Consider the following 230,686-nt stretch of genomic DNA (forward strand, 5'->3'; position numbering starts at 1 on the left):
TGCGGGACACCGAAATAAATAATCATTAATTGCAATACAAGTGGTGTACCACGGAAAATTGATGTATAAAGATCTGCCGCTATATTTAATGCTCGTATTCTAGCAATTTTGCAAAGTGCTAATAGCGTTCCTAAAATAAACCCTGCTAAAGCTGATACTGCTACAATTTTCAAAGTAACTTCTAAGCCTTTTAATATATACGGTATCGAAGGCGTAATCGCCGAAAAATCTAAGTTCATTCTTTTCATTCCCCTCACAGAAAAGTGAAAGGCAGCTTATTTTTCGCTGCCAAACCATTTCTTCACTAATTTATCCATTTCTCCATTTTCTTGCATTTTTTTAATTACTTTATTAAATTCAGCTGTTTTATCACTATTTTTCGGAAGGGCAATTGCTGCTCCAACTTCTTCTGGCGCTTCTTTAATTTCAATTCCTTGTAAATCTTTCATTTTCTCTAAATAATTTTTAGCAACTGTGTCTTCTATAATTGCAGCGTCAAAACGACCAGCTTTAATTTCTTGTACGATTTCTGGTATACGGTCACGTCCCTCAACTTTGAAATCTACTTGTTTTTTAAATTCTGCAGCTTTCTCTTCTTGAATAGATCCTGTTTGTACCCCTACTTTTTTCCCTTTTAAATCCTCTACAGATTTAATGTTAGAGTCCTTTTTAGAAACAACCATGTTTTTCGCAACAAAATAAATATCTGTGAAATCAACATTATTTTTACGCTCTGCAGTTGGCGTCATACCTGCCATTACGAAATCAACTTTTCCTGAGCTAAGAGATGCTAATAAACCACCAAAATCCATATCTTTCACTTTCACTTCATAACCAAGTTCTTTTCCGATATATTTAGCAACATCAACATCAAAGCCAATAATTTCATCACTTTTTGAAGCTTCTACGTATTCATATGGTTTATAATCTGCTGAAGTCCCCATAACCAGTACTTTCTTATTTTTCCCAGTAACCTTTTCTTCCCCATTACTACAAGCACTGAACATACTTACAATTAAAATAAGTGCAAATGATATTGATAATAACTTCTTCATCTTTCTTCCCCCTAATAATGTATATTTAAAAGTTTAATAGAATATTTATTCGATGTTTGTATTGTATCAGCACTTTCATTTTTATGCAATATATAAAATAAAAATAAATAAATTATCAGTACAAATACCATTTTGCATGTATAAAATACTGTATAAAAAACATAACTATGCATATCCCATAAGTTTTAATACTAAATAAAAAAGGCGGCACATCCACTTGAGTGTGGACGTACCGCCTTTTTGCTTATTTTTATAGTTCTTCGCAATTCTCTTCGAAATAAGATTGTAGTTTTGCAATAACTTGCATCGGTTCATGACCTTCAATTTCATGACGTTCTACCATTGTTACAATTTTTCCATCTTTTAATAAAGCAAATGATGGAGAAGATGGTGGGTACCCTTCGAAATATTCACGAGCTCTTGCTGTCGCTTCTTTATCTTGACCTGCAAACACCGTTACAAGATGGTTAGGTCGTTTATCATAATGTACGGAATGCGCAGCAGCAGGACGAGCAATACCGCCTGCACAACCACATACAGAGTTTACCATTACAAGTGTTGTTCCATTTCTTTTAAACGCTTCGTCTACTGCTTCTGGCGTCGTCAATTCTGTATATCCAGCAGAGACAATCTCTTCACGCGCTTGGCGGACAACATCATTCATAAAAAAGTTAAAATTAATCAATCTTTTCCCTCCTCTAAAACTACCTATTTGTATCTTACCAGTTAATGTTTATGAAATACAAGTAAGTTTACTTGTATTTCAGCATAGAAAAGGTGTTAGAGCTCTTGCTCTAACACCTTTTCTTAATGACCACGATGTTTTTGCTTTGCTTTTTGTACTTTGATTAAACGTCTTCTTTGTTTTTCAGCCTCTCGCTTCTCCTTAGATTGCACTTTCTTTTCTTGTTTATGCAGTTCATAAGATAAGCTAATTGCCTCTTGCGCCTTAGTAAAGCGGTTTACATTTACTTCTTTTGCTGCTTGTCGTATGATCCGCTTTATATTTTTGGGACGCTGTTTTTCTTTCACTTCCACGCCACATTTTGCAAAGTGCTGAAAATACGCTAACATTGAACCGTTCACAAATATAAGCACTTCTTCGTCTGAAGGTTCCGTTCCAAAAATATACCTCGCTCCATACAACTTCCCTTTTTCTTTACATGTAATGATTCCAACAAAAAATTGGCCATCGTGATATACTGTCAAATCCATTGACAGCCCCCCCTAAAAAAAATTAGAAATACGGGACATCCCGGAGGGGAAGGTTACTGACATGAAATCATGCGTCTGGACTACCAACCAGAACTATGTTTTTGTATTTCTTTCACTATTATTATATCTTTTTTTCCATAATCTTCATATATTCACTAATCATTTTTTTATGCGACCCAACAATATAGTCAGGTAGTTCTGTTAGAGGGAAGAATTTAAGCTGAACCGCTTCTTCTTTGTTCATAACAAAATCTCCATCGTATTCGTCCGTATAATAAGCGGTCGTTACAGATTGAAATTCATCACCGTTTGCTAATTTTGTAAAATAGTTCGCTCCAGAAAACACATTGATTAATCGTAGGTTCTTCACCTTTATTCCTGTTTCTTCGTATACTTCACGAAAAGCAGTTTCTTCTGGTGATTCACTAAGCTCCATTAATCCGCCAGGCAGCCCCCATTTTCCGTAAGGCTCTGTTCTTTGTTGTAATAATACATATCTATTTTCATTTATAACGAGTACAACAGCACCAACTAAAATTAAAGGGCGATGACCAACTATTTTCCGTAATTCTTCTACATATCCCATCGTATCCCTCCTTTTTCGTTGTCCACACTATTGTATCATATGTATGAAACGACAAAATGCGTATATTTTTCATTTTTTTAACAAAATATTTATTTTATGTGTTTCATCAACTGTAGCTAACAAAATGGATTCAACTTCTGCGTTTTTCTCTAGAAATTCTCTCGCCCATTCTTCTGTTTTCCCTAATAAAGCAAGAACATCTTGCTGAATGCTCCCATTCTTTACTAATATAAAAGAAACTGGAGATTTTTTTCCTGCCACTTTTAGATCAAGTCGGGAAACTGCCTCATATTCTGGATACCGAAATATAGAAACGACACCGTTCGCTTCCCATAATGCTAATTTGATCGTTTGAATATCGCTCACATTTCGCATACGAAGTTCTGAAAATAAATATTCCACCGTAATTCTCGCTTTTTTCAAATTGCTAAAATTAATGGAGCCATTGTGTATAAGAATGATAGGTGCTGGCTCTAAAAAGCGTCTCCATCTATCCCATTTCAACATTAAAACTGAACTTATAATATGAAGTACAACGAGTATAAACGTTGTAATCATCGAGCCCATTAATCCTACTTTTTCATCAGACAATGCGTTAGAAATATTCCCGCCAAGCAATAACACCAATACAACATCTAAAAAGCGAAGTTGTGCGATGGACCTTTGCCCCATTGCTTTCGCAACTAATATTAAAAATATGTATGCTATAATAGCCCGAATAACCCATTCACTATTAGAAAGATGCCGTGCTCCTTCAAAAATATGCATATGCATCACTTTGCACTCCTTACATCCCAAACTGCGAGTCTGTTTTAGTTTGCAACGTTTATGAGTATATATGTAAAAAAGCTGGTTCGTTTAAAAACGAACCAGCTTTTTTTACTTAACGGAAAACATATACTTTTTATACGTTTTTCGTACCGATAATATGAGACCCATCATAATCATATTCGAGAACAAGGAACTTCCCCCATACGATAAGAAAGGTAATGCAATCCCTTTTACAGGCATTAATCCAACAATCATACCGATATTTTGGAATATTTGAACCGTTAATATCCCAATCGATCCAGCACATAATAATGTACCGAATAAATTATCAGCAGAATAACCGATAATAATTGTTCTATATAGTAGTAATAGGAACAAGAATACAACTAACGCTGCTACGATAAATCCACCTTCTTCGGCAATTGTAGCGAAAATAAAGTCTGTATGCTTCTCAGGGATATAAACATTCCCTTCGCCAAACCCTTTCCCTTCCATACCGCCACTACCTACAGCTAAAATTGATTGCTGTGTTTGATAACCTTGATCTGTATGTTCAAATGGATCTAACCAACCTAAAATACGTGATTGTTGGTGCGGTTTTAGTAGCGTAACTAACTTATTAAAGAAGAAATCCTCATACCTTACGTAAATAAATATTAACGTGGATAGTATGGTGACTGGAATAACTGTACATAACGCTATCAATTTCTTCTGAATACCTGACATAAACAAAATACATGCAATGGCAGCAGCGTATAAGAACACCATCCCCGTATCCGGTTGGCTATATACAACAGCCATAGGCGGGAGGGATACTAGCATAATTTTACCTACTAATTTTAAGTCCGTTTGAAATGTCCTTGCCATATACTGCGCATTATGTTTCACTGCTATACTTGCTACTACGAGAAGCAATGAAATTTTGAAAAACTCAGATGGCTGAATTTGTCCAACTAGTGGAAATACAAACCATCTTTTTGCACCTAATTTTTCAGGTGTGAAATTGGAAACCGGTAGTATTTTCAAAAGAATAAGTGAAGCAAATCCAACGATATAAAGTGGCCAAGACAATTTTTGTAATTGATCTAAGTCGATGCTTGCAACAAGCAATAACAATACAACCCCAATTATGTAGTTCAAACCTTGTTTCATCGCAAAGTTTGCCTCTCCATATTGGCCAGTTTGCTGACTGCTATATATAGCAGCTATACTTGTAACACATAATGCTAACAAAATTAAAATTAATTTTACATCTAAACTTTTTAGAAACTCGGTACTTCTTTTCATGACATCCTCCTGAAACATTGTTACAGCAAAATAAAAAACCAGGAGTCAACATTCCTCATGTTTTGACGACTGATTACACATTATCTATAAAACACTTATATAGAATAACTCTCTTTTTCATACAATACAATATATTATACTACAGTTTCGTCAGTAAGATTTGCCAAAAAAATTATTCTTTTCTTATTTTATATCCATATACCATATATCAGCAATGTATTTTCATAAATTCCTAATACATAATCGTTCATTGTAAGATTAATGGGAAAGGTATTATACATATAGTAGGATGTAGATGAAGAAATAAGATAATAAAAAGCTCGCATAAGCGAGCTTTTTATTTAATATACAGATGTATTATGTTCTGACGTATTTTCTAAAATTTCTTTTACACGTCCTAAGAACTTACCACAAATTAAGCCATCTAGTACACGGTGATCAAGTGATAAACATAAGTTAACCATGTCACGAGCACCAAACATGCCATTATCCATAATTACTGGGCGTTTTACAATTGATTCAACTTGTAAAATAGCCGCTTGTGGGTAATTAATAATACCCATAGATTGAACAGAACCGAATGATCCTGTGTTATTAATTGTAAATGTTCCGCCTTGCATTTCGTCCGCTTTTAACGATTTCGTACGTACTTTTCCTGCAAGTTCTGTAATTTCACGAGCGATGCCTTTAATTGTCTTCTCGTCCGCATGTTTAATTACTGGTACAAATAGTTCGTCCTCTGTTGCAACAGCGATAGAAAGGTTAATATCTTTCTTCTGAACGATTTTATCGCCAGCCCACATTGAATTAATTTGAGGGTATTCTTTTAACGCTTGTGCTACTGCTTTTACGAAGAAAGCAAAGAACGTTAAGTTAAAGCCTTCACGCTTTTTGAAATCACCTTTAATTGAATTACGGTATGACACAAGGTTTGTCACATCTACTTCAATCATCATCCAAGCGTGTGGCGCTTCGTGTTTACTACGTAACATGTTCGCTGCGATTGCTTTACGCACACCTGTTACTGGAATTTCGATATCGCCAGGCATTGTTGGTACAGAAACTGGTTTCGCAGATTCTACTTTTTGCGCTACTGGCGCTGCTTTTGGTGCTTCTGGACGCGCTTCTACTACAGCTGCTACCGTTTCCTCTTTCTTCGCCGCACCTGCTTGCGGAATATTTCCAGATTCCACTAGCTTTAAAATATCTTTACGAGTGATACGGCCGTTTGCTCCCGTACCTTCTACTAGATCTAAATCAACGTTATGTTCACCTGCAAGTTTTAACACAGCTGGTGAAAAACGAGGTTTTCCATCAGTTGGTTGTTTTGCTTTCGGTGCTTTTTCAGGCGTAGCTACTTCTGCCTTTGGTTCTTCTTTTGTTTTTTCCTCAACAGCTGTTGCTGCTACTTCATCTGCACCTTCTACTTGAATTACACAAACTACTTCACCTACAGCTAACGTATCACCTTCACTAGCGATTAACTCTTTCACAATACCAGTGAAAGAAGATGGTACTTCAGCGTTTACTTTATCAGTCATTACTTCTGCAAGCGGATCATATTTATTTACGTGATCGCCAACATTAACGAGCCATTTACTAATTGTACCCTCTGTAACGCTCTCCCCGAGCTGAGGCATTGTAATATTTTCTACAGCCATGTATAGTCCCCCCGATTAAAATTCCGCAAGCTCGCGCATTGCTTTTTCAACTTTATCTGGATTTACCATAAAGAATTTTTCCATTGTTGGTGCATATGGCATTGCTGGAACGTCTGGACCTGCAAGACGTGCGATTGGTGCATCTAAATCAAACAGACAGTTTTCAGCAATAATTGCTGCCACTTCACTCATAATACTTCCTTCTTTATTGTCTTCTGTTACAAGAAGAACTTTACCTGTTTTAGAAGCTGCTTCAATGATTGCTTCTTTATCTAATGGATATACAGTACGTAAATCAAGAATGTGTGCAGAGATGCCATCTTGCGCTAACTTTTCAGCCGCTTGAAGAGCAAAATGAACACATAATCCGTATGTGATAACAGTAATATCATCACCTTCACGTTTTACATCTGCTTTTCCGATTGGTAATACGTAATCATCTTCTGGCACTTCACCTTTAATTAAGCGATATGCACGTTTATGCTCAAAGAATAATACTGGATCTTCATCACGAATTGCAGCTTTTAGTAAGCCTTTTGCATCATATGGTGTAGAAGGGATAACGATTTTTAAACCAGGTTGGTTTGCAAACATCGCTTCTACAGATTGCGAATGATACAATGCACCGTGAACACCGCCGCCAAATGGCGCACGAACTGTAATTGGACAAGTCCAATCATTATTAGAACGGTAACGAATTTTTGCTGCCTCAGAAACAATTTGGTTTACTGCTGGCATGATGAAATCCGCAAACTGCATTTCAGCGATTGGACGCATTCCATACATTGCTGCACCAATTGCGACCCCAGCGATTGCAGATTCTGCAAGTGGTGTATCTAGCGCACGATCTTCACCAAATTGATCATATAATCCGTGTGTCGCTTTAAATACGCCACCTTTTTTACCAACATCTTCACCTAAAACGAATACTTTCTCATCGCGTTCCATTTCCTCGCGCATTGCTAATGTAATAGCATCAATATAAGACATTACAGCCATGAAACGTTCCCCCCTATTCTGCGTATACGTGCTTCAATGCATCTTCAGGTGCTGCATACGGAGCATTTTCTGCATATTCTGTTGCTTCGTTTACGATATGCATAATTTCGTCTAACATTTGTTTTTCAGATTCCTCAGTTAACACGCCAACCTCTTTTAAATAAGCAGCAAATGTTACAATTGAATCATTTTTCTTCGCTTCTTCTACTTCTTCTTTATCACGATAAACACGATCATCATCGTCACTTGAATGTGCTGTTAAACGATATGATACTGTTTCAATTAAAGTTGGACCTTCACCACGGCGGCCACGGTCTGCTGCTTCTTTTACAGCTTTATATACTGCAAGCGGATCGTTTCCGTCTACTGTATATCCAGGCATACCGTATCCAATTGCACGGTCTGATACATTTTTACATGCTAATTGTTTTTCAACTGGAATAGAGATCGCGTATTTATTATTTTCACACATAAAAATAACAGGTAACTTGTGTACGCCAGCAAAGTTTGCACCTTCATGGAAATCACCTTGGTTGGAAGAACCTTCACCGAATGTAACAAACGTTACTAAATCTTTCTTTTCCATTTTTCCAGCTAATGCAATACCAACTGCATGTGGTACTTGCGTTGTTACTGGAGATGAACCTGTCACAATACGATTTTTCTTTTGACCGAAGTGACCAGGCATTTGACGACCACCAGAGTTTGGATCTCCAGCTTTCGCGAAACCAGATAGCATCAGTTCTTTCGCTGTCATACCAAACGCTAGTACAACACCCATATCACGGTAGTATGGTAATGCATAATCTTTCTCTCTATCAAGAGCAAATGCTGCTCCAACTTGTGCTGCCTCTTGTCCTTGGCAAGAAATTACGAATGGAATTTTACCAGCACGGTTTAATAACCACATACGTTCGTCAATTTTACGTGCAAGTAACATCGTACGGAACATTTCTAATACTTGCTCATCACTTAAGCCAAGCTCTTCATGGCGCTTTTCTTTTACTTCTGCCATTTTTCATAACCTCCTAAATCCACATTTTTATGCGTGTAACGCTTTTCCATCTACAGCTAATGCTGCTTCACCAATCGCCTCAGATAATGATGGATGCGGATGAATTGTATGTGCTACTTCCCAAGGTGTTGCATCAAGTACTCTTGCAAGACCCGCTTCAGAAATCATATCTGTTACATGCGGTCCAATCATATGAACACCGAGAATATCATTTGTTTCTTCATCAACTACAAGTTTTACGAAACCATCTGATTCGCCGTATACAAGCGCTTTTCCGATTGCACGGAATGAGAACTTACCTACTTTTAGCTTATAGCCTTTTTCTTTCGCTTCTTGTTCTGTTAAACCGACAGAAGCAACTTCCGGACTGCTATATACGCATTTTGATACCATAGAATAATCAATTGGTGTAACTTCTTTACCAGCAATATGTTCTACTGCAACAATTCCTTCATGAGAAGCAACGTGAGCAAGCTGTAAGCCACCGATTACATCACCGATTGCGTAAATATGAGATTCTTTCGTTTGATAAAACTCATTTGTTTGAATGTATCCTTTTTCCACAACGATATCCGTATTCTCTAAACCAATATTTTGCGTATTGGCTTGTCGTCCTACAGATACAAGCATTTTTTCTGCTTTAAATTCTTTATTCTCACCGTTATGTTCAGCTTGAATTGTTACTCCATTATCTTTTACCAATGTTTCTGGTAATACTTTTGCACCAGTTACCACTTTAATACCTTTTTTCTTGAATAGACGTTGCATTTCTTTTGAAACGTCTTGGTCTTCTAGTGGTAGTATCGTTTTCGCATACTCTAATACTGTAACTTCTACACCGAAGTCAGCAAGCATAGATGCCCACTCAATACCAATTACACCGCCACCAACGATAATAATCGAGCTAGGAAGCGTTTCCATTTTTAGGGCATGATCGGAAGACATTACATACTCTCCGTCTAATTCTAAACCTGGTAATGAATTCGGACGAGAACCTGTTGCAATAAGTACATTTTTTGGAATTAACATTTCATTCTCTTCTCCACTTGCAAGTTCAACTGAAATTGTCCCTGGCATCGGAGAGAAAATAGATGGGCCAAGAATACGGCCAATACCTTCAAACACATCAATTTTACCTTGTTTCATTAAGTGCTGAACACCTTTATGAAGTTGCGTTACAATCTTCTCTTTACGCTCTTGTACTTTCGCAAAGTTTAGTTCTACATTACTTGCAATAACTCCGAACTCTTCGCTTTTTTTAGCAGTTGCGTATACTTCCGCACTACGTAAAAGGGCTTTACTAGGAATACATCCTTTGTGTAAACAAGTACCACCAAGATTTTCTTTTTCAACAAGTGCAGTTTTTAACCCTAGTTGTGATGCACGAATTGCAGCAACATATCCACCAGTACCGCCGCCAACGATGACTAAATCATATTCTTTTGCCATTATCTCAACCCCTAGCTACCGTTTCTTTTTCACGTACAATATATTCTTTTGGAGCTTCTTCTTCACGTAGTACACGAAGTGCCCCTTCTGCTAATGCTTGTAATTCATCTTCTCCTGGATGTACGATAACATCTGCAATCCAGTCTACTCGTTCTTTTATTTCATCAACAAGGATTTTACTGTAAGCAAGTCCACCAGTTAATACGATTGCATCGATTTTCCCGTGAAGTACAGCGCTAGCTCCGCCAATCTCTTTTGCAACTTGATATGCCATAGCTTTATAAATAAGAGTTGCTTCAGGATCACCTTTTTCAACCATTTGTTCTACTTTAATCGCATCATTTGTACCGATAAGACTTACAAGTCCACCTTGTCCGACAAGTTTTTTAATCATTTCATCTCGGTAATACTCACCAGAGAAACACATTTCTACTAGTTGCCCTACTGGTACTGTACCAGCGCGCTCTGGACTAAATGGGCCTTCTCCGTTTAAACCGTTATTTACATCGATTACTCTTCCTTTTTTATGAGCACCAACTGTAATACCGCCGCCCATATGTGTAACTAATAAATTTAAATCCTCATATTTGTGATTTAACTGTTCAGCTACTTTACGAGCAACTGCTTTTTGATTTAAAGCATGGAAAATACTTTTGCGTTCCATACCAGCAATACCACTTATACGAGCAATAGGCTCCATTTCATCTACAACGACAGGGTCTACAATGAATGCCGGAATATTTAATCCAGAAGCTATTTCATATGCTAAAATGCCCCCAAGGTTTGAAGCGTGATGACCGCTAAAACCATTTTTTAAATCTTCTAACATCGCATCGTTTACTGTGTATGTTCCGCCTTCGATTGGACGAAGTAATCCCCCACGGCCACAAACTGCGTTTAATTTTGAAATGTTAATACCGTGAGAATGTAGAACTTCTAAGATCGTTTCTTTACGAAACTCATATTGGTCGATAATTCGCTTATATTTTCCAATCTGTTCTTCGTCATGACGAATAGTTTCTTCTAAAACGGGTCTTTCATTATCAAAAACACCAATTTTTGTGGATGTACTACCCGGATTAATAACAAGAATTCGATTTACAGACACTGTTGCTACCTCCACTAATAAATTCAAAAGGAGGTGGAAACCTCATAAGAGGTAACCACACCTTTTGTAAAAGTAATATATGAATGATTAGCGACGGCTAATAATGTCGTGACCGTTGCGTAAGTATGTGCTACGAGAGTTTTTCAAGCTTGCAATGCGCTCTTCAGCTAGACGATCAGCTGCTACATAAGTTGCAATGCCATCGCGTTTTGAAATTTCGATTACTTTTGCAATTGTGTCATAAATTGATTCTACGCGTTTTAATGCACGTTCTCTATTGTATCCATATAACTCGTCTGCTACGTTAATTACGCCACCTGCATTAATTACATAGTCTGGTGCGTATACAATACCCATTTCATGAATGATGTCGCCGTGACGATCTTCTTTTAATTGGTTATTTGCAGAACCTGCAATTACTTTTGCTTTAAGTTGTGGAATAGTTTCGTCATTAACTGTTGCGCCTAATGCACATGGTGCGTAAATATCACATTCAACACCGTAAATTTCATTTGGCTCAACTGCTGTTGCACCGAATTCTTCTACTGCACGTTGTACAGCTTCTTTATTAATATCTGTAACGATTAGTTTTGCGCCTTCAGCGTGTAAATGTTTGCATAGGTGATATGCTACGTTACCAACACCTTGAACAGCAATTACTTTTCCTTCTAAATTATCAGTACCGAAAGCCTCTTTCGCAGCAGCTTTCATACCACGATAAACACCGTATGCAGTTACTGGAGATGGATTACCAGAAGAACCGAATGATGGTGAAATACCTGTTACAAAGTCAGTTTCTTCGTGGATAATATCCATATCATCTACTGTTGTACCAACATCTTCAGCTGTAATGTAACGTCCGTTTAGTCCTTGAATATAACGACCTAATGCACGGAACATTGCTTCGCTCTTATCTTTACGTGGATCACCGATAATTACTGTTTTCGCACCACCTAAGTTTAAACCAGCTGCTGCGTTTTTATATGTCATCCCTTTTGCAAGACGCAATGCATCTTCAATCGCCGCTTCTTCAGAATCATATGTCCACATTCTTGTTCCACCAAGAGCAGGTCCAAGTGTTGTATCATGAATTGCAATGATTGCTTTTAAACCTGATTCTTTATCTTGACAAAATACCACTTGCTCATAATCATATTTTTCTAAGTATTCGAAGATTTCTAATGCCATTGTCGTTTCCCCCTAATGTTTTACCCTATTTGGTTTATTTTGAAGCAGTGGCAACTGCCAATGCTAATGAATATACTTTTGTTTCTGCTGAATCAGCACGAGATGTTAAAACAATCGGTGCTTTTGCGCCAGCAATCATTGCTCCTACTTTTGCATCCGCAAAGTATACGAGTGATTTATATAGCACATTTCCAGCTTCAATTGTTGGGACGAGTAAAATGTCTGCCTTACCTGCTACGTCACTTACTATGCCTTTATGTTCTGCTGCAATTTGTGATACTGCATTATCTAAAGCAAGTGGTCCATCAACGACACAATTTTTAATTTGTCCGCGGCGATTCATTTGAGTTAACATCGCTGCATCAATTGTCGCTTGCATCGCAGGATTCACAACCTCTACCGCTGCAATTGGGGCTACCTTCGGCAAATCAATTCCTATTGCCCGGGCAACTTCTACAGTATTTTGTATAATAGCAGCTTTTTGTGTTACATCAGGTGCAATGTTCATTGCTGCATCTGTAACAAAAATGAGACGATTGTAGTTTGGAACTTCAAATGCTGCAACGTGTGAAAGTACGCTACCTTTACGAAGTCCCCACTCTTTATTTAATACAGCTTTCAAAATATTTGCTGTTGGGATGTTCCCCTTCATAAGCACATCTGCTTCGCCATTTCTTACAGCTTTAACAGAAAGTTCTGCAGCCTCAGCACTTGACTGTGTTGCAATCACTTCAATATGTTCTGAAGTTTGTAAACTATGTTCTTGTAGCATCCCCATTATTTTTTCTTGATTTCCATATAGACGAAATTGAGCTAGCTGTAATGTAATTGCTTTCGCTACAGCTTCAATTACTTCATGATCTTCAGCTACTGCTACAGCCACAGTTTTTTTAGGCTGGCCTGCCGCTTGATCAATTAAGTGTTCTAACTTCATATTTTGTAATCAACCCTTTCCGTCGTCCCTCGTCTTTTTATTAAGCAAATACCGTGCCAACTTTTTAAAGTGGTCTTACCAATAATGAAAACGCATTCAAAACACAGTAAAATCAATACTTTGGAAAATAACAAAAGATTCTGTCTTATTTTGTCGCTTTTTGTATACCATGCAATAAATTGCATGGTACGCAATTTATTGCATGCTATTTTTTGCACACTCATATTTTTCTAGCTTGTAATATAAATTTCGAACCGAAATCCCTAACGCTCTGGCTGTTTGTGTTTTATTTCCACCAAATCTCTCTAAATATTCATGAATGATATTCCCTTCAAACTCCGTCACTAAATGCTCAAGTGGCTTTTCTTCTAACTCAGGTAATAAATGAGCTTGCTTTGACTCCACCTGCTCTTCGTTATGTAATGGCGGTAAATGTTGTACATCTATATAGGTCTCGTTATAATTCATAAAGATTATAGCTCTCCCCAAAATATTTTCAAGTTCCCTCACATTTCCTGGCCATTCATATGATTGTAAATATGAAATAGCCGAATTAGTGAGTCCCTCTATATTTCGGCCATAATCTTGGTTAATTTTTTGAATTAACCTGTCTGCGATTGCCGGTATATCCCCTTTACGCTGACGAAGAGATGGGATTTGAATTGGAATTTTATTTAATCGATAATATAAATCCTCCCTAAACTTCCCTTCTAGAATGGCTTTTTCTAAATTCACGTGCGTCGCTGCAATTACTCTGACATTGATAGGAATTGCTTTCGTTCCACCAACTTTTACAATTTCTTTCTCTTGCAAAACGCGAAGGAGTTTCGCTTGCGTATTTGCAGATAGTTCCCCTATTTCATCTAAAAAGATGCTGCCGTTATTCGCTTCCTCAAAGAATCCACGTTTTCCCCCTCTTTTCGCACCAGAAAATGCCCCTTCCTCATAACCAAACAATTCACTTTCTAACAACGTCTCCGAAATAGCCGCACAGTTTACACGAACAAACTTATTATATTTCCGATTACTTCCATTATGGATAGCATGCGCAAACAATTCTTTACCTGTCCCCGACTCCCCGCGTAACAACACTGTTGCTGGTGTATTCGCCCCCAGTTTCGCCTGTTCAATAGCAGCCGTTGTTTCATCTGAATTTCCGACAATGTCATCAAATGAATATTTTGCTTCTAACGTTCGAATAATTTGCCTCGCTCGATTCAATTCATTTGTTAACTTTTGAATTTCTGATACATCACGAATTACACCAACGCTTCCTTTTAATATTCCATCTACAATGACCGGTGCTACATTTACAATTACGTCTCGCTTTTTTTGGCCAATCTTCATATGTATTCCTCGTACCGCCCTACGTGTTCGAAGAACTTTCATATGCATACTTTCACCTTCTACAATATCGGTTGTAGCCGGCTTTCCAATAATGTCCTCTTCTGTTAAACCTGTTAATTTCGTATATGCAGGGTTAATTACTAATCCTCGACCTTTTTCATCCACGACCGAAATAGCTTCCTCAGACGAGTTAATAATCGCCTCAAGTAACGTTTGAATCTCCTTTAAATCTGTAACTTCTTCCGCAAGATCTACAACCTCTGTTATATCTTTAAAAATCGCAAATGCCCCTTGCACTTCTCCTCCCTCTTTTAATATTGGAATACGGGTTGTAATAATTTTCTTTCCATTCTCAAGCGTCAATTCATAATTTACTTCTATTTGTTTCGTACGTATAATACGAAGCAACTTACTAGTCGGAATAACTTCTAAAATATATTTCCCTACCGCATCTTCTTTTTTATACCCGATAATACGCTCTGCACTTTTATTAAATAGGCGAACTTGTCCCTCTCGATCAATCACAATCATACCGTCATGCGTAGAATTTAAAATCAGATCACCTTGCTGCGTTTGCTCTTCTAACTTTCCAATTAAATCTTCCTTCTCATGTGCTAATCTCGTAACAATCTTTGCAATATCACCTGGTATAAGAAGAGTATCTTTATGCTTTTTCTTTAATAAATCTTTATGTAAATCATCGTCACCTGTCATATCAAACATTACATCAATGTGCATAGAAAGAAATGGAGTCACACTCTCTCCAATTGCAATCCCGTATTCCTTTGCCATCTGTAACCCTTTTGCTATCGGATTTATATCAATAATCCCTATAATTTGAAATATATTCGAACTCTGTAACAGACGCAGCAGTGTACTACCACCTTCACCTGCACCAACAATTAAAACTTTTTGTTTCATATATTACACTTCCTCTCGGAGTATCTCTGCAAAATTTTTCACACCCTTATCTTACTCGTTCAGCCCCCTCTTGACAAACCCCCTTTTCATATAACATCATTAAAATAAACAAAATAATCTGAAAAGGAGCGTTTATATGCAGCGTTACCTTGCTCTATTATTAGCACTCATCCCTATTTCATTAGCTGTGTTTGGCATTAAGTTAATGAGAGATACCGTATTTGGGATTTTATTTCCTCCACTCTCTATACTATGGTTACAATTTTTAATCGGGGCTCTCTGCTTCGCGCTCGGATTTTATATCTTTGGTGGTTTCGTCTTACACCGAGATCGTAAACGAAATAAAGTACAAGCTCGCTTTCGAAGATAGGATAGGAAATCTCTACTATTTGCAAATAAAAAAATGAGACCGTTACAAGCGGTCTCATTTTTTTATTTGCAATAACGTTCTTGCCGTTTCAGGATAATCCGTAATAATCGCCGAAATATTCATATCAAAATATTTACGCATAAGTGTTTCTTCATTAATTGTATAGGGCCGAACTTCTACATCACTTTCCATCGTTAATTCAGCAATGGCATCTTGAAGGTAACGATAATTCGGATGCACCGCAGTAGCTCCCATCTTTTTTGCATATGCCCACGGGCTATGCAGGCCTTCGCGATATAAAATCGCTGTTTGAATATCAGGAGCCATCATATGACACCTTTTCATACTGTAGTGATTAAATGAAGAAAATATAACACGATCTTCTAAATTAAATTTCCGTACAAGCGTTATAACTTCTTCTTCTAAACCTCTGTATGGAATTTTATTGTTTTTAAGTTCAATATTAAGTAGCAACTCTGTTTTTTCAATCCATTGTAACACCTCTTCTAAAAGAGGTATTTTACAAAATCCTACTTTATCACCAAATTTATAGCTCGCATCTAATTTACATAAATCCTCATATAAATAATTTCGAACCGCACCTTTTCCATTCGTTGTCCGGTCCACTGTTTCATCATGAATGACGACAACCTTTCCGTCTTTCGTTAATTGAACATCAAGCTCAATTCCATCTGCCTTAAAAGATTCAGCTGCTTCAAATGAAATCATCGTATTTTCTGGGTATGTTCCCGCTGCACCACGATGTGCAAATATAAGAGTCATCCTCACTCCCCCAATCTTATGCTATACTATACGAAAAAGGAGGTACTTCTATGAGACCATTACAAATTTCTCCAGACACTGCAGTCCGCCTATCAAAAGCACTAGGTGTTCCACTTGAACAACTTATGCATATGCCGCAGCACATTTTAATTCAAAAGTTAGTTGAATTAGAAAAACAAAATAAAGACGAAGAATAATACAGTCCTGTTTCACAGGACTTTTTATTATTTTCTATTATATCACGGATGACTTGCTTGCTAAAATCCCTCATTGGATATACCATGATTCAATTTAACCTTCACTTCGAACATGTACAATAAAAAGACCAACGAATTCTAACATTCATTGGTCATTAATTAAAAAGTTCATTGGTTTTAAATTTACTATCGAGTATACATTTCAAGAATTATTAAGCTTTATTAAAACTTAAATCCCTTACTTCTTCTATTCTCAGCTAGCCTTATGTTCAAGTCTCAGCTTATCCGCAACCATTGCGCTGAACTCTGAGTTCGTAGGTTTTGCTTTTGACATAGATACTGTATAACCGAAAGCTTTAAACGTTGATATATATACGTTTCTAACATTTTCTTTTCGTCCAATAAATACGTTAAATTTCACGCCCTTTATTGGTTTCGTTTTTCTTAATTCATTGGTAACATTACATTACTAATGTGTATAAGAATATAATACATATTCACAGGGGCAAACGTCAATAGAATTCAATGATATCCACGTACTGTTTCACGTTACCCTCTATTCAGCTTCTTGATTTACGACTATATCCTTATTCCTATAGTCTAAGTTGGTACGTATTTGAAGCTTTCCCCCTGTCCTACTGTAACTAACAATAGCCCCTGTTCTTTTAGTTCTTTTAGTCCTTTTATTGCCTTTGATGTTGTATTACGATTAGCCCTTAAATAGTCTTGTAACTGGTTATAAGATAACTTTACTGGTGCTTTATCCGCTTCTAATTCTTTCATAATATATAGTAACAACAGTTCTGTTTTATCTAAGTTAGTGCGTTTGAACAGTGCCAACCGCAATCCCCTTCCCTTATTCTGTCATTTAGCACTCATACTAATGGTGCCTTACACTTCATATAGTACATATTAATTACTATAAAAACAATAACCCCCCCCCTTAACTTGTAGGCTATATATATTAAAAAAACTTATGCGTAATTCACATAAGTCTTACTTTTGTTATTCATAAGTAATTATTATTGGTCTTCGCAATTACATAAGCTAGAAAACAATTCTTAAAAGGATGAACCAATAATGCACCACTCTACAAAAATAGACTTGATATCTATTAAATATAGTAGTCAGGATTTTCATCCATTTTAATTAAAAACTCCTCTAAAGAATCCGCTATTTTTACGTCCTCAGAGTAAATTGGACATTGACCTAATTCATTTTCCTGCTTAAATTTAATTGTTAAAAAGCTAAGTTCTGTTACTTCAAAAAACACCAATGATTCTTCATCATCTACACCATCTATATTAGGGTCATATTCATAGATATCTTGTCTCAAACGAAAATCCGCAACAGAAAATGGGTCCATAAATCTGTTAAAAAAGAACTTACTTGATGCCTCTAAAAAACCATAACCAATTTCTTTATAAAAAATTTTCAATTCTTTAGGGAATTTCATTTTTAATAAATCTTCTGCTTCCTCTATCTCTTCTTTTGGCAAAAGGTAAAAAATAGGGGTTTGATTAGATTTAATACTTTCGTCTGCTACAATATGTTTTTTCAAAAAGTTAAACATAATTTTTACTACCTCCTTATTACAGAAGGGCTGTTTTCAATGCTTCTTCAAGCATTGTATTGAAATCATTATATGTTTTCATCACTGTGCCAGATGGTTTATCAAGTTCTAAGCAAGTACCATCAGATAAGTTTTTACAAAACCAAGCAATACTTGAATCTCCAAAGAAAAGATACTCTTTTTGAAATTCATTTTCATACCAAATCTTATTCGTGTCTATAAATCCACAAATCGGTTCGTTTCTTTCTGTTTCTAGTAAAGAAGGGTCAACTCCATAAATAACTAGTCCACCAAAATCTAAACCATTTACGTTTTTAATAAACTCCTCAAATTCACTCGGTAAATCAACATTAAATTTCTCTTTCACACGTTCTCTTAATCTATGAACTTCAGTATCTGTTGCTGGTGTGTTCAGATTAAAGTTAACACTTTTCAGTATATCTTCAATTTCTAAAATCAGATTTTTCCACATATAAATTTCACCATTGCTTCAGCTTGAATCTGTTCCAAAATTTCTTTTTCATTTCCCTCATAATTGTTTAACATTCTTAGAATTTCTGAAACCTTTGCATCTATGTTACTAACTCCTATCAGTTATTTTAGGACTTTTTTTACATGTCCGTTTCTGAATCCCATACCTCTATAAATTCAAAACCTTTTAAATCACTTTCTAACACTGCATTTCTAAATTCATCTGATACAAAAACGGAAGTAGGATGGATTCTTTGATTTATATATACTTTAAAAATCATTTCATTGTGAACAATGTTAGGAATAAATGCGAATTTTTCACATCCTATTACTAAACCTGTGATTAATTTTTTAAAGATTGCTTTATTACTATCAATTGCATCTAGTACATTTAAAACATGGACTACATAATATACTTCATTTGTTTTATTATGAACAAGTGGAAGAAACTCAACATCAGTACCTATTAAAGGTTCTAATAAATTTTTTGCTTGTTCACTAATCATTATTGAACCAGTTTCCCCCCAAAAATGCGGACAGTCGCTAGGTTTATCTCCTTCTATACATTCAATAAATATTTCTCCCCATGAATCTAGTAAAATTGCAGTGGAGTTGAACTTCCCTTCAAAATATTTTTTATCCTCTTTATATTTCAATAGCTGGAAAGACTGGCAATCATCAAACGAACTTCTCAATTCCCAAATTTTCATTTTTTATTCTCCTTCGAGATTTAATATATTTACAAATTATTTCGATTTATTTAATTTTAAACTCCCCTCTAATAAACGTATCCTTATGTCATGTAGGGCTGCAATAGCATCAGCTTGAGTACCACCGTATACTTTAACTTCTTTTAACACTCTAGCCACTTCATCTGCATATTCTGCTGAATGACTACCGATATGTAATGCTTCAGTAGTTACATAATCATTCAATTTATATGGTAAAAATACCCCATTAGCAGCAGAATCAGGATGTATCCCAAACTCTTCTAATAATTCTTGTACGAGTGCCGCCCTTTTATCATTCCAAGGTCCGATGTGATGTGCTGCATTAGAATATGGGGGTGGTTCAATCCCTGCATCCTTAAGTTCTTCACGTAATATTTTAGATGCTGTATACGAATCAGGATACTCATTTTTCACTTCAACTCTATCAAGAACTTTATCCGCATAATCTTTTATTACTTCTTGTACACCTTTAACTCTACTTCTTCCACCAGTTTCAGAAAACATAAATGTATCACGGGCTTCTTGTAAAGCTTCAAAAGTTTTTATCTGATTGCTACCAAAGCCACTAGTACCTGCAAATGCAAATCGTTCTTTTAATGGTAATTGATTCGAAACGGACGAGATACCTTCTGAGAATTTTGTTAGATTGGTACCTTTTGAAAGTGTAGTTACTTTACTTATTCCTTTATCCCCAAGCCATCCCAATCCAAGCCCCATAAAAACACTCGTTCCCCATTTTGTACGACTTTCCGCATCACCATGCCAAAAATCATTCATAAATGAATCCGAAACAGCATTCCAAGCAGTAAAGGTTGTCTCTATAGGGTGACCTATAGCATACTTAATATTTTCTTTTGTTACTGTATCGTCTAGTGAATCAAATCCTTCTACAATCCCCCCAATAACTTGCCCAGAACCAACGTATATACCGTCCCAAATTTTTCTAAGCATAGATTTTTCAGAGGGTTTGCCGCACATTGCCCCTTCTTCTACCTTTTCATCTGATAAATTCCCATCAACTAAATTACCATCATAACGTTCATCAGCATTACGAAACTTTTCAGCAGCGCGCATTAGTTCTTCTGCAATCTTATCAAATTCCCGAAACACATTAAACATTTGAGGTTTTGTTTCATTAAACATCTGATAAAACCTTTGACTCGTTGCACCGTTCCACATTGCAGCTACGTATTCCGTTTGGTTATATAAATCTTGCTGTCTGCTATTTAAAACAAATAAACACGGAAATCCTATCAAAAATATACCTCACTTAACTTCTTCTTTGCAGAATCAAGCATCCATCTTACTCTTTCGGAGTGATTTATATAATATAAACTAAAACTTTAATCAGTCGATTTTGTTCGTCCCCATTAATTATTATTCGAACCAATTGGGCGGTTACAGGCAGTTGATCTCCCGCCAATTTTCAAGACAGGAGTCTTACCGTCCATTAATGCGAGATAAATCACCTAAATCTCAATATGATAATTGTGTGCTTTCTATCAACAAAAAACCTCCTAATTCTTGGAATTAAAATACCAATAATTAAGAGGTTTTTAAATTAACCGCCAATTACCTATGTACTTTATTGCCTACATACGCAATTCGTTGGTTATTAAATTTTGTTATGAAATACGCTTAACACCTTGACACAACAACGATTAGCTAGCCTTATGTTCAAGTCTCAGCTTATCCGCAACCATTGCGATGAACTCAGAGTTCGTAGGTTTTGCTTTTGACATAGATACTGTATAACCGAATAAGGACGAAATAGAATCGATATTCCCACGACTCCATGCTACTTCAATTGCGTGACGGATTGCACGCTCGACACGGCTTGCTGTTGTATTATATTTCTTCGCGATATCTGGATACAATACTTTCGTAATAGATCCAAGTAATTCGATGTCATTGTACACCATAGAAATTGCTTCCCTTAAGTACATGTACCCTTTAATATGAGCAGGCACACCAATTTCATGAATGATACTCGTAATGCTTGCATCTAAGTTTTTCGGTTTTCCATCTACTGTTGTTGCTGATCGGAAAGATGGCAGTGGACGTTTAATAGTAGCGTTCGCTTTACCGCTCACTTGACGAATATGACTCGTTAAATTCTCCATATCAAATGGTTTTAATATGAAATATGACGCACCTAAGTCAACTGCTTTTTTCGTCACATCTTCTTGTCCAAACGCTGTCAACATAATTACGCTAGGCTGTCTTAACCTTTCAATATGGCGCATTTTCTCTAGTACAGCTAACCCATCTAAATGTGGCATAATAATATCTAATACAAGTACATCCGGCTGCTTATCTTTTAATAAATTTAAACACTCTTGACCATTATAAGCAGTACCAATTACTTCCATATCCTCTTGAGCAGCTACATAACTCTCTAGCATTGATACTAATTCTTTATTATCATCCACAAGACATACTTTAATTTTCTCCACAGCTTTTCCTCCCTTACCGAATCGATTCTCCGACATGTGTATCCTTCTAGGCTACATGAATTGTTCGACAATTGTGTGAAAATTCCCTTTTAAAGTTTGTTACTTTCCGATAAAATCACAAAAAAATATGTTTATCGTTTATTTATTCCTTTTCGCAACACATTCCATCATAGAAAAACAACGAAACGTTCAACCCTTTCCTTTTATTTTACAACAAAAAACACCTCTTGCGGAGCTTTTACAAAATTTCAACGAATTTTTCAATAGAAAAACGAGCTAATTATTAATTAGCTCGCTTTTCTTTCTTGATCATAAATGTTAATTCCAGCCTCATGTAACATCCATTCAATATGAACACCATATCCTGATGTTGGATCATTTACAAATACATGTGTAACAGCGCCAATTACCTTTCCATTTTGTACAATTGGACTTCCGCTCATCCCCTGTACGATACCACCTGTTTTCGCTAATAAACGTTTATCTGTTACTTTTATTACCATGCCTTTTGTTGCCGGAAACTTTTGCGGTACTGTACTCACAACTTCAATATCAAACGCTTCCACTTTATCTTGATCAATAACCGTTAATATTTTTGCTGGTCCTTCTTTTACTTGATGAGATAGTGCAATAGGCATTGCTTTATCCATTACGCCATTTGTCATATTTGTATTCAATTTGCCAAAAATACCAAATGGACTATTTATTGTAATATTGCCAATCACTTCACGATCAGGTGAGAACCTCGCTAATTTCTCCCCTGGATTCCCATGACTACCTCTTTCAATTGATGTAACTGTCGAACGCATAATTTGTCCATCTTCGACTTGAATCGGCTTTTTCGTATCATTATCAGAAATAACATGACCAAGTGCCCCATATTTCATAGAATCAGGATGAACAAATGTCATTGTTCCGATTCCAGCTGCCGAATCACGAATATATAAACCAATGCGATAAGACGATTCTCCACTGTCTTTTTGTGGTGTTAATTTAGTGCGGATATGCTTTCCATCCCTTAGCAAAACGAGATTAAGCGGTTCGCCTGTTTCCCCACTATTATGAATAAATGGTGCTACATCACTCATTCTTTCAATTGTTTTACCATTAATTTCAGTAATCATATCTCCAATTTGCACACCAGCTGTTTCACCAGGAGATACTTTCCCTTTTTCAGTTTGAATTAAATGATGGCCTACAACAAGTACCCCTTTTGTGTTTAACTTTACACCAATTGATTGTCCACCTGGAATAACTTTGAAATCTTTTAATACTCTCACATTTACTTTTTTCACTGGAAAACCAGCAAGCTGAAACACCATATCTGCTTCACCATTTTGATGAGAATTTACCATAAGTCCTTGTTTTTGTTCATTTGAACTTACTGTAAACACATGACGATCTGTAGATGAAGCTTTAAATACTGGTAATGAAGCTATTTCTGATTGTTGTCCTTCAAAAACAACAAGTTGCTTCGGAGATGAAATAAACGTCCGAAGCGGTTTAAAACACCCAATAAAAACTAAAGAAACAAGGAGAAAAATACCTATTATTTTGCGAAATCTTTCTAATTTCAATTTGTTCACTCTCCTCGCTCCTACCCCACATTCAGCCTTTTGGCTTCACTTTTTAATCTCTCCTTGCAATGCTTTATTTATAACCGGAAGAATTAAGAAATCATCATTTGAGAAAAAAAGCTATCCATTACTGGATAGCCTCTGCTGTCTGTTTAAAATGATGCGCTTGCGTAAGTAATTCTTTCGCATGTTCTGTCGTTAAATCTGTAATTTCCACACCAGAAATCATTCGAGCTATTTCTGTTACTTTATCCTCCATAGTTAAAACGGTAACTGATGTAATTGTTCGATCATTTGCTACTTGTTTTCGAATAAATAAATGCGAATCCGCCATTGAAGCTACTTGAGGTAAGTGCGTAATACAAAGTACTTGTGAGTTTACTGATACTCGATAAATCTTTTCCGCAATAGCCTGTGCGACCCGGCCACTTACACCAGTATCCACTTCATCAAAAATAACAGATGCAACACCTTGATGCTTAGAAAAAATGCTTTTTAAAGCTAAAATAATACGGGATAACTCTCCACCAGAAGCAACCTTTGAAAGTGGTTTTAGCGGCTCACCCGGATTTGTTGAAATATAAAATTCCACATGATCGTAACCATCCGCTGTAAGCCTTACCGGTGCTCCCTCCACGAGAGGCTCTTCTGCATTTCCTTCTCGCTTCATAATTCTCACTTCAAATTTTGTTTTTTCCATATATAATTCTTTTAATTCCTGATGAATGGCATTTGTAAGATGCTCTGCAAGTTCATGACGCATATTACTTAACAACGTTGCTTCTTTCAGAATAACACTTTCTAATTCCTTCAACTGTTTCTTCGTCGTTTCAATATGAACGTCTTTATTTTCAATCGTAAAAATTTCTTGTTCAATTTTATCAGCATACGCTAAAATCTCTTCTACAGTATTTCCATATTTTCTCTTTAGCATACGAATTTCATTTAAACGCGTTTCAATTTCATCTAAGCGATTCGGATCATATTCCATCATATCGAGCTTTTCTCTTAGTTGATAGGCAACTTCTTCTAATAAATAATAACTATTGGCAATGGAATCATGATTTTCTTGATACACTTCATCTAAATGTGTAATACTCTCCATTTGTCCCATTGCGCTTCGTACATTATCTAACCCTTGTCCGTCAGCACTTAACGAGCGATACGCATCCCCTAATGCTTTGTAAATTTTTTCGAAATTAGAAATTTGCAATCGTTCTTCAGTTAAGTCATTTTCTTCATCTATCTTTAAATCCGCTTTACGGATTTCTTCATGCTGAAATTGAATTAAATCTAAACGATGTGCCATTTGTTGTTCATTTTCACTTAACGATTTCAACTGTTTTTTTAATTTCTCATAGTCAGCATATACGTTTTGGTATATATCTAATTGTTTAACGATACGCTCTCCATCAAAATGATCGAGCATAAATAGATGACGTTCTTCATTCATTAAGTCTTGCGTTTCGTGTTGTCCATGAATATCAACAAGTGTTTTTCCAATTTCTTTTAATACACTAAGGGTAACTAGTTTTCCATTTACACGACATACACTTTTTCCGTTTGCAGCGATATCACGCTTCAAAATAATCATGCCGTCTTCTATTTCTATATCCAACTCTTCTGCTTTTTCAATACATGGATGCTTATCATCTTCCACATAAAATAGCCCCTCTATCTCAGCTTTTTCTGTTCCGTATCGAACAAATTCTGCTGAACCACGGCCACCTACAAGTAAACTAATCGCATCAATAATAATCGATTTTCCGGCCCCTGTTTCACCACTTAAAACCGTTAATCCTTTTTGAAAAGAAATATTTAATGCCTCAATAATAGCAAAGTTTCTAATCGATAATTCCGATAACAATGCCCCATTCACCTCGTTATAAACTAATCCCCTATGAAGGGCTTTTCTCAGTTCTTTATTCAAATAGTCATACTATATGTTTGTATGTATAAATTACTTTTCTAACCGCTCCATTGTACCAAACATTTGTTTTACGGGTCAATCCATCTATTTCCTAATTTTATTCAAAGAAAATATTATATTACAATTAAGAATTCACGTTTTTAACCAATAAAAATATCCTGTTCGCTTTCCACTTTACAGAGGAAAGCAAACAAGATTTTTTGTTACAGCATATTTAAGAAACGATCAGAGACAACACCTGTATCTTCAGGTGTACGGCAAATAATTAAGCAAGTATCATCACCACAAATGGTTCCGATAATCTCATCCCACTCTAAATGATCAATAAGTGCCCCAAGTGAATGAGCGTTACCAGGCAATGTTTTTAGCACAAGCATATGTCCTGCCGTGTCTAATTTTACAAATGAATCCACTAGATTGCGTTTTAATTTTTGTAACGGGTTAAATCGTTGATCTGCTGGCAAGCTATATTTATAGCGACCATCATGTAATGGCACTTTCACTAAGTGCAATTCTTTAATATCGCGCGATACTGTCGCTTGCGTTACATTAAATCCCTCATTACGTAGAATATCAACTAATTCATCTTGTGTTTCAATTTCTTTGTTCGCAATAATTTCCCTGATTTTAATATGGCGCTGACCTTTATTCATACATTTGCACCTCACACTATCTCTTACCATAGTTTAAACATTGGTATACTTCACTTATTTATGTTAACTTATAATTCGTTACTTGTACACAATTGTTTTTACAATCATTATACAATTACAACAAAAAGAGGAACAACATATGTTATTCCCCTTTCCCTTTTTGTTTTAGGACATCATGTGCCTCTGTAACTACTTGCTCAACAGAAATTGGAGAATGATTTTCGCCCTTCTCACGTTCACCATGCCATTTCAGATGAATTAAAAATTCAATATTACCATCCCCGCCCGTAATCGGTGAGAATGTTAAGCCTTCTACGTCGTATCCTTCTTTTATAGCAAAGTCGACAATCATTTCTACGACAGCCTCATGTACTTTTCGATCGCGAACGATACCCTTTTTACCAACTTGCTCTCTTCCAGCTTCAAACTGCGGTTTAATTAACGCTGCTACATCCCCATTCGGCATAAGCATTGTTTTTAAAACTGGCAATATAAGTTTTAATGATATAAACGAAACATCGATACTAGCAAATTGCGGTAAACCACGTTCTAAGTCTGCTGGTGTTACGTAACGGAAGTTCGTTCGTTCCATTACGACAACACGCTCATCTTGACGCAATTTCCACGCAAGTTGATTATACCCTACATCTAATGCATAAGATAATTTCGCTCCATTTTGAAGCGCGCAATCGGTAAAGCCACCAGTTGATGAACCAATATCTATCATAACTTTATCTTGTAAATCAAGATGAAATGTCTCTAATGCCTTTTCAAGTTTATAACCACCACGGCTTACATACGGCATAACTTGCCCCTTCACCGTAATCTCTGTATCTTGTGGGATTTTCTCCCCTGGCTTATCCAATCTCATCTCATTCGCATATACAAGGCCGGCCATAATGGCGCGTTTTGCTTTCTCACGTGTTTCTATAAGCCCTCGCTCTACTAATAGTACATCTACTCTTTCTTTTTTCGCACTCATTTGTTACGCCCTTTTTTGTTTTGATGGAATCATTGTATGAATACGGTCTACAACAGCATCTGTCGTTAAACCGATTTCTTCTAATAATTTTGTTACACTACCGTGTTCTATGAAACGATCTGGAATACCCATTCGTTCAACTAACGCACTATGGTACCCGTTCTCAGACGCAAATTCAACTACTCCTGTTCCAAAACCACCAATTAAGCAAGCTTCTTCAATCGTTAAAATTGGTATATTTTTTCCTAAGAGATCATGTAAATATGCTTCATCCATTGGTTTAATGAAGCGAGCGTTCACTACTTTCACTGAAATACCAGCCTTTTCAAGACGCTCAGCCGCTTCCATTGCCATTGGTATTGTCGTACCAAATGTTAAAATAGCTGCTTGTGTACCTTCTTTTAACGTTTCCCATGAACCGATTGGAATCGCCTTTAATTCTTCATCCATATGAACGCCAAGTCCATTACCACGCGCATAACGTAATGCGATTGGTCCATCTTCATATTGCATCGCCGTGTATACTAAATGTTGCCCTTCATTTTCATCTTTTGGCATCATAAGTACCATATTCGGCAAGTGGCGTAAAAATGAGATATCAAATACACCTTGATGCGTTTCACCATCTGCTCCTACTAAACCAGAGCGATCAATTCCGATGAAAACATTTAAATTTTGGCGGCATATATCATGAACAACTTGGTCATAAGCTCTTTGTAAAAATGTTGAATAAATCGCTAAGAATGGTTTCATACCTTGCGTTGCCATACCCGCTGCCATTGTTGTAGCATGCTGTTCTGCAATACCTACATCAATCATACGATCTGGGAATTCTTTTTGGAATTTCTCAAGTTTCGATCCAACAGGCATTGCAGGTGTAATTGCAACGATACGCTCATCCGTTCTCGCTAACTTAAGTACTGTTTCACTAACAACAGCACTCCATGCTGGTGCAACTTCTTTCGGTTTAACGAAGTCACCTGATTCAATTTTATAAGGTCCTGTTCCATGCCAAGTGCCAATAACATCACTCTCAGCTGGTTTGTAACCTTTTCCTTTTTTCGTAATAACATGAACAAGCACTGGGCCTTTTGTTTTCTTTGCATATTGCAACGTTTCGAATAACTTTTCATAATCATGCCCATCGACTGGACCTAAATATGTAAAGCCTAACTCTTCGAAAAAGACACCAGATACTAGTAAATATTTAAGACTATCTTTTATTTTCTCTGCTGTCGCAGCAACTTTCCCACCGACAGCTGGGATTTTCTTCAAAATATACTCTAGCTCATCTTTTACCCAATGGTATTTTCCTGCGGTACGTAGACGTCCAAGCACATTATGAAGCGCACCAACGTTTGGCGCAATTGACATTTCATTATCATTCAAAATAACAATCATGTCTGTTTTTTCATGTCCAATATGGTTCAATGCCTCTAAAGCCATTCCGCCCGTTAAAGCGCCATCACCAATGATTGGTATAACATATTCTTTCGTTTTCTTTAAATCACGTGCTAGAGCCATTCCCATCGCAGCAGATAATGATGTCGAGCTATGGCCAGTTTCCCATACATCGTGCTCACTCTCACAACGTTTTGGAAAACCACATAGACCTTGATATTGCCTTAATGTGCCGAATTCTTTTGCACGTCCAGTTAAAATTTTATGTACATAGGATTGATGTCCTACATCCCATAAAAATTTATCTTTCGGACTATCAAATAATTTATGCAGAGCAATTGTGAGTTCTACTACACCTAAATTAGGCGCAATATGTCCACCTGTTTGAGAGAGCTCTTCAATTAAAAACTTACGAATATCCTCACTCAATCCCTCTAGTTCACTGATAGACATCTCTTTCAAAAAACTAGGGTTTTGAATTTGCGTTAGATCCACATGGATCACTCACTTTCATTTCATAATCTGTCAACATGTCAAATATTATAAAAAACATTTACACAAAACAAGAAATTCTCTTTTTTTATTTTTCACCTTGTCCTGCTATTAACCAGTCTATTGCGCCCTAATCTTATTATAAACCATATTTCTTTAGGCGATGAAAAAAATAGCCGCTAACACGAAGTGATAACGGCAATGTAATCTACATATATTTTTGCCAATAACAAGAAAAGAAAAACCTTTTCCTACATTTATATCATAAAATGACGAATGACTCAACAAATGAAAACGCTGTTATATTAGTTATTACGTTTTGCAATCAAATCGCAAATAGATAGTAAATATTCATCTTGTAATTGCAAGGAACTAATAGCATCTTTTGCTTTTGCAATCGTTTCTTCTAAAATATCCTTTGCTCTATCTACAGTAAATAACGTCGTATATGTGCTCTTTTCGTTGGAAACATCACTACCAATCGGTTTTCCAATCTCTTCTTCGGTTCCTTCCACATCTAAAATATCATCTCGAATTTGGAAAGCTAGGCCGATATATTTTGCAAACTCAAGTAATTTTTCTTCCTGTTCTTCTGTGGCATTAGAAAGTATCGACCCTGCAAGTACAGCGAATTCAAGTAGTTTCCCAGTCTTATGCTTATGAATATACTCTAGCTCATCGATCGTAAGCTGTTTCCCTTCCGCTTCCATATCTGCTACTTGTCCGCCAACCATTCCCTCTGGCCCTGCCGCCTTTGCAAGCTCAAGTACAAGTCTCACTTTTTTCTCAGCAGAGATTTCCTTTTGCCCATATGCCATAATAACTTGAAAAGCATATGTCAACAAACCATCTCCTGCTAAAACTGCCATCGCTTCACCAAATACTTTATGATTTGTGGGCTTCCCTCTTCTTAAATCATCATCATCCATACAAGGTAAATCATCATGAACTAACGAGTATGTATGTATCATTTCAAGAGCACAAGCTGCACCTACACCAAGATTTTTTTCTTTACCAAACGCTTGTAATGTTGCAAATAAAAGTAACGGGCGGAGACGCTTTCCACCCGCTTCCAAAGAATATGCCATCGCTTCACGAAGTACATTTGGACATTGTAATTCATTTGCATAGCTTACAAGCTTCTCTTCTACGAAAGTTTTACTTTCTTTCAAAAAAGTATCAAAAGCAATTGTCACTATGCTTCATCTCCTAAAGCAGTAAACGGTTCAAGCTCTCCATCTTCCCCAAGAATAACTGCCATTTGTTCTTGTACGTTCTTCAACTTCTCATCACAAAGCTTAGATAATTCCATACCCTCTTTAAAATAAGAAATTGCTTCTTCTAAAGGTACGTCACCTTGCTCTAATTTAGAAACGAGGTGCTCAAGTTGCGAAATTGCCTCTTCAAAGCTTAATTTATTTTCCATTATTCAATTCACGCTCCTCTATTCCTGATACGCTACAATCTAATATTCCATCTTGTAATTGAACTGAAACAGCATCTCCAAGGCTAACATCTTTCACACTTTTTAACACTTGCTTCTCTTCATCATATACAAGCCCGTACCCTCTCATCATTACTTTAAGCGGACTTAGCGCTTCAAGTTTTTGAGCAGCTCTTACAAAGGCAAATTCTTTCGTTTGGAGTAACGTTTGCATTTCACGTTGCAATTGCTTTTGCAACGTTTCAACTGCTACCTTTGTTTGCATAATTTTTTGAGATGGGTGGTGCTTCTCTAAATAAAACGAAAGCTGTTTTAACTGATTTACCTTTTTATCAATATAGCGCTCTTTCGCTAACACAAGCTGTTCTAACGCTCTATCCAATTGCTCTTCTTTTTGCTCATATACTTGTCTTGGATAACGGAACGCATAAGATTTTTGCAATACTTGTAGTTTTTCTTCTTTTTTATGTACTAACTCTCTCATTGCTCTTTGCAACCTTAAAGTTCTTTGTAATACCTTTTCTTGTAACTCGATAATATTAGGCGCTGCCAGCTCAGCCGCTGCAGTTGGTGTTGGTGCTCTTAAATCGGCAACAAAATCCGCAATTGTAAAGTCTGTTTCATGGCCTACTGCTGAAATAATAGGGATCTCACTCTTGAAAATAGCTCTTGCAACCATTTCTTCGTTAAACGCCCACAATTCCTCAATAGAACCTCCACCGCGCCCAACGATTAGGACATCTATCCCTTCCATTTCATTCGCTGTACGGATCGCTTGTACAATTGAGGGAGCTGCTGACTCCCCCTGTACAAGTACTGGAAACACAATAACATTTCCAATTGGATAACGACGTTTAATCGTTGTTATAATATCACGAATCGCTGCTCCTGTTGGTGACGTAATCACACCTATTGTTTTCGCATAAGGAGGGATTGTTTTTTTATAAACTTGAGAAAACAATCCTTCTTCCTCTAAACGAACCTTTAATTGTTCGTAAGCTAAATGCAGGTTTCCGACTCCGTCAGGCTGCATGTCTTGAATATAAATTTGATAAGAACCACTCGCCTCGTAAACAGAAATTTTCCCTTTCACGAGTACCTTCATCCCATTTTCAGGTCTGAATTTAATATTACGATTATGACCCGCAAACATAACCGCTGCGATTCTTGCATTTTCATCTTTCAATGTAAAATACATGTGGCCACGGCTATGATTTTTAAAGTTGGAAATTTCACCTTTTAACCAAACAGACTGTAAATGCGGATCATATTCTATTTTTGTTTTTATATAGCGTGTTAACGCTGTAACGGTTAAATATTGTTTCTCCATTTCTCTCTCCTCATAGCCGACTCAAATTATTTACAAACGACACCTGCACGCTTAGCCGATTCAACAGTATTATGAAGAAGCATTGTGATCGTCATTGGACCAACACCCTTTGGCACAGGTGTAATGTAACCTGCAACATCTAACACGTTGTCAAAGTCAACATCACCACAAAGTTTTCCTGTTTCTAAACGGTTTACACCAACGTCGATTACAACTGCTCCTTCTTTCATATAATCAGCTGTTACCATTTTAGGCCGTCCTACTGCTACGATTAAAATATCAGCTAATTTCGTTAACTCTTTCATATTTTGCGTCTTAGAATGACAGTATGTGACAGTTGCATTTTCATTTAAGAACAATTGTCCCACTGGCTTGCCGACAATATTACTTCTTCCAATTACTACAACATGTTTTCCTGAGATATCAAGATTTGTTTCTTTTACTAACTCTACAATACCATGCGGTGTACATGGAAGGAATGTATCTTGTCCCGTCATCATACGTCCTACGCTGATTGGGTGAAATCCATCTACATCTTTTTCTGGTGAAATTCTTTCAATGATAGCTTTTTCTTCAATATGTTTTGGTAAAGGTAATTGCACTAATATGCCATTAATGCGGTCATCGCCATTTAAGCGATCGATTTCAGCAAGCAAACGCTCCTCCGTAATGGTTTCAGGAAATTCAATTAGCTCTGAATAGATTCCTACTTGTTCACAGCCCTTTTCTTTTCCTTTTACATAAGAACGAGATGCTGGATCTTCTCCAACTAAAATAACTGCTAATCCTGGTACAATCCCTTGCTCTTTCAACTTCACAACTTCTTCTGTTAATTGTGCTCGTTTTTTCTCCGCAACTTCATTTCCTTTGATGATTACTGCTACCATTTTAAGATTCCCCCTTAAAGAAATTACAGTGTATCTTTTATATTAGATAAAACGCCGTTAATAAAACGACGAGATTCCTCATCCCCAAATGTTTTAGCAATTTCAATTGCCTCGTTAATTGTTACGTTGTGTGGAATTTCTTCCATGTATTTCATTTCATACACAGCTACACGTAAAATACTGCGATCAACAATACTAATACGCTCAAGCTTCCACTTTTTTAAATTTTGACGAATCGCTTCATCAATTACTTCTTTATTTTCTACAAAACCTACAACAAGTGATTCTAGAAACTCATTTGTTTCTTCACCTTCATCTAGCGTGTTTTCCACTGCTACTTTCGGTTCTAATTCACCTGTAATATCCATTTGATATAATGCTTGCATAGCTCTTTCTCTAGCCGTCCTACGTTTCATTGTAACTCTCCTTTATGCTTCAAGTCTTTCCTTATGCTTTGTTATATTATTATAATTTATAAGCCGTCAATTCACTTACTCTTACAGTTTTCATTGATTTTCCAACCTTATAATACAATGATAATAACACAATTTATCGTTTCACACACGGGTTACAAGGCTGAAAAATAATAAAAAGATTAACTTCAAGTTCCATATCTTATCACAATGTACGTTTTTTGGTAAAACGAAACATTTTCTTTTTTATTTCTCATTTTTTGAAATAGTATAATAATTAGAGGGTTGTAATTTGTGAAGAAATGAAACGATAAAAAAGATGCCTATGTTACTAGGCACCTTTTTCATTCTTACACTGGTTCGATTTCTGTTTTTTGTGTTTCGAATGTTACGCCAACGATGTGAACATTCACTTCTTTTGGCTCAAGCCCTGTCATTGTAAAGAGTGCTTGGCGAATGTTGTCTTGAATCTTTTGTGCAACAACTGGAATTGCTACGCCAAAATACATTACAACATAAAGGTCAACGATAATATCTTCGTTTGCTAATTCAACCTTTACACCTTTACCATGATTTTTCTTACCTAACTTCTCAACAACATCTGTAGCAAAATTACCACGCATTGCCGCTACGCCTTCTACCTCAGCAGCTGCAATACCTGCGATTACTTCAATTACTTCTGGTGCAATTTCTACTTTACCAAGAGTTGTATCTTGACCCATATCTAACATATGTTCAGCCATGAAAAAAACCTCCTTTAATGTATCACTGCGTCACAAGTTCATGCTCTTCCAAAAATTTCGTATTAAACTCACCTTTTACAAAATCAGGATGATCTAACAATTGCAAATGGAACGGGATTGTTGTATGTACGCCTTCAACGACAAACTCACTGAGTGCACGCTTCATTTTTGCAATTGCCTCTTCACGTGTTTTTCCGTGAACAATTAATTTAGCAACCATCGAATCATAGAAAGGTGGGATTGAATATCCCGGATATACAGCTGAATCGACGCGAATACCAAATCCGCCTGGTGGCAAGTACATTTCTACTTTACCTGGAGATGGCATAAATTTTTTGGCAGGGTTTTCCGCATTAATTCGGCATTCAATTGCCCAACCATTAAATTGTACTTCTTCTTGCTGTAACGATAACTTTTCTCCAGAAGCAACAAGAATTTGTTCTTTAATTAAGTCTACCCCTGTTACCATTTCAGTAACTGGATGCTCAACTTGGATTCTCGTATTCATCTCCATGAAATAAAAGCTTTTCGTTTTATATTCATAAATAAACTCAACCGTACCAGCACCTGTATAATCAACCGCTACCGCCGCTTTAACTGCCGCCTCACCCATCTGCTTACGCACATTTTCATCAAGTGCTGGTGATGGACTTTCTTCTAGTAGTTTTTGCAAGCGGCGCTGAATCGTACAATCACGCTCTCCTAAATGAATGGCATTTCCGTGTGTATCTGCCATTATTTGAATCTCAACATGGCGGAAATCTTCAACGTACTTTTCTAAGTATACACCAGGGTTCCCAAAAGCGGTACTAGCTTCTTGCTGTGTAATTTGAATTCCTTTTACAAGCTCTTCTTCATGGCGCGCAACACGAATACCTTTTCCGCCGCCACCTGCAGTCGCTTTAATAATAACAGGATATCCAATTTGATTCGCAAGTTCGATCGCTTCTTCGGTATTTTTAATAATTCCTTGTGAACCTGGTACAATCGGAACCCCTGCTTCTTTCATTGTATCACGAGCAACGTCTTTTGTGCCCATCTTTGAAATAGCTTCTGGACTTGGACCGATAAAAATTAAGTTACACTCACGGCATAACTCTGCAAAATCTGCATTCTCTGCTAAAAATCCGTATCCCGGATGAATTGCATCGCAGCCTGTTAACTTCGCAACACTAATAATGTTCGTCAAATTTAAATAGCTTTCTTTCGAAATCGTTGGTCCTACACAATACGCCTCATCAGCGATTTGTACGTGAAGTGACTCTTTATCTGCTTCTGAATAAATTGCGACTGTTTCAATATCCATTTCTTTACAAGCACGAATAATTCGTACAGCAATTTCCCCACGATTGGCTATTAATACTTTTTTTATCATCACAAAGACTCCCTTATTACGCTTTTACAAGAAATAGCGGTTGTCCATACTCAACAAGCTGTCCGTTATTAACAAGAATCTCAACAATTTCTCCATCTACATCTGCATCGATTTCGTTAAATAACTTCATAGCCTCGACAATACATACGATAGAATCTTTCGATACTCTATCCCCAACACTTACATATGGAGGCGTATCAGGAGAAGAAGAAGAATAGAATGTACCTACCATTGGTGATGTAATTTTATGTAGGTTTTCATTCTGAACAGCTTTTTTCTCTTCTTGTTTTGGCACTTCCACTTGTGCTGCCGCTACTGTTGTTTCAACTTCAACAGGTGCTACTGGTTGTACGGCTTGTTTTGCTACAGAGGCTTGCACCGCAACCACTTCATTACCACGCTTTTTCATTTTGATTGTCGTACCATCTTTTTTGTATTCAAATTCATCAATATTAGAGCTATCAATTAATTTAATTAATTCACGAACTTCTTGAATTTTAAACATGTAAAATCCACTCCCATACTCTTGTTTGTCCCGTTTTTACAGATTTCTCTTCACTAAAACTAGATTGACTGTAAAAATACGATGTACTCTATTAGAAAATGTATTTCATTTACTAATAGAAATAGTTACTATTTCCATCTTACGATAAATTTTTTAAACATTCCAATTTATATTTCTTTATAATAAATCGAAACTCCTGTAAAAATATTATTCCATTAAAAATTTATTACCTAGTAATAATACCAAGTTTCACACAAAATTGGCAAGACCACTTCCGAAAAAACATTCCTTACTTTTCAAAATACTATAAAGTAAACCTACCATTACCGCTTTACTCGTCACCTCATCTATAGTCAATAACATATTTTTACCAAATATTATTTTTTTGTTTACACGTCGTTCATCATTCCTTCATATAAGAATAGTATGTTCAAAGTGTAGAAAATATATCGTATCGAGGTGTGGACATATGATATGGCTCATTCTCTTCTTACCTGCCGTAATGGTCTGGGCATTCGTTCTCTTCATCCACGTCAAATCCGGAAAAAGTAATCATCACTACCATGAACCGCTAATCTTTTACTCACAACGTATTTCTCCGTTCCGAGTTGAACATAGTAAAAACAAAGACGAAACAGAAAAAAGCTATCGAAAATGATAGCTTTTTTCTATTATTATTTTTATCTAACTATTTTCAAACAATCCGATTACTAAAAACGAATAATCCGCGGAGGAATTCCCCGCGGATTATTCGTTTTATTTTGTTGGTGGATCAAATTTTACACCTACATCTTTTGATCCGCCTTCACTTCTTACAAGTTGTATAATTTTATTCGCTTCTTTTTGTGAATGTTTTGCTGCTTTTACAGTTACTTTAATGTCAGTTCCATCAGCTCTTACAAGGGCATCTTTATATCCACCTTGAGATTTAATTACTGTCTCAAGTAATTCTTGCTTCGTTTCCATTGTAGTGATTGCATCAAAATTTTCTTTCGCTTTATTCTTTTCTGTTGCTGAAGCTTTTGTTGAACTCATCACTTCTTGTAATTTTGCTTTTTGTTCACTTCGCTGATCTTCCATTTGCATACGTAATGCTGTGAAATTTTCATCACTTGATTGAACTGTTACGTTAGCTTCTTTTTTGCTTGTTTCTTTTGTAGCACTCTCTTTTTTATCTGTTTCTTTGTTTGTTTCTTTATTTGATGTTTCCTTGTTTGTATTTTCTTTTTTAGGCGTTTCTTTAGGTGCTTCGTTTGTTACTGCTTTATCAGTACCTTGTTTTTCTTGTCCAATCTTTTCACCTGTTGCCGGCGATGCTGTATTCATTTTGTCTGGAGTTGTTACGTAATACACAGATAGTACAACAACTAAACTTAACATCGTTAATAGCCAAACCGTTTGTTTTTTTAACACTTTATTTCCTCCCTATCAATTTTTCGGTGAAACTGAAACGCGATGGGCTGGTACATCTAGTAGCCGTATGACAGCTTCTTTTACCATCGCTTTAACTTGTATATTATCCACTCCCTTTGCTACGACAAGAACACCTCGCACTTTCGGTTTCTCTGTTCGTAAAACAACGGGAGTTTCTTTATCCCCTTCACGTATAATGACTGTCTTTTCATCAAGAGACTCATCTTCTACTTCCCTCTTGCCACCTGTTTTATCTGTTTCACCTGTTGTTTGTGAACGTTTCACTGTATTTTTTTCTAATATTTTTTCCTCTGATGAGTCTAAATTTACATTAATCGTTACATCTTTTACTCCTGCTATTTCTTCTAAGGCTGCTTTTAATTCTTGTTCATACGCTTTTTCATATTTTTCTACATTTGACATATTATCGTTATTTTTTTGTCCAAAAGTTGGTACGTCTTTTTCTTGGTTTTGAGTTTTTTGTTCTTTAAATACAGGTACTTCTTCTTTTTTACTTGAAAAGAAACTACTAGAAAACATAAGCAACATTCCAAGTATGAGTAGGACAAGTAAGAACTTAGGTGTTACCTTTTTTCCCTTCTCATTACTTTCTTTTTCATCTCCATTCAATAAGTTTCGAAAAAATGAGAACTTCGAATTTTTATCTTTATTGTCCATTTACTCTACCTGTCCTCCCTTCCATTTGAACTTGGATTTGTTTATTCTCTAGTTGCCACCTGCTTGAAAAGAAGTCTTTCATTTCTCCATTCGTTTCCTCTACTTTTTTCGGTGGTTCTTTCGTATTAATTTCAACTGGTTTTACTGTTTCGATTGCATCATTTTTACTACGTTCTTTTTCTTTCAACGTCACAACCACAGATTGAATATCTTTCGCTGACTTTACTTCCGCTGTGCTTTCCGCTGCGACTATTTGTATTTCAGAGACTGACATACCATACTGTTTCTCAAACTCTTTTCCTACTTCTTTTTTCATTTTGGTAGCCATCTCTTCTAAACTATATGCACGTGTTAGAGCTTGTATTTCTTTTTTCTTCGAATCTATTGAATTTTTTACAGATCCTTCTGCTACGTACTTCTCTTCATTAAAATTTGCGATTACTTCATTTACATCTGTTTGCAATAGTTTAAAAAGGGGCGTTAAAATTAAAACAACTAATAATAGACTTACAACGAATTTAACGTACTTTTGCAAATTGGAATTTGGAAGAATAAGATGAAGCATTGTCGCTAAAAGTAAAAAAACGATAATATTTCGAATCCACTCTGTAACAAATTGCATACCCTTCACCTCCTACCGCATCATAAGTGTAATGTTCCCCGCAGCAATAATAATTGTGATACTTAAAAAGAACATAAATGATACGATAGCTAAGCAAGCAAATACATAAATAATGCTCCGTCCAATGATATCTAAACATTGAATAATTGCTCCGCCGCCAACTGGTTGCAATACTGCTGCTGCGAACTTATAAATAAATGCTATGCAAAAAATTTGAATCGCTGGAAAAGCGACAATTAAACATAGAATGACGAGTCCGATAATCCCGACTGTGTTTTTTAATAATCCCGACGCACTAATAACTGTATCCGCCGCCTCTGTAAACATTCTTCCTACTACGGGAATAAAGTTTCCTGTTACAAATTTAGCTGTTTTCACAGCGATTCCATCAGCAACAGCTGTCGCTGTTCCTTGTACAGATAATACGCCTAAAAAAATCGTTAAAAAAATACCGATAATCCCGACGCTAATGTTTTGCAGAAGCTTGGACAATTTCGTAACTTTATATTGATCACTCATCGTACTTACAATACTTAATATCGTTGCAAGTAATAAAAGTGGTAGCACGATATAATTCATCAAAAGCCCACTCGTATTCATTAAGAAGATGATAATCGGATGAAAAAACGATACGGATACAACACCACCGCCTGTCGCTATGAGTGCAAGCAAGATAGGCAATAACGCTAATATGAAATCTACCATTGTTTGTATCGTTTCTCTTGCATATGTCATAACGACATAAAAGCTATTTAAAGCGAAAATAACCAGTACCATATATACAACTGCATCGGCTATTTTGCTTACGCTACTCTTTGAAAATGCAGATTGCAGTGATTGCAACAATGCACTAAAAATTGTGAGCATAATGAGCGTTCCGAGTAGTTTCCCATTTGCAACAAGTTCGTGAAACAAGTACTTTAATAAACCTAGCATCCACTCTTTTATAGAGATTTCTTTTTCTCCCTTTACAAACTCCATAAAGCTACCTTTTTGACTCTCTGGTAAGTAACCTCCATATTTTGTAACAAGCCCGTCCCAAAATTGCTTCACATCTTCAATTCCGAGCTTATCCAATTGTTGATCAACGACGTTTGTCTCTACAGGAGAAGCTTGTACAACAACCGGTAAAGAAAAGAAAAGGAAGCAAGCAAATAGCAGCTTAGCTCCAAACCCCCTCAACATTCACTCCCCCTTATCCCGTCGGTAAAAATCCGAGAATAGTTTCAATTACAACCGTCAAAATAGGGATCGCCATAACGAGAATTAAAATCTTTCCAGCTAATTCAATTTTCGAAGCGATTGCCCCCTGCCCTGCATCCTTTGTAATTTGCGCTCCAAACTCAGCGATATAAGCAATCCCAATAATTTTCAGCAACGTTTCTACATATACGTTACTAACTTTCGCTTCACTCGCTACTCTCTCAATCATTTGTAAAATAGCGTGAATTTGATCGATTAAAAGAAGGAACATTACGCTACCTACGAACACAATAAATAATGACGTAATGCTAGATTTATGCTGATTCAATACAGCCGCTAAAAACGTAGCAACGAGGCCTAATCCGACAATTTGTATAATTTCGATTCGAACCGCCCCCTTTACTGGAAGAGAAAGACACTTTTAATCTTGTCGAATAGTGTATTAATTAAAAATGCGACATGAAATAAAATAACGACAAAACCGACGAGGATAACCCAATTTGCAATATCCTCACGCTTTAATTCTTTTAGTACAGTATGAATGAAAGCTAAAACAATGCCGATTCCGGCGATTTGAAATATTAATCCAACATCAATGGACATCGCCTTTCTCCCCCCTATAGCAGTAAAATTACGATAAGTAGCCCCGCTAGTACTCCTAAGCTCTTAATCATCTTTTCATATTGTAGCTGTAATGCTTTCGCTTCTTCTTCTTCTCTCTCTAAATGTGTAATACATAACCGAATATGTTTTTGTTGTGATTCACGATCATGTTGTCCGAGCGTTTCACCAAATTGCTGCAAAATCTCATACTCAGTTTGTTGAAATGCTGTTAGCTTCCAATTTTCTTTCAAACTATCTATCCAAGCTTCTCTAACTGTTTGTTCTCCACTTTCTAGCCTGCTAGCGAAACTTTGAAATATCCAATTTAACGGCTTCGGCATTTGTTTCACTAATCGCTCAGCGGCTTCAGACAATGGTGTATGCCCATACATAATTTCTGCCTCTAATGATTGCAGTGCCGCTTTTAATAATCTAAGTTGCCTCGGTCTCTCACTGTATCTTTTGGCGTATGAAAACCCGAAAAAGGTGCTGACCGCAACGATTAACACTGCACCAAATATTTTCACCATACGCCCTCAGCCTTTCTATGAGGTAATACCGGTTTTCCATATTTATCTTTCACTTGCATAACTGTTCCTGGCCCTCTTGCTTTTGACAATTCCACAAACCTATCAAAAATGCCGAGCTCTAGCACTGCCTTTAATGATGGGCGTTTCACAACATCATCATAGGAAAATCCATGTGCACTTATAAAAAGCTGAACCCCTGCATGTACAGCCTCCATAATTGCTTCACTATCTTCTTTACGACCAATTTCATCCACAATTAATATATCTGGGCTCATAGAACGGATCATCATCATCATTCCTTCAGCTTTTGGACATGCATCTAACACATCTACTCGTGTGCCAAAGTCATATTGCGGGATGCCTTTCACACAGCCAGCAATTTCTGACCGTTCATCAACAATCCCGACTTTACAAGAAGGAATTTTCGAAGCACTTACACCTTGACTCATGCAACGCGCTACATCTCTTAAAAGTGTTGTTTTTCCCGTTTGTGGCGGGCCAATTACCATCGTGTTTAACCATCGTGATCCATACAAATACGGTAAAAGTGGTTCAGCAATGCCTATTTTTTGACGAGCAATACGAATATTGAAAGAAGAGACATCTCGAATCATTTTCACTGTGCTTTTTTCTGTAATAACTTTTCCTGCTAAGCCTATTCTATGCCCACCTCGGAGTGTCACATACCCACGCTTTAATTCTTCTTCCATTGTATAAATTGAGAAGTGACTTAACTTATTCAATAAGTAAATAGCATCCTCTGCTGTAACGATATAGTCATAAAAAAACACTTCACCTTGAGCAATACACTCTAGCGGTCTTCCAATTCGAACACGGATTTCCTCTAGAGCATCGTACTGCTTACAATTTTCCACTAACTGCTTCATCGTTTTTGGTAAAACTTCTAATACTTCTTTCATCAGCTTCGCCCCACTATACTCGACTTACTTATTTCAACAACGCGATAAAAATGCAGCCAATTCCAAGCGCTAGAAAAAAGAGTTTCAAGAAAGAGATCTCACTTGCCACACTCGCTATGCCTATTGTCATTGTTAAAATTAATACGGTCGGTCCAACAAACGCCAACATACCATTTATAAACAATGCTTTCTTCGCATCATTCACATAAAGCATAAGCAAAGCGGCGAATATTTCCGCGCTACCTGAAAACAACCGAAGCAGCCCCATTACAAGCACAGATGTTTCCATTGCCGCTAGCCACTGTTTCATTCTCCCACCTTCTCCCATAACGGTTACTAGTGCGTGTGCTAAAAAAGAATATATTTGTACAACCATATGCAGAGGTTGTCTATTTCAGAATTAAAAACATAATTTTTATCTACCGCCTATAATAATTTGAATATTCTTAATAATAGTGGTATTTTATGGTATATTTATTGAAAAGGAGGGAAAATGATGCAACGAGTTACTTTATTACCACTCGATTTCCGTTATGCAAATGCGATTTTCAAGCTATCAAGTGATCCACATGTAAAAAACGCATTAGGAATAAAAGTAGAAACAATCGAAGACACGAAAGCATTCCTTCTTTTCGCCATAGAAGAAGAACGCCAAAAGAAGTCTTTATCGAGAGTGATTGTAAATGCAGAGAATGAAATAATTGGTCTCACCACACTTAAACATATTAATTACGAGAAGAAACAATCTCACATTGGCAGCTGGCTCGGCTATCCATACTGGGGAAAAGGATATAATGAGGCTGCAAAAAAAGAAATTTTTAAGATTGCTTTTTTAGACTTACAACTTTCCTATGTATTTGCTGGTGCTAAAACGAATAATATTCGCTCTTTAAAAGCACAAGAAAAACTACCTTATATTTCATTGCATGTGGAAAACAAATTTCCAGACGAACACGCTGCACTAGAGAAAGAAGTAAGGTCACCTTGTTCTCTGCACGTCGTGTCACGTGAAAAATTTTTAAACTGGTTGGAATTACAGAATGAGGAGGAAAAATATGAAGAGATTAAAAATTAGTTTAACAGTCGTAGTAGAAGTAACTCTTATTTATCTTTTTTCATCATTGGTCGGCTGGTCATTCATGGAAGCCTTTTTCCTTGGTAGTTTAGCGATATTCGGGGCAATTTGGCTCGTTGCTTTAAATATAAGCCAAAATAACAACATTGATCACACTATATATAAAACAGGTACAGTAAAACCTTTTCAAATGACATGGGGTCCTTACACAACAGGTGCTGCTAGTCTTACAGCTTTCAGTTTTATAATAACTACTATTTATTATTTACCCTATTTTCTATAAAAAAAGCACTCGTGATAATCACGAGTGCTTTTCTACTATGCACGAGAAACGTATTTACCTTCACCAGTGTTGATGATAAGTGTTTCACCTTCGTTAATGAAGATTGGTACTTGTACAACAAGGCCAGTTTCTAATGTAGCTGGTTTTGTTACGTTAGAAGCAGTATCACCTTTAATACCTGGCTCTGTTTCTGTAACTTGTAATTCAACTGTGTTTGGAAGTTCAACACCAAGTACTTCGCCTTGGTAAGTCATAATAGATACTTCCATGTTTTCTTTTAGGAATTTAAGCTCGCGCTCGATTTGTTTTTCACCAAGTTCGATTTGCTCATAAGTTCCGTTATCCATAAATACGTGAGACTCACCGCTTGCGTATAAGTATTGCATACGACGGTTTTCGATGTGTGCTTTTTCCACTTTCTCACCAGCACGGAATGTTTTCTCTTGAACAGAACCTGTGCGAAGGTTACGTAGTTTAGAACGAACGAATGCAGCACCTTTACCTGGCTTTACGTGTTGGAAATCAAGTACTTGCCAAAGGCCATTATCCACTGCAATTGTTAAACCTGTACGAAAATCGTTTACTGAAATCATGTAAAAAAATCCTCCTGTGTATTACAAAATAATAAGTTCTTTTGGTGATTTCGTAATTACTTCATTACCTTCACTTGTCACAATGATATCATCTTCAATACGTACGCCGCCAATACCTGGAATATAAATACCTGGCTCTACTGTTACAGCCATACCTGGTTCAAGTACTGTATCAGAACGGAATGCTAAACCTGGTGCTTCATGGATTTCAAGACCGATTCCATGACCAGTAGAATGTCCGAAGTATTCACCGTATCCTTTTTCCGTTATGTAATCGCGCGTTAACGCATCCGCTTCACGGCCAGTTAAACCAGCTTTAATACCGTTCACACCACGTAATTGTGCTTCTAAAACGATATTATAAATTTCTTTCAATTTATCAGATGGTTCACCAACTGCAATCGTACGAGTAATATCAGAGCAATATCCTTGGTAATAAGCGCCGAAGTCTAATGTAACGAAATCTCCTGTTTCTATCACTTTTTCAGATGCCACGCCGTGCGGTAATGCCGAACGAAGACCTGAAGCAACGATAATATCAAACGAAGAAGATGTTGCTCCTTGTTTTCTCATGAAAAATTCAAGTTCATTTGACACTTCAATTTCAGATACTCCCGGGCGAATGAATGATAGAATATGTTCAAAGGCAGCATCTGCAATCTGTGCAGCTTCCTTTAATATCTTAATCTCTGAATCAGTCTTTATCAAGCGTAACTTTTCTACAAGCCCAGAAGTTGGGATAAATTCAGCATCGATCGCTTCTTTATGAGCTGAATAAGAACTATATGTAAGAGTATCTTGCTCAAAGCCAAGCTTTTGAATTCCTAATTCTTTCACTTGCTTTGCAACTTCATCGATAATTAATCCCGCATGCTGTACAATCTCGTATCCAACCGCTTGTTTAGTAGCTTGCTCTACGTAACGGAAATCTGTAATAAATTGAGCGCGTTTTTTCGAAATGAGTACAACACCAGCTGTTCCTGTGAAGTTAGCCATATATCTACGACTATGTTCATTTGTTAACAAAATACCGTCAATACCAGCCTCATCAAATGCACTTCTTAATCTTTCGATTTTCTCCATTACTTTATGCCTCCCTCAATTTCTCCATTAATGCAAATAACGCTAACTTATAGCCATAAAAACCAAATCCAACAATTTGTCCCGCACAAACAGCTGCCGTCACAGATTCGTGACGGAACGACTCACGCTGATGAATGTTAGAAATATGTACTTCAATAACAGGAATCGAAATGCTCGCAATTGCATCTCGAATCGCATAGCTATAATGCGTAAATGCTCCAGGATTTAAAATGATCCCTTCATATATATCTTCCGCCTCATGAATACGATCGATAATCGCACCTTCATGATTCGATTGGAAACATTCTAACTCCACTCCCATTGTTTCTGCTTCTTGCTTCATATCTGCTTCAAGTGTCGCTAGCGTGCCCTTTCCATATACATTTACCTCTCTGACACCGAGGCGATTTAGGTTAGGACCGTTTACGAGGAGTACCTTTTTCATATGCTTAAAACTCCTTAATATTAAATGTCTATATAACATTTTAACATAGGAGTTACTTGTTTGAATAGTTTGTCTTCTCTTCCCCTTTTCGCTCGGCCTTATTGGTATTTACTGCGTAAGAAACAGAGTATGCTATAAATACACCATACAATATAAAAATGCATATCGTCGTCACAATTGTTTCTTTCGGTAAACGGAGTGCGCTTTTAATAGCAGGCGCTATTAACCCCATTCCGAAAAATAGTAATGCCCACCAAAATAGACCATAAATCATCCCTGGAAGAACTCCTTCAAACTTTGCCAAAAACGCTTTATACAAAAAGGCAATTAAAATCGAAAGTATTCCCATACAAACAATTCCTGACACATTGCCCCATACCCCTTCTTTCCAGCTTCCAAAGGCAAATGGTAGAAGTAAATAGTTCGGTCCGGCTTCCGTAAATGAAAATATATGAAGGAAATACCATATCCCTCCCCAAAACAGTCCACCAAATAAACCAATTTGCACAAAATTTCTTGTTCCTATATGTTCTTGACTCACATCAACACCTCCGCTCAATAGTATGCCCGAAACTATTTTGAACCATGTTTAAATACTGCGAAATTTGTCTATAAAAAGAATAAGAAATGTCCGACTCTCGTAACATTTTTCCTTGTCATATACTTGTATTTGTCGATAAAATAAAGGAAACTCGGTGATTGTCTTATTTCAAAATGACAGAACCCAGTATGACAATTGCCTCTTTTTCTACATAAGAGAGAAACAAATACAGGTTGGTGTTAACATGGCAGAAGAGTCAAAACAAATATATGGCGGGCAAGCAGTCATAGAAGGAGTTATGTTTGGCGGTAGAGAATATACTGTTACAGCGGTTCGTCGTAAAGATAAATCGATTGAATTTTATCGATTACCACGCGTTCGTAATAAAGCATTATCTATCCTAAAAAAAATTCCATTTTTACGAGGGATTGCCGCTATTGTGGATGCAAGCGCGAACGGGGCAAAACATTTAAACTTTGCTTCAGAACGATTTGATGTTCACCCAGAAGAAGATGAACAAATTGCAAATAAAAAAGAAGAACAATCGAAGTTAACGATGGTATTAGGAGTTGCAGCAGTTGGCGTTTTATCTTTCATATTCGGTAAAGTCATTTTCACAGCAGTTCCTGCATTACTAGCTGAATTAACGAGACCGATTTTCCCATCTCATACAGGGCAAATCATTGTCGAAAGTGTTATTAAGCTCATGTTATTATTGAGCTATATATACTTTATTTCTTTAACGCCACTCATTAAGCGGGTATTTCAGTACCATGGTGCGGAGCATAAAGTAATTAATGCCTATGAGAATAATCTTTCATTGACTGTAGAAAATGTGCAAAAACAAACTCGCCTTCATTATCGCTGTGGCAGTAGCTTTATTATATTTACAGTCATTATCGGAATGTTTGTTTATTTCCTTGTCCCTACAGATCCACTTTGGGCCAGAGTGGTAAACCGAATTTTATTAATCCCTGTCGTTCTCGGCATTTCTTTTGAAGTGTTACAATTTACGAATCGATTACGCGATATTCCAGTATTACGCATACTTGGATATCCCGGATTATGGCTACAACTATTAACAACGAAAGAACCAACAGATGATCAAGTGGAAGTAGCTATTGCATCGTTTGAAGAATTATTACGTTTAGAAAACAAACAATAATTATTTAAAAATGGTGTTCAACTCCTTTCCTCATCGTTAATATACTAATTTTAATATATGTTTTTAGGAGGTGTTCCTTATGAACGGTCGTTCGTTTACTTTCGCTATATTTGTGCTTATTATCGGATTAGCAATATTCGGCCTTGTTTCATCTGTCATTACAAACCCAATGGGAGTGTTAAGAAATATTGGTATTATGTTGGCTGTCGTTGGTATCTTTTATTTACTCTACAAAATGTTTACAAACTCTAGCGGTTCAGCAAATTCGCAAAGCTCATATAAGCGCGCTGCAAAACAATCGAGCCGCAAGCATGGGAAACAAAATGTAGCACCCCTAAGCAATTCTTTCTTTAAATCAAACGCTTCTAATGACAAAGGGAAAAAAGGGAATCTTTCTTCTTTAAAGCGAAAAAGAAAACAATCTCATTTAACTGTCATTGAAGGTAAAAAAAACAAAAAGAAAGACCGTGCTTCCTTTTAGGAAATACGGTCTTTCTTTATATTTTGCAGTACTTCTTTCAAACTTTTATCTTTCATACTTTCAATTCGAAGGTGATGATTTTCAAATGGTAAATTACGTGTCACATCATTAGGTACAACAACGCACGTTAATCCCGCTGCAATCGCTGCTTTTAATCCGTTTAACGAGTCTTCAAATACAACTGCTTCAGACGAATCTACTCCTAAATCTTCTATTGCTACTCGGTAAAGTGCTGGATCTGGTTTTACCTTCTCAACATCTTCTCTCGTTTTAATAACTTCAAAATAATCTCGAATTTGTAGTTCTTCCAAAAAAGGAATCACCCATTCTTTAGATGAACTGGAAGCTAATGCGATTTTTAATCCCATTTCTTTCGCTTCTTGTAAGTATTCTTTTACTCCGTCACGAGCTTCTGGTGTTTTCATTTTTTCTTTATGTAAAGTTTTCACTTTTTCTTTTAATGCATGCTTGTTAAACTTCTCTTTTAATTGCTCATTTAAATATGCATACAGTACATCATCTGTCGTTCCAATACACTTTGTAAATTCCTCTAAAGGTAAATCTCCACCGTACTCACGAACGGCGTCTCTGAAAGAGTGAAACCATATTGTTTCTGTGTCCACAATTAATCCATCAAAATCAAAAATAATTGCTTTCATCATTCTCCCATCCTTTTCGATTGAAATAAAAAAGGAAACGACTTACGTTCCCCTTAATTACTTTTCTCTTCATTTGCCTTTTGAACACCACGAAGGGTTTCCACTCGAACCTCATCTTGTTCAAAGTATTGCACTAAATCACCAATGCGGTCAATTGCTTCCCAGCTTAAATGATGTTCAATTCCTTCTACATCATTGTAAATCTTACTTTCATCCACACCGATAATACGCATAAATTGCTCTAACAATTCATGACGATATACGAGACGTTCTCCAATTTTTTTACCTTTTGATGTTAATACAAGCCCTCTATATTTTTCATAAATTAGATATTCATCTTTGTCTAATTTTTGCACCATTTTTGTTACAGAGGATGGATGTACACTAAGCGCTTCAGCAATATCAGATACGCGGGCATAACCCTTTTCATCAATCAACAAATAAATTTGTTCAATATAATCTTCCATACTAGGGGTAGGCATCGGTTTCCTCCATCCAATTTCATTTTGCTCATTCCGTACGAAGCAATCAATAAAATGATACACCAGAAAGAATAACGTGACAAGTTGAAAACAAACCTAAATATATAAAACAAAAAAGAATCTGTATTTGTATACAGACTCCTCTTAAGTAAAGTATTGTATTTCTGCATCAGGAAAAAACTCATGTATATAACCTCTTATCGTTTCTTCTAATACTTCCGCATCATCTTTTTTATATACGTATTTCCCGATTCCATATCGTCCCCATTTATATTTACGCTTCTCTTCATCCATTTCAAGTTTCGTATTCGGATAACGCTCTTGAATGACTTTTTTTGCAGGCTTTGTAAAGCGATGTTGAATTAATTCAAATGTTAAATTCGGTATCGACAAATCTTTTAATGCATTGTACAATCGCTCAAATAATTCACGGTATCCTTCTTCCCATCCTTCATGCATATAAAGCGGCGCCACTATAAATCCAAGTGGATAACCCGCGCCTGCTACTTTACGAGCCGCTTCAATTCTTTCTTCAAACGGTGATGTCCCTGGTTCAAAATTTTTAATTACATACCGTGAATTAATACTAAACCTGAAACGAGTTTTCCCGTTATGTTTTGCATCTAACAAATGATCAACGTGCGAATATTTCGTAACGAAACGTAAACGTCCATGCTCACTTTCTCCAATGAATTCGATCGCGCGCTTTAATGCATGTGTTAAATGATCGATCCCAACGATATCTGATGTACAAGCAGCTTCAAACCTTGTTATTTCAGGTGCTCTTTCATCCATATATTGCTGTGCTTTCTCAAATATTTCTTCAAGATTCACATACACGCGAACGTAAGGCTTACTCCCAAGTGTCGTTTGCAAATAACAATAATGACAATGCCCCATACACCCTGTTGCGAGCGGGATTGCATATTCAGCTGACGGTTTTGACGTATCGAACTTTAATGTCTTCCTTACCCCAACAACAAGCGTTGCCTTTGCATTACGGTACTTTTGCAAATCATTTTCACCTGGTAAATTTCTAATTTGATTATGGGATGTCGTTTCACGAATTTCTAATCCCATCTTCGTAAACTTCTCATATAGCTCTTTTCCAAGTGGATATTCAAGTGCCTTCGGTTCAAAGTAAACGATTTTTGGCATAAATGGTTTCATACGCTTCCCTCCTCTCGTTAGTATGGGAAACGCTGAAAATTTAACACGCATTAAAGTTTTCCACGTTTTAACAGCCCTTCAAAAGGCTGTTTTTCTTCTGTCTAATTTTACAAATTGAAAAATTTCATAAAGAAAATAAGAAAAATGCAAAATAATTAAAGTTAATTGTTGACGTGATGCTTTTATTATCGGTATCATAAATCTTCGTGAGCAATTATTTTTCGTTATACGATTTTTTTATTATTACTGAATTTTTGAGAGGAGAAATTAGATGTCAGTTAAGAAGAAAACGCAAGTACGCACCGGCAAAATGGTACGTGAACTAATGTTAGCAGACGAAGATGTAAATGCTTCGCTAATTATGGTATATAGTGAAAACGGTGTAAACGCAGAAATTAAAATCGAGGGCTTAACGCCGAAATGTAACGAAGAATTATTTTTGAGCGGAAACGTGGATTGGAACAAGAGTGTTATTTATAAAATTGTTGATTTCACTGGAAACGCTGAAGTTGGTAAAGTTACATTAACAGCGATGAACAAAAATAATGTTTCTCTAGAGATAGAACGCGTTATGTGGAGTAAAGAAAATAAAGAGGCTGCTGAACAAGAAGAAACAGTTGTAGAAGCTACTCCGAAAAAAGAAGTAGTTGTAGAAGCTCCAAAAGCAGTTACACCTGCTCCAAAGCCTGTTACACGTGTAGAAACACCTGCTACCGCACCAACACCGAAGCCTACTCCGGCACCGAAGCCAGTAAGTGTAGAAGCAGCTGTGGAATTATCTACTCCAGCACCTGTGAAACGAGAAGTACCAACTCCAGTTACAAAGCAAGAGACAGCACCGGTCGCGCCTGCAAAACCGAAGCAACCTGCTTTGACTGAAACAAATTCAAAACTACAAGAAAATTATGTGAAACTCGTGAAAAAGACAATTGAAGTTTGTCAAGATTACGAGCTTGGCATCGACATAGATGATTCTATTGAAGGCTTAAAAGAAGAACTACAAAGCCAAGGTATTAGCGTTACATTTGACAAAGAAATTATGGACGTTGTCAATCGCCTTCGTTCTTTACAAGATAAAGGAATCAAAGTAGAAAAAGTACTTAATTTACTATAAAAAAAATAAGAGGCGGCAATTGCCACCTCTTATTTTTTATAATTCCATTCTTTGCTTTCATACTTTTCTTTTGCTAATGTTTGCACTTCATGTAATTGTTCTTCTGTTAATTCATACGGAACAAGCTCTACATCTAATCCTTTTTCAAACCCAACCTCAAACGCTTTAATTAACTGCTCGATTGTAAACGTACGGTCTGTTAATTCATTAATTGCTACCGCTTTAGAAGAGAACATACTCTTCATACGTTCTTTTACACGTTCATTCGGGAATAAAAACAGATCATATAACTCATCTAAATCTATTTCTAATGGAATCGACCCGTGCTGTAAAATAACACCTTTTTGACGTGTTTGCGCACTACCTGCGATTTTTCTTCCTTCTACTACAATTTCATACCAAGACGGCGCATCAAAACATACGCCTGAGCGTGGATTTTTTAAATTTTCACGATCTGCTTCTGTTTTTGGAACTGCATAATACGCTTCTAACCCTAATGCTTTAAAACCATCTAATAAACCTTGCGAAATAACACGATACGCTTCTGTAACTGTTTTTGGCATATTCGGATGATCTTCAGACACAATAACACTGTACGTTAATTCTTTATCATGTAGTACACCCCTACCGCCTGTTTGACGACGAACGAATCCATATTTCTTTTCGTTAACTACATCCATATTAATATCTTTTTCAACACGTTGGAAATACCCGACTGTTAATGTTGGTACTTCCCATTCGTAAAAACGAATGGTTGGTGGCATTTTCTTTTCACTTTGCCAATTTAATAAACATTCATCTAACGCCATATTAAATGCCGGTGAACATTGACCAGAGTTAATATAACACCATTTTTCTTTTCCCATCCTGCACCTCATATAACCAATTATTTTTCACATTCTCTAGTCTACCAAATTCGACAAAATTTGTGAAAGAATACGAAATTTCTTCTTATATACAAATGAATCTGTTGCATAAATACATACGGGCATTATAATATTGAAAGTAGGATAAGAAAAAAGGGAGCGATAGAATCGTGTCAACAACTTGGATTATTTTATTAGCCGTAATCGTAGCGTTCATCGGTTACACTGTATGGATGTATTTCTATCAGAAAAAATTAATTACAACACTTTCAGAAGAAGAGTTTCGCGCTGGCTACCGTAAAGCACAGCTTATCGATATTCGCGAAGCAGACGAATATACTGCAGGGCATATTTTAGGCGCACGTAACATTCCATTATCACAAATTCGCCTTCGTCATAAAGAACTTCGTAAAGATCAACCAGTTTACTTATACTGTCAAAGCGGATTCCGTACTGGTCGTGCGGCTCAATACTTAAAGAAACAAGGCTACAAAGATTTCTACCAATTACAAGGTGGATTCAAAACGTGGACTGGAAAAATTAAAAAGAAATAATAACATACAAAAACTAGCTGAATAATTCAGCTAGTTTTTTCATTTGAAAACTTTCCACGTTATTCTCACACATTTTGACAAAACTTCTTTTATAAACGCAAAAAAGACCCCTATCATTCTCACGCCCAAATAAAAAGGTTACGCGAATAACAGAAGTCATATTTATAACATAGTTTGTGAAAAGCTTTTCAGGTCAAGATTTTTTCATTCTTATTATTTTCCCTTTATAATAAGGAGAGAGGTGATACATATGGCCAATATAAAACAAATTGCAAAAACCGCTGGTGTATCCATATCAACTGTTTCTCGTGTCCTGAATAATCACCCTTACGTAAAAGAAGAAAAACGTAAGCGTGTTCTAGATGCTGTTGAAGAATTGAACTATGCCAAAAATATAAATGCTATTCATTTAATAAAGGGAAAAACATATACGATCGGCGTTATGCTCCCTTTCATTAACCTTCCATACTTCAGTACCATTATTGAAGGAATCGGAAACGAAGCGTTAGCTGCTGGCTATCACATTAATTTATGTCAAACGAATTACGATAGTATTGAAGAAATTCGTGTTCTTGAAATGATGAAAATGAAACAATTCGACGGGATGATTATTTGCTCTCGAACGAGTTCATGGGAACAAATTGAACCTTTCGCAAAATTTGCTCCTATTATTTCATGCGAAAAAATGAAGCACCCCCTCATTTCATCTGTCTACGTAGATCATTATGAAGGCTTCCGTCTCGGCACCGCCTATTTACTCAATAAAGGCCATGAAAAAATCGGGATTTGTTTAGCAAGAAAAACAAGTGTAAATTCTATGGAACGTGAAAAAGCGTTTGCTGATACACTTCGTAACGAAGGCAAAACGTTACATCCCGAATGGATTTTTCATCAATGCTATACAATGCAAGACGGTGCACAAATACTCCATCGTATTGTAAACATGAAAAATCGTCCAACCGCTATTTTTACAGCTAACGATCAAGTTGCAGCTGGTTTATTAACAGAGGCTCGAAAGCAAGGTCTTCGAGTACCCGAAGATCTTGCTATCCTCGGATTTGATAATCATGAAATTTCAAAGGCGTTAGAAATTTCAACAATTGAACATCCCGGTCTCGAAATGGGCTCACATGCGTTTTCTTTATTCCATAAACAAATCCAAAGCGAGCAAATTATCGGGAACGCAAAAGAGCTTTCATTCCATTTAATTGAACGAGATACTGTCTAATAAGAGCGTTATCTATAGCGCTCTTTTTCAGTTCTTCACCTATTGACTTTGTATTTTTACTCGCATATAATGAACCTAACGAACGGTAGGTAGGGGATGAAAATGACAGCAAACCGCATTAAAGCTGTAGCACTTTCTCATTTCGCACGCTACGGCTACGAAGGAACTTCATTAGCAAATATTGCTCAAGAAGTCGGGATTAAAAAACCATCAATTTACGCACACTTTAAAGGAAAAGAAGAGCTATATTTTATATGCTTAGAATCCGCTCTTCAAAAAGATTTACAAAGCTTCACAGGCGATATCGAAAAGTTTTCCAATTCGTCTACTGAAGAATTGCTCTTACAGCTACTAAAGGGCTATGCAAAACGATTTGGTGAAAGTGAAGAATCAATGTTTTGGTTACGAACTTCTTATTTTCCGCCTGATGCATTTCGCGAACAAATTATTAATAAAGCAAATGTACACATTGAAAACGTCGGAAAACTTTTATTCCCTATATTTAAAAGAGCAAGCGAACGAGATGAGTTGCATAACATTGAAGTAAAAGACGCCTTAGAGGCTTTTCTATGCTTACTTGACGGTCTTATGGTTGAACTACTATACGCAGGTTTAAATCGTTTTGAGACACGTTTAGACGCTTCTTGGAAAGTATTTTGGCGTGGACTTTCAAACTGACGGATTGCTCCTTTGCAATGCGTCGTTTTTAAGCCCTTTACCTAACGACTGGTAGGAAGGAGAGATGACATATGGCATGGATTTATGTAATCTTAGCTGGTATTATTGAAATCTTTTGGGTAATTGGATTAAAACACGCGGAGGCTCCACTTGAATGGGCTGGTGTTGCGTTATTAATTACAGTTAGTTTCGTCTTATTATTTAGAGCTTATAAAGATTTACCTGTTGGTACTGTATACGCAGTCTTCACTGGAATTGGAGCTGGTGGAATCGTTCTTACAGAAATTTTCGTTTTCGGAGAGCCATTCTCTATCGTAAAAGTATTATTAATTGGTTTAATCTTCTTTGGCGTAATTGGTTTAAAGCGAGTAACAGAAGAAAAAGAAGCGAAGGAGGCCGCATAAAATGGCTTGGGTATTTTTAATTCTAGCTGGTATTTGTGAAATTATTGGTGTACTCTTTATGAAAGTAGCCACTGAAAAGAAAGGCTGGGCACCAAAAGTTATTTTAATCGCTAACTTCGGCGTAAGCTTCTTCTTCTTATCCCTTGCGATGAACACATTACCGATGGGAACTGCTTACGCGATTTGGACTGGAATCGGAACTGCCGGAAGTGCACTTCTAGGCATCCTTATTTTCCGCGAATCAGCGGATTGGCGTCGTCTTGCTTTCTTAAGCTGCATTCTATGCGGCGCTGTTGGCTTAAAACTATTGAGCTAACGTGAGGTGAATGTCATGTGGAAAGAAAAAGGGAAGCAACTGTTAGCATGGATCACGCTTAGTATCGTCATTCTATTACAAATCAGTTTTCACATAATAGAATGGTTGTTTCATAAAATAGTATCCATTCTCACATTCCTTCCTAACTTGACACTTGAAATGATATCAATCGTTTGGTCCATTATTGCCTCCATTTCAATCGTCATTATATGGAGTATCGCCAAGCTGTGGAATAAGTTATTTAAAAAGGACAGTACTTCTGAAAAAGAGTAACTGTCCTTTTTTATATTCCTTCAGACTTTTTGTAGAAGTTTGATGTGATAAGACAAAGAAGACCGACTATGGCAATACTTATACCAACCCCTTTATGCAAACTAGGAAATAACGGTGGTATATCTGAATAAACATTTGCTAATATGAGACCGATTGAAACGAAAAATATCCCTATTCTATATAACCATTTTCTTTTGTTCATTATTCTCCCCTCCTAAAATTTTTCATACACTCCTTTCTTTTGGACATACTACCTAAAAAAGGAGTGGATAATATGCAAAATTCCGTACATAAGCAGATCCTATTTTTATTTTTCCTCTTTCTTATTCTCGTTATCGTTTTCAGCTTTATATTACATACTCCGAAAGATGTTATACCGAGTAATCTTTCTGTTTATAAACTTTTACTTTCCTATTGTCGTTATTGAAGAAGGTGCCTTTTATAGGGCACCTTTTAAAATTCTCTCTTCTCATACAATTTCACTGAAACAAAGACAGATACTATGAACATGCATATTGAACTAATGAATAACAAGCTGTTGTATAGTTGAATTTGTTCTAGGTTGATTCCAAAGAAAATAGAAGAAACGGCCATAGGTGCTATTAGTATAAAAATCGCAATAAAAATAGTTTTTTTATAGGCCAACCAAAACGATATCGGTAAAACAAAGCTTAAATACACTAAAATAAAGCTAATACTAGCAACCATTGTCGTTTCAATAAATTCAAATAGGTTAACCCCATTCTTCATTCCCATCGTAAAACAACCGACCATTACACTTATAAAAAGAATAATAATTGCTACTATATATTTTGCAAATACAATATGTTTTTTCAATATTGGTAAACTATTTACTATAACTTCACTCTCATTTTTACTATCTGCTTCAAATGTTTTTACTGTTGCCCCAATTGTAATAATTACCGACATAATTATGAACAGATTTTCCGTATCTGTTAAGGCCATATAAAAGAAAACAGGATACAATATGTACCAAATTAAAAATTTCCATTGAATGATGAAATCTTTTAAAATTAGTTGTTTCAACGCTATTTTCCTCCTCTCACAGATCACGTTCATTGTACAAATGAATTGAGAAAAGCATGGACATAACATACAAAAGAATGAGTCCTGCTATAAAACAAACATTTACGACTAAACTTGTATTCCAAACATTCTCTACATCTAACCAGACGTTACTGACAATCAGTCCACTTAAATACCCAAATGCAATTCCAATGAAGGGAGCAATTTGTTTTGCACTACTATATCCTACTGTAAATTCAATCGGAAGTACGATCATAGTATAAACCAATCCTCCCGTTATTCCGCCAAGAATTGCTGCCCATAGCATAAATACAGTGGTATTTTCATTTTGTAATTGGATTAAACTAATTGTAAAAGGTAAAGCTCCACCTAAAGAAACTAAAATACTTGCAAATATATATTTTGCTATGACAATTTCTTTACGCTGAAGCGGTAAACTATTTACTAGCCTTTCACTTTTATTTTTATTCTCATAATTCATTGACAGCATCATTCCAAGAACAGGTATAGACAGACTAAATGTCATCAGAAAACTATCACTGCGAAAATCAACAATAGCGAGAAAAAACAAACATATAAGATAAGTAACCCCCAACTTTCTTTGCAACATCATATCCTTTAAAACTAGTTGCTTAATCATGTATTACACCTCAATAAACTCATTCCTTAACATCATTTATTCTTTTTTATATAAGACAAGCCATAAGTATTAAAGCTCTCTCTTTTTAAAACTCACAATAGCTATAAACATTGAAGCTACATAACTTACACACGCGCCTATACTTAAAATACTTATAACTAATAGCACATCTGAAGTTCGAAAAATCATTAACATAAGCCTTTCATCCGTAAATATATTGCACATAAATCCTAGTAAACCTATTATAGGAAAAAGCATAACTAATCCCAGCATAGTAACCGTTCGCTTATCCTCACTATATTTTATGGGAAGGATCATAACAGCATACAGAACAGAAAAGAAAATAGCTATAAATGCTGCATACCAAGGAATATTTATATTTTCTTTTAATACAAATACAGGGAGTATAAAGAATACGAATGTAATGATTAAGCTGAATGCCATAAAAAATAGTATCGATATGTATTTCGCAATGACAATATCTTTTCTAGTAAAAGGTAGACTTACTAATATTTTTTCCGTACTATTTTTCTCTTCATTTGATAAAGAGATTGAAATCATCAAAAGACATATAGCAAAACAAACATACGCCATTTGAAATGGTTCTATAGAGTTTTGGAATGCTCCGTATATTGGTAAGATCAAATAGATAAGAAACATTTTTCTTTGTAAGAAAAACTCCTTCAAAATCAATTGCTGCATGGTAATTCCCCTCTCTATAAATCACGCGCTCCATAAATTTTAATTGTAAGAAACATAGAAGCGATATAAATACTGAATAATGCAATGAATCCAACTATAAATACACCAATATGCAGAGGATTCATAATCCAATCAAGGAATGAAGGTGCTACTTCCTTCAGTCCATCACTAATAAATATCCAAAGTATCCCGCTAACTATTATTGAAGCTGCTGCTATTATACTTATTACCGCCTTTGATTTTGTAACATAATACATAGGGAAAAAGGTGACCATCCAAAATACGGCATAAACAATTCCATTTATTACTTCATACCATGAAATCTCAATATAAAGCTTAGGATAGTATGCACCGATATCACCAATAACAGCGATACACCTTATAAGAAAAACAACTAGCATAGTAGAAATCATGCCCCCTACAATGAATATTGCACAGGAAATATATCTAGCAATTATGATATCCTTTCTACTTAGCGGTAAACTATTCATCATAATGTCACTTGTATTCCGTTCATCTATTATGATTAATATAATAACTGAGGAAAGAGTTATAAATAAACAACTCATAGGAAACAGCATTCCCTCACCGGGTTCAAATAAAAAGAATATAAAGGGTATAATAAAGTATACGAACCATATCCCCCGAAAAAAGAACAAATCTTTATATACGAGCTGACGCATAGGCACCTCTCCCTTTCGCGGTGTAAACGATGATATCATCTAATGTAGGCTTTTCTAGTACAACCTTATTTCCAAACCAGTCGATAATTGCTTGTCTATCCTTTGCTAAACCTTCAAAACCAAATTTATTTTTTCGTAGTCCAACAAATAGCTCTTTTCCTTCTCGATCTAATAAATCGTTACTTCCTTTTACGATTACGTAGTTTTCCATTAAATCGTCTTTCTCACCAGTAAATATAATTTCTCCATCGTTGATGAACGTAATATAATCTGCGATACGCTCTAAGTCTGTTGTAATATGAGTTGAGAATAATACAGATACTTCTTCTTCCATTACAATTTCTTGCAGCATATCAAGTAATTCACTTCGAACAACTGGATCTAATCCTGCTGTCGGTTCGTCCATAATGATAAACTCCGCGTGGTGCGAAAGTGCGATGGCAATCGCAAATTTCATTTTCATTCCTTTTGATAGTTCTTTAATTTTTTTATACTTCGGAACTTGCAATCTATGCATATACGATTGATACTGCTCTTCGTCCCACTTTTTATATAACGGTGCAATAATACGCTTCATTTGCTCACACGTTAAATCTTCGTAATAATGATTTTCATCATATACAAAGCCGATATTTTGCTTTATTTCCTTTTCGGCTTTCTTGTTGTCCTTGCCAAAAATTTTTATATCGCCGCTATCTTTTCTAATTAAATTCATAATCATTTTGATCGTCGTACTTTTCCCGGCCCCGTTCGGTCCGACAAATCCCATAATATATCCGCGTGGTAATGTAAAACTTATATTTTTTACTGCAAAATCTTCATAACTTTTACATACGTTTTTTAACTCTAACATCTCTTATTCCCCCTCATATAAACACGCAATCATCTGCTGTAATTCTTCAAGTGAAAGCTGTAACGCTTTACTTTCATTTACAATCTCTTCCGCTTTGCTTTCCAATAGACGAAGCCTTTGTTCTTTTAATAGTTCATTATTTTTACGTGAAACATAAGTCCCCTTCCCAGCAACAGTTTCTATATATCCTTCTTTCTCAAGCTCCTCGTACGCACGCTTCGTAGTAATTACACTAATCTGTAATTCCTTTGCTAAGCTACGAATAGACGGTAATTGGTCTCCACCCTTTAAACCACCATTTAAAATAAGCTGGCTTAATTGTTTTCTTATCTGTACATAAATAGGGTCTTGGGAAGAATTCGAAATAATAATATTCATGTTTTCCTCCAGTGTGTATATACTGTGTATACCTTATATATACAGTATATACACATCATCCTATTTTTGGCAAGAAAAAAAGACCAACATTTTCCTGTTGGTCTTTCGTATATGTATCACTTTTCAAAGCGATCTAACATCTCATCTCTCATTCCGAAACTCACTACCGCAATTCCTACATACATAAACAGAAGGAACGCCGGATGAACTGTGTTGTACCAAGTGCTATCAACAATTAAATAAATCGTTAATGCCACAACAAGAACAAACGCTAAGATAAACATATAAAAGTGTCTTGTACTACCCATGATAAACTCCTCTCTTCTCACTTCACCATTCAACAGTATATTTTATCGAATAATTCGATATGACTCAAGGTTAACTTTCTGTTATGTAATCAAGTTCCACCTTTACAATGTCCTCACATGCTATTGAAATGATCGTTCCTTGCTTATCAATTGCCGTCACTTCTCTATTATCCATTACACGATGCGCTACTCTTTCTAACACTTTTCCTTGGTCTCGATAGCAAAATTCTTTTACATCTTTAATTGTTTCTCCATTTTCTAAATGGTATACCATTCTATAACATCGATATCCCACACTTTCACCCCCGTCTTGCTCGTTTTTTCACATATACATAAAAATGAGTAATTTTTGCCTCATCACATCTTCTTAATTTCAATAAAATTCTAACAAAAATAAATACTTTTATCAAACTGACTTTTTCAACAAAATCACCTATAAAACTGCCTCATTACACCATTATGAAACAAAAAATATAAATTTTTAACATTTTCTTCACCACTTCTGCATAAAGTGAAACTTTAATCAGTGGGTGTTTTTGTTCATCTCTACTGATTACCAGGCCACAAATTGCGGAACAAATTCTCCATACAAAAAAAAGAACTCGCATATAGCGAGTTCTTCCTTTGTTATTCTAATCAAACTTGTACAGGAGCTGGCTTTTCATAACGTAAAACTGGTTTACGTGCAGCCATCGTTTCGTCTAAACGTTTAATGACTGTTGTATGAGGTGCTTCTTGTACAACTTCTGGATTTTCTTCTACTTCTTTAGCGATTTGAATCATCTTATCAATGAAACCGTCTAATGTTTCTTTTGATTCTGTTTCCGTCGGCTCAATCATAATACATTCTTCCACATTTAATGGGAAGTAAATTGTCGGTGGATGGTAACCGAAATCAAGCAGGCGTTTTGCGATATCTAATGTACGTACACCAAGTTTCTTTTGACGACGACCTGATAATACAAACTCATGCTTACAATGTCTATCGAACGGAAGATCATAGAATGGTGCTAATCTTCTCATCATATAGTTCGCATTTAATACCGCATACTCCGTTACTGCACGCAAGCCATCTGGACCCATAGAACGAATGTATGTGTATGCACGAACGTTAATTCCGAAGTTACCGTAGAATGGTTTTACGCGCCCAATTGCTTCTGGACGATCATAGTTAAAGCGATAGCCATTTTCCGTTTTCTCTAAAATTGGTTTTGGTAAGTACGGAATTAAATCAGCTTTCACACCTACTGGACCAGAACCTGGGCCACCGCCGCCGTGAGGACCTGTAAATGTTTTATGAAGGTTTAAATGCACAACGTCAAATCCCATATCTCCTGGGCGCGCTTGGCTTAATACTGCATTTAAGTTTGCACCATCATAGTATAATTTACCGCCTGCATTATGGACGATTTCTGCCATTTCTAAAATGTTTTCTTCAAATAAACCTAATGTATTAGGATTTGTTAACATAAGTGCTGCTGTTTCTTCATTTACAACACGTTTTAAATCTTCTAAGTCAACAAGACCATGTTCATTTGATTTTACTGTAATTGTTTCAAAACCAGCTACAGTTGCAGATGCTGGATTCGTTCCGTGAGCAGAGTCAGGAACAATTACTTTCGTACGGTTAAAGTCACCATTTGCTTCATGGTATGCACGAATTAACATTAAGCCTGTCCATTCTCCGTGTGCACCAGCTGCTGGTTGTAATGTAACAGTATCCATACCTGTAATTTCAATTAAATGCTCTTGTAAATCGTACATTAATTCCATTGCACCTTGTACTGTCTTCTCGTCTTGCAACGGATGAATATTTGCAAATCCTGCGAAACGAGCTACACTCTCATTAATTTTCGGATTATATTTCATCGTACAAGATCCAAGTGGATAGAACCCAGAATCAACGCCGTGGTTACGGTTTGAAAGTGCTGTATAGTGGCGCATAATATCAAGTTCAGATACTTCTGGTAGCTCTGCATCTTCTACTCGAATATAATCGCTCTCAAATACATCTTCTAGTTTCACTTCTTCTACATCTAATTTTGGTAAGCTATATCCTATGCGTCCTTCTTTACTCACTTCAAAGATAAGTGCTTGGTCTTGGTTCTTCATTGGATAGCCCCCATTTCGTTTACAAGTGTGTCAATTTCCTCTTTTGTACGAAGCTCAGTTACTGCTACAAGCATATGGTTCTCATGCTCTTTATAATCACGGCCTAGGTCGTAACCGCCGATAATATTCTTTTGTAATAATGCATCGTTTACTTCTTTCACTGGGCGCTTGCAATCTACAACGAACTCATTAAAGAATGGTCCAGCAAATGTAACTGTGAAGCCTTTCGCTTCAAATTGACGTTTTGCATATTGTGCTTTAGAAATGTTTTGACGCGCCATTTCTTTCACACCTTGTTTACCAAGTGCCGTCATTGCAACTGATGCTGCTAATGCATTTAACGCTTGGTTTGAACAAATGTTAGACGTCGCTTTATCACGACGAATGTGCTGTTCACGTGCTTGTAACGTTAATACAAACCCACGTTTCCCATCTGAATCTACAGTTTGTCCAACAAGACGTCCTGGAATTTTACGCATAAATGCTTTCGTTGTTGCAAAGTAACCACAGTGTGGTCCACCAAACTGCGTTGGAATACCAAATGGTTGTGCATCACCGATTACAATATCAGCACCAAATTTTCCTGGTGGTGTTAATGCGCCTAATGATAATGGATTTGAAGAAACGATAAATAATGATTTTTGTTGATGAACGATTTTTTCAATATCAGCTAATTTTTCAACTTGTCCAAAGAAGTTTGGATATTGAACGATTACACAAGCAACTGTATCATCTACTTCACTTTGTAATACATCTAAATCTGTTACACCATCTTTATGATTAATTTCAACAACTTCAAGATGTTGACCTTTTGCATATGTTTCAAGTACAGCTCTTGATTCTGGATGAACTGCGCTAGATACAAGAATTTTCTTTTTACGAGTATGGCCAGCTGCTAGCATTGCCGCTTCAGCTAAAGCTGTACCTCCGTCGTACATAGAAGAGTTTGCTACATCCATTCCTGTTAATTCACAAATCATTGTTTGGAATTCAAAAATTGCTTGTAATTCCCCTTGTGAAATTTCCGGTTGGTATGGCGTGTAAGCTGTATAAAATTCTGAGCGAGAGATAACATGATCTACGATTACTGGAGCGTAATGGTCGTATACGCCTGCCCCTAAGAAAGAAGCGTACTCTTTTAAGTTAGCATTTTTACTAGCCATTTGAGATAACTCTTTTAAAAGCTCTGGCTCTGATTTTGCTTCTTTAATTTTTAAATCCCCTTTAAAACGAACACTCTCTGGAATATCAGAGAATAACTCATCGATCGTTTGAACGCCGATCGTTTGTAACATTTCTTTTTTGTCTTCTTCTGTCATTGGAAGATAACGATGCAACATGAAATCTACCCCTCTCCCCGTTACTTTGAACGTTTATAAAATGGTGTTGGAACAACTACTGCTTTGACGCGTTTATTACGAATTTCAATTTCTACTTCTGTATCAACTGCTGCGTATTTTACATCAATTAGTGCTAAACCAATGCTTTTCTTTAACGTTGGAGATTGTGTACCACTCGTTACTTCCCCGATTTTTTCTTCTCCAATAAATACAGGGTAATGCGTACGAGGAATTCCACGTTCGATTACTTCGATGCCGACTAACTTACGAGGCGCACCGTTTTCTTTTTGCTCTTTTAAAGTCGCTTTCCCAAAGAAGTCTGCTTCTTTATTTGGTTTTACCGCAAAGCCAATCCCAGCTTCAACCGGTGTAATATCTTTTGATAATTCTTGACCGTAAAGTGGTAATGTTGCTTCGAAACGAAGTGTATCACGAGCACCTAAACCACATGGTTTTAAGCCCTCTTCTGCTCCAACTTCAAGAAGTTTCTCCCAAAGTTTTGCAGCATCTTCACTCTTACAGTAAATTTCAAATCCATCTTCACCTGTATAACCTGTACGAGATACAAGTGCTGGAATTCCATCTACAAGAATATCGTTTTTAAATTTAAAGAACTTAATTTCTTTCAAATCTTCTGACACAACTTTTTGTAAAATGCCTTCTGCTTTTGGTCCTTGAATTGCAAGCTGTGCAACTTCACTAGAAACATTGACTACTGTCGCATCGCCAATTACATGGCTAGCTAACCATTCGTAATCTTTCTCGATATTTGATGCGTTGATAACTAATAAATAGTCTTCTTCACCACGTTTGTAGATTAATAAATCATCTACTGTACCACCATTTTCGTAGCACATTGCTGTATATTGTGCGCCCCCTACCTTTAAGGTAGATACGTCATTTGTAACAACACGTTGTAAAAATGCTAAACTATCTACACCTTTTACCTCAACTTCTCCCATATGAGACACATCGAACAAACCTGCCGCTGTACGTACAGCTTCATGTTCTTCTTTAATGCTTGAAAATTGAACTGGTAACTCCCAACCACCGAAGTCGATTGTTTTCCCACCATACTTCGCGTATACATCAAATAACGGTGTACGTTGTAATGTAATCATGATCTCTCCCCCTTATGCTCTGACAAATCAATAAAAGTTGTTACTCATTTCTAAACATTTTCATTCTAAAAAGATAGGATATACGGAATCTCATTATATTTTTTTATGAAAGCGTAAATAAAAAATCACTTTCTTGGATAAAATACGAAAGATTCCACACATTTCACACCATTATCCTAACATTATTCGCTATATTTCATCAATATTCTAGCATAAAAAATAATTTAGAATTTTTTACGCTTAATCTTATTACATACAGTTTTTAAGATTTAGTCCTTTATCTTTACTTATTGTTTACCTTTCAGTAAGTGTAATAGCGCCTTATTACAAGGCTTATATATTAAAGATTTTTTCATAATTACTTTAGTTTATAAAAGGTGGGAGAGTCGTAATGAATGTCGATATTTCCATAGATCGAACGTGGCAAAACAATTTTTTAAATAGAATTGATGAAGATGGTCCTTGGACAAACTGGGATTTATATCATTTAGCTTATGAAACAGAAAAATCATTACTTGTTCCTACTTTTGATGGATTACAAGCACCGAAACATTTATCCCATTTCACACCACTTCCTCATCAATTAGAAGTCGCTCAAAATGTTATTGAACAAATGAATGGTAAAGCGATTCTAGCAGATGAAGTAGGACTTGGAAAAACGATTGAAGCTGGACTTATTTTAAAAGAATATATGGTCCGCGGCCTTGTGAAAAAAGTACTTATACTCGTTCCAGCCTCTCTCGTATCACAATGGGCATACGAATTAAATACAAAGTTTTTCATTCCAGCTGTAGCTCAAAAGAAAAGCTACTCGTGGGAACAAGCCGATGTGATTGTATCATCAATTGATACTGCAAAACGTTCACCACATCGTGATATCGTTTTGAACTTAGAATATGACCTTATTATTATCGATGAAGCACATAAACTTAAAAATAATAAAACAAAAAACTATGAATTTGCACAGCGATTAAAAAAGAAATTTTGTTTATTATTAACGGCTACTCCTGTTCAAAATAAGATTGATGAAATTTTCAACCTCGTTTCTTTATTAAAACCAGGACATTTAGGCAATCAATCCAATTTTGAAGAATATTATGCTTCAAAAAATCGTTCAGCCGAATCTGATGAAGATTTAAAAGCTCTTATTAACAAAGTAATGGTCCGAAATCGGCGTCATAATACCGGGATTGATTGGCCAAAGAGACATGTACGTACAATTTTTGTTGAGTTTAATGAAGAAGAGCAAGCTCTATATAATGATATCGAAAATTGGCGAGGACAAGACGCCTTCACATCTGCTTTCTCATCATTAACTTTAAAACGGGAAGCGTGTAGTAGTCGCGAGGCCGTTTACTATTCATTAAAAAAACATGTAGAAAAACGACAGAAGGAAAATGAGAATTACGTAAAAGATCCGCATATTGATGTGCTAATGGACAAAATTAACCGTATTCCTTTTAACTCAAAAGCAAATAAAGCGCTAGAGCTTATAAAAGAAATTGACGATAAAGTCGTCATTTTCACAGAATACCGAGCGTCACAAATGTACTTACAATGGTTTTTACAACAGCACGGTATTTCTTCTGTCCCATTCCGCGGCGGATTTAAACGGGGAAAGAAAGATTGGATGAAGGAACTTTTCCAAAATCATGCGCAAGTGCTAATCGCAACGGAAGCTGGTGGTGAAGGAATTAACTTACAATTTTGTAGCCATATGATCAATTACGATTTACCATGGAACCCAATGCGCCTTGAACAAAGAATCGGACGTATTCACCGCCTTGGTCAAAAGAATGATGTTCATATTTATAACTTAGCTACAAAACACACTGTGGAAGAACATATTTTGAAACTGTTATATGAAAAAATTAATTTATTTGAGCGTGTGATCGGTGAACTTGATGAAATTTTAACGAGAATTAATATGAAAAACATCGACGCACACATTCAAGAAATATTTGCGCAATCAAAAAGCGAAGGAGAAATCCGAATTAAGATGGAAAACTTAACATCTATTATCGACTTTGCGAAGCGAAATGAAGCTGAGGTGCAAGGCTATGCAGCAACATGAAATTCATAATTACTTATACAATTTTTTTGAGGCGAATAACTGTGAAATTTTAGAACGTTCTCCTCATCTATTGGATGTGCAATTAACAATTGAGATGGATAAATTATTAATGAACCGTCCTTTTTATTGGCACTATCTTGAGAAGACAGGAGGCGTACCGAATCCGATGCGCCTTACTCTTATTACAAATCCAGAAAATGAAGAAAACGATGGTGAACTTATTCACTACGGTTCACCACGTCTTCATCAAATTTTTCAAACGACAAAAGAATTAGGCTCTTACATACGCTTATATGAGGAAGTACGGCATAGCGGAGCAACGCATACACCGCTCCATCCGTGGCTCGGTGTAAATATAAAAGTTTCCTATCAATGTGATCGAAAAAAAGATATCCTCCACTCGATTGGCATTCATCTTATTTCTGGCACAATGATTGCAAACTTTCATGAAACATTAACGAAAATTAAACTTACACCGAAAATACCTGACTTTTGTTTTACGCTCTCGCCTATTATTAAACCGCAAAGCGGTTTACAACGTATAGAGGACGCTTTAAAAAATATCATTGCAGAAGATGACCATACGTGGGCGAAAGAAGCAAGAGTGCGCTGGAATCACGATTTAGACCTTTTAAATCGTTTTTATGAAGAAAGTAATGAACTTCCCGAAAGCTATGAAATTGAAAAGCAAGCTTTGCAAGAACAATATGAACCCCGCATTACAGTACAAATTATTAACGGTGGACTCTTTTATGTTACCGCGAATCATTTTCTAACTTAAAAAGCCCCTTCTGTTTTAGAAGGAGCTTTTTTTAGTTATCCTCTATCGCCATTACGCTCTTGTTGTTTTTGCTTTGCCATGCGTTTTTGATACGCACGATCCTTTGCGCTCACATGATTAGCATCAGTTGGAAGATTTTCTTTTGAACGGCCAATTCCATTGCTCATCTTTTCCCCTCCTTTTTATATCTTTCAAAATACACCCTTATTTTCAGCTAGAGACACCATCCTTATACAAAAAAATAAGAGTAGCCAATAGCTACTCTTACTCACTCACATATTTTTGAAACATATCATGGATGCCTTTATTTACTAGGTTCGAGATCTGCTCGTCAGATTTATTCGGATAACGATCACGCAATCTGATAGATGCCTTCACCATTAAATTTTCTAATACAGAACGGCCGCCTTCTCCATAAATAATTTCAGCATATTCAACAAGCCTTCCATCCTCTACTGTTGCTGGATTATGATTGAAGAAAAATTTACTCATTGCCTCCACCTCTCTCTTTTGATAACGTGATAACGTTTACATTTATATAAATTATTTATGTTATTTATTTCACAATATTGTATGCATGTATATTTAATTAGTTTCATTATAAAGCAACATATCGATAGTAAATATGTGATTTTCCGTCCATTTTGTGAACAAACTAAAAATGAAAGCGTTTCCTTTATTATATACTAAAAAAACTTACTACGCTAGGGGCAATTTTTTCAATCTACTAATCATATACTTTTTCTTTTTTCAATAAACCTTATACAATTTTCAGAAATTATATTATAAAATATATGTATGACTTAAGGAGGCTGTATATGAATCAAAATAAAAAAGCTATATTAGATCTTGTCTTTTATCTCGTAATCCCATTCCTCATTTGGAAATTCGCAAAACCTTATATCGATCCGTATTACGCGATGTTACTTTCCTCTGTTCCGGGAATTATTTATACACTGTATACCTTTAAAAAAGAAAAGCAGTTTAACGTGACAGGGTTCTTTATTTTAATTACACTCATTTCTAATACAACGGTAGATCTATTATCTGGATCAGCTGAACGAATGTTGTGGAACGATGCGTATTATCACATCGTACTCGGTATTATCGTTATATGTACAATTTTTATAAAAAAACCACTTATGTTATATTTCGCAGCAGATATTGCTGCACTGCAAGGCCATGACCGTGATAAAAGTCGTGAACTGTATCGTGATAGTCGTATCTATCCATCATTGCAATATTTAACGCTCTTTTTCGGTCTCCAATTCATATTAAAAAGCTTCTTAAAAATTTATTTCATCTCTGTTTTCGGTGTAGATGGCTACGGTGAAATGAGAGCAATTATGACCGCTGTTGGATGGGGCATTTCCATTTGTATCGGAATTGGATTTGTCTGGGTGAACAATAAAATACATGCCATTACAGAAGAAAAAGAGTCTATGCAGTAAATGAAAATCCCCTAGTAGTATGATGCTACTAGGGGATTTTCATTTTGCTACACATATTACGAAATCTTTAACTTGATTTTTTTCTTTTATTTTTTACGTTTTGATAAAACAAAGCAGCACTTAGCGGCATAACACCAAACCACTTATTCATAAATGGCTCTTTTTCAGCACGGCGTTGTTCTTTCTTTTGTTTACGATCTTCTTTTGGAGCATCCATATACGACACAAACTGTTGTGTCACAAAGCGAACATAATCATTAGTAGACATATTATCATCACCTCTACTTGATTAGTATGTCCACTTTCTTATTCATTAATCTTTTCTTTTAATTCATTCATAATTTGCTTTACAGACTTATTCGTCGTATCGATATGAATATGAGCCTCTTCATAATAAGCTCGGCGCGATTCGAATTTCGTTACAAATGCATCTATATCTTTCTTCTGAAATAGTGGACGTGTCGTATCTTCACGAAGCCTTTCTGCAATTACATGTGGATCACAATATAAATACACGACAGTTCCATTTTCCTTCATCCACTTTCGGTTTTCCTCTCGCTCAATGATTCCACCACCAGTTGTAATGATTACATTATCAACAGGTAGTGAACATAACATTTCACTTTCATATTCCCGAAAAGCCATTTCACCTTCTTCGGCAAAAATATCACGAATTACTTTTCCCTGCTTCTCTTCAATTTTTTGATCTGTATCTACAACATCCATATGAAGTTCTTTACTTAATGCTTTTCCAATTGTTGTTTTCCCAGCTCCCATATAGCCGGTTATGTATATAGATTTCATTTTCGTTCCTCTCAATCGTCATGTATTACTTGTTATTATAACGAAAGATGCTTCTTTATTTAATAAAAAAACGTTTTGTTCTTCTTATACACTGAAGAACAAAACGTAACATACTCGCTTTATCTATAAGTACCTCTTCTCACCCACTGTGTTGCAATCCATTTCTCACCTTTCGTTACAGGTGCCCCTCCGTGTAACGTAAGCTCATTTAGTGATCGATCTTGATAGAAATACTCAAAGTATACTGCCATTCCCTTTCTAGGGTGCACAGAAAGATTTAATTTCGGAAAGAAAGTTTCTCCGCCTTCTTCTACATCATTTAAGTACATGACAAGCGTACTAATACGATTATTAGCAGCTGATCTACTATGTTCCGCAAAATAATCATAGTGTGCTTTATATTGTTGATCCACTTCATAATTTAAAATGTGTAATCCTTCTCCATGCGAAACAGGAACATTCATGATAGATGAAATTCGTTTTTCAATCTTCGCAGTAAGTTCATTATCATCTAAAAATGCACCACTACTCGTTCGAATATCATTTACATCACGTGATGAACCAACTTTAGAACGCGCTAATTTATTTTTAGACAATTCAATTAATTCATCGCACTCTTCATCACTTAATACATTTCCTAACACGACAATAAGAGGTTCTTCGAATTTTGAAATAATTTGTATTTCCCTATCTTCTGTCATAATTGCATTTCCTTTATGATCAAAAATAGTTTGTTCCTTATTTTCACCTATTTGATAGTTGTTTGTCATTTCCCTATTCTCCCTAAAAATAATGATTGGATAGCATGAATATATCATATTCTTTCTACCTTTCTCTTTTTTGAGAAAATTTAAACTTTTAATTGTTTTATTTATCCATTTCCTTTTAAAAAACAGCCTATTTTCAAATGATAAATCATGGTTTTTTATCCATATATTTCACATACTATCCTTCTATCCAATCGAATATTTTCTCATCTTTTTTTCTATACCGAAAGCTTACTTTATAGAAAACTTCCTGTTTTATTTTGCACTGCAATGAAACGAGAATAACGTCGTTTTCAAATACGTAATTTCCACTCGCTTCGCCCTTTTCATATGAAAAGAAAAAAGTATCTTCCTTTTCTTTTTGCCGTAAGTCTTTTTTTATATTTGTAATAGATTGATTTAGTATTTCCTCCAGTACAAACTTTTGCTCTATTTCAATATAAAATTTTTTATCTATAAGCAACATATTCGTTTCGTATATAAAGAACGAAGTTAATAATATAAGAAAAATGATTGTTCCTGGCATCGTAAATCCATCTTGTTTTATCATACATGTATTCCCATTTCGCTATACCTTATAGCTACACCTTCATATTTTTTCCCGCTCCTATCTTTCACATTGATAAAGAGCAAATGAGGTGTTACTTCATACGAAACCATTTCAACATTTTGTAATATAACTTCTCTTCCGCGCATGTTCACTTTTCTTATAAGGTGATTATTCAATTTTTCATACGTCACTTCATCTCCAGTGCGAAGACGGAAGCGCAACATACTCTCTCTATTTTCAGGAACTATTTTTTCCACAAATGATACTTCACGAAACTCTAACTGTACTTGTCCTACAAACACATCCCATTCCCAATTATTTAACCCTTTTGATTGCTTGTTTTCTATTCCAATAAAGCTTAGACGTGGTAAGAGTAAAAAGAAAAGTGATAACAGAAAAAAACATACGATCATTTCAATTAATGTAAATCCAACTTCTAATTCATTTTTTCTCCCGCATAAAAGCATTGTTCCATCATTTTTCCTCTCACATCTTTCCACATCGCACAAACTTCATTTCCTCCCCAATATGTGTAATATACATTTCCATTTATGACTTTTTCTTTCTGTTGTTTTGCCTCATTCTCATACATATATAAAGCTGCTTCTTTTTTTAATAATACAAATGCCTTATAACGAATTTGTATGTTTTTTCGTTCTTGCATAATCAATACTGTTTGCGGAAGTAGTAAAGATACCATCATCATTACTATACTTAATGCTACAAGCATTTCAGCCATCACTGACCCTTTTTGACATTTCACGATACGTAAATCTCCCTCTTCCAAGCTGGAATACAATCTCATATTTATAACTTCGATACGAAAGTAAAATCGTGCCACCTCTATTAATATTCCCACTCGGATTATATGTCATCGGATTTGGAAAAGTATTCAAATCCAATTGTATATCGCTATCATATTCTCTTTTAATGATAGAATGATCCGTACTCGATTCCCCTATATAATACATATGTCTATCTTTATGCCATCGTAATGTATAGTGTTTTTGACGGTTTATAGCTAATTGTTGCATATACAAAATATCATTTGAAAACTGTCTTAAAAATTGTTCGATTTTTTGTTTTTCGTATAATGAATGTACATGAAAATACGTGACCATACTTAATACAGAAATGGCAAATAAAACGAGTAGCATTTCTAAAAGTGTAAAACCTTTTTGCTTCACAGTTTCCCACTTGTTACCGTGCCATCATTGGAAATATGAATAGCTTCACCATTCGGACACTCATCCTTTGTAATATATTTCCCATCAATTAGCTCTTTTAGCGAGGGAATTTTATTATGTTGTAGTTGATATACTTGTATTTGCGCTTCTATAGATTTCACATAGGCTTTACATCCTTTTCCTTCGACGGATGAGCGCTGCGTAACTACATTTGGAATAATTAATAGTAATAATACAGTGATGACGACCATAACTAATAACATTTCTAAAAGGGTAAACCCTTCCTCATTCTGCATGTAAATGCCTCCTATATAGAATTCATCATTTGAAACATTGGCATAATCATCGCTAAATACATAAGAACAACTATTGCTCCAATACACGTAAATAAAATCGGTTGAATAATCACTAACATACGTTTAATTTTTTGCTCCATCTTTTCCATAATCAGATCACTATAATCACCTAATTCAATCGCCAAATTACCGTTTGCTTGACCATGTGTAATAATATAAGAAAGCTCTTCCTCATAATATCCGCTTTTAGCAATAATAGATTGCAACGGTTCTCCCGCAATTAATTGGTGTTTAACTCGGCCCGCTTCATACTGAAAGAACGGCTGATACTTTTGCTCCATCATTATTGTTAGAGCCTCAAGTACTGATAGTCCTCCGTGTAATAAGCCGCTCAATTGAGTAGCGAAATAATGCGAATGCTTTAAAATAAGAAATGTTTTTACAAGGGGGATACGAAGCAAAATTTTTATCTGCTTCATATGCGGGAGTTTCCGAAAGTACAATATATATACACTACAACCCACCATAACAATAAAAATAGTGCTAAAAATAAGATAGGGTAGTAGCTTAATTGTACTTAATATTTGTTCTGTGAATAACGGTGCTGTAGAACCAAATGAACTATATACCATGTCAACTTGTGGTAATAAAATGCGGTTAAAAATCAAAATCATGATTATTAAAAAGAACGCCAAAAACATAGGATACTGCATTATTTTCATCATATCTTTCCTATACTTATCCTTTTTATAAAGAAGTGCACTCCCTTGTTGCAACGCAAAAGAAATATCACCATGTTGCTCGGCATAAAATAAATAGCTTAACATCTCCTGATGAAACTTTAATTGATGAAAAGAATCGTGTAGATTTTTTCCATTTTTTAATCCATCAATCATGCGCTGCAATTGTACTTTCTTTTCTAAAGGTAATTGAAACCGTAAAAATTCTAATGCCTGCAAAAGAGAGTATCCTTTTTCTAATAGTTCTCCTAATCGTTTCAGTAATATTACTTGATCACTTAAACTCCATATTTTCTTAAACATAAACATCCTCTTCTAAAAATCCTAAAGCGTATCCTTTTCGCAACGAAGACTCTAATGTCTCATGCTTGTACGTGACACATTCCCCGTTTGCTTCTTTAATCGCTTGTTTTAACTCATATCCATATAACAACTCATAAATACTCGCTTGCCTTACTTGCCTCATTGATTTACATACAGTTGAGCACTTTCTTTTACAAAACGGACACTTCAATTCAACAAGTCGCTGTGCAGCTATAGCCAATAAAGATTGTTCAATCTCTTGCCTCGTTATGCCAAAGTCCATAAACCGAAGTATTGCTCCTTTCGCATCGTTCGTATGCAATGTCGTCATTACTAAATGGCCAGTCAAACTTGCTCTTATAGCGATTTTTGCTGTTTCTTCATCACGAATTTCACCCACTAAAATAACATCTGGATCATGACGCAAAATAGCCTTTAGTCCCGCCTCATATGTGATACCTGCTTTTTCATTTATTTGAATTTGTAATACACCGTCATTTCTTTTTTCAACTGGATCTTCCAGTGTAACGATGCGGCGTGTTTTCTTTTTTCTAATTACCTCTAATAATGCATACATTGTTGTTGTCTTCCCCGACCCAGTCGGTCCAGTAAATACGAGTAACCCATGGGAATAATGTAAAAAAGAAAGTAGTTTCTTCGCTGTACTTGGAAATAACGAAAGATGAGATAACGGCTGAATAGATGCTTGTAAATGAAGACGAATAACGAGACTTTCTTGATATACAGTTGGAAGCGTGGAAAGACGTAAATACACTTCTTGTCCGTCCATTTGTAAATACAGTGAGCCATTTTGTGGCTTCCGCCTCTCCCCTATATCCATGGATGCTAAAAATTTAAAGTGTGAAACAAGTTTTTCTCCAAACTCCTTTTCAATGCATTGTTTCGTCATTAAATCTTTTCCTATACGCAACTGAACCACTACATCCTTCTGCCGGGGCACAATATGTAAGTCCGACGCTTGTACCCTGCACGCTTCTTTTAAAATCATATTCGCAAAGCTTTCAATTCCATTCATCATTTTTCCCTCCCCACTATGTATATAGCATGAAGAAATCCATCTGAAAAATCGGTATTTTTGCATTTTCACTAGATGAAAAAGGAAAAATATGTTTGTGAAATTATGAACAATTTCCGAATTATTGTCTGAAATTACCTATACTCATGTTTATCTGTATTATAATGTTATTATCTTGGATAAAGTGATAAAGGTGGAGATCCTCATGGAACAAGCTTTAAAAATTACAGGTGTTTTAGCTGACCCAACTCGTTATTACATTTATAAATATATTTCTCAAAAACATAGTTACGTAACTGTACAAGAAATTGCAGATGAGTTTGAAATTCATCCAAACGTAGCGCGTTTACATTTATCTAAATTAGAAGATGTTCATATGCTGAAATCCGAAACGAAGAAAACTGGAAAAGGCGGAAGACCAAGCAGATTATATGTATTATCTGAAGATGTTATCCAATTACAATTTCCATTCCGTGACTATCAATTGTTAGCAAAAATCGCGTTTAATTCTTTACTTAGCCTTGGTACTGCTGGTGAAAAAGCGCTCTACGAAACAGGGAAACAATTCGGGGCCGAATTAATGCAACAACATATGCAGCGTTTAAATGTGAGTGAAGATGCTTTAACAGTGGAACAAAAAATTCAAATTGCAAAAGAAGCCTTTTCGACAGCTGGCTTATCACCCGCATTTGAATTAAGTGCAGATGGAACGAAAATTTTCTATGATGTACACAATTGTCCATTTAAAGAAGTTGCCGTTCATCATCCAACTGAAATTTGTAATATGCACGGAGATATGATGAAAGGGATTTTTGAAATCCTATTCCCTAACACGGAATTAACACGAAACGATAGTTTACTAGATGGATGTAAATCTTGTAATTATAAACTAACAATTTAATTTCTCATATAAAAAGAAGCCAATTATAATTGGCTTCTTTTTATATGAACGAATATTTACAATAGTAAGAAAAATAATCTATAATGAAGTGAGGTTTACTTTTTTTAGAAAAGGAGGGAGATGGCATGGAGCGCATGTTTCGCGTTCTCGGCTTTTGGACTGGAATTTTCTCGGTTATGTTTTACGTAGGGGATATGCATTCGGCTGCACTACTATTTTTAGGCCAAACAGGATTCTTCGTACTTTTAAGCTATTTAAAATTAACAGAGCGTATGTATATATACGTATTCGGGGCATATTTGACTGTTTTCTTCATAGGATTTACATACTACACGACGTTTTTACTTGTCCCAGGGGCTGGACATTAAAAGGTGGCATTTCGCCATCTTTTTTTAATTCCGGAATTCCCTAGTTGACTTATAGGTTTTATTGATTTATATTCTATATAACAGATTGGAATTAGGGGGAATCATCATGAATACACTGCTTGTCGGAATTAACGTTGCAGTCATGCTCATTTTAGTTGGCGTATTATATTATATGCAACGTAAGCATGTATCTTTTAATAAACGTGTATTTACCGCTTTAGGAGTCGGAATTATCTTCGGTCTTATATTACAATTTATTTATGAGCCAACTTCTAAAGTCATTATTGAATCAAATACTTGGTTTGGCTTAATCGGTAACGGTTATGTGAAGTTACTTCAAATGATCGTTATGCCACTTATTTTAGTATCTATTATTTCAGCATTTACAAAATTACAGTTAACGAAAAACCTTGGTAAAATTAGTGGTCTTATTATCGGAATTTTAATTCTGACTACAGGAATTGCTGCAGCTGTCGGTATCGCTGCAAGTGCAGGATTTGATGTATCTGCAACTGGTCTGCAACAAGGTGATGCAGAATCTGCTCGTCTGAAGCTAGTTGAAGAAAGATTTACTTCTATTGAGAAGACAACAATTCCAGATAAATTATTAGAGCTGTTACCTACAAATCCATTTCTTGATTTAACAGGTGCTCGTCCAACTTCAACAATTTCTGTTGTAATATTTGCAGCATTTATCGGTATCGCCTTTATAGGTGTAAAACGAAAATATCCAGAACAAGCAGAGCTATTTAAGAAAATGCTTGATGCTGTATATGCAATTGTAATGCGTATGGTAACATTAATTTTACGTCTTACTCCATACGGCGTATTAGCTCTTATGGCAAAAACAGTTGCTGGTAGCGACATAAATGCTATTTTAAAACTTGGTAACTTCGTGTTAGCGTCTTACGTGGCACTTATCATAATGTTCGTTATCCACTTATTATTAATTGCTCTATCTGGTTTAAATCCAATTCAATATTTGAAAAAGGTGTTCCCTGTATTAACATTTGCATTCACATCTCGCTCTAGTGCTGGTGCAATGCCATTAAATATTGAAGCTCAAAAAGAAAAACTTGGTATTTCTGAAGGGATTGCAAACTTCGCAGCATCATTTGGAGTATCTATCGGACAAAACGGTTGCGCAGGTATTTATCCAGCAATGCTTGCAATGATGGTCGCTCCAACTGTAGGAATTGATCCATTACAACCACAATTTATTTTAACTTTAATCGCTGTTGTTGCGATTAGCTCATTCGGTGTTGCCGGCGTTGGTGGCGGTGCAACATTCGCAGCGTTAATCGTACTATCTACAATGAACTTACCAATCGGTATTGTCGCTCTTGTTATCTCAGTTGAACCATTAATCGATATGGGGCGTACAGCTCTTAACGTAAGTGGTTCTATGACAGCAGGTCTTATTTCTAGTAAATGGCTTGGTGAATTAGATCAAGATACGTACAATCAAGATGATACAAAAACTGGTGAAATTGCTTCATAATGAAAAGGACGCTAACAAAACGGTTAGCGTCCTTTTTTAGTTCTTTTCATCTTCCTCTTTATCTCACAGCCCGTCCTTTTCACAAATAACCATTTTGTTCGCACCATTTATGAAATTGTCCTACGTCTACTCCAACTAATACGATATCCTTTAGCTCTACATCAATGATTTGTTCTCCAATTACAATAGCAAACTGCGATTCTAATTTTGTCTCGTTTTTCTTTACAATTCCAATTCGGTTCCGATGCGGTCCATCTTTTATATATGCTTTTTGTCCTACAATATCAAAGTTCAAGATCTTCACCTCTTTTACTGCGCTCAAATTGGAAATACGATCTCCACCTCGGAAAATTTCCTTTCATTGCACTATTTCTCTATATATATGACGAAACAATAAAAGAGTCCTCCCTTCTTTACAATTATTTTTTCTTTGTTTCATTTTTGTGATTGAAACGTAAAGTTTATAATAAAATACACTTGGAAGCGCTTTCTATGTAATTTTTTATGTTATAATGTATAAGTAGAACTTCGTAAAGAGGGTTAAAAAAAATGAATAGAAAAATGATAAAAAAAGTAATTGAAGCATTAAAAGTATATGGCTTTCAGAATGTATCATTCTGTGACAAAACGAAGCAATTTTTATTTCATAACGAAACAGATATTATGAGCGGCTATGCAGAAATAACATATAGTAGTCAATTTGAAAAATTCAACGTACAAATTCATCCTATTGAAACGCATCACCAAGCAGAGTTACAAGAGGTTGAAAGACATATACAAGCCTGTATAAGAAAAGTGGAATATTTAAACGCACTTCTTAGCGGACAAACGAAACTAGATGATAAAATTATTATAATGTAAAAAAAAGAACGTGATTACCTCACGTTCTTTTTTTACATTATACATTCATCTTTTCTTTCAGTTGTAATCCTGTAATAGACTCTAATACATCCATTGCTTCTCCAAATGTCATATCAAAAATTGTCTTATCCTCTATGTATGGAAATTGTCTAAAGCGCTTTTCTAACATTTTCACAGCATCTGACGTAAAGTGTGCACTATCGATGCCAAATTCTGTTTCAAGAAGAACGATCCAATCTAACACATGAAAACCTAATCCATTTACGAATGAAATAAGTTTTTCTTCTGACTGTGAAGATAAGAATACGTGTCGTTCCATCTCACTAAAAAGTTCTTCTCCTAAAATATGAGCTAATTCATCATCATGTTCGCGGTCAATGATTTCTTCATAACCATAATCATCTACAAGCTCTTCTACTTCTTCACTATCTGCAAAAAGTAATTGGCTAAGAAGTGCCTCTTTCTTAAATTCACTATTTTGTACGACTTCTAAAAAGCTCGTTTCCCATCCATTTTCTAATTTCATATTATGTACTCCTTTATATATGTTTCTTATCATCACTGTACCCAAAAGATCACTTTTATAACCTTGTATACCGTTACTATTATTTCACATGATTCATAACATAAGATGCAAATTCAGTTGCATCTCCTTCAAAAAAAATCCCCATCTTTAAAACTTATTTGCGTTTAAATGATGGGATGCTTCATAATCTTCTTTTATTTTTTGCTTTTTATAACTTTCATCAGCTAACATTTCTAGTTCAGCTGTTATTTCTGATTTTTCAAGCTCTCTTTCTTGCGAAAACTTCCTTGAAATATAAACAATAACACTACCAACGTACAACACAAAGCATATAATAAGTGCAGTATTTTCATAGAGACTTAGCTCCAACACAGTCACTCCTAATCCATTCGTATTTTCACGCTTCATTAATTGGAATTTCCCTACTAATCCATTTGCTATTGTAACATAAAAACACCGTTTCTTGGAATCTTTCATCCTACTAAAAGAGGCATGATTGTTTCATCATGCCTCTGAAATATGTTGAATGATTGTTTGAATTGCTTCTTTTCCATTATATTTTTTTAGAGCTGTTTTATACACTTCATTATTTTGATTTAATTCTTCGACATGCTTTATAAGAGATTTCACAGTCACATCTTCTTCATACAATACGGAAGCATATCCTTGTCTCTCAAAAGACTCTGCATTTAGTATTTGATCTCCACGACTTGCAAATTTCGATAGTGGAATTAAAACCATCGGCTTTTGCAATGTTAAAAACTCAAAAATGGCATTAGAGCCCGCACGTGAAATAACAAAATCTGTTATGGCTAATATATCTGGCAGTTCTCCGTGTACATACTCAAATTGTTTATATCCTTCTTTATTTTGTAAACTATCATCAAGATTACCTTTTCCGCAAAGGTGAACAATTTGATATTTTTTCAGAAGTTCTGGTAACGCTTCTCGAACCGTTTCATTAATTTTTTTTGCGCCCAAACTTCCTCCCATGATTGTAATAACTGGCTTTTTACGTGAAAAACCTAAAAATGCTAAACCTTTTTCACGATTTCCCTTTAGTACTTCTTCACGTACAGGAGATCCTGTATAAATTACTTTTTCTTTCGGTAAATGTTTCGCAGCTTCTTCAAATGTAACAAATATTTTCGAAGCGAAACGGAGCGCAATTTTGTTTGCTAGTCCTGGCGTCATATCAGATTCATGTAATAAAACTGGTACCCTGTTTAACCATCCGCCTATTACGACTGGTACAGATACGAAACCACCTTTTGAAAAAATCACATCCGGTTTTAGTTTTCGAATCCTTACATACGCATCCATAACACCTTTCATTACAAGAAAAGGATCTTTTATATTTTTCAAATCAAAATAACGGCGTAGCTTTCCGCTCGCAATACTATAGTACGGAATACCTTCCTTTTCTATAATCGTTTTCTCAATTCCTTGATGAGAACCAATATAAGAAATATCCCAATTCTGTTCTTGTAAATGTGGAATGATGGCTAAATTAGGTGTTACATGCCCTGCCGAACCGCCACCTGTAAAGACTATTTTTTTCATACGTCTCCCCCTTCTAGACTATAATACACTAAAATATCTTGCCTCGGGGTGAGAAAATACCATAGCCGTTACAGACGCTTCTGGCTCCATCATAAATCCTTCCGTTAATGAAATACCTATTTCCTCTGGATGAATTAAGCGAAATAACTTTTCTTGATCTGCGAGTTCTGGACATGCTGGATAACCGAAGGACACTCGTATCCCTCTATATTTCGTACGGAAGCGTTCTTCCATCGTCAATTCTGGCGAATCTGGAATCCCCCAGCGATCGCGAATGAGCATATGTGTTTTTTCAGCAAGTCCTTCTGCTAGTTCGAGCGCTAACGATTGAATAGCATGACTGCGTAAATAATCACCTTTCGCTTTCCACTCTTCAGCAATGTCACGAACACCTTCTCCAACCGTAACAGATAGGAAAGCAACATAGTCCATTTCATCTCCAACTGGGCGTAAATAGTCACCTAAAGTACGATATGGTGCTTTTCCTTGTCTTGGGAATGTGAAACGCTCTATAACACGCGTATGATCTTCTGGATCATATATTACAATATTCTGTCCGTCGCTTTGCGCTGGGAAAAATTGATACACCGCTTTTGGTTTTAACCAAGATTGTCCTTCCTGCAATAATTCATCTATTAAATCATTTAATTCATGCGCTCTTTTATCTCCCTCTCGCAAAAGTTTCTTCACACTTCCCTTTAGGCCAAGGTGATGTCCAAGCAGCATTTGTCTATTTAGAAATGGCGCGAGATGTGAAACAGGAACATCTCTTAATACAATTCGTTTTGTTGAATCCGGCACGATAACCTCAGCCTTCGGCAATGGCTCAATTACTGCTGGAATTTCTACTTTCTTCTCTTCTTTTGTTACGATATGAAGATGACGTTCTTTTTTATCCTGCTTCATCTTCTCACGCTCTTCTTCTTTTTGAAGCTTATTAATAATATCCAGCCCCGTCATCGCATCACTCGCATAACATACGAGCCCTTTATAAGATGGCGAAATGCGATTATCTGTAAACTTTCTCGTTAACGCTGCCCCGCCTACAACAATTGGAATATCAATATCCGCCGCTTTTAAATCTTCAGCAGTCGTTACCATTTGTTGCGCCGATTTTACTAATAAACCAGAAAGACCTATAATATCAGGCTTCTTTTCTTGTACTTCTTGCACAATTCGATCCGAGCGAACATTAATTCCTAAATTAATAATCTCATATCCGTTATTTGCTAAAATAATTTCAACGAGATTTTTCCCAATATCATGCACATCACCTTTTACAGTTGCTAATAATACTTTCCCTTTTTTCGCACTATCGCTAGATTCCATATGTGGCTCTAAATAACTTACAGCAGCTTTCATACTTTCAGCACTTTGCAATACTTCAGCAACGATAAGCTCATTATTATTAAATAATCGTCCTACCTCATCCATTCCTGTCATAAGTGGGCCATTAATAATATCCAAAGGTTTTCTTCCTTCTGTAAGTGCGAGACTTAAATCTTCGTGTAAACCTTGTTTCGTACCTTCTACAATGTAATTTGCGAGCCTTTCATCAAGTGTTAATGTTTCTTGGACAACAACATCTTTCTTTTTTGCCACGCGATAGAAGTTTGTAAATTTTTCTAACGTCTCTTGCGTCGTTTCAAAAAGCAATGCATCTGCAAGGCGTTTTTCTTCATCAGGAATTGACGCATAGCGCTCTAATTTTTCCGTATTTACAATCGCGTAATCTAACCCTGCTTTCGTTGCATGATATAAAAAGACGGAATTTAACACTTCGCGACCAGCTGGTGGTAAACCAAATGATATGTTACTTACACCTAAAATCGTTAAACACTCTGGTAATGCTTCTTTAATAAGGCGAATCCCTTCTATCGTCGCAGCCGCCGAGCCAATATACTCTTCATCACCTGTCCCTACAGGAAATACAAGTGCATCAAAAATAATATCTGATGGGCGTATACCATATTTCGTCGTCAATAACTCATAACTTCTTTTCGCAATTTCTAATTTTCTTTCCGCACTTACTGCCATTCCATCTTCATCGATTGTTCCAACTACAATTGCAGCACCATATTTACGAAGAAGCGGTGTCACTTTTTTAAATCGCTCTTCTCCATCTTCTAAATTAATTGAATTAATAACAGCTTTCCCTTGAATATAAGTAAGAGCTCGCTCCATCACATGTTCATCTGTTGAGTCAATCATAATCGGTACTTTTAACACTTTCGTAACTTCTGCCAAGAAGTTTTCCATATCTTCTATTTCATCGCGGTCCGGGTCTGCCATACAAATATCAATAATATGAGCATTTTTCTTCACTTGCGCTCTAGCGATTTCAGCAGCCTCTTCAAATTTCCCTTCTGCTACTAATCTTTTAAATTTACGTGATCCAATAACATTTGTTCTTTCACCAACAAATAACGGTCTCATAGAGTCATCATATTGCAGTGCCTCTAATCCACTAACCCCATGTCCCGCTCTCTCTTGCTGTTCACGAGGTTTAAGAGACATTAATGCGGATTTCATTGCTTTTATATGTTCTGGTGTTGTACCACAACAACCACCGATAATATTAACCCATCCTTCTTCTGCAAATCGCTTCACTTTCTCGGCAAGCGAGGATGGAGATTCATGATAATGTCCATCTTCATCAGGAAGACCTGCATTTGGATAACAAGAAATGTAACACTCCGATAAATCAGATAGAGAACGAATATGGTCTCTCATAAACTCCGGACCAGTCGCACAGTTTAATCCAACAGATAATGGCTTCATATGTTCTACCGATAAGTAAAAAGCCTCAATTGTTTGCCCAGCTAGAGTCGTTCCCATCGGTTCAATCGTTCCCGAAATCATGATAGGTACAACTGTATTTAGTTCATCAAAAGCCGCTTGAATTCCAATATAAGCAGCCTTCACGTTACGCATATCTTGACTCGTCTCAACGAGTAATACATCCACTTCTCCTTTCAACAATCCTCTTGCCTGCCGTGTATAAGCTTCAATTAATTCTTCAAACGTTACACCACCAGTAACACTAATCGCTTTCGTTGTCGGTCCCATTGCTCCCGCAACATATACTTCCTTCCCGCTTTCTTCGACTGCTTGCTTCGCTAAACGCGCTGCCTTCTCATTTAGCTCCTCGTCTAAATGAGATAACTCATAATCACTTAGTACAATATTGGTTGCCCCAAATGTATTTGTTTCAATAATATCCGCTCCAGCTTCAATATAGGCTTTATGAATCTTTAAAATAACATCTGGTCTTGTTTCTACTAAATACTCATTACACCCTTCGTACTCCTCTCCTCCGAAATCTTCCGCAGTTAAGTCCTCTTGCTGGATCATTGTTCCCATTGCCCCATCTAATATTAAGATGTTATTTTGTAATTTTTCTTCTATACATTTCATCAATTAATACCTTCTTTCACTTCTTGCTTTTCTCTCACATATTTAACAAGATGTTCTGTAATTTCATATTTTAAAAATGGTGTAATAAGATAAATGCCGTTAAAGTATTTCATCGCCGCATCGATTAATTCTTGAGAAATACGAATCCCTTCCTCAATTGCTGCCTCTTTCGTTTCATGTCCATCCATTCTCTCTCTTACTGCTTCAGGTAAAGTAATACCGGGCACCTCAAAATGAAGAAAATCTGCATTCCGTTTACTTATTAATGGCATAATTCCAATAAAAATAGGTTGTTCTAAATGCTTTGTCGCTTCATACACTTCTTCAATTAACGCGATATCATAGATTGGCTGCGTTAAGAAATATTCTGCTCCAGCATCTATTTTCCGTTCCATTCGCTTAACCGCTGCTTTTAAATGTCTTACATGCGGGTTAAATGCACCGCCCACAGAAAACCTTGTTGCCGGTCCAATGGATTTCCCTAAAACGGAACGCCCATCGTTCATTTCTTTAATCATTTTAATGAGCTCGATAGAGGACAAATCATATACAGAAGTGGCACCTGGAAAATCACCAACGCGCGCTGGATCTCCAGTTAAAGCTAACACTTCTTCCATGCCTAACGCTGATAATCCTAGTAAATGAGATTGTAGTCCGATGACGTTATGGTCTCTACATGTTAAGTGCGTCAATACCGGAATATCGTGCTTCGTTAATAATGCTCCCATTGCCATATTCGAGATACGGGGCGATGCTAATGAATTATCTGCTAGAGTAATAGCATCTGCTCCAGCTCTTTTCAATGCTCTTGCGCCTTCAAAAAACCGCTGCGTATCTAACGTTTTTGGTGGATCTAATTCCACTACTACGGTCGTTTGTTTTTTTGCTTTCTCTGCTAAAGTGACATGAGCTTTTGAACGTTTCTCATGTGTATGAACTACTTTCGGTCTTTGAACCGTATCCTTTTCTATTACAGGCGTAACATTTAGAGTAGCACGTTTCATACTTTCAATATGTTCTGGAGTCGTGCCACAACAACCGCCCAATAAACGAATACCTTGCTCAATAAATTTCGGTGTCATCGCTTCAAAATAAGCTGGACTTCCCTCATATACGTATCGTCCCTCTACATAATTTGGGAGACCTGCATTTGGATATGCTGACAAGTAACCATTTTTCGGAATCGATATCATTTTAAAAGCTTCCGTCATATGAAGTGGCCCTAGTTGGCAGTTCAATCCAACAACATTTGCACCGTAATCTAAAAGCTGTTTTAATATTTCATTTACATCATTTCCATTTTGAGTCGTACCCGCCTCATGTAACGCCAATTGCGCTACAATTGGAATATTTGTTTCTTTTCGTAACACCTGGACAGCATGAAGTAATTCAAACTCATCATAAAAAGTCTCTAATAGCAGTCCATCAACCTGTTCTTCTAATAATGCACTTGCCTGTTCCAGTAACATAAATTCTCGCTCCATATCAGTTGTCGTAACCGCCCCGATATGTTTCATACCACCAATTGTGCCTAAAATTGCATTTCTGTCTGTAACAGATGCTTTCGCCAGTTTTACTGCCGCTCTATTAATTTCAGTAACTTGATTTTCTAATCCATACATACGTAATTTCGCTTCATTTGCTCCGTACGTATTTGTTTGAATCACATCTGCCCCAGCCGCTACATATTGCTTATGAATCGATATAATTAAATCTGGATCAGATATATTCAATTCTTCAAAACTACTTTGCAAACCATGTGAATGTAATAACGTCCCAACCGCACCATCACCTATTACAATTCCTTTTGATAATAAATCTAGTAATTTCACAAATCTCCCTCATTTCTATCAATATAAAAACCCCCTCTTCACTTTGAAGAGGGGGACATAATCGATCCTCCTCTTATTATGCAAAACATTCGTTTTGCAGGTATTAGCACCGTTTCAAACATTTCGTTTGAAGGTTGCCGGGTTTCACAGGGCCTTTCCCTCCACCGCTCTCAATAAGAGTTTGTCTTTATTATTTTATTTATGTAGCTAAAAGGAAATGCGTTCCCCTTTTAACAATGTTTGTTAATTTTTTTATAAATTTAGCACGCACAAATATAAAAGTCAATGACACTTGCGGAAAAATAAAAATTATTTAAAATAAAGTTGCAATTCAATTATCTTTTGTTGTAAAGTTAAAAACATAATAAAATTTCATACGAACATTCTTATCTAGAGAGGTAGAGGGACTGGCCCTATGACGCCTCAGCAACCATTAACATTTGTTAATAAGGTGCTAATTCCAGCAAATTGTGAAAGATTTGACAGATGAGAAGAAGACTCTATTCAAACCGAAAGCCTTCTTCTTAGAAGGCTTTTTTATTTTATATTCAACTAATGGTTCAATTTAAAAAGGAGGAATTTTCACATGTCAACTATCGAAACAAAATTAGCGCAAATCGGAAACCGGAGTGAAACTACAACAGGAACTGTTAATCCACCTGTTTATTTTTCAACTGCTTATCGTCACGAAGGAATTGGTAAATCTACTGGATTTGATTATTCACGAACTGGAAATCCAACGCGCGGCCTATTAGAACAGGCAATCGCAGACTTAGAATGCGGTGAACAAGGTTATGCCTGTAGTTCAGGGATGGCAGCCGTTCTTCTTGTCCTTTCCCTATTCCGCTCTGGAGACGAACTTATTGTTTCCGAAGATTTATACGGTGGCACTTATCGATTATTTTCTGAGCACGAAAAAAAGTGGAACGTTCGATGTAGATACGTAAATACACAATCTATTAAACAAATTGAGCAAGCCATCACAACGAAAACGAAGGCTATTTTCATAGAAACTCCAACTAATCCATTAATGCAAGTTACCGATATTGCCGCTGTTGCAACTGTAGCGAAAAGACACGGACTACTTCTTATTGTAGACAACACATTCTACACACCTTATATACAGCAGCCATTAACAGAAGGTGCCGATATTGTACTTCATAGTGCAACGAAATATTTAGGTGGTCATAACGATGTACTAAGCGGACTTGTCGTTGCAAAAGGAAAGGAACTTTGTGAGGAAATCGCTCATTATCATAATGCCTCTGGTGCAGTCTTAAGTCCATTTGACTCATGGCTATTAATTCGTGGTATGAAAACGTTAGCGCTTCGCATGAGACAACATGAAGAAAATGCAAAAGCAGTTGTTGCTTATTTAAATGATGAGGATGGGGTGACAGATGTATTTTATCCTGGAAGAGGCGGCATGATCTCGTTTCGTCTGAAAGATGAAACATGGATTAATCCATTCTTACAATCTTTATCCTTAATTACATTTGCCGAAAGTCTCGGTGGTGTTGAAAGTTTAATGACATATCCAGCAACACAAACACACGCTGATATTCCTGAAGAAATTAGAACAGCAAACGGTGTATGTAATCGTCTTCTTCGATTTTCCGTTGGTATTGAAAATAGTAACGATTTAATTCAAGACTTAAAGCAAGCCATTAAACTTGTAAAAGAAGGTGTAAGAATATGAGTTATTCTATAGATACACTCTTACTGCACAACCAATATAAACATGACTCGCAAACAGGAGCTGTTAACGTTCCCATCTATAACACATCAACATTTCACCAATTTGATGTAGATACGTTCGGGAAATATGACTATAGCAGGTCAGGCAATCCAACTCGTGAAGCTCTTGAAGACATCATTGCTTTATTAGAAGGCGGAACAAAAGGATTTGCCTTCGCATCAGGAATTGCAGCGATTTCTACTGCATTCCTCCTCCTTTCACAAGGTGATCACGTACTCATTTCAGAAGACGTATACGGAGGAACTTATCGAATGATAACTGAAGTTCTCTCCCGTTACGGTGTTTCACATACATTTGTTGATATGACCAATTTAGAAGAAATAAAGCAAAACATTAAGCCAAATACAAAACTCTTTTATGTAGAAACACCTTCCAATCCACTTTTAAAAGTGACAGATATTCGTGCTGTTTCTAAACTTGCAAAATCTATTGGCGCCCTTACTTTTGTTGATAATACATTTTTGACACCACTATTCCAGAAACCACTTGACCTTGGCGCTGATGTCGTTCTTCATAGTGCCACAAAATTCATTGCCGGTCATAGTGATGTTACTGCCGGATTAGCAGTTGTAAAAGATACCGATCTCGCTCAAAAACTTGGCTTTTTACAAAATTCATTCGGCGCTATTCTAGGCCCGCAAGATTGTTCTCTCGTACTTCGTGGTCTAAAAACATTGCATGTACGTCTTGAGCATTCAGCTGCTAATGCCAATAAAATTGCACACTATTTACAAGAGCACGCTAAAGTTCAAAATGTCTATTATCCAGGATTACAAACACATCTTGGATTTAACATTCAACAATCTCAAGCTACATCAGCAGGAGCTGTCCTATCTTTCACTTTACAATCAGAAGACGCACTTCGCCAATTTTTATCAAAAGTAAAATTACCTGTCTTTGCGGTTAGTTTAGGGGCTGTCGAATCGATCCTTTCCTACCCAGCTAAAATGTCACATGCAGCACTATCGCAAGAAGCTCGTGATGAAAGAGGGATTTCAAATTCATTACTTCGGCTATCCGTCGGTCTTGAAAATGTTGACGATTTAATATCCGATTTTGAAAATGCCCTTTCTTATGTAGAAGAGCCTGTAAATGCATAGAGAGCAGAGAAGATATGAAATTAAGTTATCATATCTTCTTTTTTACGCTGATAAGTATATTTGTCAACCCTTCGTATAATTCATAAAAAAAATGACAGATCACTATCTATTTCCAAGTAATGAATTAATTGATATATTAAGAAGTAAAAAAAGGGGCAAAAATAATGGATACATGTGCAGATGTTTTAATCGTTATCGATTTACAAAATGGAGTATGTTATAGTGAGGAGCATTTATTTAATTTACAAAATTTACTTACAAAAGTAAATAAAAGAATTTCTTCATACAGAAAATCAAATAAACCAATTCTTTTCGTTCAACATTGTGATGATGATTTAGTACCTGAAAAAGAACTTTGGGCTATTCATTCAGATTTAGATGTTCAAAAACACGATTTTTTTGTAAGAAAAACACATGCCAATTCTTTTTATAACACAAACTTGAAAGAGATTTTAGATCAATTATCTGTACATCGTATTGAATTTTGTGGTGCCCAAACAGAGTACTGTATGGATACCACAATTAAATTTGCCCATGGACTAGGGTACGAAAACTTCATGTTCCAGAAAGCAACCTCTACGTTAAATAATCCATTTATGTCCGCAAAAGAGACAATTGATTTTTATGAAAATATATGGAACCACAGATTTTTAAAATTGATGAAAGATGAAATCTAGAATACATAACTAACGTCTTGGTAATTCTAAGATGTATCAGCTATATTCAAACATTTCATTTTCACCATAAAGAAGCTGACTACATTCGGCTTCTTTTCTTTTAACCTGTTTTATATTCTATATATAACATTATAATTCCTTTGTCATATTATTTTAAAAATTTCGTATATTCATTTGAAAGAATAAGAAAATCATGATAAAATTGTGTTACAAATATATCTATATCTTTCAATTTTTAAAACGCATCGAAATTTTCACCCAAAAATGTCATTTTACAAAACCGTGCTAAATTATCTACTTTATTTACATCAGGGTCTCTTTTCTTACAATTTCTTTACTTTAGGAATGTTTTTCTGCAACAACTGTTTTCTTTTCTTTAATTTTTTGGTATGTATAGTATGGTATAACAGCTCACACGGAGGTGGAAAAGAACATGTTAGAAACCTTTCAAAAAGAAATAGAACTATATGAAAGCAATGCAGAATTATTGAAAGTACTTGCTCATCCTGTTCGCTTATGTATTGTAAAAGGATTAATTGAACGCGGTCCAAGCAACGTTTCTACAATGTACACTGGCTTAAACATGCCACAATCTACAATTTCACAGCATTTAGCAAAGTTAAAAAGTGCTAAAATCGTTTCAAGTGAAAGAAAAGGATTGGAAATTTATTACAAAGTAGAAAACGAGACAATTATTCAACTCGTTCGCGTATTATTGGGTTAGGGACTCATAGACAGAGAAAAAGGACGTATTTTATATTTTTCATCTCATATCTTTAATATAAATATATATCATGAGAGGAAATATATGATGCTACATAAGTCGTATTAAAAAACAAGACACAGAACTATGCTGTGTCTTGTTTTTTATATTTTCAAATACCGATCCAAGTGTAACTGTTGCATATGTTTCGTATGTATAACAACATCACATGCACTCCCTAATCCTCCACTCAAAATCATAGAATGAACTGCACGATTTTGTTTTTGAATTTCAGAAAAAGGATCCCGATCTTGATGATTCGTAAGCAGCTCTAGTATTCCTGCTGCTAACAAAAACTCAGATTGTTTCTTATGCCATACCATATTCATACCTTGCAGGCTAAACATTTCTTTCAGTTCGTCCCAATGAATATGAGTAGTAAGATCCATTTCACCTGGATACGCTAAAGGATTACGAATTAACTTATGCTCGTAATATCCTCGTAAACTACCTTCTTGATGTGCAGGATGCATCCATTCTTCTTTTGTATATCCATAATCAACTGTAATACATACACCTCGTTGAAACCATTTCGCCATTTCTTTTATATATTCTTCCATCGCAATTGGCACTTCAAAACGCTGGCCTTCAGCAAGATGAATATTATATTCCAATAAGTATCGACCAATTCTTTTATGTAACGGCCTACATACTTCTGCAAGTTTCCCTTCCTCTGTGTACGTAACACGTACTTCATACAATATTCCATTTCTCTTCTCAATTACTTCAACAGGAAATGCATCAAATAACTCATTCGAAAAAAGAATCCCCTCGAACGATTCTCCCATTTCACTATGCGACGTATAATATGACACATTAGAAAACGAACAAAGAGTCTTTTGCTGCAATTTTCTATGAAAAGGGCTCATTTCAATTATCGAATAGTTTAAAGCAATAAAGGTTTCCGGTGATAATTGCTTCCATTCTTGTAAAACATCATAGGCAAACCTTCCTGTCCCCCCACCAATCTCACAAATATGTGGAGCAACCTCACCATTTTCAACAAGACGAATAAAAAACTTAGCAAAGGTTTTTGCAAACACAGAGGATACGTTGCTACTTGTAAAAAAATCCCCTTGTCTTCCTATTTTTTCACGTTCTTTCATATAATATCCATATTCCTCTGCGTATAATGCGAGGTTCATATATGTACTGTATGAAATTGAATAATCCTTTTCTTTTTCCATCCATTCTTTTAAAATGAGCTCCATCTCCATACTAGCTCCTTACTGTAAAAATGGATTATTTTCTTTTTCAAAACCAATGCTTGTTTCTGGACCATGTCCACATAACACCGCTGTTTCATCAGGTAATACAAATAATTTCTCTTCAATACTTCCAATCAATTCTGCAAAACTTCCACCAGGTAAGTCTGTTCTTCCAATACTCATTTGGAACAATACATCTCCAGAAAATACAGCATTCGCCTCTTTACAGTAATAAGAAATACTGCCTGGAGAATGTCCTGGTGTCTCAAAAATTTCAAAGTTAAATGAACCAATTGCTAATGCACCTTCTGCATCAATAATATGATCTGCTGGTTTTGCTGTAATGCTGCGATTCATCATAAAGATTTGAGAACCATTTACAGTTGCATCGCCTAACCAATCTGCTTCTTCTTTATGTACGTACACAGGAATATGAAAAGCGTCTCTTACCGCATCAACAGCACCAATATGATCAAAGTGAGCATGTGTTAATAAAACAGCCAGTGGCTTTAATTGTTCTTCTTGTAAATATGTAACGAGCTTCTCTCCTTCGTGACCAGGATCAAAGATAATACACTCATTTTGCTCATTCGTTAAAATATAAGCATTTGTTTGTAATGGGCCTAACGGCATTTGTATCCATTTCATATGAAAATCTCCTCCAATTATTAAACTTACTTTCAATGATACAACATTTTTTTCTCTTAGGAAAAGAAAGGATGCTATCTCGACAATCATTTTTAAAACATGTACAATATAAAAGAGTAAATATTCCAAAAACTCATATTAAGGAATGGGGAGACAGAGGAGGATATTGTATGGGCCTTGTTATTATTTTTGCATTAGTCACTCTGTTAGCTGTATTTGCTACGCTTAGAACACTTCGCGAAAAGAATTTTCTCGCGGGCGGCTTTGCAATTGCAACTGTACTCGTTTTCGGATGGTTTACAATCATGACTGTTCTATATAACGGGTACCCACCAGCAGCTTAATTCATTTACATGCTCGTCTTCATCAAGATTTCGCACAAAAAGAGGAAGGGTTTCCCCTTCCTCTTTTCATACTTCACAACTTATATCATCTTCGCTTCGTATTTGTGCTTTTTTACAAGCCAAGCTCCTCCGATAACACCTGCATCATTACCAAGTGTTGCAATAGCTAACTTCGTGCTCTTTACAGCACGTGAGAAAGCATATTGTTCAAAATAGCGTTGAATTGGTTCTAAAAGTGCATCTCCAGCTTTAGAAACGCCTCCGCCAATAACGATTTTCTCTGGATTCAACGTGCTAGAAAGGTTCGCTACAGCTAATCCTAAATAAGAAGCTACCTTTTCTACTACTTCGCCTGCTAGTTCATCACCTTGTCCATGTGCTTCAAATACGTCTTTTGATGTAATACGTCCTTCTTCTGCTAACATAGAACGTAGAATACTTTCTTTATCAGTCTCTTGTATTTTTTGCATAGCAACACGCACAATACCTGTTGCAGATGCTACAGTTTCTAGGCAACCAGACTTCCCGCAATTACATGGGAAAGCGTTCTCTGTAACGACTGTAATGTGTCCGATTTCACCAGCAGCACCGCTTACGCCGTGTACAATCTCTCCATTGGCAATTACACCGCCGCCAACACCAGTGCCAAGCGTCATACAAATTAAATCTTTTGCTCCTTCACCAGCACCTTTCCACATTTCACCAAGCGCTGCTAAGTTCGCATCATTATCAATCACAACAGGTAATCCTGTTTCTACTTCTAATAAATCTTTTAACGGATAGTTCTTCCATCCTAAGTTAACCGCTTCATAAATCATTCCAGACGCCACGTGTACAGGGCCAGGAGCTCCCATACCAATACCGATTAACTTACTTTTTAATTCGCCTAACTCTTCTAACTTTTTATCAATAGCTTTCGCTACATCAAGTGTAATATGTTTTCCTTGCTCATTTGTATTCGTAGGGATTTCCCACTTATGTAAAATTTCACCGTATACATTAATAAATGCTAATTTAATCGTTGTACCACCAAGGTCAACACCAACTAACCATTTCTCTTCCATGTTACTTACCTACCTTTATCTAATTCTTATTTAGCTCTTTTTGAATTTCTTGCTTCAATAAAAATAAAGCTGTTTGATAGTCTTGTGAATCGATTAGCTGTGATTGATTTAATTCACGCAATTCATCTTGCATTAATTGTAAATCTGCAATTCGATCTCCCGTATAAATAATCGTACCAAATTTCTTTAGCAATTGCTGAATATCATATATAGATAACATTTCATCACCCTCTATGCTCACTTACTATAAAAAATTATAATAAGAAAACGTTCACATATTTTATTATAATCAAGAAGAAAAAGTCTCGTCAATTTTTATTTGTCTATACAAGCCCATTTTTAACCATTGTTCCTTTTTCTGTAATAATTTTTTCTATATTTTTATCAAACGGCTCTATTGGAATATGGTCTACCATTTGAAAACTATAAGCTAATGATAGCGTTTTCCCTTTATAATGCATGAGATAACGATCATAATAGCCACCACCATATCCAATCCGTTCTCCTCGCTCTGTATAAGCTACACCTGGTACAATTTGAAGGTCAATTTCATCTGCATTCACTTCTTCCGTAAGCGCTGGAATTGGCTCACGTAAATTCATATACACTGTTTCCAATTGATCAAAATTACTAATTTGCCTAAAGGACATTGTTCTTGTTTCTTTATTACACTTCGGAACAACAACTTTCTTTCCTTCTTCCCAAGCTTTTTCGATAATAGGATATGTATTCACTTCATTTTCCATTGAAAGAGTGATTCCAATTGTTTTAGCTTCAGCCCACTCTTTTTGTGCATACAACGAACATGCAATTTGCTCTGATAAAGTTGTATACCGTTCTTTTGATAAAGAATTCATGTGCTCTATTATTTGTTTACGTAAACGTAGTTTCTCTTCTCTCACACATTTCCCCCCTCACAGTGATACTTTGCTCTACGATGATAGTGTATCACTTTTAAGAGAGGAATCGAATAAAAAAAGAAACAGTAGGAAAATATTCCTACTGCTTACTTTGTTTCACGGTGTAACGTAGACTTCTTGTCACGCTTGCAATACTTTTTAAGCTCGATACGCTCAGCGTTGTTACGTTTGTTTTTCTTTGAGATATAGTTACGATCTCCGCATTCTGTACATGCTAGAGTAATATTCACACGCATTCTTATTTCCCTCCAGTACTAATAACTTAAATCAGACTATACTATAATACCACTTTTAAAATAAAAATTCTACACCTTTTGATATTGTCTAATTTTTTCTATAAGATTTTTCATGTTTTCCCTTGCTATTACTGGGTTTCTAGCATGTGAATACACTAAAAATTTCGGTTGTTTTGTGTCAGAAACGATATAAGACCACTCTTTTTCGGTATATTTGAACTGTACTCCTTCAAATATGCCTTCTTCCTTCCTTTCGATATCAGCCAATAATTTCCTCATCACTTTTCCTTTTTCATTCCATGAACATACAACTTCATCACAAAGTAAATAAAGCGGCGGCGATTGCTCTACTATGCTGAGAAAGGTTTTTCCCTGCAATGCTATTAACTCGAATAATTTTCCAATTCGATATAAAATATCTCGCTTCCATCTCGCTTGAAACGATTTTTTTTCATCCTGCGTATAAAATAGAAGATAACATTCTCCTAATTTCAAAGACATTGGGTAAATATTTCCTGCCGATTCCAGTAATAAATCTGGAATATCAATCTCTTCAAAATCCGTCCCTTGGTAAATATTACTATGATTATCATATAACTCGAAATAATTTCCTTGCTCTGAAAACATAAGCGCCATATTTGCTTTACTTGATTTCATCAAAGCTTTCACATGATCCTTTTGTTCGCCCGCATAAATCCACGTAACTGTGCATCCGAGCCTTTGCAAAAAGAGCATAAGCAAATGTTGTAACATATCATTTCTCTTATTAATAAGAAGATGGAACTTCTGTTTTTTTATTTTCTCAATATCAATACGCTCTAATACAGCCTCTATATAATTATGTAAAGAAACGTGTACTAGCTTATTCCGCCCCATTTCCTTCTCACATACGTAATAAAACGACTCAGACATATATACTTGTTCTATCGCTTTTTGCTGCTTATACGTTAACTGTGCCCCATCCTTACCATACAACTTTATAACAATCTCTTTTTCTTTTTCCGCTTGAATGAAAACCCCGCCCGCACATTGCAAATCTTGAATGCTGTACTGAAAAAGTGATTCGTTCATTTCTTTGCATTCCATCGTATGAATCCCAATACCATGAATGGCATGAAGAAAAAGATTTTTATAAGAAGTCGTTTCTATATGTTCTTGACTCCCGATTAATATACTTTCCCCTTTTGTAAAAAGAGATCCGTACGCCATCGCAACCTTTACAATAAATTGAGGGGTGATTTCAACGTTCCCTCTTCCTACAATGCGGCTTTTTTGCAACCATCCTGCACTCTTCTCACTTTCTTGAACACCAGCCGATCCTACTACCGAATGACTATCAATCGCCTTATATGGCCATAGTTTTCCCTTTTGCTTAATTACCGTACTTTTCCCTATATGACAATGGTCCGCTACAATGCTTTTTTGAAACAATGTAACATCATCTTCCACCATTGTATGTTCTCCTATTGTCGTTTCTAGTAACTCACAATATTTCCCAATGTGCGCATTTGCAAAAATAATACTTTTTTGAAGATGAGAATAACTCGAAACAATACTATTTTTCCCGATAATAGAGTACGGCTCAATTACAGCCCCGGCACCAATTTTTGCTCCTTCTCCAATAAAAGAAGGGCCGTGAATTTTCGTTCCTTTTCCAATCGTTACCCCTTCTCCCATCCATACCATCGGTAATACTTCCGTATATGGGATAGGTACTTGCAATTTTTTCGTTAACAAATCAAATTGTGCTTGTCGATATTGATCAAATGTACCGATATCTAACCAGTAACCTTCTGACAAATATGCAAATAATGCGTTCTTATTTGCCAATAACGGAAACACATCTTGACTAAAATCAAAAAATTCTCGGGGCGGTATGTAAGAAAAAATTTCTGGCTCCATAATATATATACCTGTATTCACAATATTAGAGACTACTTCATTCCAACTCGGTTTTTCTATGTATCGTGTAACCTCTTGTTCTTTGTTCATTACAACTAAACCAAATGAGAGTGGATTTTCTACTTCCTTTACAAACATAGTTACCATTCTTTTCTTTTGTTCATGAAACGTAATTCCTTCTGATAATTGAAAATCAGTTAACGCATCCCCACTTATGACAACAAACGGTTCATCCAAAAATTTTTCCGCTTGTTTAATACTCCCTGCAGTTCCAAGCGGTGGAGAGTCTTCAAAGTAGTACAAGTTAACGCCCCATTTGCTACCGTCACCAAAATATTGCTTAATAGCCGCACTCATATACTGAACAGTAATGGCAATCTCACGTATACCATGCTGACGCAATAATTCAATGTTGTATTCTAAAACTGGCTTTTCTAATAATGGCAACATCGGCTTTGGAGTATTACATGTTAATGGTCTAAGGCGTCGTCCTTTTCCTCCAGCTAAAATAACCCCCTTCATATACTTCAGCCTCCACTTATATAATGTTCAGTAACTTCATATACGATATGTATATTATCTACCCAGCATTAACTAGCAGTATAAAATAAAGTGAAACTTTAATCAGTGGGGGTTTTCTTCCTCCCCTACTGATTATTAGCCTTGACCAATCGGGCCGGCAGGCAGTAAAGTTCCCCTTATATACATTCACCTTTCAACAACTTAAGAAAGCGCTTACTATTAATTTTTAAAATATTACTTAATAAGCGAATAACATATACGCCCTATTTTTTCCATTATATTATGATACATCTTATCATCATAAACTAAAGGAAACAACGAGCTTTTTTTGTCATGTTTTGACTAAAAAAAGCAGGTGATGTTTCACCTGCTTTTTTCTTTATTCATTTAATAAGTAATGCTTTCCCTTTACTAAATAAAAAACATTTTCAGCAATATTTGTAATATGGTCTGCTACACGTTCGATATATCTCGCTACAAAGGATAATTGTGTAATTTGTGTAATTGCTTCTGGTTGTTCTGGAACTGAAGATATAAATTCACGAATCGCTTTCCCATATATTTCATCAACAGAATCATCCATTTCGGCAATTTGTTTCGCAAAAGTTAAATTTTCTTGCTCATATGCATCTAGCGCTAACTGTAACATCTTATTTGCAATCGCAAACATCTCATCAAGATTGTGCAAACTAACAGACACGTCTTTTTCCCCGAGACGAATGGTTGATTTCGCAATATTAACAGCATGATCTGCAATCCGTTCTAAATCTGTCGCTGTTTTAATTGAAATGAAAATCCTTCTTAAATCACTCGCTACAGGTTGCTGCTTCGTAATGAGCATAAGCGCAAGATCATTTATTTCCTCTTCTAAATTATCCATACGATAATCACCATCTATTACCTCTAACGCTTTCTCTACATCCTTTTTATGAAGCCCTTCCATAGCAAGCAATAAAGCTTCTCTCGCTAGTTCACCAAGCTCAATCACCTTTTGCTGTAACGTTTTTAAATCACATTGAAATTGTTCTCGTACCATTGTTTCTTCCCCCTCAATATTATGTACCACTATATATAACTCTCCTACCTAGCCTACTTATAATAAACCTTAAGATAGGAGGAGTATTACTTCTCCTATCTTAAATAAGGTAAAAATAAGAAATACCCTCTGTTAAGAGGGTATTTGCTCTTAGCCTTGCTAGCGACATCAACCGAATCGGCCTGTAATATAATCTTCTGTACGCTTATCTGAAGGTGTCGTAAATAATTTATTTGTATCTGTATACTCTACAACTTCTCCACTTAAGAAGAAAGCAGTTTTATCTGAAATACGCGCAGCTTGTTGCATGTTATGCGTTACGATAACGATACTAAAATCTTTCTTTAACTCTTGAATTAATTCTTCTACTTTTAATGTTGAAATTGGATCTAGTGCTGATGTTGGCTCATCCATTAAAATAACGTCTGGTTCAATCGCTAAACAACGTGCAATACATAGACGCTGTTGCTGTCCACCAGATAAACCGTATGCATTATCATGCAAACGATCTTTTAACTCATCCCAAATCGCTGCTCCACGTAAACTTTTTTCAACAATTTCATCTAACGTTTTCTTGTCGCTAATCCCATGAATTTTCGGGCCATATGCTACATTTTCATAAATAGATTTTGGAAATGGATTTGGTTTTTGGAACACCATTCCTACATGTGTTCGTAATTCTTCAACTGGATATGATTTATCAAATATATTGCGCTCTCTATATTCAATTACGCCTGTAGTTCGCACGATTGGTACTAACTCTACCATACGATTTAATGTTTTTAAGTACGTTGATTTACCACAACCACTTGGCCCGATAATTGCTGTAACTTCATTCTCATGAATACTTAAGTTGATATCTTTTAAAGCATGGTCTTCTCCATACCATAAATTTAAGTTTTTCGTATCAAATACTACTTTCTTTGGCGCAGTCTCGATTTTCTCCTCGTTTTTCACCTGTACATTTACTACTGTTGCTACCATTTGAATTCCCCTTTCATCCATTTCCAACTTATTTTCGATTTCGTAACCATAGGACAACTATATTGATCAAGAGCAACAAACCTAACAAAACAATCATCCCAGCAGCTGCTACATACTGAAATTCTTCCTGTGGTCTACTCATCCAATTAAAAATTTGAATTGGTAAAACTGTAAATCTATCAAACATACTAAACGGAACATAATTTGCAAATGCAAGTGCCCCGATAACTAATAACGGTGCCGCTTCTCCAATCGCTCTTGATATCGCTAACGTACAACCTGTTATAATTCCTGGGAACGCATATGGCAATACAACTTGATACATCGTTTGCCACTTCGTAGCACCTAACCCGTAAGAAGCTTCTAATAATGACCTCGGTACAGATCGTATCGCTTCTTGACTCGCTACAACAACTGTCGGTAAGACGAGTAAGCTCATCGTCAGTGCCGCTGCAATAATACTCTCACCTAAGTGAAGAGCGTATACAAAAATGGTTAAGCCGAGTAATCCAAATACGACGGAAGGTACTCCCGCTAACGTTTGATTATTAATTTCTATTACCTTTTTAAATATAGATTCCTTCGCATATTGCTCTAAATAAAGAGCAGTTCCGACCCCAAATATAAAGGAGAGTGGTATAACAATACTCATAAATAATATTGTTCCTGACAAAGCTGCAACAATCCCAGCTTCTTTCGGATTACGCGAAGCGAAGTTTGTAAAGAAATCTAACGAAAGGTAACTGACACCTTTTTCAAAAATTTGAAAAAGCAAAATAAGCAGGATTACTATTGAAAACAAAATTGCCATATAAAATAACAATTTGTAAATTCGATCTTTTAAAAAACGTGATGCCATATTTTCTTGTATTTTTTTATGATTCAACATGCGCATATTATGTCACCCTCCTAAAGCGGCGCATAATAAACTGCGAAATGATGTTCATTATAAAAGTAAACAAGAATAACATTGCGCCTACAGCGTACATGCTGTAATAAGTAATTGTTCCATGCGGAGCATCACCTAAACTCACTTGCACAATATAAGCTGTTAACGTTTGAATAGAGTGTGTCGGATCGAGAGATACGTTCGGTGTGGACCCTGCTGCAATTACAACGATCATCGTTTCACCGATTGCTCTTGAAGCAGCTAATATAATCGCTGCCATAATCCCTGCGAAAGCTGAAGGAAACACGACTTGTTTTACCATTTCAAACCGAGTTGCTCCAAGTGCTAACGAAGCTTCTTTCGTCCCTTTCGCTACAGCTCTCATTGCATCTTCAGACAGAGATGCAATTGTCGGTATCATCATAAAGCCAATAACAATACCTGGACTAATCGCATTAAAAAACTGTAAATCTGGTATAATCCGCTGTAAAAGCGGTGTGACAACTGTTAATGCAAAAAAACCATATACAATCGTCGGGATACCTGCTAATAGTTCTAACATCGGTTTTAATACTTTTCTTACACTGTTTGAAGCATATTCACTTAAAAATACGGCACACGCTAAACCGATAGGAATTGCTACGAACATAGCAATTGTTGTTACAAGGAACGTTCCACATATAAGTGGTAATATACCGAATTTAGGATCTTCAAAAAAAGGTAACCATTCTTTCTCTGTCAAAAAGGAGAGCAATGGTATTTTTTGAAAAAACATCATTGTTTCATTTGCCAGCGTAAAAATAATTCCAAGTGTCGTCACAATAGACACACTAGCAATTATTTTTAGTAATAATGGAACGATTTGATTGATTCGCTGCGTTTTTTTTCTTTGTTTTGTATTTCTCTCAATCAAATGTTGTACAGAAAATGTAATTTGACTTTTGTCATTATGAGCCAAAGATGAAAACCCCTTTCCACCCTGACATTACCTTTTTATTTCTGTTAACATCCGCAGCTGTTCATTGTATTTTTCTTTTGGTAATTTTACATATCCTACCTCTTCAGCAAGATTACCAACATGCTGAATCATAAACTCAACATAATTCGCTACATTCATTTTATTTCGGATAGATGCATCATTTACATAAGCAAATAGCGACCTAGATAATGGCTTATATTTACCTGATTGAATCGTATCTTTCGTCGGAAGTACACCATCCACTTTTATTGCTCTCACCTTATCTCGATTGGCCATATAATAAGCATATCCTACAAAAGCAATGGCATTTTTATCATTCATTACCCCTTGCATAATAACTTGATCATCTTCAGACAAAGAGACTTTTTTTACAATGCGATTATTTTGTAAGATGACGTTTTGAAAATAATCATACGTACCAGAGTCTACACCTGGCGCATAAAACTTCACCTGTTCACGTGGCCATGAAGAATGAATTTGTGACCATCGCTTTTCGTTTCCATCTTCACTCCATAATAGACGTAACTCGTCTACCGTCATATTGTCTACCCAAGTATTTTCGCGATTCACAACGATCGTAAGACCGTCGTAAGCAACTTCAAATGGTGTAAACTGAATGGAGTTTCTCTTCATTTCATTTTCTTCCACTTGTTTCATTACTCTCGAAGCATTATTTATATCGACTTCTCCTTTACTGAAACGATTAAATCCTCCTCCTGTTCCAGAAACACTGATGGAAATTTTCACGCTTGGATGCACCTTTGTATATTCCTCCGCTACCGCTTCTATAATAGGAAAAACCGTTGAGGATCCATCAACTCTCACTTCTCCCATTTCATTCGCAGCAAATGCAGTAGACGTGCCAACATAAAAGAAACATGTTGACAGTATGAAAACTTTAATTGATGCACTTATCCATTTCACGTGTTCTTCCTCCTAGAAGTAACCGGAAATAACAGGATTACAGATATAAGAATACTGCTAAACTATTAATTCGGTTTTAATTGTTTGTAAAAGTTTTGTAAAGTTCCACAAGAATCAACATTAGGTAAATTATTAATCCGTAGCCACTGTTCATCTTCACTGAGGATTGGTCCATAACTTCCATAGTGAATGCATACGTATTATTTGCAAGGTCCCTTAAAATTCCGATATGATCTGCTTGTCCACTTTATTAAAACGTATGCATGAATCAAAAAAAAAAGCACACTATCTTTTCAGATAGTGTGCTTTTTTTACAACTTTTTTATTCATCATCTTGCTTTTTATTTTTCTTATCTATTTCCTCTTGTGTAGCTTCGCCATTTTCTACCTTTTTCAAATCAAAGTACGCGTCCATAATGTCACGACTAATATAACCGTTAATACCTGATTTATCATCTACCCAAGGTACAACAACAGAAAATGCTACTTCAGGGTCTTCAAGTGGCGCATAACCTACTAATGTTAAGTTATATGTTTCTTTACGCTCACCGTTTGCTTTTCTACCAATCTCTTTATCTCCGCCATACACAGTTTGAGCTGTACCTGTTTTACCAGCAGCTTTATATGATGCGCCTGTAAAGTATTTCGCAGCTGTACCACCAGACTCATTAAATACTTGTCTAAATCCTTCCTGAACACGTTTAATTTGCGATTCAGGCATATCAATACGGTTTAGTACTTTTGGTTCCATTGAATGAACGACTTTTCCAACTTCGCCTTGTTTCGCTTCCGGTTGACGAATTTCCTTTACAACTTGCGGCTGCATACGGTAACCACCATTTGCAATTGTTGAAACATACTGTGCTAATTGAAGTGGTGTGTACGTGTCATACTGCCCAATTGATAAATCTAATAAGAAACCTGGCTGATTTCCTCTACCTGTTTGACCCGCAGATTCATTTGGTAAATCGATACCTGTTTTTACACCAAGTCCAAACTGTCCGAAATAATAACGCATCGTATCAAATGCTTTTTGTGGTATATCTAACGTACCACCTCTTACATATGGAACACCTGCGATATTCATCGCTGTTTTAAACATATATACGTTAGAAGACATTTTTAATGCTGTTAAATCATTAATGTATCCCATCGTCTTCCAAGAAGATTTTTGTGGCGTTCCCTTTAATCTGATTGGTTCATCAAGTTGAACTGAACCTGGTTGAATGGCACCTGTCTGATACCCAGTAAGTACTGTCGCACCTTTTACAGTTGATCCCATCGGATAAGAACTTGTCATCGTTCCTAATGCGAAATCTTGCACTTTCGTTTCGCCATTTTCTTCTACTAACTGTTTCCCTGCCATAGATAAAACTTCACCATTTTTTGGATTCATCATTACAACGAATGCACGATCTAAAAGAGGTTGTCCCCCTTTATATCTCAATAAATTTTTCGTGATAATTTCTTCTACACGCTTTTGTAATTCCATATCAATTGTTAAATTCAGATTGTTACCACTTTGCCCTTTTGATACATTAATCGTTTCTAAAATATTACCGTTTTTATCCGTAATATTTCTCACTTCCGCTTTATTACCGTGCAAACTATCTTCATATTGCTGCTCAAGATAACTTTTCCCTACGCGGTCATTTCGATTATAATCACGAACAAGATAGTAATCTAGTCTTTCTCTCGGTAAACCTTCATCAGACGTTGACACGCCGCCAAGTACACTTCGGAATAAATCATCATAAATATACTTTCGATCCCAATCAACATTCGTATCTACACCCGGTAATGCTGCTAGATTTTCACTAATAATCGCATATTCTTGTTCTGTAGCATCCTTTTTAATGACTTGTGGTGTCATCGCATATCCGCCGTCCATTTTGCTTTTAATCGCTAGCACTTCTAAATCTTTTGCGGATAATTGATTCACTTCTTCTTCTGTCACGCGATTTCGTTGACGCTCATCTAATTCTTTATCGTCAATTTTTTTATCTTTAAACTCTTGACGATCTTTTTTCGTAATTTTTTCTTGCGCTTCTTCTTTATGAATAGCAAGCCAATAATCTTTTTTATCGCGATCTGTTAATTTATCTGTCGGTACTTCAATCAAATCTGCTAATTTTTTCGCTGTTTCTAAGCGAGCCTCTGCAGTTGATCCTTTCATTTTTGTAAATGTAATCGTACGTACAGCTGCATTATCTACTACAGCTCGCCCATAACGGTCAAATATTTTCCCACGTGGTACAGGATTACTTATCGTCGAGTTTTCTTTCCTCTCCACTTCATTCTTATATTCCTCACCGCGAACAATTTGTACATAACCAAGCCTTACAATAACCGCGGAGAACATTAAAAACACGCAGAAAAACAGCACGTTTAACCGAAAAGGAACGTGAGTCTTTTTCTTTTGTTGTTTCTGCTTCTTGCCCATACAAACCCCCTCTACCAACAGCTATGTAATTTGAAAGGGACACCTTCATACAGGTGTCCTCACTGCTGTCTTACATCTTTTTCTATTCTAGCATAAAACAAACGATAAGTTAACCTTCTGGTTCTGTTTGATTCTGCGTGGTTCCTTGCGCTACGACACTTGTGTTCCCTGCATTTCCTTCATCATATTTGACATTTTTAACTGCAAAATAAATAAGAAAATGTCCAGCACCTAAAATACATAGTAAGACAGGTAAACTCTTTTCAGGCGGAAAGAATAATACAGCACATAAAAAACTTAAAACTGAACAAATTCTCCCGGCATTTAACCATAATTCTCGGACAACAACATACTCTACACGCCACTCTCTCGCATTTTTCGCTCTACCAATTACATCATATGTCATCGATCCATATGGAACGAGTAAAATAGGGTATGCAATCGCAATGCATGCTGCATAAATAAGTAATTTTGTGTATGTAACATTGAATATAACTAAAAATACAACAGCATATAAAATAATGCCTCCAAGTAAAATTGCTTTTTTTCGCCACTCTTTCTTTAACATACGGGCAACTAAATAGTAACATACAAATGATACAGCAGAATTTACTAAGCTATATTTCCCTAATGCAAGCTCACTATCGGTTGCTAAGTACACATATACTGAAATAACAAAAATGAATGTCCCCTCTCTCAATCCTTGGAAAAAATGAGCACGTGTAATTCTCCCCCAATTTTTATCAATCCGTCGCTCTTTCAAAACTTGTGTAACCTCATAACGACCTTCACATTCTCTCTTAGATACAAAAAAGCTTAAAACGACAGCAATTGCAAATAACAATAACGAGAGAAAGAATATGACCGTATAACCACTCCACTTCTCCATACGTGAAATTGTGTATCCAGCTGCTATCGGTCCAATCATGCCAGAGAAGGATGTAAGAAGCCCAAGAAACCCGTTAAAGAAATCTCTTGTTTCTGGTTCTGTAATCTCAAATGTTAATAAGTTAAACGCGAGCCAGTAAAAACCATATCCGACTCCTAAAAGAGCCCCCATTAATAAAATATAGTGAGAAGCGCTTTTCCCCGCTACTAAAACAACGATAAAAAAAATCGCTAACGTGCCTACGCCTATTCGTAACAAGATCGAGCGATCAATACGCTTCGCTAATTTCCCACCTATAAGAAATGTGAGGGGCTGCAATACAACGCTGGCCAAATTATACAAGCCGAGATTCACATAATTTTGTGTTTGTTTCCATAAATAAATGTTAACAAACGTATTCGATAAAGAAATTGCGAGCGTGTATAAACCTCCAATAAGGAGTAATAACACTAAATCCCGATTCACTTCAACGTCACCAATTATATGTTTCCACTTCATACACAACTCTCCTTTACTTCATGTTCTAGTCTTCCAAAGACAAGCTCAATTATGTAAAAGGAAAGCATAGAAAAAAGCTAGGAGCATTCTCCTAGCTTTTTCTATCGTTATTACAATTATTTTGCTTCTTGGTAACGTTTTTCAGCAGCGTTCCAATCTACAACGTTCCAGAATGCACCGATGTAGTCTGGACGACGGTTTTGATAATTTAAGTAGTAAGCATGTTCCCAAACATCTAAACCGATAACTGGAGTTTTACCTTCAGTTAGAGGAGAATCTTGGTTTGGCGTGCTTGTTACTTCTAACTCACCATTATTTACTACTAACCAAGCCCAACCAGAACCGAAGCGAGTTGCGCCAGCTTTTGCGAATTCTTCTTTGAATGCATCGAAGCTACCGAATTTCGCTTCAATTGCAGTTGCAAGTTCGCCTACTGGTTGTCCGCCGCCGTTTGGAGATAAGATTGTCCAGAAGAATGTGTGGTTAGCATGTCCGCCACCATTGTTACGTACTGCTGTACGGATTGCTTCTGGTACTTCGTTTAAGTTTGCAACTAATTCTTCTACGCTTTTGTCAGCTAATTCTGCATGACCTTCTAAAGCAGCGTTTAAGTTTGTGATGTACGTGTTATGGTGTTTTGTATGATGGATGTTCATTGTTTCTTTGTCAAAGTGAGGCTCTAAAGCATCATACGCATAAGGTAAATTTGGTAATTCGTGTTTTGCCATTGTTATATTCCTCCCAGTTTATGTATTGCCACTTAAGTGACATACAACTACATTCTACCCTAATTGCCATAGGGTGCAAACAAATAAATCACATTGTCTTGCTATCATTAAAGTAGCAAAATTCCCACTTCTTTTCAATTAAAATGCTCATATATTTCATAAAAAAAGCTCCCTTCTACAAGGAAGCTTCCTACTGACATAATAAACATGTGAAATGGATATGGACCCTGTAGGACTCGAACCTACGACCGGACGGTTATGAGCCGTCTGCTCTAACCAGCTGAGCTAAGGGTCCACAATTATGTATGTAATAATACATCAAATAAAGGAATTCCTATCGGATATATCCTTTAAGAAATGTAAGATAAATTTACCATATAGAAAAGAAAAGTGTCAATTGTATTTTTCTCATTTAAAAGAAGAAAATTAATAAAAAGAAATTTAGTTATCTCTACTATATGTAAATATAATATATCTTGAGATTCCCTAGATTCCTACGTTACAATGATTTTATACATACATAAAGGAAGTGAATCTATGTCCATATTTACCCAATTAGTCAAAAGCGTATATTCGCCTAAAGATATGGCGCTATTCCGTTTTCAAAAAATCGGAAAAACCATTTTGTATATTATGCTACTTTGTCTAATCACTACTATTCCAAGAACATTCTTTTACGGTAGCTTTATCCAAGATAGTGTTACTATGGTAAATCAAGCAATTGAAAAAGATTTACCTGATTTTAAAATCGAAAATGGTGAACTAAAAGCTGATATTGAACAACCTATTCAAAAAGAAGAGGGAGATGCTCTTTTCGTATTTGATCCAAATACAACAGATATCGAAAAGTATCAAAATAAAACTGGTTTATTTATTTTAAAAGATAAAGTAGTTTCTATAGGAAATGGCCAGACGCAAACATACTCCTACAATGATTTATTAGGGACATCTCTTGAGAAAAAAGATTTGCAAGATTTCATTTCTGTATTCGATAGTATTTATCCAATTTTACTAGCTGTTATCGGAGTGTTAGTATATCTATTCCAATTGTTCATTACTTTCTTAGGAATTACTTTACTTGCGTTTATCGGTTCTGCTATGAGTGGTCAACGTAAATTATCTTATAAGCAAGTATGGACGTTAACTGCCTACAGCTACACAATTCCAACCATCTTCTTTATGATGATGGATTTATTCAAAATCGTTGTACCTGGCTCAACATTCATTTATATCGCAGTTGTTTTAATTGTTCTATACTTAACAATTAAAGAAGTTCCAAAACCGAACGAAAAAAATGCCTAAATAGGCATTTTTTTTTTGGACAAGCATATATTCCTAGCAAAGGAGTGAAGAATATGAAGAGATTAGGTATATTCTTATTCGTGCTTGTTCTTGGTTATATATTTTATTACGATATAAAAATCGGCACTTTACCGATGTTAAGTTCATATAAAAAGACAAATGCGGCCGAAACGATAAAACAAGAAAGTACAAATACAAAACAAAAGAAAGAAAACAAAGCGGAAAAAGAAACAGATGTCACTTATAAAACAATTGAAGTCAAAACAGGTGATACGGTTCTTTCCATTACAGAAGCGATTAATAAGAAGAAAATTCCTTCTATCGAAAAAGTAATTGATGATTTTAAACAATTAAATAAAAATACACCTGCTACAAAAATACAACTTGGAAAGTCTTATAAATTCCCGTTATATCAATAAGCAATCACTTAATCCTTGTCAATTACATAAAGGCGCTGATACAATAGTAAAAGTGAAACCGAGCACTTCGGTTTCTATAGCCCTGTATCACGTATACTATCATTGATATAAGGGACTAAATAAGAAACTTCTTTTATAAGGAGAGCGATCTATTCGTGAATGAAATGACTCATCGTACAAAAACACGTCCAGTTAAAGTCGGTAATTTAACAATTGGCGGTAATAATGAATTAATTATACAAAGTATGACAACAACAAAAACACATGATGTTGAAGCAACAGTTGCTGAAATTAAACGTTTAGAAGAAGCTGGCTGCCAAGTCGTGCGTGTTGCTGTTCCAGACGAACGCGCAGCAAATGCTATTGCTGATATTAAAAAACAAATCAACATTCCACTTGTTGCTGATATTCATTTTGATTATCGCCTTGCTTTAAAAGCAATTGAAGGCGGCATTGATAAAGTACGTATCAATCCAGGTAACATTGGTCGTCGCCATAAAGTAGAAGCTGTTGTAAATGCAGCAAAAGAACGCGGCATTCCAATCCGTATCGGTGTAAACGCAGGTTCATTAGAGCGTCACATTTTAGAAAAGTACGGATACCCAACTGCAGATGGTATGGTTGAGAGCGCCCTGCATCACATTAAAATTTTAGAGGACTTAGATTTCCATGATATTATCGTATCTATGAAAGCCTCTGATGTTAACTTGGCAATTGAAGCATACGAAAAAGCTGCACGTGCTTTTGATTATCCACTACATTTAGGTATCACAGAATCTGGAACGTTATTTGCCGGAACTGTAAAAAGTGCCGCTGGTCTTGGAGCAATCTTAAGCAAAGGCATCGGGAATACACTACGTATTTCATTAAGTGCTGACCCAGTTGAAGAAGTAAAAGTTGCGCGTGAACTATTAAAGTCATTCGGCCTTGCATCTAATGCAGCAACACTTATTTCTTGTCCAACTTGCGGTCGTATTGAAATTGATTTAATTAGCATCGCTAACGAAGTGGAAGAGTACATTTCTACACTACAAGTACCAATTAAGGTTGCAGTACTTGGCTGCGCTGTAAATGGTCCTGGTGAAGCTCGTGAAGCTGATATCGGTATTGCCGGCGCGCGCGGAGAAGGACTATTATTCCGCAAAGGGCAAGTCGTTCGTAAAGTACCAGAAGAAATAATGGTAGAAGAACTGAAAAAAGAAATCGACGTAATTGCTGCTGAAATGGCTGCTGAACGAGAAAAAGAAAAAGAAACACAAGAACAATAAAAAGAAGGTTGCCCACAACATTTGTGAGCAACCTTCTTTTCTACGTAAAAAAGCTCGTCAGTTATAGAACTAACGAGCTTTTACTTTGCACATTTTGGACAACGTCCGTATATTTCAAACTTATGACCTGTTACTTCATAACCATTAAAATCTTTATTCATAAAATCCATCGGGCAAGAAGTAATCTCTTTCGTCCCTCCGCAATCTAAACAAATAAAATGATGATGATGTTCCATAATAGAACATGTAAAACGAAAATGTTTTTCACCGTTTAATTCCGTTTGTTCTAAAACACCGATTTCAGCAAACACCGTTAAGTTACGATAAATCGTGTCAAAGCTAAGACCTGGATAATCATCCTTCATATGCTCTAAAACGTCCTTCGCCGTTAAATAACGATTGTGAGCTGCAAATAACCTGAGCATTTCTTCCCTTTTCCCAGTATGTTTGTATCCTTTATCTTTCATTAGGCGTAAAGCTTCTGTTAGATTCATATCTATCCCTACTTTATGCAGTTTTTTTCTTCTTCCATAAAATCGCACCAATTAAAATAAGAACTGCTATCATAACAATTGTACCACCTGGTGCTAAATCAAGTTGATACGAAGCAAACATTCCACCAATTACTGCAATTTCACCAAATAAAATGGAGAAGAAAATTGTTTGTTTAAATCCATTCGCAATACGAATACTTGCTGCAACTGGTAACGTCATTAATGATGATACGAGAAGAACCCCCACTACACGCATTGATACCGCAATGACAAGCGCAACCAATATAATGAAAATAAAGTGAATCCACTTTGCACTCAAACCGGTTGATACAGCGTATTCTTCATCAAACGATAGTAAAAATAACTCTTTGTATAATAAAGTAATCGTTACAATAACAACAATTGCTACAATGCCGATAATTATTAAATCCGTACTTGTTACAGCACTTACACTACCAAATAAATAACTAAATAAATCTGTGTTAAACCCATTTGCAAGTGAAATAAAAATAACGCCAATCCCCATTCCTGCTGAAAGAATAATTGGAATTGCTAATTCTTGATAATGTTTATATACAGTACGTAGTTTTTCAATAAGTAACGCCCCACCAATAGAAAAAATCATCCCCATATATAACGGATTTAAAAATCCCCCTGTGAAAATTGTTTTTTCTAGTAGTAAACTTGCAGCAATACCCGATAATGTCACGTGGCTTAATGCATCCGCAATAAGCGACATGCGGCGAATGACAACAAATACACCTATAAGCGGTGCAACAAGTCCTATTAAAATTCCTGCATATAAAGAGTTACGTAAAAAGTCATATTGTAAAAAATCTTGTATCATTATATCCTCCCGTGATGCTCATGCTCGTGTTCTAAACGATGAACATGGTGTCCATATAAGACGGACATTTCTGCATCTTCTAACTCTCGGAACTTTTCTACATTTCCATGGAAATGTAAATGTTTGTTTAAGCATGCAACATGTGTTACTTTCTCGGTAACAGCTCCCATATCATGCGTAACGAGAATTAATGTGATTCCTAGCCTTTTGTTTAAATCCTCTAATATCTCATAAAAACTTTCTACATTCTTCACATCAATTCCAACAGTGGGCTCGTCCAAAATAAGTAATTCAGGATCACTAACGAGCGCACGAGCAATAAATACGCGCTGTTGTTGTCCACCAGAAAGTTCTCCAATATTACGCCCTTGAAACTCACTCATTCCTACATCAGCAATCGCTTTTTCTACCTTTTTCTTATCGTTTTTCGTAAAAAAGCGAAACAGCCCTTTTTTCGAAACGAGTCCCATTGACACAACTTCAAACACAGTTGCCGGAAAACCAGAATTAAAGCTATTTGCCTTTTGCGACACATAACCAACTTTGTTCCATTCTTTAAACTTCTTACTATCAACACCAAACAAACGAATGCTTCCCTGTTTTGGCTTTAAAACGCCTAATAAACATTTTAGCAAAGTGGATTTCCCTGAACCATTTGGCCCAACTAAACCTAAAAAAGCTCCCTTCGGAACTTGCAAATTTATATCTTCTAACACATTTCGATCTTCATATCGAAATGACAATCCTTCTATTTCTAATATATTGTTCATAGCATCTCACCTATTTTAATTCAGAATGATTCCGATTTATATCTATTTGAATTATAGTACAGCTTATTATAGTTGTAAACCAATCTGCCTAAAATATATCTACTTTTTCAAGAAACCTTACTATTATAACAAAAAGCAGAGAAAAATTCTCTGCTTTCAAAAGATATTATAATTAATTTTTTAGTGAATAGCCGATTTAAACTTACCACCATTTGTCTCTTGTGTACTCATAATCGTAACAAACGCATTCGCATCAATTTCATACACAATTGATTTTAACTTTGTCACTTCTAGACGTGTTACCACTGCATAAATAACTTCTTTTTCTTTATCCGTGTAACCGCCTTTCGCTACAAGCTTTGTAGTTCCACGACCAAGACGATGCAAAATCGCATTTGATACTTCCTCATATTGATCTGATACAATTAAAACAGCTTTCGTTTCATCTAAACCTTGAATGACTGTATCAATTGTTTTGAATGCAATGTAGTACGTCATAACAGAATACATCGCTTGTTCAACACCAAATACAAATGCTGCCCATGCAAAAATGAATAAGTTCACAAACATTACAAATTCGCCTACGGAGAAAGGTAATTTCTTCGTTAATAAAATACCCATAATTTCTGTTCCGTCCATTGATCCACCATGACGAATAACGAGCCCTACACCAAGACCTAAAATAAGACCACCAAACACTGTAGCTAAAATTGGCTCTGTTGTAAATGGCGGAACAGCATGTAACGTTGATTCAATAAACGCTAAAGCTACAATACCGAACGCCGAAGATAACATGAACGTTTTTCCAATTTGCTTATAACCCGAATACATAAATGGGATATTGAGAATAACGACCAAAGTAGAGAAACTTAACCACCAAATATTAGGAGTAAGATAATCTAATATAAGAGAAATACCAATAATTCCACCATCAATAATTTTATTTGGCATTAAGAATAATTCAATCGCTACCGCTGCGCATGCTGCTCCAAAAATAATCATAACTAAACGATACATAAGATGGATAACACTTTCTTTTCGATGTTGCTTCTGCTCCATAAGTCCTCCCTATACTCTTTTTCTATATTTTTGTCCTTATATTATAACATACGCTTCTTTTTCTCATGAAAAAAGAAGCTCTATATGAATATGTACAAGCTACGTACTCATATATTTCGATAGAAGAACGTGTGAAGGAGGATAACTCGATGAACCTCATTAAACAACTTGTAAATAAAAAATTAAATCATATTTCTACAAAGGAATTATTGAAATATAGTAAAGAATATGATGTTCCAATTACGACTGCACAAGCTGATCAAATTGTTGGACTTATGAAAGGAAAGAATATTAACATTTACGATAATGACGAACGACTAGCGCTCTTAAAACAAATAGCTCAAGTAACCTCGCCCGCTACTGCCCAACAAGTAAATACTTTATTTCAACAACTACTAAAATAAGGAGGGGATATTCCCCTCCTTATTGCTTATTGCGCTTTAATTTTCTCAAGGAGTCCTTCATCAAAAGTACCATTTTTCAGCATTTCGATTTCCAATTTATATGGCGGCTTCTTGTCCTTTTTATCTTCACCTACATATGGTGTTTCCAGAATTTTTGGTACGTGCATTAATTGCGGATGATGCACAATATGATGCAATGCTTTATAACCGATATGACCGAAACCGATATTTTCATGACGGTCCTTTCCTGCGCCGCGTACATTTTTACTATCATTAATATGAAGTACTTGTAAACGATCGATACCAACAATCTTATCAAATTCGTTTAATACACCGTCAAAGTCATTTACAATGTCATATCCTGCATCGTGCGTATGGCATGTATCAAAGCATACCGATAGTTTTTCATTATATGTTACACCATCAATAATTTTTGCAATTTCTTCAAAGCTACGGCCGCATTCTGTTCCTTTTCCTGCCATCGTTTCTAACGCAATGTTCACCGTCTGATCTGGCGTTAATACTTCATTCAGTCCTTTAATAATTTGTTGAATACCAGCGTCTGCCCCTGCACCAACGTGCGCACCTGGGTGAAGAACGATTTGTTTTGCCATACCTAATGCTGATGTTCTTTCAATTTCCATACGAAGGAAATCTACACCTAATTGGAATGTTTCTGGCTTCGTCGTATTTCCAACATTAATAATATATGGCGCATGTACGATAATCTCTTCGATACCGTTTTGTTCCATATGTTTTCTTCCTGCTTCTATATTCAATTCTTCAATTGGTTTTCTTCTTGTATTTTGCGGTGCACCTGTATAAATCATAAACGTCGTTGCACCGTATGAAACAGCCTCTTCACTTGCTGCTAATAACATTTTCTTACCACTCATAGAAACATGAGATCCAATCTTTAACATACAATCACCTCTTCAATATACAATAGATATAATGATAGCATAATTTGTAGAAATATGTAGTGAATTGTTTTTCCATTCTCCACTGATTATTATCCTCGTAAATAGCTAGATAAAAAAAGATAAGGGAAATCCCTTATCTTTTTTTATTGCTATATTTTCTTTTCACTTTGTCACGTTCTGTTGCAAGTTTACGTTTATAATTTGGTTTTACTTTTTTCGGTTTTTTAACAACTTTCGTTGCCATAACATCAAGTTCATCATTTGGTTTTTTACGGCTCTTACGACGACGACGTTCACCTAAATCCGCCCACTCATCTCCGCGTAAATCTACATGTTTAAACTCGATATGGCGTTGTTTTTCTAAACTATCTAACGCTTCTTCGTTTGCTGGATCATAAATCGTCACTGCAATACCTGAATAGCCTGCACGTGCTGTTCTTCCCACTCGGTGAACGAAGAAATCTAAATCTGATGGAAGTTCGTAGTTAATAACATGACTAATTCCTTCAATATCAATACCACGAGCTGCTAAATCAGTTGCAACAATATATTGGAATTCAAGGTCACGAATTTGTTTCATCATTTTTTTACGATCACGAGGTGATAAATCTCCGTGAATTCGTCCAACTTTTAAGCCGCGTTCCGTTAATCCGTCAGCAACTTGATCTGCCATTTTCTTCGTATTCGTGAAAACAACTGCTAAATACGGCTTAAATTGTAGCAACATTCTTTTCACTAAATCGATTTTGTTACGATGTTTAGAAGGCACTAAATAATGCTCGATATTTCCAGCCGCAACTTGTTTTGGATTGATATGAATATGCTCTGGATTCTCCATGTATTTCTTCAGAAACGGTTTTAGTTTTTGAGGAATTGTTGCAGAGAAAACTAACATTTGCAAGTTTTTAGGCATGCGTGCTGCAATCTTATCTACATCATGAATGAATCCCATATCAAGCATTAAGTCTGCTTCATCGACAATAATTGTATTTGCTTTATGAACAAACAGTGCTTGTTCTTCTACTAAGTCTTTAATACGTCCTGGTGTTCCAACTACAATATGAGGTTGTTTTTTCAACTTTTCAATTGATCGTTGTTTATCAGTTCCACCAATTAAACAACGTGCTGTAATCATTTGATCTTCCGCACAGAACTTTGTTAATTTCACGATTTCTTCGTAAATTTGTTGTGCTAACTCACGAGTAGGCGCTGTAATAACAAGTTGTACTTCTTCACGACCTGGGTTAATTCTGTTCAATGTAGGAAGTAAGTATGCATGTGTTTTCCCAGAACCTGTTTGGGATTGTCCAATTACACTTACACCTTTTTTCACGACCGGGAAAATTTTCTGTTGAATTCCTGTCGGCTCTGTAAAGCGTAGTTCACGAACTGCATCTATTAAAAATGGTTTAAAATCATACTGTGTAAAAGTTTGTTGTGTCATAAGTTACACCTTCTTTCTAAATTTCTACTGCGCGCACAAATCAGTCAAGTCTACATTATATCGAAATCTACAAGTAAAATCCATCTTTAGTTTAGGTTTTTACTTCAAAAACTAACCTTCTTCCCTCTTATTGCATATTGTATGTGTATATACCTAACTGAAGAAAGGAGGATTTCTCACATGTTTCCAAAATCCCCCATGAGGCAAATGTATCCGAATCCAGGGCAGCAACCTTATACACCATATCCAATTCCACAACTACCACCGATGGCACAAAAAAAGAAAGGATTTCTTGCTAAACTCTTTAAAAAACACGATCCAACCGAAGCTTTCATGCAAATGGTTCCGCCTTATCGACAAATGGAAGGACCGCCAATGATGCACCAGCAACCGCCACCTCAATATCGACAGCAATATCAGCAACAATACCAACACCAATACCCGCAACAATATCAACAGCAATATCAACCATACATGCAGCATCATCCCGAGCAAATGATCCCTCCTCAAATGTATGAATCAAACGAAACGCGCGGCGGTGCAGCAACTACAACCGCATCAAGTAGCGGCATCGGTAGTTTTTTTTCGAATTTAATTTCGAATCCAACTAATATGATAAATAATATCGAAAAAGTATCACAAGTCGTTCAATCTGTAAGCCCTGTCGTCGAACAGTACGGTCCCATTATGCGTAACCTACCAAGCATCGTTAAAATCCTCACCTCTGGAAAAAGTACGGAAGAAAATCCAACCGAAGATCAAACTGAAGACGTAACAGAAAAGGTTGAAGTAGCAACTCCACCTCCTCCACAAAAAAAAAGAAAAAGAAAAAAAATGGTGATTGAGCCAGTTATAGAAAAAGAAGTGCGCGAGGAGCCTGTTCAAAAAATAGCAACAAAACCAAAACTATATGTGTAACAATCCTTTGTTTTCTATCCACTCCTCCTTTATAATGTAAAAGACTATGCACAAAAGTATCTCTTGTTTAGAAGGAGAGGATTACTCATATGAAAATTGTTAAAATTTCCCCTCGTGGTTATTGCTACGGTGTTGTGGACGCGATGGTTATTGCACGTAACGCCGCATTAGATACATCATTACCAAGACCTATTTATATTTTAGGTATGATTGTTCACAACAAACATGTAACAGATGCATTCGAAGAAGATGGTATCATTACATTAGACGGTCCAAGTCGATTAGACATTTTAGATAAAATTGATTCTGGTACTGTTATTTTCACTGCACACGGTGTTTCTCCAGAAGTTAAACAGCGTGCAAAAGAAAAAGGTTTAACAACAATCGATGCCACTTGCCCAGATGTTACAAAAACACATGACCTTATTGAAGCAAAGAAAGCTGAAGGTTACCATGTCATTTATATCGGCAAAAAAAATCATCCAGAACCAGAAGGCGCAGTTGGTATCGCACCTGACATCGTTCATCTTATCGAAAGAGCCGATGATTTAAAAACATTAGAAATCCCAACGGATAAAATTTTAGTTACAAATCAAACAACGATGAGTCAATGGGATGTTCAACATTTAATGGAGGACATTCAGAAGAAATTCCCAACAGCAGAGTTCCATAAGGAAATTTGTTTAGCAACTCAAGTTCGCCAAGAAGCTGTTGCCAAACAAGCTGATGTTGCAGACTTAACAATTGTTGTTGGTGACCCGAAAAGTAATAACTCAAACCGTTTAGCACAAGTATCGCAAGAAATCGCTGGTACGAAAGCATACCGCGTTGCGGACGTAAGTGAAATCAAATTAGAATGGCTACAAGGTGTCGAGAACGTAGCTGTTACAGCAGGCGCTTCTACTCCAACACCAATTACAAAAGAGGTTATCGCTTTCTTAGAGCAATATGACCCAATGAATCCTGCTACATGGGAAAGAGTTCGAAAAGTACCGTTACAAAAAATATTACCTCGTGTAAAAGTGAAAAAAGAACAATAATAAAAACCGTTGCCTATATGAGCAACGGTTTTTATTTTTCTTATACAAATGTAAATGGATCTGTATGTAACTGCGAAGCATGAATATGTACATTCAGTTTCTTTGCATCTGCTTTTTCTTGTAATTGCTTTTGTACACCTTGCTTCATTACCTTTTCAACGTTATGTCCTGGGTCGACGATATTTAAACCGAGCATCATCGCATCATGGGCAACATGATAATACATGTCACCTGTTACATATACATCCGCACCTTTAAATTTAGCTTGATTGATGTATTTGTTACCATCGCCACCAAGTACAGCTACTTTGCGCACTTTATCATCTAATTTCCCAACAACTCGCGCACCCTTTACATCTAACGATTGCTTTACATGTTCCGCAAACTGTCCAAGTGTCATTTCTTCTTGTAAATACCCTATTTTTCCAAGCCCTAACGTTTCACCTTTGTTATCAAGTGGATACACATCATAGGCTACTTCTTCATATGGATGTGCTGTTACCATTGCTTTAATCACTTTTCGTTGTAGTGAAGCTGGAATAATCGTTTCGATTCGCACTTCTTCTACGCGCTCTAACTGTCCAGTTTCCCCGATATAAGGATTTGTCCCCTCTTGAGGTACAAATGTACCTGTACCCTCGCTATTAAACGTACAGTGACTATAATTGCCGATATGACCAGCACCTGCGTCTCCTAATGCTTTTCGTACTTCTTCTGCATGAGTTTCAGGCACAAACACAACAATTTTTTTCATTTCTTCTGCATATGTCGGTGCCAAAACTTCTGTATTTTGCAATCCTAACGCCTCAGCAAGTAAATCATTTACCCCGCCCTTAGCAACATCCACATTTGTATGTGCGGCATAGATTGCAATATCATTTTTAATACACTTTTCAATAATTTTCCCATATGCCTTATCTGTATGAATCGCTTTTAGCGGGTTAAAAATTAAAGGATGATGCGCAATAATGACATTCGCTCCTAATTGAATTGCTTCATCCACAACTTCTTCCGTTACATCTAACGCAATTAATACGTGTTGCACGGGTTTATTAAGCGCTCCAATCTGCAAGCCAATCTTATCTCCTTCCATCGCCAAATGCTTCGGATACATACTTTCAAATAACGAAATAATTTCATGGCCATTTGGAATTTTACTCATGATAAAACCTCACCTATCATTTTCATTTTCGCTTCTACTTCCGCACGCTTCGCTTTTGTTTCTTCAGAATCAGCCGCACGTTCTAACTGCTTTAAAATATTTTGGAAGTTTTTTAATTCTCCTTCCCACTTTTCAACGAAAGCTTCACTTTTTTCTTTCATTAAAAATGGTCCCATAAATAATTCAGCCTGTTTATTTTCAGAGTAAGGAACCGTGATATTTCCTCGCTCCCCTACTAAAATCTCGTAAATTTTCCCATCTTCTTTTACGATTTTTTCATGGATAAGCTCCCATCCATTCTCAATAAACCATTCACGAATGTGATGCGCTGCAATATTCGGCTGTAAGATTAAACGTGTTACACCTTCTAATTTTTCTTTACCACTTTCTAAAATATCACGAATTAACGCTCCGCCCATTCCGGCAACCGTAATTACATCTACTTCTCCTGGCGCGATAACAGCTAATCCATTCCCTTTACGCACATCTACTTGATCTTGTAAGCCACTTTCAGCTACAGTTGCCTGCGCAGAGCGAAATGGTCCATCTACAACCTCTCCAGCAACTGCTTTAGTAGCAATATTATTTATAATTGTATAACACGGTAAATACGCATGATCCGATCCAATATCGGCAACTGTAGATCCTACTGGTATTTCACGCACAACTTCTTCTAATCGTTTTGAAAGCTTTACTTCATTCATGTATTTCCATTACTCCTTCTCTTGTCAGTCTGTCTCCATGATAATGAATTTATAGTAGTTGTTGCAAGCCTATAACAACAATTCACTTCTCTATCATTCATCGTATTTTAGAAAATATAGAAAAACAAGCCTTTTGCTTAAGCAAAAGGCTTGTCATACGGAACTTTATTTTTTCTTCGATAACCAATCAGCTACTTTAGCGGCTTGATCAGCTGGAACTATATTCGGTGGCATATTGCCTTTTCCTTTCGAAAGAATTTCTTTAATTTCATCCTTTGAAAGTTTCCCACCAATTTTTTGTAAATTAGGTCCTACCGCCCCTTGTAATTGATCACCGTGGCAGCTCGTACAGCTTTGCTTCACAATATCCTCTGGCTTGGATGCTGTTTGTGCTGGCTTCCCGCCATTTTTTGCATCAGCTAACTCTTTAGATTTATTTAGCCCCTGAAATGAAAATACAAACATAACGATAATACCCAATGCTGCAATAAGAGCGAACGGAATCAGCGGATTACGTTTCATATCTCTTCTCCCCCCTCTATACCCCTAAATAGTTAGATGATTCAGTCATTTCCATTGTACTTGAAAACGCTCTATCAGAAAAGAGTAAACTACTAATCGTTAAAAATATTCCATAAATTCAGTTTATTGTTTTTTATTGTTATATCGCTTATTATTTCGATAATTATTAACGTTTCTCATCATATTTTTCACTTTTCTACATATATTTTTGTATAGAATAAACAAAATTAATCGAAAAATCGAAAAATGAGCATTTGCAAATCAAAAGACAATTCTGTAAAATAAATTACAAGAAATTGTAATCGTTGCTGACAGCTAAAGTTTAACAAAAATTAACAAAATAAAAAAGTTTACTTCACAAAAGTGAAGTAAACTTAAAGGTAGCCTATTCTAAGAAATCCTTAAGACGCTTACTACGGCTTGGATGTCTCAATTTACGAAGTGCTTTTGCTTCAATTTGACGGATACGTTCTCTCGTTACGCCGAATACTTTCCCAACTTCTTCAAGCGTACGAGTTCGTCCATCATCTAAACCAAAACGAAGACGTAGAACATTTTCTTCACGATCTGTTAGTGTATCTAACACATCTTCTAATTGTTCTTTTAGCAATTCATACGCTGCATGGTCCGCAGGCGATGTTGCTTCTTGGTCTTCAATGAAATCACCTAAATGGGAGTCATCTTCTTCACCAATCGGTGTTTCAAGAGAAACTGGCTCCTGTGCAATTTTCAAGATTTCACGTACTTTTTCTGGAGCAAGATCCATTTCTTCACCTATCTCTTCAGGAGATGGTTCACGTCCTAAATCTTGTAATAATTGACGTTGTACACGAATTAACTTATTAATCGTTTCAACCATATGAACTGGGATACGAATTGTTCTTGCTTGGTCTGCAATCGCACGTGTAATTGCTTGGCGAATCCACCAAGTTGCATACGTACTAAATTTGAAACCTTTACGATAATCGAACTTTTCAACCGCTTTAATTAGACCCATATTCCCTTCTTGAATTAAGTCTAAGAAAAGCATACCACGGCCCACGTAGCGCTTTGCAATACTTACTACAAGACGTAAGTTTGCTTCTGCAAGACGACGTTTCGCTTCTTCATCGCCTTCTTCAATACGCGTTGCAAGTCGAATTTCTTCTTCTGCAGATAGTAAATCTACACGACCAATTTCTTTTAAATACATACGAACAGGATCGTTGATTTTAACCCCTGGTGGTACACTTAAATCATTGAGGTCGAATTCTTCTTCCGATTTTGCTATTTGGCGATTATTAGGGCCTTCGTCGTTGTCATTGTCGCCAACTAAGTCAATCCCTTGTTCACCTAAATATTCATAGTATTCATCCATTTGATCGGATTCAATTTCAAATCCATTCATGCGTTCTGCAATCTCTTCATATGTAAGAACGCCACGTTTTTTTCCGAGCTCAGTGAGTTGTTCTTTCACTTGCTCAAGGGTCATTTCAGTTTCAATTTGTTTAGAACGAGCTGGTTTGTCAGCCATCTGTTCCCCTCCTTACGCGAGATACAAACATTCATTATACTAAAAATTTATCAAAAAAGCTATTTTCTCGCTTTTTGATTTTGTAAATATGCTACATAATATTTAGCAGCCTCTACAGGATCTGTTTTTTCCATTTGTTTTATCTTGAAGATGATTTCCATCTTTTCAAGTTTTTCTTGATGACGTCTAAGCGTCTCCAAATGGCCTTGTAACACTTCTTCTGTGTATTCTGGATTAATAAATTCATCCGTCGAAATATCAGTAATAATATTTTTCAACTTTTCATCAGAGAGCCAACTTAAAAATGTTCCGACTGAAGGTTCATTTCCCTTTTCATAATATGCGTATAGTTCATATAAAATCCCTTTATGTTCTTCTGTATGAAAATCTTCTATGTGGGATTCCATACGAACGGCCACTTCTGGACTTTGCAACATATGGTAAATAATTTCTCTTTCTGCCCTTTCAAAACCTGTTAACTTCGGTTTTGTTTGAACAATTTGAGACGGCTTAGAAACCTGCTTTACTTGTTTTTGCTGTACCTTTTGTTCTTTGCGATATTGGTGCAATTGATTCAAAAGTGTTTCCATTGAATACGAAAATTCTTGCGATAATGACTTCAAATATGATTCTGCCTGCATCGCATCCTGTAACAACGATAACTCTTTTAAAACACTTTTCACATACTCTTCTTTGCCCGACTCATCTTGCAAATTTTTCCCTAAACGCAAATAATTTATTTTAAAACCAACAAAACTTATACTTGATTTCACAAGATTTTCAAAAGCAGTTGTCCCATATTGTTGCACATATTCATCAGGATCAAGCTTATCTGGCAAGGATGTAACTTTCACTTGGCAACCAACTTGCAACAATAATTGCCCTGCTTTCATCGTCGCTTCTCGCCCTGCTTTATCACCATCATAGCAAAGAACAACAGTTTCAACGTTACGTCGCAGAAGTTTTGCTTGTTCTTCAGTTAAAGCTGTTCCCATTGTCGCAACAGCTTCTTCCACACCACTTTTTACCGCAGCTAGTACGTCAGCATACCCTTCAAAAAGGACCACTTGCCCACGTTTTCTAATAAACGGCCTCGCTTGGTGGAAGTTATACAACAATTTACTTTTGTGAAAAATTGGTGTTTCTGGGCTATTTAAATATTTCGGAGTGTCATCTCCTAATGCCCTTCCACTAAACGCTATCACTTTACCTTGTAACGTATAGATTGGAAACATAACTCTTCCACGGAAGCGATCATAATGACTACCATCCTTCTCGCTTCTTATGAGAAGACCAGCTTGTTCCATACTTGATAGCGATAAACCTCTTTTTTGTAAGATTTTCGTTGCTGCATCCCAAGCAGGTGACGCATAACCAATTTCAAACTTCTCAATCATCTCTTTTGTAATACCACGTTTTAACAAATACGAAAGTGCTTCATTTCCTTCTTCTGTATTTACTAATAAATGATGATAATACTTTTTCAAAAGTTCATGAGCCTGTTGCATGATGACAGTGTCATCAGATATGTCTTCTTGTTGTCCTTGCCCTGATGTATACTCTGCAACCGCAATTCCATTTCTTTCACCTAGCTTTTGAACAGCTTCGGTAAAAGCCAGTCCTTCCATTTTCATTAGAAAGGAAAATACATTTCCACCTTCTCCACATCCGAAGCAATGAAAAATTTGCTTGTCAGATGAAACAGAGAATGAAGGAGAATTCTCACCATGAAACGGACAAAGGCCGAAATAGTTACGTCCCTGTTTTCTAAGTTGAACGTATTCACCAATCACTTCGACAATATCGGATGATGTCCGAATTTGTTCAACAACTTCTTCAGGAATTCTGTTCCCCATAACTCCATCTCCGTGTCGTATTTTGTATTCGATATAAATTAAAAAATTCCTTTATAATTCGACAATATTTTTTCTAAACTTATTAGAAAATGTTGTCGATCACGTTATCAAGCGATTTTGCAGACCCTTTTCTGCGTAACTTCGCAGATACGTACCTACTATATAAAATTGTATCCATTTGCTCATCTATTACAAATGTACCTCATGAAGACAATACATATGCACTTTTTCATAAGAAGACTAGCAAGCACCATATCCTATGTGATCACGAGATCTGTTTTTTGCATGTTGATACATATAAAGAAATCAACTTTTGCTTATTCAGCATCTACATAGATCCAAATTCCCTCGCTACTTCCTTAAACGATGAGCATACGATGTGACAAACAAAATTTTGACATGAAATTTCGTTCCAGCTCGCACAATTGTCAGCCTTCACAGTATATGCATCTGCATCAACTCATACCATATTGATGTTTTTCATATTTCTGTATTCTACATCCCTTCTGCGAATCCTTCCATAATGTGCGTTTTCTTGTATAGATTTTGTCGATTTAACGTAATTACATGTCATTTCTTAAATCCTATCCCTAGTTTATTCTGAAAAATTAAAGTCTAAACGTAAAATATAGGTTTTTATCACAATTTTTTATTATAATATATTTTCTTCAACTACGCTACATATCCCTTTATTTTTTCATCTTCTATTTCAGGATAGCGAAACCCTACCTTTAGCATAATAAAAAGACCGAAAAATATAAGCATAACCACTTCGCTATCATCTATTACAAAATCAGCAGGCACTGTGTTTCTCACGAGCGAAAAAAGCACATTCACCTTTGGTAAATGTGCTAAAACATTTTTTGGTTTTGCACTGCATTCACAATAATGTTAGCTGTTTCTTCAATCGCTTTGTTCGATACATCAATTACTTGACAATTTATTTTATTAACTACATTCTCAAAGTGATCAATCTCTTCTTTAATACGATTAATATTGGCATATGTTGCTCCATCACTTAGTCCAAGTGATTTCAATCGCTCTTTTCGAATATGATTTAACTTCTCTGGCGTAATTTTCAAACCGAAGCATTTTTCTTTAGCCACTTGATATAATTCTTCAGGCGGATCTACTTCTGGTACTAGTGGTACGTTGGCAACTTTCAAACGTTTGTTATGAGCTAAATATTGAGAAAGTGGTGTTTTTGATGTGCGCGAAATCCCAATTAACACGATATCTGCTTTTAAAATACCACGTGCATCTCTACCATCATCATACTTCACAGCAAACTCAATCGCTTCAATCTTTTTAAAGTATTCTTCATCTAACCTACGAACAACACCAGGCTCATATCTAGGCACTTGCCCGGTAATTTCTTCAATTTGATCGATTAGAGGGCCAATAATATCATATGCCTCTACACCTTCTTTTGCAGCCTCTGTCACTAAATATTGGCGCATGTCAGGCTTTACTAACGTAAAACAAATAAGTGCTTGATTGCTCTTAGCAATCGAAATCACTTCTTTTAATGTCCCTGTATCCTCTACATACGGCACACGTCTAATATCAGGAGCAAATGGGAATTGCCCCATTGCTGCTCGAACAACCAAATCAGCCGTTTCTCCTACAGAGTCAGATACGACATATACGATTTTATTATCCATTACATTACCTCACTTTAAACAAATTACACTTATTCGTTATTTACTAAGTTTACAAACGCACGTGTAATATTTGTTTTTGTAATTCGTCCAACCACTTCTAAACCTTGTTTCGTATCTTTTACAACTGGCATCGCATCAATCTGTCTTTCTATTAATTCCATCGCAATATCATATAAAGAATCTTCTCTACGACACATCGCAATGTTTGGCATCCTTGTCATGATAATATTAACCGGAAGTGAGGTTAAATCCTGCTTCCCTAAGCTAGCTCGTAATAAATCTTTACGAGATACAACGCCTACTAATAGAGTCGATTGATCTACAACGAATAATGTACCTACATCCTCTAAAAACATAGTACAAATCGCATCGTATACCGATACATTTTTATCAATTACAACCGGTCTAGATTGATAATCTTGTACTTTAATTTTCTTAACAGCTTCAGATAATAACTGTCCCCCAGTTTTACCCGTATAAAAATAACCTACGCGTGGACGTGCTTCTAAATAACCAGCCATCGTTAAAATTGCTAAGTCTGGTCTTAGCGTTGCACGTGTTAATCCCAATTGCGCAGCAATTGACTCCCCTGTAATAGGACCGTGATCTTTTACAATCTGAATGATATGTTCTTGCCGTTTATTCAGCTCTATGATAATCACCACCTTTAATGCACAACGAAAAAAGTTATACTATCTCTTAAATATTATATACTAAATATGCTATTCGAAAAAGAAAGGATGTAAAAAGGACCGTATACGGCCCCAAATTATATTTGAAACTTATCAAGTTGTTCTAAGAAACGTCTTGATTTCAAATAAATCCCGCAATATTCATCATAATATGTATTCAATACTAAACGCATTTGTTTTTTTGTGCTATCCTTCACTGATACATTGCCAAGTCTATGTAAATCGAAGTGGTAGAAAAGACGCAATAATTTATGAACGGCTTCCCCCACTGGTATACGATATTGATCTTGCTCAGCATGACGTGAGCACAGAAAACCGCCCTCCCTAACAGAGAAGGCGACAAAATCTGTTTCTTGATGACAAATCGCACATGTATCAAAGTACGGGCGCATCCCTAATACCGGAAGCATTTTCGTTTGATAAATTAATGATAATACTTCTGGATCAACACCCTCACACATATAATGCAACGTTTGATATAACATTTCAAATAAATATGGATTATGTTTTTTATCTTCTGTTGCTTTATCAGTTAACTCAACAATAAATGATGCATAAGCAGTTAAAAATATATCCTCGCGAATTTCTTTCATAGTTGAAATAATCTCGCCTTGTTGCAAAGTTCCAAGTCCAGATCCCATTTGAATAAGAAAATGACCATGTGTCATAAGTTGCGAAACAGATGCTAACCGGCTTTTCGGTTTTTTCGCTCCTCTTGCCATTGCACTTACCTTACCCAATTCTCTTGAGAATATTGTAACAATCTTGTTCGTTTCTCCGTAATCTGTCGTACGGATAACGATGCCCTCAACTTTTTGAAACATGTTCGTCACCATCCAAGGTTTGAACAAAACGGGTCAAGAAATTGGAGAGTCTAGATGCGCTAGCTCCTCTTCATGTTGATCCATCTCATCGTTTACGTCTTTTTCCATTTCTTTCAAAAGCAAATACGTCTCAATGCTTCCTGTTTTGGAGAAAAACTTCCAGGTAAAATCTAGCATAAGAATCCACCTTTCTCAATAAGCGTAGCCTATAAACCAATTTCCTTTGTTGTTATTAAATTGACCCATTTTGTCCATTTTCATGTGAGAAAAATTTTTCCTAATTTATCAAAACTCGTAAAAACCAATAATCAGCGGATGAACAAAACATCCGCTGATTACAGCTTTACTCTATTTTAATACTCGTCTTCGCGGAAACCAAGGTCACGAAGCTGAGACATTTTATTTCGCCAATCTTTTTGCACTTTTACCCATACTTCTAAAAATACTTTAGAACCAAGTAATGCTTCAATATCAAAACGAGCTCGCTTACCGACTTCTTTTAACATCTTCCCTTGTTTTCCGATAATAATCCCTTTTTGCGACGGACGTTCAACAACAATCGTTGCATTAATATAAACTGCCCCGCCTTCGCGTTTTTGAATTGCATCGATAACAACAGCCACAGAATGCGGCACTTCTTCACGTGTTAAATGTAGTACTTTCTCACGAATAAGCTCTGCAATAATAAATCTCTCGGGATGATCCGTTACTTGATTATCCGGGTAGTATTGTGGTCCTTCTGGTAAATACTTTTTAATTGTACCAATTAGAGCCTCCACGTTATTACCGTCTAATGCAGAAATTGGTACGATTTCTGCAAAATCATGTAATTTGCGATATTGATCAATTAACTCTAATAATTGTTCTGGGTGAACTTGGTCAATTTTATTAATAACTAAAAATACTGGTTGTTTCGTTTCTTTTAACTTCTCGATGATGAATTCTTCACCACGACCAAAGCCTTCAACAGCATTCACCATAAACAGAACGATATCAACTTCTTTTAATGTCGTTTGCGCCATCTTCACCATGAAGTCGCCTAGTTTATGTTTCGGTTTATGTATTCCTGGTGTATCAATAAAAATTACTTGTGAATCATTTTCTGTATATACGCCTTGAATTTTATTACGAGTTGTTTGTGGCTTGTCACTCATAATAGCAATTTTTTGACCAATAATACGATTTAAAAATGTAGATTTCCCAACATTCGGTCTGCCAATAATAGAGACAAAACCTGATTTATAACCTTTTCTATTCATGTAAATCCTCCGCTAAAAATGCTCCTGGTAACAATTCCCCGACTGTTGTCTCTTGAACGTCACCATGTAAATTTGATAGGTATACTTTCGTATCCTGTTTACATAATTCTACCATAACTTGTCGACATGCTCCACAAGGAGGTACTGGACGCTTCGTATCCGCCACAATTGCGATAGCTACAAACTCTTTATCTCCTTCAGAAACCGCCTTAAATAAAGCTGTTCTTTCTGCACAGTTACATAAGCCATATGAAGCATTCTCAACATTACATCCACGATATACTTTTCCATCCTGCGTTAATAATGCTGCACCTACTTGAAATTTAGAATATGGTACGTACGCTTGTTTACGCGCTTCGATTGCTTCTTGAATTAATTGTTGACCATTCATATTCCCGCATCCTTCCTGTTCACAGCTGTGAATAGATACACTCTCTTACTAAAGGCCTTTACGGCACCTTCAAAGCTTAAGAAAAGCTTTGGAATGCAACTATACCACATACGGTAAAAAGATAATAGCACCAATTATAACGGCTATGATCGCAAACAATAAAACAGCTCCCGCTGCGACATCCTTTGCGACTTTCGCAAACGGATGTATATCGGTAGTCGCTAAATCTACTGTTTTTTCCACAGCCGTATTTACCATCTCTAAACTCATTACAATTCCCATTACAATAAGTAATACCATCCATTCTACTTTTGTAATATGGAAATAAAAGCCGCAGCATATAACAACAACTGCGGCTAAATAATGAATTTTCATATTTCGTTCATGACGAAGACAAAAGAATATACCGACTATAGCATACCCAAAACTATCTATAAGTTTTCCTTTTTTCATCGTCCTAATCCAAATGCTTCTAAAATTTCTTTTTGTCTTCCGAACATTTCTTTTTCATCCTCTTCTGTCATGTGGTCATAACCAAGTAAATGTAAAAAGCCATGTAACGCTAAAAAGCCAAGTTCACGATCAAAAGAGTGCCCATACTCTTCAGCTTGTTCTTTCGCTCTCGGAATAGAAATAATAAGATCGCCTAACATACGCGGCATCTCTACACCTACAATTTCCATTTCTCCTTCTCCCATTTCTTCCATAGCAAAAGAAATGACATCAGTAGGCTGATCCTTATCTCGGTAATCACGATTAATCTCGCGAATGCGTTCGTTATCTACAAATGTTACTGATAACTCTGCACCATCCTCTATTTTTTCCATTTGAGCTGCTTTTCCTAATATCTCACGAATTAAATTCACATACTCTTCTTTCACTTCTTCTGTTTCATCAATGAAATCAATTAATAAACTCATTCTTTCTCCTTATCTTCCGGTGGTTCCGGATATGTAATACGCGAATGGAAAATACCATTTAACGTTTCACATAACGTTTTTCCAACGATTTGTAGTTCCTTAAATGTCAAATCACATTCACTAAATTGCCCATCTTGCAGGCGATCTTTAATAATACTTTGTACTAAATTATTAATTTGATCTGGCGTTGGGTGATTCATAGAACGTACCGCTGCCTCAACACTATCCGCAATACCAACGATTGCCGATTCTTTAGAAGTTGCTTTTGATCCCGGATAACGGAACATCTCTTCTGTATATTTTTCTTTATCTTCTTTAATCGCCTTATAATAAAAATATTTCAGGAGCGTTGTACCATGGTGTTGTCCAGCAATATCGATAATTTCTTGCGGAATATGGTATTCTTCGAGCATCTTTACTCCATCGGTTACATGAGCAATGATAATATCTTTACTCGTCACAGGATCTAATTTATCATGCGGATTTTCAATTCCCATCTGGTTTTCAATAAAGAATTGTGGTTGTACTGTTTTCCCTACATCATGATAGTACGCCCCTACACGCGCTAATACACCATTTGCTCCAACTGCTTCACAAGCCGCCTCAGAAAGATTCGCTACCATTACACTATGGTGATATGTCCCTGGCGCTTCTAATAAAATTCTACGCAACAGCGGATGATTCGGACTTGATAATTCCATAAGCTTCATACTTGATACAATTCCAAGTCCACTTTCTAAATATGGTAATATCCCCATAGCCAAAACGGATGAGATAATTCCTGAAAGGGAAGCCATTAATAATTGGGTACCAATTTCAAGAGGCGAAAAATTCCCATTACGTAATAATAATAACGCCGCCAAGACGACTACATTTAAGATCGAAACGAGTATACCAGCTTGTAAAATCATCGTACGACGATTTTTTTCTCTTAAGAAAATGCTCACTGATAATGAACTTAATAACACATAAATGCCTACACTATAATTTAGTGTACTTGTTACTCCTTCATTAAACATAATACTCCCGCACACAGAAAAAATCATACTTGTTAAAAATACAAATCGATCGCCAATCATTAGTTTTACAAGTATCGTTCCCATCGCAACTGGGACAACATACGCAATTCCTGCATATTCAAGCTTTTGAAACAAACTAATAATTTTCATTAAAACAATCGTGATAGACAAAATTGTAATATACGCTAAAATGTACGGTTTGTCTTCTCTTTTCCGCTGTAAAAATACTTCAAACTGTTTATGCATAAAGTATAGTAACACACCAATGAGCACCGCTAATCCAACATAAGGCTGAAAACTATTTCCTTTTTCTAATAAACCGACTAATTTCAACTGATTATACATATCACTTGAAATTGTTTCACCTTCTCTAACAATAACTTGTCCTTGAAGAATATAAACAGGTGGAACTAAATCTTCTTCTGCTTTCTTCTTCTCTTTCGTTACAGCCGGATCATAGAAATAATTTGCTGTAATCGCATATGATCCTAGCGCATTCACAGCTTCTTTCAATCCGCTATTCACATTCAGGCTTTTCATTTCATTAACAAATCGCTCTTTCGCCGCCATTTCTTCGGACATTTTAATATTTCCACCCATGATAACGCTAACAGACGTTAAAGCCGCATTCTTTGCTAATTCTAATTGATCCGGTTCTGCATTAATAAAGTATAATAAATTCTCATCCGATAATTCCTTCGTTAAATTGGATGGCAACTTCTTCTTCAACTTTTCTAATTTATTCGCATCGGTCATCTTTTTTTGCTCTTCAGGTCCAGCAGCTTTCATCTCCTGAATTACTTCATTCACCTTAGCAAAAACATCATTTACAATATCTACTCTATTTTGTTTATATTCACTTCTATATGTATATTGATCCCCGACTTTTTGAGCGGCCTCTTGTTTTTTTCTTTCCGTTATAACCTTATCTTCAATTTTAATAGGAGAATGAATTGTTTTTTTCGCAATAGAATACATATCAACATCTAATTGCTCTGGTTTCACATTATTCATAAGTGCAAAAAACAGCACCGCCCCTAATAAAACGTAAGAAATCCAACTTAGTTTTTTCGAATGTTGCAAATTACGAAACCACTTAGAAATTTCTTGAGATCTTAACATGATTTCAATACCTTCTCCTCTCTAGAAATAAAGTGAAACTATTTATAGCTTTCATTTCTTCTAGCCAACGATACTTTTAGGTAACATTTTTATACACCAGTACCTATAGTTTATTTCTCTTATCTTTTATGATAGTAAAAAATATGCCGTTCGCCAACCTTAATACAAAAAGAAATGATCCTGACAAATAGGATCATTCCATTTTATCATATGCCTCAATAATACGTTGTACCAGTGGATGCCTTACAACGTCCGTTTGTTCTAACGTAATGAATGAAAGACCTGATACACCAGATAAAATGTTAGCGGCTAGCGTAAGCCCTGATTTTACCCCTTTTGGTAAGTCTACTTGTGAAGGGTCCCCCGTAATAACCATTTTAGAACTAAAACCTAATCTAGTTAAAAACATTTTTATTTGTGCACCCGTTGTATTTTGCGCTTCATCTAAAATAACAAATGAATCATCGAGCGTACGTCCTCTCATATAAGCAAGAGGCGCGATTTCAATTACACCTCTCTCCATCATACGCTGCGTATATTCTTGTCCAAGAATATCGTGCAGAGCATCATACAATGGACGTAAGTACGGATCTACCTTCTCTTTCAAATCACCTGGTAAAAACCCTAAACTTTCTCCAGCTTCTACAGCCGGTCTCGTTAAAATGATTTTCTTTACATACCCTTGCTTTAAAGCTCTTACAGCCATTACTACAGCTAAGTACGTTTTCCCAGTCCCGGCAGGTCCTATTCCAAATACAATATCATTTTTCTTCATTGCATGAATATATCTTCTTTGTCCCATCGTTTTTACACGAATGGATTTACCTTTTGCCGTTTTAAAGATTTCTTCTTCATATAACTCTTCAAATTGAGCAATTTTCCCTTGTTGTGCGAGCTGAATTGCATACGCAACATCTCTTTCTGTAATTGACACACCTTTTCGAATAACAACAAGTAGTTGTTGTAAGATTTTTTCTACGAGTGTCACAGTTTCAACTGCTCCAGATGCATGAACAGTTTCACCTCTAGTTACAATTGATACATTCAGTTCCCGTTCAATTACTTTCAAATGAGCATCATTGACTCCAAAAAGAGCGATTGCTTCGTTAGTATTTTCCAATTGTTGGTTCATTTCTACTAATTGTTCTGCCATTACTCAGTCTCCTTGAATATCGGATTCGGATATTGGTTGTGGCTCTGCAATATTTTCAATCACAGTATAATGCAAAGTGACTTTTAGTTGATCCGCCTCAACCTCTTTACTCAAAATCTTATCACTTACAATCATAGCATGTTCATCCAATTTTTTCTTTAGTTCTTTTTCAGCCATTTCTTTCGCTACTTTCATTGCCTGTTTTTCTGTATATTCTCGGTTCGCCTCTTCCTCTTCTCGCACTACATCTTTTTCATATGCAATCGGCAGTGTAAAACCAAATAATTTCACATCATGTTTTACACTTTCCGTACGAGAACGTTTATACTTATCATGCTGAAATCCCCATATTTTTATTTTTGTACTCCCAAATGTAAGGTAATGCTCATTATACGTATTACCAGTATATACTTGAAATTGCGTCTTGAGTGGTACATTCACCTCAGATGTGTACCACGTTTCTCCATATACAATACCTTTCGCCGAAACAATGGTTGGACTCTCCTCATTACCGTATATCCCTGATACGAGAAGCTGCCCTTTTTCTACATGATCATTTTTTAAAACGACTGGTTTTCCAACTTCAACAAATGTTTTTGTAACAATCGCTTCTTTTTTTGCCACTAAATTTTGCGGCCTTTGTTCTTTTTCTTTTTTCGGCTCATTTTTTTCAACAATTTTAAAATGGTACGTCGTTCCCCTTACTTCTAGTCCTGCCCAAGTAATCGCATTAATATTGTCCGTCAAATGACGTTGTACATCTTCTACACTAGGCATTTGGAATTGTAATTTTCCTTTTTTAATACCCATTTTGTCCAATTCTTTCATCAATATATATTCTGTTTCAGGTTTCGCTCCCGTAATTTCAATTTTCCAAACCATATTCGATAATGCAATCATGCCAAAGAAGAAAATTAAAAAACCAATTAAGAATCCACTATTTTTAATTAAGCGCTTATTCCAAAATGGAAAACCGTAACGCCCAATAAAATATAGTTTACACTCATTTTTTCTATAAATCGGCTTTATTTTTTTCACATCTCGTAATAGCATACAAAAGACTAACGTTTCATCGGCGATTTTCTTAACGTCCCAAACTAATAATTTTCTACGCACACATTCGTTAACAAACCGCTCCGCTCCTCTACCTTCAATTCGTACCTTTACATATCCAAGCCACTTTATAAACCATTTATTTTTCATCTACTACCTTCACTACCTTTCCAAAAGTAGACACACTACTTTTCACTTTAATTAGCAAAATAGCTCGTACGAAAATGAAATAAAGAGTTTTATTTTCCATAAATAGCGGGATAAAGTGAGACTTTAATCAGCCCTCACCAATTGGACTTTAACGGACAGCCCGACCCCCACCTAACTTCTTTGCTTTCGCTGAATTTTGAGGCGGGGGCTTATTGCCCATTAAAGCGGGATAAACTTAAATAGTAGGGGCAAATCATTAGAATAAAGAAGAAAAACTTCACATACGGAAGTTTCCCTTACTTCTCTTTCTGTTCGTCTTCTAAAAACGTCACTTGCTCAATTATCCCTTCAAGCAAAAGTTCTTCCGGAAGGATTGTTTTAATAACAAAGGACTGCCCCTTAATTAATAACTGACCATGCTTTAACAACAATCTTACTTCTTTATCTGAAAACACTAATAAACCTCGATGATTTTCTATATAGATATGCACTTGCCCAACAAGCGTGATCCGAGGTAGATCCATTAGCACATCCACTGGTAGGTCTATTTGCTTCGTTAACCAATTCTTCATTTGTTCTAATTTTTTCATCCCAAAAGACCCCCTCTCATCCCATATGTATGAAAAAAGAGCTTGTAATATCACGTCCAAACTGAAAAAAGCATAAAAAAACGTCTCATACGAAATGAGACGTTTTTTTATGCTAATAGCTGGATAACCAGCTTATTCACAAGCGATCCATCTGTTTTACCTTTTACTTTCGGCATAACAGCAGTCATCACCTTACCCATATCTGCTTTAGACGTCGCACCAACTTCAGAAATAACTTGCTTGATTATATCAACTAGCTCTTCTTCCGTTAATTGCTCCGGCAAATATGCGCTTAAAATCTGAATTTCACTTTGCAGTTTATTAACAAGGTCTTCACGACCAGCTTTTTTAAATTCAAGGAGGGAGTCCTTATGCTGTTTTACTTCACGAGCTAAAACTGTTAGTTCCTCTTCTTCAGTAAGAGTATGCTGTAGTTTAATACCTTCATTTTGTAAAGCAGCCTTAACCATACGAATGACGGTTAATTTTTCTTTTTGTTTATTCTTCATCGCTTGTTTCATATCATCGTTTAAACGACCGAGAAGACTCATAACTTACACCCTCTCTTAGAATTTACGCTTTCTTGCCGCTTCAGATTTCTTCTTACGTTTTACACTTGGTTTTTCATAAAACTCGCGCTTTCTTGCTTCAGCAAGTGTACCAGTTTTAGAAACCGATCTTTTAAAACGGCGAAGTGCATCCTCCAAAGACTCGTTTTTACGAACGACTGTTTTTGACATTCTCTTTCCCTCCCTCCGAAACATCACACTTACATACTAACTCCAGCATGCAAAAAGAAACACTTCTTCAGCATGTCTTTTACGATTATAATACATTTTATCACTTCAGGTCAACTATTTGGCAGAATAAAAGAAGAATAGATGCTCTTCCTTTTTCAAAAACTATGCAGATAGCTGTTATCCTTTCCCCTGAAGGCAACTATATTTTTATCATTACACCTTTTTTCATGCAGGAACGTACGAAACAACTACTCATTTCATACATTTTCAGTACTTAACTTCTCCACTAAAAAAGAAAGCATGCAAATCGTTTCCGTTTGCATGCTTTTTTATCCCGATTGGTCCGGGCTAATAATGAGCGGGGAATGAATCCCACGCTCATTAAAGTTTCACTTTATGCGCTTGCTGATTCCTTTTTCACATCATCTTCAAGGACACGAACAAATTGCGCTTCGTTATATGGATAACCAGCTTTTGTGATTTTTACTTTCACTAGTTTACCGATTAATTCTTCTGATCCTTCAAATACAATTTTCAAGTAGTTATCTGTATAACCCACATATAGGCCTTCACGGTCGCCCTCTTTAAATTGTTCTTCTGGAATAATTTCAAGTACTTCTCCTTCAAACTGTGATGCATACTCTTTCGCTAATTGATTAGATAGTTCAATTAAACGGTGAACACGATCATTCTTCACATCTTCAGGAACTTGATCTTCCATACGCGCTGCAGGTGTTCCTGTACGTTTTGAGTACGGGAATACGTGCAACTCAGAGAAGCGATTCTCTTTAATGAAATTGTATGTTTCCATGAATTCTTCTTCTGTTTCACCTGGGAAACCAACGATTACGTCTGATGTAATCGCAAGACCTGGTAACGCTTCTTTCAAACGATCTAAGCGCTCTTGGAAAAATTCCATCGTATATTTACGACGCATACGCTTTAATACAGTATTAGATCCAGATTGCAACGGAATGTGTAAGTGACGTACGACTACTTCAGACTTATCTAACACTTCAATTACCTCATCTGAAATCTGACTCGCTTCAATAGAAGAAATACGAAGACGTTTTAATCCGTCTACTTCCGCTTCCATATCACGAAGTAATCCAGCTAAGTTATAATCTTTAATATCTTCACCGTATCCACCTGTATGAATACCTGTTAATACGATTTCCTTATAGCCTGCATCTACTAATTGCTGCGCTTGTTTAATAACTTCTTTCCCATCGCGAGAGCGCATTAAACCACGCGCCCAAGGAATAATACAGAATGTACAGAAGTTATTACAACCTTCTTGTATTTTTAAAGATGCACGTGTACGGTCCGTGAAGTAAGGTACATCAAGTTCTTCATATACACGTGTTTTCATAATGTTACGCACAGCATTAATTGGCTGACGCTCTTTACGGAATTCTTCGATGTATCCTAACATTTTTTCACGATCTTGTGTACCAACTACAATATCTACACCTGGAATCGCCATAATTTCCGCTGGAGATGTTTGTGCATAACATCCTGTTACACAAATAACCGCATCTGGGTTTTGACGAACAGCACGTCTAATAACTTGACGACTTTTCTTATCCCCCGTATTCGTTACTGTACATGTATTAATAACATATACATCAGCTTTTTTTTCATATTCAGTTCTTTCATATCCACCTTGTTTAAACAATTGCCAAATGGCTTCTGTTTCATAGTGGTTTACTTTACAACCTAACGTATGGAACGCAACAGTTGACATTGATCATCACCCCATCAATTCAAAATGATACGAAGCAGCACTTAACGCATATAACGGCGCCGTTTCTGTTCTTAAAATTCTTGGTCCTAAACTACATGGTACAAATTTATGTTCACGAAGCGCTGTAATCTCTTCCTCAGCCAAACCGCCTTCTGGGCCAAATACAATCAATAACTTTTGACCTGGTTTCATCATCGTTAAAGCTTTCGCAAAATTAGATTTCTCGCCTTGTTTCGCTTCCTCTTCGTAAGCAACAAGGCAAACATCATACTCATGACTCATTGACAGCAATTGTTTAAACGATGCTGGGGCGTGTACTTCTGGAATTTCACTTCTATGTGATTGTTCCGCAGCTTCTTTCACAATTTTTCTTAAACGTTCAACTTTTTTATCCGCTTTTTTCGCATCCCATTTTACGATAGAGCGAGATGCTTGAAATGGTAAGAATGCAGCTGCCCCAAGCTCAGTTCCTTTTTGAAAAATTAACTCTAGCTTGTCTCCTTTCGGCAGTCCACTTGCAATCGTCACGAAAACAGGAAGTTCACTTGACGCCTCTACCCATTCTACAATAGCCGTATGAATAAATTCACTGGTAATTTCATCAATTGAACATACGGCTGTTTTTCCGTTTACACAGCAATAAATGTGATCACCAGCTGACATACGCATCACTCTTGCGATATGATGTACGTCATCACCTACAATGCGAATACTTGTCTCATTTACATATTTCTCTTCTACAAAATAACGTTGCATATAATCACCTTAGTAGAGTTTCGTTCCTTTCGTAAGTCAAAACTTACGAAAAGAACGAAACGTTATCATTTTTCATATAACAAACGGCAAGTCCCTCACCTTATAGTGAGAGACTCCCCCTTTTCATTATAGACTAAAATCTATATTACGCATTTCGTGCAATAATTGCTACCCAATCTTCCATTCGCAACACTTCTTCAATCGTAAATCCAGCTTTTTCTAGCGCTTCAGAAATTACTTTTTCCTTCGCAGCAATAATGCCCGATGTAATAAATAATCCGCCTGACTTCACAACTCTCGCTGCATCTTCAGGGAATAAAAGAATAATTTCTGCTAATAAGTTAGCTACGATTAAATCAACAGGACCTTCAATACCTTCTAAAAGACTATTTTGTCCAACAGATACGATATCATCTGTTTTATTTAAACGTACATTCATTTCTGCACTTTCAACTGCAACTGGATCTAAATCATATGCTTGAACAGAAGACGCACCTAATTTTGCTGCTGCAATACTCAGTACACCAGAACCTGTTCCTACATCAATGATTGTATCACCTGGCTGTACTGTTTTTTCTAAAGCGCGGATACACATCGTTGTTGTTGGATGAGTTCCCGTTCCAAATGCCATACCTGGATCTAATTCAATAATTTTTTCTTCCGGAGAAGATGGTGTATATTCTTCCCACGTCGGCACAATTGTGAATGTATCAGAAATTTGTACTGGATGGTAATATTTTTTCCAAGCAGTAGCCCAATCTTCTTCATTGACCTCGTTAACGGTAATATTTCCAGTACCAATTTCGATGTCGTAAGATGGAAGAGCATCAATAGATGATTTTACACTTGCAATTGTTTCATGTAAAGAATCCGTTTGTGGGAAATAGGCTTTTATTAACACACCTTCCGCCGGGTACTCATCTGGGTTCAATGCATAAATTTCACCATATTGTTGCTCGCGCTCTTTCGTCAATTCCGCTGGATCCTCAATCGCAACTCCACTAGCACCAGCTTCATGTAAAATATGAGAGACAGCTTCTACTGCTTCTTCTTTTGTATGAATACTAATTTCTGACCATTTCACAATTTACCAACTCCAATTTTTATTTCCATTATTCCCCTTTGAAAGCACGTTTAAGCTTTCCGAATAAACTATCATCCTGCTCTTCTTGTCCTGCAAATTCACGCAATAAATCTTTTTGCTGTGAAGTTAATTTCGTCGGTACAACAACACGTACGACTACATATTGATCTCCTTGACCGTATCCACGTACGTTCGGGGCACCCTTTCCTTTTAGGCGGAATTCTGTTCCTGTTTGTGTTCCTGCTGGAATTTTCAGCTTCACTTTACCATGAACAGTAGGAACTTCTACTTCATCACCAAGTGCCATTTGCGCAAATGTTAATGGCATTTCGCAAATAATGTGATCTCCTTCGCGCTCAAAGAATTCATGATTTCTTACATGAACAACAACATATAAATCTCCTGCTGGGCCGCCATTTACGCCCGCTTCACCTTTTCCAGATACGCGGATTTGTTGACCATTATCAATACCTGCTGGAATTTTAACATTGATTTTTTTACGTTTACGAACTTTACCAGAACCGTGGCATGTCGTACATTTTTCTTTAATGATTTGCCCAGTTCCTGAACAATGACCGCAAGCTTGACGGTTTACGATACGACCAAATGGTGTATTTTGTTCTACACTTACTTGCCCTGATCCTGAGCAATGTTTACATGTTTCTTTTGAAGTTCCTGGTTTTGCCCCGCTACCTTTACAAGTATCACATGGATCTTCTACTGGAATCTCAACATTTAACTCTTTACCAAAAATAGCTTCTTCAAAATCTAAAGTGACTTGATATTGTAAGTCAGCACCTTGGCGCGGAGCATTTGGATCACGACGTCTGCCGCCACCGCCGCCAAAGAATGAACTAAAGATATCTTCAAAACCGAAGCCACCGCCGAAGTCTCCTCCGCCGCCAAAGCCACCGAAGCCTTGATTAGCACCAGCATGACCAAATTGATCATATTGCGCACGCTTTTGATCGTCGCTTAATACTTCGTATGCTTCTTGTACTTCTTTAAACTTTTCAATTGCATTTTCTTCTTTACTTACGTCTGGATGGTATTTTTTAGCCAAACGACGATACGCTTTTTTTATTTCATCTTTTGAAGCACCCTTGCTAAGTCCAAGGACCTCATAATAATCTCGTTTACTCATAAATTTACAACCCCCGAATCTTTCACATAAACGTAATTTTAACACCGAAAGAAAGTGCTTTGCAACAAAGTTTCCTCACTTACAGTATGCAAAGTAAAAAACTTAAGACCCTCACACATTCCTTCTCATTCGTGAAAAAAGCCAAAGCCAAGGCACGCTTGACTTTGACTTTTTGTCATCTTACTTATTATGTTTAAAGTTGAATTACTTGTCTTCTTTTACTTCTTCAAACTCAGCGTCTACTACATTGTCTTTCTTCGCGCCAGCATCTTGTGCTCCTTGTGCACCTTCTGCTTGCCCTGCAGCTGCTTGAGCTTGCTCATATAGTTTAACAGTTAGTTGTTGTACAATTTCTTGTAAAGCGTCTTTTTTCGCACGGATTTCCTCAAGCTCGTTCTTCTCAATCGCAGCTTGTAATGCTTCTTTTGCTTCTGTTGCTTTTGCAACTTCAGCTGCATCTACTTTACCTTCTAAATCTTTTACAACTTTATCTGTTTGGAATACAAGTTGGTCAGCTTCGTTACGAAGTTCAACTTCTTCCTTACGTTTTTGGTCAGCGTCAGCGTTTGCTTCTGCTTCTTTTACCATACGATCTACTTCTTCATCAGAAAGACCTGAAGAAGATTGGATTGTAATAGCTTGTTCTTTGCTTGTTCCTAAATCTTTTGCACGTACGTTAACGATACCGTTCGCATCAATATCGAATGTTACTTCGATTTGTGGAATACCACGTGGTGCTGGTGGGATATCCGTTAATTGGAAACGTCCTAACGTTTTGTTGTCAGCTGACATTGGACGCTCACCTTGTAATACGTGAATGTCTACTGCCGGTTGGTTATCAGCAGCTGTTGAGAATACTTGTGATTTACTCGTTGGAATTGTAGTGTTACGCTCGATTAATTTCGTGAACACACCACCCATAGTTTCAATACCTAAAGAAAGTGGAGTTACATCTAATAATAGTACGCCTTCTACATCACCAGTAAGTACGCCACCTTGAACTGCAGCACCTAATGCTACAACTTCATCCGGATTTACACCTTTATATGGTTCTTTACCAGTTTCACGTTTAATAGCTTCTTGCACAGCCGGGATACGAGTAGAACCACCTACAAGGATAACGCGATCTAATTCACTTGCAGATAGACCAGCATCTTTTAAAGCACGACGAGTTGGTTCTAATGTTCTTTCAACAAGGTTTGCTGAAAGCTCTTCGAATTTCGCTCTTGTTAATGTTAATTCTAAGTGTAATGGACCAGCAGCTCCAGCACTAATGAATGGCAATGAAATTTGTGTTTGTGTTACACCTGAAAGATCTTTTTTCGCTTTTTCAGCTGCATCTTTCAAACGTTGAAGTGCCATTTTATCTTGGCTTAAATCAATGTTATTTTCTTTTTTGAACTCAGCTACTAAGTGATCGATGATAACTTGGTCAAAGTCATCTCCACCAAGACGGTTGTCACCAGCAGTTGAAATAACTTCAAATGTTCCATCTGCTAACTCAAGGATAGATACGTCAAATGTACCGCCACCTAAGTCATATACTAAGATTTTTTGCTCTTCATCTTGTTTTTCTAAACCGTAAGCAAGCGCTGCTGCTGTTGGTTCGTTAATGATACGCTCAACTTCTAAACCAGCGATACGACCAGCATCTTTCGTTGCTTGACGCTCTGCATCGTTGAAGTATGCAGGTACTGTAATAACAGCTTTTGTTACTGTTTCACCTAAATATGCTTCAGCAGAAGCTTTTAAGTTTTGTAAAATGATTGCAGAAATTTCTTGAGGTGTATATTCTTTACCTTCGATTTCTACTTTGTAGTCTGTACCCATATGACGTTTAACAGACATGATTGTATTTGGGTTTGTAATTGCTTGACGCTTTGCTACTTCCCCAACTTGACGTTCTTCATTTTTGAAAGCTACAACAGAAGGTGTTGTACGGTTTCCTTCTGGATTTGGGATAACCTTTGGTTCTCCACCTTCCATAACAGCTACACAAGAGTTTGTTGTACCTAAGTCAATACCGATAATTTTACTCATGGCGAATCCTCCTACTTTTATGTAAATTATTGATTTACTTTTACCATCGATGGGCGAATTACACGGTCTTTTAATTTATAACCTTTTTGGAATTCTTCCACAACCGCATTTGATTCAAATTCGCTGTCTTCTACTTGCATAACAGCTTGGTGTTCATGAGGATCAAACTGTTTACCAACAGCTTCAATCGCTTCTACACCTTCTTTTGTCATCGCTTCTAACAATTGACGATATACCATTTCCATCCCTTGTAATAAGGACTTCATTTGCTCATCAGTTGCTTCCACTTGCATCGCTCTTTCAAAATTATCAAGAGCTGGCAAAATATCTGAAACAAGACTTTGTGCTCTATATTTTTCAGCAGCCTGTTTATCCATTTGAACACGACGCTTATAATTTTCAAAATCAGCCTGTAGACGTAGCATACGGCCTTCCGTTTCCGTCAGTTTCGCTTGCAATTCATCTACTTTTTCTTGTAAAAGAGCAGCCTCACTTTTTTCTTCAACAGTTTCTTCGCTGTCTTCAGATGTTACGGCTTCTTCAACTTGTGCTTCTTTTACTTCTTCTTTCACTTCTTCTACAACTTGTTCGTTACGCTCTTCCACAATTTTCACCTCCTTAAAAGGTATTAGGTATCATGCATAGCATGATTACCTAAGTATAGTTATATATTACACACAGTGATGTATTGCTTATCACTTGAGCGAATGTATTCTTCTTCATTCTTTATTTTTTTAGTCCATCTGTAATTTGCCTTGTAAATAACTGCAACAAACTAATTACACGAGAGTATTGCATTCTCGTTGGACCTAAAATTGCAATTGTTCCAAGTTGTTCTTCTCCAATCGAATATGTTGCAGAAATCAAACTACAATCTTCCATGGCTGTCGCAGAGTTTTCCCTACCAATTTTCACTTGAATACCAACTTGTTTATGACGCAAAATATCATAAAACTCAGCTTCGTTATCAATCATGGTAAGTAAAGATCTAACTTTTTGAATGTCATGAAACTCTGGTTGCGAAAGCATATTTGCCTTCCCTCCAAAGTATATCTTTTCCGATAACGGAACTTGAAATGTACCATCCAATATTTTTATTGCACTATCGTAATTATGAACATACCCACGCAATACCGTAACAATCTCCTTAAAGATTTTATTATGGAGTTCCGACATTGGTACGCCCGATAGCTTTTCATTTAAAATATTAACCATTTTTTCTAAATCTGATAAATCAACAGATTCCGGAACGGTAATCGTTTTGCTTTGTACATGCCCTGTATCCGTTACAATAATAGCGACTGCGGTTTGACGATCAAGCGGAACAATTTGTACGTTTTTAAGTTTATTTGTGCTTAACTTCGGTCCAAGAACAATGGCCGTATAATTTGTAAGCTCTGATAAAATTTGAGCTGATTGTTGTGCAATCTTTTCCGCTTCAAAAATTCTTTCAGCAAATAAATCTTTAATTTGTACAATTTCATCGTTCGGTAAATTTTGCGGCGCTAAAAGATGGTCTACATAAAATCGGTATCCTTTTTCAGAAGGAACACGTCCAGAAGAACTATGCGTTTTCTCAATAAATCCTAGTTCCTCTAAATCAGCCATTTCATTTCGTATAGTAGCTGAACTAAATGTAATTTCATCTTTTTTAGCCAACGTCCTTGACCCAACAGGTTGCGCTGATCCAATAAAGTCATCAATAATTGTTTGTAAAATTAAGAGCTGACGTTCCGTAAGCATCTCATCATCACCTCTGTTAGCACTCTTTGTCTTCGAGTGCTAAATCTATTAATAACTTACCAAAATTGACATTCAATTGTCAACGGAAACGTCACGAAATAATGAAACTTTTTCACGTTAATGGAACATTTAATTAGTCAATCAAAAATGATTGGAATACTTCATTCCCTAATAATTTTCCTTTTCGCGTTAAACGAACATATCCATCGCTCTCTTCAAGCAATCCTTGTTCTTGGTTGTTTTGTAACTGCTTCGCGAAAACTTGATCCATTTCCATATTAAATTTCTTTTGAAACGCTATTTTAGATACACCTTTTGTTTTTCGGAGTCCTAAGAACAACTCTTCTTCCATTTTTTCTTTCTCCGTCACCACGTGAACATCTAAATACGGAAATCCGGTTTCATCGATTTTATTGAAATATTGCTTGAGCGGCCCTACATTTTGGATACGTTCTCCATTTACATAACTATGCGCTCCAGCTCCAAATCCATAATACTCTTCATTATTCCAGTATGTGAGATTATGTCTACTTTCATTATTACCTTTTGAAAAATTACTAATTTCATACTGGGTATAGCCATGTTTCTCCATTTCATCCATTACCATTTCGTACATTTTCGCTTCATGGTCTTCACCTGGAAGTCTTAATTTCCCTTTATTCATTAAGTTATAAAATACTGTTTTCGGTTCCACAATTAATGAATATGCCGAGAAATGTTGTACACCAAGCGTAAAAGCAATGTCTAATGTTTCTTTTACATCTTCTATCGTCTGTCCTGGCAGAGCATAAATAATATCTACATTTATATTTTTAAAGCCTACTTCCTGCGCTTCTCTAATTGCTACAAACGCATCTTCTCTCGTATGCTTACGTCCAATTTTCTCAAGCAATTCATCTCGAAATGTTTGCACCCCAAAACTAATTCGGTTCACTCCACCTTCTAGCAATACATTTAATTTCTCTTTCGGCAAATCACCTGGATTCGCTTCAAATGTTAATTCGCAATTCGGGGCAAACGGACGTAAACGACGATTTATAATATTTAATAATTTCTTTGTCTGTTCCATATTTAATGCTGTTGGAGTGCCCCCGCCAACAAAAATCGTTTTCATACTATCAAACGGTACCTTTTGAACTGTATTTATTATTTCTTTCTCTAAATACTCTAAATATTGATCGACCGGCTGGCGTTCAATAAACACTTTATTAAAATCACAATAGTGACAAATATGCTGACAAAACGGAATATGAATATATGCAGCTTGCACCAAAAATAACTCCTACCTTTCTAAAAAGAAAACCTCCGCGCTCGGGAGGCTTCTTTTACTTCTCTAACGTATTACGAATTTGTTCCATTCGCATTTTTCCCCAATCATACATCATTTCAACGATTGGTAAAAGCGACATGCCTAATTCCGTCATATAATATTCCACTCGCGGTGGAATTTCTGGGTATACTGTTCGATCAACAATCCCATCTTCCATTAACTCTTTTAATTGGTTTGATAAAACTTTATGAGAAATGCTCGGAAATAATCGCTGTAATTCACTAAAACGATGAGGCCCTTCCACACCAAGATGCCACAATATTACAACTTTCCACTTTCCACTAATAATAGAAAGCGTCAATTCCTTTTCACAATTAAAATTGCCATTTTGTATTTTTTCTTGAATATCTTTTCGAATATTTTCGGACATTAACAAACTCCTAACTTTATATGAACTAAAAAGCTCTCTCACTATTGTAAATGAGAGCTACTCAGATGTCTAAAAAGTAATTATACGTAAAAAAGAAGCCGCATAAACGACTTCTTTTTTTCATTCCAACTATTAGTTGTCATCCATTTTCAGTACAGCCATGAATGCTTCTTGCGGTACTTCTACAGAACCAACAGACTTCATACGTTTTTTACCTTCTTTTTGCTTATCAAGAAGTTTACGCTTACGAGAAATGTCACCACCGTAACATTTCGCAAGTACGTTTTTACGCATCGCTTTAATTGTAGAACGCGCTACAACTTTGTTTCCGATCGTCGCTTGAATTGGCACTTCGAACTGCTGTCTTGGAATTAATTCTTTTAATTTTTCTACGATTACTTTACCACGGTCATACGCTGAATCACGGTGTACGATAAATGATAGAGCATCGACTTGCTCAGAATTTAAAAGAATATCCATTTTCACAAGTTTAGATGGCTTGTAACCAATTAACTCATAATCAAATGATGCATATCCTTTCGTATTTGATTTCAACTGATCGAAGAAGTCATATACGATTTCTGATAATGGGATTTCATATGTCAATGTAACACGCGTTTCATCTAAATATTGCATATCAATAAACGTTCCGCGTTTACCTTGGCAAATTTCCATTACAGCTCCAACATAGTCATTCGGAACCATAATTGCTGCTTTAACAAATGGCTCTTCAACACGATCAATTGTCTGTGGATCCGGCATATTAGACGGGTTATCGACAATCATGTCTTCACCATTCGTTAAGAATACTTTATAAATAACACTTGGCGCTGTTGTAATTAAATCAATTTTAAATTCACGTTCAATACGCTCTTGAATGATTTCCATATGAAGAAGTCCTAAGAATCCACAACGGAAACCAAATCCTAGCGCTTGAGATGTTTCTGGCTCAAACTCAAGAGCAGAATCGTTTAATTCTAATTTCTCTAGCGCATCACGTAAGTCGTTGTAACGTGCAGAGTCAATCGGGTACAGACCACAGAATACCATTGGATTTAATTTACGGTAACCAGGTAATGGCTCAGCTGCTGGACGTTTCGCATGTGTAATCGTATCACCAACGCGTGTGTCACCAACATTTTTAATCGATGCCGCTAAGAAACCTACATCACCTACTGTTAACTCATCACGTTGCGTAGTTTTCGGTGTAAACACACCTACTTCTGTTACTTCAAATTCTTTTCCAGTTGCCATCATACGTACTTTATCGCCAACTTTTACCGTTCCATTTACAACACGGATATACGCAATTACACCGCGGTATGGATCATATAAAGAGTCAAAGATCATACATTGTAACGGTTCTTCTGAATCACCTGTTGGTGCTGGCACTTTTTCAACGATTTGTTCTAAAATCTCTTCGATACCAATCCCAGCTTTTGCCGAAGCAAGTACAGCTTCTGATGCATCTAACCCAATTACATCTTCCACCTCTTGGCGTACACGCTCTGGGTCTGCACTTGGTAAATCGATTTTATTAATAACCGGTAAAATTTCTAAATTGTTATCAAGCGCTAAGTATACGTTTGCTAACGTTTGCGCTTCAATACCTTGCGCTGCATCTACTACAAGAATTGCACCTTCACAAGCCGCTAAACTACGAGATACTTCGTACGTAAAGTCGACGTGTCCTGGTGTATCAATTAAGTGAAGAATATATTCTTCGCCGTCTTTTGCTTTATAGTTTAATTGTACTGCGTTTAATTTAATTGTAATACCACGCTCACGCTCTAAATCCATAGAGTCAAGCAACTGAGCTTTCATTTCACGTTGTGTTAACGCGTTTGTTTTCTCTAAAATACGGTCTGCTAACGTTGACTTTCCGTGGTCAATATGAGCAATGATAGAGAAATTACGAATTTTGGACTGTCTTTTTGCTCTTTCTTCTTTGTTCATCTATGTTCTCAACTCCTAATAGTCTCGCCAATATACACTAGCACTGATTATATCAATAGAGCAGCAAAGATTCAATGAAAACTCGTGCTGCTTACAATACAAATCATTCTATTTATATCTTATGCGAACAAACCATAAGAGACAAACCTTTTTCAAATTAAAGAACGGCTGTCTTACAAACCTGTAAAACAACCGTCCTCCGTTTGACTCTTAACTAAAAATCCCTTTTACTTTCCCAACAACTATATCTGTTCCAAACTTTGTTATTTCATAGGCAACGCTTGCTATCGCCATACCCATTCCTTCTACAATATTAAAACTTTTTAAGCTTTCTAATTGTTTTTGTTTTTCAGTAGCGGAAAACGAACCTTCCAAAGTTTCTGATTCAGTGGCCTCACCTTTTGTTCCTGTCATATGAGCGATTTGTTCATACGACATTTGCTGATAACCTTTCATACTTTTCAACCCATGATTTGCAAGTGCCACCCCTGCTATTACCATAAGTAAGCATATAGCCACACTACATATACATAAAAGCGAAAAGCGGCTTACATGATTATCGTCACTTCCCATCAATGTGTATATGCTCCTGTATTATCTTGGTCAATTTGATGATGCAGCGCTGCATTTAAACCACTTGCTATTACATTTGCCATATCCTCTATGAAGGCATCCACTTCTTTCGGAGTCACCATTAAATTATGACCAAGAGGAGATAACACTTCATAAATTAATTTTCTCTTCTCTTCATCTTCCAGTGTACCTACAGCACCTAAAAACATATTCCGGCTCTTTTCATCCGGCATATCCTCTTCTGTTAATTTTTTCTTTTCTCCAAATGTAAAACCAGCCGGCAACAAAGATCGGGAAGGTTTATTTCCTTCTTTCATCTCCCGTCCAAAATGTTTCAAAATAAAATCAATTGTATCGCTTGTAATCGAAACGGCATCCACCACAGTCGGAACACCAATTGCGATAACAGGAATACCTAATGTTTCTTTACTGAGTTCCTTACGTTTATTCCCAACACCCGACCCTGGATGAATTCCTGTATCAGAAATTTGTATCGTACTATTTACCCTTTCAATAGAACGAGCAGCTAATGCATCAATTGCAATGACAAAGTCTGGCTTTGTCTTCTCAATGATTCCATAAATAACATCGCTCGTTTCAATTCCTGTAATCCCCATTACCCCCGGCCGAATTGCACTAACAGGCCTAAACCCTTCTTCTACACTTTCAGGCTGCAATTGAAACAAATGTCTCGTTACCAATACATTTTCTACAACTATCGGTCCAAGCGCATCCGGCGTTACATTCCAATTTCCAAGACCAACAATTAAACAACTCGCTTCTTTCGTAACGCCAACCTCTTCTAAGAAATAAGAAAATTCTTTTGCAAAAATACGCTCTACTTTTTGTTGCAGCTCCGTATCTTGTTGACGTATACCTTGTACTTCAAGCGTTAAATAATTTCCAGGTTTTTTACCCATCGAGTCAGAGGCAGCTTCATCAATTGTAACTTTTGTAATGGTAATACCTTCTTCTTCCCTCTCTTTTACAATAACGCCTTGTATCCCTTTTTGCTCTTCTTGACGCTCTTGCAGCATTTGATGCGCCTCTACAGCAAGATCCGTTCTAACACTATATTTACTTAAATCTAATGGTTCTTTCATCGTATCTCCTCCGTCATTCATAGTAAATATCGTTAGATTTCCCAAAGTTATATAAGGTCATTCTTTCCTTTACGTGAAATTTCATAGATATACTATTGCAATTCTCTTCACCGTTTGATAGAATATCACTTGTTCTATGTTAAGAATCGAGTCATTCGATTGCACCAGGGAGGTGAAAAGTATGGCAAACATCAAATCTGCTATCAAACGCGCTAAACTTAGCGAAGAGCGTCGTGCACATAACGCTTCTATCAAGTCTGACATGCGTTCTGCTGTTAAAACTGTAGAAGCTTTAGTTACTAATAACGATCTTGAAAATGCTAAAGAAGCTTTCAAAACTGCTTCTAAAAAACTTGACAAAGCAGCTCGTAAAGGTCTTATCCACCAAAACGCTGCAGCTCGTCAAAAATCTCGCTTAGCGAAACAAGTAAACGCGTAAGGCGTTTAAAAAACGATCCATTCGGATCGTTTTTTTATATACAAAAAAGTTCACGCTCTTAGCACGTGAACTTTTTTTGTTTCATCACATATGATTTAACCGCATTAAGAAAAACTCGAGCACAAGTTTTTTATCCATTTTTCCCGTTTTCATACTATAATCAGCTTCCGCTAATTCCATTATCACTTTTTTTAATTCTTCAAAAGAGAAAAACTTCGTTTGATTCATCGCTAATTTTACACGATATGGATGCACACCAATATGAGACGCGATTTGATTTTGGCCGTAACCACGCTGCTGTAACTCTTTCACTTGATGCAGTAAACGAAATTGACTTACTAATAACGCAAGTAATTTAATAGGTTCCTCCTGCTGCGTAAATAATCCATCCAAAATTTGCATTGCACCCGCGATATCTTTTTTTACCACTTTTTCTGTCAAAGCAAACACATTTTGTTCAACTGATTTTGGCACAAGCTCTGCAACGAGTTTCGGTGTAATGTCTCCGCCCATACCGACATATAACGTTAACTTGTCCATTTCCTTCGCCAACATCGTTACATTACTTCCCACAAGCTCTAACAACAAACTAACAGCCGCATGATCAATATGCACATGCACTTCATCTGCCCGAGCAACAATCCACTTCTGAACATCCTGCACTTGCATTGCATTCGCTTCTACTACATCCGCTGTTTTCTTTAATAGTTTTGTAATTTTTTTTCGTTCATCCAGCTTTTCGTAAGGCGCAACAAAAACAAGAATAGAAAAGGGAGAAGGTTCCCCGATATATTCTTCTAAAATTTTTATATTTTGTTCTAACTTTTCTTTTTGTGAAGTTAAAAAGAGTGGTGATTTTATTAATAACACTTTACGTTCTCCGAAAAAAGGAAGTGTACGTGCATCCTCAACCACATCTTCTAAATATGCTTCTTCTAAATCATATGTAACAACATTAAACTCGCGATCTTCCTCTTCAAGCGCTTCTGTTGTAATAAGCTTTATCGTTTCATTTATAAAAAACGCTTCCGTTCCATACAGTAAATATAACGGAGCAAACTGCTTCTTTTTAATCTTTTTATGTATATCACTCATACTTTTTCCTACTCCCTAACTTGGCAATATATATTTATACTAATGCCCTAGCTTTTGTTTTACAAGTACAAAGGAACAGGCAATATAACCCGTCCCTTTATTTATATTAAACGCCACGCAATAAGCCCCGGGTTTCTTATTGGTGTGCGGTAATCACCTTCCCTTTATTATTCGCAATAAAAATTCGAGTATAAGTGCCAACTGTTAACATGCTTGGAAACAAAAATTCACATTACTTCATGATCTAAAAGTAGTAAAAACGCTCTATTTCTCCTCACATGGAAATTGTAGATTTTTTTCTGACAATATTTTATACTAAAGTGGAATGTTGGGGAGGGATTCTAAATGAATGATTTTGAACAAAACGTTCAAAGTAAACGCAATGACGCTATTGATTCAGGGGTAGGATTTATCGTCTCATTTGGTTTTTTCGCAACACTTTTCATCATTGCAACTGTTATTAAATTTATCGGTTCTTAAAGACTGCTGCTTACTGGCAGTCTTTTTTATCTATTATGTGTTTCATCATATGTGATTTTGCTGCGAAAGGTTCCGTTTTCCCCTTTAAAAACATAGGAAATAGCCCCTTGCTTATCCGTACGCCATATTTCAATCCCCCTCTTCTCAAAACGCTCTATAACGTCCTTATGAGGGTGCCCATACCTATTACGCTCACCGGCAGAAATAACCGCTATATTAGGCTGTACGACGCTCAGAAAAGTTGTTGTAGATGACGTATTACTCCCATGATGAGCAACCTTTAAAACATCCACTCGCAACTCTGGATACGTAGCTACTAAAAACTTCTCACCTTCTTCTTCTAAATCACCTGTAAACAACCACCTTAGTCCTCCTAATTTTGCCAACATTACAATTGAAGCGTTATTTTCACTGCTCTCCTTCCCTGTTGGCGCTAATACGAAAAATTCCGCTCCATTTATGCTCCAACTTTCTCCTTCTCTCACTTCTCTTATTTTCACTTCCTTTTCTAAAGCCTGTTTCTTTACTATTTTTTCTAATTCCGCATCTCCATGCGTTATAATTAATTTATCGATCTTTTTAATACCTTCCTTTTGTAAATAAGGAATCAAAATATCATTTCCGACAGAAAATTCATGCTTTTTACGTTGCCATTCTTCCTTGTTTGGACGAATTGTTCCACCAGTATCAATAAGGTAAATCTCTTGATCATACGGGAGGCGAATTAATATTGCATCTCCCTGTCCAACATCGAGAAAGGTAACACTCCCACTTTCTCGAAAATACGGATATACATAATGGCATGTACTAATAAAAAGAAATACACCCGCAGATATAAACAGAATCCCCTTCGTCATTCGCCTTTCCCAAACCATCAATATACTAATAATACTCACGCAATATAGGGCTACAAGAAGTATAGGTGTTTGTCCGAAATTAAGACGGGTAAATGGTAAGTTTTCGCAATAACTTAAAAAATCATTAGAAAGATTCAAACCTATTGATAATACATTCCCAAGCCTTTTTGCAAGAAAAGGAATGATCGGTATACATATCAAAATAACAATACTGCACGGCAATACAACGAGAGATAAAAACGGAACGTATAGGATATTTAAGAAAATACTATATGGAGAAAAATAACCGAAGTGATATAACAAAATCGGAGTACTAACGAGCTGTGAAATGAAAGAAATATAAATAGAATTTCGAATTACTCCATTACCACTCTCTAGTAAAAGCGGGGCAGATAAAAGTAAAGCAAAACTACCGACGAAAGAAAACTGAAAACCAATATTAAACACGAGATATGGATCAAATATAAGCATACATATAGCTGTTATACTTAAAGCATCTAAGCTAGATAAACGAATAGAACACATAAAAGCAATTAACATGAAAACTCCTGTTATAGAAGCTCTTATAACAGATAGTGACGCTCCTGCTAAAATCATATATAGCGGAATGCAGAAGATAAGACATACTGTTGCTACCTCCCTTGTCACACCGCTTCTTAGCAAAATAAAATACACGATTACCATTAACAATACGATATGCGATCCTGAAATCGCCAACAAATGCACGAGACCGAATTGTTGATATTGCTCTTCAACTTCAAATGTCATTTGTTGTCTATCACCAAATACTAATGCATTCATAAAAGCACCTGATTGTTCTGGAAACATTTCTGTAACTTCTGAGATTGCTTGTTGCCTCAAAAGAAGAATCCATTGCACGAGTGATAACGATGTTTTATGGCATTCAGAAATATATGTAGCGTCCAATATGAAATGAATATTTTGCTTATATAAATAATCACGATAATTAAACCCATGGAAATTCCGAGCTATTTGTGGTTCTTTCCTCTCACCTTCGAATACACATGATACTCCTGCATGTAATTGTCGCATCTGTTTCTTTTCCAAGGCTGATTTCATTTTGTAACTTAACTGCACTATATTTTTATTCTGATCTTCAATTTGAAACGAAAGGCGATCTCCATTAATAAGAGGTGTATTATGTATCATCCCTCTTGTAGCTTCGTAGGACTCTCCCAGAGGCTTGTTTTGCCCTTGAACATACGTGGTGTACATAGCGCCACTTAAACACGCTATCATACAATAAAAGAAGGTTTTACGCGAAGTACGATACAAACAAAAGAAAACATTTAAAACGAGACAACAAATTAGCCATACAACTGAAGAGGAGAAGGCAATTGCAATCCCAATTATAAATGAGATTGCAACATAGCCCCATTGTCCTTGCAACTCATACTCACTCCTTATAGCATCATTTTTGCTTTCGTGAATACATGCTGTAATTCTTCCATTGATAAGTTCTCTTTTTCTAAAGATGCAAATAGTTCTTTTAACTCCATATGACGCTTTTGATCCTCTAATGCTGCAATATCGTATTCTAGCGGAACGTGTTTCACTGTTACATTCGCTTTTTCAAATAACTCTACGGCATACGGATGATTTTTATAATCCTGTGCATAATAAACTGCTGTAATACCACTTTGAATAATCGCCTTACAACATTGTAAACAAGGAAAATGCGTAACATAAATTTCCGCTTCCTCCGTTTTCACGCCAAATTTTGCACACTGTAATAAAGCATTCATTTCTGCATGAATTGTACGAACACAATGATTATCAATAACGTAGCATCCATCATCTATACAATGTACGCCACCTTTAATTGAACCATTATATCCACCAGCAATAATTCGTTTATCACGAACAATTGTCGCTCCTACTGCAAGCCTTGTACATGTACTACGTAAAGATAACAAATGGCTTTGCGTCATAAAATATTGATCCCATGAAATTCGTTCCATATTCTTCACCTACTTTTTTGTCTACTTGTAGTGTAGCGAATGAAGAAAAACTTCGTCAATCTTTTACGGAATAATAATTTGATCTTTTATTTTCTCCAAAGACTTCACACCAATCCCATCAATCTCTAACAAATCTTCTATTTTTTGAAACGGACCATGTTCCTCTCGATATTTCAAAATACTTTCTGCTTTCCGAGAACCAATACCTGTAATTTTTTCAAGTTGTTCTTTAGAAGCTGCATTTATTTGAACTTTTCCCTCTCCCTTTGAAACAGCAGCTACCTCTTGCACTTGTTCGTTTTTATTCGGTACATAAAGAAGCATTTGGTCTTGTACCATTTGCGCTAAATTTACCTTCATCCTATCTGCCTCAGGCAAAAAACCACCTGCTTTTTCAATGGCATCCTTGACCCGGTCCCCTTCTTTCATTTCATACACCCCCTCTTTAACAACAGCCCCTTTCATATCAATTACAATTATTTTTTTCTGCTGCTTTGTATCCGATATTTTCGGTTTACTTTTCTTCTCTATATCTTTCGCTTGAACATCCGTTGCAATAGCTGATCGCTCTGTATGCTCGTTCGTTTTCCAGAAAAGAAGAAAAAGCACAGTTCCAATAATAGCTGCTAATCCTAACCATTTCTTTGGAAAATCCCACATCATTTTTCACCTCTAATCATAAATTTATAACATCATTCATATTGTTTAGGAGAAAGCTGTTACGAAGGAGGGATGAAACATTGAACATAGGAATTATAGGGACAGGAAACATGGGGAATATACTAATCGATGCATTTTTAGAAACCCGTGCTACCAAACCTTCGTGCCTTACGATCATTAATCGAACGCCCGCCAAAGCATATCATATAAAGGAAAAATACCCTTCTGTTCATATAGCCAAAACTATTGATGAGGTAATCGAACGATCACATCTTATTTTTATTTGTGTAAAGCCGATAGATATATACCCAATCTTACAAAAATACGCCGAACATTTTTCTGATGAAAAGTGCTTAGTTTCTATCACAAGTCCAATATCTCCATCACAATTAGAGACACTTGTACCTTGCCATGTTGCTCGTATTATTCCGAGCATTACAAACCGCGCCCTATCCGGCGCATCACTATTTACATTTGGAAGTAACTGCTCTGAAGAATGGCAACAAAAACTATTTCGCTTATTCAAAAACATTTCTACTCCCCTTGTAATAGAAGAAGATATAACGCGCGTTTCATCTGATATAGCAAGCTGCGGCCCTGCATTCTTTAGTTATTTATTACAATGTTTCATTAATGCTGCTGTAGATAAAACAAATATTACACATGAAGAAGCCACTACTTTAGTAAGTGAAATGGTCGTTGGAATGGGGAAACTACTCGAAAAAGGAATTTTCACATTGCCTACTTTACAAGAAAAAGTATGTGTGAAAGGCGGCGTTACAGGAGAAGGTATTCAGGTTTTAGAAGAACATGTTGGAGATATGTTTCATAAATTAATCGAGCGGACACACGAGAAATTTGATGAAGATTTAAAATGCGTTGATCAGCAATTCAATAAACACACATAATAAATACGTCATCGTCATTCCAAATCCTTTTTATAAATACTTAATTTTTCACATTACATTTTTACTTAAACTAGCATCTTCACAATTCACGTATGTCATTTTCTTATTATCCTAGAACTAAAATTACAGCTTCTTCACAAAACAAAAGCAACCTTCTCGGTTGCTTTTGTTTTATCCGTTTTTCTTCGCCATGAAGAAAATGCGCTCTGTTTGTTCTGTAACTTCAAGTCGCTCAAAGTCACCAGTTACACGAAGCACTGTAAAACCAGCTTCTTCAAGCCATTTCGTTAACTCTTCAACCGGATATGCACGTTGTACGTGACATTCGTCAAAACGATGGTACACATCTTCTTCTGGGTCTTGAACAAAGAATGTTAAATCATGTTCTACACTATTTGAATCTTCACCAGGGAAGCAATTCCAAATAAGAGATATTTCTTCTCCATTCACTGTGTATGTTTCATTTTGAAATACATGATGTATTTTATATAAAGAATGTACATCAAATAAAAACAAACCATCTTGACGTAAATGATGAAACACTCTTCGGAATGTTTCTTGCACTCCATCTTCTTGCAATACATAGTTTAATGAATCACAAAAGATCGTTACACAGTCAAACTCACCTGGAACATCAAGCTCCCGCATATCTTGTTGGTAAAAAGGAATAAAATATCCTGCCTCGCCTAGTTTTTGCTGTGCGACTGCTAACATTTCTTCCGAAAGATCGACACCGATTACATCGTAACCCTTTTGTATAAGCGGAAGCGTTACATTACCAGTACCGCATGCTACATCAAGAATCTTTGCCTCTTTCATATCCGCTTGCTGCAAGCTTTCCTCTGTGAATTCCACCCATTTATCATAAGGGACATCATTCATTAGTTCATCGTACAGCAACGCAAATTGCTCGTAGTTCATTGGCCTAACTCTTCTGTAATATCTTCACGTGGCACATCGCCCCATAGACGCTCTAAATTATAGTGATTACGCTCATCTTTATGGAATACATGAGCAACTACATCTCCAAGGTCAACTAATACCCAGCGAGCTTCGTCAAAACCTTCCATACGTTGTACGTCGATTTGGAACTCGTGTGCTTTCGCTTTAATTTCACGTGCAATTGCTTGCACTTGCTTATCTGAGTTACCGTGACAAATAATGAAATAATCTGCGATTGGTGAAATACCTTGCATATTTAGGACAACCATATCTTCTGCTCTCTTATCATCAGCTGCTTTTGCTGCTAATACTAATAAATCTTTATCTTTCATTTACTCATTTCCTCCTTGATAACTGCATTGTATGTTTGGAATGTTAATGGATAAATCGTTTGATCTTTTTCCATTAAAAATTGAATTGTTCTCTTTAACGCAAATAATAAAGCTTGATCTATATCCGTATATGCGAGTTTACGAGCTTCCTCCACCCCTGGAAACTTTCGCCCAGGCTCAATATAATCAGCTACATAAATTACTTTATCTAACATCGTCATTTTCTCATGACCACTTGTATGATATGTAATAGCTTGCAGGATTTCAGGATCTGTAATACCTACTTCTTTTTCTACTAAGTATGCCCCAACAGGTGCATGCCATAACTCTTTGTTATAACAAAGTAAATCTTTCGGCAAACCTTCACTTTTAATGATCTCTTCCATCTCTGAAATCGCTCTACACTTCGCATAATCATGGAATATAGCTGCAACTTCAGCCTTTTTTTCATCCACACCGTATAATTTAGCGAGTTCAATTGCCGTCTCCATTACACCAATTGTGTGTATATAACGTTTTTCATGCATTTGTTGTTTCACAATATGAAGTGCTTCCTCACGATTCATACAACCCATTCCTCTCGATATATACCTGTACTTTTTCAGGAAGTAAATATTTGCATGTTTTCTTCTCTTTATATCTCTCACGTAATAAAGATGAAGAAACTGCAAACTCCGGAATTTCCACAGTGGTGATAGGATAAGGTGTATGCAATGTATAACCCGGTCTTGCAACCCCAACAAACGTTACAAGATCAAGTAACGCTTCAATGTTATACCACTTCGGTAAATACTCAACCATATCTCCACCAATAATAAAGTGAAACTGCACATCCGGATGCTTCTTCGTTAATTGTAGCATAGTGTCATACGTATAAGATGGGCCCTTCCTGCTTAGCTCTTCTAAACAAATAGAAAAATGTTCCTCTTCCTCAGTCGCAAGTTCTAACATTTGTAAGCGACTTTCTACACTTGTAATATTCCGCCCTTGTTTATGCGGCGGAATTTGGTTCGGTAAGAACCATACTTCTTCTAAATTCAAAGCATGATATACTTCATTTGCAATGAGCAAATGTCCATAATGTGGCGGATCAAATGTACCGCCAATGATGCCAATTTTCCTCAAAAGAAACGCCCCTTCCTTTTACGTACAGCAACTCTCTTCATTCCTAACAGAAGAGAGTTGCTATTAATAAAAGTTCAATTGGTTTCGTTCTCTACATCATTACGCATCAACGATAAAAATAGCGCATGCTAATCTTTTTATCGAGGAAGCTTAATTTGTTTATTTTCTCTTGACTCTTTGTATAAAACGATTGTGCTTCCAATTACTTGAACGATTTCCGCACGTGCACCTTTTGCAAGTTCTTCCGCAACTTCACGGCGATCGAATTCACAGTTTTGTAGCACACTTACTTTAAATAGCTCACGAGCTTCTAAAGTATCTGCGATTTGTTTAATCATATTTTCATTTACTCCGCCTTTTCCTACTTGAAAAATTGGTGTTAAATGGTGTGCCTGTGCACGTAAAAATCTTTTTTGTTTTCCTGTTAACATATATGTTAGCCTCCAAGCTTTCTTATAACTAATTGTTTCATTCGTTCGATATTTGGCGTGCGCCCTGTCCACATTTCAAATGCAAGCGCTCCTTGATAAACAAACATATCAATACCATTTTGAATCATTGCACCTTGCTCTTTCGCCTCACATAAAATTTTAGTTTCAAATGGATTATAAATTATATCTGATACAATCGTTCCCTTTTTCAACGAAGAAATTTGTAACGGCGTATGTTCGACACGTGGATGCATACCTATTGTTGTCGTCTGAATGATAATATCATAATTCTCTTGTTCTTCTGTTGCTTTCTCTAACGATAAAGCAGCAGAATGAACAGTAGCCGTACATGCAGTAATAAGTTCTTTCGCCTTATCTACTGTACGATTCGCTACATCAATCTCTTTCACACCTACATCAGCAAGTGAAAAATAAATAGCTCGACTAGCACCACCTGCGCCAAGCAATAAAATACGTTTCTCTTGAAGTGGTTCACTACTAATGGACTGCAATGCTCGGACAAAACCAATTCCATCTGTATTGTAGCCAATCAATTTCCCATCCTTATGAACCACCGTATTTACTGCACCAATTTGTTTTGCTAGCGGGTCAATCTCATCCAAATAATCCATAATCGCAACTTTGTGCGGAGTTGTTACATTAAATCCTGAAATACCTAACGCTTTTAAACCTCTTACTGCTTCCCCTAGCACTTCCTCTTTAACAAGAAAGGCATGATAATGGGCATCCATATTCAAGTGTTCAAATGCATCGTTATGCATAACGGGTGATAATGAATGTCCAATTGGATTTCCGATTACACCATATAATTGTTTCATAAATCCCTCTCCATATTAAATTAAAGATTTACGCAATGAAACACTTACTCCTTTTGGTACGTGTGCAACAATTTTTGCTCCCGGTTCGTTCACAGTAACCCATCCTAATCCAGAGAATACAACATCCGTTTTTGGTTCACGAATATTAAACTCGTATTTCACTAGCTCTGGCATATTTTCTAATTCTTCTGGTGTTGGCGGGCTTAGTAAATCCCCTGCATGATTTTTATACAATTCATCTGCTTTCTCAAGCTTTGTACGATGGATTGTTAAACGATTTGAGAAGTGACAAGTAAATGCGCGACGACCGCCACTTACGTAATCAAAACGTGCCAATCCGCTAAAGAACAATGTTTGTTCTTCATTTAATTGGAATACCATTGGCTTAATTTCTTTTGTTGGTGTAATAAGCTTTAAGCTTTGTTTTCCAACATAATGAGCCATTTGATGGTGGTTAATAATACCTGGCGTATCATATAAAGAAGATTCTTCGTCTAACGGGATATCAATTAAATCAAGCGTTGTTCCTGGGAAATGAGATGTTGTAATTACATTTTCAGTCTCATCACTAAATTCTTTAATCATACGATTAATGAATGTTGATTTCCCTACATTTGTACATCCAACAACGTAAACATCTTTTCCGCCGCGGTAATACTCAATCGCATCTGCCAGCTCAGCAATCCCTTGTCCCTTCGCTGCACTAATTAAAAAGACATCTTCTGGCTTTAATCCTAGCTGCTTTGCACTATAGCGCATCCAATGCTTTACTTTATCATGTTTTACTGACTTAGGAATTAAATCAGCTTTATTCCCAACAAGTAATACTTTATTATTTCCCACGAAACGATGTAAGCCAGGTAACCAGCTACCATTAAAGTCGAAAATATCTACAATTTTAACTACTAACGCATCCGATTTTCCAATACCGTTTAGAATACGTAGGAAATCATCATCTGTTAATGAGACATCTTGAATTTCGTTATAATGTTTCAATCGGAAACAGCGTTGACAAATTACTTGTTCTTTTTCTAAAGATGAGGCAGGAGCATATCCCACTTCATTTTTATCTTCTGTTTGAATTTCTACACCGCAACCAATACATTTAATTGTTTCAGTCAAACTTTATTCCTCCCAGTTAATTAAACCTTTTTTCTTCATGTTTCTCATAATTCTTCGTTCAATTTTTCGATTAAAGCGCGTTACTAATCCGTCTGTTTGTGCTACTGGTACAACTAAAATTGTATGCAGTCCAACTCGGTTTCCACCTAGCACATCTGTCAGTAACTGATCCCCAATTACTACAACTTCATCTGGTTGCAACTGCATCTCTCGTATCGCACGCTTAAACGCACGAACAAATGGCTTACGCGCACTATGAATAAATGGAATGCCTAATGGATCAGCAAAATCTTTCACTCGTTGCTCATTATTATTTGAAACGACCGTTACTTGAATGCCTTGCTCTTTCATTTTCAAAAACCATTCTTCAAGTTGTGGCGTTGCATTTGGACGATCCCATTCAATTAAAGTGTTATCTAAATCAGTAATAACACCTTTAATTCCACGTTTCTTCAAATCTTCTGGTTGAACATGATATACATTTTTCACATATTCATTTGGTAAAAATAGTTTCAATTTCTTTCACCTCTTTGAGGAGTTTTCATAAAAATTTTTCGACAACATATTTCGATATATGGCCTGTGGATAAAATTGTACACATTTTCCACATTAATATTTCAGTTAATTTGGAATTTGCTAACAATCTATACACATTTTATCCACCTAGGTATGTGGATAACCACTCGTTTGTGACTGTCATATTTTTTTGGTACATTAAATGCAACAACGAATCAATCCTTATATTATTAGGAGGTGACTCACCTTGAAAACAAAACATATGGAACAGTTATCTACTGAGTTACTCACTGAGTCTTATTATAAAGCAAAAGAACTAAAATTAAATCCCGACTTCATTTTACTTATAAAACAAGAAATTATTAGACGCTCATTAGAGGACAAGCTTGTTAAATCGTCTTGATTACATATAAAGTGGAATTTTAATTAACTAACTTGTAAAAAGAGCCATCCTGCGATGGCTCTCGAATAAACAAGTACTCCCATCTAGGGAATTTCATCATTACGCATCTTTGTCCATAAATCTTGCTTACAGTTATAAAATCTTTTTTACTTATGAGCCAATCGAGTAGCAATTTTTTCACCAAGGCGAAGCTCTTGCCCACTCTTCAATTCTTGCACTACTTCTATCATATCTTTTTCAAACAATAACACAACTGTTGAACCGAATGTAAAGTATGCCATTTCTTCACCTTTTTGAACAGTGTCTCTTTCATGCAGCAGCTCAATACTATTTACAAACATAGCTCCTACTTTTACAAGCGCCATATGTTCACCGTCACTATTCACTTCTGTAACGGAGCGATAGTTTTTTGACAATGGTTCTTTCCCGTATTCCATACCAGCTGCATTTACCGGATATGATTTTCTACCGAGTACAAATCTTTCAGTCACAGAACCAGAAAGCGGACTATGAATACGATGATAATGACTTGGGCTTAAATAAATAACCATATATGTACCACCTGCATATCGCTGTGCACGTTCTTCATTACCTAGCATATCCACAATCGAATAACGCTTGCCTTTAATATCAAATGTTTTTGTGTCCTCAATAGGACCGTGATCAGCAAAAACACCATCAACAGGACTAACGATACTCGATGCATCTGTATCAATACTACGCTTTCCTTCTTTTAGCTTACGTGTAAATAATTCATGCAATGTTCTATATTCCTTCAAACCCTTTTCCATCTCATCTTGATTAATTTGAAATACTTTCGCATACGATGGAATAATGATAGAGCTCAAACGAGATTGTGCAAATTTACGTAATATATAAGAAGTAAAACGACCATTTGTAAGTTCGATCATAAGTCGATATAATGTACGTCGCAAATTGCGGAACCTCCTAATCAGTCTATAACTTTAGCTTCCCCTTCTTTTCCTTCTATATCATATGTAAAATTAGTTCTTATTCCCACATATCATATAGAACCGCCATATTATACATGCAGAAAACTAAGTACGGTATTATTCTTAAATTGTTTAGCACCTTCTAATATTACAGATAGAATCCGTCATTTTCAACAGTGAACATGGATTTCTTCTGAACACAACTCTTTTTCTTTCCTTATTTCCAAAAAGAAAAGCAGCCCATTTTAAAATACGGCTGCTTGTAATGTACATTATTCTTTTGCTTTTTTCTCTTTCTCTGCTCTTACAAATTCATGGAACATTTTCATTAAAGCGCGCTTTTCAATTCTTGATACGTAGCTTCTGGAAATACCAAGTGCCTTCGCAATCTCTCGTTGCGTTTTCTCCTTATCAAGCCCCAGTCCAAAACGCTTCACGATTACTTCTTTCTCTCGTTCGTCTAAAATATCGATATACTCTTTAATCTTTTCTAACTCCATACTAAGCTGGATCATATCAATTACATCTTCAGACTCTGATTTTAATATATCAATAAGCGATATTTCATTCCCCTCTTTATCTTGCCCAATTGGATCATGAAGTGAAACGTCCTTTTTCGTTTTCTTTAATACACGTAAATGCATCAAAATTTCATTTTCAATACAGCGTGCTGCGTACGTCGCAAGTTTTGTACCTTTTCCTGCCGAATAGCTCTCGATTGCTTTAATGAGCCCGATTGTACCAATTGAAATTAAATCTTCTGCATCTTCCCCTGTATTTTCAAATTTTTTAACGATATGAGCTACAAGCCGTAAATTATGTTCAATTAACAGATTCCTCGCTTGAGCATCACCTTGCTCCATTAACTCTAAGTACTTTCTCTCATCGTCTGATGATAATGGCTGCGGAAACGCATTGTTCTTCACATAAGAAACAAAAACAAACACTTCTCGAACCATATATCCAATTGCGGCGAATAGACTCAAACCTTTCACCTCCGCCAAAATAGTGGTCTTTACTAAGTGTATGTGGGCATGAGGTTGTTTGTGTCTGTACAGTTTATTTATAAAACTCACCACTTCCAACATTTAAAATATTTTATTGTTATATTATAATTATATAAAATTGTTATTTATATATGAATATGCTATTAAAGGGGACACTATTCATGCTCACATTAGATCGATTATTAAATGTAACAATTTATTTAGGGGTATTTTTACTTTTCATTTCATTCATTACTTTTGTTATTAAGAGAGGGCCTGATTTATTATTTTTTCAATTTGGAATTTCCTTGTTTTTTGGAGCTCAAATTATAATCGGAATGAAATTTTTTCATAACTATGGTTTCTCCTTTCACTCAAAATTAGAACTACTTATCTTTATTTTCTATGTAATTGGATTTATTACATGTATACTATCGTTCTTTCACTTTCAAAATCCCTATCGAATTTTTTTATTAATTTGTAGTTTTTTATTTTTAACTGGATCCAATTATTACTTTAAAGAAACATTAAAGTTTAGTAAAAAAACTCTAAAGCAACATAAAACTTTTTTAAGTACACAAGAAGAAGACTCTTTCCCAAAAGAAGTCCGTAAATTTTCAGAGGATTACAACAACATAATAAGGAATGATTTTTATGAAATACCGATGATTCCTACTGAATTACAGATTACAAGCAAAAAAGATTCTTCCCATAGTACATCTTTCTTAGTTGAACTTCATAATATGGAGGATAAAATTACTGATGACTCTGTACAATTAACTCCATCAGACCGTTTTTATATACTGTTAAATACACAAAAAACAAAAATATCAAAAATAGTATATGAAGGGCGAGATTTTTTCACATTAACAGTCACACTAAAGGCTCTTAATTTACAGCAGGAACCAGAAATTCATAATATGTTTTTAGAAATAGATAAACGTAGAGCAATGAATCTTCTTGATTTCGAAATTAAAGCCCATTCTAAAGAATGGAAAGTAACATTTAAAAGTGATAGTTCTCCTTCCAACCTTCCTATCACATTTACATTTGAAAAACGAACAGGCAAATTATAAAAATAAAAAGAGTTATTTTCTTTGAAAAATAACTCTTTTTATTTTACTTGCTCCAAATTTTCTCACCAGTATGCGCATCAATATAACGAACTTCTCGACTACCGTCGAAGAATTCTTTATAATTTTCACACGTTGTTTGTTTATACAGCAATTGATATACCGTTTCCTCTACATCATGATCTATAGACCATTCTAATTTAACTCGGATAGCATCTCTGTATATTTCTAACGCTTCTTCTTTCGTTACTTTTGGTGTTGTTTCGTATGTAAGTAATTTTTTTATAAGGTTGCTAGACTCTCCAGAGTAGTGCATCACAGCACCATTTTCCGCATTGATGTTAATCATAAATTGGTTATACTCTGCCGGAATATCATTTATATATATAGAAAAAATAAATCTTTCAATCCCATCTTCAGCTTCTTCACGTTCCTCCCAAAGACGCAGATATTGTGTGATATCTGGAATAACTTGTTCCAAAAATTGAAGTGCTTTTTGTAAACATTCCTCTCTAGATAGTATTTGCTTTACTTCTTTATCATCTGTCAATTTTATAAAACCAGTTAATTCATTGGTTAATTTATCAATTGTAACGCTAACTAAATTATTATATTTCAGCATCGGTAAATGCTTTTTAAAGAATTCATTCATTAAATATGGATTCTTTTCTTCTTTCTGTTTTTGTAATTCCTCCTTCAAAACAAATTTCATCCTTATTTCATTATCATTTTCCGTCTCATCTACTTTTGCAAAATTTTCTTTATCCCAGTCAAATAATTCGAATATGTCATCTTGCCGGCTACCTTTTTCTAATTTTTCAACAACTACTGTTGGCGGTAATTTATAATGTTCTGGCCCATATAAATCTTTACCTGTACTTGCATCAATACATGCATGACTAGGCTCTGGTTCATATACAAGATGGTACCCTTTTACTTCTTCTCCATTTTCATACTCACATGAGGAGTGTGTTAAATCTACAAATGCAAGTCTCATATCTTGTCTAGCCTTCAAATTTTCTAAGACGACGTTCTCCTCAACAATATCACTTGGCCATAACGGTTTTTTCTCGATAGCTTTTTGTCCATTATAATGAAAATGCATCACATCACCTAATGGATGTACTTGCACAACACACCCCGTATTCGGCAATGGATAGCCATTCACTTCTTGCATATAATTTACTTCTTTCCAACCGCGCCAATCATCCTTAACAGTTACATATGTATAAAATTCATATCCTTCTTTTGTATATTTTTTTAAGAATGTATTTGCAACCTCTCTTGCTTTATTCTCTTCTATCGCTTCCTTACCGCTCGAAAAAGCTTTTTCATCCTCTATCCTAAAGTCAATTAAATTACCAGTATGTCTATTCAACGTAATCTGTATCGTTCTCTCCCCATCCCCTTTATGTTCCCACCATAATAGATGATATGGGTCATCCACACCTTCTTGATCATCTACAACAAGCCTATAATCATCTGGAATGTCCATAATATGAGCCACTTGCTCTTTTCTTTCTTTATCTTTTTGATTCATCATACCGCTCCCTTTATTACAATTTAAGGTAATTATAACAAACAAAAGAAATATAAAGTGAAACTATAATCAGCCCTCACCAATCGGGATTTTACGGGCAGTAAGACCCCCACCTACCTTCTTTGCTTTCGCTGAATTTTGAGATAAAGGCCTTACTGCCCGGCAAATAGCGGGATAAACGAAAAAAGACTAGAGATATCTCTAGTCTTCTACTTCGTTTCACGATGTAACGTTACTCGCTTTAATCGTGGACAATATTTTTTTAGTTCGATGCGCTCTGGATTGTTTCGTTTATTTTTTTTAGAAATATAATTACGATCACCGCACTCTGTACAAGCTAGTGTAATATTTACACGCATATGTAATTCTCCTTTCTTTTAAAGATCGCAAACTAAATCGTAATGATTACGATTTATATATTATATAACTTCATTCTATTTGTCAATTGCAAAAAAAGACAAAAAGCTGAAACAATTAGTTCATACGAAATTCACACGAATCTATTACTATAGAAACTGTACATAGTGAACTTATTAACAATCACGTTTATTTATATAAAATTTTATTTGAAAGGAGTTGAAAATATGAAAACTAAATATCGTTTTATGATCTCATCATTTGCTGCTTGCGCCTACATGATTTGGTGTTTAGTATAATAACAACCTCACTTGTAAATAGGAAAAGGTGTGTATATAAATGGAATATAATCAATCAACAGTTAACTACTGGAAAGCTTTTGTACTACCATATACATTTGCTTTAGAAGAGTTAAAAACTAAATTTGAAATTATGAACCGGGAAGCCCAATTTTTAGAGGATTACAACCCGTTTGAACATATAAAAACAAGATTAAAACAACCTGAAAGTATTATTAAAAAACTTGAGCGTAAAAATTTATTACCGACAGTTGAAAATGCGCAAACGCATTTACAAGACATCATCGGCATTCGTATTACATGTTGCTTCGTAGAAGATATCTATCATTTAAAAAATGTCATTCAAAAGCGTGAAGATATGGAAATCATAGAAGTAAAAGATTATATCGCTAACCCAAAACAAAATGGCTATAAAAGTTTACACATGATTATCAAATACCCTTTATCACTAAATTCTGGTACAAAAGAAGTCTTTGCAGAAATTCAATTACGTACGCTTGCAATGGACTTTTGGGCAAGTTTAGAACATAAACTTTATTATAAATATGAGGGGAAAATACCTGAGTATTTAAAAGATGAACTACATGATGCAGCAATGAAAGCTGAAGATCTCGATAATAAAATGGCAACCATTCGCCAAGATATTGATGATATCGAAGCATGCTCAGATCAAATTATGTTACCACTATAAAAAAAGGTTCTCGCCAATGAGAACCTTTTTTGCGCTATTTACGGAAAGTTTCACTTTATTTCTTCTCTATCGTGCGAACCTCTTCAATTTTCCAGCCATCCTCTTCTTTTCCAAGTGCATACTGTACTTTCTTCTGAATAGTGACCTCTCCTTCTATTTCCTTTTCTTTTGTTTCAACAACAACATATCCTGCTTTACTAGCTTTTATGTCTATATGTTCCAATTCAATTTTTTTATTTCCCTTTTGAAAAGCTGCTTCTTTTTGCGTTTTTAAGTCTTCAGCACTAGGCATGTTCTTTGAAAATAACTCCATATGTTCAGTAAGATTTTTTTCATTTGTCGTCCGTACAAATTTCTCTATCACACCTTGAATCGTTTTCTCTTCTTCTTTCGTTATTTGTACCTTTCCTTCAGCTTTTGTAGTAGTAGCTTTTTGTTCTATCTGATTCTCTTTGGATTGACATCCAACTAGCAATAATACACCTATTAGAAAGGATAATATCCCTATGAAAAAAGCTCTCATCTTCCCATCTCCTAAAAAGAAAAGTGAGGCATTTCGCCTCACTTTCGTTTCTAATTAGCGTCTTCCTTTATTCGGGTCGCCACCGCCAACAATATCAAAGACACGTTTAGCGATATTTGTATTCTCTTGAACGCCAGAGAACAAGTATTTACCAGGGCCAAATGCATATACGTTTACATCTTCTCCTGTATGTCCACCTGTTGTCCATCCTGTAACCGAACGCTTATTGAAAATATCTTCAATCGCATTATCAATCTTTGTTACATCTTTTGAAGGAGCAATATCATTTACCGCTTTAATTTCTTCAGGTGTTAATTGTAAATCAATATATTTTTTCAATGTTTCTTCTACATTCGCACCGTTTGCAATCTCATTTGCCATAAAGTCTGGTGTGCGTTTTGCAGCTTTAATTGGATCTACTTTAAAGTTATACTCACCATTTGCACCTAAAGATAATCCACCAGTAGCGTGGTCTGCCGTTGCAACGACTAACGTATTTTTATCTTTTTTCGCAAACTCAATCGCTGCTTTAAATGCTTTTTCAAAGTCTTCCATTTCACTCATTGCGCCAACGATATCATTATCATGTCCTGCCCAGTCAATTTGACTTCCTTCAACCATTAAGAAGAAACCTTTTTTATTTTTGTTCAAACGCTCAATTGCTGCATTTGTCATTTCTTCTAATGAAGGTGTTTTATCAGTGCGATCAATCATTTTATCTAAACCGCCTGGTGCAAATAAACCAAGGATTTGATCATTTTTATCATTTAACAATTGATCTCGATCTGTTACGTAGCTATAACCAGATTTCTTAAACTCTTCTGTAAGATTGCGATCTTTTCTAACAAAGTTTTTTACGCCGCCGCCAAGCATAACATCTACTTTATGCTTCCCTTTAATTTTCTCATCAAAATAATCATTTGCAATTGCGTCCATATTTTTACGACTAATGTCATGCGCACCGAAAGCAGCTGGTGTTGCATGTGTAATTTCAGAAGTAGCAACTAATCCTGTCGATTTCCCTTTTTCCTTCGCTTGTTCAAGAACAGTTTTTACTTCTGCTTTATCGTTATCAACTGCAATTGCCGCATTATATGTTTTAATTCCTGCTGACATAGCTGTTGCTGCAGATGCAGAGTCTGTGATATTTTCATGTTCATCTTCCGGATATGTTTTTTGTGTTCCTACAAGATGTTTATCAAACTCTGTAGATTCCATCTCAAAAGTTTTTGGATTATCTTTCATATAACGGTGAGCCGTCATATATGAAGGGCCCATACCATCCCCAATTAATACAATGACATTTTTAATCTTTGCATTGCTTCCGCTCTCATCTGCACTCACTTCACTAGAACGTGTAAAATTCCATGTTGCTACCGAAGTAACTGCTAACGACGCCACAACTGCAAATGGCCATGCTTTTTTCACAAACTTTTTCACTGTCTTGTCCCCCTAATTAGGTTATTCATTTCCCACTATCAAATTTAATAGAAGACTGTTAAGAGAAAATTAGTTATATGTAAATTTTTTGTTAACTTATGTAAATATCAGTTATAATTTGTATAACTTTGTCTTTTCATATCAACCATCTTCTCCTTTACAATCAAAATATAAACAAGTTGGATTTCATTTAACGTAAATCTCTTATTTAACATTTTCAATCTACTTTTATGAAAATTAATAGAAACGTGGTGAACATGTATGAAAATAATAAAGCTAGATGAAACTTTTATTTTTGATTTACTCGACCTTTGCAAATCTATTGGATGGTTACAAAATAAAGCATTTATGAAAAAACAATTCGAAATGTACCTTTCTCTCGGTACACTTGTCGGTTATATGCATGAAAATAAACTGATTGCAGCTGGAGGCGCATTTCCTTTTAAAGATAGGTTTTCTACTATTGGTATGTTAATCGTCCATCCTCATTTTCAAGGCCGAGGCATCGGGCGTATTTTGCTTAATCACTGCTTAGAACACACTCTTACAAAACAACCAATTGCACTTATTGCAACAAAAGCTGGCGAGCCTCTTTATACATCATGCGGATTTCAAACAATAACGACGATTCATCGTTTTGAAAAACAAACTACTAAGACACATATCCCTCCTACAAAACAAGTAAAAGAAAAAGATCTTATATCTCTTATTTCTCTCGATCAAATTACAACTGGTGCCGATCGTTCTTTACTTTATTCATTACTATTACCAAGAACCAGTCACTCTTTTAAAATTGAGAGACATAACTGTATAGAAGCTTTTTCCTTATGCATACAAAAAGATAGTATATTATGTATCAATCCACTTATCGCCAAAAGAGAAGAAGATGCTATTCAATTACTACAAAACATATGTGAATGTTGGAATGGCACAGTAAGAATTGATGTCCCACATTCACAATTTTCATTTCGCAAATTTCTTCAAATAGAAAATTTCCAAGAAACGCTCCTTTCACCTCTTATGATAAAAAATGGTAGCGAACTTCCTGGAAATCGTAATATGCTATTTGCTATGATAGATACAGCGTTATGTTAGAAAGGAGACACCTAATTGAAGCGATTTAGCTATTTTATGGTAGGTTGTCTTACTCTTACACTATTAGTAGGATGTAGTGCAGCAGAAAAGCCAGTAGAACAAGTAAAACAAGTTAAAAATACACTTACAGCAAAACTAGCTACCGAGGAAAAAATGGTAGAAATAGATGGTCAAACCATTTACTTCAAAAAGATTGGTAATGAAAAACCACCTTTACTTATGATCCATGGATTTGGAGGATCGTCAGATGGTTTTCAAAAGATTTACTCAGACTTAGCAAAAGATCATACAATTATTTCTGTAGATGCTTTAGGATTCGGGCGCTCATCTAAGCCGATGGATTTTTATTATTCTTTCCCGACTCATGCAAATTTGTATTATAAATTAATGAAAAAACTAGGTTACGATTCGTTTGCAATATTGGGCCACTCAATGGGCGGAGAAATTTCTCTTAATTTAACATATTTATATCCAGAATCCGTTACACACCTTATTTTAACTGATGCTACGGGCGGTCCTCATACACTCGTTAATAAACAAGGATCACCAAGACCACAGTTGTCGACTGATTTAAATACCGTTTCTGCCATTGCAGATTATGATGAGAGCAAAGTGAGATTTAAACGTAATGATGAAGAGCATTACAATAAAATGAAATTATGGCCTAGACGTCTTCAAATTAATGCAAATGAAATAAAACAACCAACCTTAATTATATGGGGAAGAAATGATAGTAGCGTTTCTTGGAAAGAGGGCGAAACGTACCATCAATTTTTAAAAAATAGTACTTTCCATATTATCGAAAAAGGTTATCACGCACCATTTCGTCAGGAACCACAGGAGTTTGTAGGGTATGTAAAAGAATTCTTTGACAAAAACCCTATAATAAATGAAAAATAAGCGGGTATCTCATTTTGAGATACCCGCTTTCATATATTAAGCAGCTTGCTTTTGGCGTTTTTGAGTTTTTGAACCTAATACTTTCGGAATAACGAAACCATCTATTCCAAATTTACCAGCATTCATACCAGAAACTAGAACGAACATTGATAGAATAACCATTTCAGGATTCACACCAATTGACCCACTAAACATATAGGAAAAGTTCATTACAAGACCGAAAAAGACCGCTGTTTTTGTTAAACAGCCTACAATTAAACCAATTCCGACTAAAATTTCTCCCCACGTTACAAGTGTATTAAATAGATCAACGTTTGGAATTGCGAAATCTTGTAAAAATGATGCCCACCAAGATTGAACAGCCGGTTGTGCTCCTTTAGATTTTTCAATTGCACCTTGTAAATAACCAGTTGCATCGAATCCTTTTCCTTGTAGTTTACCGATTCCAGCCATTAACCATGTGTAACCAAGATACACTCGAATTACCGCTAACACAAAAGAAACTGCTTTGTTTTCTCTTAAAAATTGAATAACCATATCTTCCTCCTAAAGTTGTAATTAAGTTAGTTACAGATAATATAATAACATTAGTTACTTATTTTTCAAACGTTAATTATGAATAATTCGTGACATGTGTATGAAACATTAAAAACTAACGTTTATATAGTAACTTTTATTACCTGTAAAAACTTGAACATATCATACCATAAGTGATAATGGTTTTCATTGAAGAAAATGTAAAAAAAATGTGAGTTAAATGTGAAACACGTTTATTCGAATATAGAATAAACGTGTTTCACACTACTTATATAATTGAAATGTATGTGTCTCTTTATCAATTAACCGTGCTTCTTCAAAAGCCTCTCCTAACGTTTTTTCATGGTTAATAAGCCCGTAAAATAAGCGTATTGTAAACATAAGTGCTGCATTCCCATCTACATAATCTATTGATCCAATATAAGATTTTGCGCCACTACGTAAGAAAGATTCTGCTAATTTTCGCTCCCCTAACGTACAACCACTATTTACAATATTTACATTATGCAATTTTGCATATTTATAAATTTCTGCTGAACCAAAGTATCCCCGCGGTTCATCTTGTTCATATATATCTTCACCTAACTCTTCCATGACAAATTTTCCTTCCTCACCATGAAAGCAAAAGACAACATAATCGATATCATTATATAAACCCTTTCCAGAAAGAATATCGATGAACTCTTTCGGCCTACCAATCCAGTACGTTATAACTTTCGCCCCAAAATACTCAAGTGATGCTCGGATTGATTGCGCCTCTAAATCCGAATTAAAACCAACTACTAGTGCAACATTCAACATACACCCTCCATCCTATAATTAGATTTCACCAATTAGACTTTTAAAGGATACATCCATTTCATATATACCCGTTTCTTGCAAAAAATCAGCTCTAGTTAAAACGACCTTCTGTAAATATTGCCTATATGCTGTAATTGTCCCGTCGTGAGATACAATACAAACTCTTTCCGCACCTAGCTCATAACAAAAAAGAAGAAATTCATCTACTATTTGCTGAAAGCTATGTTCTGAAATAGTATTTATACCTTCCTTCCATAACTGCTGATTTGTGTTTTTCTCTATCGAAAAATGTGGAAATGAATTTGTTATTATTCCCTGATCTACTATGTGATCACATGGTAATGTTTTCGCTCCTTCTCGATAAGGAAAAATACGCGGGGATACATATGGATGGACAATTTTTTGACAAGCTACCTTCTCACTCCATATCGCCGCCGTTTGCAAAGTTCTAAGTGTAGGGCTAGCGATTAATATATCCGTTTCTTGCAAGGGTACATTGCATTGAAGTAATTTAGCTTGATTCCTTCCCTCATCTGTTAATGATGGATTCAACCTTTGTAAACTTGCTGGCAAATCTTTTGTATGTTCTCCTTCACCGTGCCGAACAAAGACGAGTTTCATGCCCATCCTCCTCTCACTATGAAATTCTCTCACATATTTCTTCCCTATTTGATCCTTTATTCCTGCTATAAGAAAAAGCAATATGTAAAAAAGATTTGACATAATAAATTAGGAAATATTACAATTGTATATGTAAAATACTTTTTACAGGAGAAAGGGGAATCATACATATGAAATGGATAACCATCTTAATTGGCATGATTATATGGGGATATATAAACGGATTTTTTAGCAGCGATAAAACTGCTAATCCTTGGATTACAGATGATGAACGGGAAACAAAAATTAAACAGAAAGCAATTATTGCAAGCTGGTCCGGTGTTTTTATGTTTTGTACCATTAACCTCTTAAACAAATGGTTAGGTGTAGAAACAAACAATACATCACCTTACTTACCATCTTCTATCGCAACTATTTTAAAAGAAAATGTAGAGTTACAAATTTTATTTATGCTATTTATTACGTATGGCTTATTTTACATATACTACCGAAGAAAACTAAGCGCTTAACTTTTTATCTCATGATTGTCCTCCTAAATGGTTATAGTAATTAGGACGAAATGAAAGGAGCGATAGAAAAATGAGTAACTCGAATGATTTTTTAGATACGCTGCATGAAAAACAAGCAAAAGATGAACAAAATAGAAAACGTCAGGGAAACGGAAACCCAGCGAAAAAAAAGCCAAATAAAACGCATAAATAACCAATAAAAAAATGTGCCTAAAATTATCTTTTAGGCACATTTTTTATTCTTCTTTTACCGAGATGACATTTCCCCAATTCCATTTCTCATAATACCACTCTGGTACATCTATATTTTCAATCCACTTCACTTCATGCTTTCCATCTCTATGAGCAAGCCATACATCTGCTTTCTTACGGTCTGAACGTATCCATATTAATTGATTGCTCTTCTTCATAAAGATTGGATGATAATCACCCTGCTTATGAGGTGGCTTTGTGATTCGATGCTGTACATTGCTTGTACTATCAACCTCATATAAAGATGGTAGTGGCCTTTTTTCTGGCAATGTTTCAAATCCTCCCTCTTTTGCTCGAGAGACGATAATTATGTTATCGTTCTTCCATGTAAAATCCCAATCAACATATCCTTGCGGCGTAAATGTGTTCTGCTGAAGTGCTGGCAGTTCTTTTACTTTTAAATGTTTATTCTCTAACGCAACTCTCCCACTTCCTTCAATATAGGCCAATATATTGTTGGCTGGCGCCCATTTGAACCATTGTGTGTTTAATAACATTTGATCTACCTTTTCAAAACGACTACCATCTGCACGAACTAAACAAAGCGTATTGCTATCAGCTGACCATGAAGCTGTCGGTACTGCTAAAAATGAAATCCACTTTTGATCTGGTGACCACTTAAAGCCACTTGCAACTAGCGCTAGGAAATCATCATGTTCATTTGGCAATGCATACAAATGCTTCATTTTATGAGGGTTCATATGGGCATCTTTTTGCACTTCATATAGCTGTGCTCCTGTCCATCCAGTTGGAAGTAAGTGTGCTTCAGAAGATACAAGAAACTTCTTTCCATTCGGGTACCATGCATAATCACCTACACCAGCCGATACATTTTCAAAATCTGCATTCTTTTTTTCTACCTCGAAGGTATGTAATGTACCTGTAAATATAAATGCAATTATATTTTCTGTTGGTGACCATTGATAATTTGATACTTCTGAGTGAAACGGCGTAACTTTCTTTCCATCTTTTAGCCGATATAACTCAAGATTACTTTGTTTCTTTCCTTTTACATATGCCAGCCACTCTCCATCATGAGACCACTTTGGCCCTGTTATATACTCTCCTTTTGTAAGTTGTTTTTCTTTTCCATCAACTTTAATCCAGAGGTCATGATGACGAATAAAAGCAATTTTAAATTCATTATTTTCTGCGCTACTATTAATGGTTGAACATAAAAATACGACTAACATTGTACCAACGCTTACTATGAACCGTTTCATAACACCCCTCCATTTCCCTCATAGCATTCCTCAATCTCCACCTACAATATGTAAAAGATACCTATTCGACATAATCAGAAAAAATTTCCCAAGAAATTTCAAATTCATAGAGGATTGGTATGAATTATGTCGAAAATATAGTTTAGCTAACATCCGATTATGTAATTCGAGATCAATTTGTAAGATGTTTTTTCGGAATATTAGCACTTTTTATTAGGGGGGAGTTTCAATGAAAAAAACTACATCTACACTATTAAGTATGGCGCTCGTCTTTTCCAGTTTTGGAGCTTTAAGCGCACATGCTGAATCGCTGCAAAAGGAGAAACAATTTAGTCCACAGTTAAAAGCGAACATTGAACAATGGGGAGAAAACAAAATTGCGCAAAATGTTGAAACAAAAACATCAAAAGAAATTTCTGTCATTGTAGAATTGCAACATGCTCCACTCGCTTCACAAAGTAACATTCAGCATGCTCCAGATTTACAAAATAATCTTGCACAGTCTTATCATACCGAGCTTAAAAAAGCACAAGAAGATACGACTAAGAAAATAAAAGAAAAAGCACCTGGTGCAAAAATTAAAGAAGTGTATAATACGTTATTTTCTGGATTCTCTATTTCAGTTCCTGGAGATCAAATTACCGCTCTTGCTTCTTTACCCGAAGTAAAAGCAGTCTACCCGAACTTAACATATAAATTACATGAAACATCAAAAAGCACTACTAATGAAGAGGCACCAAATATCGGCGGACCGACAATTGGTGCAACTGAAGCATGGAATTTAAAAGACCCATCTGGCAAACCGCTTGATGGAAAAGGTATGAAAGTAGCGATTATCGATTCTGGCGTAGACTATACACATCCTGACTTAAAGGCAAATTATATTGGTGGATACGACACAGTGGATGAAGATGATGATCCAATGGATGGTAACGTACACGGTACTCATGTAGCTGGAATTATTGCTGGTAACGGAAAGATAAAAGGGATTGCTCCGAACGCTTCTATACTCGCTTACCGTGTTATGAATGATGGCGGAACTGGTACGACCGATGATATTATTCAAGGTATTGAGCGCGCTATTCAAGATGGTGCAGATGTTTTAAATCTATCTCTCGGTCAAGATTTGAATGTCCCTGATCAACCTGTAACAATGACGTTAGAACGTGCAGCAAAACTTGGTGTTACTACAGTCGTTTCAAATGGAAATGATGGACCAAAACCTTGGTCTGTTGATGCTCCTGGTAACGCAAGTAGCGTCATCTCTGTTGGTGCATCTACTGTTTCTATTCCATTCCCAACATTCCAAGTAGCTGGTTCTAATAAATCTTACCAAGGCTTACCATTATCAAAAGCAGATTTCCAAGTAGGAAACGATGCCCAACTTGTCTATGTTGGCTACGGTAATTCAAGCGATTACGCGAAACAAGATGTGAAAGGAAAGTTTGCCCTTGTTTTACAAGGAACTTCAAGCACATTAGTAAAAGCAGAACAAGCGAAACAAGCTGGCGCTATCGGCGTTCTACTAATTTCTAATGAAAAAGAAATTGATCTTATGCCAGAATATTTCGAACGTGCAGATATAGCTCTTCCAGTTATGCAACTATCAAATACAAATGGCGAAGAGTTGAAAAATGTAATTACAAAACGAAAGAAAAATATAAAAATTGGACAACCGAACCAAACCGAACTGATTGGTAACTTCAGCTCAAGAGGACCATCACAAGGAAGTTGGCTTATAAAGCCTGATGTTATTGCACCTGGAGTAAAGATTACAAGCACAGTACCACGAGGTGGCTATGAATCTCACAACGGAACAAGTATGGCTGCGCCACAAGTAGCAGGAGCCGTTGCCTTACTGCGCCAGATGCATCCTGATTGGACGACAGAACAATTGAAATCTGCTCTTGCCAACACTGCAAAAACATTAAAGGACGTCAATGAAAATACATATCCTGTCATGGCACAAGGATCTGGTTTAATTAACATTCCAAAAGCAGCTCAAACGGACGCGTTAGTGAAACCGAACAACGTAAGTTTCGGTCTTGTTAAACCAAATAGCGGCAAAGTGAAACTAACACAAAATATTACGTTACAAAATCTTTCTAACAAAAAGAAAAACTTTTCAACTCGTATTGAATTACTAGATACAAAAACAAAAATCCAGACTTCTTTCCCTTCTTCAATTAGTTTAAAAGCAAATAGTAACATCGAAAAACCTTTTACGATCACTGTAGATAGCTCCTTACCACAAGGCGTATATACAGGAAATCTGTATGTAAAAGACCAAGGAACAAAAGAAGAAATGCGTATTCCATTTACATTTAGCATCGATCCGAAAGAATACAAGCGTATTGATGGTCTTGAAATCGTTAATTCTACTTTCAGCCCAAATAATGACAAAATATTAGATGACAACTTAATCAATTACTATTTAGTTACACCAGTTGAAGACATAGCCTTTCATGCTAATTTAATTACGAAAGACCGCGTGACATATCAAGGCACGGTATATCAAGGTAAAAACGAAACACCTGGTTATAAATCTTTCAAATGGAATGGTACAAAAACTGATGGATCCCCGTTACCTGATGGCTTGTACCAAATCGAAGCTGTTGCTTCTAACTCTGGCGGAGAAACAAAGCAAACAGGAGCGGTGTTTATTGACCGAACAGCACCTAAGTTAACACACGAAATTGATCAAGAAAATCTTGTTATTAGAGGAAACGTTGATGATATTCTGCTAGATTGGATGAGTGAATCTGGCTGGATTGCACCTGGTATTCCAGTGAAAATGCAATATGAAATTAACGGAAATGGCGTATGGGAAAGTGCCTTCCTAAACACTTGGGAGAAAAACTATGAAATTTATTTCGATCGTAATCAATTACAACAAGGAAAAAACACAATTCATATTGTAGCAACAGATGCAGCTGGAAATACAACTAATTTAAATGTTGATTTAGAAGTAAAATAAGGTCATACGAAGATTCTTTCGCCCCTATCCAATGTTCCGATAGGGGCTTTTTCTATTTCTCATATAAACATTTGTTAAACAATTCCGAATGTTGTGATAGAATTTTTATAAGCGCTTTCAATTTAAAGAGAGGTGATACAAGCTATACAGAATCGATATACAGTTTTATAGAAAAAAGGAGGATGTCTAAATGACAAAGAAAACAGAAATTCCATCGCATTTAAAACCATTCGTATCCACACAGCATTATGATCAATACACACCGGTGAATCACGCTGTGTGGCGTTACATTATGAGACAAAATCATAGTTTCTTAAAAGACGTTGCTCATCCAGCCTATGTGAACGGATTACAATCATCTGGTATTAATATAGATGCAATTCCAAAGGTAGAAGAAATGAATGAGTGTTTAGCACCAAGCGGCTGGGGTGCTGTAACGATTGACGGGCTTATTCCTGGCGTAGCCTTCTTCGATTTTCAAGGACACGGATTATTACCAATCGCAACAGATATTCGCAAGGTAGAGAATATCGAGTATACACCAGCTCCAGATATTGTACACGAAGCAGCAGGACACGCACCTATTTTACTTGATCCTACATATGCAAAATATGTGAAACGATTTGGACAAATTGGTGCAAAAGCTTTCTCAACAAAAGAAGAACATGATGCATTCGAAGCTGTTCGTACATTAACAATTGTAAAAGAAAGCCCTACTTCTACTCCTGATGAAGTTACAGCTGCTGAGAATAATGTACTTGAAAAACAAAAGTTAGTTTCTGGCTTATCAGAAGCGGAACAAATTTCACGTCTTTTCTGGTGGACAGTAGAATATGGATTAATTGGAAATATAGATGCTCCAAAAATATATGGTGCTGGTCTCCTTTCTTCTGTTGGCGAAAGCAAATATTGCTTAACAGACGCTGTAGAAAAGGTTCCATTCTCTATAGAGGCATGTACAAGTACAACTTATGACGTAACAAAAATGCAACCACAACTATTTGTTTGTGAATCATTTGAAGAATTAACAGAAGCACTTGAGAAATTCTCTGAAACGATGGCCTTTAAAACAGGTGGTAAAGAAGGATTAGAAAAAGCAATTCGCTCTGAAAATCATGCAACTGCTGAATTAAATAGCGGCTTACAAATTACAGGTACATTTACCGAGACAATTGAAAACGATGCAGGTGAATTGATCTACATGCGAACGAGTTCGCCAACAGCATTAGCAATTCACAATAAACAGCTAGCGAATCATTCTACGTCTGTACACAGTGACGGGTTTGGAACACCAATTGGATTACTCACTGAAAATATTGCATTAGAAAATTGTACAGATGAACAATTACAATCATTAGGAATTACAATTGGAAATGTTGCTGAGTTTACTTTTGCAAGTGGTATTCATGTAAAAGGAACAGTAACAGATATTGTAAAAAACGATGAAAAAATTGCGCTTATTTCCTTTATTAATTGCACAGTTACTTATAACGACCGCGTTTTATTTGATGCTTCATGGGGCTCATTTGATATGGCTGTTGGTTCAACAATTACTTCGGTATTCCCAGGTGCCGCAGATGCTGTAGCATTTTTCCCAATGGATGAAGAAATCCAAGAAATACCTGCTCCACTTGTACTGAATGAACTTGAACGTATGTATCAAACCGTTCGTGACATTCGAAATGAAGGTATTTTACACGACGCGCATATCGAGCAATTAGTAGCAATTCAAGAAGTATTAAATAAATTGTATCCGAAAGAATGGTTACTTCGCCTTGAAATATTAGAATTGCTTTTAGAACATAACAAAGGGCATGAAACATCAGCAGCATTATTACAACAACTTTCTACTTTCACAACGGATGAAGCTGTAACACGTCTTATTAACAATGGTCTTACGCTACTTCCAGTAAAGGATGTGAAAAATGATGCTACGATTAACTGAAGAAGAAGTTCAAGAAGAATTATTGAAGTTAGATAAATGGGTAGTGAAAGATGAAAAATGGATTGAAAGAAAATATATGTTTTCCGACTACTTAAAAGGAGTCGAATTTGTCTCTGAAGCCGCCAAACTATCAGAAGAACATAATCACCACCCATTTATCCTTATCCAGTATAAAGCAGTCATTATTACTTTGTCATCTTGGAATGCAAAAGGTTTAACGAAACTCGATTTTGAGCTTGCGAAGCAATTTGATGAACTATTTGTCCAAAATGAAAAAGCCATTATAAGAAAGTAAAAAGGAGAAGCCTTTATTAGGCTTCTCCTTTTATTTTGAAATGGATACAATGTCCAAATGGATCCTCTACTTGTAATATTCCATCTTTGTACGTAGCAATCTTGCCAATATTTTTTAAGCTTTCACATACTTGCTCTTTTTGTTTTTCATTTGCTAATACAATTGTGAAATATTTCAAGCCAACGGAATTTGGCATTTGCGGTAGTATTCCTTCACCTTGCCACGTATTTAAACCGATATGGTGATGGTAGCCACCTGCCGATACAAAGAGCGCCCCATTACGAGCTGGGATCGTTACTTCAAAGCCAAGACCATCCACATAGAAACGTTTCGCTTCTTCCAAATCAGCTACATGGAAATGAATATGTCCCATCACAGTACCAGCTGGAAACCCACTCCATGTACTTCCTTGTTGCAATAATTCTTCACCAGCTAACGGGTTACTAACAAATGGTAGCTCTCCATTCTCATCACGCCAAACTTCTTTTTGACGATCATGATAAATTTCAATCCCGTTTCCATCTGGATCAGCTAAATAAAGGGCCTCACTAAAGTAATGGTCAGCTCCGCCGTGCAGTGGATAAACCATTTCTACAAGATGACGAAGGATATTCGCTAAATCCTGTCTGCTCGGTAATAAAATTGCGTAATGATATAAACCCGTTCTCCCTCTTTGCTTTGGTAAGGCTTCCTTCTTTTCTTCAATGATCAGGAGTGGTTCGTTATTTTCATTCCCAAATGTAACGACCATTTCATCTTCTTTTAGTACTTTCATACTTAGTACTTCTGTATAAAACTCTAGTGATTTCTTTATATTTGATACATATAAATGAACAACATCAAGTGTTGTATCGGGATGAAGTTGAAAACTCATCTTGTTAGCCTCCCATGTAAATTAGTTCTTCTTTGACATTTTCTCTTTTAAGAAATTATCTACAAAACCATCCGCTTTCGCAACAAATAAGTACGCACCCATTGCTAACAATGCAAGCTCTAATTCGAAGCCAGGATTTTTTCCATCTCCTAATAAACCAGCTGACCATTTTACTTTTACAATTGCTCCAACCATAACTAGTGCAAATAATAATCCAATATATCTTACACCTAAACCTAGAATTAATAATAGACCGCCAACTAATTCAACTGTTGCTACACCGTATGCAAGTCCTCCTGGTAAACCAATGCTTGTGAACCATCCTGCAATATTGTCAATCCCCGATTGGAATTTTGTTAAACCGTGCATAAAGAATGTTACCCCTAACACGATACGAATAATTAAGTTACCAATATGTTGATTCATTTCTTTCTCTCCTTTATAGTTTTCTTATACAAAACTTTTATTTACATTACAAAACATACACTAATTTTTTTTATTCGTCAATTCATTTTCACTGGGAAAATATATATTTTTTTTGCTATGATACAAATAGTTGTTTATAAAAAGGAGCTTGATTTTATGAATATTGGTTCTGCAATACGTGAAATTCGTCAGCGTAGAGGCATAACAATCGCGCAAATTTGTGAGGGAACAGGTCTTTCTAAAGGGTTTATGAGTCAGGTTGAAAATAATAAAACATCACCATCTATCTCAACTTTAGAAACGATCTCCAATTTTTTAAACGTTCCTCTTCCCTATTTATTGTTAGAACAAAAAGATCGATTGAAAGTTGTCAAAAAGGTAGAGCGTAAATATAGTGTATACGGAAAAGATGAACAAAGAATCGAACATGTTGCAGAGCAAGGTGGCCTTCGCCTCAATCTCGTAGAAATTCCTGCTGGGTTTCCGAAAGAAAACACACCAAATGCCCATGAAGGAGAAGAATGTCACCTTGTATTACGCGGAAAACTAGAAGTTCAACATGGAGAAGATGTTGCAATTGTAGAAGAAGGAGATTCTTTCTCCTGGAATGCATGTGTTCCTCATATTGTTCGTAATATAGGAGAAGAAACTGCATTATTACTCATCTCTAGTCATGCAGAAAATCGAAAACGTGTTTATTAAAAAAAGAAGCCTGTAAATCAGGCTTCTTTTTATCCTCTTATAACTCCATAGCTTGTCCCAACTAGTACAGTCTTTTCGTGTTGATTACGATAAACTGACTCGATTGAAACCTTTTTGTATCCTTCCATCTGTTCAACATTCGTTAAAGTTAATTCACAAGTGATTGTATCTCCTGTAAAAACTGGTCTAATAAACTCACTTACTAATTCTCTTGCTATGTAATGTAATTCTTCGCCTACTTTCGTTCCAATACTAGCAGTCAATAAACCATGAACCATTAAACGTCCATTTTCATCATATTCCATATGATGCCTACCTTTATCCCCTGTAATATTTGCAAATTCAAAAACCTCTTCCTCAGTAAATCTTCTTTCATATTTAAATACATCCCCAACTTTTATACTCATTTTTATCCCCCTAATAATAAACAGAATTTTCTTTCATTTTATCATAAAATGAATCTTAGTTCAGTTTATATTATTAAAATAGTAAGCCTTTTTCTGTTCTACTTTTTCTCCTTATCGGTGCCCCTCTTTTTTGGCTATTTGATATCCATAGTACGCACATGTTCCATTTCTCGATAACTCTCTCACCTCAAAACCACAACTTCTATAAAAATCAAAATTACTCGCAGAAGTATGCGCAAACCAGTCACCATGTGGCAATTTTTGCAAACAAAGAGCAACAAGTTTCTTACCTAATCCCTTCCCTCTATATTCACATTTCACAACTAAATTTACTATGTTGGCGACCATGATTCCATCAGAAATGACTCTAACCATCGCAATCATCTCTTCCTCATCCCAAATTGTGAATGCCCATGTTGAATTTTCAAATGCTATCGTGAATTTTTCAATTTGCCAAGAAGGGATATTATCATTGCTCCAACCGGCATCTTCGAATAAAGTTTTAATTGCATATGCAGGTACACCATTCGTTCCCTCACGAATAATAAGTCCATTATGATAAATGTACATGTAATCCCCCCTTTATTTTTATATACCATTCTTCAAAAGATGCAATTAACCTTTTTTCATCCAATGCGTCTAATGGAATAAACGAGAACATCCATCCCATGAAATGAAGTTGTTTTCTCATAACTAAGCCCCGTTTTTCTAGCAACAAAGATTGAGGCGGGGTGATCCGGATTAATAAGAGAGATTAATTTATTCATTCGTAACGCTTGGAAGCCATAATCTCGAAATGCTGCCGCTGCTTCTTTCGCATACCCTTTTCCCCAATACTGAGGTAATAACCAATAACCAATTTCAATTTCCTCTTTTCCATCTATTTGCTGCTTTACTAATCCTGCATGACCAATTCGTATTCCCGTTCCCTTTTCAATCAATACAAATAAACCGAGACCGTTTTTATAGCTAGGAATCACCCACTCCTCCAAACTTTTTTTACACTGCATATATGTTTTTAACGTCCCATTTCCAATATAGCGCATTACCTTCTCATTTCCCCATAGTGAAGCGTAGAACTGTAAATCATCCATTGTATATTTGCGAATTTGTAAACGATCTGTATGAAACATTTCTGCACTCCTTCCCACGAATTTGTACTTAATTACACGCTCACGTCTTGTATCCATACTAAATGTTACTATCTATTATAAATGAACTAACATTAAAATACAGAATATTCAATCTCAAAAGAGTTTAAAAAAGGCAGTAGACAAATATTGTCTACTGCATCCATATCATAACTAGCATAAAGAAAACTACAATTGAGGGGGGTGTAGGCTTTTCAAATATACTAGATACTTATCCCGTTCTAACGGGCGGTAAACTTTCCAATTATATGAAAGTGAAAAGTTTACCGCACATAAGAACTTTGGCGATCATTAAGAACGCACCATTAAGTAGTCAAATACACGCTGTGCTTTTTCTCCACCCATTCGTGCATGTTGAAGAAGAGAAATACCATGAGGGCCAGATGCACGTAATGCTTCTGGTTGTGCTACTAAAATAGCTTGTACAACTTCTAATTCTCCAAGCATAGCGGCCGCGAAAATATCCATTCGAGCACCCTTTTCTAATAAATAAAGAGCAATATCTTTACGCCCTACATGTGCCGCTGCTCCTAACGCACTTTCCCAATCTGATCCACCCCAATTGTAAGAGGCATGAAGTAAACTTGGCGATTCAGCCAACAGTTCTTGTACTTTTTCTAAATCTCCGTGAGCTGCCATAACAAATTCCCTTACTAACTCAGTGGTAACACATTCTTCTGTTCGCATCTTGCTCCTCCTTTTTTAGAAATTCGTTTCGGTATAAAAAATGGCTTATCGCTTCCTTGAAAAATATCTACATCTATGCCAAATACATGTTGAAACATTTCATGACATAACACTTCTTCTGGTATACCGTCATACTGAAGCTTCCCTCGCTTTAATACGAGTAAACGATCACTATATTGAGCCGCTTGGTTAATATCATGTAAAACCATTATAATTGTCATTCCAAATTCCTCGTTTAATCGTTTCACAAGTTCCATTACTTCCAACTGATGAACGATATCTAAAAAAGTTGTTGGCTCATCCAATAATAAGACATTCGTACGTTGTGCTAGCGTCATTGCAATCCAAGCACGTTGTCTTTCTCCTCCTGATAAAGATTGTAAAAGACGATATTCATACCCTTCAAGATTTGTAACAGACAATGCCCAATCAACAATTTCTTCATCTTCTTTATTTAAACGACCTCTCCATAACTTATGAGGGCCTCTTCCAAATTCGATTAATTCTTTCACTGTTAAATCTAATTGATGATCATGCATTTGTGGTAACATCGCTAATTGCTTCGCTACATCGGCACTTTTCATCGTATGAATACTTTTTCCATCTAAAACGATATCCCCTTCGCTTTGTTTAAGTAGTCTTGCTATTAAACGAAGCAAAGTAGATTTCCCAGATCCATTCGGTCCAATCAAACTAACGACTTCTCCAGCTTTAATATGTACATTCATATTTTGCATTTGAAATCTTTCAGAATGTGCATAAAACACTTTATTAACGGAAATCACGCTGTTTTCCCCCTCTATGAATTAAATATAAGAAGAACGGACCGCCTAAGAAGGATAATAAAATACCGACAGGCAATTCAATTGGATCAAACCAACTTCGAGCTATCGCATCCGCGAAAACAAGTAATATCCCTCCGCCAAGGCATGATAATGGCAGTAAATATTTATAGTCATTTCCAACTAATAAACGTAACATATGTGGTACGACAAGGCCGACAAATCCAATAAGACCAGAAACACTAACTGCTATTCCAGCTAATAATGTGCTTACTACTATTAAATAAAAACGACTTCTCTCCACGTTATGACCTAATAATTTCGCCATTTCATCTCCAAGCATTAATACTCGAATATGCTTGATACCGAAGAAGGCCAATATAATAGCGAATATTGCATAATAAATAATCATATGTAAATGTGCCCAACTTACACCGCCAATACCACCCGCTAACCACGGTAACACGGATTGTACTTTGTCACTATGTAATAACATTAATGCTGACGTCGCTGCACCTATTAATGCATTAATTGACACACCTACTAAGACAATTCTTGAAGGTGGTGCCCCTTTTTGCCATGATAAAGCATAAATGATCATCGCCGTTATGAAAGCTCCTAAAAACGCACCGAGTGGTAAAAACGCCATATGCTGAGGGAATAAAATCATAATTACAATTGCGACAAGGCCTGCTCCAGATGACACCCCGATAATACCAGGGTCTGCAAGAGGATTTCTCATCACCCCTTGCAGCAGTGCACCAGATGCAGCTAAACATGTTCCTACTATAAATCCAACGAGCACTCTCGGTATACGAAGGTCCCATACAATTCGATGAACTGTCGAACCTTCATCTTGTATCCCTGTTACAATATCTCGTAAAGAAAAGGATAGGCTTCCTGCGAAAAGACCGTAAAAAAGACATAAAACCGTTAATACAACTAAAGTAACTGCTATGATCCATCTTTTTTTCGCAAAAGGATGTTCCTTTTCCCTTACTACTTCACTACTTTCCATACTTATCATTTCCTTACATCTTGTATACTTTTATACATAAAGTCCATCGCTTCTGTAACTTTTGTTCCAGGATTTGATCCAAACAAGTCTGGTGGCAAAATAACTACGCGATTTTGTTTTACTGCATCTAAATTTTTCCACGCTTCATTTTTCATCATTTCGCCTTCAAATGCTTTTTTAACGCTATTTGGATCTCCATGTGTAATTAAATAAATCACATCAGGATTCGCCTCAATAATGCGTTCTACACTTAGCTGTGCATATTGCGGATATTCCTTCATTTCTGGAAAATCAGCTGCAATATTTTTCCCACCTGTTTTTTCTAAAATATCACCTGATAAAGAGGTTGGTAATGCTGCTAAATAAGTACCAGGTGCTCCATACACTAGCAATGCTTTCACATCACTCTTTTTCTCATATGTCTTCATTTGATTCGTAATTTTTTGGTTAAGTTCTTTTGCTTTATCTTCTTTTTTCATTATCGTTCCGTATAGTTCAATATTCTTTAGAATATCTTGTACAGAATTCGTAGAAGAAATCATTACTTTCGTTCCTTGCCCTTCAACCGTTGGAACATTCTTTTGGAACCCATTATTAGCAATAAGTACATCGGGCTTTAAGCTGGCAATTTGCTCAAAATTCGGCTGATGTGCATTTCCGATTACTTGTACTTTCTTTATATCCTCTGGAAGAGTTATTTTTGCATCCGGACGACCCACTATTTTTCCACCTAAAGCATGAATAATATTCATGTCTCCCATACTTAATGTTGCAAAACTCTCTGGCACTTTATCGAATATTACCTTTCTTCCTGACAGGTCGGTAACTTCTATTTTCTCTTTTCCTTTTTCTGTTTTTGTTGCCGCTGCTTTTTCGTCTCCCTTTGCACTGCAACCTATTAATAAGAAAAAAATAGATAAAATCGCTGTAAATAGCGTAATAGATTTTTTCATTCTTCCACCTCTAATTGATAATGATAATCATTAACTACTATTCTACTTTAATTGATAAGGATTATCATTGTCAATATGAAACGCATACATTTTCTAGAAAAAAACAAAAAGCGTTACAAAAAGATTCCTTCTTTTTATAACGCACTATTTATCAATATTATTCACATTCGTTTCCCTCTAACTTGTCTCGCATCACTTTTACACGCTGAAAGAAAAAGAAAGATAAACTTAAGAATATAACGATGCTCCCCATCATAGCAAAAAATTGTATCGTTTCTTTTGCTCCAGTCGGAATCAATAATCCAACCATCAACAATGTACTTACAGCGAGAAGAATTTGTCCGAACCGAGTATAATCTTCTATTTTCTCTTGTAATTCTTTCATTATATTCTCACTCCTCCATTTCACTGTATCATATTCTACTAAACTTAAAGACAAGTAAATACAGCCATTCTGGGAGATGTTTTCCAAAAGAAAAAGAGCCGCTTTATGGCGACTCTTTCATAACCATTACTCACCTTTATATGCTTTCATATAAATTTCTTTCAGCTCTGAAATGAGAGGTAATTTTGGGTTAGCTGTTGTACATTGATCTTCAAAAGCTCTTTCTGCCAATAATCCAACAACCTCTTCAAATTGGTCTTTAGCAACTCCTTGTCCTGCAATACTCATATTTATATTTAAACTTTTTCCGAGCTCAATAATTGCTTTGACAAGTGATTCCACACCTTCTGCGGTCGAACTTGCTGGAAGCCCGAGCATTCTCGCAATATGTGCATAGCGTTCATCGGCTACAAAGTGCTCATATTTTGGGAACAATGCGTGTTTTCTTGGCTTAATAGCATTATAGCGAACTACGTGCGGCATAAGAATTGCATTCGCACGCCCATGTGGAATATGAAATTCTGGTCCAATTTTATGTGCTAAGCTGTGATTAATACCTAGAAAAGCATTTGCAAATGCCATTCCTGCAATTGCAGAAGCATTATGCATTTTTTCTCGTGCTTCTTCATCATGTCCATCTTTAAATGCTCTTGGTAAATATTTAAATACGAGATCAATGGCCTTTAATGCTAATCCATCTGTATAGTCATTTGCTAAAACAGACACATACGCCTCGATTGCATGCGTTAATACGTCCATCCCAGTGTCTGCTGTTACATGTGGTGGTACTGTCATTACAAATTGTGGATCAACAATTGCTATATCTGGCGTTAATTCATAATCGGCAAGTGGATACTTTATATTATTTTTCTTATCTGTAATAACCGCAAATGGTGTCACTTCTGATCCTGTTCCAGATGTTGTTGGAATAGCAACAAACTGCGCCTTACTTCCTAATTCCGGATATTTACATGTACGTTTTCTTATATCTAAAAACTTCTGTTTAATTCCATAGAATGTTGTTTCTGGGTGCTCATAGAAAAGCCACATCCCTTTCGCTGCATCCATCGCTGAACCACCACCAAGTGCGATAATGACATCAGGCTGAAAACTTCTCATCATTTCCGCACCTTTAAACACAGTTTCATCTGACGGATCTGGCTCGACCTCAAAGAAAACTTCAACTTTCACATCATTTGCATGTTTACGTAAATAATGCGTAACCGTATCTACATATCCGTGCTCAACCATTCCTGGATCCGTTACAATAAACGCACGTGAAATGTTAGGCATATTTGCTAAATATGATGTCGCATGTTTTTCAAAATAAATTTTTGGTGGTAATTTGAACCACTGCATATTCTTTTTTCTATTTGCCAACCTTTTTATATTTAATAAGTGCGTCGCTGTTACGTTTTGAGAAACCGAGTTTTTCCCGTAGGAACCGCAGCCAAGCGTAAGTGATGGAATAAATCCATTATATATGTCACCGATTCCACCTTGTGATGAAGGGGCATTTATAATAAGGCGGCAAGCTTTCATACGTAATCCAAATTGCTTTTGCACTTCTTTATTTACAGAATGGATAACTGCTGAATGTCCTAAACCACCGAGGTTTAACATTTCTTCACAATATGTAAATCCTTCTTCTAATGAATTTGCTTTCACACAAGCTAATACTGGACTTAACTTCTCACGAGATAGTGGATATGCGGCTCCAATGCCTTGTATTTCAGCTACAAGCATTTTTGTATTTTTAGGTACAGTAATTCCAACTAATTCAGCAATATACTGTGCGGATTTCCCTACAATATCACTATTTACTGCACATGTATTTTCATTAATAACAAGCTTTTCTAATTTACTTCTCTCTTCCTCGGTTACAAAGTAACAATCATTTGCAATCATTTCTGTTTTCACATCATCATAAATTTCCTTGTCTACAATAATCGCTTGTTCTGATGCACAAATCATACCATTATCAAATGTTTTAGATAAAATCAAATCATTAACCGCTCGTTTTATATGCGCTGATTTCTCTATATAACATGGTACATTACCAGGACCTACACCTAGCGCTGGTTTTCCAGTAGAATAAGCTGATTTCACCATTCCTGCTCCTCCAGTTGCCAAAACAAGCGCAACACCTTCATGGTTCATTAATTGTTTCGTTGCTTCGACAGAAGGTCTTTCAATCCACTGAATACAATGTTTTGGTGCCCCAGCCTTCACCGCTGCATCATATACTGTTTTTGCCGCTGCAATAGAACAGTTTTGTGCTGAAGGATGAAATGCGAAAATAATTGGATTTCTCGTTTTTATCGCGATTAATGCTTTAAACAGTGTTGTCGATGTTGGATTCGTTACTGGTGTTACCCCAGCTACTACACCGACGGGCTCCGCAATTTCTATTATTTCTTCATGAGGGTCTTCGTGAATAATCCCTACTGTTTTATCTTTCTTTATGCTATGCCAAATATATTCAGTAGCAAAAATATTTTTAATGCATTTATCTTCGTATACACCACGACCTGTTTCTTCAACAGCCAACTTCGCAAGTGGCATATGTTGATCAACACCTGCTAATGCCATTTCATGAACAATGTTGTCAATGTGCTCTTGTGTAAAACTTTCTAATGCTTGTAAAGCCTTCCGACCGTTATTCACTAACGTATCAATCATCTCTTTTACTTCCTGCATTTCATTTACAACTTTCTCTTTGACTACCATGTAAATTCCTCCTATTCTGCTATCTTGGACTAAATAAGACCCTATAGGTCATAATCAGTCCCGATTAGCGCAAAAAAATAGAATTGCTTTCCTACATGAACCTCATTGTTTGTGAAATATTTCACAAGTTTGTTCGTGAGTAACACTTCATGAACTTAATATACATGAATTTATTTTATTTGTGTTTGTCTAATTTGTGAAATATTTCACAAATTAATATAGTAAAAATGCACTGCCTATACTAGCAGTGCATTTTTACTATGCTAACGCTTGTGCTAAATCTTCAATTAAATCTTCTCCGTCTTCAATACCGACAGAAATTCGAATTAATGTATCTGTAATTCCTAATTCTTTACGACGATCTGCTGGAATTGATGCATGCGTCATTTGAGAGGGGATAGAAATTAAACTTTCTACTGCTCCTAAGCTTTCAGCCAGCGTAAAGTATTGTAATCTCTCAAGTACTTTATTTAATGTTTCTTCGCTATCTACATCAAATGAGATAATAGCACCAAATCCATTTGCCTGTTCTGTTGCCAGTTCATGGTTTTGATGTGACTCAAGGCCTGGGTAATATACTTTATTTACTTTTGGGTGGTTATTTAAAAACTCAGCAATTGCGCGTGAATTCGTTTCATGCTCTTCCATTCGAATTCCTAATGTTTTTAAACCACGAAGTAGTAAGAAACTATCTTGTGGGCCAAGAATGCCACCTGTTGAGTTTTGTACAAAGTGAAGGTCTTCTGCTAATTGCGGGCTATTTACAACTACTAGACCTGCAACTACGTCACTATGACCTCCTAAATATTTCGTTGCACTATGAAGTACAATGTCTGCTCCTAAAGAAATCGGCGACTGCCAATATGGCGTCATGAATGTGTTATCAATAATTGTTAATAAATCTTTCTCTTTAGCAAGAGTAGATATTTTTTTAATATCAGTAATTTTTAGTAACGGATTCGTTGGTGTTTCTACATAAATCGCTTTCGTATTTGGACGAATCGCTTTTTCAACTTCCTCTAAGTTTGTTGTATCTACAAATGTATGCTCAATACCGAAGCGGTTTAACACTTTCGTAATCACGCGGTACGTTCCGCCATACACATCATCTGTTAAAATAACGTGGTCACCTTTTGAGAACAACATAATTGTAGCTGTAATAGCCGCCATTCCTGAACCAAATGCGAAACCAGCATGGCCGTTTTCTAATACCGCAATCATTTCTTCTAAAGCTGCACGTGTTGGGTTTCCTGTACGTGAATATTCATATCCTTGATGCTTACCAACTGCTTCTTGTTTGTACGTACTCGTTTGATAAATCGGTACATTTACAGATCCAGTTGAAGGTTCTCCTATGCGAATACCATGAATTAACTTTGTCTTTGCTCTCATTTTTTATTCCCATCCTTTGTATATGTCTTTACTTAAATAGCGCTCACTACTATCAGGAAAAATCGTTACAATATTTGTACCTGGCGCCGCTTTCTCTGCTTCAAGTAAACTTGCATGAAATGCTGCTCCTGAAGAGCTCCCAACAAGAAGTCCTTCTTTTTGCGCTAATTCTTTCACTCGTAAAAATGCATTTCGATCAGAAATCGTATGAATTTCATCAAAATAAGATGTCTTCAAAAATGGCGGGATAAATTCCAGTCCAATTCCTTCGGTCTCATGTGAACCAGCCTTACCACCATTTAAAATAGATCCTTCTGGTTCCACAATAACCGTTTTTATATCTACATTTTTTTCTTTCAAGTAAGATGCAGTCCCCATAAACGTACCGCCAGTTCCTGCTCCAGCAACAAATATGTTAATCTCTCCATTCAATGCGTCCCACAGTTCAGGTCCTAATGTTTTAAAATATGCACGAGGATTTGCCTCATTTGCGAACTGACTTGGAGAGTATGAATTCGGTATCTCATTTACTAACTCTTTTGCTTTTGCAATTGCACCGGTCATTCCTTGCTCAGTCGGCGTATGCACGACCGTTGCGCCTAGTGCTTTCATTAATTCTTGTTTTTCAATGCTAAATTTCTCTGGTACACAAACCATAACGTGTAAATCATGTTGTAACGCTGCGAGTGCCAGTCCAATACCAGTATTTCCAGCTGTCGGTTCAATAATTGTTCCGCCCTCTGTAACAAGCCCTTTTTCTAGCGCATCTTCGATTAATTCTCTTCCTAATCGGTCCTTAACACTTCCGCCTGGGTTATAAAATTCAAGCTTTGCAAATAAACGGACCCCTTCTGGAAGTGAAAAACGAGTAATTTCCACAATTGGTGTATGACCAATTAACTCATGAACTCCACGATATACATTCATCGTGTTCTCCCCCTTATTTGCCAATAAAGAAAAGGCAACTGTATGTATTTTCTTTATATGAGACAGTTGCCTTTTTGTTACATTACTTTAACTCTTCTAGTACTTTTACGATAAAGTTTGTAGAATGAAGAGCTGCTTGATCTAAAAATTGATCAAATGAAACATTTGATTCTTTACCAGCAATATCAGAAAGTGCACGAATGATAACAAACGGAACTTCATATTGGTGGCATACTTGTGCAACAGCTGCTGCTTCCATTTCTACTGCATAAAGGTTTTCAAATTTATCACGAATTGCTGCAACTCGGTTCGGATCACTCATAAATGAATCACCTGTTGCAATCATACCTTTTACAACTTGAATATTTTCTTCTGCCTGCATACATTTTTCAGCTAATGCAACTAATGCTTCATCAGCTTTAAATCCAGGCGGCATCCCTGGTACTTGCCCATACTCATAGTTAAATGCTGTTACATCTACGTCATGGTGACGAACTTCTGTTGAAATAACGACATCCCCAACATTTAGAGAATGATGGAAGCCACCAGCTGAACCAGTATTAATGACTTTTTCAGGCTTATATCTTTCTAATAAAATTGTCGTTGACATCGCTGCGTTTACTTTACCAATACCAGACTTTAACAAGATTACTTCATGTCCTGCTAATTGCCCTTTCGTAAATTCACAACCCGCAACCGTTTCTGTTTCTGCTTGTTCTAATTTATCACGTAAAATACGTACTTCTTCTTCCATTGCTCCAATTACAGCAATTCTCAATCTAATCCCTCTTTCTATTGCTTAGTTGCCTCCATTACCCACACGAAATGATTTAATCTCGTAAACGTTACATGGAAGCCATTGTTTTCAAAAATAGTCTGCATAACTGGAATACGTGTATAGTATTCCGTTTGCAAATCGTTTGCTAACTGATGAAAACCTCTTTGTTTTGCTGCTTCAACAGTTTTATCATATGCATCTTGATCTGCAAATATCGTATCAGCAAACACTATTTTACCACCTTTGTTTAGCAATTGACTATACTTCGCAATCGCTACATTTTTTTCATCATCTGTTAAATGATGAAATGCATAGGTGCTTACTATGGTATCAATGGAATTCGGGACTTCAAACGAAAGAAAATCACCTTCTGTAATGGAAAACTCTTTTGGCAATTTCTCTTTTGCAATCATGCGCATTTCACGTGACGGTTCTATACCGTAAACTGTGCGGCCAGCAAGTAATAATTTATTTGTTAAATTACCTGTACCGACACCAAATTCTAATACGTTACCAAATGACTTGTTAACTACATCCTCTAGAATGTCCTCATAATGGGCGAAAACTTCTTTATATTGTATATCTTCGCCTTGTACAAATGAGTCGTACGTATGAGCCCACTCATCAAATAAACCATTAAATTCTGTACCCATAAAAATTCCCCTTTTTCTTATCGGTTTTATCAGTATGATATTCCCTCTTTCTAAAAATGTCAATTGAAATGTACATGGTATTTCCTTCTTTTCTTTGTTACACTATAGTTGATTACATAGGAGAGGGGCCGTCTTCATGTCATTTACCTTTGAAATGTTAGAAGATAAAGTAGAATTTTTTGAAGCGGGAGACTTAGCTTCTTTAGAACGTAAAATCAGTGAACAAATCGATAATAATAAAGCACTTATGCTTGAAGTTCATCACATCTCGCATCAAATGGTTATGGATCCTGAAAGTAAAAGACCATATTATAGCGCGGTTGTTCATTTTAAATTAAAGAAATTACGCTAACTAAAAAAGAGAAGCTCCTTAGGAGCTTCTCTTTTTTAGTTTAGAGTTTGAACAAGTACTGGTTTCCAGCCTTCATTGTCTACCCAATCAATATTTACATAATATCTTTTACCTGTTTGTTTATCTTGTACGTTACCGTAAGCTTTATTCTTACCGTTATTTCCGATTCGATGAATAATTAATTGCTCTACTGGAACGTCAATTGCAGCTGAAATCGCTTGATTCATCTCATTCCAATCTGCTGTACCTTTTTTAAACGTCATCGCAGGTGTTGCACCTTGCTCTGTGCCTACTGGCTTCCAAGAAGGTTTCGTATAAGCGTCAGTTGCCTTTGGCTGTGTTTTTTCAGCTGGTACTTTCTCGTTAGCTTTCGCTTCTTCTTCAGCTTTTTTCTGTTCTTCTTCAGCCTTTAGCTTCTCTTCTTCTTCTTTCTTCTTAGCCTCTGTTTTCTCTTGTTCATTCTTCTTCGTCTCTTCTTTGCCTTTAGCTTTCTCAGACTTATTCTCTTTCGTTGTTTGCTGAGCTACCTTTTTATCGCTAGAAGACGCTTGCTCTTTCGTGTCAGGAACAAACAATTGATATGCTACAATAGCTACTGCTACTAGTACAATAGCGATTGCAATATTTAAAACACCGTTTTGACGACGTTTTTGTTGTTTCTGTTGGAATCTAGATCCTCCTGCCATTCTTCAAACCTCCATGCAGTTTTTCATACTTGCTATTGTAACATTAAATCTAGAAAGGTTGAACATTTACAATAATATTTTCATGAAATGAAAACATTTTACTATGAATTGCAAGATTACTTTTCATTCTCTAATCGATAGATTGATTCTACGATAGATTTGAAAATAGGTGTAACTTTATTTACATCGCTATTCGTTTCTATATCCACGACAACTAAAGCATACCTTGGATTTTCATATGGAAAATAACCTGCAAACCATCGATTCTCTTTCTTTCCTTTTCCTGTTTGTGCTGTCCCAGATTTTCCAGCGACACTTAGTGGTAACGACTTGAATGCTGATCCTGTGCCTTTTTCCGTTGTTACAACGCTCCTTAATAACTTTTGTAATGTTTTCACTGTTTCATATGAAAGCTGTTTTCCACCTAATGTATGGTCTTCAAATGTATAAAAATCCGTTCCATTTTTATACATTATTTTTTCAACAGCTTTCACTTCCATCTTTTCTCCTCCTCTAGCAATCGTCGCCATCATATTTGCAATCGCTAGAGGTGACATACGTACATCTTTCTGTCCAATTGCTGTTTGCGCTACCGCTTTTTTACTATTCTTATTTCCTTCACTCCCCCAAATCGTAACACTTTTCTCCTCTGGCATTTGCTCAAAATGAGTTGTATGAAATACAGAACCTCTCCATCCAACCTTCTCAGCGCCTCCTAAAGCCTCTACATAAGTTTCTAACACCATCTTATCCTTTTGTATTAGCTCATTTCCTAACTCTGAAAATGTCCTGTTACAGCTTCTAGCAAAGCTCTCTTTAAAACTAAGTGTCCCCATCCTAACTTGTGGGTGATCTTCACCATATAAATCTTTATTACAATTAAATACGCGATTAAAAACATTTTCATTCTGATCAATCGCTGCCGCCGCAATGATTGTTTTAAAAACAGAACCGGGGAAGTGTGGTGTTAACATTTGATTTTCAAGTGTAGTTTTATATAAACTCTCATCTTTCACCTGTACAGCTGGTTTGCTAACCATTGCTAAAATTTCATTTTTCTTTACATCAAGTAGCACTACTCCTCCCTTCTTAATTTCACTTGCTTCAACTACTTCTTCTGCTTTTTTCTGTAACTCGTTATGTAAAGTAGTTTGAATCGTCACTGGATAAAACGGATTTCCAGGCGATGTATATTTCGCTTGTTTTCCAAAAATCGGTTCTCCTTGCCGATCCACTTGATACAATACTTTTGCCTCTCCATCGGTCAAAAGAAATTCATCAAATGATTGCTGCAATCCTGAAATGCCAATCGGTGTTTGTTTTGAAATTTTTCTAACTTCTCCGTATCGTTTTTGAAATTCTCGCTCATTCTCACCCACATCACCAATTAAATGATTCATCATGCTAGTTTGTCGCAAACGAACTTCAGCTGCTACAATGCCTAATACATTTAATTGATTCACCTTCTCCATCTGCTCTCGTTCCAAGCGAAGTGGTTCATTTCCTCTTTGCAGGATAAATGCACTTTTCTTATGTTTCATTTGACTTTCAATCTCTTGTCTCGACATACCAATGATATGCGCAATTTTCTCCAACATGTTATTTTTTAATTGTAGAAATGGAAAAACAATTAAAACAGGATACTTTTTCTCACCTATCTCCTTACCATTACGATCTATAAAATGGCCGCGTCCATCATCTACCGTAATGGATTGCGTCCGTTGTGTAACACTTTTTTCAATTAAGTTAATCTTACGATCCGTAAATGATTCCGTATTGATAATTTGTATTTGAATTAAACGACAAAGTAATATAAACATGACACATATAAAACAAATTAAAACAATTGTAATTCTCCGTTTTATTTTCATAAAAAAACACCTCGTCTATTGTAGTTTAGACGAGGTACTATTTTATTTATACAAGCTCCGAAATAAAAATAGATATTATATAAGGCTATTATTGTTTCTTTGGTTTTTCTAAAAATTTCATAAGAAGCGATCTAAATTCAGTTTCATTCACTCCAGTGTTTTTAGCAACTTCAATTACAGTAGTTGTTACATTAGCAGCTACTTTTAAATATTCCTTACTGAAATTATCCATTTCATTTCTTTTTTCTTTTGCATTCTCAACTGTTACAGAATCAATACAAGTAATCATCTTATCTACAATATGTAAATAATTATTTTGTGCATCTATTATTTTTTGAATATCATCTTTATTACTTACTTTTGATTGTTTTAAATATGTATACGCTTGATTCACTTCATCTTTTAAAATCTTATCATTATTCTTCGCCTGTTCTTGTAACATATTCTTCATATCATCTATTGTTTTTTGATCCATAGAATCTCGCAATAAATAATCTGGATTCCCAATCGCATAATCGTACTTAATCGTTACATCTTGAAATATTTTCATCACAATAGCTAATTGATACGCTACATCAAAATCATTAAATTCCTTTTTACCTTGCGGAGTTTCTAAGGTTTTTGAACCCTCAGTTGCTTTAATATCCTTTTTTTCTTCTTGCTTTACCTTTTCTCCCTTTGATGATGTAGTTTCCTCATTCGTTCCGCATGCAGCAAGTCCTAATATGGATATACTACAAACTAATCCCGTAAAGATTTTATGTTTCATAATTAGCCCCTTTTCCCTTTTAAAACCTATAGTCTCTAATTATGATATCAAAGCTTAAAGTATTTTTTTGACATTTTTTGTCGAATCACTCTAAAGGTTACATAAAATTCTACAGAAAAAAAAGATTCTCCCGATAGGAGAATCTTTTTTTATTTTACAGAGATAATCTCTACTTGCATTTCTCCACCTGGAGTTTGGATTGCTACCTTTTCGCCAATTTGCTTACCTAATAAGCTTTTTGCGATTGGAGAATCGTTAGAAATTCTTCCTTCAAATGGATCTGCTTCTGCGCTACCTACGATTGTGTAAGCTTCTTCATCTCCATCTGGTAGTTCTTTAAATGTTACTGTTTTACCTAATGTAACAACTGTAGATTCTTCACCGTTATCTGTGATGATAACTGCGTTACGAATCATGTTTTCTAATTGTGTAATACGTCCTTCTACGAACGCTTGCTCATCTTTCGCTGCATCATACTCAGAGTTCTCAGAAAGATCTCCGAAGCTACGTGCAATCTTAATGCGCTCTACAACTTCTTTACGTTTTACCGTTTTTAAATCCTCAAGTTCGTTCTCTAGCTTTTGCTTACCCTCTTGCGTCATAGGGTATGTTTTTTCTGTTGCCATATTTTCCACTCCTTTTATATACCAATCCCCCGAAAAAAAGAGGAGTTCCATATGAAAACTCCCCCGCTTATATGTAAAGCGGAGGTTTCTAGCACGCCTGTACTAGCGGAGTTGTCACATACAACCCCGTATTCCCAATTCTTCTTTATATAAAGAAGATATGTATGGAAAGTTGATATAAATATGCCCTCACCTATATATAGATGAGGTTGCATGTTTCATTGTATTCGATAGGAAGGGAAAAAATCCCTTCCTACCGTATATCTTTTACTATGCTATTACAAATTTACTTTTTGTTCAAGAATTGTTGCAATTTTTGTAACCATAATATCAATTGCAACGTGGTTTTGTCCACCTTCAGGGATAATAATATCCGCAAATTTCTTAGAAGGCTCAATAAATTGATTGTGCATTGGACGTACAACATTTACATATTGATCAATAACTGAATCCATCGTACGACCACGTTCTTTAATATCACGCTGCATGCGGCGTAAAATACGAAGGTCAGCATCTGTATCAACGAATAACTTAATGTCCATTAACTCACAAAGACGTGGGTCTTCTAAAATAAGAATTCCTTCTAAAATGATTACATCTTTCGGCTCAACTGGAATAATTTCATCTGAACGCGTATGCAATGTATAGTCATATACAGGTTTCTCTACTTGTTTATATGCAAGCAACTGCTGCAAATGTTCAATTAACAAATCATTATCAAACGCTAATGGATGATCATAATTTGTTTTTAAACGCTCTTCCATTGGTAAATGGCTTTGATCTTTGTAATAATAATCTTGCTCTAAGATTAAAATGGAATGACCTTTAAAATGGTCAAAAATCGCTTTCGTTACACTTGTCTTACCTGACCCTGAACCACCAGCAATTCCAATTACAACAGGCTTATTCGTCCCCATTCGACTATCACTCTTTCTTATTGAAGTATGCTTTTGCGCATCATATTATTCACATACACTGGTTGATCCACTTTGAATTTCACGATTTGCAACGGATGTCTCGCTGCATCTAATTCGTTTCCATCCTCATCCCAAATTTTCTCCACCGTTTGCGTAAAGTTTTCTATTTCTGGCCCAAAGAACTCCACTTCATGTCCTGGTTTGAAATGATTACGTTGCTCAATCGTTACGATGCCCGTTTCTTCATTATAATCTAACACTAAACCAGCGAAATCATACGTTGTTTTCTTACTATGATTTCCAAACATTTGCTCTTGATGTCCTGGAACCCCTTCAAAGAATGCAGGAGCTGTATCACGATTTGCACATTTATCAAGCTCATCTAACCATTCTTGTTTAAACTCAAAGTTATCAGGATCCGCACAATATGCATCAATTACTTTACGGTATACTGTCGCTACAGTAGCTACGTAATGGATTGATTTCATACGTCCTTCAACTTTTAAGCTATCAATTCCAATTTCAATCATTTTCGGAATTGATAAAATTAAATTTAAGTCTTTTGGACTCATTGCAAAGTGAGCATCTTCTTCTTGGAATAGAGGAAGCTCTTTTGCATCTTTATGTTGTGATACTGTTTGAACTAAATCATAATCCCAGCGACAAGATTGACAACAACCACCACGGTTAGAGTCACGCGCTGTCATATGGTTACTTAGCGTACATCTTCCTGAATATGCGATACACATTGCACCATGGACGAATGCTTCAATTTCAATATCCACTTTTTCTTTAATCTCTTTCATTTCTTCATAGCTTGCTTCACGAGCTAATACAAGACGATGTAAACCTTCTTCTTTCCAATACTGTGCTGCTTTCCAGTTGGATAGTGATTGCTGTGTGCTTAAATGCACCTCAACAGAAGGCGCTACACGTTTACAAGTCTCAATGATAAGCGGATCAGCAACGATAATTCCCGTTACGCCAGCTTTTTCAATCCCTTTTAAATATTCCTCTAGCCCGTCCATATTTTCATTATGTGCAAAGATATTTGTTGTTACATATATTTTTGCTCCATATTTCTTTGCAAATTCCACACCTTCTGCCATTTCTTCCAGTGTAAAGTTACCTGCATTCGAACGAAGACCAAATTCTTGTCCACCTAAATATACAGCATCTGCCCCGTAATGGATAGCTACTTTTAATTTTTCTAAGTTACCCGCAGGGATTAACAGTTCAGGTTTCTTCACAATAACGCGTTTGCCATCGATCACTCGTGAAATTTCTTGTACAGTCATTTCCTACACCCTCCTCGTTTAGTAAACCGTCTCTTTAAAGAAGAATCCTGTATCTAACGGACGATTCACCGGTTGCATTTCTTCGATCTCTTTATATAAATCGTCTTTCACGTCATAATACGCATCACGATCTTCTACACATAAATCAATTGCTTTACGATATTTCTTCGTTACCTCAATAATGTATGCAGAGCTTTTTAGTACACCATCAATTTTTAAGCTGTCGATTTCAGCATCAATTAGCTCTTCTAACTCATCGATGAAACAAATATCGTTTGGACTCATAATGTGAGTACCATTTTCATCTTCATAAATTGGATATTTATTGTTACGCTCTGGGTCATATAAGAACATATTCTCTTCATATTTTTTCTTTTCAATGTCAAGATGACGTCCTTGATACTCAAAGTAGTTTCCTACTAACGAACGCTTCGATTGGAACATACAAGTCATACCGTGAATTTGTACTTCAAGTTCCACTTCAGCATTTTCTTTTAACTCAACAATTTCATCTAAGCTAAGCTCACGAGCTAATACAGCACGTTTTGCTCCTCTTTGTCCCCAGTAGTTACAAGTAAACCAGTTTGTTGCTGTTGTTTCTGTATTCCAGTGCAATTGCATATTTGGCGCTACTTCGCGGACCGCCATTAATACTGCTGGGTCTCCAAAAACAATTGCATCTACATGTACTTCGTTTAAAAATGCAACATAGTCTGTTAATTCTTCTACTTTATCGTTGTGGAACATAGCGTTCATTGCTACGTATACTTTTACACCATTTTCATGTGCAATCTTCACAGCTTGTTTCACATCTTCACGTGAAAATTCCCCTGCTAAACGTAAACCAAACTTTTGCTCACCGATCATTACCGCATCTGCTCCTGCTTTCGCAAGAGGTTCGATATCCGCCACTGCTTTTGGTGTTACTAACAATTCTGGTTTCTTCATACCTTGGTCACCCTTTCTTTTTACTAACAGCTACTCCATCACCAATTGGGAAAATCGTTGTATCATATCCTTCATGGTTCATAAGCCATTCATTGTACGTCTTAATACGACGGATTAAACCACGTGTACGTCTGTTTTCAATTTTCTCTTTCGTTGTTACAAGACCATGGTACATAACATTATCTGAAATAATTACGCCACCAGGATTTAATAACGGTTCATATAAGTCAAAAAAGCGACGATATTGTCCTTTTGCTGCGTCAATAAAAATAACGTCAAATGTTCCATGTTCTTCTACTTGCTCGCCTGTTTCTAACGCATCACCGTAAATAACGGAAATACGTTCTTTAACTGGTGAACGTTCTATATATTCAAGTGCTTTTTCATATCGATCGCGATTGCGCTCAACTGTCACAATGCGAGAATTTGGAATAGCTTGCATCATACGAATACTAGAATAGCCAATTGCTGTACCTAGCTCTAAAATGCTCTTCGGTCCAATTAAACGTAAAAATTGCAACATAAATTCCATTCCAAGTCGATCCATAATTGGCACATGATTTTCTTTCGCATAGTCTTCCATTTCAAGAATTAATTTATCTTTCGGATCAATAAATGATAATAGGTACTCGTTAACTGCATCCTCCATAATGGTCCTCCTTATTTACATGGAGAAGTGCCTCTATGACGTCTTTTCACACATAGAATGCAATAAAAATACAAGCCAGCTTTATCCTTAGCTTGTACGTCCCGTTTTGATATTAAAAACGATTCTTCTGCCAGTTTTTAACCCGATATATTTTACCACAAAAAAGAGGGATGTGCGACCTTTTTCGCTATCCCTCCCCATTTCACTGCTTTTTCGTAATATATTTTTGCTTTAATGCATTATGCTCTTCCAATGTTTTCGCATAATACACTTCACCAGTTGGTGCAGCTAAGAAATAATAATAATCTGTTTGCGCAGGTTCTAACGCCGCTTCCACTGAATGTTTGCCAGAGTTTGCAATCGGACCGACAGGTAATCCTTTCACAACATACGTATTGTACGGTGAGTTAACCTTTAAATCTTCGTATAACACACGTTGTTTATGCTTTCCAAGTGCATATAATACCGTTGGATCCGTTTGAAGCGGCATACCTTTTGCTAAACGATTATAAAAGACACTAGAGATCTTTTGACGATCTGTAAAGCCTGTTGCCTCTTCTTCAATAAGTGAAGACAATGTTAAAAGCTGATGAACATCCCAGTTTTTCGCTTTCATTTTTGCTTCGTTTTGAACAATGATTGCATTCGTTTTCTCAAGCATCGGAATGACAATTTCCTCCAAAGTTGTATCTTTTTTATAGAAAGAGTACGTCGCAGGATATAAATAACCTTCTAATGGATATTTAATATTGCTATCAAAGATTTTATCCGTTAACAGCTTGGGATACTTTTGCTGCATTTTTTGAATAAATGCTTTATCGTTTAATTGACGTACAACATCATCTTTATTCCACTTTAATTCGTTTGCAACCGTTTCTGCAATTTCAGTTACTTGTGCCCCTTCTTTTACCGTCACTTTATAAAGAGCTGGACGATGTACATTACCAGATGACATTTGCTCAATAACATCTTTTGCACTCATTGAAGGATTTAATAAATATGTACCCGCTTGTAAATTTTTAGATTTAGCCTTTGTATAAAAACTAAAAACTGTACCGTTTTTCACAGCACCTTTTTCTTCTAAAATCTCACCAATTTTACTAGTAGATGATCCCTTTGGAATTTCTACTTCAATCTCTTTTTTATTCCCGCTATCAACCGGTCCTAATGCGGATGAAATATACGCATAGACTGAACCACAAACTAAAAGCAGTGCAATTATCGAGAATAAAAAAATGCGTCTACGCTTCTTTTTCACTTGATTCTCTACCAAAACTCTTCCTCCTTATTCAATTGTAGGCCATATGTACATCTTTCTATACAACATGATAAAAAATCACAATACATTTACCTATCATTTTTGACAGATACTTTATTTTCTACAATCCGTCTCATTATACTACAAAGGATTACGCAGTTTCGACAAAAAATCTTTCATTTTACATATAAAAAAGGCGGACGATATACCGTCCACCTTTTCAGTACTTATTATTCAGCTTCTTGCTCATCAGCTAGAGTGTTGAACATTTCTTGTACCATTTCCCACTCTTCTTCAGATTCGATTGGAAGTAAAGTTCCGCCCTCTTCTTCATTTTGCTCATAAGCCATTGCATCATAAATTTGGTCTCCATCTTCGTCTACTTCACCGATTGGAGAGAAGACTACGTATGATTTTTTGCCAAATTTTTCAGCGTCAAAAGTGAAAATAATTTCACATAAATGTTCGTTACCTTTTTCGTCTACAATTGTAATTTGATTTTCTTCCATTTTGGTCACCTCTTATTTACTATCTAAAAATCCTTGTAAGATTACGACTGCAGCCATCTTATCAATTACTTGCTTTCGCTTCTTACGGCTTACATCGGCCGAAATGAGTAGACGTTCCGCTGCCATCGTTGACAAACGCTCGTCCCACATTACAACGTCTAATTGTAACAGCTCTCGTAGGTTTTCTGCAAATTGTTGGCATGCTTCACCACGCGGGCCAATTGTACCATTCATATTTTTAGGTAAACCTACTACTATCTTGTCCACATCATACTGTTTTACTAACTCAGAAATGCGGTCAAAACCAAATTGACCTCGTTCTTCGTTAATCTTGATTGTTTCAAGCCCTTGCGCTGTCCAGCCCATTTCGTCACTAATTGCAACCCCGACTGTTTTTGTACCTACATCTAAACCTAATATCCGCATAAATTACTCCTCACGATGATGTTTCAAGTAAGACTTCACAAGCTCTTCAATTAATTCATCACGTTCAAGCTTGCGAATGATGCTTCGCGCATCTTTATGGCGAGGTATGTATGCTGGGTCTCCACTTAATAAATAACCGACGATTTGGTTAATCGGATTATAGCCTTTTTCTTGAAGTGCATCATACACAGTTAAAAGTACATCATTTACATGGACACTCTGTTTTTCATCTTGAATGCTAAACTTCATTGTTTTATCAAAACCGTCCATTTCAAGCACCTCACTTATATAGTAAGTATAGGGAGAAGAACTTCTCCTCTCCCTACCATTGTACACTACTATCTCTTTATTTTGAAACAGATTTAACGTACTCTTGTACAAATGCTAAAGCTTCCTCAACTTGCGCTGGGTTTTTACCGCCCGCTTGTGCCATATCAGGACGGCCACCACCGCCACCACCACAACGAGAAGCTACTTCTTTCACAAGTTTACCAGCATGGTATCCTTGGCTAATTAAATCTTTCGTTACGCCAGCTAAGATGTTTACTTTATCATCATTTACAGACGCTAATACGACAACTGCAGATTGTAATTTATTTTTTAGGTCATCCATCATCGTACGTAAGTTGTTCATATCTGCAACATTTACTTTTGCCGCTAATACGTTCACGCCATCAACTGTCATTACTGAATCAGTTAAGTTTCCAGCTTCAATATTGCTTAATTTTGCTGCAAGAGATTCGTTTTCTTTTTGAAGTTGTTTTACTTCAGCAAATAAACCATCTACTCTTGTTAAAATGTCTTTTGGATTTGTTTTCATTTTTCCAGCTGCTTCTTTTAATAAACCTACTTGATCGTTCATTAATTCATAAGCAGACTTACCAGTTACTGCTTCAATACGACGAGTTCCTGCACCGATACCAGACTCAGCAACGATTTTGAAAATACCGATAGAAGCTGTGTTATCAACGTGACAACCACCGCAAAGCTCTAAGCTATAGTCGCCAACTTGTACAACGCGTACAACATCACCGTATTTTTCACCGAATAATGCCATTGCGCCCATTTCTTTCGCTTCTTCAATTGCTTTTTGAGAAATCTCAACATCAATACTTTCCCAAATTTTCTCGTTTACGATACGCTCAATTTTTTCTAATTCGTCAGCTTGTACTTGACCGAAGTGAGAGAAGTCAAAGCGTAAACGTTCAGAAGTTACAAGAGAACCTGCTTGGTTAACGTGTGTTCCAAGTACGTCTTTTAATGCTTGGTGTAGTAAGTGAGTTGCTGTATGGTTCTTCACAACGCTACTACGGTTTTTCGTATCGATAATAGCTTTTACAGCTGCATCTTTCGTTAATGTACCTTCTTCAACTACAACTTTGTGCAAGTTTTGGCCGTTTGGTGCTTTTTGTACGTCTTTTACAAGAACTTTCACGCCGTCAGCAAGAAGGTAACCACGGTCTGCAATTTGCCCGCCGCTCTCAGCATAGAATGGTGTTACATCAAGCATTAATTGTCCTTCTTCACCTGCTTGTAAGCTGTCTGCGTATTCACCGTTTTTCACAAGTGCAACAACGTTACTTTCTGTTGCAACCGTACCGTAACCAACGAACTCGCTCGCTACTTTCACTTCTCCAAGGACACCGCCTTGAACTTGCATAGAATCAACGTCTTGACGAGCAGCACGTGCGCGCTCACGTTGTTTTTCCATTTCATTTTCAAAGCCTTCATGATCAACTGTCATACCAGCTTCTTCTGCATATTCTTCTGTTAATTCAATTGGGAAACCGTATGTGTCATATAGACGGAACGCATCTACTCCAGAAATAACAGTTGTTTTTTCTTCTTTCGCTTTTGCAATAACTTCAGCTAAAATTGCTTCACCATCATGAAGTGTTTCGTGGAAACGCTCTTCTTCATTTTTCACAACTTTTGCGATGAAATCTTTCTTTTCAAGTACTTCTGGATAGAAGTCTTTCATTACTTCTCCAACAACCGGTACTAATTCAAACATGAATGGACGATTAATGTTTAATTTCTTAGAGTAACGAACAGCACGGCGTAATAAACGACGTAACACATAACCACGGCCTTCGTTAGATGGAAGAGCACCGTCACCAACAGCGAATGTTACTGTACGGATATGGTCAGCGATTACTTTAAACGCCATATCTTTTTCTAAGTCACCATTACGATACTTCTCACCAGAGATTGTTTCTGTTGCACCAATCATCGGCATGAATAAGTCCGTGTCAAAGTTCGTAGGTACATCTTGAACGATAGATGTCATACGCTCTAGACCCATTCCTGTATCGATGTTTTTCTTAGGAAGTGGTGTATATGAACCATCTGGATTATGGTTAAATTGAGAGAATACAAGGTTCCATACTTCTAAGTAACGCTCGTTTTCTCCTCCTGGATATAATTCTGGGTCACTAAAGTCATTACCGTAAGCTTCTCCGCGGTCATAGAAAATCTCTGTATTCGGTCCACTTGGTCCTTCACCGATGTCCCAGAAGTTTTCTTCTAAGCGGATGATACGCTCTTTTGGAACACCCATTTTCTCATTCCAAATTGTGAATGCTTCTTCATCTTCTGGATGGATTGTAACGGATAGTAATTCTTTATCGAATCCGATCCATTTGTCGCTCGTTAAGAATTCCCAAGCCCAAGTAATTGCCTCTTCTTTGAAGTAATCGCCGATTGAGAAGTTCCCTAACATTTCAAAGAATGTATGGTGACGAGCTGTTTTCCCTACGTTTTCAATATCGTTTGTACGAATTGATTTTTGAGCATTTGTAATACGTGGATTTTGCGGGATTACACGTCCATCAAAATATTTTTTTAATGTTGCTACACCACTGTTAATCCATAGAAGAGATGGATCTTCATGTGGAACTAGTGATGCACTAGGTTCTACTGCATGTCCTTTTTCTTGGAAAAAGTCTAAAAACATTTGACGAATTTGTGCGCCTGTTAGTTGTTTCATTGTATTTTCCTCCTTAAATATAAAAAACTCCCGCCCCTATAAAAGGGACGAGAGTTAACTCGCGATACCACCCTAATTATGAATTGATTACTATAACAATCAATTCATCACCTCATGGTGCCGTAACGTGGCAAGACGGCAGTGATTAGCTGCTCTCAGGATTAGCTTTCTGTTACCCTTCATTTAAAGCTTCTTTCAGCCATATGGAAGCTTCTCTCTATAAATGGACTGTAACGTACTTGTTCCGTCATTGATTTAATGTATTATATGACTAAATATAATAGAATTCTCTTAAGTTTGTCAATGTAGATAATCATTTTACACATCTTCTTTTTTCCAAAGAGGCCTTACATGAACGATCACTGTACGAATGACCGCTAAAATAGGAACTGATATTAATAACCCTACAATTCCTGCCACTTCTCCCCCAACTAATAATGCAAGCATAATAATAACAGGATGCATGCGAAGCGACTTACCAACGATATAAGGGGATAAAATGTTACTTTCTACGAATTGCAAAATAGCAATCGTAATCCCCGCTTTAATGAGTAAACTTGTTGATACCGTTGCTGCAATCATCAACGCTGGAATCGCTCCTAAAATAGGGCCAAAGTATGGGATTATATCTGTTATCCCGATGATGATGCCAAGTAATAATGGATATTTCATACCGATAAACCAAAAAGAAAGAACCGATACTCCTCCTAATACTAAACAAACGAATAACTGTCCGCGAATATAACTTCCGAGTGACTTATCAATTTCTTTCGCCAACATTTGCCCCGTACTACGCCACTTACTCGGGACTAGTTTCCAAAAGATATGATAAAACTCGCCGTAATCTTTTAATATGTAAAATACAATGAACGGAATTAAGAAAATAATGAGTAACGAATCTAGTACACCACGAGCTGTGCTCATCACTTTATTTAAAAGTGCTTGTATCTTCGTCTCTACTCCGACAAAAATTTGTTTCACCTTTTCATGAATAAATGACGGGAAATTCGCTGTTTGTTCTGTAACACCATCCATCCACGAATCATACATCTTTGTAAACTGCGGGAATTGTTCATTGATTTCTTGTAATTGCTTAATCACAACCGGCGTTCCTTTATAAATTCCATAACCAATCCCGCCAAAGAAAAGGATGTAAATAAGCAAAATAGCGAGTGTACGCGGCATCCCTTCCTTATGAATTTTTTCAATTAAAGGATGCAATAAATACGCAATGAAACATGCAATAAGAAACGGTGTAATGGCCACTTTACATACAAAAATAATCGGTGCCCATAGCGGCTTAATTTTTAAAAAAACGAGCAAACAAAGAAAAACAAGTAACAATAACCCTAAACGATATATCCAAATGATTTTAAGATTCTTCACACGAAAAACCTCCTCCACCTTTATTTTGAAAATAAATAGGGTAGGTTATGTGCAAAAGTTTTAAAATCTTTTCGTGCAGACCATACTGTTTTGTAAAGACGTACATATACATAACGTAACAAGGACAACCACCCGTAAGAATGCAGCATGAAACAATATAGTCAGGAGGGCTCATAATGGTTTTATTTATGCTCATATTATCTGCACTTTTTATGATTCTTGAATGGATTTGTATCGGGTTTGGTATTTGGAAAGGCTTCTTTATTCATTCCTCACGAAAAGAAAAAGCGAAGCAATTATTTCATTACGGAATGCTTGGCGTTGGATGTTACGGCCTATCTTATCTCTTCTCTGAAATTGGACTTTTATATTTGCATACAAGTGCATAAAAAAACTCCCTTATCATGAAGGGAGTTTTTTACGCTTATAAATAAGATTTAATCATCTTACGTGCTTTTTTCATATTACGTTTTGAAAATACATCTTGTTTGCGAGCATATTGATATGCTGCCGCTCCAACACCTAATGCGATTAATGAATTGCGTAGATTCAAAGTAAATCCCCCTTTTCGTTATCCGATCGTTCTTTCATTCTCATCAAATAAATCATCAAGAGAGCTTAGTGAACCATCTTCTTCTACTTGATGCGTATGGATTTTCCCCTTTGAAACCGATAATTCGATATAACAATTCCAGCAATAAAATTGGTTGACACCTATTTTTCCAATGTCTTTCCCTTTGCAATTTGGACAAATAAACATATGGCGTTCATCTCCTTACAGTCTCCCGGATTCTATTCGCCATTATGTCCAAACTGCATTCATTTATACATTGCTGGAGCCTTTCAACGTTATACGTTTGAAAGTTTCACTATATAATTTCACCTTGTTACATGAAATCATACGGTGAAATGTTTTCCACGTCCATTTCTTCGCCGTTAACCGTTACCATCTGTACTTCTCCTTGTGATTCTTGCAATCGACTAGCTAAAGTCGTTTGACGCATTGCATCATCAAGGCGATTTACACCAGACTGGAAAGCAGCTTCCTCCCCGCAAATAATAAGGAACTTCTTACTTCTTGTAATACCAGTATAAATTAAATTACGACGTAACATACGATTATAACTTTTTACTATCGGCATAATCACAATCGGAAATTCACTACCTTGTGATTTATGAATGGAACAGCAATAAGCATGTGTAATTTGATTTAAATCTGGTTTTGTATATGTTACCTCAATTCCATCAAATGAAACGATAATCATATCTTGTTGCTCAACGTTTTCTTTCGCATAAAACACCGAAACAATTTCGCCGATATCACCATTAAATACTTGGCTCTCCGGCTGATTAACGAGTTGCAAAACTTTATCGCCTCTTCGGTATACAACATCACCGTAAGCAATTTCTTTACTCTTTTCTCTTTTCGGATTAAACACTTCTTGCAACGCTTCGTTTAGTACATTAATACCAGCCGGTCCACGATACATCGGGGCCAATACTTGTACATCTCTTGCGCTAAACCCTTTTGTCTTAGCGTTTTCGCAAACCTTCTTAACAACTTCAACAATTTGAGCTCCTGTGCAGCCGATAAATGAACGATCTTTTTGGTTTTGCGCTAAATCTGGTGGGAGCGTTCCATTTTTTATCGCATGGGCAAGTTGAATTACTGATGAACCTTCTGCTTGACGATAAATTTCAGTAAGCTTTACAGTTGGAACTGCACCTGCATTCAATAAATCTTTCAATACTTGTCCAGGCCCTACAGATGGTAATTGATCTTCATCACCTACAACGATAACTTGAATGTTCGTCGGCAATGACTTAAACAGCTGATTTGCAAGCCAAATATCAACCATTGAAAATTCATCAATAATAAGCAACTTCCCTTGTACCGGATCTGTTTCATTACGCTGGAAAGACCCTTCTGGCGTCCATCCAAGTAAACGGTGAATTGTACAAGCTGGAAGCCCTGTTGATTCACTCATTCGCTTCGCTGCTCTTCCTGTTGGAGCCGTTAATAATATCGGAAATGGATTATCATCACTATATTCATTCGGATTTAACGATAGCCCGTGAAGTGACGCATACATTTCAACAATTCCTTTAATAACTGTTGTTTTCCCTGTTCCTGGTCCACCTGTCAATAACATCATCGGTTTATGAAGTGCCGTTTGAATTGCTTCTTGCTGAAGTGGTGCATACTGTACGCTCAGTTGTTCTTCAATTTCACCTAACGTCTTTAACACTTCTGCTTCAGGAAATGAAGGTGTTTCTTCTTGATTCATAAGCCTGCGAATGGACTTTACAACACCTTTTTCAGAGTAGAATAACGTTGCTAAATACACTCGCTCTTCTTCTATGATGACTTTCCCTTCACTTTGCATCGTTTCAATACAGCCTACAATATCTTCCTCAGTCACTCTTCCTTCTTGATTGTTTAAAAGTGACATCGTTTCTCTTACAAGTTGGTCTTTCCTCATATAAACGTGACCAAGTTGTAATGAGACATTCTCTAACGTGTAAAAACATCCTGCGCGTACACGGTCGTCGTGATTACCCGATATCCCTAACGCACGCCCTATATCATCCGCTCTTCCAAAACCAATCCCGTCCACTTCTTCGATAAGTTGGTACGGGTTATTACGAATCACTTCTAATGTCATCTCTTTATATTGTTGGTAAATCTTAATAGAAAGCTTCGTTCCAAAACCGTAGCCATTTAAAAAGCTCATTACTTTCTCTAATCCTTGATGTTCAACAATTGTCTCATAAATTTCTTGTGCTTTTTGCTTGTTGACAACACCATTTAAAGCCTCAGGATCATCCATAATTTTAGAAATAGCATGTTCCCCCAGATGGTCCACAATTTTTTCAGCTGTACGCTTTCCTATCCCTTTAAATAAATCACTCGCTAAATATTGCACCATACCAGCTTTCGTTTGCGGCAATTCTTTCTTAAACGTTTCGACCATATATTGTTTTCCATACTTCGGATGGTCTTTAAAATGACCTGTCAACGTAAACACTTCATCTTCATGCATGCGAGGAAAATGACCGTTTATCATTACTTTCTTTTCGTCGTACGTTTCATTCGTTTCAATGACTTTCATACTGACAACGGAATAGAGGTTTTCTTCGTTGTGGAAAATGGTATGAAGAACTTGCGCTTTTATAAACTTTTTTTCTTCCTCAAACAAATCCATTGCATGTTGATTTCCCATCTTTCCTCTCCTTTCCGGTTTCATTTCACTTTAATGAGCAGTACATCCCCCACCTATTTAGATGAGGGATAACTACTCATTAACTATATTTTCATCTTATTCAGCTTCTTGCTCTAATAAACGAACACCATTACCAGCTAAAAAGTGATCTGGCTGAATTTCAGTTGCTTTCTTAAATAAAGCGAGAGCTTTCTCGTTATTATCTTCAAATACGTATGCAACACCTAAATTATAATACGCATCTGCATGCTCTTCATCCATTTCTAATACTTTTTCAAAGTAAGGCTTCGCCTCTTGAATATGTTCCAGTCGCGCAAAGCAAAGTCCACACTGGAACACAGCTTCTACATCGTTTTCATCTAATTCTGTTGCTCTTTGTAAAAACGGCAGTGCAAGACGGTCATTTCCAAGTTGCACATGTGTAATACCTAGCATAAATGTTACATCAGCTGATTGTAATCCAGCTTGCATCGCTTGTTCAAATACAGCTTTAGCCTCTGCAAATTGCTCTTGACCGTAATATACATTTCCTAATCCATAATACGCAGCCGCTGATTTATCATCTAACTCCAATGCACGTTTATAAAATAAAATTGCTCTCTCACTGTCACCTAGTACATCTAATAAGTTCGCAAAATTAATATATCCAAGCGCATCTTTCGGATTTTCTTCGATTGCTTCTGTGAAATTTTTAGCAGCTTCTTCCCAGTTTCCTTCTTGCATATATTGAATACCTGTTTCAAGTTTGTTTGACATGTCCTTCACCTCTACAACAAATTATAACAAAGAATGTATTTTCCAAGCGAACGAAAATTCGCCTTATATAAAAGAAACCTCTAACCGCGAATCGGCAGAGGCTTCTCTTTTATCCTAAATAATCCAATTTCTTACCGCTACGGTACACTTCATCAATTGTAGCACCGCCTAAACACTCATCTCCATCATAGAAAACAACTGCTTGTCCTGGTGTAATTGCACGAATTGGCTCGTCACAAAGAATACGAACTGTATTTTCATCAACGATTTGAACCGTTACTTTATTGTCTTCTTGACGATAACGGAATTTCGCTGTGCACTTAAATTCTTTTTCTTTCGCTTCATTACTTACCCAGCCAACATTCGTAGCAATAACTTCATCGCCATATAGAAGTTCGTTATGGAATCCTTGATCAACATATAAAATGTTTTCTTTCAAGTTTTTCCCAACAGCAAACCACGGATCACCGTTACCACCAATACCAAGGCCATGACGTTGTCCAATTGTATAGTACATTAAACCGTCATGCTTCCCTTTCACTTCGCCAGATAACGTTTGCATCACACCTGGTTGTGCTGGTAAATAGTTACTTAAGAAATCTTTAAAGTTACGCTCACCAATGAAGCAAATACCAGTACTATCTTTCTTCGCCGCTGTCGCTAAACCAGCTTCTTTCGCCATTTCACGAATTTGTGGTTTCTTCAGTTCACCAAGCGGGAACATTGTTTTTGATAATTGCTCTTGGCTTAATTGATTTAAGAAATACGTTTGGTCTTTATTGTCATCAACGCCGCGAAGCATTTTATATTCGCCGTCCATATAAGCAACGCGTGCATAATGACCTGTTGCTACATAATCAGCACCGAGCGCAATGGCATGCTCTAAAAATGCTTTAAATTTAATTTCTTTATTACACATTACATCTGGGTTTGGTGTACGACCAGCTCGGTATTCATCTAAGAAGTACGTAAATACTTTATCCCAGTATTGTTTTTCAAAGTTTACTGCATAATACGGAATACCAATTTGGTTACACACTTCAATTACATCATTGTAATCTTCTGTTGCTGTGCAGACACCATTCTCATCTGTATCATCCCAGTTTTTCATAAAAATTCCGATTACATCATAACCTTGCTCTTTTAATAAAAGAGCCGCTACAGATGAATCGACGCCACCGGACATCCCGATGACAACGCGTGTTTCGTGAGGTAGTTTGTTCATCATGTCACCTCCCATGCTAATTTTGTGTTAATCGCTTCACGATTTTCACTGTTTCGTACGCCGCTTTCTCAATTTGCTCTTTCGTATTTCCAAGCCCGAAACTAAAGCGTACGGATGAACGTATTTGATCGGAGTCTTTTCCGAACATCGCTACTAATACATGTGATGGATCAATCGAACCAGCTGTACAAGCCGAACCACTTGACACTGCAATGCCAGCTAAGTCTAAGTTCACAAGAAACGGTTCAATGTTCATTCCTGTAAAACTAATATTAAGCACATGTGGTAAGCGATATTCTAAGTTTCCGTTTACCTCGAAAGTAATGTCTTCATTTTTGAAGACAGATACCATTATATCTTTAAACTCTTCATATTGGGCATTTTTTTGCTCACGAGTTTTTTCAGCTAGCAAAATTGCATGTTGCAACCCAACGATGCTCGGCACATTTTCAGTACCAGCACGGCGTTTTCTCTCTTGCTCCCCACCTATTAATAACGGTTCAAATTTCACGTCTGCACCAGCGTATAAGAACCCGACACCTTTTGGCCCGTTAATTTTATGAGCCGAAATTGATAATAAATCAATACCAAACTCTTTCACATCAATTTCTACTAAACCGTAAGCTTGTACCGCATCTGTATGGAAATAAGCTTGATGCTCTTTTAGCAGCTTACCTATTTCCGCAATTGGTTGCATCGTTCCAACTTCATTATTCCCAAACATAATAGATACAAGAATTGTCTCTTCTGTTAATACCTTTTGTATGTCAGAAACTTGAACGCGTCCTGTTTCATCAACAGGTAAATATGTCACTTCAAATCCTTCACGCTCTAACAATTCACACGTATGCAAAATTGCATGATGTTCAATTTGTGTCGTTATAATATGGTTACCTTTATGACGGTTCGCACGCGCTACACCGATAAGCGCTAAATTATCAGCTTCCGTACCACCGCTCGTAAATATAATTTCATTCGGATTCGCATGAATGCTACGTGCACATGCGCGTCTCGCCTCATCTACTGCATGGCGCGTTTGACGTCCATAAAAGTGAATACTAGACGGATTTCCGAATGTTTCTGTCATATATGGAATCATCTTTTCGACCACTTCCGGGTGAGTGGGAGATGTCGCAGCATGATCTAAATAAATGCGTTCCATTAAATCTCCTTCTTTCCAAATCGTTTCACAAGGAATTAAATGTAAAACATATAGCCCCCGTGATTCTCTTCCTCATAACGTACTAAATCTTCTAACGTTGTACTATCTAACACTTCTTGCACCGCATCACGAACACGCATCCATAATTGGCGTTGTGCTGGTTCTTCTTCTTCTATCATTTCTACAACACTAATCGGACCCTCTAATACACGGATTACATCCCCAGCTGTAATATTAGCTGGCTGATCTGATAATACATACCCGCCATATGCTCCGCGTGTACTCTTTACTAGACGCGCGTTACGAAGTGGTGAAATTAATTGTTCTAAGTAATGTTCCGATAAATCATGTGCCTGCGCAATTGATTTTAAGGAAATTGGACCTTCACCAAACTTCTTTGCAAGATCGATCATAATTGTTAAGCCGTAACGGCCTTTCGTTGAAATCTTCATCTATTTTGCACCTCTTTTCAAATTTTCACTTCTATTGGTTATATCTTATTTATAAAAGAACACAATTTAAAATCCTATGAAATTATAGCATAATATAGTATTATAAGAAATTTCAACTTGTGTATCAAAATGATAACATAAAATCACATTGAAAAACTCGGAAATTATTACAATTGAAAGAAAAATGAAAATATTCATATTCATTTTTCCTACAAAACAGCATCCTATTTCAAATTCCACTAAAAAAAATGATACGATAGAAAGAGATTATACATTAAGGGAGACGGTAAAAATGAAACAACCACTCGCACATCGAATGCGCCCTACAAATATTCAAGAAATTATCGGACAACAACATTTAGTTGGTGAAGGAAAAATTTTATGGCGAATGGTCCAAGCAAATCATTTTCAATCTATGATTTTATATGGCCCTCCAGGCACTGGAAAAACATCCATCGCGAGCGCAATTGCAGGCAGTACCGGAACCCCTTTTCGCCTATTAAACGCTGTTACTCATAATAAAAAAGATATGGAAGTTGTCGTACAAGAGGCAAAAATGCATCGACACCTCGTTTTAATTTTAGATGAAGTACACCGTCTAGATAAAGCAAAACAGGATTTTCTATTACCTCATTTAGAAAGTGGACTCCTTACCTTAATTGGTGCGACGACAAGTAATCCGTTCCATGCTATTAATTCTGCTATTCGAAGTCGGTGTCAAATCTTCGAATTACACGCATTAACAGAAGATGATCTTTTAATTGGCTTAAAACGAGCACTTGAAGATAAAGAAAAAGGTCTTGGGGAATATGATGTAACTGTTACGCCTGAAGCATTACATCACTTCGCAAATGCATCAGGCGGAGATATGCGTTCCGCTTATAATGCACTGGAACTAGCTGTTTTATCTAGCTTTACAACTGATGACAAAGCTGCGGAAATTACGCTGGAAATCGCCGAAGAATGCTTACAAAAAAAGAGCTTCGTTCATGACAAAGGCGGAGATGCTCATTATGACGTATTATCGGCATTTCAAAAATCGGTGCGCGGAAGTGATGTAAATGCAGCACTTCACTATTTAGCACGTCTTATTGAAGCTGGTGACCTGCAAAGCATCGGTAGACGTCTTCTTATTATGGCATATGAAGATATTGGACTTGCTAGCCCGCAAGCTGGACCGCGTACACTAGCCGCGATAGAATCAGCTGAACGCGTTGGATTCCCAGAGGCACGCATACCACTTGCAAATGCCGTTATTGAGCTTTGCCTATCACCAAAATCAAACTCAGCTTATAAAGCACTTGACGCTGCCTTACACGATTTACGGAACGGGCAAACAGGCGACATCCCAAGTCATTTAAAAGATAGTCATTACAAAGGCGCAGAGGCACTTGGAAGAGGCATTGGATACTTATATCCACACGACCATCCAAATGGTTGGGTACAGCAACAATACTTACCTGATAAAATAAAAAACAAACAATATTATAAACCGAAAACGACAGGGAAATTTGAACAAGCACTTTCTACTGTATATGAAAGATTACAAAGTTCGAATAAAACGAAAAATAAAGGGTAACATAAGCGAAAACGTCACCATTATGGAGGCTTCGCTTATGAAAACACGTCAAGATGCATGGACAAAAGAAGACGATCTCCTTTTAGCAGAAACTGTTTTACGACATATTCGCAGCGGCAGTACACAAATAAAAGCATTCGATGAAGTCGGCGATGCTTTAAACCGCACTTCCGCAGCTTGCGGTTTTAGATGGAATGCTGAAGTAAGGCCGAATTATGAAGATGCGGTGCAGCTTGCGAAAAAACAACGTAAAGAATTAAAGCGTTCTGAAGCTAAAATAGAAAAAGATCAGTTCACAAAAACGAAACAACTCGTAATCGACGCTGAGTTTTCAGAAGATATTGTACCAAGTAAACAAGAACTTACAATGCAAAATGTCATCTCGTTTTTGCAAAACTTGGAGCACAATAATCCTTCACTCGCAAAGTTACAAACTGAAAATGAAGTATTACAAACTCAGCTCACTTCCTTGCAAAAAACGAATGATGAGCTCGAAACTAAATTAGCTGTACTCACAAAAAAACAACAAGCAATCGAAGAAGATTATGCAATGCTCGTTAGAATTATGGATCGTGCTCGAAAACTCGTTTCAGTTGAAGAACAAGAAGAGCAGATCGCTCCCATTTTCAAGACAGATCAAAATGGAAATTTAGATATTATTTATTCTGCAGAGAATTAAAAAAGATGTCACCTAGCCCAATTTTCCGGCTAAGTGACATCCTTTTTTTGTCTCTTCGGTGGATAGCATATTGGTAAATGAAATTATATCGATGATTTTTCGAATATATCTATCGTAACTTACAATATATCAACGATTTTTTAATTATATCGACTATTCGACAAGGAATATCGATTTACCGACAAATATTTACAAAATAAGTAAACCTGCTATACAAAGAACTCCCCGAATCAACTGGATATTTTTTACTTAAATGTTACTATAAACATATACGATTGAAAGGAGCTGATTGCCATTTCATTAGTAGCCTTCAAAATAACTCTCGGTATTCTCGTTCTAACGTTAGGTCTTTTTACCATTCACAGTTTAAAAAAGACCTCAGGTTATAAATCAGACAAATATGATTATTACTTACTGGCCTTGCTTACATTTGAACTAGTAGCAATGCAAATACCCCTATTTCTTTAGCACATATAAAAAAGCATATATCCGAAATGGATATATGCTTTCATTTTATTCTTGCCCTACACGTTTCACTTCTACATTTTTAATGCGTTCACGTACAACGTGACTTGCCATAATTAAGCCTGCCACAGATGGTACGAATGCATTTGATGAAGGTGGTAATTTCGCTTTACGAATTTTTGCATTTTCGTCTGGTACGATTTCTTTACGTACTTCTTCACGAATTACGATTGGGTTTTCGTCAGAGAAGACAACTTTTACACCTTTTTTAATGCCCTCTTTACGAAGCTTCGTACGAATGACTTTCGCAATTGGATCTGTATGTGTTTTAGAGATGTCCGCAATACGGAAACGAGTTGGGTCCATTTTATTTGCTGCACCCATACTTGAGATAATTTTAATTTTACGACGTAAACATTGTTTAATTAAATGAATTTTGAACGTAATCGTATCAGATGCATCCACTACAAAGTCTAAACCGTACTTAAAGAACTCTTCATATGTTTCATCTGTGTAAAACATTTCTAGTCCAATTACTTCACACTCTGGGTTAATGTCTGCAATACGCTCTTTCATTAATTCTACTTTTGAACGTCCTACAGTAGATACTAAAGCGTGAATTTGACGGTTTACGTTTGTAATATCTACAACATCTTTATCTACTAATACGAGACGCCCAACTCCAGAACGTGCTAACGCTTCAGCTGCAAAAGAACCTACGCCGCCAATTCCTAAAATACCGACTGTACTATTTTTTAATATTTCAAGTCCTTCTTTACCGAAGGCTAATTCATTACGTGAAAATTGATGTAACATTCAGCTCTACACTCCTATTACAAAAATGGTCTACCATGTATTCTAGCGTTTTTCCGACTATTTGTATAGAAAAAGTTATAGAATTCCTAAAAATACATATTTCGAGAATGAAAACATAGTGTAAACCGGACTTTTTAAACTTCCTTCCAATACACGTTTAAAAAGGAGGATCCAGAGGGCCGAGCAGATCGAGGCACGTATGCTAGGAGGAGCGCAGTGTAGCGTTACTACTCGAGCACCGGACTAGCATACGTAACGACGAGATGCGACAGCCATCTGAACCGGACTTTTTAAACAACCTCTCAAAAAAAGTCTAGACGGCTATAGTATAACCATCTAGACTTTTTTCTTACTTCTCTTCTTTCACGTTCAACTTTAAGTTCAGTTCTTCAAGCTGTGCTTCTGCAACTGGGCTTGGAGCTTCTGTTAATAAGCAGCTTGCGCTTGCTGTTTTCGGGAATGCAATTGTGTCGCGAAGGTTCGTACGTCCTGCAAGTAACATAACAAGACGGTCTAAACCTAATGCAATACCGCCGTGTGGTGGCGTACCGTATTCGAATGCTTCTAATAAGAATCCGAATTGCTCTTGTGCTTCTTCTTGTGAGAATCCAAGCGCTTTGAACATTTTTTCTTGTACGTCACGCTCGTAAATACGAAGTGATCCACCACCAAGCTCGTAACCGTTTAATACAAGGTCATATGCTTGCGCACGTGCTTTTTCTGGTGCTGTTTCTAATAGCTCAACATCTTCACGGAATGGCATTGTGAATGGGTGGTGAGCTGCGAAGTAACGATCTGCATCTTCATCGTACTCAAGAAGTGGCCAATCCGTTACCCATAGGAAGTTAAATTTACTTTCGTCAATTAACTCAAGCTCTTTACCTAGACGTAAACGAAGTGCACCTAAGCTATCTGCAACAACGCTTTTCTTATCTGCTACGAATAATAATAAGTCGCCAGCAGTAGCTTCTAGTGTAGTCATTAACACGTTTGCATCTTCTTCACCGAAGAATTTCGCGATTGGTCCTTTTAAACCGTCTTCTTCCACTTTAAGCCAAGCTAAACCTTTTGCACCGTATACTTTTACGAATTCAGTTAATGCATCAATGTCTTTACGAGAGTATTTGCTCGCAGCACCTTTTGCATTAATTGCTTTTACTTGTCCGCCGCTTTCTACAGCACTTGTAAATACTTTAAATCCACAACCTGCTGCAAACTCAGATAAGTCTGTTAGTTCCATTTCAAAGCGTGTATCTGGCTTATCAGAACCGTAACGAGCCATTGCATCAGCATATTTCATACGAGGGAACGGTGCACTCACTTCTACACCTTTTGCATCCTTCATAACTTTCGTCATCATGCGCTCCATCATATCTAAAATTTCATCTTGTGTTAAGAATGAAGCTTCAATATCGATTTGCGTAAATTCTGGTTGACGGTCTGCACGTAAATCTTCATCACGGAAACAGCGTGCTACTTGATAGTAACGTTCAAATCCACCGACCATAAGAAGCTGTTTAAATAGCTGTGGAGATTGTGGTAATGCATAAAATTCACCGTCATGCACACGGCTTGGTACTAAATAATCACGAGCGCCTTCTGGCGTGCTCTTCGTTAAAATTGGTGTTTCCACTTCTAGGAACTCTTCTGTGTCTAAGAAGTTACGAATTGTTTTTGTTACGTCATGACGCATTTTGAATGTGTTGAACATTACAGGACGACGTAAGTCTAAGTAACGATATTTTAAACGCACATCTTCTGATGCATCTGTATCATCAGCGATAATGATTGGCGTTGTTTTCGCTGCGTTTAATACGTTTACCTTTGTTGCTTGTACTTCAATACGACCAGTTGCCATATTGTCATTAATTGCGCCTTCACCACGCTCAACAACTGTACCTTCTACGTGTAATACGTATTCGCTACGAATTGTTTCTGCTACTTCTAGCGCCTCTTTTGATGTTTCTGGGTTAAATACAACTTGTACGATACCTGTACGGTCACGTAAGTCGATAAAGATTAATCCACCTAAATCACGGCGTTTTTGTACCCAACCTTTTAATTGAACTGTTTGTCCAACTGCTTCTACTGTTACTTTTCCACATGCATGTGTTCTTTCAGCCACTGTAAGTTCCCCCTATATTAATTTCTCTGCTACGTATGAAGCAAATACATCTAATGCTACTTCTTCTTGTTCACCCGTTGCCATATCTTTTAAGTTAATGATGCCTTTATCTAACTCATCTTCCCCTAATACAGCTACAAATTTCGCTTTTAGACGATCTGCTGATTTAAATTGTGCCTTCATTTTGCGATCTAAATAATCTTTTTCAACTGATAATCCAGCTTTACGAAGATCAAACGCAACTTTCGCAGCATGGTCTTTTGCTTTTTCACCAAGCGCTACAACGTAACAATCAATGCTATGTTCGATTGGCAATTCAATGTTTTCAGCTTTTAGTGCCATAATTAAACGTTCAATACTCATCGCAAAACCGATACCTGGCATTTCTGGTCCACCGATTTCTTGTACAAGTCCGTTGTAACGTCCACCACCGCTTAATGTAGTAATAGCACCGAAACCTTCTGCCTCACTCATAATTTCAAATACAGTGTGTTGGTAGTAGTCTAAACCACGTACTAAGTTCGGATCTTTTTCAAATGGAACATCCATCATCGTTAATAGTTCTTGAACTTTTTCGTAGTATACTGCTGAATCTTCGTTTAAGTATTCTGTAATAGATGGTGCCGTTCCCATTAATTCATGGTTACGATCCTTCTTACAATCTAAAATACGAAGAGGGTTCTTTTCTAAACGAGATTGACAGTCAGAACAGAACTCACCGATACGTGGCTCGAAGTGTGCAATTAACGCATCACGGTGTGCTTGACGGCTTGCTGCATCACCTAAGCTGTTTAATACAACTTTAATATTTTTTAAGCCCATGCCGCGGTAAAACTCTACAGCAAGTGCAATTACTTCTGCATCAATTGCAGGATCGTTACTGCCGATTGCTTCAATACCAAATTGTACGAATTGACGATAGCGACCTGCTTGTGGTCTTTCGTAACGGAACATTTGGCCGATATAGTATAATTTCGTCGGTTGTGTTGCGTCACCGAACATTTTATTTTCAACGTAAGAACGTACAACAGGTGCAGTACCTTCTGGACGTAATGTTAAACTACGCTCTCCACGATCTTGGAATGAGTACATTTCTTTTTGTACGATATCTGTCGTATCACCAACACCACGTAAAAATAGCTCAGTGTGTTCAAAAATTGGTGTACGAATTTCTTTGTAATTGTAACGACGGCAAATTTCGCGTGCTTGCCCTTCGATATACTGCCATAACTCAACAGTACCTGGAAGAATATCTTGCGTTCCGCGTGGGATTTGAATAGACATATTCAGTTCCTCCTCAAATTGTTTTAATCTTAATAAAAATAAAAAAACTCCCGCCTCTACTGTTTGAACAGTAGGGACGAGAGTATTATACCCGTGGTGCCACCCTAATTGAAGCACGTATGCTTCCACTTTTTTAATAACGCTTAAATGTGCGTTCATCCCTACTAAGCGTATACGCCGTTCAAGTTGAAACCTCTAGAGTGTCATTCAATCAGTCATCATGTAGAAATGTTTTCAGCCTAAGACATTTCTTCTCTTTCCATGTGTGTCTCATTTACTCTTCTCTATCAAAGGTTATATTCATATGTAAATATAAAATTACTATACGTTTGTTCAGTAGGATTGTCAAGTGCTCTAAGAGCGTTCAATCTGCTTCTTTAGACGCTTTACATCTTGAAGAGAAATCCCAAACTCAGAAGCAAGCTCCATCGAAGTATTGTTTTGCTCTTTTGAAATAAAATCATGAAAATTTACGTTAAACAGTTGATTTGCACCATTTGTAACAGAATGCCCTTTTTCATTCATGCGCATACGTATATCCCTCACATTCAATATGGATGTTTTACTTTTTATTGTTCCATATTGATTAGAGAGTTATACATAACTGAAACAGCTATTAATTCTAAAAATAAGAATCCAAATAGCGGGATAAATGAACAAAACATACAACAATGTATAAAAAAGAGAGGATGATATCATCCTCTCTTTTTAAGTAACACTATTTACTTTCTACAATTAAGGTCACCGGACCATCATTGATTAAAGAAACATCCATCATTGCCCCGAACTTCCCTGTTTCTACATGCAATCCTTGCTTACGTACTTCTTCATTAAAGAAATCATATAAACGCTCTGCATAGTCAGGTTTGGCAGCATCCATAAAGTTTGGACGTCTTCCCTTGCGGCAATCTCCGTATAATGTGAATTGCGAAATGGATAGAACTTGTCCTTCTACATCGAGTACAGAATGGTTCATCTTTCCGCTCTCATCTTCAAAAATGCGTAAGTTCGCAATTTTTTCTGCGATGTAAGTTGCATCTTTTTCTGTATCTTCATGCGTAATGCCAACTAGTAATGTTAAACCGAACGGAATTTGTCCTACGATCTCACCGTCTACTGTGACAGACGCTTCCTTTGATCGTTGTAAAACAACTCTCATCTTTTCTACACTCCCTATTAATGCATCATGCGTCGTACTGCATAAATTTCTGGAACACGTTTAATGCGTTCTACTACTTTTTTCAAGTGCTGTAAGTTACGAATAGAGATTGACATATTAATTGTCGCCATCTTATTACGGTCACTTCTACCAGAAACTGCCGAAATGTACGTTTTCGTCTCTGTAACAGCTTGTAATACTTCGTTTAATAAACCACGACGATCGTAACCTGAAATTTCAATATCAACGTTATACTCAATTTCTTTTTCAGGGCTACCTTCCCACTCTACTTCTAATAAACGTTCTATAGCTTCTTCTGTATGAACATTTACACAGTCACGGCGGTGAATCGATACGCCTCGGCCTTTCGTAATATACCCAACGATATCATCACCAGGTACTGGGTTACAGCATTTTGATAAACGAATTAATAAATTATCTGCACCACTTACTTTAACGCCAGAATCCCATTTTCGAATTTTCATCGGTTTACGAACTTCTTTAACTTCAACAATCTCTTCTTCTTCACGTTGCTTACGGAACTTGTCCGTTAGTCGCGTAACAATTTGCGATGCAGTGATACCATTATATCCAACTGCCGCAAACATATCTTCTTCATTTGCAAAGTTGAATTTTTCAGCAACTCGCTTTAAATTGTCAGGAGCTAATACTTCTTTCATCTCATACTCTAGGCTACGCACTTCTTTCTCAACAAGTTCACGGCCTTTTTCAATATTTTCATCTCTACGTTGTTTCTTAAAGAACTGACGTATTTTGTTTTTTGCATGAGATGTTTGAGCAAGTTTCACCCAATCTTGACTTGGTCCATACGAATGTTTCGATGTTAAAATCTCAATGATGTCACCTGTTTTTAATTTATAATCAAGCGTCACCATTTTCCCGTTTACTTTTGCACCAATTGTTTTATTTCCAATTTCTGAATGCACACGATATGCAAAGTCAATTGGAACAGATCCAAGTGGTAATTCCATTACATCGCCTTTCGGTGTAAAGACGAATACCATGTCAGAGAATAAATCAATTTTTAATGACTCCATAAACTCTTCTGCATTAGAAGCTTCATTTTGCCATTCTAATATTTGACGGAACCATGTAAGTTTCTTCTCTAATGTACCTGCTGTTTCTGCTGTTTTTCCTTCTTTATACGCCCAGTGTGCCGCGATCCCGAATTCTGCGATCTCATGCATTTCTTTCGTACGAATTTGCACTTCAAGCGGATCACCTTTCGGCCCAATTACAGTCGTATGAAGAGATTGATATAGGTTTGCTTTCGGCATTGCAATATAATCTTTAAAACGACCTGGCATCGGCTTCCAGCACGTATGAATAATTCCAAGTACTGCATAACAATCTTTAATACTATTTACAACGACACGTACAGCTAATAAATCGTAAATTTCATTGAACTGTTTATTTTGCAGTGCCATTTTACGATAAATGCTGTAAATATGTTTTGGTCTTCCAGAAATTTCAGGTTGAATTGCAACTTCATCTAATTTCTCACGAATACCAGTCATTACTTCCTCTAAATACTCTTCACGTTCTGCACGTTTACGCTTCATTAAATTTACAATACGATAATATTGCTGTGGATTTAAGTAGCGAAGTGAAGTATCCTCTAGCTCCCATTTAATAGTACTAATTCCGAGTCTATGTGCTAAAGGTGCAAAGATTTCTAACGTTTCATTCGCAATGCGACGCTGCTTCTCTTGAGGCAAATGTTTCAATGTACGCATGTTATGAAGACGATCGGCTAGTTTAATTAAAATAACTCGAATATCTTGAGCCATTGCAATAAACATTTTGCGATGGTTTTCTGCTTGTTGTTGCTCATGAGATTTATATTTAATCTTTCCAAGCTTTGTCACACCATCAACAAGCATAGCAATTTCTTTATTAAATTCCCGTTCAATATCTTCTAATGTAATCTCTGTATCTTCTACTACATCATGTAAGAAACCTGCTGATACTGTAGCTGGATCCATGTGTAAATCAACTAAAATACCTGCAACTTGAATTGGATGAATAATGTATGGTTCACCCGATTTTCTGTATTGTTCGCTATGCGCATCGCGTGCATATTCATAGGCACGTGCTACTAGCTCAATATCTTCATCCACTAAATATTGACTTGCTTTCTCGAGTACCTGTTCAGCTGTTAGTACCTGCTCATTTGCCATCGAATCACCTTTTATTGAAAATTGACTTTATCTTTATTAAATAGAATAAATTATATTCTATCATTATAACCCAATGATTGTGAATTGTGAAAAGGAAAAGATTTTACTGACATTTCACTATAATTTTTTGTTCAATTATACAAAAGTACCCGCTCCTCTCCAAGAGATTCACGGGTACTTTTTATCACCGTAGTTTTACCTATATAGTGATTAGTATTTTTCTAATACTAATACATCGTAACCATCTAACATTTTACGACCATCTAAGTAAGTAAGTTCTACTAAGAATGCAATTCCTGCTACAACTCCGCCTAGCTCTTCAACTAACTTAATTGTCGCTTCAATTGTTCCACCTGTAGCTAATAAGTCATCTGTAATTAATACGCGTTGACCTGGTTTAATTGCATCTTTATGGATTGTTAAAACATCTTTACCATATTCTTTACCGTAGTCAACTGTAATTACTTCACGTGGTAATTTTCCTAATTTACGAACTGGCGCAAATCCTACTTCTAATGCATAAGAAACTGGGCAACCGATAATGAAACCACGCGCTTCTGGTCCTACTACAAGATCAATGTTTCTTTCTTTTGCATACTCAACGATTGCATCTGTTGCTGCTTTGTATGCTTTACCGTCGTTCATTAACGGTGTAATGTCTTTAAACACGATACCTTCTTTCGGATAATCCGGTACAATTGCGATATGTTGCTTGAAATCCATATTTCTGAATCCTCCTCAGATCTAAAAGGTTTGTAAATACAAATCCTTTACCCTAACTGTTCTACTTCTTTATGATTACGAATCGTTTCAAACCATGTATATAGTTGCTGATATGTGCTATAAACCAATTCTTTTTCTAATTGTAAGTGGTTCATTTTCTCACAATATGTGTTCGATTCAATTAAATCACGCTTTTGTTTTTTGTCTGCCATAAAAATGACGCCATCTTTTATTGTAACAAATTCTAACTCAAAAAACACCTGTGTCATGAAATTTACTGTATCTTTTGACCAACCTTTATGTTGACATAGTTGTTCTCCATATTGTCTTAAAGAAAATGGTGATTTTTGGCTCAAGAATGAATAGTACCATTTAAAGTGATCCCTCGTTGGAACAGTGCTAAATAAATGATTATTCTCTTGATAAAATAGCGTATAGATTCGCGATGGGAACCCAACTTTAAATAGATCTCGTAATTCATCTGTTCCTTTTGGTAAATCAAGTAATACGATGTATTGCTCATCTAACTCGGTTACCTCTGATGCATGCATCATATGCTCTTTATAGTCTTCTAAAGAAAATTTATTCAATACCTCTTTAGAAAAATACAACATCGTGATTTTTTCTTTCGGAAGTTCTGCTAAATTTGCTTCTACGTTACGCATACTACGCCAATCAAATAATTGCCATGCCTCTACAGCAATATCTTGCACCATTAATTGCGGCTTCTTAAAATTATTCCATTCATTAATAGACGCTTCCCCAATTACAGAGACTTTTGCAACTGGAGAAATTTCTTTCGCGTACGCACCAAAACCGAATCCAATTGTATCCAATGTTGCTTGTCCATCACGAAGAGACATCTTTAAATGAGAACCATCTGATCCGATTGCACGAATACTTTCTAACTCCGCATCTTTCACTGCAATACGTGGCTTTGGATTTCCAACACCAAATGGCGCTAACTTTTGCATATCTTCAATTGCTGCAAGTGTTACGTCCTCCACTTTGCAAAAAGCATCGACAGCTGTAATTGGAATAAAATCTTCTTCTGTTAAAATTGTATCTGCTTGTTCATTTAAACGGCGGCGTAATTCATCTACATCATTCATATGTAGCGTCATTCCCGCTGCCATCGGATGTCCTCCGAAGTGCGGCAATAACTCTCTACAATCTGACAAGTTTGCAAACAAATCAAATCCTGCAATACTACGCGCTGAACCTTTTGCAGTTTCTTTTACAGGATCAATGCATAATACAATCGTTGGACGATAAAAACGTTCAACTAATTTAGAAGCGACAATTCCAATTACACCTGGATTCCATCCTTCTTTTGCAAGCACTAATACTTTATTGTCTTCAGGAGGGAAATTCGTTTCCACTTCAGCGATAGCTTCTTCTGTAATTTGCTTTACAATATCTTTTCGCAGTTTGTTCAGCTCATCAATTTCTTCAGCCAGCTCTTTCGCTTCTTCGGGATCCTCTGATAATAAAAGATGTACAGCCGGCGTAGCATCTTCTAAACGTCCAACTGCATTAATACGAGGTGCGATTGAGAAGCCAATGCTCTCTTCTGTAATTTCACTTTGCGAAACGTTAGCAACTTTAAATAGCGCCTTTAGTCCGATATTTTTCGTCATGCGCATATGTTTTAAACCGCGCTTCACTAGCAATCTATTCTCACCGTGAAGTGATACTAAATCGGCTACCGTACCAATTACTGCAATTTCTAATAAATGTTCTGGTACACGGCCCAGTAGTGCATGTGCAACTTTAAACGCAACACCAACGCCCGCTAAATAGTGAAACGGATACACACCGCCATCTAATTTCGGGTGAATAATCGCAAGTGCTTCTGGCAATTCTGGTGGTGGCTCATGGTGATCTGTAATAATTAGATCTATCCCAAGTTCCTTCGCTACCTTCGCTTCATGTACAGCTGCGATACCAGTATCGACAGTAATAATGAGTGAAAATCCTGCGCTATGCGCCCAACGAAATGCTTCTTCATTCGGTCCATAACCTTCTGTAAAACGGTTTGGGATATAAAATTCTACGTCTGCACCTAATTCTTGTAAGGCAATATATAAAACAGTTGTACTACTTACTCCGTCCGCATCGTAGTCACCAAATATTAATATTTGCTCTCCATTTTGAATCGCCTTATTTACACGTTCTACCGTTCTATCCATTCCTTCTAATAAAAATGGATCATGAAATTCTTGATTTTCTGTATTTAAAAAATCTAAAATCTTATCTTCTGTATCTAGTCCTCTACCGAGGAATAACGAAACGACAAGTGGTGATAATTGTAATTTACTTGCTAATTCACTCACTCGCTCGCTATTATATTCTTTTTCTTTCCAACGCGTCTTCGGTTGTAACACGAAATCACCCCTTAACCTGTTCATTATACAAGACAGATTAAGGGGTGACAATATCATGCAAACTACGATGTAATATCTGTATACTAAAATGTTACTAATGTTTAATTTGGAGAATACGGATTTATATGTACAAATACATTTTGTACGTTATCTTGCAGCATAAGCGTTTCTTTCACATGCTTTCCAATGCGATGCCCTTCTTCTACAGTAATATATGGATCTACAGAAACTTTAATATCTACAATAACGTAATGACCATGCTCCCTCGCATATAACGAACCGATTTTTTTCACACCATCTATTTGAAGTACTGCTTCTCTAAGCGGAACAACATCTTCCTCATGAAGAACATGATCAAGCGTTGCATGAATTGCTTCTGCCCCAATACTCCATGCCATTTTTGCAACAAGAAGTGAAACAAATAATCCTGCAATTGGATCGGCATATACAAGCCAATCTAACCCGAACTTACCACCAATAATCGCTGCACAAATACCGATTAAAGCTGCAATTGAAGAAAACACATCTGAACGGTGCTCATATGCATTTGCAATAATTGCATCACTATTTACCCTTTTCCCTAATCGGAATTTATATTGAAACATTCCCTCTTTCACGATAATTGAAAGAACGACAGCAAAAATTGTAATCCCTTTCGGTGGTTCTAGTTCCTGCGAAAAAGCTTTTATGGACGAAATCGCTATCTCGATTCCCACAATAAATAATAATACTGCAACAATAATCGCTGAAATCGATTCCGCTTTACCATGACCATACGGATGATCTTCATCGGGCGGCTGCTTTGCTGCTCGTAACCCAAACAGTACAGCTAGCGAACCAATTACATCTGATGCAGAATGCACCGCATCTGCTAATAGCGCTTTACTGTTCCCAATATAACCAATTACCGCCTTTATAATCGCTAATATAATATTACCAACGATCCCGACAATAGCACCAAACTCGGCCTGTTTAAAACGTTCATCTTTTTCCATCATTAAAATCCCTTCTTTTCTTAACCTATCTTTTTATCCCACTTTAATGGGCAGTAAGACCCCTATCTCAAAATTCAGTGAAAGCAAAAAATTTAGGTGGGGGTCGGGCTGCCCATAAAAGTCCGATTGGTGAAGGCTAATAATCAGTGGGGGATGAAGAAAACCCCCACTGATTAAAGTTTCACTTTATTGTAACAAAAATAGCGATATCATCACCACTTTCTTCCATTTCATCATTTCAAAGTAACTATCTTATTGTATCCACAAACGAAAAAAGAGATGCCTCATAAAGAGACATCATCTTTTCTATACTTGCGGTTCAGATTCTACTTTCTCAACCTTTTTCTTGTTTTTGCCCTTTTTCAAACGACGGTTTTCAAGCATTAACCAAATTTGAGAAGCAACGAAAACAGAAGAATACGTACCTACAACTAATCCAACTAGTAACGCAAACGAGAAGTTACGTAGTGACTCACTACCGAAGATAAGCAGTGCAATTACTGGGAATAGCACTGTTAATACGGTGTTAATCGAACGACCAAGCGTTTGGCGAATACTTGCATTTACGATTTCTTCTAAGTCTTTTATATCGCGAACTCGTTTTTTCTGTTTGTATAATTCACGGTTTCTATCAAATGTAACGATTGAATCATTAATAGAATAACCGATGATTGTTAATACCGCAGCGATAAACGTTAAGTCTACCTCTAATTGGAAAATACTAAATATAACAATCATAACGAACGCATCATGTAATAATGCAAGTACTGCAGATAATGCGTACGTAAATCGGAATCGAATACTTACGTATAAAATGATAACCGCAGAAGCGATTAATACTGCGATAAATGCATTTCGTGCAATTTCTTTCCCGATTGTTGGTGAAACTGTACTTACGTTTGGATCTGTACCATATTTATCGTGGAAGAATGTTTTTGTTTTCGCAATTTCATCTTTTGATAGAACACCTAATGTACGAACTGCGAATCCTTTATTGTCATCTCCAGTCGGTACAATATTTTCTTCCTTCACATCAATGTTCAACTCTTTAAAATCTTTATGAACATCAGACACAGTAACTGCTTGTTTTGATTGCAAGTCGATACGTGTACCACTCGCAAAGTCAATACCAAGATTCAATTTGAAAATTGGCAAAATAATTGCACCTGCAATTACAACTACAATCGAGAAGATAAGGAATTTATGACCGACATTTACGAAATTAATACGATCAAATTTCGTTGGTGGATGTACTACACCTTTTGTTAATGGAATAATATCCTTTTGCTTCACACCAAAGTATCCTGGTTTTTTATCGAAGTAACGGCTCTTTACTAGTAAACTTAGTAAGAAACGAGTACCGAATACGTTCGTAATAAAACCGACTAAAATACTTACGATTAAACTTGTTGCGAACCCTTTTACAGAGCTATTACCATAAACGAATAATACACCAGCTGCTGCAAGTGTTGTAATGTTCGCATCTAAAATGGTTGCTAATGAACGATGGTTACCAGCACGGAATGCCGACATCATTGACTTACCAATTTTCAGCTCTTCTTTCAGTCTCTCGTACGTAATAATATTCGCATCAACCGCGATACCTACCCCGAGCACTAACGCCGCAATACCTGGCAACGTAAGAACTGCATGCATCCAGTTAAAGACAAGTAATGTAACGAAAATGTATAAACCTAACATAATAACCGCTACAAGTCCTGGTAAACGGTAGAATACAAGCATAAATAAGAAAATAAGAGCGATACCAATCGCACTAGCGAAAATTGTTTGCTCTAACGCTTGTTG

253 protein-coding genes, 1 tRNA gene, 2 pseudogenes, 2 riboswitches and 2 other annotated features (2 of these 260 cut by a window edge) are annotated in these 230,686 nt (G+C 36.3%); of the genes and pseudogenes, 51 read left to right on the forward strand and 205 right to left on the reverse strand.

Going from position 1 to position 230,686, the window contains the following annotated elements:
- The 15 genes from FH036_RS13575 to FH036_RS13655 all read right to left on the reverse strand — a co-directional run.
- On the reverse strand, positions 1-239 hold the 5' portion of the coding sequence (locus tag FH036_RS13575) for an amino acid ABC transporter permease (RefSeq protein WP_001046919.1). 421 nt of this gene lie to the left of the window's left edge; only the first 239 of its 660 coding nucleotides appear in the window; the start codon lies at positions 237-239; its stop codon lies beyond the left edge, outside the window.
- Between the two features lie 36 nt (positions 240-275).
- A complete protein-coding gene (locus tag FH036_RS13580; RefSeq protein WP_000735480.1) occupies positions 276-1,055 on the reverse strand; it encodes a transporter substrate-binding domain-containing protein in 780 nt (259 codons plus the stop codon).
- A gap of 250 nt (positions 1,056-1,305) precedes the next feature.
- On the reverse strand, positions 1,306-1,719 hold the full coding sequence (locus FH036_RS13585) for a BrxA/BrxB family bacilliredoxin (protein WP_001998211.1): 414 nt from the start codon (positions 1,717-1,719) through the stop codon (positions 1,306-1,308).
- Between the two features lie 143 nt (positions 1,720-1,862).
- Positions 1,863-2,270, reverse strand: a complete 408-nt coding sequence (locus FH036_RS13590) for a YjdF family protein (RefSeq protein WP_000366594.1) — start codon at positions 2,268-2,270, stop codon at positions 1,863-1,865.
- Between the two features lie 121 nt (positions 2,271-2,391).
- Positions 2,392-2,856 carry an NUDIX hydrolase gene (locus FH036_RS13595; protein WP_014481752.1) on the reverse strand — a complete coding sequence of 155 codons (465 nt, stop codon included), beginning with the start codon at positions 2,854-2,856 and terminating at the stop codon, positions 2,392-2,394.
- A gap of 69 nt (positions 2,857-2,925) precedes the next feature.
- Positions 2,926-3,630 carry a DUF421 domain-containing protein gene (locus FH036_RS13600; RefSeq protein ID WP_139895879.1) on the reverse strand — a complete coding sequence of 235 codons (705 nt, stop codon included), beginning with the start codon at positions 3,628-3,630 and terminating at the stop codon, positions 2,926-2,928.
- A gap of 105 nt (positions 3,631-3,735) precedes the next feature.
- On the reverse strand, positions 3,736-4,914 hold the full coding sequence (locus FH036_RS13605; RefSeq protein ID WP_000831200.1) for an FtsW/RodA/SpoVE family cell cycle protein: 1,179 nt from the start codon (positions 4,912-4,914) through the stop codon (positions 3,736-3,738).
- A gap of 341 nt (positions 4,915-5,255) precedes the next feature.
- The gene (locus FH036_RS13615) at positions 5,256-6,575 is read right to left on the reverse strand and encodes a dihydrolipoamide acetyltransferase family protein (RefSeq protein ID WP_044793832.1); all 1,320 of its coding nucleotides are present in this window, start codon (positions 6,573-6,575) and stop codon (positions 5,256-5,258) included.
- Between the two features lie 15 nt (positions 6,576-6,590).
- Positions 6,591-7,574 (reverse strand): 3-methyl-2-oxobutanoate dehydrogenase subunit beta, encoded by a 984-nt coding sequence (bfmBAB, locus tag FH036_RS13620; protein ID WP_000290076.1) that lies wholly within the window; start codon positions 7,572-7,574, stop codon positions 6,591-6,593.
- A 13-nt stretch (positions 7,575-7,587) separates the two neighbouring features.
- The gene (bfmBAA, locus tag FH036_RS13625; RefSeq protein ID WP_000852555.1) at positions 7,588-8,589 is read right to left on the reverse strand and encodes a 3-methyl-2-oxobutanoate dehydrogenase subunit alpha; all 1,002 of its coding nucleotides are present in this window, start codon (positions 8,587-8,589) and stop codon (positions 7,588-7,590) included.
- Positions 8,590-8,616: 27 nt separating this feature from the next.
- The gene (lpdA, locus tag FH036_RS13630; RefSeq protein ID WP_001051291.1) at positions 8,617-10,038 is read right to left on the reverse strand and encodes a dihydrolipoyl dehydrogenase; all 1,422 of its coding nucleotides are present in this window, start codon (positions 10,036-10,038) and stop codon (positions 8,617-8,619) included.
- 4 nt (positions 10,039-10,042) lie between these two features.
- Complete coding sequence (gene buk, locus FH036_RS13635) at positions 10,043-11,146, reverse strand: butyrate kinase (protein WP_000115774.1); 1,104 nt, start codon at positions 11,144-11,146, stop codon at positions 10,043-10,045.
- An 87-nt stretch (positions 11,147-11,233) separates the two neighbouring features.
- On the reverse strand, positions 11,234-12,334 hold the full coding sequence (locus FH036_RS13640) for a leucine dehydrogenase (protein ID WP_001162675.1): 1,101 nt from the start codon (positions 12,332-12,334) through the stop codon (positions 11,234-11,236).
- A 34-nt stretch (positions 12,335-12,368) separates the two neighbouring features.
- The gene (yqiS, locus tag FH036_RS13645) at positions 12,369-13,268 is read right to left on the reverse strand and encodes a phosphate butyryltransferase (RefSeq protein ID WP_000763079.1); all 900 of its coding nucleotides are present in this window, start codon (positions 13,266-13,268) and stop codon (positions 12,369-12,371) included.
- 195 nt (positions 13,269-13,463) lie between these two features.
- Entirely contained in the window at positions 13,464-15,536 is a 2,073-nt protein-coding gene (locus FH036_RS13655) for a sigma-54 interaction domain-containing protein (RefSeq protein WP_000811007.1), read from the reverse strand.
- A gap of 136 nt (positions 15,537-15,672) precedes the next feature.
- On the opposite strand from FH036_RS13655, the gene FH036_RS13660 reads away from it, so the two are divergent.
- A complete protein-coding gene (locus FH036_RS13660) occupies positions 15,673-15,906 on the forward strand; it encodes a DUF2627 domain-containing protein (RefSeq protein WP_001190187.1) in 234 nt (77 codons plus the stop codon).
- 54 nt (positions 15,907-15,960) lie between these two features.
- Here FH036_RS13660 and FH036_RS13665 read toward each other — a convergent pair whose 3' ends face one another.
- Complete coding sequence (locus FH036_RS13665) at positions 15,961-16,689, reverse strand: glycerophosphodiester phosphodiesterase (RefSeq protein ID WP_044793830.1); 729 nt, start codon at positions 16,687-16,689, stop codon at positions 15,961-15,963.
- Positions 16,690-16,739: 50 nt separating this feature from the next.
- Between FH036_RS13665 and FH036_RS13670 the strand changes: the two genes are divergently transcribed.
- Positions 16,740-16,886 carry a YycC family protein gene (locus FH036_RS13670; protein WP_001247671.1) on the forward strand — a complete coding sequence of 49 codons (147 nt, stop codon included), beginning with the start codon at positions 16,740-16,742 and terminating at the stop codon, positions 16,884-16,886.
- 253 nt (positions 16,887-17,139) lie between these two features.
- On the opposite strand, the pseudogene FH036_RS27415 reads toward FH036_RS13670, so the two are convergent.
- From FH036_RS27415 to accB, 20 genes and pseudogenes are all read right to left on the reverse strand, one after another.
- Positions 17,140-17,238, reverse strand: a pseudogene (locus FH036_RS27415) (sporulation transcription factor Spo0A); the annotation flags it as partial.
- A 241-nt stretch (positions 17,239-17,479) separates the two neighbouring features.
- A pseudogene (locus FH036_RS13680) lies at positions 17,480-17,726 on the reverse strand (GntR family transcriptional regulator).
- A 274-nt stretch (positions 17,727-18,000) separates the two neighbouring features.
- Positions 18,001-18,459 carry an SMI1/KNR4 family protein gene (locus FH036_RS13685; RefSeq protein ID WP_097852508.1) on the reverse strand — a complete coding sequence of 153 codons (459 nt, stop codon included), beginning with the start codon at positions 18,457-18,459 and terminating at the stop codon, positions 18,001-18,003.
- 19 nt (positions 18,460-18,478) lie between these two features.
- Positions 18,479-18,931 (reverse strand): YrhA family protein, encoded by a 453-nt coding sequence (locus FH036_RS13690; protein WP_000265782.1) that lies wholly within the window; start codon positions 18,929-18,931, stop codon positions 18,479-18,481.
- Between the two features lie 139 nt (positions 18,932-19,070).
- Positions 19,071-19,640, reverse strand: coding sequence for an imm11 family protein (locus FH036_RS13695; RefSeq protein WP_139895881.1), 570 nt, complete (start codon positions 19,638-19,640; stop codon positions 19,071-19,073).
- A gap of 36 nt (positions 19,641-19,676) precedes the next feature.
- A complete protein-coding gene (locus tag FH036_RS13700; RefSeq protein ID WP_257469599.1) occupies positions 19,677-20,918 on the reverse strand; it encodes a WXG100 family type VII secretion target in 1,242 nt (413 codons plus the stop codon).
- 404 nt (positions 20,919-21,322) lie between these two features.
- The gene (spo0A, locus tag FH036_RS13705) at positions 21,323-22,117 is read right to left on the reverse strand and encodes a sporulation transcription factor Spo0A (RefSeq protein ID WP_014297988.1); all 795 of its coding nucleotides are present in this window, start codon (positions 22,115-22,117) and stop codon (positions 21,323-21,325) included.
- Positions 22,118-22,404: 287 nt separating this feature from the next.
- Positions 22,405-23,703: a SpoIVB peptidase gene (gene spoIVB / locus FH036_RS13715; protein ID WP_002028467.1), complete on the reverse strand. Its 1,299-nt coding sequence runs from the start codon at positions 23,701-23,703 to the stop codon at positions 22,405-22,407.
- Positions 23,704-23,821: 118 nt separating this feature from the next.
- Positions 23,822-25,561 (reverse strand): DNA repair protein RecN, encoded by a 1,740-nt coding sequence (gene recN, locus FH036_RS13720; protein ID WP_000947749.1) that lies wholly within the window; start codon positions 25,559-25,561, stop codon positions 23,822-23,824.
- 266 nt (positions 25,562-25,827) lie between these two features.
- Positions 25,828-26,277 (reverse strand): arginine repressor ArgR, encoded by a 450-nt coding sequence (gene argR / locus FH036_RS13725; protein ID WP_001032581.1) that lies wholly within the window; start codon positions 26,275-26,277, stop codon positions 25,828-25,830.
- A 142-nt stretch (positions 26,278-26,419) separates the two neighbouring features.
- The gene (locus FH036_RS13730; protein ID WP_001274741.1) at positions 26,420-27,259 is read right to left on the reverse strand and encodes a TlyA family RNA methyltransferase; all 840 of its coding nucleotides are present in this window, start codon (positions 27,257-27,259) and stop codon (positions 26,420-26,422) included.
- Positions 27,260-27,262: 3 nt separating this feature from the next.
- Entirely contained in the window at positions 27,263-29,155 is a 1,893-nt protein-coding gene (dxs, locus tag FH036_RS13735; protein ID WP_000366458.1) for a 1-deoxy-D-xylulose-5-phosphate synthase, read from the reverse strand.
- Positions 29,156-29,457: 302 nt separating this feature from the next.
- Positions 29,458-30,348, reverse strand: a complete 891-nt coding sequence (gene ispA, locus FH036_RS13740) for a (2E,6E)-farnesyl diphosphate synthase (RefSeq protein ID WP_000150363.1) — start codon at positions 30,346-30,348, stop codon at positions 29,458-29,460.
- The gene (gene xseB / locus FH036_RS13745; RefSeq protein ID WP_000428423.1) at positions 30,348-30,578 is read right to left on the reverse strand and encodes an exodeoxyribonuclease VII small subunit; all 231 of its coding nucleotides are present in this window, start codon (positions 30,576-30,578) and stop codon (positions 30,348-30,350) included. The genes ispA and xseB overlap by 1 nt, the downstream gene beginning before the upstream one ends.
- Positions 30,568-31,926, reverse strand: a complete 1,359-nt coding sequence (gene xseA / locus FH036_RS13750; protein WP_000415266.1) for an exodeoxyribonuclease VII large subunit — start codon at positions 31,924-31,926, stop codon at positions 30,568-30,570. Before xseA ends, xseB begins: the two co-directional genes overlap by 11 nt.
- A gap of 26 nt (positions 31,927-31,952) precedes the next feature.
- Entirely contained in the window at positions 31,953-32,813 is an 861-nt protein-coding gene (gene folD / locus FH036_RS13755; protein WP_000226728.1) for a bifunctional methylenetetrahydrofolate dehydrogenase/methenyltetrahydrofolate cyclohydrolase FolD, read from the reverse strand.
- A 23-nt stretch (positions 32,814-32,836) separates the two neighbouring features.
- The gene (nusB, locus tag FH036_RS13760) at positions 32,837-33,229 is read right to left on the reverse strand and encodes a N utilization substance protein NusB (protein ID WP_000830249.1); all 393 of its coding nucleotides are present in this window, start codon (positions 33,227-33,229) and stop codon (positions 32,837-32,839) included.
- Positions 33,230-33,576: 347 nt separating this feature from the next.
- Positions 33,577-33,969, reverse strand: a complete 393-nt coding sequence (locus FH036_RS13765) for an Asp23/Gls24 family envelope stress response protein (RefSeq protein ID WP_000807630.1) — start codon at positions 33,967-33,969, stop codon at positions 33,577-33,579.
- A 22-nt stretch (positions 33,970-33,991) separates the two neighbouring features.
- Complete coding sequence (accC, locus tag FH036_RS13770; protein WP_000592876.1) at positions 33,992-35,344, reverse strand: acetyl-CoA carboxylase biotin carboxylase subunit; 1,353 nt, start codon at positions 35,342-35,344, stop codon at positions 33,992-33,994.
- A gap of 16 nt (positions 35,345-35,360) precedes the next feature.
- Positions 35,361-35,849, reverse strand: coding sequence for an acetyl-CoA carboxylase biotin carboxyl carrier protein (accB, locus tag FH036_RS13775; RefSeq protein ID WP_139895882.1), 489 nt, complete (start codon positions 35,847-35,849; stop codon positions 35,361-35,363).
- Between the two features lie 469 nt (positions 35,850-36,318).
- On the opposite strand from accB, the gene FH036_RS13780 reads away from it, so the two are divergent.
- Positions 36,319-36,507 (forward strand): hypothetical protein, encoded by a 189-nt coding sequence (locus FH036_RS13780; protein ID WP_002081027.1) that lies wholly within the window; start codon positions 36,319-36,321, stop codon positions 36,505-36,507.
- Between the two features lie 98 nt (positions 36,508-36,605).
- Here FH036_RS13780 and FH036_RS13785 read toward each other — a convergent pair whose 3' ends face one another.
- Genes FH036_RS13785 through FH036_RS13825 form a run of 9 tightly spaced genes read right to left on the reverse strand, consistent with a single transcriptional unit; the run spans position 36,606 to position 42,128 of the window.
- Positions 36,606-37,262, reverse strand: a complete 657-nt coding sequence (locus FH036_RS13785) for a SpoIIIAH-like family protein (RefSeq protein WP_000914701.1) — start codon at positions 37,260-37,262, stop codon at positions 36,606-36,608.
- Positions 37,263-37,277: 15 nt separating this feature from the next.
- Positions 37,278-37,940, reverse strand: coding sequence for a stage III sporulation protein AG (gene spoIIIAG / locus FH036_RS13790; RefSeq protein WP_000368876.1), 663 nt, complete (start codon positions 37,938-37,940; stop codon positions 37,278-37,280).
- On the reverse strand, positions 37,930-38,562 hold the full coding sequence (gene spoIIIAF / locus FH036_RS13795) for a stage III sporulation protein AF (protein ID WP_001161050.1): 633 nt from the start codon (positions 38,560-38,562) through the stop codon (positions 37,930-37,932). The genes spoIIIAG and spoIIIAF overlap by 11 nt, the downstream gene beginning before the upstream one ends.
- Before the next feature lie 12 nt (positions 38,563-38,574).
- Positions 38,575-39,747 (reverse strand): stage III sporulation protein AE, encoded by a 1,173-nt coding sequence (gene spoIIIAE / locus FH036_RS13800; RefSeq protein ID WP_000943698.1) that lies wholly within the window; start codon positions 39,745-39,747, stop codon positions 38,575-38,577.
- Positions 39,748-39,757: 10 nt separating this feature from the next.
- On the reverse strand, positions 39,758-40,141 hold the full coding sequence (gene spoIIIAD, locus FH036_RS13805; protein ID WP_077317075.1) for a stage III sporulation protein AD: 384 nt from the start codon (positions 40,139-40,141) through the stop codon (positions 39,758-39,760).
- A 23-nt stretch (positions 40,142-40,164) separates the two neighbouring features.
- Positions 40,165-40,368 carry a stage III sporulation protein AC gene (gene spoIIIAC, locus FH036_RS13810; protein WP_000020914.1) on the reverse strand — a complete coding sequence of 68 codons (204 nt, stop codon included), beginning with the start codon at positions 40,366-40,368 and terminating at the stop codon, positions 40,165-40,167.
- A gap of 14 nt (positions 40,369-40,382) precedes the next feature.
- Positions 40,383-40,898, reverse strand: coding sequence for a stage III sporulation protein SpoIIIAB (gene spoIIIAB, locus FH036_RS13815; RefSeq protein WP_000238697.1), 516 nt, complete (start codon positions 40,896-40,898; stop codon positions 40,383-40,385).
- Positions 40,892-41,818, reverse strand: coding sequence for a stage III sporulation protein AA (spoIIIAA, locus tag FH036_RS13820; protein ID WP_139895883.1), 927 nt, complete (start codon positions 41,816-41,818; stop codon positions 40,892-40,894). Before spoIIIAA ends, spoIIIAB begins: the two co-directional genes overlap by 7 nt.
- 28 nt (positions 41,819-41,846) lie before the next feature.
- Positions 41,847-42,128: a YqhV family protein gene (locus FH036_RS13825; protein ID WP_000816054.1), complete on the reverse strand. Its 282-nt coding sequence runs from the start codon at positions 42,126-42,128 to the stop codon at positions 41,847-41,849.
- Between the two features lie 186 nt (positions 42,129-42,314).
- On the opposite strand from FH036_RS13825, the gene FH036_RS13830 reads away from it, so the two are divergent.
- Both FH036_RS13830 and FH036_RS13835 read left to right on the forward strand, forming a co-directional pair.
- A complete protein-coding gene (locus tag FH036_RS13830) occupies positions 42,315-42,893 on the forward strand; it encodes a GNAT family N-acetyltransferase (protein ID WP_001190071.1) in 579 nt (192 codons plus the stop codon).
- Positions 42,874-43,176, forward strand: coding sequence for a hypothetical protein (locus FH036_RS13835; protein WP_000825748.1), 303 nt, complete (start codon positions 42,874-42,876; stop codon positions 43,174-43,176). The genes FH036_RS13830 and FH036_RS13835 overlap by 20 nt, the downstream gene beginning before the upstream one ends.
- Before the next feature lie 35 nt (positions 43,177-43,211).
- Here the strand turns inward: FH036_RS13835 and efp are convergent, their stop codons facing one another.
- From efp to FH036_RS13855, 4 genes are read right to left on the reverse strand one after another with little or no spacing between them, the layout of a single operon-like run.
- Entirely contained in the window at positions 43,212-43,769 is a 558-nt protein-coding gene (gene efp, locus FH036_RS13840) for an elongation factor P (protein ID WP_000626512.1), read from the reverse strand.
- Positions 43,770-43,790: 21 nt separating this feature from the next.
- A complete protein-coding gene (pepQ, locus tag FH036_RS13845; protein ID WP_139895884.1) occupies positions 43,791-44,852 on the reverse strand; it encodes a Xaa-Pro dipeptidase in 1,062 nt (353 codons plus the stop codon).
- A gap of 4 nt (positions 44,853-44,856) precedes the next feature.
- A complete protein-coding gene (gene aroQ, locus FH036_RS13850) occupies positions 44,857-45,297 on the reverse strand; it encodes a type II 3-dehydroquinate dehydratase (protein WP_000757087.1) in 441 nt (146 codons plus the stop codon).
- 52 nt (positions 45,298-45,349) lie between these two features.
- A complete protein-coding gene (locus FH036_RS13855; protein ID WP_139895885.1) occupies positions 45,350-45,838 on the reverse strand; it encodes a YqhR family membrane protein in 489 nt (162 codons plus the stop codon).
- Positions 45,839-46,082: 244 nt separating this feature from the next.
- Between FH036_RS13855 and FH036_RS13860 the strand changes: the two genes are divergently transcribed.
- Positions 46,083-47,003 (forward strand): DUF1385 domain-containing protein, encoded by a 921-nt coding sequence (locus FH036_RS13860; protein WP_000807112.1) that lies wholly within the window; start codon positions 46,083-46,085, stop codon positions 47,001-47,003.
- Positions 47,004-47,082: 79 nt separating this feature from the next.
- Positions 47,083-47,484 (forward strand): SA1362 family protein, encoded by a 402-nt coding sequence (locus FH036_RS13865; protein ID WP_139895886.1) that lies wholly within the window; start codon positions 47,083-47,085, stop codon positions 47,482-47,484.
- Here FH036_RS13865 and FH036_RS13870 read toward each other — a convergent pair.
- The 3 genes from FH036_RS13870 to splB all read right to left on the reverse strand — a co-directional run bounded on the left by FH036_RS13870 (position 47,481) and on the right by splB (position 49,795).
- Positions 47,481-48,143 (reverse strand): HAD family hydrolase, encoded by a 663-nt coding sequence (locus FH036_RS13870; protein ID WP_139895887.1) that lies wholly within the window; start codon positions 48,141-48,143, stop codon positions 47,481-47,483. The two genes, FH036_RS13865 and FH036_RS13870, sit on opposite strands and share 4 nt — an antisense overlap.
- 53 nt (positions 48,144-48,196) lie before the next feature.
- A complete protein-coding gene (gene mntR / locus FH036_RS13875) occupies positions 48,197-48,625 on the reverse strand; it encodes a transcriptional regulator MntR (RefSeq protein ID WP_001143076.1) in 429 nt (142 codons plus the stop codon).
- 144 nt (positions 48,626-48,769) lie between these two features.
- Positions 48,770-49,795 (reverse strand): spore photoproduct lyase, encoded by a 1,026-nt coding sequence (gene splB, locus FH036_RS13880; RefSeq protein ID WP_044793819.1) that lies wholly within the window; start codon positions 49,793-49,795, stop codon positions 48,770-48,772.
- A gap of 271 nt (positions 49,796-50,066) precedes the next feature.
- Between splB and FH036_RS13885 the strand changes: the two genes are divergently transcribed.
- Positions 50,067-50,909, forward strand: coding sequence for a hypothetical protein (locus tag FH036_RS13885; protein ID WP_000111909.1), 843 nt, complete (start codon positions 50,067-50,069; stop codon positions 50,907-50,909).
- Between the two features lie 29 nt (positions 50,910-50,938).
- Here the strand turns inward: FH036_RS13885 and FH036_RS13890 are convergent, their stop codons facing one another.
- Complete coding sequence (locus tag FH036_RS13890; RefSeq protein ID WP_000514079.1) at positions 50,939-51,775, reverse strand: lipoate--protein ligase family protein; 837 nt, start codon at positions 51,773-51,775, stop codon at positions 50,939-50,941.
- 170 nt (positions 51,776-51,945) lie between these two features.
- Between FH036_RS13890 and FH036_RS13895 the strand changes: the two genes are divergently transcribed.
- From FH036_RS13895 to FH036_RS13920, 6 genes are all read left to right on the forward strand, one after another.
- Positions 51,946-52,329: a rhodanese-like domain-containing protein gene (locus FH036_RS13895; protein ID WP_000108655.1), complete on the forward strand. Its 384-nt coding sequence runs from the start codon at positions 51,946-51,948 to the stop codon at positions 52,327-52,329.
- 250 nt (positions 52,330-52,579) lie between these two features.
- Positions 52,580-53,557 carry a LacI family DNA-binding transcriptional regulator gene (locus FH036_RS13900; RefSeq protein ID WP_001273962.1) on the forward strand — a complete coding sequence of 326 codons (978 nt, stop codon included), beginning with the start codon at positions 52,580-52,582 and terminating at the stop codon, positions 53,555-53,557.
- A gap of 96 nt (positions 53,558-53,653) precedes the next feature.
- Complete coding sequence (locus FH036_RS13905; protein ID WP_139895889.1) at positions 53,654-54,235, forward strand: TetR/AcrR family transcriptional regulator; 582 nt, start codon at positions 53,654-53,656, stop codon at positions 54,233-54,235.
- 71 nt (positions 54,236-54,306) lie between these two features.
- Positions 54,307-54,639 carry a DMT family transporter gene (locus tag FH036_RS13910; protein WP_000312351.1) on the forward strand — a complete coding sequence of 111 codons (333 nt, stop codon included), beginning with the start codon at positions 54,307-54,309 and terminating at the stop codon, positions 54,637-54,639.
- A 1-nt stretch (position 54,640) separates the two neighbouring features.
- Positions 54,641-54,955 carry a DMT family transporter gene (locus tag FH036_RS13915; protein WP_000312623.1) on the forward strand — a complete coding sequence of 105 codons (315 nt, stop codon included), beginning with the start codon at positions 54,641-54,643 and terminating at the stop codon, positions 54,953-54,955.
- A 15-nt stretch (positions 54,956-54,970) separates the two neighbouring features.
- Positions 54,971-55,228, forward strand: coding sequence for a DUF3975 family protein (locus FH036_RS13920; RefSeq protein ID WP_000265384.1), 258 nt, complete (start codon positions 54,971-54,973; stop codon positions 55,226-55,228).
- A 10-nt stretch (positions 55,229-55,238) separates the two neighbouring features.
- Here FH036_RS13920 and FH036_RS13925 read toward each other — a convergent pair whose 3' ends face one another.
- The 12 genes from FH036_RS13925 to gcvT form a co-directional block, all read right to left on the reverse strand.
- Positions 55,239-55,430, reverse strand: a complete 192-nt coding sequence (locus FH036_RS13925) for a hypothetical protein (RefSeq protein ID WP_139895890.1) — start codon at positions 55,428-55,430, stop codon at positions 55,239-55,241.
- Positions 55,431-55,681: 251 nt separating this feature from the next.
- A complete protein-coding gene (locus FH036_RS13930) occupies positions 55,682-56,308 on the reverse strand; it encodes an ABC-2 transporter permease (RefSeq protein ID WP_033686388.1) in 627 nt (208 codons plus the stop codon).
- Positions 56,292-56,915, reverse strand: a complete 624-nt coding sequence (locus tag FH036_RS13935; RefSeq protein ID WP_071728416.1) for an ABC-2 transporter permease — start codon at positions 56,913-56,915, stop codon at positions 56,292-56,294. The genes FH036_RS13930 and FH036_RS13935 overlap by 17 nt, the downstream gene beginning before the upstream one ends.
- A 69-nt stretch (positions 56,916-56,984) precedes the next feature.
- Positions 56,985-57,617, reverse strand: coding sequence for an ABC-2 transporter permease (locus FH036_RS13940; RefSeq protein ID WP_071728417.1), 633 nt, complete (start codon positions 57,615-57,617; stop codon positions 56,985-56,987).
- Between the two features lie 14 nt (positions 57,618-57,631).
- Positions 57,632-58,300, reverse strand: a complete 669-nt coding sequence (locus tag FH036_RS13945) for an ABC-2 transporter permease (protein WP_139895891.1) — start codon at positions 58,298-58,300, stop codon at positions 57,632-57,634.
- A complete protein-coding gene (locus FH036_RS13950; RefSeq protein ID WP_139895892.1) occupies positions 58,281-59,153 on the reverse strand; it encodes an ABC transporter ATP-binding protein in 873 nt (290 codons plus the stop codon). The genes FH036_RS13945 and FH036_RS13950 overlap by 20 nt, the downstream gene beginning before the upstream one ends.
- A 3-nt stretch (positions 59,154-59,156) precedes the next feature.
- A complete protein-coding gene (locus tag FH036_RS13955; protein WP_001021352.1) occupies positions 59,157-59,531 on the reverse strand; it encodes a GntR family transcriptional regulator in 375 nt (124 codons plus the stop codon).
- Between the two features lie 116 nt (positions 59,532-59,647).
- Complete coding sequence (locus tag FH036_RS13960) at positions 59,648-59,839, reverse strand: hypothetical protein (protein ID WP_000535935.1); 192 nt, start codon at positions 59,837-59,839, stop codon at positions 59,648-59,650.
- A gap of 70 nt (positions 59,840-59,909) precedes the next feature.
- On the reverse strand, positions 59,910-60,113 hold the full coding sequence (locus tag FH036_RS13965; RefSeq protein WP_000262495.1) for a DUF3929 family protein: 204 nt from the start codon (positions 60,111-60,113) through the stop codon (positions 59,910-59,912).
- Between the two features lie 362 nt (positions 60,114-60,475).
- Positions 60,476-61,951 (reverse strand): aminomethyl-transferring glycine dehydrogenase subunit 2, encoded by a 1,476-nt coding sequence (gene gcvPB / locus FH036_RS13970; RefSeq protein WP_138321103.1) that lies wholly within the window; start codon positions 61,949-61,951, stop codon positions 60,476-60,478.
- Positions 61,948-63,291 carry an aminomethyl-transferring glycine dehydrogenase subunit 1 gene (gcvPA, locus tag FH036_RS13975; protein ID WP_000903231.1) on the reverse strand — a complete coding sequence of 448 codons (1,344 nt, stop codon included), beginning with the start codon at positions 63,289-63,291 and terminating at the stop codon, positions 61,948-61,950. Before gcvPA ends, gcvPB begins: the two co-directional genes overlap by 4 nt.
- Positions 63,292-63,311: 20 nt before the next feature.
- Positions 63,312-64,412, reverse strand: a complete 1,101-nt coding sequence (gene gcvT / locus FH036_RS13980; RefSeq protein ID WP_000631772.1) for a glycine cleavage system aminomethyltransferase GcvT — start codon at positions 64,410-64,412, stop codon at positions 63,312-63,314.
- Between the two features lie 391 nt (positions 64,413-64,803).
- Between gcvT and FH036_RS13985 the strand changes: the two genes are divergently transcribed.
- Both FH036_RS13985 and FH036_RS13990 read left to right on the forward strand, forming a co-directional pair.
- Positions 64,804-66,486 carry a DEAD/DEAH box helicase gene (locus FH036_RS13985; RefSeq protein WP_001100019.1) on the forward strand — a complete coding sequence of 561 codons (1,683 nt, stop codon included), beginning with the start codon at positions 64,804-64,806 and terminating at the stop codon, positions 66,484-66,486.
- On the forward strand, positions 66,473-67,267 hold the full coding sequence (locus tag FH036_RS13990) for a YqhG family protein (protein WP_139895893.1): 795 nt from the start codon (positions 66,473-66,475) through the stop codon (positions 67,265-67,267). Before FH036_RS13985 ends, FH036_RS13990 begins: the two co-directional genes overlap by 14 nt.
- A gap of 35 nt (positions 67,268-67,302) precedes the next feature.
- On the opposite strand, the gene FH036_RS27420 is transcribed toward FH036_RS13990, so the two are convergent.
- Together FH036_RS27420 and FH036_RS13995 are read right to left on the reverse strand one after the other, a co-directional pair.
- Entirely contained in the window at positions 67,303-67,434 is a 132-nt protein-coding gene (locus FH036_RS27420) for a hypothetical protein (protein WP_000064669.1), read from the reverse strand.
- Between the two features lie 97 nt (positions 67,435-67,531).
- Complete coding sequence (locus FH036_RS13995) at positions 67,532-67,759, reverse strand: hypothetical protein (RefSeq protein ID WP_000032699.1); 228 nt, start codon at positions 67,757-67,759, stop codon at positions 67,532-67,534.
- 81 nt (positions 67,760-67,840) lie between these two features.
- On the opposite strand from FH036_RS13995, the gene FH036_RS14000 reads away from it, so the two are divergent.
- Together FH036_RS14000 and FH036_RS14005 are read left to right on the forward strand one after the other, a co-directional pair.
- On the forward strand, positions 67,841-67,957 hold the full coding sequence (locus FH036_RS14000) for a hypothetical protein (RefSeq protein ID WP_003279814.1): 117 nt from the start codon (positions 67,841-67,843) through the stop codon (positions 67,955-67,957).
- 128 nt (positions 67,958-68,085) lie between these two features.
- Entirely contained in the window at positions 68,086-68,718 is a 633-nt protein-coding gene (locus tag FH036_RS14005; RefSeq protein WP_139895894.1) for a VC0807 family protein, read from the forward strand.
- A 67-nt stretch (positions 68,719-68,785) separates the two neighbouring features.
- On the opposite strand, the gene FH036_RS14010 is transcribed toward FH036_RS14005, so the two are convergent.
- The 10 genes from FH036_RS14010 to comGA form a co-directional block, all read right to left on the reverse strand.
- On the reverse strand, positions 68,786-68,986 hold the full coding sequence (locus FH036_RS14010; protein ID WP_000106079.1) for a YqzE family protein: 201 nt from the start codon (positions 68,984-68,986) through the stop codon (positions 68,786-68,788).
- Positions 68,987-69,024: 38 nt separating this feature from the next.
- Positions 69,025-69,522, reverse strand: coding sequence for a shikimate kinase AroK (gene aroK, locus FH036_RS14015; protein ID WP_048550791.1), 498 nt, complete (start codon positions 69,520-69,522; stop codon positions 69,025-69,027).
- A 119-nt stretch (positions 69,523-69,641) separates the two neighbouring features.
- Complete coding sequence (locus tag FH036_RS14020; RefSeq protein ID WP_139895895.1) at positions 69,642-70,292, reverse strand: 2OG-Fe(II) oxygenase; 651 nt, start codon at positions 70,290-70,292, stop codon at positions 69,642-69,644.
- A 175-nt stretch (positions 70,293-70,467) separates the two neighbouring features.
- Complete coding sequence (comGG, locus tag FH036_RS14025; protein ID WP_000595196.1) at positions 70,468-70,839, reverse strand: competence type IV pilus minor pilin ComGG; 372 nt, start codon at positions 70,837-70,839, stop codon at positions 70,468-70,470.
- On the reverse strand, positions 70,836-71,306 hold the full coding sequence (gene comGF / locus FH036_RS14030; protein ID WP_000923058.1) for a competence type IV pilus minor pilin ComGF: 471 nt from the start codon (positions 71,304-71,306) through the stop codon (positions 70,836-70,838). Before comGF ends, comGG begins: the two co-directional genes overlap by 4 nt.
- Entirely contained in the window at positions 71,276-71,578 is a 303-nt protein-coding gene (gene comGE / locus FH036_RS14035; RefSeq protein ID WP_070806834.1) for a competence type IV pilus minor pilin ComGE, read from the reverse strand. Before comGE ends, comGF begins: the two co-directional genes overlap by 31 nt.
- Positions 71,571-72,026, reverse strand: coding sequence for a comG operon protein ComGD (comGD, locus tag FH036_RS14040; RefSeq protein ID WP_000810387.1), 456 nt, complete (start codon positions 72,024-72,026; stop codon positions 71,571-71,573). Before comGD ends, comGE begins: the two co-directional genes overlap by 8 nt.
- Positions 72,023-72,322: a competence type IV pilus major pilin ComGC gene (gene comGC / locus FH036_RS14045; RefSeq protein ID WP_001178694.1), complete on the reverse strand. Its 300-nt coding sequence runs from the start codon at positions 72,320-72,322 to the stop codon at positions 72,023-72,025. Before comGC ends, comGD begins: the two co-directional genes overlap by 4 nt.
- An 11-nt stretch (positions 72,323-72,333) precedes the next feature.
- Positions 72,334-73,365 carry a competence type IV pilus assembly protein ComGB gene (gene comGB / locus FH036_RS14050; RefSeq protein WP_052587781.1) on the reverse strand — a complete coding sequence of 344 codons (1,032 nt, stop codon included), beginning with the start codon at positions 73,363-73,365 and terminating at the stop codon, positions 72,334-72,336.
- The gene (comGA, locus tag FH036_RS14055; RefSeq protein ID WP_044793799.1) at positions 73,358-74,401 is read right to left on the reverse strand and encodes a competence protein ComGA; all 1,044 of its coding nucleotides are present in this window, start codon (positions 74,399-74,401) and stop codon (positions 73,358-73,360) included. Before comGA ends, comGB begins: the two co-directional genes overlap by 8 nt.
- Positions 74,402-74,606: 205 nt before the next feature.
- Here comGA and FH036_RS14060 point away from each other — a divergent pair, with 205 nt between their 5' ends.
- The 3 genes from FH036_RS14060 (at position 74,607) to FH036_RS14070 (ending at position 77,171) form a co-directional block, all read left to right on the forward strand.
- The gene (locus FH036_RS14060) at positions 74,607-75,302 is read left to right on the forward strand and encodes a helix-turn-helix transcriptional regulator (RefSeq protein WP_044793798.1); all 696 of its coding nucleotides are present in this window, start codon (positions 74,607-74,609) and stop codon (positions 75,300-75,302) included.
- 125 nt (positions 75,303-75,427) lie between these two features.
- Positions 75,428-75,670, forward strand: coding sequence for a DUF2626 domain-containing protein (locus FH036_RS14065; RefSeq protein ID WP_044793797.1), 243 nt, complete (start codon positions 75,428-75,430; stop codon positions 75,668-75,670).
- 106 nt (positions 75,671-75,776) lie between these two features.
- Positions 75,777-77,171 (forward strand): L-cystine transporter, encoded by a 1,395-nt coding sequence (locus tag FH036_RS14070; protein WP_048546455.1) that lies wholly within the window; start codon positions 75,777-75,779, stop codon positions 77,169-77,171.
- A 79-nt stretch (positions 77,172-77,250) separates the two neighbouring features.
- On the opposite strand, the gene FH036_RS14075 is transcribed toward FH036_RS14070, so the two are convergent.
- Positions 77,251-77,466, reverse strand: a complete 216-nt coding sequence (locus FH036_RS14075) for a DUF3912 family protein (RefSeq protein WP_001008330.1) — start codon at positions 77,464-77,466, stop codon at positions 77,251-77,253.
- A gap of 254 nt (positions 77,467-77,720) precedes the next feature.
- Between FH036_RS14075 and FH036_RS14080 the strand changes: the two genes are divergently transcribed.
- Positions 77,721-78,032 carry a hypothetical protein gene (locus FH036_RS14080; RefSeq protein ID WP_001080447.1) on the forward strand — a complete coding sequence of 104 codons (312 nt, stop codon included), beginning with the start codon at positions 77,721-77,723 and terminating at the stop codon, positions 78,030-78,032.
- Between the two features lie 37 nt (positions 78,033-78,069).
- On the opposite strand, the gene FH036_RS14085 is transcribed toward FH036_RS14080, so the two are convergent.
- From FH036_RS14085 to FH036_RS14105, 5 genes are all read right to left on the reverse strand, one after another.
- Positions 78,070-78,558 (reverse strand): hypothetical protein, encoded by a 489-nt coding sequence (locus tag FH036_RS14085; protein WP_000764274.1) that lies wholly within the window; start codon positions 78,556-78,558, stop codon positions 78,070-78,072.
- Positions 78,559-78,705: 147 nt separating this feature from the next.
- The gene (locus FH036_RS14090; RefSeq protein WP_139895923.1) at positions 78,706-78,966 is read right to left on the reverse strand and encodes a DUF3966 domain-containing protein; all 261 of its coding nucleotides are present in this window, start codon (positions 78,964-78,966) and stop codon (positions 78,706-78,708) included.
- Positions 78,967-79,062: 96 nt separating this feature from the next.
- Complete coding sequence (gene murG / locus FH036_RS14095; RefSeq protein ID WP_000724748.1) at positions 79,063-80,121, reverse strand: undecaprenyldiphospho-muramoylpentapeptide beta-N-acetylglucosaminyltransferase; 1,059 nt, start codon at positions 80,119-80,121, stop codon at positions 79,063-79,065.
- An 18-nt stretch (positions 80,122-80,139) separates the two neighbouring features.
- Positions 80,140-83,538, reverse strand: a complete 3,399-nt coding sequence (metH, locus tag FH036_RS14100) for a methionine synthase (protein WP_000649696.1) — start codon at positions 83,536-83,538, stop codon at positions 80,140-80,142.
- The gene (locus FH036_RS14105) at positions 83,538-85,370 is read right to left on the reverse strand and encodes a bifunctional homocysteine S-methyltransferase/methylenetetrahydrofolate reductase (RefSeq protein WP_000770334.1); all 1,833 of its coding nucleotides are present in this window, start codon (positions 85,368-85,370) and stop codon (positions 83,538-83,540) included. The genes metH and FH036_RS14105 overlap by 1 nt, the downstream gene beginning before the upstream one ends.
- A 70-nt stretch (positions 85,371-85,440) precedes the next feature.
- A riboswitch (SAM riboswitch) is annotated at positions 85,441-85,550 on the reverse strand.
- Positions 85,551-85,753: 203 nt separating this feature from the next.
- Positions 85,754-85,863: riboswitch (SAM riboswitch) on the forward strand.
- 93 nt (positions 85,864-85,956) lie between these two features.
- Here FH036_RS14105 and metI point away from each other — a divergent pair.
- The 4 genes from metI (at position 85,957) to FH036_RS14125 (ending at position 89,630) form a co-directional block, all read left to right on the forward strand.
- Complete coding sequence (gene metI / locus FH036_RS14110; protein ID WP_000103875.1) at positions 85,957-87,069, forward strand: cystathionine gamma-synthase/O-acetylhomoserine thiolyase; 1,113 nt, start codon at positions 85,957-85,959, stop codon at positions 87,067-87,069.
- Positions 87,066-88,229 (forward strand): cystathionine beta-lyase, encoded by a 1,164-nt coding sequence (gene metC / locus FH036_RS14115; RefSeq protein WP_000122291.1) that lies wholly within the window; start codon positions 87,066-87,068, stop codon positions 88,227-88,229. Before metI ends, metC begins: the two co-directional genes overlap by 4 nt.
- A 164-nt stretch (positions 88,230-88,393) precedes the next feature.
- Entirely contained in the window at positions 88,394-88,906 is a 513-nt protein-coding gene (locus tag FH036_RS14120) for a cysteine hydrolase family protein (protein WP_000379168.1), read from the forward strand.
- A gap of 433 nt (positions 88,907-89,339) precedes the next feature.
- A complete protein-coding gene (locus FH036_RS14125) occupies positions 89,340-89,630 on the forward strand; it encodes an ArsR/SmtB family transcription factor (protein ID WP_000894375.1) in 291 nt (96 codons plus the stop codon).
- A 143-nt stretch (positions 89,631-89,773) separates the two neighbouring features.
- Here FH036_RS14125 and FH036_RS14130 read toward each other — a convergent pair whose 3' ends face one another.
- Positions 89,774-90,886 carry a class I SAM-dependent methyltransferase gene (locus FH036_RS14130; protein ID WP_139895896.1) on the reverse strand — a complete coding sequence of 371 codons (1,113 nt, stop codon included), beginning with the start codon at positions 90,884-90,886 and terminating at the stop codon, positions 89,774-89,776.
- Positions 90,887-90,895: 9 nt separating this feature from the next.
- On the reverse strand, positions 90,896-91,525 hold the full coding sequence (locus tag FH036_RS14135) for an MBL fold metallo-hydrolase (protein ID WP_000871248.1): 630 nt from the start codon (positions 91,523-91,525) through the stop codon (positions 90,896-90,898).
- 170 nt (positions 91,526-91,695) lie between these two features.
- Between FH036_RS14135 and FH036_RS14140 the strand changes: the two genes are divergently transcribed.
- Entirely contained in the window at positions 91,696-91,869 is a 174-nt protein-coding gene (locus tag FH036_RS14140; protein ID WP_044793788.1) for a DUF2759 domain-containing protein, read from the forward strand.
- A gap of 80 nt (positions 91,870-91,949) precedes the next feature.
- Here the strand turns inward: FH036_RS14140 and glcK are convergent, their stop codons facing one another.
- The 14 genes from glcK to FH036_RS14210 all read right to left on the reverse strand — a co-directional run bounded on the left by glcK (position 91,950) and on the right by FH036_RS14210 (position 106,178).
- On the reverse strand, positions 91,950-92,933 hold the full coding sequence (gene glcK / locus FH036_RS14145) for a glucokinase (protein WP_000391706.1): 984 nt from the start codon (positions 92,931-92,933) through the stop codon (positions 91,950-91,952).
- A gap of 19 nt (positions 92,934-92,952) precedes the next feature.
- A complete protein-coding gene (locus FH036_RS14150; RefSeq protein ID WP_000949156.1) occupies positions 92,953-93,153 on the reverse strand; it encodes a YqgQ family protein in 201 nt (66 codons plus the stop codon).
- Positions 93,154-93,256: 103 nt separating this feature from the next.
- Entirely contained in the window at positions 93,257-93,835 is a 579-nt protein-coding gene (locus tag FH036_RS14155; RefSeq protein ID WP_139895897.1) for a 5-formyltetrahydrofolate cyclo-ligase, read from the reverse strand.
- A gap of 104 nt (positions 93,836-93,939) precedes the next feature.
- Positions 93,940-94,089 carry a 50S ribosomal protein L33 gene (rpmG, locus tag FH036_RS14160; RefSeq protein ID WP_001265616.1) on the reverse strand — a complete coding sequence of 50 codons (150 nt, stop codon included), beginning with the start codon at positions 94,087-94,089 and terminating at the stop codon, positions 93,940-93,942.
- Positions 94,090-94,158: 69 nt separating this feature from the next.
- Complete coding sequence (locus tag FH036_RS14165; RefSeq protein ID WP_044793786.1) at positions 94,159-96,513, reverse strand: sugar phosphate nucleotidyltransferase; 2,355 nt, start codon at positions 96,511-96,513, stop codon at positions 94,159-94,161.
- Positions 96,514-96,892: 379 nt separating this feature from the next.
- Entirely contained in the window at positions 96,893-97,549 is a 657-nt protein-coding gene (phoU, locus tag FH036_RS14170; RefSeq protein ID WP_000251231.1) for a phosphate signaling complex protein PhoU, read from the reverse strand.
- A 168-nt stretch (positions 97,550-97,717) separates the two neighbouring features.
- Positions 97,718-98,533, reverse strand: a complete 816-nt coding sequence (gene pstB, locus FH036_RS14175) for a phosphate ABC transporter ATP-binding protein (RefSeq protein WP_000226683.1) — start codon at positions 98,531-98,533, stop codon at positions 97,718-97,720.
- Between the two features lie 28 nt (positions 98,534-98,561).
- Entirely contained in the window at positions 98,562-99,428 is an 867-nt protein-coding gene (pstA, locus tag FH036_RS14180) for a phosphate ABC transporter permease PstA (protein ID WP_001242546.1), read from the reverse strand.
- 1 nt (position 99,429) lies between these two features.
- Entirely contained in the window at positions 99,430-100,380 is a 951-nt protein-coding gene (gene pstC, locus FH036_RS14185) for a phosphate ABC transporter permease subunit PstC (RefSeq protein ID WP_000940902.1), read from the reverse strand.
- Positions 100,381-100,407: 27 nt separating this feature from the next.
- Complete coding sequence (gene phoX, locus FH036_RS14190) at positions 100,408-101,325, reverse strand: phosphate ABC transporter substrate-binding protein PhoX (protein WP_000871254.1); 918 nt, start codon at positions 101,323-101,325, stop codon at positions 100,408-100,410.
- Positions 101,326-101,647: 322 nt separating this feature from the next.
- Positions 101,648-103,768, reverse strand: a complete 2,121-nt coding sequence (locus FH036_RS14195) for a peptidoglycan D,D-transpeptidase FtsI family protein (RefSeq protein WP_000516825.1) — start codon at positions 103,766-103,768, stop codon at positions 101,648-101,650.
- A gap of 109 nt (positions 103,769-103,877) precedes the next feature.
- Positions 103,878-105,155: an MFS transporter gene (locus tag FH036_RS14200; protein ID WP_000871368.1), complete on the reverse strand. Its 1,278-nt coding sequence runs from the start codon at positions 105,153-105,155 to the stop codon at positions 103,878-103,880.
- Positions 105,156-105,271: 116 nt separating this feature from the next.
- Entirely contained in the window at positions 105,272-105,883 is a 612-nt protein-coding gene (sodA, locus tag FH036_RS14205) for a superoxide dismutase [Mn] (RefSeq protein ID WP_001052031.1), read from the reverse strand.
- Positions 105,884-106,104: 221 nt separating this feature from the next.
- Positions 106,105-106,178 (reverse strand) — tRNA-Ile (locus tag FH036_RS14210).
- A 242-nt stretch (positions 106,179-106,420) separates the two neighbouring features.
- Between FH036_RS14210 and FH036_RS14215 the strand changes: the two genes are divergently transcribed.
- From FH036_RS14215 to ispG, 3 genes are all read left to right on the forward strand, one after another.
- Positions 106,421-107,185, forward strand: a complete 765-nt coding sequence (locus FH036_RS14215) for a DUF1189 domain-containing protein (RefSeq protein WP_139895898.1) — start codon at positions 106,421-106,423, stop codon at positions 107,183-107,185.
- 53 nt (positions 107,186-107,238) lie between these two features.
- Positions 107,239-107,604: a hypothetical protein gene (locus FH036_RS14220; protein ID WP_000825406.1), complete on the forward strand. Its 366-nt coding sequence runs from the start codon at positions 107,239-107,241 to the stop codon at positions 107,602-107,604.
- A gap of 164 nt (positions 107,605-107,768) precedes the next feature.
- Positions 107,769-108,872, forward strand: a complete 1,104-nt coding sequence (ispG, locus tag FH036_RS14225) for a flavodoxin-dependent (E)-4-hydroxy-3-methylbut-2-enyl-diphosphate synthase (RefSeq protein ID WP_011040674.1) — start codon at positions 107,769-107,771, stop codon at positions 108,870-108,872.
- A gap of 80 nt (positions 108,873-108,952) precedes the next feature.
- Here the strand turns inward: ispG and FH036_RS14230 are convergent, their stop codons facing one another.
- From FH036_RS14230 to FH036_RS14245, 4 genes are all read right to left on the reverse strand, one after another.
- On the reverse strand, positions 108,953-109,366 hold the full coding sequence (locus tag FH036_RS14230) for a Fur family transcriptional regulator (RefSeq protein WP_001054512.1): 414 nt from the start codon (positions 109,364-109,366) through the stop codon (positions 108,953-108,955).
- A 13-nt stretch (positions 109,367-109,379) separates the two neighbouring features.
- Positions 109,380-110,213 (reverse strand): metal ABC transporter permease, encoded by an 834-nt coding sequence (locus FH036_RS14235; protein ID WP_000613823.1) that lies wholly within the window; start codon positions 110,211-110,213, stop codon positions 109,380-109,382.
- Complete coding sequence (locus FH036_RS14240; RefSeq protein WP_001059652.1) at positions 110,213-110,983, reverse strand: metal ABC transporter ATP-binding protein; 771 nt, start codon at positions 110,981-110,983, stop codon at positions 110,213-110,215. Before FH036_RS14240 ends, FH036_RS14235 begins: the two co-directional genes overlap by 1 nt.
- A gap of 180 nt (positions 110,984-111,163) precedes the next feature.
- On the reverse strand, positions 111,164-112,042 hold the full coding sequence (locus FH036_RS14245) for a YitT family protein (RefSeq protein WP_000435966.1): 879 nt from the start codon (positions 112,040-112,042) through the stop codon (positions 111,164-111,166).
- A 149-nt stretch (positions 112,043-112,191) separates the two neighbouring features.
- Here FH036_RS14245 and FH036_RS14250 point away from each other — a divergent pair, with 149 nt between their 5' ends.
- Positions 112,192-112,446, forward strand: a complete 255-nt coding sequence (locus FH036_RS14250; protein WP_001048963.1) for a DUF2624 domain-containing protein — start codon at positions 112,192-112,194, stop codon at positions 112,444-112,446.
- 26 nt (positions 112,447-112,472) lie between these two features.
- On the opposite strand, the gene FH036_RS14255 is transcribed toward FH036_RS14250, so the two are convergent.
- A complete protein-coding gene (locus tag FH036_RS14255; RefSeq protein WP_000912464.1) occupies positions 112,473-113,369 on the reverse strand; it encodes a deoxyribonuclease IV in 897 nt (298 codons plus the stop codon).
- A gap of 133 nt (positions 113,370-113,502) precedes the next feature.
- Positions 113,503-114,813 (reverse strand): DEAD/DEAH box helicase, encoded by a 1,311-nt coding sequence (locus FH036_RS14260; RefSeq protein WP_000194027.1) that lies wholly within the window; start codon positions 114,811-114,813, stop codon positions 113,503-113,505.
- Between the two features lie 180 nt (positions 114,814-114,993).
- Here FH036_RS14260 and vrrA point away from each other — a divergent pair, with 180 nt between their 5' ends.
- Both vrrA and FH036_RS14270 read left to right on the forward strand, forming a co-directional pair.
- Positions 114,994-115,731, forward strand: a complete 738-nt coding sequence (vrrA, locus tag FH036_RS14265) for a VrrA/YqfQ family protein (protein ID WP_000484139.1) — start codon at positions 114,994-114,996, stop codon at positions 115,729-115,731.
- Between the two features lie 89 nt (positions 115,732-115,820).
- On the forward strand, positions 115,821-116,771 hold the full coding sequence (locus FH036_RS14270) for a 4-hydroxy-3-methylbut-2-enyl diphosphate reductase (RefSeq protein ID WP_000706669.1): 951 nt from the start codon (positions 115,821-115,823) through the stop codon (positions 116,769-116,771).
- A gap of 40 nt (positions 116,772-116,811) precedes the next feature.
- Here FH036_RS14270 and FH036_RS14275 read toward each other — a convergent pair whose 3' ends face one another.
- The 32 genes from FH036_RS14275 to gpr form a co-directional block, all read right to left on the reverse strand.
- Positions 116,812-117,933: a Nif3-like dinuclear metal center hexameric protein gene (locus tag FH036_RS14275; protein ID WP_000036211.1), complete on the reverse strand. Its 1,122-nt coding sequence runs from the start codon at positions 117,931-117,933 to the stop codon at positions 116,812-116,814.
- Complete coding sequence (locus tag FH036_RS14280; RefSeq protein ID WP_001006560.1) at positions 117,930-118,637, reverse strand: tRNA (adenine(22)-N(1))-methyltransferase; 708 nt, start codon at positions 118,635-118,637, stop codon at positions 117,930-117,932. Before FH036_RS14280 ends, FH036_RS14275 begins: the two co-directional genes overlap by 4 nt.
- A 165-nt stretch (positions 118,638-118,802) precedes the next feature.
- Complete coding sequence (gene cccA, locus FH036_RS14285; protein ID WP_000828145.1) at positions 118,803-119,159, reverse strand: cytochrome c550; 357 nt, start codon at positions 119,157-119,159, stop codon at positions 118,803-118,805.
- Between the two features lie 385 nt (positions 119,160-119,544).
- A complete protein-coding gene (gene rpoD, locus FH036_RS14290; RefSeq protein WP_000764060.1) occupies positions 119,545-120,672 on the reverse strand; it encodes an RNA polymerase sigma factor RpoD in 1,128 nt (375 codons plus the stop codon).
- Between the two features lie 59 nt (positions 120,673-120,731).
- Entirely contained in the window at positions 120,732-122,528 is a 1,797-nt protein-coding gene (gene dnaG, locus FH036_RS14295) for a DNA primase (RefSeq protein WP_000528216.1), read from the reverse strand.
- 672 nt (positions 122,529-123,200) lie between these two features.
- Complete coding sequence (locus FH036_RS27425; protein WP_001110543.1) at positions 123,201-123,332, reverse strand: hypothetical protein; 132 nt, start codon at positions 123,330-123,332, stop codon at positions 123,201-123,203.
- A 47-nt stretch (positions 123,333-123,379) separates the two neighbouring features.
- A complete protein-coding gene (locus FH036_RS14300) occupies positions 123,380-124,192 on the reverse strand; it encodes a pyruvate, water dikinase regulatory protein (protein ID WP_000368942.1) in 813 nt (270 codons plus the stop codon).
- Between the two features lie 29 nt (positions 124,193-124,221).
- Positions 124,222-124,854, reverse strand: a complete 633-nt coding sequence (gene ccpN, locus FH036_RS14305; protein WP_000583759.1) for a transcriptional regulator CcpN — start codon at positions 124,852-124,854, stop codon at positions 124,222-124,224.
- 107 nt (positions 124,855-124,961) lie between these two features.
- Positions 124,962-125,708, reverse strand: a complete 747-nt coding sequence (gene recO, locus FH036_RS14310; RefSeq protein ID WP_000487010.1) for a DNA repair protein RecO — start codon at positions 125,706-125,708, stop codon at positions 124,962-124,964.
- A 33-nt stretch (positions 125,709-125,741) separates the two neighbouring features.
- Entirely contained in the window at positions 125,742-125,885 is a 144-nt protein-coding gene (locus tag FH036_RS14315; RefSeq protein ID WP_000883924.1) for a YqzL family protein, read from the reverse strand.
- Positions 125,886-126,061: 176 nt separating this feature from the next.
- Entirely contained in the window at positions 126,062-126,967 is a 906-nt protein-coding gene (gene era, locus FH036_RS14320) for a GTPase Era (RefSeq protein ID WP_001080241.1), read from the reverse strand.
- Complete coding sequence (locus tag FH036_RS14325) at positions 126,960-127,358, reverse strand: cytidine deaminase (protein WP_001014347.1); 399 nt, start codon at positions 127,356-127,358, stop codon at positions 126,960-126,962. The genes era and FH036_RS14325 overlap by 8 nt, the downstream gene beginning before the upstream one ends.
- A 99-nt stretch (positions 127,359-127,457) precedes the next feature.
- Positions 127,458-127,811 carry a diacylglycerol kinase family protein gene (locus tag FH036_RS14330; RefSeq protein ID WP_044793784.1) on the reverse strand — a complete coding sequence of 118 codons (354 nt, stop codon included), beginning with the start codon at positions 127,809-127,811 and terminating at the stop codon, positions 127,458-127,460.
- The gene (gene ybeY / locus FH036_RS14335) at positions 127,808-128,278 is read right to left on the reverse strand and encodes an rRNA maturation RNase YbeY (RefSeq protein WP_000054692.1); all 471 of its coding nucleotides are present in this window, start codon (positions 128,276-128,278) and stop codon (positions 127,808-127,810) included. The genes FH036_RS14330 and ybeY overlap by 4 nt, the downstream gene beginning before the upstream one ends.
- A complete protein-coding gene (locus tag FH036_RS14340; RefSeq protein WP_000946450.1) occupies positions 128,275-130,419 on the reverse strand; it encodes an HD family phosphohydrolase in 2,145 nt (714 codons plus the stop codon). Before FH036_RS14340 ends, ybeY begins: the two co-directional genes overlap by 4 nt.
- A 193-nt stretch (positions 130,420-130,612) precedes the next feature.
- Entirely contained in the window at positions 130,613-131,572 is a 960-nt protein-coding gene (locus FH036_RS14345) for a PhoH family protein (protein ID WP_000840516.1), read from the reverse strand.
- A gap of 3 nt (positions 131,573-131,575) precedes the next feature.
- Entirely contained in the window at positions 131,576-132,775 is a 1,200-nt protein-coding gene (gene yqfD, locus FH036_RS14350; protein ID WP_000792485.1) for a sporulation protein YqfD, read from the reverse strand.
- A 296-nt stretch (positions 132,776-133,071) separates the two neighbouring features.
- Positions 133,072-133,365, reverse strand: coding sequence for a sporulation protein YqfC (gene yqfC, locus FH036_RS14355; protein ID WP_000732266.1), 294 nt, complete (start codon positions 133,363-133,365; stop codon positions 133,072-133,074).
- 107 nt (positions 133,366-133,472) lie between these two features.
- The gene (locus FH036_RS14360) at positions 133,473-133,916 is read right to left on the reverse strand and encodes a GatB/YqeY domain-containing protein (protein ID WP_000054571.1); all 444 of its coding nucleotides are present in this window, start codon (positions 133,914-133,916) and stop codon (positions 133,473-133,475) included.
- A 15-nt stretch (positions 133,917-133,931) separates the two neighbouring features.
- Positions 133,932-134,105, reverse strand: coding sequence for a 30S ribosomal protein S21 (gene rpsU / locus FH036_RS14365; RefSeq protein ID WP_000048061.1), 174 nt, complete (start codon positions 134,103-134,105; stop codon positions 133,932-133,934).
- 394 nt (positions 134,106-134,499) lie between these two features.
- Positions 134,500-135,852: a tRNA (N(6)-L-threonylcarbamoyladenosine(37)-C(2))-methylthiotransferase MtaB gene (mtaB, locus tag FH036_RS14375; protein WP_000108677.1), complete on the reverse strand. Its 1,353-nt coding sequence runs from the start codon at positions 135,850-135,852 to the stop codon at positions 134,500-134,502.
- Positions 135,853-135,858: 6 nt separating this feature from the next.
- Positions 135,859-136,608, reverse strand: coding sequence for a 16S rRNA (uracil(1498)-N(3))-methyltransferase (locus FH036_RS14380; RefSeq protein WP_001190151.1), 750 nt, complete (start codon positions 136,606-136,608; stop codon positions 135,859-135,861).
- Positions 136,609-136,753: 145 nt separating this feature from the next.
- Positions 136,754-137,692, reverse strand: a complete 939-nt coding sequence (gene prmA, locus FH036_RS14385) for a 50S ribosomal protein L11 methyltransferase (protein WP_000872093.1) — start codon at positions 137,690-137,692, stop codon at positions 136,754-136,756.
- Between the two features lie 28 nt (positions 137,693-137,720).
- Complete coding sequence (gene dnaJ, locus FH036_RS14390) at positions 137,721-138,836, reverse strand: chaperone protein DnaJ (RefSeq protein WP_000043935.1); 1,116 nt, start codon at positions 138,834-138,836, stop codon at positions 137,721-137,723.
- Between the two features lie 204 nt (positions 138,837-139,040).
- The gene (dnaK, locus tag FH036_RS14395; protein WP_000034690.1) at positions 139,041-140,876 is read right to left on the reverse strand and encodes a chaperone protein DnaK; all 1,836 of its coding nucleotides are present in this window, start codon (positions 140,874-140,876) and stop codon (positions 139,041-139,043) included.
- Between the two features lie 26 nt (positions 140,877-140,902).
- On the reverse strand, positions 140,903-141,481 hold the full coding sequence (grpE, locus tag FH036_RS14400) for a nucleotide exchange factor GrpE (RefSeq protein ID WP_000392720.1): 579 nt from the start codon (positions 141,479-141,481) through the stop codon (positions 140,903-140,905).
- A 121-nt stretch (positions 141,482-141,602) separates the two neighbouring features.
- Entirely contained in the window at positions 141,603-142,619 is a 1,017-nt protein-coding gene (gene hrcA / locus FH036_RS14405) for a heat-inducible transcriptional repressor HrcA (protein ID WP_000954950.1), read from the reverse strand.
- 133 nt (positions 142,620-142,752) lie between these two features.
- Entirely contained in the window at positions 142,753-143,892 is a 1,140-nt protein-coding gene (hemW, locus tag FH036_RS14410; RefSeq protein ID WP_025991619.1) for a radical SAM family heme chaperone HemW, read from the reverse strand.
- Positions 143,893-143,944: 52 nt separating this feature from the next.
- A complete protein-coding gene (locus FH036_RS14415; RefSeq protein ID WP_001293546.1) occupies positions 143,945-144,319 on the reverse strand; it encodes a winged helix-turn-helix transcriptional regulator in 375 nt (124 codons plus the stop codon).
- Between the two features lie 132 nt (positions 144,320-144,451).
- A complete protein-coding gene (gene lepA, locus FH036_RS14420; protein ID WP_001030957.1) occupies positions 144,452-146,275 on the reverse strand; it encodes an elongation factor 4 in 1,824 nt (607 codons plus the stop codon).
- A 210-nt stretch (positions 146,276-146,485) separates the two neighbouring features.
- Positions 146,486-146,848: a YqxA family protein gene (locus tag FH036_RS14425; RefSeq protein ID WP_000534316.1), complete on the reverse strand. Its 363-nt coding sequence runs from the start codon at positions 146,846-146,848 to the stop codon at positions 146,486-146,488.
- Complete coding sequence (gene gpr / locus FH036_RS14430; protein ID WP_000662632.1) at positions 146,848-147,951, reverse strand: GPR endopeptidase; 1,104 nt, start codon at positions 147,949-147,951, stop codon at positions 146,848-146,850. Before gpr ends, FH036_RS14425 begins: the two co-directional genes overlap by 1 nt.
- Before the next feature lie 181 nt (positions 147,952-148,132).
- Here gpr and rpsT point away from each other — a divergent pair, with 181 nt between their 5' ends.
- On the forward strand, positions 148,133-148,390 hold the full coding sequence (gene rpsT / locus FH036_RS14435) for a 30S ribosomal protein S20 (protein ID WP_001274011.1): 258 nt from the start codon (positions 148,133-148,135) through the stop codon (positions 148,388-148,390).
- An 84-nt stretch (positions 148,391-148,474) separates the two neighbouring features.
- Here rpsT and holA read toward each other — a convergent pair whose 3' ends face one another.
- A complete protein-coding gene (holA, locus tag FH036_RS14440) occupies positions 148,475-149,485 on the reverse strand; it encodes a DNA polymerase III subunit delta (protein ID WP_001279918.1) in 1,011 nt (336 codons plus the stop codon).
- A gap of 345 nt (positions 149,486-149,830) precedes the next feature.
- Here holA and FH036_RS14445 point away from each other — a divergent pair, with 345 nt between their 5' ends.
- Positions 149,831-149,965: a YqzM family protein gene (locus FH036_RS14445; RefSeq protein WP_000997609.1), complete on the forward strand. Its 135-nt coding sequence runs from the start codon at positions 149,831-149,833 to the stop codon at positions 149,963-149,965.
- 26 nt (positions 149,966-149,991) lie between these two features.
- Here FH036_RS14445 and FH036_RS14450 read toward each other — a convergent pair whose 3' ends face one another.
- The 3 genes from FH036_RS14450 to FH036_RS14460 all read right to left on the reverse strand — a co-directional run bounded on the left by FH036_RS14450 (position 149,992) and on the right by FH036_RS14460 (position 153,467).
- Entirely contained in the window at positions 149,992-152,232 is a 2,241-nt protein-coding gene (locus FH036_RS14450) for a DNA internalization-related competence protein ComEC/Rec2 (RefSeq protein ID WP_139895899.1), read from the reverse strand.
- Between the two features lie 14 nt (positions 152,233-152,246).
- Complete coding sequence (locus FH036_RS14455) at positions 152,247-152,804, reverse strand: ComE operon protein 2 (protein ID WP_000439783.1); 558 nt, start codon at positions 152,802-152,804, stop codon at positions 152,247-152,249.
- Positions 152,805-152,867: 63 nt separating this feature from the next.
- The gene (locus FH036_RS14460) at positions 152,868-153,467 is read right to left on the reverse strand and encodes a helix-hairpin-helix domain-containing protein (RefSeq protein ID WP_070806850.1); all 600 of its coding nucleotides are present in this window, start codon (positions 153,465-153,467) and stop codon (positions 152,868-152,870) included.
- A gap of 77 nt (positions 153,468-153,544) precedes the next feature.
- Between FH036_RS14460 and comER the strand changes: the two genes are divergently transcribed.
- Positions 153,545-154,372: a late competence protein ComER gene (comER, locus tag FH036_RS14465; protein WP_001020537.1), complete on the forward strand. Its 828-nt coding sequence runs from the start codon at positions 153,545-153,547 to the stop codon at positions 154,370-154,372.
- A gap of 171 nt (positions 154,373-154,543) precedes the next feature.
- Here the strand turns inward: comER and FH036_RS14470 are convergent, their stop codons facing one another.
- From FH036_RS14470 to FH036_RS14505, 8 genes are all read right to left on the reverse strand, one after another.
- Entirely contained in the window at positions 154,544-155,293 is a 750-nt protein-coding gene (locus FH036_RS14470) for a class I SAM-dependent DNA methyltransferase (RefSeq protein WP_001105566.1), read from the reverse strand.
- Positions 155,290-155,646, reverse strand: coding sequence for a ribosome silencing factor (rsfS, locus tag FH036_RS14475; RefSeq protein WP_000653200.1), 357 nt, complete (start codon positions 155,644-155,646; stop codon positions 155,290-155,292). The genes FH036_RS14470 and rsfS overlap by 4 nt, the downstream gene beginning before the upstream one ends.
- Positions 155,643-156,212: a bis(5'-nucleosyl)-tetraphosphatase (symmetrical) YqeK gene (gene yqeK / locus FH036_RS14480; RefSeq protein WP_001078246.1), complete on the reverse strand. Its 570-nt coding sequence runs from the start codon at positions 156,210-156,212 to the stop codon at positions 155,643-155,645. Before yqeK ends, rsfS begins: the two co-directional genes overlap by 4 nt.
- Complete coding sequence (gene nadD / locus FH036_RS14485; protein ID WP_001226058.1) at positions 156,202-156,771, reverse strand: nicotinate-nucleotide adenylyltransferase; 570 nt, start codon at positions 156,769-156,771, stop codon at positions 156,202-156,204. The genes yqeK and nadD overlap by 11 nt, the downstream gene beginning before the upstream one ends.
- Before the next feature lie 137 nt (positions 156,772-156,908).
- Positions 156,909-157,202 carry a ribosome assembly RNA-binding protein YhbY gene (yhbY, locus tag FH036_RS14490; protein WP_000955224.1) on the reverse strand — a complete coding sequence of 98 codons (294 nt, stop codon included), beginning with the start codon at positions 157,200-157,202 and terminating at the stop codon, positions 156,909-156,911.
- 5 nt (positions 157,203-157,207) lie between these two features.
- Positions 157,208-158,041, reverse strand: coding sequence for a shikimate dehydrogenase (gene aroE, locus FH036_RS14495; RefSeq protein WP_139895900.1), 834 nt, complete (start codon positions 158,039-158,041; stop codon positions 157,208-157,210).
- Between the two features lie 15 nt (positions 158,042-158,056).
- Positions 158,057-159,163 (reverse strand): ribosome biogenesis GTPase YqeH, encoded by a 1,107-nt coding sequence (yqeH, locus tag FH036_RS14500; protein ID WP_000140795.1) that lies wholly within the window; start codon positions 159,161-159,163, stop codon positions 158,057-158,059.
- Positions 159,164-159,166: 3 nt separating this feature from the next.
- A complete protein-coding gene (locus FH036_RS14505) occupies positions 159,167-159,679 on the reverse strand; it encodes a YqeG family HAD IIIA-type phosphatase (protein WP_000765311.1) in 513 nt (170 codons plus the stop codon).
- A 247-nt stretch (positions 159,680-159,926) separates the two neighbouring features.
- Here FH036_RS14505 and sda point away from each other — a divergent pair, with 247 nt between their 5' ends.
- A complete protein-coding gene (gene sda, locus FH036_RS14510; protein ID WP_000850094.1) occupies positions 159,927-160,082 on the forward strand; it encodes a sporulation histidine kinase inhibitor Sda in 156 nt (51 codons plus the stop codon).
- 146 nt (positions 160,083-160,228) lie between these two features.
- Here sda and FH036_RS14515 read toward each other — a convergent pair whose 3' ends face one another.
- Positions 160,229-161,017 (reverse strand): phosphatidylserine decarboxylase, encoded by a 789-nt coding sequence (locus FH036_RS14515; RefSeq protein ID WP_001254997.1) that lies wholly within the window; start codon positions 161,015-161,017, stop codon positions 160,229-160,231.
- Between the two features lie 290 nt (positions 161,018-161,307).
- Positions 161,308-162,021 carry an RNA polymerase sporulation sigma factor SigK gene (sigK, locus tag FH036_RS14520; RefSeq protein WP_000051382.1) on the reverse strand — a complete coding sequence of 238 codons (714 nt, stop codon included), beginning with the start codon at positions 162,019-162,021 and terminating at the stop codon, positions 161,308-161,310.
- A gap of 182 nt (positions 162,022-162,203) precedes the next feature.
- On the opposite strand from sigK, the gene FH036_RS14525 reads away from it, so the two are divergent.
- Entirely contained in the window at positions 162,204-163,097 is an 894-nt protein-coding gene (locus tag FH036_RS14525) for a hypothetical protein (RefSeq protein ID WP_139895901.1), read from the forward strand.
- A gap of 43 nt (positions 163,098-163,140) precedes the next feature.
- On the opposite strand, the gene FH036_RS14530 is transcribed toward FH036_RS14525, so the two are convergent.
- Positions 163,141-164,634, reverse strand: coding sequence for a YcdB/YcdC domain-containing protein (locus FH036_RS14530; protein WP_139895902.1), 1,494 nt, complete (start codon positions 164,632-164,634; stop codon positions 163,141-163,143).
- 209 nt (positions 164,635-164,843) lie between these two features.
- The gene (rpmG, locus tag FH036_RS14535; RefSeq protein ID WP_001265617.1) at positions 164,844-164,993 is read right to left on the reverse strand and encodes a 50S ribosomal protein L33; all 150 of its coding nucleotides are present in this window, start codon (positions 164,991-164,993) and stop codon (positions 164,844-164,846) included.
- A 337-nt stretch (positions 164,994-165,330) separates the two neighbouring features.
- Between rpmG (FH036_RS14535) and FH036_RS14540 the strand changes: the two genes are divergently transcribed.
- The gene (locus tag FH036_RS14540; RefSeq protein ID WP_000456224.1) at positions 165,331-165,981 is read left to right on the forward strand and encodes a GTP pyrophosphokinase; all 651 of its coding nucleotides are present in this window, start codon (positions 165,331-165,333) and stop codon (positions 165,979-165,981) included.
- A 55-nt stretch (positions 165,982-166,036) separates the two neighbouring features.
- Here FH036_RS14540 and FH036_RS14545 read toward each other — a convergent pair whose 3' ends face one another.
- The gene (locus FH036_RS14545) at positions 166,037-166,504 is read right to left on the reverse strand and encodes a hypothetical protein (protein ID WP_001201006.1); all 468 of its coding nucleotides are present in this window, start codon (positions 166,502-166,504) and stop codon (positions 166,037-166,039) included.
- 54 nt (positions 166,505-166,558) lie between these two features.
- On the reverse strand, positions 166,559-167,944 hold the full coding sequence (locus FH036_RS14550; RefSeq protein WP_000714935.1) for an alkaline phosphatase: 1,386 nt from the start codon (positions 167,942-167,944) through the stop codon (positions 166,559-166,561).
- A 261-nt stretch (positions 167,945-168,205) separates the two neighbouring features.
- Here FH036_RS14550 and FH036_RS14555 point away from each other — a divergent pair, with 261 nt between their 5' ends.
- Both FH036_RS14555 and FH036_RS14560 read left to right on the forward strand, forming a co-directional pair.
- Complete coding sequence (locus FH036_RS14555; protein ID WP_139895903.1) at positions 168,206-169,039, forward strand: GNAT family N-acetyltransferase; 834 nt, start codon at positions 168,206-168,208, stop codon at positions 169,037-169,039.
- 15 nt (positions 169,040-169,054) lie between these two features.
- Positions 169,055-169,939 carry an alpha/beta fold hydrolase gene (locus FH036_RS14560; protein WP_070806854.1) on the forward strand — a complete coding sequence of 295 codons (885 nt, stop codon included), beginning with the start codon at positions 169,055-169,057 and terminating at the stop codon, positions 169,937-169,939.
- Between the two features lie 36 nt (positions 169,940-169,975).
- Here the strand turns inward: FH036_RS14560 and FH036_RS14565 are convergent, their stop codons facing one another.
- The 3 genes from FH036_RS14565 to FH036_RS14575 all read right to left on the reverse strand — a co-directional run bounded on the left by FH036_RS14565 (position 169,976) and on the right by FH036_RS14575 (position 172,000).
- Positions 169,976-170,476 carry a DoxX family protein gene (locus FH036_RS14565; RefSeq protein WP_000236600.1) on the reverse strand — a complete coding sequence of 167 codons (501 nt, stop codon included), beginning with the start codon at positions 170,474-170,476 and terminating at the stop codon, positions 169,976-169,978.
- Between the two features lie 264 nt (positions 170,477-170,740).
- On the reverse strand, positions 170,741-171,277 hold the full coding sequence (locus FH036_RS14570; RefSeq protein WP_044793769.1) for a delta-aminolevulinic acid dehydratase: 537 nt from the start codon (positions 171,275-171,277) through the stop codon (positions 170,741-170,743).
- An 18-nt stretch (positions 171,278-171,295) separates the two neighbouring features.
- Positions 171,296-172,000 (reverse strand): histidine phosphatase family protein, encoded by a 705-nt coding sequence (locus FH036_RS14575; protein WP_138321079.1) that lies wholly within the window; start codon positions 171,998-172,000, stop codon positions 171,296-171,298.
- A 68-nt stretch (positions 172,001-172,068) separates the two neighbouring features.
- Here FH036_RS14575 and FH036_RS14580 point away from each other — a divergent pair, with 68 nt between their 5' ends.
- Positions 172,069-172,407, forward strand: coding sequence for a phosphoglycerate mutase (locus tag FH036_RS14580; protein WP_139895904.1), 339 nt, complete (start codon positions 172,069-172,071; stop codon positions 172,405-172,407).
- Positions 172,408-172,477: 70 nt separating this feature from the next.
- Entirely contained in the window at positions 172,478-172,600 is a 123-nt protein-coding gene (locus FH036_RS14585; RefSeq protein ID WP_000071861.1) for a DUF4023 domain-containing protein, read from the forward strand.
- Positions 172,601-172,643: 43 nt separating this feature from the next.
- Here the strand turns inward: FH036_RS14585 and FH036_RS14590 are convergent, their stop codons facing one another.
- On the reverse strand, positions 172,644-173,882 hold the full coding sequence (locus FH036_RS14590) for a TolB family protein (RefSeq protein WP_000819450.1): 1,239 nt from the start codon (positions 173,880-173,882) through the stop codon (positions 172,644-172,646).
- Positions 173,883-174,111: 229 nt separating this feature from the next.
- On the opposite strand from FH036_RS14590, the gene FH036_RS14595 reads away from it, so the two are divergent.
- The 3 genes from FH036_RS14595 (at position 174,112) to FH036_RS14605 (ending at position 179,099) form a co-directional block, all read left to right on the forward strand.
- Positions 174,112-176,859 (forward strand): S8 family serine peptidase, encoded by a 2,748-nt coding sequence (locus FH036_RS14595; RefSeq protein WP_000754139.1) that lies wholly within the window; start codon positions 174,112-174,114, stop codon positions 176,857-176,859.
- A 190-nt stretch (positions 176,860-177,049) separates the two neighbouring features.
- Positions 177,050-178,804 (forward strand): aromatic amino acid hydroxylase, encoded by a 1,755-nt coding sequence (locus FH036_RS14600; protein ID WP_139895905.1) that lies wholly within the window; start codon positions 177,050-177,052, stop codon positions 178,802-178,804.
- Complete coding sequence (locus FH036_RS14605) at positions 178,785-179,099, forward strand: 4a-hydroxytetrahydrobiopterin dehydratase (protein ID WP_000979541.1); 315 nt, start codon at positions 178,785-178,787, stop codon at positions 179,097-179,099. The genes FH036_RS14600 and FH036_RS14605 overlap by 20 nt, the downstream gene beginning before the upstream one ends.
- Before the next feature lie 16 nt (positions 179,100-179,115).
- On the opposite strand, the gene FH036_RS14610 is transcribed toward FH036_RS14605, so the two are convergent.
- On the reverse strand, positions 179,116-179,973 hold the full coding sequence (locus FH036_RS14610) for a VOC family protein (RefSeq protein WP_000009829.1): 858 nt from the start codon (positions 179,971-179,973) through the stop codon (positions 179,116-179,118).
- A 21-nt stretch (positions 179,974-179,994) separates the two neighbouring features.
- A complete protein-coding gene (locus FH036_RS14615) occupies positions 179,995-180,399 on the reverse strand; it encodes a DoxX family protein (protein WP_001071557.1) in 405 nt (134 codons plus the stop codon).
- Positions 180,400-180,555: 156 nt separating this feature from the next.
- Here FH036_RS14615 and FH036_RS14620 point away from each other — a divergent pair, with 156 nt between their 5' ends.
- Positions 180,556-181,101, forward strand: coding sequence for a helix-turn-helix domain-containing protein (locus FH036_RS14620; protein WP_001020702.1), 546 nt, complete (start codon positions 180,556-180,558; stop codon positions 181,099-181,101).
- Between the two features lie 29 nt (positions 181,102-181,130).
- On the opposite strand, the gene FH036_RS14625 is transcribed toward FH036_RS14620, so the two are convergent.
- The 13 genes from FH036_RS14625 to FH036_RS14690 form a co-directional block, all read right to left on the reverse strand.
- Positions 181,131-181,508 carry a hotdog family protein gene (locus FH036_RS14625; RefSeq protein ID WP_000025011.1) on the reverse strand — a complete coding sequence of 126 codons (378 nt, stop codon included), beginning with the start codon at positions 181,506-181,508 and terminating at the stop codon, positions 181,131-181,133.
- 111 nt (positions 181,509-181,619) lie between these two features.
- On the reverse strand, positions 181,620-182,078 hold the full coding sequence (locus FH036_RS14630) for a GNAT family N-acetyltransferase (RefSeq protein WP_000276116.1): 459 nt from the start codon (positions 182,076-182,078) through the stop codon (positions 181,620-181,622).
- 56 nt (positions 182,079-182,134) lie between these two features.
- Positions 182,135-182,698 carry a GNAT family N-acetyltransferase gene (locus FH036_RS14635; protein WP_138321077.1) on the reverse strand — a complete coding sequence of 188 codons (564 nt, stop codon included), beginning with the start codon at positions 182,696-182,698 and terminating at the stop codon, positions 182,135-182,137.
- 252 nt (positions 182,699-182,950) lie between these two features.
- Positions 182,951-183,346, reverse strand: coding sequence for an ankyrin repeat domain-containing protein (locus FH036_RS14640; protein WP_139895906.1), 396 nt, complete (start codon positions 183,344-183,346; stop codon positions 182,951-182,953).
- Positions 183,313-184,131, reverse strand: a complete 819-nt coding sequence (locus FH036_RS14645; protein ID WP_139895907.1) for an ABC transporter ATP-binding protein — start codon at positions 184,129-184,131, stop codon at positions 183,313-183,315. The genes FH036_RS14640 and FH036_RS14645 overlap by 34 nt, the downstream gene beginning before the upstream one ends.
- The gene (locus FH036_RS14650) at positions 184,118-185,146 is read right to left on the reverse strand and encodes a FecCD family ABC transporter permease (protein ID WP_139895908.1); all 1,029 of its coding nucleotides are present in this window, start codon (positions 185,144-185,146) and stop codon (positions 184,118-184,120) included. Before FH036_RS14650 ends, FH036_RS14645 begins: the two co-directional genes overlap by 14 nt.
- A 5-nt stretch (positions 185,147-185,151) precedes the next feature.
- Entirely contained in the window at positions 185,152-186,099 is a 948-nt protein-coding gene (locus FH036_RS14655) for an ABC transporter substrate-binding protein (RefSeq protein WP_000748449.1), read from the reverse strand.
- Positions 186,100-186,256: 157 nt separating this feature from the next.
- Positions 186,257-186,484 (reverse strand): YrhC family protein, encoded by a 228-nt coding sequence (locus FH036_RS14665; protein ID WP_044793756.1) that lies wholly within the window; start codon positions 186,482-186,484, stop codon positions 186,257-186,259.
- 126 nt (positions 186,485-186,610) lie between these two features.
- On the reverse strand, positions 186,611-189,214 hold the full coding sequence (gene adhE / locus FH036_RS14670; protein ID WP_139895910.1) for a bifunctional acetaldehyde-CoA/alcohol dehydrogenase: 2,604 nt from the start codon (positions 189,212-189,214) through the stop codon (positions 186,611-186,613).
- Between the two features lie 258 nt (positions 189,215-189,472).
- Complete coding sequence (locus FH036_RS14675; RefSeq protein WP_001201915.1) at positions 189,473-190,606, reverse strand: bifunctional cystathionine gamma-lyase/homocysteine desulfhydrase; 1,134 nt, start codon at positions 190,604-190,606, stop codon at positions 189,473-189,475.
- Positions 190,607-190,609: 3 nt separating this feature from the next.
- Complete coding sequence (locus FH036_RS14680) at positions 190,610-191,533, reverse strand: O-acetylserine dependent cystathionine beta-synthase (protein WP_001103858.1); 924 nt, start codon at positions 191,531-191,533, stop codon at positions 190,610-190,612.
- Between the two features lie 82 nt (positions 191,534-191,615).
- Positions 191,616-192,311: a 5'-methylthioadenosine/S-adenosylhomocysteine nucleosidase gene (gene mtnN / locus FH036_RS14685; protein WP_001217039.1), complete on the reverse strand. Its 696-nt coding sequence runs from the start codon at positions 192,309-192,311 to the stop codon at positions 191,616-191,618.
- Between the two features lie 14 nt (positions 192,312-192,325).
- Complete coding sequence (locus FH036_RS14690) at positions 192,326-192,964, reverse strand: class I SAM-dependent methyltransferase (protein ID WP_000536319.1); 639 nt, start codon at positions 192,962-192,964, stop codon at positions 192,326-192,328.
- 136 nt (positions 192,965-193,100) lie between these two features.
- Here FH036_RS14690 and FH036_RS14695 point away from each other — a divergent pair, with 136 nt between their 5' ends.
- Positions 193,101-193,316: a YrzA family protein gene (locus FH036_RS14695; protein WP_000010984.1), complete on the forward strand. Its 216-nt coding sequence runs from the start codon at positions 193,101-193,103 to the stop codon at positions 193,314-193,316.
- Between the two features lie 35 nt (positions 193,317-193,351).
- On the opposite strand, the gene FH036_RS14700 is transcribed toward FH036_RS14695, so the two are convergent.
- The 14 genes from FH036_RS14700 to FH036_RS14765 all read right to left on the reverse strand — a co-directional run bounded on the left by FH036_RS14700 (position 193,352) and on the right by FH036_RS14765 (position 207,648).
- Complete coding sequence (locus tag FH036_RS14700; protein ID WP_000897107.1) at positions 193,352-194,002, reverse strand: YrrS family protein; 651 nt, start codon at positions 194,000-194,002, stop codon at positions 193,352-193,354.
- 116 nt (positions 194,003-194,118) lie between these two features.
- On the reverse strand, positions 194,119-195,873 hold the full coding sequence (locus tag FH036_RS14705; protein WP_139895912.1) for a peptidoglycan D,D-transpeptidase FtsI family protein: 1,755 nt from the start codon (positions 195,871-195,873) through the stop codon (positions 194,119-194,121).
- An 88-nt stretch (positions 195,874-195,961) separates the two neighbouring features.
- On the reverse strand, positions 195,962-196,642 hold the full coding sequence (locus FH036_RS14710) for a hypothetical protein (protein WP_000680874.1): 681 nt from the start codon (positions 196,640-196,642) through the stop codon (positions 195,962-195,964).
- Positions 196,643-196,791: 149 nt separating this feature from the next.
- Complete coding sequence (greA, locus tag FH036_RS14715) at positions 196,792-197,268, reverse strand: transcription elongation factor GreA (RefSeq protein WP_000179963.1); 477 nt, start codon at positions 197,266-197,268, stop codon at positions 196,792-196,794.
- A 278-nt stretch (positions 197,269-197,546) separates the two neighbouring features.
- A complete protein-coding gene (udk, locus tag FH036_RS14720) occupies positions 197,547-198,185 on the reverse strand; it encodes a uridine kinase (protein ID WP_000537087.1) in 639 nt (212 codons plus the stop codon).
- Positions 198,186-198,202: 17 nt separating this feature from the next.
- Positions 198,203-199,483 (reverse strand): peptidase U32 family protein, encoded by a 1,281-nt coding sequence (locus tag FH036_RS14725; protein ID WP_000217969.1) that lies wholly within the window; start codon positions 199,481-199,483, stop codon positions 198,203-198,205.
- An 18-nt stretch (positions 199,484-199,501) separates the two neighbouring features.
- The gene (locus FH036_RS14730; RefSeq protein ID WP_000742779.1) at positions 199,502-200,431 is read right to left on the reverse strand and encodes a peptidase U32 family protein; all 930 of its coding nucleotides are present in this window, start codon (positions 200,429-200,431) and stop codon (positions 199,502-199,504) included.
- A gap of 7 nt (positions 200,432-200,438) precedes the next feature.
- Positions 200,439-201,080 carry an O-methyltransferase gene (locus FH036_RS14735; protein WP_000389089.1) on the reverse strand — a complete coding sequence of 214 codons (642 nt, stop codon included), beginning with the start codon at positions 201,078-201,080 and terminating at the stop codon, positions 200,439-200,441.
- A 202-nt stretch (positions 201,081-201,282) separates the two neighbouring features.
- The gene (gene mltG, locus FH036_RS14740) at positions 201,283-202,353 is read right to left on the reverse strand and encodes an endolytic transglycosylase MltG (RefSeq protein ID WP_071728479.1); all 1,071 of its coding nucleotides are present in this window, start codon (positions 202,351-202,353) and stop codon (positions 201,283-201,285) included.
- A 215-nt stretch (positions 202,354-202,568) separates the two neighbouring features.
- Positions 202,569-202,847 (reverse strand): DUF1292 domain-containing protein, encoded by a 279-nt coding sequence (locus tag FH036_RS14745; protein WP_000392247.1) that lies wholly within the window; start codon positions 202,845-202,847, stop codon positions 202,569-202,571.
- A gap of 12 nt (positions 202,848-202,859) precedes the next feature.
- On the reverse strand, positions 202,860-203,273 hold the full coding sequence (gene ruvX / locus FH036_RS14750; RefSeq protein WP_001221197.1) for a Holliday junction resolvase RuvX: 414 nt from the start codon (positions 203,271-203,273) through the stop codon (positions 202,860-202,862).
- A gap of 3 nt (positions 203,274-203,276) precedes the next feature.
- The gene (locus FH036_RS14755; protein WP_000348590.1) at positions 203,277-203,543 is read right to left on the reverse strand and encodes an IreB family regulatory phosphoprotein; all 267 of its coding nucleotides are present in this window, start codon (positions 203,541-203,543) and stop codon (positions 203,277-203,279) included.
- A 76-nt stretch (positions 203,544-203,619) separates the two neighbouring features.
- Entirely contained in the window at positions 203,620-206,262 is a 2,643-nt protein-coding gene (gene alaS, locus FH036_RS14760) for an alanine--tRNA ligase (RefSeq protein WP_000811832.1), read from the reverse strand.
- A 40-nt stretch (positions 206,263-206,302) separates the two neighbouring features.
- Positions 206,303-206,522: a binding site (T-box leader), on the reverse strand.
- Positions 206,523-206,580: 58 nt separating this feature from the next.
- Positions 206,581-207,648, reverse strand: a complete 1,068-nt coding sequence (locus FH036_RS14765; protein ID WP_000793117.1) for an AI-2E family transporter — start codon at positions 207,646-207,648, stop codon at positions 206,581-206,583.
- A 176-nt stretch (positions 207,649-207,824) separates the two neighbouring features.
- Between FH036_RS14765 and FH036_RS14770 the strand changes: the two genes are divergently transcribed.
- Positions 207,825-208,037 carry a hypothetical protein gene (locus tag FH036_RS14770; protein WP_000242542.1) on the forward strand — a complete coding sequence of 71 codons (213 nt, stop codon included), beginning with the start codon at positions 207,825-207,827 and terminating at the stop codon, positions 208,035-208,037.
- A gap of 35 nt (positions 208,038-208,072) precedes the next feature.
- On the opposite strand, the gene FH036_RS14775 is transcribed toward FH036_RS14770, so the two are convergent.
- The 7 genes from FH036_RS14775 to cymR form a co-directional block, all read right to left on the reverse strand.
- On the reverse strand, positions 208,073-208,201 hold the full coding sequence (locus FH036_RS14775; RefSeq protein ID WP_001053553.1) for a YrzQ family protein: 129 nt from the start codon (positions 208,199-208,201) through the stop codon (positions 208,073-208,075).
- Positions 208,202-208,219: 18 nt separating this feature from the next.
- Positions 208,220-208,408, reverse strand: coding sequence for a hypothetical protein (locus FH036_RS14780; RefSeq protein WP_000469281.1), 189 nt, complete (start codon positions 208,406-208,408; stop codon positions 208,220-208,222).
- A 127-nt stretch (positions 208,409-208,535) separates the two neighbouring features.
- Positions 208,536-210,872, reverse strand: coding sequence for an SF1B family DNA helicase RecD2 (recD2, locus tag FH036_RS14785; protein WP_000528090.1), 2,337 nt, complete (start codon positions 210,870-210,872; stop codon positions 208,536-208,538).
- Positions 210,873-210,968: 96 nt separating this feature from the next.
- Positions 210,969-211,628 (reverse strand): tetratricopeptide repeat protein, encoded by a 660-nt coding sequence (locus FH036_RS14790; protein WP_000066393.1) that lies wholly within the window; start codon positions 211,626-211,628, stop codon positions 210,969-210,971.
- A 109-nt stretch (positions 211,629-211,737) separates the two neighbouring features.
- Positions 211,738-212,853, reverse strand: coding sequence for a tRNA 2-thiouridine(34) synthase MnmA (gene mnmA, locus FH036_RS14795; protein ID WP_001038006.1), 1,116 nt, complete (start codon positions 212,851-212,853; stop codon positions 211,738-211,740).
- A gap of 16 nt (positions 212,854-212,869) precedes the next feature.
- The gene (locus FH036_RS14800) at positions 212,870-214,015 is read right to left on the reverse strand and encodes a cysteine desulfurase family protein (protein WP_139895914.1); all 1,146 of its coding nucleotides are present in this window, start codon (positions 214,013-214,015) and stop codon (positions 212,870-212,872) included.
- A gap of 35 nt (positions 214,016-214,050) precedes the next feature.
- A complete protein-coding gene (cymR, locus tag FH036_RS14805; RefSeq protein WP_000704116.1) occupies positions 214,051-214,467 on the reverse strand; it encodes a cysteine metabolism transcriptional regulator CymR in 417 nt (138 codons plus the stop codon).
- 292 nt (positions 214,468-214,759) lie between these two features.
- Between cymR and FH036_RS14810 the strand changes: the two genes are divergently transcribed.
- Entirely contained in the window at positions 214,760-216,046 is a 1,287-nt protein-coding gene (locus tag FH036_RS14810) for a replication-associated recombination protein A (protein WP_000812933.1), read from the forward strand.
- A gap of 37 nt (positions 216,047-216,083) precedes the next feature.
- Entirely contained in the window at positions 216,084-216,725 is a 642-nt protein-coding gene (locus FH036_RS14815) for an RsfA family transcriptional regulator (protein WP_000857700.1), read from the forward strand.
- A gap of 513 nt (positions 216,726-217,238) precedes the next feature.
- Here the strand turns inward: FH036_RS14815 and FH036_RS14825 are convergent.
- The 10 genes from FH036_RS14825 to secDF form a co-directional block, all read right to left on the reverse strand.
- Entirely contained in the window at positions 217,239-218,006 is a 768-nt protein-coding gene (locus tag FH036_RS14825; RefSeq protein WP_000903179.1) for a tRNA threonylcarbamoyladenosine dehydratase, read from the reverse strand.
- Positions 218,007-218,355: 349 nt separating this feature from the next.
- Entirely contained in the window at positions 218,356-220,131 is a 1,776-nt protein-coding gene (aspS, locus tag FH036_RS14830; protein ID WP_000840900.1) for an aspartate--tRNA ligase, read from the reverse strand.
- A gap of 12 nt (positions 220,132-220,143) precedes the next feature.
- Positions 220,144-221,415 carry a histidine--tRNA ligase gene (hisS, locus tag FH036_RS14835; RefSeq protein WP_000027087.1) on the reverse strand — a complete coding sequence of 424 codons (1,272 nt, stop codon included), beginning with the start codon at positions 221,413-221,415 and terminating at the stop codon, positions 220,144-220,146.
- 69 nt (positions 221,416-221,484) lie between these two features.
- Positions 221,485-221,715: a binding site (T-box leader), on the reverse strand.
- A gap of 54 nt (positions 221,716-221,769) precedes the next feature.
- On the reverse strand, positions 221,770-221,946 hold the full coding sequence (locus FH036_RS27130; RefSeq protein ID WP_001242605.1) for a hypothetical protein: 177 nt from the start codon (positions 221,944-221,946) through the stop codon (positions 221,770-221,772).
- 187 nt (positions 221,947-222,133) lie between these two features.
- Positions 222,134-222,574 carry a D-tyrosyl-tRNA(Tyr) deacylase gene (locus FH036_RS14840; protein WP_001266956.1) on the reverse strand — a complete coding sequence of 147 codons (441 nt, stop codon included), beginning with the start codon at positions 222,572-222,574 and terminating at the stop codon, positions 222,134-222,136.
- A 17-nt stretch (positions 222,575-222,591) separates the two neighbouring features.
- A complete protein-coding gene (gene relA, locus FH036_RS14845; protein ID WP_001262814.1) occupies positions 222,592-224,775 on the reverse strand; it encodes a GTP diphosphokinase in 2,184 nt (727 codons plus the stop codon).
- Between the two features lie 210 nt (positions 224,776-224,985).
- Entirely contained in the window at positions 224,986-225,498 is a 513-nt protein-coding gene (locus FH036_RS14850) for an adenine phosphoribosyltransferase (protein WP_000346219.1), read from the reverse strand.
- A 47-nt stretch (positions 225,499-225,545) separates the two neighbouring features.
- Positions 225,546-227,885, reverse strand: coding sequence for a single-stranded-DNA-specific exonuclease RecJ (gene recJ / locus FH036_RS14855; protein WP_139895916.1), 2,340 nt, complete (start codon positions 227,883-227,885; stop codon positions 225,546-225,548).
- Between the two features lie 101 nt (positions 227,886-227,986).
- A complete protein-coding gene (locus FH036_RS14860; RefSeq protein ID WP_014481757.1) occupies positions 227,987-228,880 on the reverse strand; it encodes a cation diffusion facilitator family transporter in 894 nt (297 codons plus the stop codon).
- 306 nt (positions 228,881-229,186) lie between these two features.
- A protein-coding gene (gene secDF / locus FH036_RS14865) for a protein translocase subunit SecDF (protein WP_001119060.1) crosses the window boundary here: on the reverse strand, positions 229,187-230,686 show its 3' portion. The gene runs 765 nt beyond the window's last position; the window shows 1,500 of its 2,265 coding nt (coding positions 766-2,265); its start codon lies off the right edge, out of view; it ends in the stop codon at positions 229,187-229,189.

This window comes from Bacillus sp. CD3-5 (assembly GCF_006349665.1).
Lineage (GTDB): Bacteria > Bacillota > Bacilli > Bacillales > Bacillaceae_G > Bacillus_A > Bacillus_A paranthracis.

Excerpts from the sequence above, each read along its gene's own strand:
- FH036_RS13580 (WP_000735480.1), bottom strand. The coding sequence starts at position 1,055 with ATGAAGAAGTTATTATCAATATCATTTGCACTTATTTTAATTGTAAGT.
- FH036_RS13585 (WP_001998211.1), bottom strand. The coding sequence starts at position 1,719 with ATGAATGATGTTGTCCGCCAAGCGCGTGAAGAGATTGTCTCTGCTGGA.
- FH036_RS13590 (WP_000366594.1), bottom strand. The coding sequence starts at position 2,270 with ATGGATTTGACAGTATATCACGATGGCCAATTTTTTGTTGGAATCATT.
- FH036_RS13595 (WP_014481752.1), bottom strand. The coding sequence starts at position 2,856 with ATGGGATATGTAGAAGAATTACGGAAAATAGTTGGTCATCGCCCTTTA.
- FH036_RS13600 (WP_139895879.1), bottom strand. The coding sequence starts at position 3,630 with ATGCATATGCATATTTTTGAAGGAGCACGGCATCTTTCTAATAGTGAA.
- FH036_RS13605 (WP_000831200.1), bottom strand. The coding sequence starts at position 4,914 with ATGAAAAGAAGTACCGAGTTTCTAAAAAGTTTAGATGTAAAATTAATT.
- FH036_RS13615 (WP_044793832.1), bottom strand. The coding sequence starts at position 6,575 with ATGGCTGTAGAAAATATTACAATGCCTCAGCTCGGGGAGAGCGTTACA.
- bfmBAB (WP_000290076.1), bottom strand. The coding sequence starts at position 7,574 with ATGGCTGTAATGTCTTATATTGATGCTATTACATTAGCAATGCGCGAG.
- bfmBAA (WP_000852555.1), bottom strand. The coding sequence starts at position 8,589 with ATGGCAGAAGTAAAAGAAAAGCGCCATGAAGAGCTTGGCTTAAGTGAT.
- lpdA (WP_001051291.1), bottom strand. The coding sequence starts at position 10,038 with ATGGCAAAAGAATATGATTTAGTCATCGTTGGCGGCGGTACTGGTGGA.
- FH036_RS13640 (WP_001162675.1), bottom strand. The coding sequence starts at position 12,334 with ATGGCATTAGAAATCTTCGAATACTTAGAAAAATATGATTATGAGCAA.
- yqiS (WP_000763079.1), bottom strand. The coding sequence starts at position 13,268 with ATGAAGTTAGAACACTTAATTGATCAAGCGGCAGGCCAGCCTAAAAAA.
- FH036_RS13655 (WP_000811007.1), bottom strand. The coding sequence starts at position 15,536 with ATGAAACAAAAAGTTTTAATTGTTGGTGCAGGTGAAGGTGGTAGTACA.
- FH036_RS13660 (WP_001190187.1), top strand. The coding sequence starts at position 15,673 with ATGCAGCGTTACCTTGCTCTATTATTAGCACTCATCCCTATTTCATTA.
- FH036_RS13665 (WP_044793830.1), bottom strand. The coding sequence starts at position 16,689 with ATGACTCTTATATTTGCACATCGTGGTGCAGCGGGAACATACCCAGAA.
- FH036_RS13670 (WP_001247671.1), top strand. The coding sequence starts at position 16,740 with ATGAGACCATTACAAATTTCTCCAGACACTGCAGTCCGCCTATCAAAA.
- FH036_RS13685 (WP_097852508.1), bottom strand. The coding sequence starts at position 18,459 with ATGTTTAACTTTTTGAAAAAACATATTGTAGCAGACGAAAGTATTAAA.
- FH036_RS13690 (WP_000265782.1), bottom strand. The coding sequence starts at position 18,931 with ATGTGGAAAAATCTGATTTTAGAAATTGAAGATATACTGAAAAGTGTT.
- FH036_RS13695 (WP_139895881.1), bottom strand. The coding sequence starts at position 19,640 with ATGAAAATTTGGGAATTGAGAAGTTCGTTTGATGATTGCCAGTCTTTC.
- argR (WP_001032581.1), bottom strand. The coding sequence starts at position 26,277 with ATGAATAAAGGTCAGCGCCATATTAAAATCAGGGAAATTATTGCGAAC.
- FH036_RS13730 (WP_001274741.1), bottom strand. The coding sequence starts at position 27,259 with ATGAGTGCGAAAAAAGAAAGAGTAGATGTACTATTAGTAGAGCGAGGG.
- xseB (WP_000428423.1), bottom strand. The coding sequence starts at position 30,578 with ATGGAAAATAAATTAAGCTTTGAAGAGGCAATTTCGCAACTTGAGCAC.
- xseA (WP_000415266.1), bottom strand. The coding sequence starts at position 31,926 with ATGGAGAAACAATATTTAACCGTTACAGCGTTAACACGCTATATAAAA.
- folD (WP_000226728.1), bottom strand. The coding sequence starts at position 32,813 with ATGGTAGCAGTAATCATCAAAGGAAATGAAGTTGCGGAGAAAAAACGA.
- nusB (WP_000830249.1), bottom strand. The coding sequence starts at position 33,229 with ATGAAACGTAGGACGGCTAGAGAAAGAGCTATGCAAGCATTATATCAA.
- FH036_RS13765 (WP_000807630.1), bottom strand. The coding sequence starts at position 33,969 with ATGGCTGAACATATGTTAGATATGGGTCAAGATACAACTCTTGGTAAA.
- accC (WP_000592876.1), bottom strand. The coding sequence starts at position 35,344 with ATGATAAAAAAAGTATTAATAGCCAATCGTGGGGAAATTGCTGTACGA.
- accB (WP_139895882.1), bottom strand. The coding sequence starts at position 35,849 with ATGTTTAAAATTCAAGAAGTTCGTGAATTAATTAAATTAATTGATAGC.
- FH036_RS13780 (WP_002081027.1), top strand. The coding sequence starts at position 36,319 with ATGATATGGCTCATTCTCTTCTTACCTGCCGTAATGGTCTGGGCATTC.
- spoIIIAG (WP_000368876.1), bottom strand. The coding sequence starts at position 37,940 with ATGGACAATAAAGATAAAAATTCGAAGTTCTCATTTTTTCGAAACTTA.
- spoIIIAF (WP_001161050.1), bottom strand. The coding sequence starts at position 38,562 with ATGCAATTTGTTACAGAGTGGATTCGAAATATTATCGTTTTTTTACTT.
- spoIIIAE (WP_000943698.1), bottom strand. The coding sequence starts at position 39,747 with ATGTTGAGGGGGTTTGGAGCTAAGCTGCTATTTGCTTGCTTCCTTTTC.
- spoIIIAC (WP_000020914.1), bottom strand. The coding sequence starts at position 40,368 with ATGTCCATTGATGTTGGATTAATATTTCAAATCGCCGGAATCGGCATT.
- spoIIIAB (WP_000238697.1), bottom strand. The coding sequence starts at position 40,898 with ATGGTGAAAATATTTGGTGCAGTGTTAATCGTTGCGGTCAGCACCTTT.
- spoIIIAA (WP_139895883.1), bottom strand. The coding sequence starts at position 41,818 with ATGAAAGAAGTATTAGAAGTTTTACCAAAAACGATGAAGCAGTTAGTG.
- FH036_RS13825 (WP_000816054.1), bottom strand. The coding sequence starts at position 42,128 with ATGAAACAGTGGCTAGCGGCAATGGAAACATCTGTGCTTGTAATGGGG.
- FH036_RS13830 (WP_001190071.1), top strand. The coding sequence starts at position 42,315 with ATGCAACGAGTTACTTTATTACCACTCGATTTCCGTTATGCAAATGCG.
- FH036_RS13835 (WP_000825748.1), top strand. The coding sequence starts at position 42,874 with ATGAAGAGATTAAAAATTAGTTTAACAGTCGTAGTAGAAGTAACTCTT.
- efp (WP_000626512.1), bottom strand. The coding sequence starts at position 43,769 with ATGATTTCAGTAAACGATTTTCGTACAGGTTTAACAATTGCAGTGGAT.
- pepQ (WP_139895884.1), bottom strand. The coding sequence starts at position 44,852 with ATGGAGAAAATCGAAAGATTAAGAAGTGCATTTGATGAGGCTGGTATT.
- aroQ (WP_000757087.1), bottom strand. The coding sequence starts at position 45,297 with ATGAAAAAGGTACTCCTCGTAAACGGTCCTAACCTAAATCGCCTCGGT.
- FH036_RS13860 (WP_000807112.1), top strand. The coding sequence starts at position 46,083 with ATGGCAGAAGAGTCAAAACAAATATATGGCGGGCAAGCAGTCATAGAA.
- FH036_RS13865 (WP_139895886.1), top strand. The coding sequence starts at position 47,083 with ATGAACGGTCGTTCGTTTACTTTCGCTATATTTGTGCTTATTATCGGA.
- FH036_RS13870 (WP_139895887.1), bottom strand. The coding sequence starts at position 48,143 with ATGAAAGCAATTATTTTTGATTTTGATGGATTAATTGTGGACACAGAA.
- mntR (WP_001143076.1), bottom strand. The coding sequence starts at position 48,625 with ATGCCTACCCCTAGTATGGAAGATTATATTGAACAAATTTATTTGTTG.
- splB (WP_044793819.1), bottom strand. The coding sequence starts at position 49,795 with ATGAAACCATTTATGCCAAAAATCGTTTACTTTGAACCGAAGGCACTT.
- FH036_RS13885 (WP_000111909.1), top strand. The coding sequence starts at position 50,067 with ATGTCAGTTAAGAAGAAAACGCAAGTACGCACCGGCAAAATGGTACGT.
- FH036_RS13890 (WP_000514079.1), bottom strand. The coding sequence starts at position 51,775 with ATGGGAAAAGAAAAATGGTGTTATATTAACTCTGGTCAATGTTCACCG.
- FH036_RS13900 (WP_001273962.1), top strand. The coding sequence starts at position 52,580 with ATGGCCAATATAAAACAAATTGCAAAAACCGCTGGTGTATCCATATCA.
- FH036_RS13905 (WP_139895889.1), top strand. The coding sequence starts at position 53,654 with ATGAAAATGACAGCAAACCGCATTAAAGCTGTAGCACTTTCTCATTTC.
- FH036_RS13910 (WP_000312351.1), top strand. The coding sequence starts at position 54,307 with ATGGCATGGATTTATGTAATCTTAGCTGGTATTATTGAAATCTTTTGG.
- FH036_RS13915 (WP_000312623.1), top strand. The coding sequence starts at position 54,641 with ATGGCTTGGGTATTTTTAATTCTAGCTGGTATTTGTGAAATTATTGGT.
- FH036_RS13920 (WP_000265384.1), top strand. The coding sequence starts at position 54,971 with ATGTGGAAAGAAAAAGGGAAGCAACTGTTAGCATGGATCACGCTTAGT.
- FH036_RS13925 (WP_139895890.1), bottom strand. The coding sequence starts at position 55,430 with ATGAACAAAAGAAAATGGTTATATAGAATAGGGATATTTTTCGTTTCA.
- FH036_RS13930 (WP_033686388.1), bottom strand. The coding sequence starts at position 56,308 with ATGAACGTGATCTGTGAGAGGAGGAAAATAGCGTTGAAACAACTAATT.
- FH036_RS13935 (WP_071728416.1), bottom strand. The coding sequence starts at position 56,915 with ATGATTAAGCAACTAGTTTTAAAGGATATGATGTTGCAAAGAAAGTTG.
- FH036_RS13940 (WP_071728417.1), bottom strand. The coding sequence starts at position 57,617 with ATGCAGCAATTGATTTTGAAGGAGTTTTTCTTACAAAGAAAAATGTTT.
- FH036_RS13945 (WP_139895891.1), bottom strand. The coding sequence starts at position 58,300 with ATGCGTCAGCTCGTATATAAAGATTTGTTCTTTTTTCGGGGGATATGG.
- FH036_RS13950 (WP_139895892.1), bottom strand. The coding sequence starts at position 59,153 with ATGTTAGAGTTAAAAAACGTATGTAAAAGTTATGAAGATTTTGCAGTA.
- FH036_RS13955 (WP_001021352.1), bottom strand. The coding sequence starts at position 59,531 with ATGAATATTATTATTTCGAATTCTTCCCAAGACCCTATTTATGTACAG.
- FH036_RS13960 (WP_000535935.1), bottom strand. The coding sequence starts at position 59,839 with ATGGGTAGTACAAGACACTTTTATATGTTTATCTTAGCGTTTGTTCTT.
- FH036_RS13965 (WP_000262495.1), bottom strand. The coding sequence starts at position 60,113 with ATGGTATACCATTTAGAAAATGGAGAAACAATTAAAGATGTAAAAGAA.
- gcvPB (WP_138321103.1), bottom strand. The coding sequence starts at position 61,951 with ATGAAGAACCAAGACCAAGCACTTATCTTTGAAGTGAGTAAAGAAGGA.
- gcvPA (WP_000903231.1), bottom strand. The coding sequence starts at position 63,291 with ATGTTGCATCGTTATCTTCCAATGACAGAAGAAGACAAAAAAGAAATG.
- gcvT (WP_000631772.1), bottom strand. The coding sequence starts at position 64,412 with ATGATTACATTACAACGTACACCGTTATTTGATGTATACGCGAAGTAT.
- FH036_RS13985 (WP_001100019.1), top strand. The coding sequence starts at position 64,804 with ATGAATGTCGATATTTCCATAGATCGAACGTGGCAAAACAATTTTTTA.
- FH036_RS13990 (WP_139895893.1), top strand. The coding sequence starts at position 66,473 with ATGCAGCAACATGAAATTCATAATTACTTATACAATTTTTTTGAGGCG.
- FH036_RS27420 (WP_000064669.1), bottom strand. The coding sequence starts at position 67,434 with ATGAGCAATGGAATTGGCCGTTCAAAAGAAAATCTTCCAACTGATGCT.
- FH036_RS13995 (WP_000032699.1), bottom strand. The coding sequence starts at position 67,759 with ATGAGTAAATTTTTCTTCAATCATAATCCAGCAACAGTAGAGGATGGA.
- FH036_RS14000 (WP_003279814.1), top strand. The coding sequence starts at position 67,841 with ATGCATGTATATTTAATTAGTTTCATTATAAAGCAACATATCGATAGT.
- FH036_RS14005 (WP_139895894.1), top strand. The coding sequence starts at position 68,086 with ATGAATCAAAATAAAAAAGCTATATTAGATCTTGTCTTTTATCTCGTA.
- FH036_RS14010 (WP_000106079.1), bottom strand. The coding sequence starts at position 68,986 with ATGTCTACTAATGATTATGTTCGCTTTGTGACACAACAGTTTGTGTCG.
- aroK (WP_048550791.1), bottom strand. The coding sequence starts at position 69,522 with ATGAAATCTATATACATAACCGGCTATATGGGAGCTGGGAAAACAACA.
- FH036_RS14020 (WP_139895895.1), bottom strand. The coding sequence starts at position 70,292 with ATGACAAACAACTATCAAATAGGTGAAAATAAGGAACAAACTATTTTT.
- comGG (WP_000595196.1), bottom strand. The coding sequence starts at position 70,839 with ATGATAAAACAAGATGGATTTACGATGCCAGGAACAATCATTTTTCTT.
- comGF (WP_000923058.1), bottom strand. The coding sequence starts at position 71,306 with ATGCTTTTATGCGGGAGAAAAAATGAATTAGAAGTTGGATTTACATTA.
- comGE (WP_070806834.1), bottom strand. The coding sequence starts at position 71,578 with ATGGCTGAAATGCTTGTAGCATTAAGTATAGTAATGATGATGGTATCT.
- comGC (WP_001178694.1), bottom strand. The coding sequence starts at position 72,322 with ATGCAGAATGAGGAAGGGTTTACCCTTTTAGAAATGTTATTAGTTATG.
- comGB (WP_052587781.1), bottom strand. The coding sequence starts at position 73,365 with ATGTTTAAGAAAATATGGAGTTTAAGTGATCAAGTAATATTACTGAAA.
- comGA (WP_044793799.1), bottom strand. The coding sequence starts at position 74,401 with ATGAATGGAATTGAAAGCTTTGCGAATATGATTTTAAAAGAAGCGTGC.
- FH036_RS14060 (WP_044793798.1), top strand. The coding sequence starts at position 74,607 with ATGGAACAAGCTTTAAAAATTACAGGTGTTTTAGCTGACCCAACTCGT.
- FH036_RS14065 (WP_044793797.1), top strand. The coding sequence starts at position 75,428 with ATGGAGCGCATGTTTCGCGTTCTCGGCTTTTGGACTGGAATTTTCTCG.
- FH036_RS14070 (WP_048546455.1), top strand. The coding sequence starts at position 75,777 with ATGAATACACTGCTTGTCGGAATTAACGTTGCAGTCATGCTCATTTTA.
- FH036_RS14080 (WP_001080447.1), top strand. The coding sequence starts at position 77,721 with ATGAATAGAAAAATGATAAAAAAAGTAATTGAAGCATTAAAAGTATAT.
- FH036_RS14085 (WP_000764274.1), bottom strand. The coding sequence starts at position 78,558 with ATGAAATTAGAAAATGGATGGGAAACGAGCTTTTTAGAAGTCGTACAA.
- FH036_RS14090 (WP_139895923.1), bottom strand. The coding sequence starts at position 78,966 with ATGAAGCGTGAAAATACGAATGGATTAGGAGTGACTGTGTTGGAGCTA.
- murG (WP_000724748.1), bottom strand. The coding sequence starts at position 80,121 with ATGAAAAAAATAGTCTTTACAGGTGGCGGTTCGGCAGGGCATGTAACA.
- metH (WP_000649696.1), bottom strand. The coding sequence starts at position 83,538 with ATGAAATGTATAGAAGAAAAATTACAAAATAACATCTTAATATTAGAT.
- metI (WP_000103875.1), top strand. The coding sequence starts at position 85,957 with ATGTCAACTATCGAAACAAAATTAGCGCAAATCGGAAACCGGAGTGAA.
- metC (WP_000122291.1), top strand. The coding sequence starts at position 87,066 with ATGAGTTATTCTATAGATACACTCTTACTGCACAACCAATATAAACAT.
- FH036_RS14120 (WP_000379168.1), top strand. The coding sequence starts at position 88,394 with ATGGATACATGTGCAGATGTTTTAATCGTTATCGATTTACAAAATGGA.
- FH036_RS14125 (WP_000894375.1), top strand. The coding sequence starts at position 89,340 with ATGTTAGAAACCTTTCAAAAAGAAATAGAACTATATGAAAGCAATGCA.
- FH036_RS14130 (WP_139895896.1), bottom strand. The coding sequence starts at position 90,886 with ATGGAGATGGAGCTCATTTTAAAAGAATGGATGGAAAAAGAAAAGGAT.
- FH036_RS14135 (WP_000871248.1), bottom strand. The coding sequence starts at position 91,525 with ATGAAATGGATACAAATGCCGTTAGGCCCATTACAAACAAATGCTTAT.
- FH036_RS14140 (WP_044793788.1), top strand. The coding sequence starts at position 91,696 with ATGGGCCTTGTTATTATTTTTGCATTAGTCACTCTGTTAGCTGTATTT.
- glcK (WP_000391706.1), bottom strand. The coding sequence starts at position 92,933 with ATGGAAGAGAAATGGTTAGTTGGTGTTGACCTTGGTGGTACAACGATT.
- FH036_RS14150 (WP_000949156.1), bottom strand. The coding sequence starts at position 93,153 with ATGTTATCTATATATGATATTCAGCAATTGCTAAAGAAATTTGGTACG.
- rpmG (WP_001265616.1), bottom strand. The coding sequence starts at position 94,089 with ATGCGTGTGAATATTACTCTAGCATGTACAGAATGCGGAGATCGTAAC.
- FH036_RS14165 (WP_044793786.1), bottom strand. The coding sequence starts at position 96,513 with ATGAAGGGGGTTATTTTAGCTGGAGGAAAAGGACGACGCCTTAGACCA.
- phoU (WP_000251231.1), bottom strand. The coding sequence starts at position 97,549 with ATGGTACGAGAACAATTTCAATGTGATTTAAAAACGTTACAGCAAAAG.
- pstB (WP_000226683.1), bottom strand. The coding sequence starts at position 98,533 with ATGGTAGCAACAGTAGTAAATGTACAGGTGAAAAACGAGGAGAAAATC.
- pstA (WP_001242546.1), bottom strand. The coding sequence starts at position 99,428 with ATGCGCATGTTGAATCATAAAAAAATACAAGAAAATATGGCATCACGT.
- FH036_RS14195 (WP_000516825.1), bottom strand. The coding sequence starts at position 103,768 with ATGGGCAAGAAGCAGAAACAACAAAAGAAAAAGACTCACGTTCCTTTT.
- FH036_RS14200 (WP_000871368.1), bottom strand. The coding sequence starts at position 105,155 with ATGAAGTGGAAACATATAATTGGTGACGTTGAAGTGAATCGGGATTTA.
- sodA (WP_001052031.1), bottom strand. The coding sequence starts at position 105,883 with ATGGCAAAACACGAATTACCAAATTTACCTTATGCGTATGATGCTTTA.
- FH036_RS14215 (WP_139895898.1), top strand. The coding sequence starts at position 106,421 with ATGTCCATATTTACCCAATTAGTCAAAAGCGTATATTCGCCTAAAGAT.
- FH036_RS14220 (WP_000825406.1), top strand. The coding sequence starts at position 107,239 with ATGAAGAGATTAGGTATATTCTTATTCGTGCTTGTTCTTGGTTATATA.
- ispG (WP_011040674.1), top strand. The coding sequence starts at position 107,769 with ATGACTCATCGTACAAAAACACGTCCAGTTAAAGTCGGTAATTTAACA.
- FH036_RS14230 (WP_001054512.1), bottom strand. The coding sequence starts at position 109,366 with ATGAATCTAACAGAAGCTTTACGCCTAATGAAAGATAAAGGATACAAA.
- FH036_RS14235 (WP_000613823.1), bottom strand. The coding sequence starts at position 110,213 with ATGATACAAGATTTTTTACAATATGACTTTTTACGTAACTCTTTATAT.
- FH036_RS14240 (WP_001059652.1), bottom strand. The coding sequence starts at position 110,983 with ATGAACAATATATTAGAAATAGAAGGATTGTCATTTCGATATGAAGAT.
- FH036_RS14245 (WP_000435966.1), bottom strand. The coding sequence starts at position 112,042 with ATGGAGCAGAAGCAACATCGAAAAGAAAGTGTTATCCATCTTATGTAT.
- FH036_RS14250 (WP_001048963.1), top strand. The coding sequence starts at position 112,192 with ATGAACCTCATTAAACAACTTGTAAATAAAAAATTAAATCATATTTCT.
- FH036_RS14255 (WP_000912464.1), bottom strand. The coding sequence starts at position 113,369 with ATGTTAAAGATTGGATCTCATGTTTCTATGAGTGGTAAGAAAATGTTA.
- FH036_RS14260 (WP_000194027.1), bottom strand. The coding sequence starts at position 114,813 with ATGACACAACAAACTTTTACACAGTATGATTTTAAACCATTTTTAATA.
- vrrA (WP_000484139.1), top strand. The coding sequence starts at position 114,994 with ATGTTTCCAAAATCCCCCATGAGGCAAATGTATCCGAATCCAGGGCAG.
- FH036_RS14270 (WP_000706669.1), top strand. The coding sequence starts at position 115,821 with ATGAAAATTGTTAAAATTTCCCCTCGTGGTTATTGCTACGGTGTTGTG.
- FH036_RS14275 (WP_000036211.1), bottom strand. The coding sequence starts at position 117,933 with ATGAGTAAAATTCCAAATGGCCATGAAATTATTTCGTTATTTGAAAGT.
- FH036_RS14280 (WP_001006560.1), bottom strand. The coding sequence starts at position 118,637 with ATGAATGAAGTAAAGCTTTCAAAACGATTAGAAGAAGTTGTGCGTGAA.
- cccA (WP_000828145.1), bottom strand. The coding sequence starts at position 119,159 with ATGAAACGTAATCCGCTGATTCCGTTCGCTCTTATTGCAGCATTGGGT.
- rpoD (WP_000764060.1), bottom strand. The coding sequence starts at position 120,672 with ATGGCTGACAAACCAGCTCGTTCTAAACAAATTGAAACTGAAATGACC.
- dnaG (WP_000528216.1), bottom strand. The coding sequence starts at position 122,528 with ATGGGGAACAGAATTCCTGAAGAAGTTGTTGAACAAATTCGGACATCA.
- FH036_RS14300 (WP_000368942.1), bottom strand. The coding sequence starts at position 124,192 with ATGGATAATAAAATCGTATATGTCGTATCTGACTCTGTAGGAGAAACG.
- recO (WP_000487010.1), bottom strand. The coding sequence starts at position 125,708 with ATGTTTCAAAAAGTTGAGGGCATCGTTATCCGTACGACAGATTACGGA.
- FH036_RS14315 (WP_000883924.1), bottom strand. The coding sequence starts at position 125,885 with ATGCTAGATTTTACCTGGAAGTTTTTCTCCAAAACAGGAAGCATTGAG.
- era (WP_001080241.1), bottom strand. The coding sequence starts at position 126,967 with ATGAATAGAAAAGGTTATAAATCAGGTTTTGTCTCTATTATTGGCAGA.
- FH036_RS14325 (WP_001014347.1), bottom strand. The coding sequence starts at position 127,358 with ATGAATGGTCAACAATTAATTCAAGAAGCAATCGAAGCGCGTAAACAA.
- FH036_RS14330 (WP_044793784.1), bottom strand. The coding sequence starts at position 127,811 with ATGAAAAAAGGAAAACTTATAGATAGTTTTGGGTATGCTATAGTCGGT.
- ybeY (WP_000054692.1), bottom strand. The coding sequence starts at position 128,278 with ATGAGTTTATTAATTGATTTCATTGATGAAACAGAAGAAGTGAAAGAA.
- FH036_RS14340 (WP_000946450.1), bottom strand. The coding sequence starts at position 130,419 with ATGTTAAGATCTCAAGAAATTTCTAAGTGGTTTCGTAATTTGCAACAT.
- FH036_RS14345 (WP_000840516.1), bottom strand. The coding sequence starts at position 131,572 with ATGGCAGAACAATTAGTAGAAATGAACCAACAATTGGAAAATACTAAC.
- yqfD (WP_000792485.1), bottom strand. The coding sequence starts at position 132,775 with ATGAAAAATAAATGGTTTATAAAGTGGCTTGGATATGTAAAGGTACGA.
- yqfC (WP_000732266.1), bottom strand. The coding sequence starts at position 133,365 with ATGAAAAAATTAGAACAAATGAAGAATTGGTTAACGAAGCAAATAGAC.
- FH036_RS14360 (WP_000054571.1), bottom strand. The coding sequence starts at position 133,916 with ATGAGTCTTCTCGGTCGTTTAAACGATGATATGAAACAAGCGATGAAG.
- rpsU (WP_000048061.1), bottom strand. The coding sequence starts at position 134,105 with ATGTCAAAAACAGTCGTTCGTAAAAACGAGTCTTTGGAGGATGCACTT.
- mtaB (WP_000108677.1), bottom strand. The coding sequence starts at position 135,852 with ATGTCAACTGTTGCGTTCCATACGTTAGGTTGTAAAGTAAACCACTAT.
- FH036_RS14380 (WP_001190151.1), bottom strand. The coding sequence starts at position 136,608 with ATGCAACGTTATTTTGTAGAAGAGAAATATGTAAATGAGACAAGTATT.
- dnaJ (WP_000043935.1), bottom strand. The coding sequence starts at position 138,836 with ATGAGTAAACGAGATTATTATGAGGTCCTTGGACTTAGCAAGGGTGCT.
- dnaK (WP_000034690.1), bottom strand. The coding sequence starts at position 140,876 with ATGAGTAAAATTATCGGTATTGACTTAGGTACAACAAACTCTTGTGTA.
- hrcA (WP_000954950.1), bottom strand. The coding sequence starts at position 142,619 with ATGCTTACGGAACGTCAGCTCTTAATTTTACAAACAATTATTGATGAC.
- FH036_RS14415 (WP_001293546.1), bottom strand. The coding sequence starts at position 144,319 with ATGTCCGAAAATATTCGAAAAGATATTCAAGAAAAAATACAAAATGGC.
- lepA (WP_001030957.1), bottom strand. The coding sequence starts at position 146,275 with ATGAACAAAGAAGAAAGAGCAAAAAGACAGTCCAAAATTCGTAATTTC.
- FH036_RS14425 (WP_000534316.1), bottom strand. The coding sequence starts at position 146,848 with ATGGGAAGTGACGATAATCATGTAAGCCGCTTTTCGCTTTTATGTATA.
- gpr (WP_000662632.1), bottom strand. The coding sequence starts at position 147,951 with ATGAAAGAACCATTAGATTTAAGTAAATATAGTGTTAGAACGGATCTT.
- rpsT (WP_001274011.1), top strand. The coding sequence starts at position 148,133 with ATGGCAAACATCAAATCTGCTATCAAACGCGCTAAACTTAGCGAAGAG.
- holA (WP_001279918.1), bottom strand. The coding sequence starts at position 149,485 with ATGAGTGATATACATAAAAAGATTAAAAAGAAGCAGTTTGCTCCGTTA.
- FH036_RS14445 (WP_000997609.1), top strand. The coding sequence starts at position 149,831 with ATGAATGATTTTGAACAAAACGTTCAAAGTAAACGCAATGACGCTATT.
- FH036_RS14455 (WP_000439783.1), bottom strand. The coding sequence starts at position 152,804 with ATGGAACGAATTTCATGGGATCAATATTTTATGACGCAAAGCCATTTG.
- FH036_RS14460 (WP_070806850.1), bottom strand. The coding sequence starts at position 153,467 with ATGATGTGGGATTTTCCAAAGAAATGGTTAGGATTAGCAGCTATTATT.
- FH036_RS14470 (WP_001105566.1), bottom strand. The coding sequence starts at position 155,293 with ATGAACTACGAGCAATTTGCGTTGCTGTACGATGAACTAATGAATGAT.
- rsfS (WP_000653200.1), bottom strand. The coding sequence starts at position 155,646 with ATGAAAGATAAAGATTTATTAGTATTAGCAGCAAAAGCAGCTGATGAT.
- yqeK (WP_001078246.1), bottom strand. The coding sequence starts at position 156,212 with ATGAATCGTGAGGAAGCACTTCATATTGTGAAACAACAAATGCATGAA.
- yhbY (WP_000955224.1), bottom strand. The coding sequence starts at position 157,202 with ATGTTAACAGGAAAACAAAAAAGATTTTTACGTGCACAGGCACACCAT.
- aroE (WP_139895900.1), bottom strand. The coding sequence starts at position 158,041 with ATGAAACAATTATATGGTGTAATCGGAAATCCAATTGGACATTCATTA.
- FH036_RS14525 (WP_139895901.1), top strand. The coding sequence starts at position 162,204 with ATGCTCACATTAGATCGATTATTAAATGTAACAATTTATTTAGGGGTA.
- FH036_RS14530 (WP_139895902.1), bottom strand. The coding sequence starts at position 164,634 with ATGAATCAAAAAGATAAAGAAAGAAAAGAGCAAGTGGCTCATATTATG.
- rpmG (WP_001265617.1), bottom strand. The coding sequence starts at position 164,993 with ATGCGTGTAAATATTACACTAGCTTGTACAGAGTGCGGTGATCGTAAT.
- FH036_RS14540 (WP_000456224.1), top strand. The coding sequence starts at position 165,331 with ATGGAATATAATCAATCAACAGTTAACTACTGGAAAGCTTTTGTACTA.
- FH036_RS14545 (WP_001201006.1), bottom strand. The coding sequence starts at position 166,504 with ATGAGAGCTTTTTTCATAGGGATATTATCCTTTCTAATAGGTGTATTA.
- FH036_RS14555 (WP_139895903.1), top strand. The coding sequence starts at position 168,206 with ATGAAAATAATAAAGCTAGATGAAACTTTTATTTTTGATTTACTCGAC.
- FH036_RS14565 (WP_000236600.1), bottom strand. The coding sequence starts at position 170,476 with ATGGTTATTCAATTTTTAAGAGAAAACAAAGCAGTTTCTTTTGTGTTA.
- FH036_RS14570 (WP_044793769.1), bottom strand. The coding sequence starts at position 171,277 with ATGTTGAATGTTGCACTAGTAGTTGGTTTTAATTCGGATTTAGAGGCG.
- FH036_RS14575 (WP_138321079.1), bottom strand. The coding sequence starts at position 172,000 with ATGTCAAATCTTTTTTACATATTGCTTTTTCTTATAGCAGGAATAAAG.
- FH036_RS14580 (WP_139895904.1), top strand. The coding sequence starts at position 172,069 with ATGAAATGGATAACCATCTTAATTGGCATGATTATATGGGGATATATA.
- FH036_RS14585 (WP_000071861.1), top strand. The coding sequence starts at position 172,478 with ATGAGTAACTCGAATGATTTTTTAGATACGCTGCATGAAAAACAAGCA.
- FH036_RS14590 (WP_000819450.1), bottom strand. The coding sequence starts at position 173,882 with ATGAAACGGTTCATAGTAAGCGTTGGTACAATGTTAGTCGTATTTTTA.
- FH036_RS14595 (WP_000754139.1), top strand. The coding sequence starts at position 174,112 with ATGAAAAAAACTACATCTACACTATTAAGTATGGCGCTCGTCTTTTCC.
- FH036_RS14600 (WP_139895905.1), top strand. The coding sequence starts at position 177,050 with ATGACAAAGAAAACAGAAATTCCATCGCATTTAAAACCATTCGTATCC.
- FH036_RS14605 (WP_000979541.1), top strand. The coding sequence starts at position 178,785 with ATGATGCTACGATTAACTGAAGAAGAAGTTCAAGAAGAATTATTGAAG.
- FH036_RS14610 (WP_000009829.1), bottom strand. The coding sequence starts at position 179,973 with ATGAGTTTTCAACTTCATCCCGATACAACACTTGATGTTGTTCATTTA.
- FH036_RS14615 (WP_001071557.1), bottom strand. The coding sequence starts at position 180,399 with ATGAATCAACATATTGGTAACTTAATTATTCGTATCGTGTTAGGGGTA.
- FH036_RS14620 (WP_001020702.1), top strand. The coding sequence starts at position 180,556 with ATGAATATTGGTTCTGCAATACGTGAAATTCGTCAGCGTAGAGGCATA.
- FH036_RS14625 (WP_000025011.1), bottom strand. The coding sequence starts at position 181,508 with ATGAGTATAAAAGTTGGGGATGTATTTAAATATGAAAGAAGATTTACT.
- FH036_RS14630 (WP_000276116.1), bottom strand. The coding sequence starts at position 182,078 with ATGTACATTTATCATAATGGACTTATTATTCGTGAGGGAACGAATGGT.
- FH036_RS14635 (WP_138321077.1), bottom strand. The coding sequence starts at position 182,698 with ATGGATACAAGACGTGAGCGTGTAATTAAGTACAAATTCGTGGGAAGG.
- FH036_RS14640 (WP_139895906.1), bottom strand. The coding sequence starts at position 183,346 with ATGCGAACAGAAGAATGTGTTACCACTGAGTTAGTAAGGGAATTTGTT.
- FH036_RS14650 (WP_139895908.1), bottom strand. The coding sequence starts at position 185,146 with ATGGAAAGTAGTGAAGTAGTAAGGGAAAAGGAACATCCTTTTGCGAAA.
- FH036_RS14655 (WP_000748449.1), bottom strand. The coding sequence starts at position 186,099 with ATGAAAAAATCTATTACGCTATTTACAGCGATTTTATCTATTTTTTTC.
- FH036_RS14665 (WP_044793756.1), bottom strand. The coding sequence starts at position 186,484 with ATGAAAGAATTACAAGAGAAAATAGAAGATTATACTCGGTTCGGACAA.
- adhE (WP_139895910.1), bottom strand. The coding sequence starts at position 189,214 with ATGGTAGTCAAAGAGAAAGTTGTAAATGAAATGCAGGAAGTAAAAGAG.
- FH036_RS14675 (WP_001201915.1), bottom strand. The coding sequence starts at position 190,606 with ATGAGAGCAAAGACAAAGTTAATTCATGGTATTCGCATAGGAGAACCT.
- FH036_RS14680 (WP_001103858.1), bottom strand. The coding sequence starts at position 191,533 with ATGAATGTATATCGTGGAGTTCATGAGTTAATTGGTCATACACCAATT.
- FH036_RS14690 (WP_000536319.1), bottom strand. The coding sequence starts at position 192,964 with ATGGGTACAGAATTTAATGGTTTATTTGATGAGTGGGCTCATACGTAC.
- FH036_RS14695 (WP_000010984.1), top strand. The coding sequence starts at position 193,101 with ATGTCATTTACCTTTGAAATGTTAGAAGATAAAGTAGAATTTTTTGAA.
- FH036_RS14700 (WP_000897107.1), bottom strand. The coding sequence starts at position 194,002 with ATGGCAGGAGGATCTAGATTCCAACAGAAACAACAAAAACGTCGTCAA.
- FH036_RS14705 (WP_139895912.1), bottom strand. The coding sequence starts at position 195,873 with ATGAAAATAAAACGGAGAATTACAATTGTTTTAATTTGTTTTATATGT.
- FH036_RS14710 (WP_000680874.1), bottom strand. The coding sequence starts at position 196,642 with ATGAAACATAAAATCTTTACGGGATTAGTTTGTAGTATATCCATATTA.
- greA (WP_000179963.1), bottom strand. The coding sequence starts at position 197,268 with ATGGCAACAGAAAAAACATACCCTATGACGCAAGAGGGTAAGCAAAAG.
- udk (WP_000537087.1), bottom strand. The coding sequence starts at position 198,185 with ATGGGGACGAATAAGCCTGTTGTAATTGGAATTGCTGGTGGTTCAGGG.
- FH036_RS14725 (WP_000217969.1), bottom strand. The coding sequence starts at position 199,483 with ATGACTGTACAAGAAATTTCACGAGTGATCGATGGCAAACGCGTTATT.
- FH036_RS14730 (WP_000742779.1), bottom strand. The coding sequence starts at position 200,431 with ATGAAGAAACCAGAATTGTTAGTAACACCAAAAGCAGTGGCGGATATC.
- FH036_RS14735 (WP_000389089.1), bottom strand. The coding sequence starts at position 201,080 with ATGGAGGATGCAGTTAACGAGTACCTATTATCATTTATTGATCCGAAA.
- FH036_RS14745 (WP_000392247.1), bottom strand. The coding sequence starts at position 202,847 with ATGGAAGAAAATCAAATTACAATTGTAGACGAAAAAGGTAACGAACAT.
- ruvX (WP_001221197.1), bottom strand. The coding sequence starts at position 203,273 with ATGCGGATATTAGGTTTAGATGTAGGTACAAAAACAGTCGGGGTTGCA.
- FH036_RS14755 (WP_000348590.1), bottom strand. The coding sequence starts at position 203,543 with ATGGACGGTTTTGATAAAACAATGAAGTTTAGCATTCAAGATGAAAAA.
- alaS (WP_000811832.1), bottom strand. The coding sequence starts at position 206,262 with ATGAAACAACTAACAGGCGCACAAATTCGTCAAATGTTTTTAGACTTT.
- FH036_RS14770 (WP_000242542.1), top strand. The coding sequence starts at position 207,825 with ATGGTTTTATTTATGCTCATATTATCTGCACTTTTTATGATTCTTGAA.
- FH036_RS14780 (WP_000469281.1), bottom strand. The coding sequence starts at position 208,408 with ATGTTTATTTGTCCAAATTGCAAAGGGAAAGACATTGGAAAAATAGGT.
- recD2 (WP_000528090.1), bottom strand. The coding sequence starts at position 210,872 with ATGGGAAATCAACATGCAATGGATTTGTTTGAGGAAGAAAAAAAGTTT.
- FH036_RS14790 (WP_000066393.1), bottom strand. The coding sequence starts at position 211,628 with ATGTCAAACAAACTTGAAACAGGTATTCAATATATGCAAGAAGGAAAC.
- mnmA (WP_001038006.1), bottom strand. The coding sequence starts at position 212,853 with ATGAACAAACTACCTCACGAAACACGCGTTGTCATCGGGATGTCCGGT.
- FH036_RS14800 (WP_139895914.1), bottom strand. The coding sequence starts at position 214,015 with ATGGAACGCATTTATTTAGATCATGCTGCGACATCTCCCACTCACCCG.
- cymR (WP_000704116.1), bottom strand. The coding sequence starts at position 214,467 with ATGAAGATTTCAACGAAAGGCCGTTACGGCTTAACAATTATGATCGAT.
- FH036_RS14810 (WP_000812933.1), top strand. The coding sequence starts at position 214,760 with ATGAAACAACCACTCGCACATCGAATGCGCCCTACAAATATTCAAGAA.
- FH036_RS14815 (WP_000857700.1), top strand. The coding sequence starts at position 216,084 with ATGAAAACACGTCAAGATGCATGGACAAAAGAAGACGATCTCCTTTTA.
- FH036_RS14825 (WP_000903179.1), bottom strand. The coding sequence starts at position 218,006 with ATGTTACATCAATTTTCACGTAATGAATTAGCCTTCGGTAAAGAAGGA.
- hisS (WP_000027087.1), bottom strand. The coding sequence starts at position 221,415 with ATGTCTATTCAAATCCCACGCGGAACGCAAGATATTCTTCCAGGTACT.
- FH036_RS27130 (WP_001242605.1), bottom strand. The coding sequence starts at position 221,946 with ATGCGCATGAATGAAAAAGGGCATTCTGTTACAAATGGTGCAAATCAA.
- FH036_RS14840 (WP_001266956.1), bottom strand. The coding sequence starts at position 222,574 with ATGAGAGTTGTTTTACAACGATCAAAGGAAGCGTCTGTCACAGTAGAC.
- relA (WP_001262814.1), bottom strand. The coding sequence starts at position 224,775 with ATGGCAAATGAGCAGGTACTAACAGCTGAACAGGTACTCGAGAAAGCA.
- FH036_RS14850 (WP_000346219.1), bottom strand. The coding sequence starts at position 225,498 with ATGGATTTCAAGCAACATATCGCAATTGTACCGGATTATCCGAAAGAA.
- FH036_RS14860 (WP_014481757.1), bottom strand. The coding sequence starts at position 228,880 with ATGGAAAAAGATGAACGTTTTAAACAGGCCGAGTTTGGTGCTATTGTC.